200 protein-coding genes and 2 pseudogenes (2 of these 202 only partly in view) are annotated in these 230,686 nt (G+C 64.4%); 85 read left to right on the top strand and 117 right to left on the bottom strand.

The features are described 5' to 3' along the window. Nucleotides 1-809, top strand: partial view of a hypothetical protein gene (locus ACQZF9_RS09965; protein WP_428313079.1) — the 3' portion only. It extends 385 nt beyond the left edge of the window; the window shows 809 of its 1,194 coding nt (coding positions 386-1,194); the start codon falls outside the window, past its left edge; its stop codon occupies nt 807-809. Nucleotides 810-904: 95 nt separating this feature from the next. Here the strand turns inward: ACQZF9_RS09965 and mnmA are convergent, their stop codons facing one another. The 10 genes from mnmA to gspG form a co-directional block, all read right to left on the bottom strand. Then, nucleotides 905-1,993 (bottom strand): tRNA 2-thiouridine(34) synthase MnmA, encoded by a 1,089-nt coding sequence (gene mnmA, locus ACQZF9_RS09960; RefSeq protein WP_428313078.1) that lies wholly within the window; start codon nt 1,991-1,993, stop codon nt 905-907. Nucleotides 1,994-2,003: 10 nt separating this feature from the next. Continuing rightward, complete coding sequence (locus tag ACQZF9_RS09955) at nt 2,004-2,474, bottom strand: NUDIX hydrolase (RefSeq protein WP_428313077.1); 471 nt, start codon at nt 2,472-2,474, stop codon at nt 2,004-2,006. Beyond that, nucleotides 2,458-3,270: a type II secretion system protein N gene (locus ACQZF9_RS09950; protein ID WP_428313076.1), complete on the bottom strand. Its 813-nt coding sequence runs from the start codon at nt 3,268-3,270 to the stop codon at nt 2,458-2,460. The genes ACQZF9_RS09955 and ACQZF9_RS09950 overlap by 17 nt, the downstream gene beginning before the upstream one ends. A 2-nt stretch (nt 3,271-3,272) precedes the next feature. Further along, nucleotides 3,273-3,794: a type II secretion system protein GspM gene (gspM, locus tag ACQZF9_RS09945; RefSeq protein WP_428313075.1), complete on the bottom strand. Its 522-nt coding sequence runs from the start codon at nt 3,792-3,794 to the stop codon at nt 3,273-3,275. Then, nucleotides 3,794-5,017 carry a type II secretion system protein GspL gene (gene gspL, locus ACQZF9_RS09940; protein ID WP_428313074.1) on the bottom strand — a complete coding sequence of 408 codons (1,224 nt, stop codon included), beginning with the start codon at nt 5,015-5,017 and terminating at the stop codon, nt 3,794-3,796. The genes gspM and gspL overlap by 1 nt, the downstream gene beginning before the upstream one ends. Nucleotides 5,018-5,037: 20 nt before the next feature. Continuing rightward, complete coding sequence (gene gspK, locus ACQZF9_RS09935; RefSeq protein ID WP_428313073.1) at nt 5,038-6,012, bottom strand: type II secretion system minor pseudopilin GspK; 975 nt, start codon at nt 6,010-6,012, stop codon at nt 5,038-5,040. Beyond that, nucleotides 6,002-6,769: a type II secretion system minor pseudopilin GspJ gene (gene gspJ, locus ACQZF9_RS09930; protein ID WP_428313072.1), complete on the bottom strand. Its 768-nt coding sequence runs from the start codon at nt 6,767-6,769 to the stop codon at nt 6,002-6,004. The genes gspK and gspJ overlap by 11 nt, the downstream gene beginning before the upstream one ends. Continuing rightward, nucleotides 6,766-7,161 (bottom strand): type II secretion system minor pseudopilin GspI, encoded by a 396-nt coding sequence (gene gspI / locus ACQZF9_RS09925; protein WP_428313071.1) that lies wholly within the window; start codon nt 7,159-7,161, stop codon nt 6,766-6,768. Before gspI ends, gspJ begins: the two co-directional genes overlap by 4 nt. After that, nucleotides 7,158-7,733 (bottom strand): prepilin-type N-terminal cleavage/methylation domain-containing protein, encoded by a 576-nt coding sequence (locus tag ACQZF9_RS09920; RefSeq protein ID WP_428313070.1) that lies wholly within the window; start codon nt 7,731-7,733, stop codon nt 7,158-7,160. Before ACQZF9_RS09920 ends, gspI begins: the two co-directional genes overlap by 4 nt. Nucleotides 7,734-7,934: 201 nt before the next feature. Beyond that, nucleotides 7,935-8,327: a type II secretion system major pseudopilin GspG gene (gene gspG, locus ACQZF9_RS09915; protein WP_428313405.1), complete on the bottom strand. Its 393-nt coding sequence runs from the start codon at nt 8,325-8,327 to the stop codon at nt 7,935-7,937. A gap of 207 nt (nt 8,328-8,534) precedes the next feature. Here gspG and rrtA point away from each other — a divergent pair, with 207 nt between their 5' ends. The 10 genes from rrtA to ACQZF9_RS09865 all read left to right on the top strand — a co-directional run bounded on the left by rrtA (nt 8,535) and on the right by ACQZF9_RS09865 (nt 16,950). After that, nucleotides 8,535-9,110 (top strand): rhombosortase, encoded by a 576-nt coding sequence (rrtA, locus tag ACQZF9_RS09910; protein ID WP_428313404.1) that lies wholly within the window; start codon nt 8,535-8,537, stop codon nt 9,108-9,110. Nucleotides 9,111-9,150: 40 nt separating this feature from the next. Continuing rightward, a complete protein-coding gene (gene fabD, locus ACQZF9_RS09905; protein ID WP_428313069.1) occupies nt 9,151-10,080 on the top strand; it encodes an ACP S-malonyltransferase in 930 nt (309 codons plus the stop codon). Between the two features lie 35 nt (nt 10,081-10,115). Further along, complete coding sequence (gene fabG / locus ACQZF9_RS09900) at nt 10,116-10,853, top strand: 3-oxoacyl-ACP reductase FabG (RefSeq protein WP_428313068.1); 738 nt, start codon at nt 10,116-10,118, stop codon at nt 10,851-10,853. 96 nt (nt 10,854-10,949) lie between these two features. After that, the gene (gene acpP, locus ACQZF9_RS09895; protein ID WP_072897695.1) at nt 10,950-11,195 is read left to right on the top strand and encodes an acyl carrier protein; all 246 of its coding nucleotides are present in this window, start codon (nt 10,950-10,952) and stop codon (nt 11,193-11,195) included. 35 nt (nt 11,196-11,230) lie between these two features. Further along, a complete protein-coding gene (fabF, locus tag ACQZF9_RS09890; protein ID WP_428313067.1) occupies nt 11,231-12,475 on the top strand; it encodes a beta-ketoacyl-ACP synthase II in 1,245 nt (414 codons plus the stop codon). Nucleotides 12,476-12,489: 14 nt separating this feature from the next. Continuing rightward, the gene (locus tag ACQZF9_RS09885) at nt 12,490-13,794 is read left to right on the top strand and encodes an aminodeoxychorismate synthase component I (protein WP_428313066.1); all 1,305 of its coding nucleotides are present in this window, start codon (nt 12,490-12,492) and stop codon (nt 13,792-13,794) included. Beyond that, nucleotides 13,794-14,921, top strand: coding sequence for an endolytic transglycosylase MltG (gene mltG, locus ACQZF9_RS09880; protein ID WP_428313065.1), 1,128 nt, complete (start codon nt 13,794-13,796; stop codon nt 14,919-14,921). Before ACQZF9_RS09885 ends, mltG begins: the two co-directional genes overlap by 1 nt. Beyond that, nucleotides 14,918-15,538: a dTMP kinase gene (gene tmk, locus ACQZF9_RS09875; protein WP_428313064.1), complete on the top strand. Its 621-nt coding sequence runs from the start codon at nt 14,918-14,920 to the stop codon at nt 15,536-15,538. The genes mltG and tmk overlap by 4 nt, the downstream gene beginning before the upstream one ends. Next, the gene (holB, locus tag ACQZF9_RS09870; RefSeq protein WP_428313063.1) at nt 15,535-16,548 is read left to right on the top strand and encodes a DNA polymerase III subunit delta'; all 1,014 of its coding nucleotides are present in this window, start codon (nt 15,535-15,537) and stop codon (nt 16,546-16,548) included. Before tmk ends, holB begins: the two co-directional genes overlap by 4 nt. 42 nt (nt 16,549-16,590) lie before the next feature. Then, nucleotides 16,591-16,950: a PilZ domain-containing protein gene (locus tag ACQZF9_RS09865; protein WP_428313062.1), complete on the top strand. Its 360-nt coding sequence runs from the start codon at nt 16,591-16,593 to the stop codon at nt 16,948-16,950. A gap of 10 nt (nt 16,951-16,960) precedes the next feature. Here the strand turns inward: ACQZF9_RS09865 and ACQZF9_RS09860 are convergent, their stop codons facing one another. Then, complete coding sequence (locus tag ACQZF9_RS09860; RefSeq protein ID WP_428313061.1) at nt 16,961-18,013, bottom strand: cyclic nucleotide-binding domain-containing protein; 1,053 nt, start codon at nt 18,011-18,013, stop codon at nt 16,961-16,963. 172 nt (nt 18,014-18,185) lie between these two features. Then, complete coding sequence (locus tag ACQZF9_RS09855; RefSeq protein ID WP_428313060.1) at nt 18,186-18,806, bottom strand: hypothetical protein; 621 nt, start codon at nt 18,804-18,806, stop codon at nt 18,186-18,188. Here ACQZF9_RS09855 and dksA point away from each other — a divergent pair. Together dksA and ACQZF9_RS09845 are read left to right on the top strand one after the other, a co-directional pair. Next, on the top strand, nt 18,793-19,296 hold the full coding sequence (gene dksA / locus ACQZF9_RS09850) for an RNA polymerase-binding protein DksA (RefSeq protein WP_428313059.1): 504 nt from the start codon (nt 18,793-18,795) through the stop codon (nt 19,294-19,296). The two genes, ACQZF9_RS09855 and dksA, sit on opposite strands and share 14 nt — an antisense overlap. 83 nt (nt 19,297-19,379) lie before the next feature. After that, nucleotides 19,380-20,540, top strand: coding sequence for a metallophosphoesterase (locus tag ACQZF9_RS09845; RefSeq protein WP_428313058.1), 1,161 nt, complete (start codon nt 19,380-19,382; stop codon nt 20,538-20,540). Here the strand turns inward: ACQZF9_RS09845 and ACQZF9_RS09840 are convergent. Then, a complete protein-coding gene (locus tag ACQZF9_RS09840; protein WP_428313057.1) occupies nt 20,533-21,306 on the bottom strand; it encodes a crotonase/enoyl-CoA hydratase family protein in 774 nt (257 codons plus the stop codon). The two genes, ACQZF9_RS09845 and ACQZF9_RS09840, sit on opposite strands and share 8 nt — an antisense overlap. 241 nt (nt 21,307-21,547) lie before the next feature. Here ACQZF9_RS09840 and ACQZF9_RS09835 point away from each other — a divergent pair, with 241 nt between their 5' ends. Next, complete coding sequence (locus tag ACQZF9_RS09835) at nt 21,548-21,943, top strand: hypothetical protein (protein WP_428313056.1); 396 nt, start codon at nt 21,548-21,550, stop codon at nt 21,941-21,943. 83 nt (nt 21,944-22,026) lie between these two features. Further along, the gene (locus ACQZF9_RS09830; protein WP_428313055.1) at nt 22,027-22,488 is read left to right on the top strand and encodes a hypothetical protein; all 462 of its coding nucleotides are present in this window, start codon (nt 22,027-22,029) and stop codon (nt 22,486-22,488) included. 102 nt (nt 22,489-22,590) lie between these two features. Here the strand turns inward: ACQZF9_RS09830 and ACQZF9_RS09825 are convergent, their stop codons facing one another. Beyond that, nucleotides 22,591-22,737 carry a hypothetical protein gene (locus ACQZF9_RS09825; protein WP_428313054.1) on the bottom strand — a complete coding sequence of 49 codons (147 nt, stop codon included), beginning with the start codon at nt 22,735-22,737 and terminating at the stop codon, nt 22,591-22,593. Nucleotides 22,738-22,805: 68 nt separating this feature from the next. On the opposite strand from ACQZF9_RS09825, the gene ACQZF9_RS09820 reads away from it, so the two are divergent. Next, nucleotides 22,806-23,348, top strand: coding sequence for a GGDEF domain-containing protein (locus ACQZF9_RS09820; RefSeq protein ID WP_428313053.1), 543 nt, complete (start codon nt 22,806-22,808; stop codon nt 23,346-23,348). Nucleotides 23,349-23,418: 70 nt separating this feature from the next. After that, nucleotides 23,419-24,882, top strand: coding sequence for a M20 family metallopeptidase (locus ACQZF9_RS09815; protein ID WP_428313052.1), 1,464 nt, complete (start codon nt 23,419-23,421; stop codon nt 24,880-24,882). Here ACQZF9_RS09815 and ACQZF9_RS09810 read toward each other — a convergent pair. From ACQZF9_RS09810 to ACQZF9_RS09780, 7 genes are all read right to left on the bottom strand, one after another. Further along, nucleotides 24,868-25,911, bottom strand: coding sequence for a CaiB/BaiF CoA transferase family protein (locus ACQZF9_RS09810; protein WP_428313051.1), 1,044 nt, complete (start codon nt 25,909-25,911; stop codon nt 24,868-24,870). The genes ACQZF9_RS09815 and ACQZF9_RS09810 overlap by 15 nt on opposite strands. Nucleotides 25,912-25,941: 30 nt before the next feature. Beyond that, complete coding sequence (locus tag ACQZF9_RS09805; protein ID WP_428313050.1) at nt 25,942-26,097, bottom strand: hypothetical protein; 156 nt, start codon at nt 26,095-26,097, stop codon at nt 25,942-25,944. 46 nt (nt 26,098-26,143) lie between these two features. Continuing rightward, nucleotides 26,144-27,703 carry a long-chain-fatty-acid--CoA ligase gene (locus ACQZF9_RS09800; RefSeq protein ID WP_428313049.1) on the bottom strand — a complete coding sequence of 520 codons (1,560 nt, stop codon included), beginning with the start codon at nt 27,701-27,703 and terminating at the stop codon, nt 26,144-26,146. A 348-nt stretch (nt 27,704-28,051) separates the two neighbouring features. Then, nucleotides 28,052-28,882: an SDR family NAD(P)-dependent oxidoreductase gene (locus ACQZF9_RS09795; protein WP_428313048.1), complete on the bottom strand. Its 831-nt coding sequence runs from the start codon at nt 28,880-28,882 to the stop codon at nt 28,052-28,054. Nucleotides 28,883-29,012: 130 nt separating this feature from the next. Beyond that, the gene (locus ACQZF9_RS09790) at nt 29,013-29,435 is read right to left on the bottom strand and encodes a MaoC family dehydratase (RefSeq protein ID WP_428313047.1); all 423 of its coding nucleotides are present in this window, start codon (nt 29,433-29,435) and stop codon (nt 29,013-29,015) included. 10 nt (nt 29,436-29,445) lie between these two features. After that, nucleotides 29,446-29,889 (bottom strand): MaoC family dehydratase N-terminal domain-containing protein, encoded by a 444-nt coding sequence (locus tag ACQZF9_RS09785; protein WP_428313046.1) that lies wholly within the window; start codon nt 29,887-29,889, stop codon nt 29,446-29,448. A gap of 9 nt (nt 29,890-29,898) precedes the next feature. Next, nucleotides 29,899-31,083: a lipid-transfer protein gene (locus ACQZF9_RS09780; protein WP_428313045.1), complete on the bottom strand. Its 1,185-nt coding sequence runs from the start codon at nt 31,081-31,083 to the stop codon at nt 29,899-29,901. Between the two features lie 148 nt (nt 31,084-31,231). Here ACQZF9_RS09780 and ACQZF9_RS09775 point away from each other — a divergent pair, with 148 nt between their 5' ends. Both ACQZF9_RS09775 and ACQZF9_RS09770 read left to right on the top strand, forming a co-directional pair. Then, on the top strand, nt 31,232-32,269 hold the full coding sequence (locus ACQZF9_RS09775) for an AraC family transcriptional regulator (protein ID WP_428313044.1): 1,038 nt from the start codon (nt 31,232-31,234) through the stop codon (nt 32,267-32,269). A gap of 67 nt (nt 32,270-32,336) precedes the next feature. After that, nucleotides 32,337-32,685 (top strand): annotated as a pseudogene (locus ACQZF9_RS09770) (Na+/H+ antiporter); the annotation flags it as partial. Nucleotides 32,686-32,705: 20 nt separating this feature from the next. Here ACQZF9_RS09770 and ACQZF9_RS09765 read toward each other — a convergent pair. The 11 genes from ACQZF9_RS09765 to ACQZF9_RS09715 form a co-directional block, all read right to left on the bottom strand. Next, nucleotides 32,706-33,233, bottom strand: a complete 528-nt coding sequence (locus ACQZF9_RS09765; protein ID WP_428313043.1) for a HAMP domain-containing protein — start codon at nt 33,231-33,233, stop codon at nt 32,706-32,708. Between the two features lie 391 nt (nt 33,234-33,624). Further along, nucleotides 33,625-35,334 carry a BatD family protein gene (locus tag ACQZF9_RS09760; protein WP_428313042.1) on the bottom strand — a complete coding sequence of 570 codons (1,710 nt, stop codon included), beginning with the start codon at nt 35,332-35,334 and terminating at the stop codon, nt 33,625-33,627. Between the two features lie 6 nt (nt 35,335-35,340). After that, a complete protein-coding gene (locus tag ACQZF9_RS09755) occupies nt 35,341-36,255 on the bottom strand; it encodes a tetratricopeptide repeat protein (RefSeq protein ID WP_428313041.1) in 915 nt (304 codons plus the stop codon). Then, nucleotides 36,255-37,277, bottom strand: a complete 1,023-nt coding sequence (locus ACQZF9_RS09750; protein WP_428313040.1) for a vWA domain-containing protein — start codon at nt 37,275-37,277, stop codon at nt 36,255-36,257. The genes ACQZF9_RS09755 and ACQZF9_RS09750 overlap by 1 nt, the downstream gene beginning before the upstream one ends. Next, on the bottom strand, nt 37,274-38,266 hold the full coding sequence (locus ACQZF9_RS09745) for a VWA domain-containing protein (RefSeq protein ID WP_428313039.1): 993 nt from the start codon (nt 38,264-38,266) through the stop codon (nt 37,274-37,276). Before ACQZF9_RS09745 ends, ACQZF9_RS09750 begins: the two co-directional genes overlap by 4 nt. Then, nucleotides 38,263-38,748, bottom strand: a complete 486-nt coding sequence (locus tag ACQZF9_RS09740) for a DUF4381 domain-containing protein (RefSeq protein WP_428313038.1) — start codon at nt 38,746-38,748, stop codon at nt 38,263-38,265. Before ACQZF9_RS09740 ends, ACQZF9_RS09745 begins: the two co-directional genes overlap by 4 nt. Beyond that, nucleotides 38,745-39,647, bottom strand: a complete 903-nt coding sequence (locus ACQZF9_RS09735; protein ID WP_428313037.1) for a DUF58 domain-containing protein — start codon at nt 39,645-39,647, stop codon at nt 38,745-38,747. The genes ACQZF9_RS09740 and ACQZF9_RS09735 overlap by 4 nt, the downstream gene beginning before the upstream one ends. Nucleotides 39,648-39,656: 9 nt before the next feature. Continuing rightward, complete coding sequence (locus tag ACQZF9_RS09730; RefSeq protein WP_428313036.1) at nt 39,657-40,649, bottom strand: AAA family ATPase; 993 nt, start codon at nt 40,647-40,649, stop codon at nt 39,657-39,659. A gap of 112 nt (nt 40,650-40,761) precedes the next feature. After that, nucleotides 40,762-41,784, bottom strand: a complete 1,023-nt coding sequence (locus ACQZF9_RS09725; protein WP_428313035.1) for a site-specific integrase — start codon at nt 41,782-41,784, stop codon at nt 40,762-40,764. 381 nt (nt 41,785-42,165) lie between these two features. Next, the gene (locus ACQZF9_RS09720; protein WP_428313034.1) at nt 42,166-42,903 is read right to left on the bottom strand and encodes a M24 family metallopeptidase; all 738 of its coding nucleotides are present in this window, start codon (nt 42,901-42,903) and stop codon (nt 42,166-42,168) included. A gap of 459 nt (nt 42,904-43,362) precedes the next feature. Beyond that, nucleotides 43,363-44,280, bottom strand: coding sequence for a fatty acid desaturase family protein (locus ACQZF9_RS09715; protein WP_428313033.1), 918 nt, complete (start codon nt 44,278-44,280; stop codon nt 43,363-43,365). Nucleotides 44,281-44,376: 96 nt separating this feature from the next. Here ACQZF9_RS09715 and ACQZF9_RS09710 point away from each other — a divergent pair, with 96 nt between their 5' ends. Next, on the top strand, nt 44,377-45,393 hold the full coding sequence (locus ACQZF9_RS09710) for an AraC family transcriptional regulator (protein ID WP_428313032.1): 1,017 nt from the start codon (nt 44,377-44,379) through the stop codon (nt 45,391-45,393). A gap of 88 nt (nt 45,394-45,481) precedes the next feature. On the opposite strand, the gene ACQZF9_RS09705 is transcribed toward ACQZF9_RS09710, so the two are convergent. Beyond that, nucleotides 45,482-46,135 carry a glutathione S-transferase family protein gene (locus ACQZF9_RS09705; protein WP_428313031.1) on the bottom strand — a complete coding sequence of 218 codons (654 nt, stop codon included), beginning with the start codon at nt 46,133-46,135 and terminating at the stop codon, nt 45,482-45,484. A 271-nt stretch (nt 46,136-46,406) separates the two neighbouring features. Further along, complete coding sequence (locus ACQZF9_RS09700; RefSeq protein WP_428313030.1) at nt 46,407-46,868, bottom strand: MarR family winged helix-turn-helix transcriptional regulator; 462 nt, start codon at nt 46,866-46,868, stop codon at nt 46,407-46,409. 55 nt (nt 46,869-46,923) lie between these two features. On the opposite strand from ACQZF9_RS09700, the gene ACQZF9_RS09695 reads away from it, so the two are divergent. After that, nucleotides 46,924-47,292 (top strand): VOC family protein, encoded by a 369-nt coding sequence (locus tag ACQZF9_RS09695; protein ID WP_428313029.1) that lies wholly within the window; start codon nt 46,924-46,926, stop codon nt 47,290-47,292. Nucleotides 47,293-47,437: 145 nt separating this feature from the next. Here the strand turns inward: ACQZF9_RS09695 and ACQZF9_RS09690 are convergent. After that, nucleotides 47,438-47,713: pseudogene (locus ACQZF9_RS09690) on the bottom strand (integrase); the annotation flags it as partial. 299 nt (nt 47,714-48,012) lie between these two features. Here ACQZF9_RS09690 and ACQZF9_RS09685 point away from each other — a divergent pair. The 4 genes from ACQZF9_RS09685 (at nt 48,013) to ACQZF9_RS09670 (ending at nt 53,595) form a co-directional block, all read left to right on the top strand. Next, nucleotides 48,013-50,424 carry a TonB-dependent receptor gene (locus ACQZF9_RS09685; protein WP_428313028.1) on the top strand — a complete coding sequence of 804 codons (2,412 nt, stop codon included), beginning with the start codon at nt 48,013-48,015 and terminating at the stop codon, nt 50,422-50,424. Nucleotides 50,425-50,432: 8 nt separating this feature from the next. Then, nucleotides 50,433-51,455, top strand: a complete 1,023-nt coding sequence (locus tag ACQZF9_RS09680; RefSeq protein ID WP_428313027.1) for a DUF7064 domain-containing protein — start codon at nt 50,433-50,435, stop codon at nt 51,453-51,455. Next, nucleotides 51,439-52,914, top strand: coding sequence for a phosphotransferase (locus ACQZF9_RS09675; RefSeq protein ID WP_428313026.1), 1,476 nt, complete (start codon nt 51,439-51,441; stop codon nt 52,912-52,914). Before ACQZF9_RS09680 ends, ACQZF9_RS09675 begins: the two co-directional genes overlap by 17 nt. Before the next feature lie 129 nt (nt 52,915-53,043). Next, nucleotides 53,044-53,595 carry a TetR/AcrR family transcriptional regulator gene (locus tag ACQZF9_RS09670; protein WP_428313025.1) on the top strand — a complete coding sequence of 184 codons (552 nt, stop codon included), beginning with the start codon at nt 53,044-53,046 and terminating at the stop codon, nt 53,593-53,595. Between the two features lie 221 nt (nt 53,596-53,816). On the opposite strand, the gene ACQZF9_RS09665 is transcribed toward ACQZF9_RS09670, so the two are convergent. The 7 genes from ACQZF9_RS09665 to ACQZF9_RS09635 all read right to left on the bottom strand — a co-directional run bounded on the left by ACQZF9_RS09665 (nt 53,817) and on the right by ACQZF9_RS09635 (nt 59,412). Further along, a complete protein-coding gene (locus ACQZF9_RS09665) occupies nt 53,817-55,286 on the bottom strand; it encodes an OmpA family protein (RefSeq protein ID WP_428313024.1) in 1,470 nt (489 codons plus the stop codon). Between the two features lie 45 nt (nt 55,287-55,331). Then, complete coding sequence (locus ACQZF9_RS09660) at nt 55,332-56,564, bottom strand: hypothetical protein (RefSeq protein WP_428313023.1); 1,233 nt, start codon at nt 56,562-56,564, stop codon at nt 55,332-55,334. A 7-nt stretch (nt 56,565-56,571) separates the two neighbouring features. Then, nucleotides 56,572-57,006 (bottom strand): ExbD/TolR family protein, encoded by a 435-nt coding sequence (locus tag ACQZF9_RS09655; protein ID WP_428310398.1) that lies wholly within the window; start codon nt 57,004-57,006, stop codon nt 56,572-56,574. Nucleotides 57,007-57,134: 128 nt separating this feature from the next. After that, nucleotides 57,135-57,566: an ExbD/TolR family protein gene (locus ACQZF9_RS09650; protein WP_428310399.1), complete on the bottom strand. Its 432-nt coding sequence runs from the start codon at nt 57,564-57,566 to the stop codon at nt 57,135-57,137. A gap of 4 nt (nt 57,567-57,570) precedes the next feature. Then, nucleotides 57,571-58,398 (bottom strand): MotA/TolQ/ExbB proton channel family protein, encoded by an 828-nt coding sequence (locus ACQZF9_RS09645; RefSeq protein ID WP_428313022.1) that lies wholly within the window; start codon nt 58,396-58,398, stop codon nt 57,571-57,573. A 25-nt stretch (nt 58,399-58,423) separates the two neighbouring features. Further along, nucleotides 58,424-59,038 carry an energy transducer TonB gene (locus tag ACQZF9_RS09640; RefSeq protein WP_428313021.1) on the bottom strand — a complete coding sequence of 205 codons (615 nt, stop codon included), beginning with the start codon at nt 59,036-59,038 and terminating at the stop codon, nt 58,424-58,426. 164 nt (nt 59,039-59,202) lie between these two features. Next, nucleotides 59,203-59,412 carry a hypothetical protein gene (locus ACQZF9_RS09635; RefSeq protein ID WP_428313020.1) on the bottom strand — a complete coding sequence of 70 codons (210 nt, stop codon included), beginning with the start codon at nt 59,410-59,412 and terminating at the stop codon, nt 59,203-59,205. 285 nt (nt 59,413-59,697) lie between these two features. Here ACQZF9_RS09635 and ACQZF9_RS09630 point away from each other — a divergent pair, with 285 nt between their 5' ends. Further along, nucleotides 59,698-61,290: a phytoene desaturase family protein gene (locus ACQZF9_RS09630; protein WP_428313019.1), complete on the top strand. Its 1,593-nt coding sequence runs from the start codon at nt 59,698-59,700 to the stop codon at nt 61,288-61,290. A gap of 66 nt (nt 61,291-61,356) precedes the next feature. Here ACQZF9_RS09630 and ACQZF9_RS09625 read toward each other — a convergent pair whose 3' ends face one another. Both ACQZF9_RS09625 and ACQZF9_RS09620 read right to left on the bottom strand, forming a co-directional pair. Then, nucleotides 61,357-62,139: a tyrosine-protein phosphatase gene (locus ACQZF9_RS09625; protein WP_428313018.1), complete on the bottom strand. Its 783-nt coding sequence runs from the start codon at nt 62,137-62,139 to the stop codon at nt 61,357-61,359. Between the two features lie 76 nt (nt 62,140-62,215). Beyond that, nucleotides 62,216-63,763, bottom strand: coding sequence for an AMP-binding protein (locus ACQZF9_RS09620; RefSeq protein WP_428313017.1), 1,548 nt, complete (start codon nt 63,761-63,763; stop codon nt 62,216-62,218). A 123-nt stretch (nt 63,764-63,886) separates the two neighbouring features. Here ACQZF9_RS09620 and ACQZF9_RS09615 point away from each other — a divergent pair, with 123 nt between their 5' ends. Next, the gene (locus tag ACQZF9_RS09615) at nt 63,887-64,687 is read left to right on the top strand and encodes an enoyl-CoA hydratase/isomerase family protein (protein ID WP_428313016.1); all 801 of its coding nucleotides are present in this window, start codon (nt 63,887-63,889) and stop codon (nt 64,685-64,687) included. Between the two features lie 6 nt (nt 64,688-64,693). Further along, nucleotides 64,694-65,464 (top strand): SDR family NAD(P)-dependent oxidoreductase, encoded by a 771-nt coding sequence (locus ACQZF9_RS09610; RefSeq protein ID WP_428313015.1) that lies wholly within the window; start codon nt 64,694-64,696, stop codon nt 65,462-65,464. Between the two features lie 132 nt (nt 65,465-65,596). On the opposite strand, the gene ACQZF9_RS09605 is transcribed toward ACQZF9_RS09610, so the two are convergent. The 8 genes from ACQZF9_RS09605 to ACQZF9_RS09570 all read right to left on the bottom strand — a co-directional run bounded on the left by ACQZF9_RS09605 (nt 65,597) and on the right by ACQZF9_RS09570 (nt 73,155). Continuing rightward, nucleotides 65,597-66,001: a nuclear transport factor 2 family protein gene (locus ACQZF9_RS09605; protein WP_428313014.1), complete on the bottom strand. Its 405-nt coding sequence runs from the start codon at nt 65,999-66,001 to the stop codon at nt 65,597-65,599. Nucleotides 66,002-66,406: 405 nt separating this feature from the next. Continuing rightward, complete coding sequence (locus ACQZF9_RS09600; protein WP_428313013.1) at nt 66,407-67,459, bottom strand: spirocyclase AveC family protein; 1,053 nt, start codon at nt 67,457-67,459, stop codon at nt 66,407-66,409. 163 nt (nt 67,460-67,622) lie between these two features. After that, complete coding sequence (locus ACQZF9_RS09595; RefSeq protein ID WP_428313012.1) at nt 67,623-68,417, bottom strand: hypothetical protein; 795 nt, start codon at nt 68,415-68,417, stop codon at nt 67,623-67,625. A 244-nt stretch (nt 68,418-68,661) separates the two neighbouring features. Then, complete coding sequence (locus tag ACQZF9_RS09590; protein ID WP_428313011.1) at nt 68,662-69,141, bottom strand: SRPBCC family protein; 480 nt, start codon at nt 69,139-69,141, stop codon at nt 68,662-68,664. A gap of 49 nt (nt 69,142-69,190) precedes the next feature. Continuing rightward, nucleotides 69,191-70,291: a spirocyclase AveC family protein gene (locus ACQZF9_RS09585; protein WP_428313010.1), complete on the bottom strand. Its 1,101-nt coding sequence runs from the start codon at nt 70,289-70,291 to the stop codon at nt 69,191-69,193. Between the two features lie 56 nt (nt 70,292-70,347). Then, a complete protein-coding gene (locus ACQZF9_RS09580) occupies nt 70,348-71,598 on the bottom strand; it encodes a cytochrome P450 (protein ID WP_428313009.1) in 1,251 nt (416 codons plus the stop codon). Nucleotides 71,599-71,705: 107 nt separating this feature from the next. Continuing rightward, nucleotides 71,706-72,017 carry a 2Fe-2S iron-sulfur cluster-binding protein gene (locus tag ACQZF9_RS09575; RefSeq protein ID WP_428313008.1) on the bottom strand — a complete coding sequence of 104 codons (312 nt, stop codon included), beginning with the start codon at nt 72,015-72,017 and terminating at the stop codon, nt 71,706-71,708. A gap of 49 nt (nt 72,018-72,066) precedes the next feature. Then, the gene (locus tag ACQZF9_RS09570; RefSeq protein WP_428313007.1) at nt 72,067-73,155 is read right to left on the bottom strand and encodes an SDR family NAD(P)-dependent oxidoreductase; all 1,089 of its coding nucleotides are present in this window, start codon (nt 73,153-73,155) and stop codon (nt 72,067-72,069) included. A 99-nt stretch (nt 73,156-73,254) separates the two neighbouring features. On the opposite strand from ACQZF9_RS09570, the gene ACQZF9_RS09565 reads away from it, so the two are divergent. Both ACQZF9_RS09565 and ACQZF9_RS09560 read left to right on the top strand, forming a co-directional pair. Then, the gene (locus ACQZF9_RS09565) at nt 73,255-73,515 is read left to right on the top strand and encodes an RNA polymerase sigma factor (RefSeq protein ID WP_428313403.1); all 261 of its coding nucleotides are present in this window, start codon (nt 73,255-73,257) and stop codon (nt 73,513-73,515) included. A 346-nt stretch (nt 73,516-73,861) separates the two neighbouring features. Further along, entirely contained in the window at nt 73,862-74,602 is a 741-nt protein-coding gene (locus ACQZF9_RS09560) for a TetR/AcrR family transcriptional regulator (RefSeq protein WP_428313006.1), read from the top strand. A 263-nt stretch (nt 74,603-74,865) separates the two neighbouring features. Here the strand turns inward: ACQZF9_RS09560 and meaB are convergent, their stop codons facing one another. The 5 genes from meaB to ACQZF9_RS09535 are packed head-to-tail and all read right to left on the bottom strand — an operon-like array spanning nt 74,866 to nt 81,002. Further along, the gene (meaB, locus tag ACQZF9_RS09555) at nt 74,866-75,819 is read right to left on the bottom strand and encodes a methylmalonyl Co-A mutase-associated GTPase MeaB (protein WP_428313005.1); all 954 of its coding nucleotides are present in this window, start codon (nt 75,817-75,819) and stop codon (nt 74,866-74,868) included. A 19-nt stretch (nt 75,820-75,838) separates the two neighbouring features. Next, a complete protein-coding gene (locus ACQZF9_RS09550; protein ID WP_428313004.1) occupies nt 75,839-76,264 on the bottom strand; it encodes a cobalamin B12-binding domain-containing protein in 426 nt (141 codons plus the stop codon). Further along, nucleotides 76,264-77,946: a methylmalonyl-CoA mutase family protein gene (locus ACQZF9_RS09545; protein WP_428313003.1), complete on the bottom strand. Its 1,683-nt coding sequence runs from the start codon at nt 77,944-77,946 to the stop codon at nt 76,264-76,266. Before ACQZF9_RS09545 ends, ACQZF9_RS09550 begins: the two co-directional genes overlap by 1 nt. Then, nucleotides 77,943-79,532: a class I adenylate-forming enzyme family protein gene (locus ACQZF9_RS09540; protein WP_428313002.1), complete on the bottom strand. Its 1,590-nt coding sequence runs from the start codon at nt 79,530-79,532 to the stop codon at nt 77,943-77,945. The genes ACQZF9_RS09545 and ACQZF9_RS09540 overlap by 4 nt, the downstream gene beginning before the upstream one ends. Before the next feature lie 60 nt (nt 79,533-79,592). After that, nucleotides 79,593-81,002, bottom strand: a complete 1,410-nt coding sequence (locus tag ACQZF9_RS09535; RefSeq protein ID WP_428313001.1) for an aromatic ring-hydroxylating oxygenase subunit alpha — start codon at nt 81,000-81,002, stop codon at nt 79,593-79,595. Between the two features lie 311 nt (nt 81,003-81,313). Between ACQZF9_RS09535 and ACQZF9_RS09530 the strand changes: the two genes are divergently transcribed. After that, on the top strand, nt 81,314-82,060 hold the full coding sequence (locus ACQZF9_RS09530) for a TetR/AcrR family transcriptional regulator (RefSeq protein ID WP_428313000.1): 747 nt from the start codon (nt 81,314-81,316) through the stop codon (nt 82,058-82,060). 556 nt (nt 82,061-82,616) lie between these two features. Continuing rightward, a complete protein-coding gene (locus ACQZF9_RS09525; protein ID WP_428312999.1) occupies nt 82,617-84,992 on the top strand; it encodes a TonB-dependent receptor in 2,376 nt (791 codons plus the stop codon). 35 nt (nt 84,993-85,027) lie between these two features. Here ACQZF9_RS09525 and ACQZF9_RS09520 read toward each other — a convergent pair whose 3' ends face one another. Then, nucleotides 85,028-85,504: an SRPBCC family protein gene (locus ACQZF9_RS09520; protein WP_428312998.1), complete on the bottom strand. Its 477-nt coding sequence runs from the start codon at nt 85,502-85,504 to the stop codon at nt 85,028-85,030. 105 nt (nt 85,505-85,609) lie between these two features. On the opposite strand from ACQZF9_RS09520, the gene ACQZF9_RS09515 reads away from it, so the two are divergent. The 3 genes from ACQZF9_RS09515 (at nt 85,610) to ACQZF9_RS09505 (ending at nt 90,570) form a co-directional block, all read left to right on the top strand. Continuing rightward, nucleotides 85,610-86,671: an NAD(P)H-binding protein gene (locus ACQZF9_RS09515; RefSeq protein ID WP_428312997.1), complete on the top strand. Its 1,062-nt coding sequence runs from the start codon at nt 85,610-85,612 to the stop codon at nt 86,669-86,671. 527 nt (nt 86,672-87,198) lie between these two features. Beyond that, nucleotides 87,199-87,933, top strand: coding sequence for a hypothetical protein (locus ACQZF9_RS09510; protein ID WP_428312996.1), 735 nt, complete (start codon nt 87,199-87,201; stop codon nt 87,931-87,933). A gap of 183 nt (nt 87,934-88,116) precedes the next feature. Then, nucleotides 88,117-90,570 (top strand): TonB-dependent receptor, encoded by a 2,454-nt coding sequence (locus ACQZF9_RS09505; RefSeq protein WP_428312995.1) that lies wholly within the window; start codon nt 88,117-88,119, stop codon nt 90,568-90,570. 133 nt (nt 90,571-90,703) lie between these two features. Here ACQZF9_RS09505 and ACQZF9_RS09500 read toward each other — a convergent pair whose 3' ends face one another. From ACQZF9_RS09500 to ACQZF9_RS09480, 5 genes are all read right to left on the bottom strand, one after another. Continuing rightward, nucleotides 90,704-90,907, bottom strand: a complete 204-nt coding sequence (locus tag ACQZF9_RS09500) for a hypothetical protein (protein ID WP_428312994.1) — start codon at nt 90,905-90,907, stop codon at nt 90,704-90,706. A gap of 35 nt (nt 90,908-90,942) precedes the next feature. Then, nucleotides 90,943-92,535: a phytoene desaturase family protein gene (locus tag ACQZF9_RS09495; protein WP_428312993.1), complete on the bottom strand. Its 1,593-nt coding sequence runs from the start codon at nt 92,533-92,535 to the stop codon at nt 90,943-90,945. Between the two features lie 68 nt (nt 92,536-92,603). After that, on the bottom strand, nt 92,604-94,187 hold the full coding sequence (locus ACQZF9_RS09490) for a long-chain-fatty-acid--CoA ligase (RefSeq protein WP_428312992.1): 1,584 nt from the start codon (nt 94,185-94,187) through the stop codon (nt 92,604-92,606). A gap of 9 nt (nt 94,188-94,196) precedes the next feature. Next, nucleotides 94,197-95,018 carry a hypothetical protein gene (locus tag ACQZF9_RS09485; RefSeq protein ID WP_428312991.1) on the bottom strand — a complete coding sequence of 274 codons (822 nt, stop codon included), beginning with the start codon at nt 95,016-95,018 and terminating at the stop codon, nt 94,197-94,199. Nucleotides 95,019-95,048: 30 nt separating this feature from the next. Beyond that, entirely contained in the window at nt 95,049-97,430 is a 2,382-nt protein-coding gene (locus tag ACQZF9_RS09480; RefSeq protein WP_428312990.1) for a TonB-dependent receptor, read from the bottom strand. Between the two features lie 208 nt (nt 97,431-97,638). Between ACQZF9_RS09480 and ACQZF9_RS09475 the strand changes: the two genes are divergently transcribed. Continuing rightward, nucleotides 97,639-98,199: a MarR family winged helix-turn-helix transcriptional regulator gene (locus tag ACQZF9_RS09475; protein ID WP_428312989.1), complete on the top strand. Its 561-nt coding sequence runs from the start codon at nt 97,639-97,641 to the stop codon at nt 98,197-98,199. Nucleotides 98,200-98,203: 4 nt separating this feature from the next. On the opposite strand, the gene ACQZF9_RS09470 is transcribed toward ACQZF9_RS09475, so the two are convergent. Beyond that, nucleotides 98,204-98,914: a hypothetical protein gene (locus tag ACQZF9_RS09470; protein WP_428312988.1), complete on the bottom strand. Its 711-nt coding sequence runs from the start codon at nt 98,912-98,914 to the stop codon at nt 98,204-98,206. A gap of 250 nt (nt 98,915-99,164) precedes the next feature. Here ACQZF9_RS09470 and ACQZF9_RS09465 point away from each other — a divergent pair, with 250 nt between their 5' ends. Continuing rightward, nucleotides 99,165-99,929, top strand: coding sequence for an SDR family NAD(P)-dependent oxidoreductase (locus tag ACQZF9_RS09465; protein WP_428312987.1), 765 nt, complete (start codon nt 99,165-99,167; stop codon nt 99,927-99,929). Next, the gene (locus ACQZF9_RS09460) at nt 99,922-100,635 is read left to right on the top strand and encodes a hypothetical protein (RefSeq protein ID WP_428312986.1); all 714 of its coding nucleotides are present in this window, start codon (nt 99,922-99,924) and stop codon (nt 100,633-100,635) included. The genes ACQZF9_RS09465 and ACQZF9_RS09460 overlap by 8 nt, the downstream gene beginning before the upstream one ends. On the opposite strand, the gene ACQZF9_RS09455 is transcribed toward ACQZF9_RS09460, so the two are convergent. From ACQZF9_RS09455 to ACQZF9_RS09430, 6 genes are all read right to left on the bottom strand, one after another. Next, entirely contained in the window at nt 100,632-100,985 is a 354-nt protein-coding gene (locus ACQZF9_RS09455) for a Rieske (2Fe-2S) protein (protein ID WP_428312985.1), read from the bottom strand. The two genes, ACQZF9_RS09460 and ACQZF9_RS09455, sit on opposite strands and share 4 nt — an antisense overlap. Beyond that, on the bottom strand, nt 100,982-101,761 hold the full coding sequence (locus ACQZF9_RS09450; protein ID WP_428312984.1) for an SDR family NAD(P)-dependent oxidoreductase: 780 nt from the start codon (nt 101,759-101,761) through the stop codon (nt 100,982-100,984). Before ACQZF9_RS09450 ends, ACQZF9_RS09455 begins: the two co-directional genes overlap by 4 nt. 34 nt (nt 101,762-101,795) lie before the next feature. Continuing rightward, nucleotides 101,796-103,241: an aromatic ring-hydroxylating oxygenase subunit alpha gene (locus ACQZF9_RS09445; RefSeq protein ID WP_428312983.1), complete on the bottom strand. Its 1,446-nt coding sequence runs from the start codon at nt 103,239-103,241 to the stop codon at nt 101,796-101,798. A gap of 113 nt (nt 103,242-103,354) precedes the next feature. Next, entirely contained in the window at nt 103,355-104,428 is a 1,074-nt protein-coding gene (locus ACQZF9_RS09440; RefSeq protein WP_428312982.1) for a spirocyclase AveC family protein, read from the bottom strand. Nucleotides 104,429-104,441: 13 nt separating this feature from the next. After that, on the bottom strand, nt 104,442-105,791 hold the full coding sequence (locus ACQZF9_RS09435; RefSeq protein WP_428312981.1) for a protoporphyrinogen/coproporphyrinogen oxidase: 1,350 nt from the start codon (nt 105,789-105,791) through the stop codon (nt 104,442-104,444). Between the two features lie 2 nt (nt 105,792-105,793). Further along, complete coding sequence (locus tag ACQZF9_RS09430) at nt 105,794-108,250, bottom strand: TonB-dependent receptor (protein ID WP_428312980.1); 2,457 nt, start codon at nt 108,248-108,250, stop codon at nt 105,794-105,796. 223 nt (nt 108,251-108,473) lie between these two features. Between ACQZF9_RS09430 and ACQZF9_RS09425 the strand changes: the two genes are divergently transcribed. From ACQZF9_RS09425 to ACQZF9_RS09405, 5 genes are all read left to right on the top strand, one after another. Next, nucleotides 108,474-108,932 (top strand): MarR family winged helix-turn-helix transcriptional regulator, encoded by a 459-nt coding sequence (locus tag ACQZF9_RS09425; RefSeq protein WP_428312979.1) that lies wholly within the window; start codon nt 108,474-108,476, stop codon nt 108,930-108,932. Between the two features lie 147 nt (nt 108,933-109,079). Then, nucleotides 109,080-109,784, top strand: coding sequence for a hypothetical protein (locus ACQZF9_RS09420; protein ID WP_428312978.1), 705 nt, complete (start codon nt 109,080-109,082; stop codon nt 109,782-109,784). A 53-nt stretch (nt 109,785-109,837) separates the two neighbouring features. Next, on the top strand, nt 109,838-110,407 hold the full coding sequence (locus ACQZF9_RS09415; protein ID WP_428312977.1) for a cytochrome c oxidase subunit 3 family protein: 570 nt from the start codon (nt 109,838-109,840) through the stop codon (nt 110,405-110,407). 4 nt (nt 110,408-110,411) lie between these two features. Further along, nucleotides 110,412-110,696, top strand: a complete 285-nt coding sequence (locus ACQZF9_RS09410) for a cytochrome C oxidase subunit IV family protein (protein ID WP_428312976.1) — start codon at nt 110,412-110,414, stop codon at nt 110,694-110,696. A gap of 91 nt (nt 110,697-110,787) precedes the next feature. Next, nucleotides 110,788-111,483, top strand: coding sequence for a hypothetical protein (locus tag ACQZF9_RS09405; RefSeq protein ID WP_428312975.1), 696 nt, complete (start codon nt 110,788-110,790; stop codon nt 111,481-111,483). A 66-nt stretch (nt 111,484-111,549) separates the two neighbouring features. On the opposite strand, the gene ACQZF9_RS09400 is transcribed toward ACQZF9_RS09405, so the two are convergent. After that, the gene (locus ACQZF9_RS09400; protein WP_428312974.1) at nt 111,550-112,605 is read right to left on the bottom strand and encodes a spirocyclase AveC family protein; all 1,056 of its coding nucleotides are present in this window, start codon (nt 112,603-112,605) and stop codon (nt 111,550-111,552) included. A 6-nt stretch (nt 112,606-112,611) separates the two neighbouring features. Further along, a complete protein-coding gene (locus ACQZF9_RS09395; RefSeq protein WP_428312973.1) occupies nt 112,612-115,002 on the bottom strand; it encodes a TonB-dependent receptor in 2,391 nt (796 codons plus the stop codon). Between the two features lie 530 nt (nt 115,003-115,532). Between ACQZF9_RS09395 and ACQZF9_RS09390 the strand changes: the two genes are divergently transcribed. Then, nucleotides 115,533-116,327 carry a hypothetical protein gene (locus ACQZF9_RS09390; RefSeq protein ID WP_428312972.1) on the top strand — a complete coding sequence of 265 codons (795 nt, stop codon included), beginning with the start codon at nt 115,533-115,535 and terminating at the stop codon, nt 116,325-116,327. A 45-nt stretch (nt 116,328-116,372) separates the two neighbouring features. Here the strand turns inward: ACQZF9_RS09390 and ACQZF9_RS09385 are convergent, their stop codons facing one another. The 11 genes from ACQZF9_RS09385 to ACQZF9_RS09335 form a co-directional block, all read right to left on the bottom strand. Next, a complete protein-coding gene (locus tag ACQZF9_RS09385; protein WP_428312971.1) occupies nt 116,373-117,380 on the bottom strand; it encodes an AraC family transcriptional regulator in 1,008 nt (335 codons plus the stop codon). A gap of 111 nt (nt 117,381-117,491) precedes the next feature. After that, nucleotides 117,492-118,181 (bottom strand): hypothetical protein, encoded by a 690-nt coding sequence (locus ACQZF9_RS09380; protein ID WP_428312970.1) that lies wholly within the window; start codon nt 118,179-118,181, stop codon nt 117,492-117,494. Nucleotides 118,182-118,367: 186 nt separating this feature from the next. Beyond that, nucleotides 118,368-120,089 carry a nitric oxide reductase activation protein NorD gene (locus ACQZF9_RS09375; RefSeq protein WP_428312969.1) on the bottom strand — a complete coding sequence of 574 codons (1,722 nt, stop codon included), beginning with the start codon at nt 120,087-120,089 and terminating at the stop codon, nt 118,368-118,370. An 18-nt stretch (nt 120,090-120,107) separates the two neighbouring features. After that, nucleotides 120,108-120,887, bottom strand: coding sequence for a CbbQ/NirQ/NorQ/GpvN family protein (locus ACQZF9_RS09370; protein WP_428312968.1), 780 nt, complete (start codon nt 120,885-120,887; stop codon nt 120,108-120,110). A 90-nt stretch (nt 120,888-120,977) separates the two neighbouring features. Then, the gene (locus ACQZF9_RS09365; RefSeq protein WP_428312967.1) at nt 120,978-122,279 is read right to left on the bottom strand and encodes an OmpP1/FadL family transporter; all 1,302 of its coding nucleotides are present in this window, start codon (nt 122,277-122,279) and stop codon (nt 120,978-120,980) included. Further along, nucleotides 122,276-123,031, bottom strand: a complete 756-nt coding sequence (locus ACQZF9_RS09360; protein WP_428312966.1) for a TetR/AcrR family transcriptional regulator — start codon at nt 123,029-123,031, stop codon at nt 122,276-122,278. The genes ACQZF9_RS09365 and ACQZF9_RS09360 overlap by 4 nt, the downstream gene beginning before the upstream one ends. 129 nt (nt 123,032-123,160) lie before the next feature. After that, nucleotides 123,161-123,964, bottom strand: a complete 804-nt coding sequence (locus ACQZF9_RS09355; RefSeq protein ID WP_428312965.1) for an enoyl-CoA hydratase/isomerase family protein — start codon at nt 123,962-123,964, stop codon at nt 123,161-123,163. Then, a complete protein-coding gene (locus tag ACQZF9_RS09350) occupies nt 123,961-124,809 on the bottom strand; it encodes an SDR family NAD(P)-dependent oxidoreductase (RefSeq protein ID WP_428312964.1) in 849 nt (282 codons plus the stop codon). Before ACQZF9_RS09350 ends, ACQZF9_RS09355 begins: the two co-directional genes overlap by 4 nt. A 50-nt stretch (nt 124,810-124,859) precedes the next feature. Next, nucleotides 124,860-126,467, bottom strand: coding sequence for a class I adenylate-forming enzyme family protein (locus tag ACQZF9_RS09345; RefSeq protein ID WP_428312963.1), 1,608 nt, complete (start codon nt 126,465-126,467; stop codon nt 124,860-124,862). A gap of 123 nt (nt 126,468-126,590) precedes the next feature. Beyond that, a complete protein-coding gene (locus ACQZF9_RS09340) occupies nt 126,591-127,601 on the bottom strand; it encodes an NADP-dependent oxidoreductase (protein WP_428312962.1) in 1,011 nt (336 codons plus the stop codon). Continuing rightward, entirely contained in the window at nt 127,598-128,443 is an 846-nt protein-coding gene (locus ACQZF9_RS09335) for an HpcH/HpaI aldolase/citrate lyase family protein (protein ID WP_428312961.1), read from the bottom strand. The genes ACQZF9_RS09340 and ACQZF9_RS09335 overlap by 4 nt, the downstream gene beginning before the upstream one ends. Before the next feature lie 110 nt (nt 128,444-128,553). Between ACQZF9_RS09335 and ACQZF9_RS09330 the strand changes: the two genes are divergently transcribed. Then, nucleotides 128,554-129,705, top strand: a complete 1,152-nt coding sequence (locus ACQZF9_RS09330) for an acyl-CoA dehydrogenase family protein (protein WP_428312960.1) — start codon at nt 128,554-128,556, stop codon at nt 129,703-129,705. Between the two features lie 9 nt (nt 129,706-129,714). Here ACQZF9_RS09330 and ACQZF9_RS09325 read toward each other — a convergent pair whose 3' ends face one another. After that, complete coding sequence (locus tag ACQZF9_RS09325) at nt 129,715-130,584, bottom strand: alpha/beta fold hydrolase (RefSeq protein WP_428312959.1); 870 nt, start codon at nt 130,582-130,584, stop codon at nt 129,715-129,717. Between the two features lie 10 nt (nt 130,585-130,594). Beyond that, complete coding sequence (locus ACQZF9_RS09320) at nt 130,595-131,395, bottom strand: enoyl-CoA hydratase/isomerase family protein (protein ID WP_428312958.1); 801 nt, start codon at nt 131,393-131,395, stop codon at nt 130,595-130,597. A 131-nt stretch (nt 131,396-131,526) separates the two neighbouring features. Here ACQZF9_RS09320 and ACQZF9_RS09315 point away from each other — a divergent pair, with 131 nt between their 5' ends. From ACQZF9_RS09315 to ACQZF9_RS09285, 7 genes are all read left to right on the top strand, one after another. Next, complete coding sequence (locus ACQZF9_RS09315; RefSeq protein WP_428313402.1) at nt 131,527-132,963, top strand: 3-oxoacyl-[acyl-carrier-protein] synthase III C-terminal domain-containing protein; 1,437 nt, start codon at nt 131,527-131,529, stop codon at nt 132,961-132,963. A 10-nt stretch (nt 132,964-132,973) separates the two neighbouring features. Next, complete coding sequence (locus ACQZF9_RS09310; RefSeq protein ID WP_428312957.1) at nt 132,974-134,173, top strand: acetyl-CoA acetyltransferase; 1,200 nt, start codon at nt 132,974-132,976, stop codon at nt 134,171-134,173. An 88-nt stretch (nt 134,174-134,261) separates the two neighbouring features. Then, complete coding sequence (locus tag ACQZF9_RS09305; protein WP_428312956.1) at nt 134,262-135,242, top strand: thiamine pyrophosphate-dependent dehydrogenase E1 component subunit alpha; 981 nt, start codon at nt 134,262-134,264, stop codon at nt 135,240-135,242. 51 nt (nt 135,243-135,293) lie between these two features. Continuing rightward, nucleotides 135,294-136,298, top strand: coding sequence for an alpha-ketoacid dehydrogenase subunit beta (locus ACQZF9_RS09300; RefSeq protein WP_428313401.1), 1,005 nt, complete (start codon nt 135,294-135,296; stop codon nt 136,296-136,298). A gap of 18 nt (nt 136,299-136,316) precedes the next feature. Further along, nucleotides 136,317-136,547 carry a biotin/lipoyl-containing protein gene (locus ACQZF9_RS09295; RefSeq protein ID WP_428312955.1) on the top strand — a complete coding sequence of 77 codons (231 nt, stop codon included), beginning with the start codon at nt 136,317-136,319 and terminating at the stop codon, nt 136,545-136,547. Beyond that, entirely contained in the window at nt 136,544-137,326 is a 783-nt protein-coding gene (locus ACQZF9_RS09290; RefSeq protein WP_428312954.1) for a 2-oxo acid dehydrogenase subunit E2, read from the top strand. Before ACQZF9_RS09295 ends, ACQZF9_RS09290 begins: the two co-directional genes overlap by 4 nt. Nucleotides 137,327-137,375: 49 nt before the next feature. Continuing rightward, the gene (locus ACQZF9_RS09285) at nt 137,376-139,694 is read left to right on the top strand and encodes an acyl-CoA dehydrogenase (protein ID WP_428312953.1); all 2,319 of its coding nucleotides are present in this window, start codon (nt 137,376-137,378) and stop codon (nt 139,692-139,694) included. Between the two features lie 50 nt (nt 139,695-139,744). On the opposite strand, the gene ACQZF9_RS09280 is transcribed toward ACQZF9_RS09285, so the two are convergent. Both ACQZF9_RS09280 and ACQZF9_RS09275 read right to left on the bottom strand, forming a co-directional pair. Further along, complete coding sequence (locus ACQZF9_RS09280) at nt 139,745-140,596, bottom strand: MaoC/PaaZ C-terminal domain-containing protein (RefSeq protein WP_428312952.1); 852 nt, start codon at nt 140,594-140,596, stop codon at nt 139,745-139,747. Nucleotides 140,597-140,724: 128 nt separating this feature from the next. Beyond that, nucleotides 140,725-141,222, bottom strand: coding sequence for a MarR family winged helix-turn-helix transcriptional regulator (locus ACQZF9_RS09275; protein WP_428312951.1), 498 nt, complete (start codon nt 141,220-141,222; stop codon nt 140,725-140,727). Between the two features lie 160 nt (nt 141,223-141,382). Between ACQZF9_RS09275 and ACQZF9_RS09270 the strand changes: the two genes are divergently transcribed. From ACQZF9_RS09270 to ACQZF9_RS09245, 6 genes are all read left to right on the top strand, one after another. Continuing rightward, nucleotides 141,383-142,417 carry a CaiB/BaiF CoA transferase family protein gene (locus ACQZF9_RS09270; protein ID WP_428312950.1) on the top strand — a complete coding sequence of 345 codons (1,035 nt, stop codon included), beginning with the start codon at nt 141,383-141,385 and terminating at the stop codon, nt 142,415-142,417. Nucleotides 142,418-142,610: 193 nt separating this feature from the next. Beyond that, nucleotides 142,611-143,522, top strand: a complete 912-nt coding sequence (locus tag ACQZF9_RS09265; RefSeq protein WP_428312949.1) for an SDR family NAD(P)-dependent oxidoreductase — start codon at nt 142,611-142,613, stop codon at nt 143,520-143,522. Between the two features lie 20 nt (nt 143,523-143,542). After that, nucleotides 143,543-143,746, top strand: a complete 204-nt coding sequence (locus ACQZF9_RS09260) for a hypothetical protein (protein ID WP_428312948.1) — start codon at nt 143,543-143,545, stop codon at nt 143,744-143,746. 2 nt (nt 143,747-143,748) lie between these two features. Beyond that, nucleotides 143,749-145,008 carry an acetyl-CoA hydrolase/transferase family protein gene (locus tag ACQZF9_RS09255; protein ID WP_428312947.1) on the top strand — a complete coding sequence of 420 codons (1,260 nt, stop codon included), beginning with the start codon at nt 143,749-143,751 and terminating at the stop codon, nt 145,006-145,008. A gap of 44 nt (nt 145,009-145,052) precedes the next feature. Further along, complete coding sequence (locus ACQZF9_RS09250; protein WP_428312946.1) at nt 145,053-146,219, top strand: acyl-CoA dehydrogenase family protein; 1,167 nt, start codon at nt 145,053-145,055, stop codon at nt 146,217-146,219. 13 nt (nt 146,220-146,232) lie between these two features. Then, entirely contained in the window at nt 146,233-146,688 is a 456-nt protein-coding gene (locus ACQZF9_RS09245; protein ID WP_428312945.1) for a MaoC family dehydratase, read from the top strand. Between the two features lie 52 nt (nt 146,689-146,740). Here the strand turns inward: ACQZF9_RS09245 and ACQZF9_RS09240 are convergent, their stop codons facing one another. The 3 genes from ACQZF9_RS09240 to edd all read right to left on the bottom strand — a co-directional run bounded on the left by ACQZF9_RS09240 (nt 146,741) and on the right by edd (nt 150,187). After that, the gene (locus ACQZF9_RS09240; protein ID WP_428312944.1) at nt 146,741-147,472 is read right to left on the bottom strand and encodes a hypothetical protein; all 732 of its coding nucleotides are present in this window, start codon (nt 147,470-147,472) and stop codon (nt 146,741-146,743) included. Nucleotides 147,473-147,716: 244 nt separating this feature from the next. Then, complete coding sequence (locus ACQZF9_RS09235; protein ID WP_428312943.1) at nt 147,717-148,352, bottom strand: bifunctional 4-hydroxy-2-oxoglutarate aldolase/2-dehydro-3-deoxy-phosphogluconate aldolase; 636 nt, start codon at nt 148,350-148,352, stop codon at nt 147,717-147,719. Between the two features lie 14 nt (nt 148,353-148,366). Then, a complete protein-coding gene (edd, locus tag ACQZF9_RS09230) occupies nt 148,367-150,187 on the bottom strand; it encodes a phosphogluconate dehydratase (protein ID WP_428313400.1) in 1,821 nt (606 codons plus the stop codon). Between the two features lie 248 nt (nt 150,188-150,435). Here edd and zwf point away from each other — a divergent pair, with 248 nt between their 5' ends. The 3 genes from zwf to ACQZF9_RS09215 are packed head-to-tail and all read left to right on the top strand — an operon-like array spanning nt 150,436 to nt 153,093. Continuing rightward, nucleotides 150,436-151,896 (top strand): glucose-6-phosphate dehydrogenase, encoded by a 1,461-nt coding sequence (gene zwf, locus ACQZF9_RS09225; protein ID WP_428312942.1) that lies wholly within the window; start codon nt 150,436-150,438, stop codon nt 151,894-151,896. After that, complete coding sequence (locus ACQZF9_RS09220) at nt 151,874-152,155, top strand: 6-phosphogluconolactonase (RefSeq protein WP_428312941.1); 282 nt, start codon at nt 151,874-151,876, stop codon at nt 152,153-152,155. Before zwf ends, ACQZF9_RS09220 begins: the two co-directional genes overlap by 23 nt. Nucleotides 152,156-152,157: 2 nt before the next feature. After that, nucleotides 152,158-153,093 carry an SIS domain-containing protein gene (locus tag ACQZF9_RS09215; protein ID WP_428312940.1) on the top strand — a complete coding sequence of 312 codons (936 nt, stop codon included), beginning with the start codon at nt 152,158-152,160 and terminating at the stop codon, nt 153,091-153,093. Between the two features lie 23 nt (nt 153,094-153,116). On the opposite strand, the gene araH is transcribed toward ACQZF9_RS09215, so the two are convergent. The 6 genes from araH to ACQZF9_RS09185 form a co-directional block, all read right to left on the bottom strand. Then, complete coding sequence (gene araH / locus ACQZF9_RS09210; RefSeq protein WP_428312939.1) at nt 153,117-154,118, bottom strand: L-arabinose ABC transporter permease AraH; 1,002 nt, start codon at nt 154,116-154,118, stop codon at nt 153,117-153,119. A 19-nt stretch (nt 154,119-154,137) separates the two neighbouring features. After that, a complete protein-coding gene (gene araG / locus ACQZF9_RS09205; protein WP_428312938.1) occupies nt 154,138-155,625 on the bottom strand; it encodes an L-arabinose ABC transporter ATP-binding protein AraG in 1,488 nt (495 codons plus the stop codon). A gap of 16 nt (nt 155,626-155,641) precedes the next feature. After that, the gene (locus tag ACQZF9_RS09200) at nt 155,642-156,664 is read right to left on the bottom strand and encodes an arabinose ABC transporter substrate-binding protein (protein WP_428312937.1); all 1,023 of its coding nucleotides are present in this window, start codon (nt 156,662-156,664) and stop codon (nt 155,642-155,644) included. Between the two features lie 163 nt (nt 156,665-156,827). Continuing rightward, nucleotides 156,828-159,476: a glycoside hydrolase family 3 C-terminal domain-containing protein gene (locus ACQZF9_RS09195; RefSeq protein WP_428312936.1), complete on the bottom strand. Its 2,649-nt coding sequence runs from the start codon at nt 159,474-159,476 to the stop codon at nt 156,828-156,830. Nucleotides 159,477-159,553: 77 nt separating this feature from the next. Beyond that, nucleotides 159,554-161,113 carry a cellulase family glycosylhydrolase gene (locus ACQZF9_RS09190; protein WP_428312935.1) on the bottom strand — a complete coding sequence of 520 codons (1,560 nt, stop codon included), beginning with the start codon at nt 161,111-161,113 and terminating at the stop codon, nt 159,554-159,556. A 103-nt stretch (nt 161,114-161,216) separates the two neighbouring features. Further along, complete coding sequence (locus tag ACQZF9_RS09185) at nt 161,217-161,945, bottom strand: GH12 family glycosyl hydrolase domain-containing protein (protein WP_428312934.1); 729 nt, start codon at nt 161,943-161,945, stop codon at nt 161,217-161,219. Nucleotides 161,946-162,499: 554 nt separating this feature from the next. On the opposite strand from ACQZF9_RS09185, the gene ACQZF9_RS09180 reads away from it, so the two are divergent. From ACQZF9_RS09180 to ACQZF9_RS09155, 6 genes are all read left to right on the top strand, one after another. Continuing rightward, nucleotides 162,500-163,624 carry an aldose epimerase family protein gene (locus ACQZF9_RS09180; protein WP_428312933.1) on the top strand — a complete coding sequence of 375 codons (1,125 nt, stop codon included), beginning with the start codon at nt 162,500-162,502 and terminating at the stop codon, nt 163,622-163,624. 26 nt (nt 163,625-163,650) lie between these two features. Then, nucleotides 163,651-164,292, top strand: coding sequence for a 2-dehydro-3-deoxy-6-phosphogalactonate aldolase (locus ACQZF9_RS09175; protein ID WP_428313399.1), 642 nt, complete (start codon nt 163,651-163,653; stop codon nt 164,290-164,292). Further along, on the top strand, nt 164,267-165,169 hold the full coding sequence (locus tag ACQZF9_RS09170; RefSeq protein WP_428312932.1) for a 2-dehydro-3-deoxygalactonokinase: 903 nt from the start codon (nt 164,267-164,269) through the stop codon (nt 165,167-165,169). The genes ACQZF9_RS09175 and ACQZF9_RS09170 overlap by 26 nt, the downstream gene beginning before the upstream one ends. Continuing rightward, nucleotides 165,163-166,182, top strand: a complete 1,020-nt coding sequence (locus ACQZF9_RS09165) for a sugar kinase (RefSeq protein ID WP_428313398.1) — start codon at nt 165,163-165,165, stop codon at nt 166,180-166,182. Before ACQZF9_RS09170 ends, ACQZF9_RS09165 begins: the two co-directional genes overlap by 7 nt. A 130-nt stretch (nt 166,183-166,312) precedes the next feature. After that, nucleotides 166,313-167,011, top strand: coding sequence for a ThuA domain-containing protein (locus ACQZF9_RS09160; protein ID WP_428312931.1), 699 nt, complete (start codon nt 166,313-166,315; stop codon nt 167,009-167,011). Between the two features lie 563 nt (nt 167,012-167,574). Further along, nucleotides 167,575-169,086, top strand: a complete 1,512-nt coding sequence (locus tag ACQZF9_RS09155) for a tetratricopeptide repeat protein (protein ID WP_428312930.1) — start codon at nt 167,575-167,577, stop codon at nt 169,084-169,086. 276 nt (nt 169,087-169,362) lie between these two features. Here ACQZF9_RS09155 and ACQZF9_RS09150 read toward each other — a convergent pair whose 3' ends face one another. The 13 genes from ACQZF9_RS09150 to araD1 all read right to left on the bottom strand — a co-directional run bounded on the left by ACQZF9_RS09150 (nt 169,363) and on the right by araD1 (nt 186,908). Further along, nucleotides 169,363-171,606, bottom strand: coding sequence for a beta-glucosidase (locus tag ACQZF9_RS09150; RefSeq protein ID WP_428312929.1), 2,244 nt, complete (start codon nt 171,604-171,606; stop codon nt 169,363-169,365). Beyond that, the gene (locus ACQZF9_RS09145; RefSeq protein WP_428312928.1) at nt 171,603-174,374 is read right to left on the bottom strand and encodes a glycoside hydrolase family 97 catalytic domain-containing protein; all 2,772 of its coding nucleotides are present in this window, start codon (nt 174,372-174,374) and stop codon (nt 171,603-171,605) included. Before ACQZF9_RS09145 ends, ACQZF9_RS09150 begins: the two co-directional genes overlap by 4 nt. Continuing rightward, complete coding sequence (locus tag ACQZF9_RS09140; RefSeq protein ID WP_428312927.1) at nt 174,371-176,659, bottom strand: glycoside hydrolase family 95 protein; 2,289 nt, start codon at nt 176,657-176,659, stop codon at nt 174,371-174,373. The genes ACQZF9_RS09145 and ACQZF9_RS09140 overlap by 4 nt, the downstream gene beginning before the upstream one ends. A gap of 2 nt (nt 176,660-176,661) precedes the next feature. Beyond that, nucleotides 176,662-178,128, bottom strand: a complete 1,467-nt coding sequence (locus tag ACQZF9_RS09135) for a mannitol dehydrogenase family protein (RefSeq protein WP_428312926.1) — start codon at nt 178,126-178,128, stop codon at nt 176,662-176,664. Next, nucleotides 178,125-179,621: a UxaA family hydrolase gene (locus tag ACQZF9_RS09130; protein ID WP_428312925.1), complete on the bottom strand. Its 1,497-nt coding sequence runs from the start codon at nt 179,619-179,621 to the stop codon at nt 178,125-178,127. Before ACQZF9_RS09130 ends, ACQZF9_RS09135 begins: the two co-directional genes overlap by 4 nt. A gap of 7 nt (nt 179,622-179,628) precedes the next feature. After that, the gene (locus ACQZF9_RS09125) at nt 179,629-180,489 is read right to left on the bottom strand and encodes a fumarylacetoacetate hydrolase family protein (protein WP_428312924.1); all 861 of its coding nucleotides are present in this window, start codon (nt 180,487-180,489) and stop codon (nt 179,629-179,631) included. Nucleotides 180,490-180,571: 82 nt separating this feature from the next. Continuing rightward, nucleotides 180,572-181,300, bottom strand: coding sequence for an SDR family oxidoreductase (locus ACQZF9_RS09120; protein ID WP_428312923.1), 729 nt, complete (start codon nt 181,298-181,300; stop codon nt 180,572-180,574). Continuing rightward, nucleotides 181,297-182,358: an aldo/keto reductase gene (locus ACQZF9_RS09115; RefSeq protein ID WP_428312922.1), complete on the bottom strand. Its 1,062-nt coding sequence runs from the start codon at nt 182,356-182,358 to the stop codon at nt 181,297-181,299. The genes ACQZF9_RS09120 and ACQZF9_RS09115 overlap by 4 nt, the downstream gene beginning before the upstream one ends. Next, on the bottom strand, nt 182,355-183,188 hold the full coding sequence (locus ACQZF9_RS09110; protein ID WP_428312921.1) for an amidohydrolase family protein: 834 nt from the start codon (nt 183,186-183,188) through the stop codon (nt 182,355-182,357). Before ACQZF9_RS09110 ends, ACQZF9_RS09115 begins: the two co-directional genes overlap by 4 nt. Further along, complete coding sequence (gene fucP, locus ACQZF9_RS09105; protein WP_428312920.1) at nt 183,182-184,480, bottom strand: L-fucose:H+ symporter permease; 1,299 nt, start codon at nt 184,478-184,480, stop codon at nt 183,182-183,184. The genes ACQZF9_RS09110 and fucP overlap by 7 nt, the downstream gene beginning before the upstream one ends. Nucleotides 184,481-184,527: 47 nt before the next feature. Continuing rightward, entirely contained in the window at nt 184,528-185,550 is a 1,023-nt protein-coding gene (locus ACQZF9_RS09100; protein ID WP_428312919.1) for a zinc-binding alcohol dehydrogenase family protein, read from the bottom strand. Nucleotides 185,551-185,553: 3 nt separating this feature from the next. Continuing rightward, nucleotides 185,554-185,883, bottom strand: a complete 330-nt coding sequence (locus tag ACQZF9_RS09095; protein ID WP_428312918.1) for an L-rhamnose mutarotase — start codon at nt 185,881-185,883, stop codon at nt 185,554-185,556. A 23-nt stretch (nt 185,884-185,906) separates the two neighbouring features. Then, complete coding sequence (araD1, locus tag ACQZF9_RS09090) at nt 185,907-186,908, bottom strand: AraD1 family protein (protein ID WP_428312917.1); 1,002 nt, start codon at nt 186,906-186,908, stop codon at nt 185,907-185,909. Between the two features lie 138 nt (nt 186,909-187,046). On the opposite strand from araD1, the gene ACQZF9_RS09085 reads away from it, so the two are divergent. After that, a complete protein-coding gene (locus ACQZF9_RS09085; RefSeq protein ID WP_428312916.1) occupies nt 187,047-188,015 on the top strand; it encodes a LysR family transcriptional regulator in 969 nt (322 codons plus the stop codon). Nucleotides 188,016-188,039: 24 nt separating this feature from the next. On the opposite strand, the gene ACQZF9_RS09080 is transcribed toward ACQZF9_RS09085, so the two are convergent. Then, nucleotides 188,040-188,921 (bottom strand): AraC family transcriptional regulator, encoded by an 882-nt coding sequence (locus ACQZF9_RS09080; RefSeq protein WP_428312915.1) that lies wholly within the window; start codon nt 188,919-188,921, stop codon nt 188,040-188,042. Between the two features lie 155 nt (nt 188,922-189,076). Between ACQZF9_RS09080 and ACQZF9_RS09075 the strand changes: the two genes are divergently transcribed. Together ACQZF9_RS09075 and ACQZF9_RS09070 are read left to right on the top strand one after the other, a co-directional pair. Beyond that, nucleotides 189,077-189,844 (top strand): nuclear transport factor 2 family protein, encoded by a 768-nt coding sequence (locus tag ACQZF9_RS09075; RefSeq protein ID WP_428312914.1) that lies wholly within the window; start codon nt 189,077-189,079, stop codon nt 189,842-189,844. A gap of 14 nt (nt 189,845-189,858) precedes the next feature. Then, nucleotides 189,859-190,224, top strand: coding sequence for an antibiotic biosynthesis monooxygenase family protein (locus tag ACQZF9_RS09070; protein WP_428312913.1), 366 nt, complete (start codon nt 189,859-189,861; stop codon nt 190,222-190,224). An 11-nt stretch (nt 190,225-190,235) separates the two neighbouring features. On the opposite strand, the gene ACQZF9_RS09065 is transcribed toward ACQZF9_RS09070, so the two are convergent. Together ACQZF9_RS09065 and ACQZF9_RS09060 are read right to left on the bottom strand one after the other, a co-directional pair. After that, nucleotides 190,236-191,024, bottom strand: a complete 789-nt coding sequence (locus ACQZF9_RS09065) for an SDR family NAD(P)-dependent oxidoreductase (protein ID WP_428312912.1) — start codon at nt 191,022-191,024, stop codon at nt 190,236-190,238. Between the two features lie 52 nt (nt 191,025-191,076). Beyond that, nucleotides 191,077-192,294, bottom strand: coding sequence for a cation:proton antiporter (locus tag ACQZF9_RS09060; RefSeq protein WP_428312911.1), 1,218 nt, complete (start codon nt 192,292-192,294; stop codon nt 191,077-191,079). Nucleotides 192,295-192,600: 306 nt separating this feature from the next. Between ACQZF9_RS09060 and ACQZF9_RS09055 the strand changes: the two genes are divergently transcribed. From ACQZF9_RS09055 to ACQZF9_RS08985, 15 genes are all read left to right on the top strand, one after another. After that, nucleotides 192,601-194,034, top strand: a complete 1,434-nt coding sequence (locus tag ACQZF9_RS09055; RefSeq protein WP_428312910.1) for an aldehyde dehydrogenase (NADP(+)) — start codon at nt 192,601-192,603, stop codon at nt 194,032-194,034. Nucleotides 194,035-194,133: 99 nt separating this feature from the next. Continuing rightward, entirely contained in the window at nt 194,134-195,861 is a 1,728-nt protein-coding gene (locus ACQZF9_RS09050) for an IlvD/Edd family dehydratase (protein ID WP_428312909.1), read from the top strand. Between the two features lie 68 nt (nt 195,862-195,929). Then, the gene (locus ACQZF9_RS09045) at nt 195,930-196,769 is read left to right on the top strand and encodes an SMP-30/gluconolactonase/LRE family protein (protein WP_428312908.1); all 840 of its coding nucleotides are present in this window, start codon (nt 195,930-195,932) and stop codon (nt 196,767-196,769) included. Nucleotides 196,770-196,912: 143 nt separating this feature from the next. Beyond that, on the top strand, nt 196,913-198,970 hold the full coding sequence (locus ACQZF9_RS09040; protein WP_428312907.1) for a beta-galactosidase: 2,058 nt from the start codon (nt 196,913-196,915) through the stop codon (nt 198,968-198,970). Nucleotides 198,971-199,010: 40 nt separating this feature from the next. Then, nucleotides 199,011-200,594: a GH39 family glycosyl hydrolase gene (locus ACQZF9_RS09035; RefSeq protein ID WP_428312906.1), complete on the top strand. Its 1,584-nt coding sequence runs from the start codon at nt 199,011-199,013 to the stop codon at nt 200,592-200,594. 121 nt (nt 200,595-200,715) lie between these two features. Continuing rightward, on the top strand, nt 200,716-200,952 hold the full coding sequence (locus tag ACQZF9_RS09030; RefSeq protein WP_428312905.1) for a hypothetical protein: 237 nt from the start codon (nt 200,716-200,718) through the stop codon (nt 200,950-200,952). After that, the gene (galA, locus tag ACQZF9_RS09025; RefSeq protein ID WP_428312904.1) at nt 200,949-203,771 is read left to right on the top strand and encodes a beta-galactosidase GalA; all 2,823 of its coding nucleotides are present in this window, start codon (nt 200,949-200,951) and stop codon (nt 203,769-203,771) included. The genes ACQZF9_RS09030 and galA (ACQZF9_RS09025) overlap by 4 nt, the downstream gene beginning before the upstream one ends. Beyond that, nucleotides 203,768-206,128: a right-handed parallel beta-helix repeat-containing protein gene (locus tag ACQZF9_RS09020; protein ID WP_428312903.1), complete on the top strand. Its 2,361-nt coding sequence runs from the start codon at nt 203,768-203,770 to the stop codon at nt 206,126-206,128. The genes galA (ACQZF9_RS09025) and ACQZF9_RS09020 overlap by 4 nt, the downstream gene beginning before the upstream one ends. Nucleotides 206,129-206,239: 111 nt before the next feature. Further along, on the top strand, nt 206,240-208,411 hold the full coding sequence (locus tag ACQZF9_RS09015; protein WP_428312902.1) for a glycoside hydrolase family 9 protein: 2,172 nt from the start codon (nt 206,240-206,242) through the stop codon (nt 208,409-208,411). 207 nt (nt 208,412-208,618) lie between these two features. After that, on the top strand, nt 208,619-208,834 hold the full coding sequence (locus ACQZF9_RS09010; RefSeq protein WP_428312901.1) for a hypothetical protein: 216 nt from the start codon (nt 208,619-208,621) through the stop codon (nt 208,832-208,834). Nucleotides 208,835-209,028: 194 nt separating this feature from the next. Beyond that, the gene (galA, locus tag ACQZF9_RS09005) at nt 209,029-211,527 is read left to right on the top strand and encodes a beta-galactosidase GalA (RefSeq protein WP_428312900.1); all 2,499 of its coding nucleotides are present in this window, start codon (nt 209,029-209,031) and stop codon (nt 211,525-211,527) included. Nucleotides 211,528-211,690: 163 nt separating this feature from the next. Beyond that, nucleotides 211,691-214,561 carry a beta-galactosidase GalA gene (gene galA / locus ACQZF9_RS09000; RefSeq protein WP_428312899.1) on the top strand — a complete coding sequence of 957 codons (2,871 nt, stop codon included), beginning with the start codon at nt 211,691-211,693 and terminating at the stop codon, nt 214,559-214,561. A gap of 17 nt (nt 214,562-214,578) precedes the next feature. Next, nucleotides 214,579-216,606, top strand: a complete 2,028-nt coding sequence (locus ACQZF9_RS08995; RefSeq protein ID WP_428312898.1) for an alpha-L-arabinofuranosidase C-terminal domain-containing protein — start codon at nt 214,579-214,581, stop codon at nt 216,604-216,606. After that, nucleotides 216,606-219,461: a family 78 glycoside hydrolase catalytic domain gene (locus tag ACQZF9_RS08990; protein WP_428312897.1), complete on the top strand. Its 2,856-nt coding sequence runs from the start codon at nt 216,606-216,608 to the stop codon at nt 219,459-219,461. The genes ACQZF9_RS08995 and ACQZF9_RS08990 overlap by 1 nt, the downstream gene beginning before the upstream one ends. Nucleotides 219,462-219,488: 27 nt before the next feature. Then, nucleotides 219,489-220,610 (top strand): LacI family DNA-binding transcriptional regulator, encoded by a 1,122-nt coding sequence (locus ACQZF9_RS08985; RefSeq protein ID WP_428312896.1) that lies wholly within the window; start codon nt 219,489-219,491, stop codon nt 220,608-220,610. A gap of 142 nt (nt 220,611-220,752) precedes the next feature. Here the strand turns inward: ACQZF9_RS08985 and ACQZF9_RS08980 are convergent, their stop codons facing one another. The 5 genes in view from ACQZF9_RS08980 to ACQZF9_RS08960 are tightly spaced (at most 54 nt apart) and all read right to left on the bottom strand, a layout consistent with a single transcriptional unit that may run on beyond the window. Then, complete coding sequence (locus ACQZF9_RS08980) at nt 220,753-223,104, bottom strand: alpha-L-fucosidase (RefSeq protein WP_428312895.1); 2,352 nt, start codon at nt 223,102-223,104, stop codon at nt 220,753-220,755. Nucleotides 223,105-223,158: 54 nt separating this feature from the next. Then, the gene (locus ACQZF9_RS08975; RefSeq protein WP_428312894.1) at nt 223,159-225,117 is read right to left on the bottom strand and encodes a MacB family efflux pump subunit; all 1,959 of its coding nucleotides are present in this window, start codon (nt 225,115-225,117) and stop codon (nt 223,159-223,161) included. 7 nt (nt 225,118-225,124) lie between these two features. Further along, nucleotides 225,125-226,354 (bottom strand): efflux RND transporter periplasmic adaptor subunit, encoded by a 1,230-nt coding sequence (locus ACQZF9_RS08970; protein WP_428312893.1) that lies wholly within the window; start codon nt 226,352-226,354, stop codon nt 225,125-225,127. Nucleotides 226,355-226,374: 20 nt separating this feature from the next. After that, entirely contained in the window at nt 226,375-229,242 is a 2,868-nt protein-coding gene (locus tag ACQZF9_RS08965; protein ID WP_428312892.1) for a TIM-barrel domain-containing protein, read from the bottom strand. 14 nt (nt 229,243-229,256) lie between these two features. After that, nucleotides 229,257-230,686: the 3' portion of a DUF5597 domain-containing protein gene (locus ACQZF9_RS08960; RefSeq protein ID WP_428312891.1), read on the bottom strand. Its footprint extends 208 nt past the window's final position; the window shows 1,430 of its 1,638 coding nt (coding positions 209-1,638); its start codon lies off the right edge, out of view; its stop codon occupies nt 229,257-229,259.

Below are 230,686 nucleotides of genomic sequence, written 5' to 3'. Positions count from 1 at the left end.
GCATGATCGATCGCGCCGAGCAGCTGTTCGAGCAGCTCAGCCAGCGCGGCCTGCACGTGACCTCGGCGCTGGAATCGCTGGTGTCGATACACGAGCAGAGCCACGAATGGCGCCGTGCGATCGACGCCAGCCGGCGCCTGCAGGCGGTGGCCGCGCAACCGCGCCAGGCGATCACCGCGCAGTACTACTGCGAGCTCGCCGACGAGGCGCGTCGCGCCAAGAATGTCGAGGAAGCGCAACGCCTGTCATGGCGCGCACTCGATGAGGATGGCGGCTGTGTGCGCGCCAACCTGCTGCTCGGCTCGCTGCTCGAGCAGGCCGGCGACCGCCTCGGCGCGATCAAGGCGCTGCGCCGGGTGCCCGAGCAGGATCTGCGCTACATCCCGGAGATCGTCGAGCCACTGCTGCGCTGTTCCGAGGCCGAACACCAGTTGCCGGAATTCCTCGAATTCCTGCAGGAGCTGGACGCCGAAGACACGGTCAGCGTCAGCGTGCTGGCGCAGGCGCGGCTGCTGAAGGAAAGCGGCAGCAATCCGGCGCGTTTTCTCGCCGAATCCTTCGCCGCCAATCCGCGCTGGGCGCTGCTCGAACAACTGCTGCAGGCGATCGAGCCGCCGCAGGACGAGTCCATGGCGCTGGCGATGAACACTCTGCGCGAGGCGCTGCGTATCGCCGCCGCCAGCCGCACGCGCTACCGCTGCACCAGCTGCGGCCTCGCGCCCGGCCTGCTGTTCTGGCAATGCCCGTCGTGCAAGACCTGGGGCAGCGTGGTGCCGGCGGATGACCGGCTGACGCCGGTGAAGGTCTAGCAATACTTGCCGGCAATGTAGGAGCGGATCCTATCCGCGACTGCAATCTGGCAGTGTCGAGTCGCGGATGGGATCCGCTCCTACAGTAGACGCGATTACGCTTGCGCCGACTCGATCTCGCCGCCGCCCAGGCATTCCTCGCCGCCGTAAAGCACGCAGTACTGCCCCGGCGAAACTGCGCGCTGCGCCTGTTCGAAGCGAACCAGCACGCGACCATCCGGCAGCATTTCTGCCGCGCAATCCTGCAGCTTTTGCCGATGACGAATGCGCGCCTGCAGGCGCGAAGGCAAAGGCTCGGGCCGGCGTATCCACTCGAACGGCAGCGTCGTCAGCGCATTGCTCATCAGCAGCGGATGCTGCGCATCCTGGCTGACGATGAGTGCCTTGTCCCCGGCGCGCTTGGCGACGACGTACCAGGGCGCATCGCGCGCGCCACGCACCCCACCGATGTTGAGACCGCGGCGCTGGCCCAGCGTGTAATACATCAGGCCCTGATGCTCGCCGATCCTGGCACCACGATCGTCGAGGATCGCACCCGGATCGGGCTTCAGATAGTGCTGCAGAAAGCCGCGGAATTCGCGTTCGCCGACAAAGCAGATGCCGGTCGAATCCTTCTTGCGGTGATTCGGCAGGCCGGCTTTCGAGGCGATCTCGCGTACCTGCGGCTTGGTCAGTCCCCCGATCGGGAACAGCACGCGCTCGAACTGTGCGCGTGCGACCAGCGCCAGAAAATAAGTCTGATCCTTGTCTTCGGTCACCGAGCGCAGCAGGTGAGGGCCGTCGGCCTGGTGCGACAGCTGCGCGTAGTGGCCGGTGGCGACGAAGTCCGCGCCGAGCCGCAGCGCATGCTCGCGGAACGGCTGGAACTTCACTTCGCGATTGCACAGCAGATCCGGATTCGGCGTCTTGCCGGCGGCGTAGTCGGCAAGAAAATGCCGGAACACCCGCTCGCGGTATTCGGCAGAGAAATCGACGCGATGCAGCGGAATGTCGAGTTCTTCGCAGACGGCTCGCGCGTCCTGGAAATCGTCTGCCGAGCTGCAATAGCCTTGCTCGTCCTCGGTCCAGTTGACCATGAACAGGCCGCTGACCCGATAGCCCTGTTCCTTCAGCAAATACGCGCTGACTGCCGAATCGACACCGCCGGACAGGCCGACGACGACATGCGCACCATTGCCGCTCATCGCAAGCCGCTCAGCGCGATGGCGCGAGATGCTGGATCAGTTCCAGCGGGTAGCGGACGCCGGCCTGGTAGTCGGCGATGCAGGTCTGCACCGATGGGCTGCGCCAGCGCGGCTCGGCCTGCAGGATTTCGTCCGGCGTCATCCACACCGCGCGTTCGATGCCATCATCGAGTTGGCGATCCGGATGATGGCGCAGCGCGGTGGCGGCGAACGCGAAGCGCACGAACGGATAACTCAAGCTCTGCGGCTGCCATTCGTAGATGCCGAGCAGATGCGTGGGCTCGACGTCCCAGCCGGCTTCTTCCAGGGTTTCGCGGCGCGCCGCCTCGATCAGCGTTTCACCCGGTTCCCAGTGGCCCGCGGGTTGATTCAGCACCAGCGCGCCATTGATGCGCTCTTCGATCAGCAGGAAGCGGCCGTCACGCTCGACGATCGTCGCGACGACGATGTGCGGGCTCCAGTCCTTATTCGTCGCCGGCATCGGCTGAAGCCTTCTCGACGGCCTGTACCACCGGTGCGGCGGGCGAGGCGAGCTGGCCCTTGCGGCGGATGTGGTAGTAGCCCTGGTTGTCGGGCGCGCCGAGGCCGGCGAGCATGTTGACCAGCGGCTGCGGCGCCTCGGCCTTGGCCTTGATCTGCAGATGCATTTCGTAACTTTCGTCGGCGAGCAGCTGCGCGTCGCCGCTGACGTCGAGCGGGCCACGCGTGGTCTTGACTACCGCGGCGAGGCCCTTGTCGGTGGGCGCGACATCAGCGACGAAATCGCCCAGCGACATCGGCTCGCGGCCGAGTTTCCACGCCAGGCCATTGAGTTCGATGCGGCCCTGCGCGCTGGTCGGCAGGCCGTTCTTCAATACCAGCTTGGAGGCCTCGAGCCCGAGCATGCCGTCGATCGGCAAAAACATCTTGAACGCGGCCAGCAGCGGTTTCACCGATCCGCTGGCGCGGAAATCCTGGATCAGCGTGTTGCCGAGCAGGGTCTGCGCGACATCGCCGTCGAGCAGCACGCCGTCGCCGGTGCCGCTGACGTGAAAGCCGGCGCGGCCGATCAGCAGCAGCCAGGGCTTCATCGTCCAGTGCAGATCGCGCACCGCGGTCTGGTTGTGCACGATCAGGCCGGAGGCGCTGCCTTCGCGCAGGGTGCCCTCGATGCCGGACAGCACCACCTCGTTTTCGCCCTTGCTCAGGTGGCCGTAGACCACCGCCAGCGGCGCGCGCGTGATCAGCGTGTAGAAGAACACCAGCACGCACAGAACGATCAGCCAACGAGTCTTCATGATCAGCCGGCGCGGTTCAGTGACAGGCGCACGTTGACCAGCCCGGCGCCACTTTGCGATTCGACGTCCAGCTGCTGCACGCTGACGCCGTACTGGGTCTGCAGTTCGGCGAGCCAGCGCACCAGGCTGTCGAACGGCACCTCTTCGAAGCGAACTTTCACCTCGTGATCGCCCTCGGGCTGCAGGCTTGCCGGCGGCTTGGCCAGGGTGCCGGCGCGCGTCGACTGGTCGATCGCCGCCAGCAGCGACATGCCGCGGCCGGCCTGCGCGGCGCCGCTCTTGGGGCCGGCGCTGGCAACGGCGGCGGCCGCGACTTCGAGCTGTGTCGCCAGCGCGCGCGACGAGGCCAGCGCACTGATGCGGTTGGCATGCGCAGTCGAAACCGGCTCGATAATGCCGAGATAGATCACGGTCAGCACGACGACGATGCTGCCGACGATGACGATCACGCGCTCGCGCGGCGCCAGCTTGATGTAGCGGCTGCGCGCTTCGTCGGTGAGTTTCTGGATTGCGGGATGGGCCATCAGACCGGGCTCAATTTCAGGCGAACCTGCACACCTTCACTGCTGGCATCGGCGGACTGCACTTCCAGTGCGGTGGCACGCTGCGTCGAAAACCATTCGCGCAAGCGCTCGACCACCTGCAGATCGCTGGCACGCATCGCCAGGTACAAGGAGCCTTCGCGGTACTGCAGGTTCTGCACTTTCAGGCCCTGATTGGCGCCGAGCGCCTGCGATAGCGTCTCCAGCAGCACGAACACGCCGCCGCTGTTGCCGCTGCCCTTGAGCGCGCGGATCTGCTGATCGATCTGCGCGCCGAGATCGACGATGCGCGTCTCCGCCGGGAACAGCTCGTGAAAGCGGGCGAGGTTGGCCTCGTCCTGTGCGGCGATTTCGCGCGACAGCTCGGCGGTCTGCACGCCATAGATCGCCGCGCCCAGCAGCAGGCAGGCACCGGCCAGCAGCGCCGCCGCACGCCAGGGCTTCCAGTGGCGCTGATAGTCCTGGCTCAGCGAATACGCGCCCTGCAGCAGGTTGATGCTTAAGCCCGGCTGCAGATGGCGGCTGTAGGCGTCGAGCGCGCTGGCGTAGCCGGGCATCAGTTCCAGCGGCCAGTCGATGCGGCTGTAGTCGAGGCCCGCGTCGGCCAGGATCAGCAGGCGCAGCGCTCGCAATTTTTCCGGGTCGGCCAGTTGCAGATAGGTAACCAGATCTTCCGGCGCGCAACAGAAGCCGGCATAGGCGCCGCTGCGCACGATCACCTGGCCGGCCTCGATCAGTGCACTCCAGCGCGTCGCGTCCGGCTCCCAGGGCAGCGCCAGCGATTCCGGATACAAGCCTTCCGGGTTGAGGCCGCGCGCATGGAACGGCGCCAGCCAGCCGTCGACCAGCGCGCGCGTCACCACCGCCACCGGCCAGCTGCCGTCGAGCTGGCGCGCGCCGAGCGCGAAGTGCAGCGTGTCGACGTCGTCGGCGAGCTGGTCTTCGAGCTGGTACGGCGCGGCGGCGAGCACCTTGGCCGCCTGGCGCGCCGGTACGTTGACCGAGGCCAGGCGCACGTCGGCGCCGGGCACGATGACGACGATGCGACGGCCGCCGACGCGATCCAGCACCAGGTTCAGCGGCGCTTGGCTCACGCCGATCACGCCGCTGTGGTCGCCGGCCGCAATGCCATAGCCGACCACGGCTTCGCCGATCGCATCGGCGGGCACGCCTGAGGGCAGGCGAATGTAGAAGATTTCGCGCACGCGGTCGTTTCTGGAGAGGTTTATTCGCTGTCGGTGCTGCGGGCCAGCACCACGGGCTCGCCCTGCGAAGGGCGGTAAAACAGGCTGTATATTGCCACATGCGAGCTGCCGATGGTCGCATCGGCACGTAGCTGGAAGTACGAGCTGCTGACGCTGTAGCGGCCGGCACCGGCACCCTGGCCGACGATGATGCCCTTGGTCGCCAGTTCGCCGTCGGTTTCCGCCGGTTTCTGAGCGCGTTCGCGCAGGAACTGCTCCATCTCGGTCGATGGTTTGTCGACCAGCGCGCGTACCAGCGCCTCAGGCGCGGTGTTGACGTTGATCTTCACGTCGGTGGTCGGCAGTGCGCTGACGTATGGCAACAGCGCCGCATAGATGTCCTTGTTGATGCCCTTGACCGCCATCAGTTCGGTGATGCTCTGCATCAGCCGGTTGGCGGTGCGATAGGGCGTCCCCGGCGCACGGATCGACAGGTATTCGTTGTCCTCGGCGCCGTCGTAGGGCGTAGGGTTCTGATCAGCGTCGATCCAGTCGGTGATCGCCTCCGACAGCGGCCGCGCCAGAGAGGCGTCGAGCTTGAGCTGCTCGAACAGCCTCGTGAAGATGTCCAGCCATTCCTTGCGCACAGCGACGTCGGTGACGCCGAAGTTGTTTAAGTTGAAGCGGCCGGCCTCGTCGACGATGCGACCGGCGAGCACGCCGTTTTCGATCGGCAGCGCATCGACCGGCATCGCCCAGATGTCGGTCAGCGCGTCGTACTTGTTCTCCTTGGCGTCGCGCTGAAGGATGGTCTTGACCCAGGCCTCGACGCCGATCGCATACCACCAGGCCTTCTCGGTTTCCTGCAGCGTCGCGGTGCGCTGTATCGCCAGGCTGCCGGCCGACAGCACCGCGGTGGCGGCGATCACCGCGATCGACACCACCAGGATCGCGGTGATCAGCGCGATGCCGCGCTGGCGCTGCGGCGGTGCGGTGTTGATGCGCTTATTCTGCATCGGGGTCGGGCGGTGCCGGTGCGACCGGCAGATCGTTGTCGTCGTCGTTGCCGTTGGAACCGCCGCCCGGTGTCGTCTTGCTTCCGGGTGGCGGCAGGTTCGCCGCAGCCGGCGCCGGCTGCGAGCCCGGCTTGAACACGAAGCGCAGCTCGCCCATGTCCTTGGTCACCAGGGTCAGCTCGATCGCCAACGGCGGCTTGGCGGCGCTGGACGCGCCGGTCTGCGTGGCCTCGTTCGGCTGCTGGTCGCGATTGCTGTTGGCCGACCATTCGGTGACCCATTCGCGCTCGCTGTCCATGTAGCGCAGCTTGAAGTCCTCGACCTTGTCCAGCAGCACCACGCGCGCCGGCTGCGTGTCCTGCGCGCGGTCGAGCACGCGATAGCTGGCGCGCTCCAGTTTCTTGTCGGAAGCGAGCCGGTAGACCACGCGCTCGAAGCTGCTGCGCGGCAGATACAGCGGATTGCGCCAGCCGCCGCGGGTGAACTCGACGATGTTGTCGCGCGAGCCGACCAGCGCCGGCTGGGTGTCGCCGAAGTTGTCGCGGATCGGCCGCAGCGCCAGGTTCTGGAAGTCGTTGCGCATGCGCATGTAGGCGCGCTGCAGATCGGCGGTGCGCTCGATCGAAGCCTCGACCGCGGTGCGCGTCTTCAGCACGCTGTTGAGGCCGCCGTAAGCCATCGCCGACATGATGCCGAAGATCAGCACCACCAGGATGATCTCGATCAGCGTGAAGCCTTGATGGCGGCGCGTACTCATTTGCTGACGAAGCTCGACACGGATGCCAGGATCGCGTTGTTGTTGCTGTTGCCGCGTCTGTCGTCCGGCGCCATCACGTCCAGATCGATGCGGCGCAGGTTGTCGTCGTCGGTCTTTTTGACTTCGGCTTTCCAGCGCCATTTGACCCCGGCCATTTCGGCCTCGCCATTGGACTTGCCCAGATCCGGCCAGGTCGGCTGCAGCGCGATTTCGGTCAGACGATTGTGCGCAACCCAGACTGCGATGGTCTTCTGCCGCAGGTAGGCCGCGTTGCTGGTGAAGCGCGCCATGCCGGAGATCACCGCGCCGAGCGCCATCGCCAGCACCGCGACGGCGACCAGCACTTCGACCAGGGTGAAGCCGCGCGCGCGGCGTGGCGGGCGAGGGCTCATTTGCCGGCCTGCTGCCGCGCCATCGTGCAGCGGCTCAGCACGTCGCAGTCGAGGCGATAGAAGCCGGGATAATTCTTCAGCCGCAGATCGAGCTGGAACGCGCTGGCATCGCCGCTGGACAGCAGGAAGACCTGCGGCTGCGGCCGGTTCTTCGGCTTGTCATTTTCCAGATGCAGCTGGCTGTCTTCGCCGGGATCTTTCTTCTTGTCGTCGGCTTCCTTCTGCTTGCGCTCCTCGGCGCGATTGACCTCGACTGGCTTGACCTTCTGACCTTCGACGGTGAGTTCCAGATAGAACGGCTGGGCGATCTCACGCGGCCGCAGCGTGCCGTCGTCGATCGGCTGCCACAGGCCGTTGTTGTCCATGCTGAGAAATTCGAAGCCATCGCTGGTGGTGCGCAGGCCGATCTCGACGCCCTGGATCTGCGCCTGCTCGGCGGCGAACAGGATCAGTTGCTGCAGGCGCTTGGACTCGGCCTGCAGCCGGTCTTCGTTGGTGCGATTGCCGATCGACAGGCTGACGAAACTCGCCAGGATGCCGACGATGACCATCACCACCATGACTTCGATCAAGGTGAAGCCATCGGATGCATGCGGCGATCGGACACGGCTCGCAGACGCGAATGTTGGCGGCATCGGCCGATCAGTGCGGGCTGGCAGCCGGGTTGATCGCCATCCATGGCGCGACATTGGCGCGGTCAATGAGCCCCGGCCTGGCCATCCGTGGCCAGGCGTTCCAAAACGCTGAAGCCTTCGGCTTCAAAGCGCGTTTTCTCACCCGCCCAGATTCCAGTTGCCGATGTCGGCATTGGCGCCGTCGCCACCCGGGCGGTTGTCTGCGCCGAGCGAAAAGATATCGATCTCGCCTTTCACGCCCGGCGACAGGTACTGGTAGGGATTGCCCCAGGGATCGTTGGGCAGCTTGGCGACATAGCCGCCCTGCTTCCAGTTCTTCGCCTGCGGCTCGCCGGACGGCGGCGCCACCAGCGCTTCCAGGCCCTGCTGCGTGGTCGGGTAGACGAAGTTGTCGAGCTTGTACAGGTTCAAAGAGGACTCGAGCACGCGCACGTCCTGCTTGGCCTTGGCGATGCGGGCATCGTCGGGTCTGTTCATAATGCGCGGCACCACGACTGCCGCCAGAATGCCGAGGATGACGACGACGACCATGATCTCGATCAGCGTAAAGCCGCGCGAATGCGCCGGGATCGAGGTGTTCAGGGCCGTGGCCGCGCTGAGGCGCGGCCGATAGATGTTGCGCATGGGATGGTGTGCCGTTCAGGTCGCCAGAGATAGCCAGGGATGATAGCAAAGGCTACTGACAACGCTGAGCCCGGCTTGTTCACGCTCGCAGTATGGCGGGCTCCTGTGGCACTGATGTTGCTGCTGCTGATCACGGAACTCGGGGGGGATTGGCTGCGCGATCTGCTGTGCTTCGAGCGCGGCGCCATTGCGGCGGGGCAGTGGTGGCGGCTGGAGACCGGCAACTTCGTCCACCTGGGCTGGTATCACCTGTTCCTGAACGAGCTGGGCCTGATCGTGCTGGTGCTGTTGTGCCCCGAACGGCTGAGCTTTGCGGTGCTGGCACGGCGGGTGCTGCTGATCGGTCTGGCGATGGCGCTGTGCCTGTATGCCTTCGTGCCGCGGCTGCAAAACTATGTCGGCATGTCCGGGGTGATTCACGGCCTGTTCGTGCTCGGCCTGCTGCCGCAGGTCAGGCGGCGCGATCTGGTCAGCATGGGCTGTCTGATTTTTTTGCTCGGCAAACTGGGCTACGAGCAGTTTGCCGGCGCGCCGGTCTCGGACGAGGCCGCGATTGGCGGCTCGGTGATTACCGATTCGCATTTTTTCGGCGCGCTGGCCGCGTTCGCGTACGCTTCGATATTTGGCAACTGGCGTGGCGGTGCCGAGCGCGGCACCACCCGCAGCGCCAGCGTCCGGGAACAGAATTAGGTATCGCGGCATCGATGCCGCTTAGGGAGAGCGATACGAGATGAAGTACGCGTTGTTGTTTCCAGGCCAGGGTTCGCAGGCGGTCGGCATGCTCGGCAAGCACGCCGCCAGCGAGATCGAGCCGACCTTCCGCGAGGCCTCCGAGGTGCTCGGCTGGGACGTCTACAAGCTGGTGATGGAAGGCCCGGCCGAGGAACTGAATCGTACCGAGCGCACGCAGCCGGCGCTGCTTGCGGCGGGCATCGCGCTGTGGCGTGCATGGAGCCGGCAGGCGCCGCCGTCTCCGGCGGCGCTGGCCGGGCACAGCCTCGGTGAGTACACCGCGCTGGTCGCCGCAGGCAGCCTCAAGTTCGCCGATGCGCTGAAGCTGGTGGAACTGCGCGGCCAGCTGATGCAGGCCGCGGTTCCGGAAGGCAGCGGCGGCATGGCCGCGGTGCTTGGGCTCGACGACGACAAGATCGAAGCGCTGTGCAAGCTCTATCCGGGCAGCGGCGTGCTGGAGCCGGTCAACTTCAACTCGCCGGGGCAGGTCGTGGTCGCCGGCGAAACCGCGGCGCTGGACTGGTTGCAGGCCAATGGCAAGGCGCATGGCGCCAAGCTGATCAAGCGCCTGCCGGTATCGGTGCCTTCGCATTGCTCGCTGATGCGCGGCGCTGCCGAACAGCTCGCCGAGCGGCTTGATCAAACGTCCGTTCAACCGCCTGCCATCGCGGTCTTCCATAATCTGGACGCGAAGTCTCACGCCACGCCGGACGCGATCCGTCAGGCGCTCAAGCAACAGCTGTATCGTCCGGTGCGCTGGACGCAGACCATCCGCCAGCTGCATGGCGACGGCATAGCCGCGTTTCTGGAATGTGGTCAGGGTTCGGTGCTGAGTGGCCTGAACAAGCGCATCGTCGACGGCGCGCAGTCGCTGGCGCTCGAGGATCCGGCGAACCTGGCGGCGGCGCTGACGCTGGCGCGCAGCTAGCGCGCCGCTTCGCCACAACGAACAAGGAAAGCAATATGAAGTTCGACACAAACGTAGCGCTGGTCACCGGCGCCAGCCGCGGCATCGGCCGCGCGATCGCCGAGCGTCTCGCCGCCGAGGGCATGAAGGTGGTCGGTACGGCCACCAACGAGTCCGGCGCGCAGTCCATCGACGCCTGGCTGGCGCCGCTGGGCGGTAGCGGCCGCGCGCTCGATGTGCGCGATGCGGCGGCCTGCAGCGCGCTCGTATCGGAAGTGGAAAAAACGGTCGGTCCGATCACGGTGCTGGTCAACAATGCCGGCATCACCCGCGACATGATCGCGCTGCGGCTCAAGGACGAAGACTGGGAAGCGGTCATCGATACCAACCTGACATCGGTGTTCCGCATGTGCAAGCTGGTGATGCGCGGCATGATGAAGCAGCGCTTCGGCCGCATCATCAACATCGGCTCGGTGGTCGGCACGATGGGCAACTTCGGCCAGTCCAACTACGCTGCCGCCAAGGCCGGCCTGACCGGCCTGAGCAAGAGCCTCGCCGGCGAACTCGGCAGCCGCAACGTCACCGTCAACGTGGTCGCACCCGGCTTCATCGAGACCGACATGACGCGCAACCTGCCCGAGGACGTCAAGACCAAGCTGCTGGAGCGCGTGCTGGTGCCGCGCCTCGGCGCTGTGGAAGAAGTGGCGTCCGCTGTCGCGTTTCTTGCTTCAACCGAGTCCGGCTACATCACCGGCCATACGCTTCACGTTAACGGCGGCATGTTGATGGCGTAGAATGCGCGCTGCCTCGGTAGCTAGCGTTGCGCCGCATCCCGTACACTAGGCTAGATTTATCAACTTGTTACTTCAGACCCCAGAGAGGGAGTGTTCATGAGCAGCTTGGAAGAAAAGGTCAAGAAAATCATCGCGGAACAGCTGTCGGTCGCGGAGGATCAGATCACGCCCGGCGCTTCGTTCGTCGAAGATCTGGGGGCCGATTCGCTCGACACCGTCGAACTCGTCATGGCTCTTGAAGAAGAGTTCGAGATCGACATTCCCGACGAGGAAGCCGAGAAGATCGTGACGTTCCAGGACGTCCTCAACTACATCCGGTCGCACACCAATCAGCAGGCGTAAGCCGCGCTGAACTCTCCTCAAAGATAAAAGATCGCATGAGCCGCAGACGCGTTGTCGTCACCGGCATGGGCATTGTCTCGCCCGTCGGTTCCAGTCTCGATGCTGCATGGGCTTCCATCGTTGCCGGCAAGTCCGGCATCCGGAACGTCACTTCCTACGACATGTCGGCTTTCACCACCCGCTTTGCGGGCACGGTGTCGGACGACTTCGTCGCCACGGAATGGATGGGCCCGAAGGAGCTACGCAAAACCGATCCTTTCATCCATTACGGCGTCGCCGCGTCCAAACAGGCGCTGCGCGATTCCGGGCTGGAGGTCACCGACGCCAATCGTGACCGTATCGGCGTGCTCGTCGGTTCGGGCATCGGCGGCATCGGCTTTATCGAAGAGGAGTGCAGGAAGCTGCACGAAAAAGGGCCGGGCCGCGTCTCGCCGTTTTTTGTGCCGGCTTCGATCATCAACATGGTGGCGGGTTACGTGTCGATCGATCTCGGTCTGACCGGCCCGAGCTTCGCCACCGTGTCGGCCTGTACCACGGCCGCTCATTCCATCGGCGTCGGCATGCGTCTGATCCAGTGCGGCGACGCCGACGTGATCATCGCCGGCGGTGCCGAAGCGGGCAGCGCTCCGGCGGGCATGGCGGGCTTCTGCCAGGCACGCGCGCTGTCGACGCGCAATGAAGATCCGACCCGGGCCTCGCGGCCCTGGGACAAGGATCGCGACGGCTTCGTCCTCGGTGACGGTGCTGGCGTGCTGGTGCTGGAAGAATATGAGCACGCGAAAGCTCGCGGCGCTCGCATACACGCAGAACTGGTCGGCTTCGGCATGTCGTCGGACGCCTCGCACATCACGCTGCCGCCGGCCGATGGCAATGGCGCGCGCCGTGCGATGCAGAACGCGATGCGCGATGCCGGCATCAATCCCGAGCAGGTCGATTACGTCAACGCCCACGGCACCTCGACACCGGCCGGCGATCTCGCCGAAACCGTGGCGATGAAGGACGCGCTCGGCGCCCACGCATCGAAGGTCGCGGTGAGTTCCACCAAGTCCATGACCGGGCATCTGCTCGGCGCGGCGGGCGGGATCGAAGCGGTGTTCTGCATCCTGGCAATGCGCGACAACATCCTGCCGCCGACGATCAACCTGGACAATCCCAGCGAAGGCTGCGATCTGGACTACGTGCCGCACAAGGCACGCGAGGCCAGGATCGATCTCGCGCTCTCCAACTCCTTCGGATTCGGCGGCACCAACGGCACGCTCGCGTTCGCGCGCCTGAAGTAGCCGCGCGCCGGCGCATGCTGGGACTACGCGCCGAGCGAGCCGGCGAGGTCGATCTTTTCGACCTCCACCGCCGCAACCCCGATCGCTATCCGTTTCTGCTGCAGTCGGTAGCCGGGCATCCGGTGTCCGGCCGCTATGATCTGCTGTTCGCGTTTCCCGGCGACACCATCAGCGGCGACGGTTTCTTCGAGCGCCTGAGTGCCGCTCATGCCGCGCAGCCGCTGCTGCGCAACGAGCACGCCGACCTGCCTTTCGTCGGCGGCTGGTTCCTGCTGCTCGGCTACGAGGCGACGCGGCAGATCGAGCCGCGGCTGATGCTGCCGCCGTCGCCGTATCGTCTGCCGGAAACGCTCGCGGTGCGTTGCAGCGCGGTACTGATCTTCGATCGCGAAAAAAATCTGACGACGCTGTATGCCGAAAGCGACGAAAGCCAGCTGTCGACGATGCTCGACGATCTGGCGTCGCCTCCGCCGGCAGCGGAGCTCGCGCCCGACATCGGCACTGCTGTCGAAGACGATGCGGCGACGTATCTGGCCGGCGTTCAGCGCATTCTCGACTACCTGCATGCCGGCGATATTTTCCAGGCGAACCTGTCGCGCGCCTGGCGCGCGCCGCTGCGCGGCGGCAGCGCCGCCAGCGTTTACGCGCGGCTGCGCGGCGCCAATCCGGCACCGTTCGCCGGCATCGCGCAATGGCAGGGCAGCAGCGTGATCAGCTCGTCGCCGGAGCGCCTGCTGCGCGTCGAAAACGGCATGGCCGAAACCCGGCCGATCGCCGGCACGCGGCCGCGCGGCCTCTCCGTCGACGACGACGCGCAGTTGCGCGCACAGCTGATCGGCAATCTCAAGGAACGCGCAGAGCACGTGATGTTGATCGACCTGGAACGCAACGATCTCGGGCGGGTCTGTGAGCCGGGTTCGGTGGTGGTCAGCGAGCTGATGACGGTGGAAAGCTACGCCCACGTGCATCACATCGTCTCCAACATCCGCGGCCGTCTGCGCGCCGACGCCGGCCCGGTCGAGGCGCTGCGCGCGGTCTTCCCTGGCGGCACCATCACCGGCTGCCCTAAAGTGCGCTCGATGGAAATTCTTGCCGAACTCGAAGGCGTGGGCCGCGGCCCGTATACCGGCGCGATGGGCTACCTGTCGCGCTGCGGCCGGCTCGACACCAACATCCTGATTCGCAGCTTTGTCGTCGAAGATGGCGAGATCAGCTTCCGTGCCGGCGCCGGCATCGTCGCCGATTCCGATCCGCAGGCCGAGCTGATGGAAACGCGTGCGAAGGCGCGCGGCCTGCTGCTCGCGCTCGGAGCCGCGTGATGCGCAAATTCCTGGTCAAGTTGTTCCGTCTGCTCGGCTTGTTGTTGCTGCTCGCGATCGCGATCTGCGCCTGGCTGCTGTACGACGGCAATCGACAGCTGTCGCTGCCATTGAAGCTCAGCGAGCCGGCGACGATCACGATCGCACCCGGCGCGCGCATCCGCGACGTGGTGCTGCAGTTGCGCGATCAGCAGCGCCTGGCCACGCTGCGCCAGGGCCTGTACCTGGAAGCCTATGCGCGCGGCGCCAACAAGGCCGCCGGCATCAAGACCGGCGAATACCGACTCGATCCGGGCATGAGTCCGTATCAGGCCCTTGAGCTGTGGCGCTCGGGCAAGGTCGTGGTCTACGAGCTGCGCATCGTCGAGGGCACGCGCTTCGACGCAGCGCTGCAGCAGCTGATGGCGCATCCGCAGGTGCGTCACACCTTGACCAGCAGCGACCCGGATCAGGTGATGACCGCGCTGGGTCTGGCCGGCCAGCATCCGGAAGGCCGTTTTTTCCCGGACACTTATCTGTTCCCGCGCGATACCAGCGACGTGGTGATCCTGCGTCGCGCCTATGACACGATGCGCAAGCTGCTCGACGCCGAGTGGCAGACGCGCGCGGCCGATCTGCCGTACGCGACGCCGGAAGAAGCGTTGACCATGGCGTCGATCGTCGAGAAGGAAACCGGCGCGCCGGCCGAGCGTGCGCAGATCGCCGGCGTATTCGTCCGGCGGCTGCGCATCGGCATGCGCCTGCAGACCGATCCGACCGTGATTTACGGGCTCGGCGCTGCTTTCGACGGCAATCTGCGCAAGCGCGATCTGCTCGCTCCCAATCCTTACAACAGTTACTTGAACACCGGCCTGCCGCCGACGCCGATCTGCCTGCCGGGCCGCGCCGCGATCAACGCGGCGCTGCATCCGGCCGACGGCGATGCGCTGTACTTCGTGTCGCGTGGCGACGGCACGCACCAGTTTTCGGCGACGCTGGAAGAGCACGAAGCCGCGGTGCGCCGCTACCAGCTCGGCGGGCGTGCGCCGTCGCCGTCGGTCGATCCGACCAGCGTGCCGAATCCGCAGGTCGTCGTGCCGCAAGCATCGCCGGAAGCGACGCCGCCAGCCACGAGCCCGGCCCCATGACGCGCGGACGCCTGATCACGCTCGAAGGCGGCGAGGGCGCCGGCAAGACCACGCACTCGAAAACCATCGCGAGCTGGTTGAAGGCGCAGGGGCGCGAGGTATTGAGCACGCGCGAACCCGGCGGCTCGCCGCTGGCCGAAGCCATTCGCGGCGTCGTGCTCGCGGACTGGGCCGAAGGCATCGATGCGACAACCGAGCTGTTGCTGATTTTCGCCGCGCGCGCGGCGCATCTGCGCGCGACGGTTTTGCCGGCGCTGCAACGCGGCATCGACGTGGTCTGCGATCGCTTCGTCGATGCGAGCTGGGCGTATCAGGGCGCCGGCCGCGGACTGCCGGCGCCAGCGCTGCAGGCAATGGAAGATCTGGTGCTCGCCGGCCTGCAGCCGGATCTGACGCTGATCTTCGACATCGCGCCGGAACTCGGCCTGGCGCGCGCCAGGAGCCGCGGCGACCTGAATCGTTTCGAGGCCGAGAACCTTGCCTTCATGCAGCGGGTGCGCCAGTCGTATCTGGATCGCGCGGCGGCGGCGCCGCAGCGCTGCGTGGTGCTCGATGCCAGCCGCGGCCTCGATGAAATCAGCCGCGAACTTCAGCAGATTCTGCAGGTACGGTTATGAGCGTTGTCGGCATCCTGCCGTGGCAGAGCGCGCTGTGGTCGGTGGTCACCGAGGCGCGCGCGAACGAGAAACTCGCACATGCCTTGCTGCTGGCCGGGCCTGCCGGCGTCGGCAAGCGCCAGTTCGCGCGCGCGCTGGCGCAGGCGCTGCTGTGCGAGTCGCCGGGCGCGCGAGGCACGGCCTGCGGCCAGTGTCGCGGCTGCGTGCAGTTCGATGCCGGCTCGCATCCGAACCTGTTCTGGCTGCAGCCGCTGTATGACGAGAAAAACGACAAGCAGAAGCGCGACATCAGCGTCGAGCAGTTGCGCGATCTCGGTGAAAAGCTGGTACTGAGCGCGCACTACGGCGGCTCCAAAGTCGTGGTCATGGACCCGGTCGATGCGCTCAACGTCAGCGGCGTCAACGCGCTGCTGAAGACCATCGAAGAGCCGCCACCCAAGACCTACATGCTGCTGGTGTCGGAGCGGCCGATGGCGCTGGCCGCCACCTTGCGCAGCCGCTGCCAGCGCCTGCGTTTTGCGCCGCCGAGCGACGAACAGGCGCGCGCCTGGCTGCGCGAACAGCAGCCGGCGCTGACCGGCGCGAACCTGGATCGGGCGCTGGATCTGGCGCAGGGCGCGCCGCTGCGCGCGCTGGCGGCGCACCAGTCCGGCCTGCTCGAACAGCACGGCAAATGGCGCAGCGACTGGCTCGACGTCGCCGCGCAAAAGCGCGCACCGACAGCCGCGGCGCTCGCGGTCGGCAAGGATCGCGAGCAGGTGTCGGCCTGGATCGCGGCTTTCATCGCGTTTCTGGGCGAACTGCTGCGCGCGCGGGTCGGCGGCCCGCAGGCGGCGGACCTCGGCACGATCCCGTCGCGCGTCGCCATGCCGGGTCTTCAGGCCATGTTGGACGAGGCGTTCGAGTCGGCACGGCGTATCACCACCAGTGCCTCGCCGCAGCTGGTCGTGGAGTCGCTGATGATCGCCTGGTGGCGCTGGAGCATGGCGCGCGGCGGCGCGTCCGGCTAAGGTTGCGCCCATGAGCGTAAAGCGCCGCGGAGCTTGCTAGCGATGGAACCACCGGTTCGACCCGGCGCACAGCCCGGCATCCTGACGCTGAATCTCAAGGACAAGAGCGCGCTTTACGTGTCCTACATGCCGTTCATCAAGAACGGCGGCCTGTTCATCCCGACCAGCAAGGAATACCGGCTCGGCGATGAAGTGTTCATTCTGCTGACCCTGCTCGACAGCGCCGAGCGCCTTCCGGTGGCCGGCAAGGTGGTGTGGGTGACGCCTCGCGCCGCGCAGGGCAAGCGCGCCCAGGGCATCGGCGTACAGTTCAGCATGCAGGACGGCGGCATTACGCAGAAGAAGATCGAATCGATCCTGGCCGGCGCCCTGGGTGCCGACCGGCCGACGCATACGCTGTAATGCCCGCGGCTCAGGCCGGCTCCCGTACCTGCAGCCCCTGCAATCCGTTTTCGAGCACGCAGGCCTCGCGGCCCATGTGCGCGAGGATGAAAGCCGCCACGGCGCTGCGACGGCCGTTGTCGCAGACGCAGACATAGCGGATGCCGTCCGGCAGTTCCCCGGCTTTGGCGCGCAGGCAATACAGAGGGATGTGCAGGCTACCTGGCAAGGGCCGACCGCGACGCTCACTCGGCAAGCGCACGTCGAGCCAGCGCGCCGTGCCGCTGGCGACATGCGATTCCGCAATGCGCCCACTCAGCCGGCGCGTCCAGGCATCGCTCAGCAGCTGGGCGAAATCGCTTTGCTCCATGCGCAGCAGCCTGACCGCGGTCAGTGCCTGCACGCTGGCATTGCGCGGCGTGCCCGACAGCAGCGACTCCTCGCCGAAGCAATCGCCGGGGCCGAACGTCGCCAGCTGCAGGCTCGTGCCATCCGCTGCCTCGCGGATCACGCGGCAACGCCCTTCGACGATCACGTAAAAGAAGTCGCCACGATCGTGCTGGCGGATCAGCAGATCGCCGGCCGCGGCTTCGACCGGACTCATGCGCAGGAACATCGACTGCAGCACCGTCGCCGGCAACTGCTGAAAGCTGCGATGCTGCAGCAGCCGCAGCATCCAGTCCTCGGTATCGGCCGTCGTATCGGTGCCGATTTCACCGACGTCGATCTGCGGCGCGCGGCCCCAGCTCAGCATCACTTCGAGCAGCGCCGAGTCGATGCTCAGGCAACAGACCTCGCTCAGACAGCGGGCGCTCACCTGATGCGGAGAGACTTCCGGCAAAGGCTCGGCCGCGGCGCGATCGCGGGCGGAAAGGTGGCCGGCGAGCAGGCCGGTCGGCGCCTCGAAAGCAAGCTGGCCGGACACCAGAAAATACGTATACGCTGAGTGGTCGCCGGCTCGGAACAGGTAATCGCCGACCTGGCGGCGGATCAGTTGCGTGCGCCTGGCGAGCTGGCTCGCGCTTTGCGAGCTGAGGCCGCGCAGCAGCGAATAGGGAGCAAACAGATTGAGGCTGATCGACATGCCGTTTTGCCGCCAGGCGCCCGGTAAGTGACTGGCCTTTTTTGTGCCACAATATTGCATTGCATGGCTTGAAACCGGTCACGGTCTCGCTTGGAGGCGTCGCCCCGTGTTCGACCAGTTCCCGGCGCAGGCCGGGTCCGGACGAAACAGGGCGGGGAAGCGGGCTTTACGATTAGATAACGGAGAGAGTCGAGATGGCATCCAAGAAACCTTCGAAGCCGGCAGCTGCAAGCAAACCGAAATCGGTTGCCAGTGCCGCCAAGAAGCTGGTCAAGAAATCGGCGGCCGTCGCCAAGGCGGCTTTCTCCAAATCCGCCGCCAAACCTGCGGCCAAGCCAGCCGTGAAAACACCGGTAAAGACGCCCGCCAAGCCGGCTGCGAAAACCGCATCCAAGGTGGCCAAGCCGGCAAAACCGGCGCATAAACCGGCTGTCAAAACCAGCAAGCCCGTTGCCAAAGTCGTGAAGCCGGCCGCCAAGCCCGTGCCGAAAGCGGCTGCGAAGAAAGCCGCTCCCACGCCGGTCAAGGCCAAGGCCAAAGCGGTGCCCGCGCCGGCTGCAAAGAAAGTACCGCCAGCGGCGCCTGCGACTGCGGTCAAGCCGGCGCCCGCTAAAGTGGCGGCGCCGGCGGCCGTTAAACCGCCTGCGTCCAAGCCTGTTGCCCCGGCTGTAGTTGCTGCACCGCCTGCGCCGGTTCCGGCGCCTGCGGCAAACACGGAAAAGCCCACCAAGATCGCGGAACCGGCAGCGCCGGCCGCCACAGGAAAGATTGCCAAGATGATGTCTGCGTCCAAGCCATCCGCTGCCGCTGCAGCTGCCAACCCGCCAGCCAAGCCGTCGAAGACCGTGGTGCGCAAAGGCGCCGCGAATGCGCGAGCGCTGACCGAAGACGAAATCCGCGCGATGCCCCCGGCCGACTACATGAACGACGACCAGCTCGCGTTCTTCCACGAACGCCTGCTGCAGATGCGTTCCGAAGTGCTGGCGCGCGAAGTCGACGTCAAGGAGCGACTGCACCAGCGCGAAGTGTTTGCCGATCCGGCAGACCGCGCCAGCGCCGAGGAAGAGCATTGGCTCGACCTGCGCCTGCGCGAGCGCGAGTCGCTGCTGCTGCGCAAGATCGAAGACGCGTTCCGCCGTATTCGCGACAAGGAATACGGCTACTGCGAAAAGACCGGCGAAGCGATCGGCATCGCACGCCTGCTGGCACGCCCGACCGCGACCGTCTGCGTCGACATCAAGGGCCAGGACGAACGCGCCGAGTCGCAGTACCGCGACCGCTGAAACGCGCCCGGTGCAGGTCGGCAATCCTTCGCCGACCTGCGGCGCCGGCTTGAATTCCCGAGGCGCGATACCAGCTTGAGCGGATGCGCCGAAATCCCCTGTTGATGCTGACGCTGATCAGCGTACTGCTGCACGGCTACGTCGCCTGGCGTCTGCTGCCGGCATTGAACTCCGGTTCGCTCGCCGGCAGTCTGCTCGGCATCTGGTTGCTCGCGTCCTGCGTGCTGGTGCCGGCGCCGCTGCTGGTGCAACTCAGCCGCGTGCCGGGACGTGGCGGCGATGCGCTCGCCTGGGCCGGCTATCTGTCGATGGGCGTGTTCTCCAGCCTGATCGTGCTGACTCTGCTGCGTGATCTGACGCTGGCCGTCGCGGCGCTGTGGAGTCTGGCTCGGCCCGACGCGATCGACTGGCCCTGGCTGCTGCAGAACTCGGCATGGGGCGTGTTGCTGCTGGTCGCCGCCATCAGCCTGCTCGGCCTGATCAATGCGCGGCGTGTCGCGCGCGTCGTCGAGGTCGACTTGCCGATCGCCGGGCTCGCGCCGGAGTTGCAGGGCTTCAGCATCGTCCAGCTCAGCGACATCCATGTCGGGCCGACGATCAAGCGCGGCTATATCGACGGCATCGTCCGTCGCGTCAATCGGCTCGACGCCGACCTGGTCGCGATCACCGGCGACGTCATCGACGGCAGCGTCGCCAGCCTGCGCGAGCACGTCGCGCCGCTGGCGCAGCTGCAGTCGCGCTACGGCACTTACTGCGTGACCGGCAACCACGAGTATTACCACGGCGTCGAGGCCTGGCTGCCGGAATGGCGGCGCCTGGGCATGCGCGTGCTGCTGAACGAGAACGAGGTCATCGAGCATCGCGGTGCGCGCCTGTTGATCGGCGGCGTCACCGATTTCGGCGGCGCACACTTCGATCCCGCGCATGCCAGCGACGCGCTGGCAGCGGCACGCACGGCGACGGCGGTTGCGCTGAAGATTCTGCTCGCGCATCAGCCGCGATCGGCGCCGGCCGCCGCCGACGCTGGCTTCGACGTGCAGCTGTCCGGTCATACCCACGGCGGCCAGTTCCTGCCGTGGAATTTCTTCGTGACGATGCAGCAGCCCTTCGTCGCCGGCTTGCATCGCGTCAGGCAGCTGCTGATCTACACCAGCCGCGGCACCGGTTACTGGGGTCCGCCGCTGCGGTTCTTCGCGCCGTCCGAAATCACGCGGCTGAAGCTGGTCGCCGCGCCCGCTAGCTGAAATCGCCGTGGCGTCCGGCGCCGGCGCTGAAGCGCGCCGCGCCGCTGCGGCCTTCGGCGAACACGATCGGCACGCCGCGCGCGCCTTCCTGCTGAAGCGCTTCGGCCAGCGGCAGGTCCCATTGCCGATACGCGGACTCGCGATCGGCGAGCATGCAGGCCTGCGGGAACGCGGCGATCTGATGCGCCAACGACTGCGCTGCTTGCAAGGCAGCGCCGACCGGCGTGATGCGATTGCACAAGCCCATCGCCAGCGCTTCTTTCGCGTCGACCGCGCGGCCGCTCAGGATCATGTCCATCGCTCGGCCCATGCCGACGATGCGCGGCAGCCTGACGGTGCCGCCGTCGATCAGCGGTACGCCCCAGCGCCGGCAGAACACGCCGAAGATCGCGTCCTCGTCGGCGATGCGCAGATCGGCCAGCAGCGCCAGTTCCAGTCCGCCAGCGACCGCGTAGCCGTTGACGGCCGCGATCAGCGGTTTGCTCAGCGCCATGCGCGTCGGCCCCATCGGACCACTGCCTTTGCCGTCGACGTCGAGCTCGTTGCGACGCGTCGGATCGTTCACTGCCGACAGATCGGCGCCACTGCAGAAATGCCCGCCGATGCCGGTCAGCACCGCGACACGCAGCGCGTCGTCGGACTCGAAACGCTCGAAGGCTGCGCGCAATTGCGCGGCGAGCAGCGCGTCGACAGCGTTGCGCTTGTCCGCGCGATTGAGACTGATCGTGCACACCGCGCCGTTGACGTCGAACAGAACCAGATCCATGGAAAAACTCCCGGAAGTGAAAAATGACCGCGACGTGATGCACGCAATGCGTATTCGACGTCGTCGATTTCGAGTGTGTGCTCGATCGGCATTCGTCGGCAACAGCGCATCGTCGGCGAGCGATGAGATCAGCACTGCGTTGTCGTCACGTTGAGTTTTGCCGAACACGCTGCCACGATGCGGCGTGGAGCTTGACGTTCGCGATCGTCGCGATCGCTGGCCCAACTTTCAGGAGGTGGTTATGGCTGCGAAGAAGACTGCGAAGAAAGCTGCAAAGAAGACGTCGAAGAAGTCCGCGGTGAAGAAGGTGGCAGTGAAGAAGACCGCGAAGAAGGCGATCAAGAAAGTCGCCAAGGTTGCCAAGGCTGCCAAGAAGGTAGCGAAGAAAGCGACCAAGAAGCCGGTCGCCAAGAAAGCCGCCAAGGCGGTAAAGGGCGCAAAAAAGACCGCTAAAAAGGCCGTGAAGAAAGCGCCGGCGAAGAAGAGCAGCGCCAAGAAGGCCCCTGCGAAGAAGGCGCCGGTCAAGAAAACCGTCAAGTCCAAAGTGAAGAAGGCCGCCAAGAAAGTCGCCAAGACCGTCGCCCAGGTGGCGAACAAGGTCGCCGCCGAAGCCGAGAAGGTTGCCGAAAGCGTCTGAGCTTTTGCCTTCATCGAAGGAATCGAGGGCGCGCCGTTGTCGACGCGCCCTTCTTTTTTTCTGCGGCCGCAAAGGAGCCGACGATGTCCACCGCGTTCATGCCTTCACTCGCTGACGGCTCGATTCAGATTCACGGCAGCGCGCTCAAGCTCGGCGCCGGTGTCAGCCGCGTCGCCGCCGTTGCCGCGCTCGGCCGCCACTACAGCGGCAACCGCGAACTGAAAGACGGCGGCGAATGGGTCTATCTTCAGGGCCTGTCGTTCGACGGAGCCGACAGCGGCATGTCGCTGTACTTCGAGCACGGCGCCTTGCTGGAAGTGAACTGGAGCGTGATCCTGCCCGACGCCGAACTCGACGGCGGCTGGCCCAGTCAGGAGGCGATCGATCAGGAGATCGCGTTCGTGCGCGCCGCACTGGGCAAGCTGAAGAAGCGCGGTTCGTTCTCCGGACGCGAGCGTTATGCCTGGGGCGAAGTCTGGTGCGAGTTCGATGCGCAGGCGTTTTCAGCCAGCTCCGGCCTGCGCTACAGGACAAGGCCGAGCTGAGCGAAATCCGCAGGCACTGTAGGAGCGGGCTTGCCCGCGCCCCTGCAAGGTCCCGGTCGCGGGCAAGCCCGCTCCTATCGTTCGCGTGCTGAGGACAGCGCCTCAGTAGCCGTGCGTGGTCACCGTCGCAGCCGCGGCACCCGGCGCAGCCGGTACTCCGTCGTGCGCCGCGAACACCAGCATCATCACCGAGGCGACCAGCGGCGTGGCGATCAGCAGCGCGATGATCAGGTCGTGGACGGATTTCATCAGCGGGCCTCGGTGGCGGGCGACGACGACGTGGTTGGGCCGGGCCATCTTCGCGCTTTTGGCGGTTCTTGCAAACTGGATCGGAGCGCCGGCATTTCGAAAGCCTGGCGCTGACCGATCCGCTGACCGGCCTGTACAACCGCGGCGCGTTCGAGGAGCGCGCGCACATCGCGGTACGCCAGGCGATACGCGAGCGCAGCCCGGTGGCGGTGATCATGGTCGATCTGGATTGCTTCAAACCGTACAACGATAACTACGGCCACGCCGCCGGCGATCGCGTGCTCGAGGCGGTGGCGGCGGCGCTGTCGCCCCATTTTCGCAGGTCAATGGACCTGGTCGCGCGCATCGGCGGCGAGGAGTTCGCCGGCCTGTGTTTCGGCGTCAGCCTGGAGAGCGCGCAGCAGATCGGCGTCGATCTGGTCGAGCGTGTTGCCGCGCTGAACATCGAGCACCGGTCCTCGCTGGTCGCTACGACCATCACCGCCAGCGTCGGCGTGCACTACGCCGAACCGCGGCTGGGGCAGACCCTGGCGCTGCTGCTGCAGCAGGCCGATGCCGCGCTGTACGCAGCCAGGCGCGAAGGCCGCAATCGTGCGGTGGTGACGCGCTGAGTCGTCGTCACCGCCGGGTCACGCGATCACGGTCTAGACTATGCGCCGGCCCGAAACCGGCACAGCGCCCATGCTCGACAACGCCCGCATCCAGCAACACGTCAGCGGTCTCTGGGACGACGAGATCGTTCCGCAGCTGATCGAATACATCCGCATTCCCAACAAGTCGCCGATGTTCGACCCGCAGTGGGCCGAGCACGGCTACATGGACGACGCGGTACGCCTGATGGAGAAATGGGCGCGCGCCCGCATCACGGCGCTGCCCGGTGCGACGCTCGAAGTCGTGCGCCTGCCGGGGCGCACGCCGCTGATCTATGTCGACGTGCCCGCCACCAACGGCGCCGACACCGACGACTGCGTGATTCTCTACGGCCATCTCGACAAGCAGCCGGAGATGAGCGGCTGGGCCGACGGCCTCGGCCCGTGGATTCCGAAGCTGGCAGGCGACAAGCTCTACGGCCGCGGCGGCGCCGACGACGGCTACGCGATCTTCGGCTCGCTGGCGGCGCTGCTCGCATTGCAGGAACAGAAAGTGCCGCATGCGCGCTGCGTGCTGCTGATCGAGGCCTGCGAGGAATCCGGCAGCTACGACCTGCCGTTCTACGTCGATCACCTGATGTCGCGGCTGGGCTCGCCGTCGCTGGTGATCTGCCTGGATTCCGGCTGCGGCAACTACGAGCAGCTGTGGCTGACCACCAGCCTGCGCGGCCTCGCCGGCGGCAATCTGAAGGTGCAGGTGCTGGAAGAAGGCGTGCACTCCGGCGACTCCTCCGGCGTGGTCGCGTCGAGCTTCCGCATCCTGCGCCAGCTGCTGTCGCGGCTCGAAGACGAAACCAGCGGCAGGATCCTGCCGCCGGATTTTCATGTGGAGATTCCCGCGCAGCGCATCGAGCAGGCGAGGAAAGTTGCGCAGGTTCTGGGCGATGAGGTCTACAGCAAGTTCCCGTTCGTGCCCGGCATGCAGCCGGTGCTGGACGATCTCGGCGAGCTGGTGCTGAACCGCACATGGCGCCCACAGCTCGCGGTCACCGGCGTCGACGGCATACCGCCGCTGGCCAATGGCGGCAACGTGCTGCGGCCGCATACCGCGGTGAAGCTGTCGCTGCGTCTGCCACCGACCCTGGACGGCAAGCGCGCATCCGAGGTGCTCAAGCAGCTGCTAGAAGCGCACCCGCCTTATGGCGCCAAGGTCACGCTCGATGTCGAGAAATCCGGCAGCGGCTGGAACGCACCGGCGCTGTCGCCCTGGCTGGAAAACGCCGTGGCCGAGGCCTCACACCACTACTTCGGCCAGCCGCCGATGTACATGGGCGAGGGTGGCTCGATTCCGTTCATGGGCATGCTCGGCGAAAAATTCCCGGCCGCGCAGTTCCTGGTCACCGGCGTGCTCGGCCCGCACTCGAATGCGCACGGGCCCAACGAATTCCTGCATCTGCCGACCGGCAAGCGCGTCAGCATGGTCGTCGCCGACGTGCTCGCCCGACACGGCGCCTTTGGAGCAAAACGGGGACGCGAGCGCTCAGCTCTCGCGTAAAGCCAGAAAGCGGGGCGCCGGCGCCACACTCAGCACGCCGCTCGCCGAGGTCTGGAAAATGCCGCGCGCCTGGTTGTGCGGATGCACCGCGGCCTCGGCCAGGCTCAGCACCGGCGCGAAGCAGACGTCGGTGCCTTCCAGCAGTGCACACCAGTGAGCGCGCGGCCGGCTGGCGAACAGCGCGATGAAGCGCGCCTTCAACGCCGGCCAGCTGCTCTTGTCGTACTGACGCGCGGCATCGACGTCGGCAAGCCCGAGCTTGACCAGCAGCAGCGCGTAGAACTGCGGCTCCAGCGGGCCGATGCTGATGTGGCCGCCGTCGCTACAGGCGTAGACGTCGTAGAACGGCGAGTCGTGAAACGGGCTGGGCGTGTCGCTGTCGAGCTGGCCGCCGGCGCGTGCAAACAGCGCCAGGCTGCCGAGCATCGCGACCGTGTCGACGATCGCGCCATCGACGACGCGGCCGACGCCGCTGCTGCGCGCCTCGTACAGCGCGCAGACCATGCCGAAAGCCAGGCCCAGCGCGCCGCCGGCATCGCCGACCACGGTCGGCGGCACCATCGGCCGCGCGCCGTTCTGTGCCGACAGCGACAGCAGGCCGCTGAGCGCGACGTAATTCAGATCATGCCCGGCGCTGCTCGCCAGCGGGCCGCTCTGCCCCCAGCCGGTCATGCGGCCGTAGACCAGCCGCGGATTGTGTGCGGCGCAGGCAGCGGGGCCGAGGCCGAGCCGTTCCATCACGCCGGGACGGTTACCTTCGATCAGCGCGTCGGCCTGCGCGATCAGCTGCATTGCCTGGTCGACGGCGCCGGCCTGTTTCAGGTCGAGCGTGACCACGTCCTTGCCGGCGCGCATCGGATCATCACCGCCGCCGCTGAGCTGGGCGTTGACCGCGCCGCGCTGCGGCCGGCAGATCAGGCTGACGCGCGCGCCCATGTCGGCGAGCATGCGGCCGGCGAGCGGGCCGGGGCCGAGACCTTCGAATTCGACGACGTGCACGCCGCTCAGCGGCGCCTTCAGGTTTTGCATGAATGCTGCTCCGTGGATCCTACGCCGACTTTAAGCTTCGCCGCGCTCGACCGCTTGGCTGCAGTCGGGCATCGCGTCGGCAACGCCGGCCGGATCGTTGTAAATCGGGTTGTGACCGTAGCTGTGCAGGACGCCATGGGTTTGTCGGTCGAGCATCGGCGGGCCGAACTCCCGGAACGTCAGCACGCGGTCGTTGCCGCACCAGCGAATGCGCAGAGGCTGCGCGCGTTCCCTAGCCGAGGCGGTGTTTCTGTTCCCTCCAGTACGGCTCGCGCAACACCGTCTTCAACACCTTGCCGGCACCGGATATCGGCAGCGCTTCGGCAAAAGCGATGCTGCGCGGGCACTTGTAGCCAGCGATCAGCGTCCTGCAGTGCGCGATCAGTTCTTCGGCACCGACAGCCTCGCCGCGCTTGCAGACCACGACCGCGTGGACACTCTCGCCCCATTGCTCGCTGGGAATGCCGATCACCGCGCAGGCCTGCACCGCGGGATGCTGGGCCAGCGCGTTTTCCACTTCGCCGGAATAAACGTTTTCGCCGCCGCTGATGATCATGTCCTTCAGCCGGTCGACGATGAAGATGAAGCCGTCCTCGTCCATGTAGGCGCCGTCGCCGGTGTGCATCCAGCCGTTGCGGATCGCCTGCGCGGTCAGCTCGGGCTGGTTCCAGTAGCCCTGCATCACGTTGGGGCCGCGTACCGCGACATTGCCGACCTGGCCGCGCGGCATCGGCTCGCCCAGCGCATCGACGATGCGCACTTCGGTGCAGAAGCTGGCGCGTCCCGCCGAGCGCAGCTTGCCGAGCTTGCGGCCTTCGAGCGTGTGGTAACAGGCCGGGTTCACCGTCGCCAGCGGCGCCAGCTCGGTCATGCCGTAGGCCTGCACGAAATCGACGCCCGGCAGCGCCGCCATCGCCCGATCGAGTGTGGCTTCGGCGATCAGCGCCGCGCCGTAGATGATGGTCTGCAGCGAGCTCAGGTCACGCGACTGCTGCATCGCCGGATGGTCCACCAGCATCTGGATCATCGTCGGCACCAGTAGCACCTGGGTGACGCGATCGCGTTCTATCGTCTCGAGTATCTGCTCGGGATCGAACGAGGGCAGCACCGAATGCGTGTTGCCGTTGATCCAGTGCGTCATCGCCATGCCCATGTCGGCGAGATGGAACATCGGCGCCGCATGCAGGTAGCAGCCGCCGGCCGTGACCAGGCCTTCGGCGCAAAGCGACAGAGCCGAGGCGCACAGGTTGCCGTGGCTGAGCATCACGCCTTTTGGAAAACCGGTGGTGCCGCCGGTGTAGAAAATGCCGGCGAGATCTTCGCCGCTACGCAGCGCATCGGCGACCGGCTCGGTATCGCGGATCAGCGACTCGTAGTCATGCATGCCAGGCGGGAGTTCGCCGTCGCCGCAATAGATCACGTCACGCAGGCTGTTCGAGCGCGCGCGGAGCTGCTCGACCAGCGCGCGATAGGTTTCATCCACCAGCAGCATCGTCGAGCCCGAATCGTCCAGCGAATACAGGATTTCGGCTGCCGACCAGCGGATATTGCAGGGGTTCATCACACCGCCGGCCCAGGGCACCGCCATCTGGTACTCCAGATAACGATCGGAATTCAGCGACAGCATCGCCACGCGATCACCGGCCTGCAGGCCGAGTTTCTGCAGCGCGCCGGCGAGTCTCGCGACGCGATCCTGAAACTGCGCGAACGTGCGCCGGCGCTCGCCGAGCTGCACCGCGATGCGCTGCGGATGCTGTTGTACGGCGCGGTGCAGGGCCTGGGTCAGATACATGCGTTCTCCTCGAAGCGATGGGCCCGGATCTGTCGTCCAGTCATTGCATGGTAGAAGTGCAAGCTGCAATTTTCGACGTTGCATTGCATCGTCCGAATGGCAGATTGCCGCAACGACGAAGCGCTTTTCTGAATCGGAGACCGACCCATTCCGTTCGTCCCGAGCAGCCTCGCTTGCGAGGCCCATCGAGGGAGCCGATGAAACGGTCAGATCGATCCGGTACCTCGATACGCGGGCAAGCCCGCTACTCGGCACGAACGGAGTTCGTGCGTCGTTGAAGCGAAGACTCAGGCAAAAAGCTTGCGGGCGATCGGATATTCGTGCCGCAGCAACTGCGGCAGCATCGCGCTAAATGCCGGTCAGGCCGCCGCTGCACATCAGCGTCTGGCCACTGACGTAGTCGGACTCCGGGATGCACATCAGGTACACCGCGCCGGCGGCTTCATCGGGCGTGCCGCCGCGGCCCAGCGGAATGCTGCGCTCCATCATCGCCATCAGGTCCGGGTTGACGCCGACCTTGATTTCGCGGCCGTCGATATTCGCCGTGGTGTTGTCTGCGGCATTGCCGGTTAGGCGCGTCTTGATCAGGCCGTAGGCGATGCAATTGACGGTGACGTTCATGCGGCCCCATTCCTTGGCCAGCGTCTGCGTCATGCCGACGATGCCGGCCTTGGCCGCGGAATAATTGATCTGGCCGGCGTTGCCGAACAGCCCGGCGATCGAGGAGATATTCACCACCTTGCGCACCACGCGCTGGCCCTTCTCCAGCTCGGCCTTGCTCAGCGCGCGAATCACCGGCTGCGCCGCGCGCAGGATGCGGAACGGGGCGGTCAGGTGACAGTCGAGCATCGCGTACCACTGCTCGTCGGTCATCTTCTGCACGACGTTGTCCCAGGTGTAGCCGGCGTTGTTGACGATGATGTCCAGGCCCTTGTACTCGTTGACCGCGGTGCCGATCAGGCGGTCGGCGAAGTCGGTGGCGGTAACGCTGCCGACGCAGGCCACCGCTTCACCGCCGGCCTCGCGAATGGCCTGCACTGTTTCGGCTGCCGGCTCGGCGTCGAGATCGTTGACGACGATGCGCGCGCCTTCGCTGGCGAGCTTGAGCGCGATCGCGCGGCCGATGCCGCGGCCGGAGCCGGTGATCAGGGCGATCTTGCCTTCGAGTTTCTGCGTCATGGTGTGCGGTTCCAATTGCAATTCAAAAAGGAGTTGTCATTCCCGCGAAAACGGGAAACCAGTGCGGCGAGAGTTGAGCCGTGACGTCTCTGGATTCCCACCTACGCGGCAATGACAGTGGAGAGTGTTGTTAAGCGAGCGCGACCAGCGCGTCGCCGACGATCTTGGTCTGGCCGAACTGGTTGGCACTGTGCAGCTCGATGCGCACGCAGCGCTCGCCGCCGTGCTCGAGCTTTTCGACGATGCGTCCGCTGCATTGCATCGCGTTGCCCAGATAGGTGATGCCCTGAAAGCGCACGTCGAAGCGGCGCAGCTGGCTCTGCGGCGCCCAGGCGGTCAGCAGCCGGCCGACCCAGGCCATGCCGAGCATGCCTTGTGCGAACACGTCGGACATGCCGGCGCGACGCGCGAAGTCGAGATCGATATGGATCGGGTTGTGATCGCCGGAGGCGCCGGCGAACAGCGCCAGCGTCGTGCGGTCGACCGGCGGCAGCTGCAGCGGCGGCAGTTCATCACCGACGCTGAGGCTGTCGTAGCGGGGAATGGTCGTCATCCTGATGTCCCTAGTAGTGACGGCAGACCAGCACCGAACGCAGCTCGGCGACCAGTTCGTCGCGCTGGTTGGTGGCGCGCGCGGTCTTGACGACGAATTCCAGCGCGCCGCCTTTCTTGTCGTAGATGTCGCTGATGCGCGAGCGCACGGTGACGGTGTCGCCGGCGCAGGCGGCGCGGTGATAAGTGAAGCTCTGCTCGCCGTGCAGCAGCTTGGCCAGCGGAATCTTCAGCTGCTCGAGCAGCGTGAACGTGGTGCCGGAATCCAGCTCGGCGGCGAACAGAAACGTCGGCGGCGCCGGAATGTCGGCGTAGCCGGCGGCCTTGGCCGCCTCGCTGTCGCGGTAGATCGGGTCGGTCTCACCGATGGCCTTGGCGAAGAACTGCAAGCGCGTGCGCTCCAGCGGGAGCACCGAAGCGGGCAGCTCGTGGCCTATCCATAACTTGTCGATCACGGCCCGGCCTCAAACGCGTTCGTACAGCGTGACCACGCAGGCGCCGCCGAGGCCGAGGTTGTGCTGCAGCGCCAGGCGCGCGTTGTCGACCTGGCGTTTTTCGGCGCTGCCGCGCAGCTGCTGGACCAGCTCGGTGCATTGCGCCAGGCCAGTCGCGCCCAGCGGATGGCCCTTGCTGAGCAGGCCGCCGGAGGGATTGGTGACGACCTTGCCGCCGTAAGTGTTGTCGCCGTCGACGACGAATTTTTCGGCGCCGCCGACCGGGCACAGGCCCAGTGATTCGTAGGAGATCAGCTCGTTGTGGGCGAAGCAGTCGTGCAGCTCGACCACGTCCAGATCCTGAGGGCCGATGCCGGCCGCCTCGTAAACCTGCTTCGCTGCGGAAGCGGCCATGCTGAAGCCGACGACTTCGCGCATGTCCTTGGCGTCGAACGTCGCGCGGCTGTCGGTAGTCATCGCCTGCGCCTTGATGCGCACGCGGCGGTCCAGGCCATGCTTCTTGGCGAAGCCCTCCGAGCACAGCACCGCAGCGGCCGAGCCGCAGGTCGGCGGGCAGGCCATCAGCCGCGTCATCACGCCGGGCCACATCACCGGCGCCCTCATCACGTCTTCCTCGCTGACCACGGTCTTGAACAGTGCCAGCGGGTTGTTCGAGGCATGCCGGCTGGCCTTGGCGCGGATCTTCGCAAACGTCTCCAGCCGGGTGCCGTACTGCTGCATGTGCGCCAGGCCGGCGCCGCCGAAGTAGCGCAGCGCCAGCGGAATCTCGCTATGGCCGACCAGCTCGGCGGTGGCCTCGTCGAAGCGGTCGAAGGGGCTAGGGCGGTCGGCGAATACCGAGCCCAGCGCGCCGGGACTCATGTGCTCGAAGCCCAGCGCCAGCACACAGTCGGCGGCGCCGCTGGCGATGGCCTGGCGCGCCAGGAACAGCGCAGTCGAGCCGGTCGAGCAGTTGTTGTTGACGTTGATCACCGGGATGCCGGTCATGCCGACTTCGTAGACCGCGCGCTGGCCGGCGGTGGAGTCGCCGTAGACATAGCCGACATAGGCCTGCTGCAGCAGCTCGTAGCCGACGCCGGCGTCGGCCAACGCGGCGCGCGTGGCCCTGGCCGCCATCTGCGGGTAGGGCTCGTTGGCGCCGGGCTTGGTGAACGGGATCATGCCGACACCGGCGACGTAGACGTCCTGATTCATTGCGACTCCTCGAAGACACGAAAAAAGGGATGCGGCGATGGCGAGCATGGTAGAAACTGCGCCGGCTTTGTTCGACGGCATATCGCATCGTTCGCATGGCAGAAAACCGCAATCCATGACCCGCCCGCGCAGCAGCCCCGACACGCCCGTGACCATTTCCATCGCCTTCGTGCTGGGGATGCTGCAGGGCGTGCGCGAGCGCGGCGAAGACGGCGCGGACTACCTGCGCGACGCCGGCATCGCGCCCGAGCTGCTGGAGCAGCCCGCCGGCCGCGTCACCGCCGAGCAGTACGTGGCGCTGTTCCGCTCGCTGACCGAACGCCGCAACGACGACATGCTCGGCCTGCTGTCGCGGCCGCTGCGGCGCGGCAGCATCGCGCTGGTGTTCCGCGCGGCGACCAGCGCCGGCACGCTGGAGATGGCGATGCGCCGCGCCGCGCATACCTTCGGCCTTCTGCAGGACGACATCGCACTGGAGCCGGTGCACGACGGCGCGCTGTCCGGCTGGGCCTTGCGCTTCAGCCAGGGCTCGCGCGAGCAGCTGAGGTTTCTGCACGAGGTGCTGCTGCGGGTGTTCTGGCGGCTGCTCGCCTGGCTGGCCGGCGGCCGGCTGCCGGTGGCGCGCTTCGACTTCGCTTTCCCGGTACCGGAGCACGCGAGCAGCTACAGCCTGGTGTTCCCGGCGCAGCTGCTGTTCGAGCAGCCGCGCAGCGCGATCTGGTTCGACGCCGAGCTGCTGCAGCAGCCGGTGCGCCGCGACGAGCAGGCGCTGAAGGAGTTCATCGCCAACGCCCAGACCTACGTCATCTTGCCGCGCCGCGGGCTCGACGACATGGGCAGCCGCATCCGCAGCTACCTGCAGCGCATGCAGCCGGCCTGGCCCGGCCTGGCCGCCTGCGCCGAGGCCGTGCACATGTCGACTGCGACCTTGCAGCGACGGCTGGCCCAGGAAGGCACCTCGTTCCAGTCGCTGAAGGACGATCTGCGCCGCGACCTGGCGATCTCGCGGCTCAACACCAGCGCGGTCTCGGTCGCCGCGCTGGCCAGCGAACTGGGCTTTGCCGACAGCGCCGCGTTCCAGCGCGCGTTCAAGAACTGGACCGGCAGTGCGCCGGGGCCGTACCGGCGCGCCGGGCAGGGTGGGGGGACGTCGGCAAATGGGCCTCAGGCGCCAGGGCAAGTGTGAGGACCTCGCGCCATCGTTGAAGTACAGCGGCGCCTGTGCGTACCGCGCGTAACGCAGGTGCCGGAGATATCGCGCCGCTCAACAGTTTCACCGCTCCGGCATTCTGGCCGCGGTTGCGGCCGGCATCACGATGGGCTTCACGCCGCACTCGCATTGGCAGGGGATCACGCGCATTCGCAGGACCGCGGCATGGGAGACCGTGCAGCGCGCGGTTAACGGCAGCATTTTCGTGCTGCCCGGCGAGGCCGCCCAAGCCGCATTGGCGGCTGCTCCTGGTCATGTCGCTCGCCGGGGTTCGCGGCGCGATCACGCTGGCTGCTGTATTGACGCTGCCTTTGAAGATGGCCGATGGATCGCCATTGCCGGGCCGCGATATCGCGATCTTCCTGGCCGTCGGCGTGATCGTGCTGTCGCTGGCTGCTCCCGCAATGCGCGCCTATTCGACACGGGCCGCTTCGAACTCGGCGTTGTTGCGGGCGCGCAGCGTCGTTGCGCGGCGGATCTGCTGGTCGAGCTGGCCGAGTCCGCTGCGCAGTGCCGAGGCGGTGGCGTTGATGCCTTGCTGGAGTTGGCCCAGCGCGCCGTCCCCGGTCAGCGCCAGCTGCACGTCCAGATCACCGTTACTTAGCCGCTGCATCTCGCGGGCCAGATGCGCGATCGGCTCATGGCGCAACCGCGCCATCCAGCCGCCGAGCAACATCGCCAGAGCGGTCATCGCCGCGGTCGCCAGGGCCAGCCACAACAGCGACTCGATGGAGGCCGAAGTCGCGATCAGCAACGCCGCGGCGACGACGGCGAGCAGCAGCACCGGGATCGGTGCCAACAGCATTTCACGCGGCAGTCGCGGCGCGAGCAACTCCGGCGCGACGACGGCGCTGTCGTCGATCTTCGGCAGATAGTGCGACTGGGTCGAAGTCGGCGGATCCCACAAAGGGTTGCGTGGCGCCGCGCCTCTCGTCGCCACACGCGGATAGGTTGTGGTGCTCGGCCGAGTCCAGCCGGGCGCGGACGCCGCCGCGGTTTGCAGCGCGCTCCGGCGCAGGGGCGTCCGCGACCGCTCTGTTCTGGTTCTCAATGCCGTTCCCCGATCTTCGCTGAGTGCCGCAGCGCCGCGTCCCGACGCCTGTCGACGCCTGTCGAGCAAGTATCGAGATCTGTTGTCCAGGCGCCTTCCCGGCGGCCTGAAGACAGGGCTCGCCGTTTTCGTCCGGTCTTGCCGTTGAAGACGGGAACCGTTGCAAAAACGGCTCATCGATCTCGGATCAAATCGCGATGCGATTGATCCTGACTAAACCTTGGTCGACCCTCGAGTGCTGGCCCGCCGCTGTTACCGTGCCGGTCGTGCGCCCTGAGTATCAATACAGCGGCGCCAGTCCCGGTCTGGCGCGGCTTGCGCTGGTGCTGGCCGGCAGCCGCGTCAAGGCCTTGTCCAGCGCATCGCCATTCCAGGCAGCGCCGGAATAGCAGGCGCGATCGAGTTGCATCAGCAATGAACCGAGCCCGGGATCGCCGAGCTTTTGCGCGAGCGCGTTCAAGCCGGCGGGCGCTTGCCCGCCGTAGACCTGGCGCGACCAGATCAGCAAGGCACGACGCGCAGCGGCGGGATCGTGGTCCTTGCAGGCCCGATGAAAGTTTTTTTGCGCGTTGCCGCTGTCGGCCGTGATTTGCGTGTCCGCACCATCCGCTTCCGGGACCGGCGTTTTGCTCCGCTGGCTGCGCGTCCTGATTGCCCACAACAGCAGCGTCGCGATCCACAGCAGTGCCAGCACCAGGCTGATCCATTTCCAGATCGGGTCCTGCGCTGGTGTCGCAACGGCGGGCGCTGCGAGCACCGGCGGCGCTGGCGAAGCACTCGCAGGCTCAGTCGTTGATGGCGCTGCATTCGTCGTCGCGCCGGCCGCGGGCAGTACGTCGAGCACACGCTCGGGCAGCACCAGGGTCTGCGCCGTATCGCTGACCGTGTCCCACCAGCTCAACCGCAATGCCGGAATGGTGTAGCGGCCGGGCCGAGTCGCGATCAGCGCGATGTCCTGCTCGCGGCTGCCGGTGACGCGCGCGCCTTTGGATGCGGTGTCGAGCTTGGCCTGATCGGGATAGGCGCGCAGGCCTTCGGGCAACTGCAGCTGCGCGGCGAGATCCGGCAACTGCGCCGCGGTCAGGCCGACGGCGTCCATCTTCAAATGCAGGGTCAGCGGTTCGCCGGCCTGCAGCGAGGCGCCTTCGGGCTTCCAGCCAGCGACCAGGCTGAGTTTCTCGGCCGGCAGCCAGGCCTGCGACGAAGTACCCGCCGGTCGCGGTTTCACTTGCAGCAGGATGTCGTCGCCATGCAGGCGCAGCTGGCGCACGGAGCCGCCGCCGAGCATGCCGCCGAAGAGGTCGCGCCGATTGTCGACTTCGATCAGCGCGTCCAGGGTCGGGCCGGGCAGGGTGATTTCACCGCTGCGCTGCATCTGCAGCAGATAGCGGCGCCGGATCACCTGATAGCGACGGCCCTTGATCTCCTCGGCGTCCTGCTGGTCCTGGCCGAGCTGCTGCACGGCGACGTCGTCGTTGCCGTCGAAATTCAACGCCGCCTGGCGCACCGGCACGTCGGTGTGGATCGTCACCGTCAACACCACGTTGCCCTGCACGTAGGGCTGTTTCTGGTCGAGAGTGGCGGCGAGGAATACATGTTGTGGCCCGGCATCGCCGGGTGCGCCGGCGGCGGCTTCGGTCACGGTCAATGACAGCGGCGTGCTGGTCTCGCCGTTCCAGCGGATCGCCGGAATCCGCAGCTCGCCGGCACGCTTGGCCATCAGCGTGATGTTGGCGACGCTCTGCTGCGACAGGTGGCCGTTGATGAACTGCACATTGGTTTCGCTGCTGCTGCCGACGACATCGAAGTCGGCCTTCAGCGCGCTCAGATCGGGCGCGTCGCCGCCGCGGCTGTCGCGCAGCAGCCGCAGCTGCACGGCTTCGCCGACCGCGGCGCGATCGCGGTCGAGGCTGGCCCTGATCTCGGCGTGCGCAGCAGAGCCGGCGCCGCACAGCAACAGTGTCACGAGCAGCTTGCGGATCGTGGTCATCTCTCGCTACCGGCTGTTGAAGGGTTCGGGCTGCTGCTGGTGGCGCAGCATGTGCTCGATCATGAATTTGCGCCGCAGCAGTCCGCCCGGATCATCCGGTATCTGGCGCAGCCATTGTTCTTCGGCGAGCTGCTGCTCGGTCATCGGCTGTTGCTGGCCGGGATCGGCCCTGGTGGAACCGGCGCTGCGGCGCTGCAAGGCATCCTGCGCGTCGCGTTGCGCCTGGCCGGCCTCGTCTTTTGCGTCGTCTTTGCCGGGCGATGGTGCGATCTTGGACTGCTCGGACCGGCCCGCCTGCTGTTCGTCGGCCGGCGCGCTGTCGTCCGGTTTCTCGCGCGAGTGATGCGAGTCGCCGGGGGGGCGACTCTCGGCATGCTGCTGCGAGCTGGCGGGCGGCGGCTGGCCTTGTTTGCCCGCGGCGTCGGCCGGGTCGGAGTTCGGCGACGACGCCTGCTGGTCGGAAGGTTTGCTGTCGCCGTCCCGCTGCTGAGATTGCTGCGGCTGCTTCTGTTGCTGCTGCTGATCGCGCAGCGCCTTGGCGACCAGATCGCGATTGTGCTGCGCATCCTGATTCTGCGGATCATGGGCCAGAGCCGCGTCGTAGGCCTGCAGTGCCTGTTTCAGATCGCCGATGCGCGCCAGCGCGTTGCCGCGATTGTAGTGGCCGTCGCTGTCGTCGAAAGCGGCAAAATCGCTTGCGGCGGCGGCGTTGTTGCCGGCCTGGAGTTCGGCGTAGGCCTTTCTCCGGGGTTCGGCGTAGGTGCGTGCCGCAGCGGCTGCGTCGCCCTGTTGCAGCAGGTGTTCGCCGCGCTGGTCGGCGTTGCGCCACAGCGAATCCCAGAATTCGCCGGCCTGCGCCGTGCCGCCATGCATGGCGCCGATCAAGGCGACGATCAAGGCGATGATTCGCAGCGCCGGCATCAGATCCATCCTCGCCGCGCGAACGACGCCGCCAGCAGCAACAACAGCGGCAGCAGCCAGAAGCCGGAGTCCTGCCAACGTTGGACTTGCACGCCCTGGGTTTCGACCGCGGCGCCAGGAGACGTCGGTGCGTCCTGCAGGGCCGTCAGCAATTGCGGCAAGGCATCGAGATCGACATAGCGACCGCCGCCGGTGTTGGCGAGGCGGCTCAGGTGTTCGGTATCGACGCGCGACAGCAGCGCCGCGCCCTGCGCGTCATGCTCGAAGGCGCCGCCCGGGCCCACCAGCGGCGCGCCGCCGCGAGTGCCGACACCGATCACGTCCAGCTGCGCGCCCTGCGAGCGCAGTTTTTGCGCGGCGGCGAGCGCCGAGGCCGGATCGCTGATGCCGTCGGACAACAAAATCATGCGCTGGTCGCTGGCACCGCTGCGTTGCAGTAGTTGTGCCGCGCTGTCCAGCGCTGGCGCGAGCTGGTCGCCGGCTGTCGGCATCAGCTCCGGTGTCAGCGGCTGCAGCAGCGAGCGCAAGGTGTTGGCGTCGTCGGTCAGCGGTGCGACGACGTAGGGCTCGTCGCTGAACACGACGAGGCCGACCTTGGCGTCGCGCGCGGCCAGCAGCAGATCTTCGATCGCATAGCGCGCGCGGGTGATGCGGGTCGGCGTCACGTCGGCGCTCGCCATCGACGGCGACAGGTCGAGCACGATGATCCACGCCGCGCCGGCGCGATGCGCCTGCGTCGCGTCCTGCCGCCAGCTCGGGCCGGCGAGGGCGATCACCGCGACGGTCCAGGCCAGCGCCAGCCACGGCGACCAGGGCTTGCGCGCCTGGCCCGCGTCCAGCCGCAGCGCCGACAGCAGGGGCGCGTCGATCAGCGTGGCCCAGTTGCCCTGCGCCGCACGGCGCCGCGCCAGCAGCATCGACAGCCACCAAAGTGGCGGCGCGGCGAGCAGCCACAGGGGCCGAATGAAATGGAAGGCCTGCAGCGCTTCGCCGATGCTGTCGAGCAGCGTGCCGATGCTCACGTGCGACTCCATTGCCGGCCGCGCAGCAGGCTCGCCGGCACGCTCAGCAGCAGCGCCAGGCCCAGTGGCCAGTGGAACCATTCGCTGCGCGGGCGATACCACTGATCGCGACCGGCGGCCGGCTCCAGCTGGTCGATACGCTTGTAGACCTGCTCCAGTTTCAGCGCATTGGTCGCGCGGAAATAGCCGCCGCCGGTGGCCTGCGCGATCTTCTGCAAGGTGTCTTCGTCGAGGCCGCCGCCGATGCTGTTGCCGAAGAAATCGGTGCGCGGCCGGCCGCCGACACCGATGGTGTAAATGCGCAGGCCGGCCTGCTGCGCCAGCTTCGCCGCCTGCAATGGCGGCATCGCGCCGGCGTCGTTCTCGCCGTCGGTGAGCAGGATCAGTACGGTTTGCCGGTGTGCGTCCGGCCGTGTGTCTTCGCCATCGGCCGGTTCATCGCGCAGGCGCTTCAAGGCCAGGCCGATCGCGTCGCCGATCGCGGTCTGCGTGCCGGCGATGCCGACGACGGCTTCGACGAGAAAATGCCGCACCGTTTCCAGGTCCGAGGTCAGCGGTGCCTGCAGATAGGGGCGTGTGCCGAACAGGATCAGCCCGAGCTGATCGCCGTTGCGCTCGCGGATGAACTCGCCGGCGACTTTCTGCACCACCTGCAGCCGGGTTTTGCCCTCGTCCATGTCTTCGGTGGCCATCGATCCGGAGACGTCGACCGCGAGCAGCACGCGGCGCCCGGTGGTCGGCTGCGGTACCGGCTCGCCCAGCCATTGCGGCCGCATCGCGGCGGCGACGAGCAAGGCCCAGATCGCCACATACAGCAGACTGCGCCAGCGCGGCTGCGCCATCGCGCTGCTCGCGGCGCCGTCGGCGACGTCCGCCGCGAACGGCAGAAACAGCGCGCCGCCGTCGGGTCGCATCGGCGGCAGCAGGCGCATCGCCAGCCACGGCAGCGGCAGCGCGAGCACCATCAGCGGCCAGGCGAAATGGATCATTTGCGCTTGCTGCCGAAGTGACGGCTGCCGATGAAGCCGCGCGCACCGAGCAACCACTGTGCCCGATCGGCGCTCGCGGCTGCGCCGTAAGCCGCGCGCAGCAATTGCCGACCGCTATCGCCTGCCAGCGCCGAGCCACCATGCGCGGCAACGAACGCAATCCAGTCGTCGCCGCTGAGACGCGCGACCTGCTCACGCCCGTAGCGCGAGACTGCGTAACGCCGCATCAGGTTTTCCAGATCGCGCGCGAGTGCGGCGTCGTCTGCGGCGCTGCTTTCGATCTGAGCGAGTTCGTTCAAGGCCAGGCGGCGCAGGCTGCGACGCTCGCGGCGCCACGCGTAGAACAGACCGGCGCACAGCGCCAGCATGGCGAGCAGCAACCACCAGCCCGGCGCCGGCGGCCACCATCCGGGCGGCGCTGGCGCGTGTGCCGGCGCCAGCTGTTCCAGCCAGGCCGGTGAGGCAGAGGCGGGCGAGTTCATCGCGCCCACGCCGGCTGGCGCAGCAGCGCCGGCAAGGTTTGGGTGATGTCGTCGGCGGTGTGCAAGCGTGTCAGCGGCAGGCCGAGCTTCAGCGCCAGGTCGCCGATGCGTTTTTCGCGCGCCGCCCAGTTGCGTTGCCAGGCCGGCTTGCTCGAAGCGCCGTCGAGCCAGCGCAGCTTCCCAGGCACGCCGACCCGGTAATCGCCATCGGGCAAGCCGCTGCTTTCCAGCGGATCGGTAATCCACAGCAGCCGGCAGTCGCACTGCGCGGCGATGCCGGCGAGCAGCGCTTCGCTGCGGCTGTCGAGACCGCTGAAATCGCTGAGTACGAAGACCAGATGGCCTGGCTTGACCAGTGAAGCGAGCAAGCTCAGCGCTGAGTTGAAACCCTGCGCCTTCGGTTCGCCCGGCGAGCGCGGCTGCGCCTTGACCAGCGCCTGCAGCAGCGGCAGCACGCCGGCATTGCGGCCGCGCGGAGAAAAGATCTGCGGCGGCAGATCGTCTTGTGCCAGTACCGCACCGAGGCGATCGCCGCCGCCGACCGTGACCCAGCCGAGCAGCGCCGCGGCGCGCAGCAGCAGCGCCGATTTCAGCTGTCGCTTGCTGCCGAAATACAGGGCCTGATGCAGATCGGCGAGCAGCCAGGCCGGGCGCTCGCGATCCTCGCGAAACACCTTGGTGTAGGGCCGTCCGCGTCGCGCGGTCACGCGCCAGTCGATGCTGCGCCGGTCGTCGCCTTCGGCGTACGGACGCACTTCCTCGAACTCCAGGCCACGGCCGCGCTGCGCGCTGCGATGGCCGCCGGGTAGCTGCGCCAGCGCGGCGCGGTGCGCACGCAGGTCCAGGCCCTGGGCGGCCGACTGCAGCGCGATCAGTTCGTCGAGGTCCGGCAGGATCACGGCAGTGACTTAAGGCGCCGGGACCGCGCTCAGCAGTTCGTCGACGCACATTTGCGCGGTGATACGCCGCGCCTGCGCCGAATAGTCCAGCAGCAGGCGATGACGCAGCGCATCGGGCGCGACCACCTGCACGTCTTCGGGGCTGACGTAGTCACGGCCCTGCAGCCAGGCGTAGGCGCGCGCGCCGCGCTCGATCGCGATCGCCGCGCGTGGGCTCGCGCCCCAACGCAGCCATTCGGCGAGCTTGGCGCTGTACGCGGCCGGCGCGCGGGTGGCGTCGACCAGCGCCGAAATGTAATCGGCAACGCTGTCGGCCAGGGTCAGGCTCAGCACCTCGCGTCGCGCGGCGAAGATCGAGTCCTGCGACAGCAGCTTGCGCGGCGGCGGCAGCACTTCGGCAGTGATCGCCTCGCGCCGCGCCAGTTCCATGATGCGCAGTGTCGTCGCGCGATCCGGATAGTCCACCAGCGTGTGCAGCATGAAGCGGTCGAGCTGCGCTTCCGGTAGCGGAAACGTGCCTTCGTGCTCGATCGGATTCTGCGTCGCCATCACCAGAAACAGCGTCGGCAGCGCATAGGTCGCGCTGCCGACGCTGATCTGGTGCTCGCCCATCGCTTCGAGCAGTGCCGACTGCACCTTGGCCGGCGCGCGGTTGATTTCGTCGGCCAGGATCAGGTTATGGAACAGCGGCCCCTGCTGGAATTGAAAGCGGCCTTCCTCGGGCCGGAAAATGTCCGAGCCGGTGAGGTCGGAGGGCAGCATGTCGGGCGTGAACTGCACGCGTTGAAAATTCGCCTCCAGACCTTGAGCGAGCGCCTTGATCGCGCGCGTCTTGGCCAGCCCCGGCGGGCCTTCGACCAGCAGATGGCCGTCGGCGAGCAGTGCCAGCAGCAGCCGCTCGACCAGATTCTGCTGGCCGAGAATCTGCGTGTTCAAATAGTCGCGTGTCGCCTGAAAAGCGGCGAGGGTGCTGCGGATGCCGGCATCGTGTCGCTCTTGCATCAACTCTTATCCTTGTTCTTGTCGAGGCTGTTTTGCGGGTTGAGCAGCGGATCGGTGCGAAGCCGAGCAAGGACCCGCTGTTGCCCGGCGTCGATATCGGTCGCCAGCCTTCCTATTCTCGCGCAAGCTGCTTTCTCTTTTTCAAGCGGGCCATTGCGCCACGGCCCGCATTCAGGCTTTCGCCGTAGCGGATCACCATCCGCTCGGTTTTCCACCGGCCCTGACGCATGATTTCGGCGCCGCTGAAGTTTGCCGCAATCAGGTCCTGAGCGGCTCCGACCCGGGTGCTATGGCCGGAGATCAGTGCCGCGTCGAGCCCCGCACGCAGTGCGCGTTGCTTGAAAATCCGGGCGACGTCACGATCCGACAGGGGAGTGTCGTATCGGTTTGCTTTGTGGGAGTTGGGTGTCGAACGAAAAATCGGGCCGGATTTAAGGCCGGCGGCCTTGATCCAGCCTTGGATCAATTCCAGCGTTTCCGGCGACAGATACTGAAGGAAGCCTTCACCTTCCTGATCCGTCTTACTGCTGGCCAGGAAGATTCGCCCGGATCCGTCTCTCTCAATGCTGAGATGCTCGATCTTCAGCGTGATCAGCTCGGAGCGTCGAAACATCGTCTCGAAGGCGGTAGAGATCAGCGCCGCGTCGCGGATGTCACGCGGAACCGTAAGATCCAGTGTACCGATGATCGTCTCGATGGCATCCATCGTCAGGCCCGTCGCCTGGCGCTGCCTCGCGGTGAGATGTTCTCGCTTCAAACCGCGCCACATCAGCCGGGCTTCGATGGAATCCATCGGTGACGGCAACAGTGCCAGCCGATGCACGACGGTCAGCGTGGACAGATAGTGTTCCAGCGTCGCGCGTTTGCGTCCCGCGGCGATTTTTTCCATCAGGAATGCACGCAGCATCGGCACGGTCGCCGGCAGCGGCGCGAAGCCTGACGCTGTGCAGAACGCCGTCCAGACGCGCCAATCCGCGCGCCAGCTCTTGAGCGTGTTCGGCGCATAGGCGATCTTCAAATCGTCGGCCATCAACTGCAGGCGTTCGACCGCGGTGTCGGGCGCCTGGGCGAGTAACTCGGAAACGGCGCTCTGGCGGCCGAAGCTGGGGTCGGATGAAGGGCTTGCTGGTTTCATCGCTGCAGCTTACCGGCTTTGTGTGTGTCCGACAAGTGTAATTGTCGGACACGAGATGTTTATATAAATCAATAACTTATAAACTAACGAGCCAGTCAAGCAGAGTCAACTACAGATGCTACTGCCGCCGCTGTTGCTTCTGCGTACTCAATCATATGCTCGACCATGAGATACAACGCTTGTATGGGTTTGGGTCCTGTGAATTGCTCATGGTCTGGATAGAAATAACTTCTCGGATAAGCCTTTTCGCCTTGCGCAAAGTGATCGGTCAAGTACGCTCTGATCGAGCTTCCGAACTGCTGCGCTCGAAAGCAACTTGATATCCATATCTTCTAGACCCGGCTTGAGCCGAACGCGGTGCGCGTCGGGTCCAAGCAAAAGTTAGATCGCGAACGCATGCCCCTCTGGGTCGAAGGTAAAGATGTTCTCATGCTTGAATCCCCACGCGCCCCCAGCCTTCCGGATATGCGGCTCGAACGTGAATAGATGTACGTCCCCGAGCTGTACATTGTTTCCCGCCTCGATGTAGCGTCTGTCTGCGCGCGTGGACTCAATGCTATGCCCGACGTTACCGAGAAAGTCTAGGTTCTCAAAGCCGATGGCCGCGATCATTTGGTTAGAAAATTCAAATAACTCCTGGAACGTGGTTCGAGGCGTAACGAACGAGGTCATCGCGGCGTGCAGTCGTTGCTCTGCAGCAATGCCTTCCCGAAATTCAGCCAGTGATGGCTCGGCGACGTGGCGACCTCCTTCAATACAGAAACTTCTTGCACAGTCCCCCCAAATCCCGTCTCGGCACGGACTGAGGTCAACCGTAACCAGACCAGTAAATCCTACTGGCTCGTCACTGGGCTGATATTCGCGGCCTGAAATCGAGAGACAGCTTCTGCTCCCGAGCAGAACGAATGCAGGGCAGTCGTAGTACCACGTCTCCGTGATGCCAAGATCCGACATCATTTCAGTGGCCCTAGCCGCGATGGTCCGCTCAGTGTCGGACGGCTCAATTGTTGATCCCAGCCCGGCCAAGACGCGCTTCGCGACTTCCTGCACCGACGTGTGTTCGATGAGCAGGCCCACTGAGAGATCTAACGCCAGCTTGAGCTTGGCGCGTCGGCGCATCGGCTCCCATGTTTGGATTCGAGCATGACAATCGCGTTCCCGAGCGCGGATTTCTGTGATTCGATCAATAGCGGGGACTGTGGCAGGGGCTCCACGAGCCGTCAATTTCCCGCATCGACGCAGCCGGGTTCCGGCCGTATGCGGCCCGGTTTTCGATCCGGATCGGCTTTCCCCGTCGGCGGTTCATGGCGCTCCACGAGCCGGTGGAGCGATGGCTGTCGATCCCCACGGCCATTCTGAACCGGCCTTTCCGTGCTCAGGGGTGCCCCTCCGGAAATGGTGGGTCTCGTTGCGACTGATCAAATCGTAGGCGGCATGCACCTACCCTTCTGTGCAAGCAATTACACCGCACGGCGGTGTGGAGTCGCTCCTGACCACGATACGGGCAAATTGTCGCGCCCTCGCCTCCTAGACTTCCGCTTCGTGCCGAAGCGGATCTCGTGCTCTGGCGACCAGCCGTCACGCACGCACCGGCCTGCGATCGAAAATGCCGATGGCCGGCGTGCCATGCGCGCGCATGACCGGCTCGATCTCGCGAAACAGCGCGTGGTAGCGATAGAACGGCACGCGGGGAAACAGGTGGTGGATCGAGTGCAGGTTCTGGCCGAGCCAGAACCACTCGAGAGGCTTCATCCAGAGCGGCATGATCAGGCTGTTGGTATTGCGGTAGCGCGCCGGCTCTTCGTACGGCAGATGCGGGCGGTAGGCAAACCAGTAGGCGGTGAAGAAGGCGCCGCCCAGATAGCCTGCGACCAGCAGTACGACAGTCGACGCGGCCGGGACCAGCGCCAGGAAGGCCAGGCGCCAGCCGATCGCCAGCGTCACTTCGGCGCAGTAGGCAGCGCGCTCGCGCAGCGGCGCCGTCGCCCAGTGCTCGCGGAACAGAAAGGTGTTCTGCGTCCACAGGAACTTGAACCCGGTGACGACGAAAGCCAGAAAGCCGTGACGCATGCCGCTGATGACGAAGTCCGGGTCCTTGTCCGGCTGGTTGGTATAGCGATGGTGGGTGAAGTGCTCCACCTTGTGCGTGGAGTAAGGAATCAGCATCAGCGGCGCGACGAGGTAGCCGCAGAGATCGTTGAGCCATTGCAGCCGCTCGCGGCTGCCGTGCACGTTGCCGTGGGCGGCTTCGTGTAGCGGCGTGTAAGACAGATAGGTCAGCACGGCATAGATCAATGTCGCCGCCCACAGCGGAGCCGAACCGGCCGCGAACAGCCAGAGGTTGGCGACAAAGGCGCTCAGCACGAGCGCCACCAGGATGAGCGTTGGCCACGCCAGTTCGCCCGTATACTCCTTTGAAATGGCAATGGCCTGCTTGTTCAGCGCGTTTAGATCCTGCTCCATGCCCCACCCCGCTCTCAGCTTGTCGAGCCTCAAATTTAGAGGCTTCCGGCACCAAGCGACATCACATTGCCGGCCTTTGGCAGGGCATATCCGGCCAAGTAAAGGAGCGGAATCACTCCGATAGAAGGCATGTCAGCGCAAACCAGCGTTCTGCATCCCGTCGCCATTGCCCAGGTGATGGTCAACTTCGCGATACGCCTCGGCGGCGATGCCGAGACCTGCCTGCTCGGCACGGGCATTACGGCGGCACAGCTGCGCGATGCGGATGCACTGATCACGCGCGAGCAGGAGATGCGTCTGATCGAGAACCTGATGCTGGCACTGCCACAGGTGCCGGCGCTGGGCTTCGAGCTGGGGTTGCAATACAACGTTGCCACGTTCGGTATCTGGGGATTCGCGCTGCGCACGAGCCGCACGCTGCGCGAGGCGCTGGAGCGGTGCCTGCGCTACCTGCCACTGAGCACGGCCTACTGTCGCTTCTGGCCGGTGATCGACGAACGCGAGTTCGCCTTCTGCGCCGATCCCGGCGCCATTCCGCAGCACCTGCGCCAGTTCCTGCTGGAGCGCGATACCGGCACAGCGATCAATCTGGTCAAAGAGCTCAGCCTGTCCGGGATTAGCCCGCGAGGTCTGGAGTTTGAAGGGCCGGCGCCGGCGCATGCCGCGCGTATCGAGGCCTTGTGCGGCATTGCGCCGCGCTATGGCAGCGCCCGCAACGCCATCGTGCTGCAGCGGGAGGATGCCGAGATCCCCTTGCCGATGTACGACGCCCACTTGGCGCGCCTGTTGGAGGACCAGTGTCGCGCCCAACTCAAACGGCGCCAGGTCAGCGGTGTGGCCGGCCAGGTCCGCCAGCTCATCCTGGGGCCGCTGGGCCTGGTCGCGTCGATCGAAGATGTCGCGCAGCACATCGCCATGGCGCCGCGCAGCCTGCGGCGCAAGCTCGAGGAAGAAGGCAGCAGCTTCCGCGACATCGTCGAAGCGGAGCGCCGGCAGCTGGCCGTGCAACTACTGCAAGGCACCCAGATGAAGCTCGACGAGATCGCGCTGCAGCTGGGCTACGGCGACACAGCCAGTTTCACCCGTGCGTTCCGGCGGTGGTTCGGGCAGGCACCGGGCGAGTACCGCAAGTTGTCCGGAAGCTGAGCCGGCGAGCTTAAGGACGGCTCGGGGTCGATCGACATCCGTCCCAAATGTTCGGGTCGAATCCAGCCAATGCGCGAAGCTAAATCAATTAGCCCGGTAGTGGCTTGCCCGTGTTGAGTGCCCGTTGTGCATCGAAAGCCCGCTTGTACGCCGGCCGTGCTTCGCCGCGGGCGACATACGAAGCCAGGTTCGGAAACTCGTCGAGCAGGCCGGATGCTCTCAACCTGAGCAGCACCGATACCATCATCAGATCGCCTGCGCTGAAAGCTCCATCGAGCCAGTCGGCGTCACCCAGGCGAGCGGACAGTTGGCGCAGCCGGTCGCGGACGCGATCCATGACCAGAGGCAGGCGTTCCTGACTCCAGGGCTTGTCGCCCTCCAGCATCCTGGCCATCGAGAGCTCGAGTATCGGCGGTTCCACCGTGTTGAGCGCGGCGAACATCCAGGTAATCGCGCGCGCCCGCGCATTGCGCTCTGTCGGCAGCAGGCCCTCGTAACGCTCGGCGATGTGCAAGACGATCGCCCCGGTCTCGAACAGGACCAGATCGCTTTCCTGATAGGTCGGAATCTGTCCGAAAGGATGAAGCGCAAGGTGCGCAGGTTCCTTCATGGCGCGGAACGAAACCGGGCGCACCTCGTAAGGCTGGCCCACTTCTTCAAGTGCCCAGCGGACACGCGTGTCACGCGCCAGTCCCTTGCCGCCATCGGGTGAACGTTCAAAGGCGGTAATGGTGATGGTCATGATGTCGTCTCTTGAAAATGATCTTCGGCCTGGCCCCATTGCCTCGCCTTCACTATGACGACGAACGGCGAGACTAGAGATCGACGGATTGGTGGCGATGGTATTTGATGAAACCATTCCACCCCGGCATGGACGAGTTGGGCCTTGCGCACCGCCGGCCAGTACAGCGTGACATCTATTATCGATGCAATAGCTCGTGGTTTAAATGCTCAAAACCCGGCAAGCGTAGTCGCATTACGTTTTTTATAAAAATAAAATTGTCATCGTGCTCCTACCCGTCAGACGGCTCGTCGTCCAGCGCGGCAGCACAGCGTTTGAGCAGCGCACAAAGGAGCCTGGCTTCTTCCGCTGACAGCTTGGAGAGCATTTGTCGCTCCACCACATCAGCCGCATTCGCTCCCTCGGCAACGGCCTTTTGGCCGGCTTTCGTCAGCTCGGTCATGATGACCCGGCCATGCTCCGGATGCGGGTTACGCACGATCAGGCCTCCGCGTTCGAGATTGACGAGGATCGCCTGCATGGTCTGTGGCGTCACGAACGCCGCGCGAGCCAGATCGGCATTCGAGATTCGCGGGTTGCCGGCGACGGCGAGTAGCACGGCGTTCTGCGGCGCGGTGATGCCGAGCCGCGCGAGTTCGGTATCCAGGCGTTGCCGCAAACGATGTTGGGTAATCTTCAGGTTGTAGCCAACCCAGTCAACTCCGCTGCGAGGAGACACTTTCCTCGTTGACATATCAGTGTCCTTATATTAGTGTCAGGTCACTGATACTACTCAAACAGGTGCTCGCATGACAACGCCGATCGGCCCCGACTTCATTGCGTTGCAGGTGCGCAACCTCGCCAAGTCCGCTCAGTTCTACAAGGAGGTCTTCGGTTTCGAAGCTGCGGCGCAGAGTCCGCAGCACGCCATTGTTCTCAAGACCGCACCGATTCCGCTGGCGCTGCGAGAGCCCATTCGTGCTCTTCCCGAATCGGGGTCGCTCGGCGTGGGCATGGTGCTTTGGATCGCATGCAACGACGCTGACGCGCTGCACGACCTGATCATCAAGCGCGGCGGCGCGATCCTCAGCCCACCTGCCGACAGTCCCTTCGGCCGCTTCTTCGTTGCCAGTGATCCCGATGGATACGCGATCACATTTCATACGGCAAGTAGCTGAGCACAGTCCGCGCCCGTCAGCTGACCAGAAACTCAAGATTCTCGACGGGACGAACGTCCGCCTCGCGGCGCAAATTCCGTTGTCAGCTACTTCCGCTTCGGGCTGGACACCGACCTGCGCCCGTCCGGTGTCAAGCCACCGGACCTCATACCTCCGCCTGTTCAGCCATCTCTAGCGCATCGTCGAACACGATGCCGAGGTATCGCACGAAGCTGTCGAGCTTGGTGTGCCCGAGCAGTGGCTGTATGGCTCGAAGACTCTTGGTCCGTCGGTAGATCAGGGTCGGTTTCGTGCGACGCATCGTGTGTGTTCCGTACGCGCTTTCGTCGAGACCGATCTGACCCACCCGGGCTCCGACGGTCCTCGCGTACTGTCGAGTCGATAGATATGTCGACTCGGTTATGCGGTTTGGGGAGAGGAAACTGCCGAACAACGTACCGAGCTGCGGCGCGCGCCAGATCGATGGTGTGAGCGCTGGCGCACCTGAGGCCGTGCCCGACCCATCAGTGCGTCGTCGAGACTTGATGTCGTAAACCCATGCCGTATCGCCGTCACTGGCTGGTTCAGTTGCGAATTAATGGAACGCGACGCACAATATGTCTCACGTGTCGTAATTCATGTGATCAAGCCACGCAATCGTCCGATTGCCACAAGAAAGTCGGCCGGCTCCGGAACGAGTCAGGATCGCAATTGGACGCGCGAGCAAGCCTGGAGGAGAAAATGAAAAAAAGAATTCGCCGAGAGCTGACGGCCATCGCTCTGACCGTCGTTGCGTGGCCCGTGGCCGCTGAGGCCCTGGACAGCATTCCGGTGGTGCCCGACTCCGATGTGACTGGAGAGCCGGCACCCTCGGACGCGTCACTGAGCAGGTCCGAGGAGCGTGCTGGCTCGTCCAGCCGCCTGATTGAAGAAATCGTCGTGACGGCCCAGAAACGAGAGGAAAATCTTCAGGATGTTCCGATCTCGATCAGCGCATTCAGCTCGGACACGCTCGACGCGAAAGGCATTGTCGATTTAAAGGATCTAGCGAGGGCGACGCCAGGCCTGTCGATCACATCGACGGCGGGATATACGGTTACTTATCTGCGCGGCGTCGGCAGCGATGCGTTTCTGCTGGCCGATCCCAGCGTCGCGCTCTATGTCGACAACGTTTACTACCCTCTCGGGCAGGGACAGGCTCAGAACCTCGGGCTGGTCGAACGAGTTGAGGTTCTCAAGGGGCCGCAAGGTACCCTGTTCGGGCGCAATGCGGTCGGCGGAGCGATCAACGTCGTCCTGAAGAAGCCGGACTTCCAGCAGACCGAGGTTTCGCTGCAATCGACCTTTGGCCGGTTCGACACCGCGCAGGAGCGCGCCTACGTCAGCGTACCGCTCTCCGACACCCTCGCCTTCAGCGTGGGCGGGACCTACGACAGTGCCGAGAACTATATTGACGGCGAGATCGGAACGCCCAGAAGGCCGCTGCCTCGCGAAACGGCCAAGGGCGCACGCGCCGCAGTGCGCTGGGCACCGGCCGAGGTCGTCGAACTCAACCTGAGTGCTCTCAGAACACAATCCTCGGGCGTCTCCACACTGTTTGCGGTCAACACCGATCCGGCGCCTCTGTTCAGTGCGGTGATCCAGCCGCAGGACCCCTATCACGGCGCGGTGGACTCGGTGCCCCGCTCGGATGTCAAGAACACGGTCTACTCCGGAAACCTTCAGTTCAATCTCGATCCCTTCGACATCAAGCTCCTGGGCAGCGACCAGAACGCGGCTGCCAACGTAGCCACGGAGTTCGACGGCTCTCAAGTACCGCTCGTGTATTTCGAGGCGTCGCCGATCTTCTCGGATGTGCAGACCGCCGAGGTGCAGCTCATCTCGAACTCGACTTCCTGGGGATCGGACTGGCTGAACTATGTCGCCGGCTCCTACTACTTCAAGGGGCGGCAAGGCTTCGATCCGGTGTACCTGACCGTGGCCGGCCTGGATCTCGGTGCCGGCACCGTTCTGGGAGTGCCGATTCCCGCCGGGCTCTACGATCCGCTGCAACAAGTGCTGGGAGGCCTTCCCGGCATTCCCAACGGCAACGTCGAGTTGGTGGGCCTGACCAACGTCGAGTCGCTGGCGTACTACTTGCAGGCCACCGCCGCGTTGACGGATCGATTCTCGGTCACTCTCGGCGGTCGCTATCAGGACGAGAAACGCACGCTGGTGGAATCCACTGCGGCGCTGTCCAACCTCGACGGTTCGCAAACCCGGATTCAGAGCTATGGCTCCGATGCCCAAAGCGCTCCGATCGGCGGTGACGTACCCGGTGGGAACAGCCGTTCCACCAAGGGGTTCAAGCCCAAGGTGACGCTGGACTACCATCTCGGCGACGACAGCCTGCTTTACGCCTCGTGGCAGCAAGCGGTGAAGAGCGCGGCGGTCAACGTCATCAATATCTACACCGTGCCTTCCTTCATCAAGCCCGAGGAGATCTCGGCCTATGAAGTCGGCGTGAAGTCCAAGCTGTTCGACGGTCTGATGACCGTGTCGTCGGCGATTTTCCAGTACGACATCGACAATCTGCAGGTTCAGTTCGTTTCGCTGTTGAACGGCGGAGCTGTCAGCTTCGAAAACGCCAAGGCTGCCCGCATCCGCGGCATCGACTTCGACACGACGACCCAGCTGCTTCCCAACCTGACCGATGGCCTGGTCATGACGCTGGGAGGCGCTTTCCTGCAGGCCGAATACACGGACTATCAAAACGCGGCGGGCTTCAATTCGCAAACCCGCCTGTTCTCCAGGAACAACGATTACACCGGCAATCAGATCGCAAGAACGCCTCGCTTCTCCGGGACCGTCGGCCTGAGCCAGACCTTCTCTATTCCAACGGGCAGCCTCGAGATCGGCGGCGATTACTACTACAACTCCGGCTTCCACTACCTCGCTCAGGAAGACAGTTTCACCAAGGAGGGCGCCTACGGACTGCTGGGCTTGCGAGCCAGCTACCTGCATGAAAGGTCCAACGTCAGGGTCACGGTATTCGGCACCAACCTCACCAACACTCGCTACAACTACAGCCGTTTCACGCTGGATTTCGGAACAACGGATGCGGCGGCACCGCCGGCCTTCTACGGCATCCGCCTCAACTGGGATCTCAAATAGGAGCCGCCATGGCAAACGATACCCAGCAGCCTTTTTATCTGGTCCGTAACGACGCACTCGCCGACAGCGCGCCGGCAGACGACTATCTTCATCCGGAGCGCAATCGGCTGGTTACGGATCCGACCTCGACCGAGACACAGTACTTCGGCTTCTACGTCCCCGAGGAACGGATCACTGCATTCGGCTACATCTGGCATCACGTCAATCTCAAGACGCTCACCGGCGGCATCATTGTCTGGCAGGGCGACAAGCGTTACATGCTGGCGTCAGAGATCTGCGACTACCGCGAGTTCATGACCGATGCCGCGCTGCATCAGGATCTCGCCGAGTACCGGCTGGAAAACGGCTATGGCATGAAAGTGCTGGAGCCGCTCAAGCAGCACCATATGACCTATACCGACGAGGCACGCCAGAACGCCATCGACGTGCGCTTCGAGGCACTCGCGCCGCCAGTGATGCTCGGCGACGGCAACCATTTCGAGCAGGCGATGCACGCGCGCGGCGAGCTGCTGTTGCGCGGCAAGCGCTATACCGTCGACAGCTTTCATATGCGCGACCGTTCGTGGGGCAAAGCCAGGCCCGAAGCCAATCTGCCCTTGCCGCCTTTCGGCTGGATCACCGCGGTATTCGGCGAGGATTTCAGCCTGGTTGCGACGGTGTTCGACGACCCGCGCGAAAATCCGGAAATCAAGGGCCAGTTCGCGTTGCCGCCGGACCGGCTGGTGACATCGGCCTGGGTGCGGCGTGCGGGGCGCGTCCAGAGAATCGTCGCCGCGCGCAAACGCGTCGAGCGTGATCCGGTCACGCTGCTGGCCAATCGCGTTGATGCCGAGCTGACTGCCGAGAACGGCGAGCGCATCAGGCTGAGCGGCACCCGCTTCAACTCGATGCCGTGGCGACCCTGGCCCAATCTTCAGAGCCTGGTCTGTGGCATGCGATGGGAGTGCGACGGGCGCATCGCCTACGGCGAGTACAACGACAATTTCTGGAACGACTATCTCGTAGAGGCCTCCAATGCAGCTCATCGGTAAACCGCTCTACTACAAGGTGGCGCTGAAGGCTCTGGAAGAAACCATCATCCCGGAGCTCCAGTCGCCGAGCGCCCTCGCCGCCGGGGCGTTCGTACTCGATGCAATACGAGCCGTTGCGCGGCGGGAAGACGAAGGCGGTTCGCTGCTGGAGCGTCGCAACCTCCAGGCGATGGACATTGCGGCGAGCCTGGAAGCGGCTTTGACGGCGCACGGCGTACCGCTTCCCGCTCGACCGACCGGCGCCCGCAGTGACGCGGTCGGTTTCGAGCCGCTCGCGGTCAGCAACGGTGAACTGACCCGTTGGCTCGCTGAGCTGGTCAACCTTTTCGCCCAGAGCGTGCCATTCAAGCTTCGCAATGCCGGGGATCTGGCGCTGCTGCGCCAGGCAGCGGAGTGGGAATGCCAGACCGGTAGCGATTTCGCGGCCGTCCCTGCACCGCCTGCCGGAAATGAAAGCACAGAGCCCCCGTTACGCGATGCGCTCACCGCTTTCATCCGCAGCGGTCATCACGACGCGGACGCCGTCACGATCACCCACCTGCAGCGGGCCGCCGGCGGCTTCGGCAAACAGACGTATCTGCTCGAAATCAAAGATGGGTCAGGTGCCCTGGAAAAGCTGGTCGTGCGAAAGGAAGATCCAGCGCCTATCTGCGACCATCCCTCGTTCGACCTCGAGCGGGAATTCCATCTGGTGAGTGCAGTAAACCGAAGCGGATACCGCGCACCGCTGCCGTTATGGTTCAGTCGAAAATCCCCGGGAATCGACGCGCCTTTCTATGTCATGAAAGCGCTCACCGGAAAGGCGGCCGGCTCTTTTCTGGAAGGGGCCAACCGCATACCCGAATCGCTAGCCCTGGAGTTTGCGGAGCTGCTCGCGAAGCTTCACCAGATACCGCTCGAAAGCCTGTCCGAGGTGATCGCCAGGTTTGAAGACCCCTCGGTGCTCACAGAGACCATCGCGCAGGGCTATCGCCGACACATCGCCTCTTGGCGAGACTACGTGCGCACGGCCCGTACGCTGCCGTCACCGCTGCTGGCTTATCTGTTCGACTGGCTTGAAACCCATGTTCCGGAGGACACCAGTCGGCCCGTACTGGTCCACGGCGACTACAGTATTCACAACATTCTGATCGACGATGACCACATCACCGGCGTTCTGGATTGGGAAGCTGCCATGTTCGGAGCCCCTGGCATCGATCTGGCTTACGTTCGCCTGGGCCTTGCAAAGCATATCGACTGGTCGACGTTCGTTGAGCACTATCGCCGGTGCGGCGGCAGGCACGTGGACGATGCGACCCTGGACTATCACCTCACCTTCCAGGCAGTGAAGATCATGGTCGCGATGATCCGGGCCCACTATCTGCTACACAGCGAGACGCTCACTGACATCCGCCTGACCATCTTCGAACTCGGGCTCGTGCCGCAGTTCATGAAGATGGCGCTAAGCACAACATCCTGAAAGGAGGACTTCCCGCTCCGCGCTGGCAGCGCGCCCCGATATACTGACGTCCGACACCCATGACGAGTAGCGGGAGCCCTTGAGCCTGTGGCACGGACACCGAAATCCATATCCGAAGAATCCTCGGACATGCAGCGGCTCATCGAAGCTGCGGTGAGATGCATCCAGAAGTACGGTGTCGATAAAACCTACATTGTCGACATCGCCAAGGAAGCAGGCCTGAGCCGCAGCACCGCATACCGGATATGCCGGAGCAGACAGGAAATACTGGAACGGGTTGCCCAGTCGCGAATTTCCGCAATGGAAATCACGCTCAGAGAAAAGATCAGGAAGTACAAGACGCTGGGTGACGCGCTCGTGCACGGAACCGTCGACACGGTGCGCCTCGCACGGCAGGATCTGGTCTTTATGTCTACGCTGCAGGCCACCGGCTATCAGGGATTCGAGCGCGTGCTGCTCGACCCTCGAAGTCACGTCATCGAGCAGCTTCACAACGTCTGGGGCGACCTCATTGCAACAGCGCGGTCGAAAGGCGAAATTCGGCAGCCGCTCTCGGATTCGGACGTATTCGAATTCATGCGCGCGATGCAGTTCATCCTGATATCCAAGGAGGACATGACCGAGAAAAAACAGTCCGAATTTCTTCGGAAGTTTATGGTCCCTGCGCTATCGGCCCGCTGAAGGCGATCGCCAGAGCCGCGGAAGTCATGTTGAACCTAGGGAACCTCTGATGAAGTCCTGCGCGGACGTACAGAACTTCATCAGAGGTTCCCTAGTAGCGCTTCACCCGCCCCTCACCAGGGCGGGCCCACGATGAGGTGTCTCTAGCGGCCATTGCCCCTCGCCGAGAGCAAACGGCCCCGAGACATGTCGGGGCCGGATGCACTATCTAAGTATCACTATCAGGGCGTGTGCGCCGGCATGCTGGATTCCATGCCCGGCGGGACCGCATACGGATCGGAGCCCGGCGCCGGGATCGCGGTGGCTTCGGACGGCGCCATCGGCGCGACCGTGGCTTGAGATGCACCAGCCGTGATCTTCAGCTCGACGCGACGGTTCAGCTCGCGGCCTTCGTCGGTTTCGTTGTCTGCCACCGGCTGGGTCTCGCCGTAGCCGGCCGAGGTGATGCGGCCCGGGTCGATGCCGCGCCCGACCAGGTATTCCATCACCGATTCGGCGCGCCGCTCGGAGAGCTTCTGGTTGTACGCATCGCTGCCCTTGGAGTCGGTATGCCCGCCGACTTCGACCTGCACGTCCGGAGCGGCCGTCAGGCCATCCGCGACGCCGTCGAGGATGGTCTTGGCGTTGACCGTCAGCGAGGCCTTGTCGAAGTCGAAGTTCACACCGCGCAACACGATCGTGTCACCGGCGGCGCAGCCCGACAGGTCGACGCGCTGCCCTGCTTCCGGCGGCTTGCACGGCGGCGGCAGCGGACAGCCCACGGCGTTGACCACGGTGCCCTGCGGCGTGCCCGGGCACTGGTCCTTGTCGTCGGTGACGCCGTCGCCATCGCTGTCGGCCGGCGCCACCACCGGCACCACGGCAACCGGCTCCACCACCGGCGGCGGCGGTGTCGGCGCGGACCCCAGCGGGATCAGCAGGCCGGCGGACAGCACCGGCTCGAGGAAGTCATTGCCCGCTCCGCGCACGTGCTTCTCGTCGGCCTGGTAACGCGCCTCCAGACGCAGGCTGCCGTCGTTGAGCCAGCGGAACGGGCCGACCAGGTAACCCAGGCCGACATCCCAGACCGTCGAATCCTGATCGCTGTTCGGTGTCGTGACGACGTCGGACTTGCCCTTGGCATAGCTGACGCCGGCACTGCCGAAGAAGCCGGTGAAGCGCTCCGACGGGAACACCAGCGCGGTGATGCCGCCGCCGGTGAGTTTCTCTTTGCCAGAGCCGGATTTGGCTTTGTACTGCTCGTACAGGCCCGAGATTTCCAGGTGAAAGCCCTGGGCGATCTGCTTGCCGATGATGAAACGCCCGCCGAGACCGTCGTCCGACTGACGATCACTGTCGGCAAAGGTGTAGTCGAACATCGGCGCGATGTAGAAGCGCTTGGCGATCGCGGTGCCCGGCTTGGTCATGTCCGGATAGGTTTCCGGATCCGGCGTCGGAGCCGGCGGCGGCGCTTCCGGCGCCGGCATTGCCTCTGCAACCGGCGCGGCGGCAGGGGCCGCGCCCGCGTCGACCGGCGCAGCGGCAGGTTCAGCGGCCGCCGCCGATTCAGCAACCGGTGCCGCGTCCATGCTCGCGACTGGATCAGCTGCCGGAACCGGCATCGGTTCGGACGTGGATTCCATTTGTGCCCACGCCGACGTCATCGTCATCGGCAGCGCCATTAGCGCCAGTGCCCAAGCCGTCTTCTTCATGTCCTCACTCTCCCTTTATGCCACTCGGAATAAATCGATCGCGTCTTATTTCGGCGCTGGAGCTTTCATTTGCACGGTCCAGAGTCTCGCAAGATCTCGGGATCCATCGGAGCCCTGAACGCCGGCGAAGTTTTTCTGCGCCTGGTCCTTCTTACCCGCCACCAGGTAGGCATAGCCCAGGTGCAGCTTGGCCTGGTCGAGCAGCTTGATGCCGCCTTTCTTGATGCCGGCCTCGATCAGCGGAATGCCCTTGTCGGCCTGGCCGTAACCGACGTAATTCAATCCGGTGCTCACCAGCGCATCGCCGGTGGGTTGTGCCGCAGCGGCCTTCTCGCCTTCAGCCAGTGTCGCCTTGTCTTCGGTGATTTTCTTGGTGACGAGTTCTTTCAGGCGCTGATGGCGGCTCGCATCGGGCCCGGCACCGAGCAGCTTGGCCGCGTAGCCTGCATCGACGAAGGTTTGTGCCTCACCGGGATAACCGGCCTGCAGCGCGAGCTGCGCGGCCTCCATGTAGTCGTTGGCCTTGTCCATCGTGCCGGTGGCCTTGCGCAGACGATAGACATCCAGATCGAGCCGATCGGAGAAGCCCGGCTTGCCGGCGGTGCGCAGGATCAGATCCAGCCAGTAGTCTTTCTTCGGCGTGTAGACGACGATCTTCTCGAGCGCGGCGGTGTAGCCGATCATGTCGTTCTGCTTCAGCGAGCAGCTCGCCAGCAACTGCAGCTGCGTATCGGTCGGGCGCTTGCCCGCCGCTTCAAGTGCCGTGATCTGGCTGCTGAGTTCGGAACCCGCTTCCTTGTATTTTCCACCCAGGTATAGCGATTGGGCATACAGGTTCAGCAGCTCGGGGTTGTTGCCGCCGGCGGCCCGGTACTTCTGGATGCCATCGGCGGTCTTGGCGTAGTCCTTGGAGGCGTACGCGAGCTTGACGTAGGTCTCCAGCGTCGGCAGCTTTTCGGCGGCCGGCAGTTGCGGCGACGCCAGCACCTGCTCGTAGGCGACCAGCGCGCCCTTGTAGTCGTTGGCGCCGATCGCCGCCGCCGACTTGAGGCGCGCGACGATGTAGCTCTCGTACGGCGTGAGCTTGCCCACGGCTTCGGCCGCGGCGATCTGGGTTTTGGCTTCAGCGTAGTTCTTTGCTTGAAGCGCCGTCTGCGCGGCCTGCAAGGGCTTGCCGATCTCCGGACGCAGCGTCAGCTTCTCTGCAGAAAAAGTCTGGACGGAGAAAAAAGGGAGGGAAAAGACCGCCAGACATAAAAGGATGCGTCGTGCTTTCATCGCTCACTCACTGCATGAATTGTTCGTTACCGACGAGACCGATCTTGGTCACGCCGTGACGCTGCGCCGATGCGAGGACCGCGGCGACGTACTTGTACTCGACCAGCTTGTTCGGGCGGATATGGAATTCGCTCTGGTTCTCGCCGGCCTCGCCTTCACGGCGGAAGTTCGCGTCCAGCGTGCCGCGGTCCATCGGCGTGCCGTTCCACAGCACCGTGCCGTCGAAGTCGATCTCCAGGTCCACTGCCGGTGGCGGCGGGGCGTCGCTGGCCGGCGGGTTCGCGCTGGGCATATCCAGCTTCACCGCGTGCGTCTGGATCGGGATCGTGATGATCAGCATCACCAGCAGCACCAGCATCACGTCGATCAGCGGCGTGGTGTTGACGTCGACCACGACTTCCGGATCACCGGAGCCGCTGCCGCTTCCTAGGTTCATTCCCATCGTTGCCGCTCCATTTGTTGGCTTCAACCTGTCATTCCCGCGAAGGCGGGAATCCAGTGGGCAGAGAGCCGCGCCTTATCGTCTCTGGATTCCCGCCTTCGCGGGAATGACGGGGGTTCGTGTTGGCTTCAGCCTCGCGGCGGCGGTTCGGTGATGAAGCCGATCTTGGCGATGCCCGCTCGCTGGCAGGTGACCATCACCGTGCCGATCGCCTGGTAGCGCGCGGTCTGGTCGCCGCGGATGTGCACTTCCGGCTGCGGCACTTTCACCGCCTCGACCTTGAGCTTCTCCAGCAAGGTGTTCACGTCCGGGATCGCCTGCGTGTTCCAGTACATGTTCCCTTCCTTGTCCACCACGATGGTGATGTTCTCGGGCTTGGTCTGCAGCGCCTGGTTGCGTTCGTTCGGCAGTTTCACCGGGATCGTCTGCGTCACCACCGGGATCGTGATCAGGAAGATGATCAGCAGCACCAGCATCACGTCCACCAGCGGCGTGGTGTTGATCGCGGAGACGACTTCGTCTTCGTCTCCCGATCCTTCACTGCCGATGTTCATGCCCATCGGATCAGGCCTTGTCGCCGACGCGCGAGCCCGACAGCAGCACGCTGTGCAGGTCGGCGCTGAAGGCGCGGACCGCTTCCATGCCGGCCTTGTTGCGGCGCACCAGCCAGTTGTAGCCCATGACCGCCGGGACGGCGACCGCCAGACCGATGGCGGTCATGATCAGCGCTTCGCCGACCGGACCGGCGACCTTGTCGATGCTCGCCTGGCCGCTGATGCCGATCGCGGTCAGCGCGTGGTAGATGCCCCAGACCGTGCCGAACAGGCCGACGAAGGGAGCCGTCGAGCCCACGGTGGCGAGCACCGCGAGACCGCCCTGCAGGCGCGACTGGATTTCGTCGACCGCGCGATTGATGCTCATCGTCACCCAGCTGCTCAGGTCGATCTGCTCGACCAGCGTGCCTTCGTGGTGGTTCTGTGCGGAGACGCCACGGTCGGCGATGTACCAGAACGGGCTGCCGGCGGCGAGCGAATTGACACCGTCGGGCACCGAGCGGGCTTTCCAGAACGTCGCGTTGGCGGCTTTCGCCTGGCCCATCAGCTTGGTCTGGTCGATGAACTTGACGATCATGATGTACCAGGTCGCACCCGACATGATCAGCATCGAGATCAGCACGAAGCGCGCGACGAAGTCGCCCTGCTTCCACAGCGCGCCGATGCCGTAGGGGTTTTCGACACTCTCGGTTTTCGCTTCGGCCAGCGGCGCTTCGGCCGGGGCGGCGGCTTCCGTTGTCGGCGCGGCAGGCGCCGGATCCTGTGCCACCACGTTGTTCGACAGCACCAGCAGAGCGGCTCCGCTCAGTACGTTCAGCAACTGCTTGAAAAAACCCATCGCTCTGCTCCTCGGTTTCTGTTGATCACTTCTGCTTGCGGAATGTGTACTTCAGCTGCGCCCAGGCCGGCGACGGCTTGCCGTCAACCGAGCCGGGCTCGAACTTGCAACGCGACAGCGCCGCCTGTGCCGCCTTGTCCAGACGCTCGAAACCACTCGAGGTCTGCACCTTGCTGTCGGTGACCTTGCCGTCGATGCCAACCAGCAGTTGCAAGGTCACCGAACCGGTTTCACCGAGACGCTCAGAGACGGCGGGATAGTCCGGCTCGCGGCATAGCTTGGCCTTCACTACCGGCGCCCTGGTCACGCCGGTCGCCGGCTTCGGCGGCGCAGGCGGCGCCGGTTTGTTCGACGCGGTGATGGTGTTGGTCGGCGCCGGTGCCGAGGCGATGTTGATTTCCGGCGGCGGTACGAACGGCGGCGGCGGAATGTCGAGCTTCGGCGGCGGCGGTGGCGGTGGCGGCGCTTCGTCCGTCTTCACTTCGTCCAGAATCTTGGTCTCGATCGGTGCCGGCAACAGCTCGATCGCCTTGCGGGCGAGACCGTTGACCAGGCCGTATACCAGCAGGATGTGAAAGATCACAACGCCGCTGATACCGATCACGCGCTTCTTCGGATCTTGGCGTTTGCCAAATTCCATCTCGAATCTCCTCCTTGATCCCGCTCAAGAAATCCGAGTGGGCTCACGGCTATGTCTATTGATTTTATGATCGATCCGGTTCGTCACATCGTGCGCATACGTACCGTTTGCTTCTAAACCATTATCGGTTTACTTGCGTACGAATACAACCACTCACGCCAGACTCAACGCGAGCCCTTGAATAGCATGAGAAAAGCACAGAACATCGTCTTCAAGGACATCAGCCCCAGTGCCTTTCGCACCTCGACCGGCTTGACGATCGCCCTGATCGGCATCGCGCCCATGATGGTTCCTTCCACGATCAGCGTGCCATTAAGGTGATAGATTTTGCTGATCTCCATCAGGTCAGAATTGTCACTGGCATAAAGCTTCATGTCGTTAGTTTCTCGCTGGAAAGGCAAGCATTAAAGGAGAGCGCGTCCGCCGTTTGGGTTGACGTCGCCCGCAGATGCAACTGATGCGCGATGTTGCAACGCAAAATGGAAATGGCCGTCACAGCTGAAGCGCATTTCGATATCGGCGGCTAAGTCTTATCGAGAGCAGGCAGATTGGTATGCTAATGTACTGTTCGCGGATAAACCAATCAATCTATTTGCATGCAGGCATCCCGCGGGGGTGCCTGCAACAGCCCCACTCGCTTGGGGAGAGGACAAATTTACATGAGCAAGCCATACGATATCGTCGTGGTCGGCGGCGGATCGAATTCGTTGACGGCGGCTGCCTACATGGCAAAAGCCGGCAAGAGCGTGCTGGTACTGGAGAAAAATTCGCGTTGCGGTGGCGGCGTGGTGTCGGTGGAAGTCGCGCCCGGATTCATCCACGACACGCATGCCACGGGCCTAATGACCTGCATGGTCAATCCGGCGCTGTCGAAAGACGAACTCGGCCTGAAATCCAAGTTCGGTCTGAAGTTCAAGGAGTGGGATGCGGCATTCACCACGCTGTTCGATGACGGCTCGGTGCTGGCCACCACGCAGGACGTCGACCGCACCGCGCAATCGATTGCGAAGTTCTCGGCCAAGGATGCCGAAACCTATCGCGAGCTGGGCCGTCGCTGCGTCAAGCTCGGGCCGCTGCTGAACGCTGGCGCCGCAACGCCGCCGATGCCGTTCTCCCGTTTCATGGGCCTGCTCGACGGCAACGACATCGGCTCCGAACTGGCCACGGGCCTGTTCAACAGCGCCTACGACGTGATCTGCCGCTATTTCGAATCCACCGAGGTGCGGCTGCACTATCTGAAGTGGATCGGCGAGGCGATGGAGAACCCCGAGTCCAACGGCACCGGCGTGCTGGTCTACAACCTGCTGGCGCTGGTACACGGCTCTGGCCCTTACGCGGTGGTCGGCGGCTCGCAGAAGCTGTCGGATTCACTGGTGCAATGCATCGAGCATCATGGCGGCACCGTGCGTACGCACACCGAGGTGGTCAAGCTGCAGATTTCCGGTGGCCGAGCCCATGGCGTGGTGCTGAAAGACGGTGAAACCATCGCCGCCAAGGACGCAGTGCTGGCCTGTATTCATCCCTGGAATCTGAAGAAGTTCATCCCCGAGATCGACGACCGCGTGGCCGCCGATGCGCGTGCGACCAAGCTCAGCAATCACGGTGCGGTCAACCAGCAGATTTCACTGTCACGCGAGCCGATCTTCATCGGCGGCAATCCCGACATCCTGCGTAACAGCATGGTCGTGGAATACATGCCGCGCGGCGATTTCCTCGGCATGCGCAAGATCTACGACGGCTATCGCTACGGCGAGATTCCCTACGGCCATTTCAACCCGCTGTCGATCATCAACTCGTTCATCGACAAGACCCGCGTCCCGACGCCGGACCAGTGCGCGCTGTACCTGTACCACTTCGCCCCGATGCATCTGGCCGAAGGCGGCATCGACGCCTGGGACGAGCGCAAGCAGGAGTACGGCGACCTGGTATGGGAGTCGTTCAGGAAATACACGACGAACATCGACAACAGCTGCATCAAGGGCCGCCTGATCGAAACACCGCTCGATCATCACCGCCATTCCGCCAGCATGATGCAGGGCGACATCTTTGGCATCGGCACCGCGGGCGGCCAGATCCTCGGCAGGCGGCCGACGCCGGCACTCGCCAACTACCGCGTGCCGAACATCGGCGGCCTGTATCTGACTGGCCCGTTCATGCACCCGGGCGGCACCGTTACGCTGGGCGGACGCCCGACTGCGATGGTGATGTACCAGGACATGGGCATCGATCTGAGCGTCGGTTTCGAAATCTGATCCAGCCCTCGTCGAGCAGGACGTGATCCGCCCGACGAGGTCAGACGCCGGAAAAGGATTACCGATCTACGCTTGCAGCAGCCTGCCCTGCAGCTGCTCGCGGCGCGTCTGCGTCAGGCCGGCGTGTTGCTCCAGATACGCATCGACTCCGCGATGTTCGCGCTCGATGCAGGCGAACACCTCGTCCAGATATTCCATCCGCACCCGAAACGCGTCGACGCTCGCCGGCAGCGGCCCCTCGCCGGCTTGCAGAATCGCGGCGATTCGCGCCCGGCCGAAGTGCCGGTCGCTGAGCATGTAGTCGGCCTCGATAGTCTGCCGCGCCACGCCGAGCGCGTGCAGGATCATCGCGCAGACGAAACCGGTGCGATCCTTGCCAGCCGCGCAGTGAATCAACAACGGTCCGCGCTCGTTGAGCAGATGGTCGAACAGCGAACGCAGGGTCGCAGCGAACGCCCGCGGAAAGCCGCGATAGGTGCCGATCATGTAGGCGCGCGCCTGCTCGTGGGTCTCGTCAGGACGCCGCAACAGCGCGCGACGGATGTCGGCCGCACCGGGATCGCGATCATCGTCGGCGGTCAGCAGCGTCGCGCCGTTGCCCGCGGGCAGGCGATTGGGCGCGCGCTGGCGCTCGCCCGGCGAACGCAGATCGCAGATCAGTTCGATACCCAGGCTGTGCAGCACCTCGAGATCCGGATCGCCGAGGCGATCCAGCGCCTCGCAGCGATAGATGACGCCGCTGCGGACACGACGGCCATCGACGGCGCGCAGCCCGCCCAGATCGCGGAAATTGGGTGCCGCCGTCAGTTTCGGCCCGATCCGCGTTCTCGCTTCGTCATCGGCTGTCATGTGCTATCCGGGTTGCGGAGCGGGGACGCATTGTGGACGTCAGTCGGTTGCAGAAAAGCGTAAGCCGTCGACATCATCAAATCCGCGTGCCGCGATCTTTCCAGTACCGGTCTTTCACCAGCCGCTTGACCAGCTTGCCGGCCTCGTTGCGCGGCAGTTCGTCGACGAAATCCACGGAACGCGGGCACTTGACGGCCGACAGGCGCGCGCGGCACCAGGCGATGATGTCGGCCTCCAGCAGCGCCGCATCGATCACCGTCTCGCGCGCCTGGACCACCGCCTTCACCTCTTCGCCAAACTCCGCGTGCGGCACGCCGATCACCGCGACATCGGCGATCGCCGGGTGCGAATACAGCAGGTTCTCGGCCTCCTGCGGATAGATGTTCACGCCGCCGGAAATGATCATGTGCGACTGCCGGTCGGTCAGATACAGATAGCCGTCTTCGTCGAGATAACCGACATCGCCCAAAGACGCCCAACCGTCGTCGGTGTAAGCCTGGCGGGTCTTTTCGGGATCCTCGTGATACTCGAAGCGATGGCCGTTGCGCATGTAGATCGCGCCCGGCACGCGCGGCGGCAACACGGCGCCCTGCTCGTCCTGGATGCGGATCGAGGCACCGGCGAACGCGCGCCCGACCGAGCCCCGGTGCAGCAGCCACTCCTGAGAGCCGATCAGCGTATGCCCGACGGCCTCGGTGCCGCTGTACATCTCCTCGATCACCGGCCCCCACCATTCGATCATCTGCTCCTTGACCGCGATCGGGCATGGCGCCGCCAGATGAATCGCACAGCGCATCGACGAAACGTCGCAGGCGGCGCGCACCGGCTCCGGCAGCTTGAGCATGCGGATGAACATCGTCGGCACGAACACGCCGTGTGTGGCGCGGTAGCGCGGTATGGCCTGCAGCGTGGCCTGCGCGTCGAACTTGCCGAACGCGACCACGGTGCCACCCATGCGCTGCACGCTGAGCATGAAACGCCCGGGCGCCGCGTGGTAGAACGGCCCTGGATTGACCATCACCGTATCGGGCGACAAGCCGTAGCGCTCGACCAGCATCGCCAGCCGGCGCGGTGCAATTTCCGGCGGCTCGTCCGGCAAGGCGGTGCGCACACCTTTGGGCCGCCCGGTCGTGCCCGACGAATACAGCATCGACGGACCGCGCCGGCGATCGGCCAGGGCCAGCGGCGGATGCTGTGCCAGCAGCGTCTCGTAGGAATCGAAGCCCGGCCGCACGCCGTCGAGCATCAGGCAGCGCAGATCGTCGCGACACCGCGACACGACCGCGGCCGCGGTGGCCGCCAGCGCGGCCGAGCTGATCAGCAGCTTGGCGCCGCTGTTGCCGACGATGTACGCGGCATCCTCAACGCTGGACTGGCTGGCGACGCAGGCGTAAGTGATGCCGGAATTCTTCGCCGCCCAGCACAGCTCCGGGTAGCGGATATGGTTCTCGACGAAGATCGCAATCGTGTCGCCCTGCTCAACCCCAAGGGCCAGAAACAGCTGCGCCGCGCGGTCCGCATTCTCGACCAGCTGGGCATAGCTGATCGACTGATCGCGGTCGGCAAGGATCAACGCTGGCCGCTGCGGGTATCGCAGCGCATGCTGCCGTGGATGGGCATTCATCGTTTCATCTCCTGCCTCAAGGCATGATCGGGCATGTTACCGGTGGCACACGCGGCGAAGTTGCCACAGCGACATCGTAAGCAAGCATTCCAATACAATGGCGCCAGGTCAACGGAGACGAACTTGAACGACACGGTGCTGGTGCAGGAGCAGGACGGCATTCTGGACGTGGTGCTGAATCGCCCGCAGAAGTACAACGCGATTTCCGACGACATGCTGGAGATCCTGCGCGCGGCGATCGACCGCTTCGGCGCGCGCCGCGACCTGCGCGTGATGCTGATCCGCGCCGCGGGCAAGTATTTCACCGCCGGCATGGACGTGAATCCGGATATTTCACCGAGCGTCGCCGGCAGCACGCTCGACGGCCGCCATTGGTATCGGACCAAGTTCCACCGCATGTTCGACGAACTCGAATCCATCGAGAAGCCGATCGTCGTCGCGCATCAGGGCCCTTGCCTGGGCGGCGGCCTGGAGATGTCGCTGTCCTGCGACTTCCGGCTGGCCGCTGCGAGCGCCACGTACAGCCTGCCCGAAATTAATATCGGTGCCCTGCCCGGCTCCGGCGGCATCAGCCGCCTGACGCGGATCGCCGGGCCGCATTGGGCGCGCTGGCTGGTGATGGCCGGCGAGAGCGTCGACGCCGCGCAGGCGCTGAACATGGGCATTGTCCACGCGATCTATCCGGACGAGGAGTTCGAGAGCCGCGTGCGCACGTTCTGCGTCAAGCTCGCCCAGCAGCCCTACGAGCTGCTGGGGCTGGCGAAGCTGTCGATCGAACTGGCGGCCGACCTGGACCGCACGCAGGCGCGCAATGTCGAGCGCATCAGCAACAGCATCCTGTTCACCGGTGCAGAACACAAGGCGCTGCTGCAGGCGTTTCTCGACCGGCAGGCGGCCAAGCGCAAAACCCGCGATGGTGGATAAGCCGCGATGACCGCACCATCGCCATTCCGGCTCGACGGCAAGGTCGCCGTCATCACCGGCTCAACGCGCGGTATCGGCCTGGCCACCGCAAGGCTGATGGCGCAGGCCGGCGCCCGGCTGGTGATCTCCTCGCGCAAGGCCGATCGCTGCGCCGAGATCTGCGCGCAGCTGCAGGCTGAGGGCGCGGAGGCGATCGCGGTTGCCTGTCACGTCGCGCGCGAGGAAGACCGCGTGAAGCTGATCGAAGAGACACTCGCTCGCTACGGCCGCGTCGACATTCTCGTCGCCAACGCCGCGATCAATCCCTCGTTCGATCCGCTGCTGGAGCTGTCGCCCGATGTCTGGCAGAAAGTGCTCGACACCAACCTCGGCGCGGTCTGGCACCTGGCCAGGCTGGTGTATCCGTCGATGAGCGCCAGCGGTGCCGGCACAATCGTGATGCTGTCGTCGATCGCCGGCACGCTCGGGGTGCCGAATTCGGGCATCTATGCGGTGTCGAAGGCGGCCGGCAATCATCTCGCGCGGCAGCTCGCGGTCGAATGGGGTCCGGCGGGCATTCGCGTCAACGTGGTCGCACCCGGCACCACGCGCACCGACATGATCCGCTCGCTGATGAGCCAAGCCGGCGCCGAACAGCAGGCCATCGAGAGCACCGCGCTGCGGCGCCTCGGCGAGCCGGAGGACGTCGCCGCCGCAGTGCTGTTCCTGGCATCGGACGCGGCGCGGCATGTCACCGGGCAGATCCTGGTGGTGGACGGCGGCCAGACGCTGAGTTGAGCGCCCTCAGCGACGAGCCGGTATGTGCGTGATCGCGCGCGCGGGGATATGGCAGGCCAGCAACAATCCCCGTGCTGCCAGTCGGCCGCTGAAGCGCAGATTCCTAGGCGGCAGCAGCGGTCCCAAGCGTTTTCAGCCGCTCAACACATCAAGCAGATGCAGCGTGTCCATGTATTCACGCACCGACACGATCAGGCCTTCGCGAATTTCGATCAGGAAATGGTAGTGGTTGTGGTATGCGCCCCCGTTGGCAAACGCGCCTTCGGATTCGATCTCCACCGCCACGCGCGCGCCTTCGGCGGTGATGCCCTTGACCGTCATGCGCATTCCGCCGGGAATCATCCGCACGAGTCCACGCAGCAGCTTCTCGATCTGCACTCGGTTCTTGTCACCCGAAACCTTCAGCCGCTGCGGGTCGCCGATCACCCACCAGTTCGCATCCGGTGACAGCCGCGACAGCGCCTCGTCGACACGATTGGCGAAGGCATGGCCGAGAAAATCCAGTGCGAGTGCTTTGTTCGATTCGATAGAAGTCATGGTCTTAACTGCAAGTCAGCTGTCGAAGCAAGGGACGTAGTACACAATCTGAGACTGTGAAGGTAGACGATGGTCGCCGACATTCCTAGCGAAATTGGGGCCGACGCATGCGTGACCAGCAGACCATGGCCTGAATTCCTCGCAAGCTAAGTCGGCCAGCCCCCGCGATCTAGCAGACGCCGTTCGCCATCGTCACCACTGGTGCCACCAGCCAGACCCGCCCGCGATCGAGTATGTCGTCGAACGACCGGTAGGCGGCGCCCAGCACGATGGACATGAGCGAATTGATCATCGCCATCTACCACGCAAAGCCGAACCGCTTGTAAGGCTGCCGCCCGTAGTAGACGTAAATGCCGAGCATCAGGCCAGGCAATCCGATCCCAGGTTGGTCAACCAGAACAGCCACTACAAGCGCGGCATCATCACGCCGGGGCCGGGGCATTGATCCGCGTTAATGCCGTATACGCACATGCCGTTCGTCATGTACGAGGGGTAACCGGCCGGGTACGGATCCGAGTGCAGCGAGAACCACTGCATCGGCACCGTGTACAGAACAAAGAAACACAGGTGGCAAAAACCGTACACCGCCAGGCCGCGCATCCACTGCCGGCCGGTGGCACCCATCTTCAGCTCGTCAACGCCGCGCTCGGCCAGCGTCTGCCCCTTATCGTCGCGGAAGAAATGCAACGCCGTCATCGCGCCGACGCCGAAACCGCCGAACAGCAGGCCTTCGTACAGCGGGAACTGGTAAATCTGGCCGGCAAACAGGCTCAGCGAACGCACCGCACCGGGATACGCGTAGATGCCAGTGCGCAGCAGCGTGATTTCGATCAGCGTATCTACGACCGTACAACCCAGCACGATGAACCCGAGCATGCCCAGCAGGCCCATAGTCGGCCAGCGGGTCTTGGCCTTGCGCAGCAGCCAGCAGATGAAGATCGCCTGCGTGGTGACCAGCGAGGTGTAGCCGGGCAGCGTGATGAAAATCGGCTCTGGTAGAAGATTACCGTTAGGGCTCATCCAGCCCGGCCACGAGCCTAGCGACCAGGCACCGAAATTCACCAGATGCGAGTTGTAGAACAGCGACGTGGACGTGTAGTTCATGCCCATGTCCCAGAAGAAAATCATCGCACCGGCCGCAAACAAGCGGCCATCGGCGGTCATTCTTCCCTCATGAATCCACGGCAACACCAGCCACTTGAACAGACAGAAAACAGCGGCACCCGTAACGCCGACCTGCAACGACAAGTAGTAGAAATGCTGGGTGTCCGTTACCGCGTCCGCGCCAGGCGGTGTCGCTACGAAATGCGAGCCGAATACCCAGGCCGCGAGCACATAGATCTGGAACGCCAGTGTCGCCGCGCCGGCCCAGGCCCAGATCACGATCGGCAGCGGACGTGTCAACGACAGCGGCATTGCCCGCTTGCTAAAGCCGGCTTCGGGTACGCGCACGTTCACTCAAGACTCCTATCGCTGGCAGCGTGGAACCCGGTCTCGGTTCAAGATCGGTCGGGAAGCATTATTCATCCAAGCGATGTTCGTTTATTAGTACAAATAGCCAAGGGAATGTCGGCGACCACCAACGGCAGCTCGACTCCCGTATCGCACCAGGCAAAAACAACTACCCCGCTGTGTTTGCGCGGATCGTCGACGCCGATGGCGCGGCGACGGTTGACACCACCATCGCCATGAACCAGGTCGAAAGGCCAAACGTGGCCAGACCGCCAAACTGAGTCCAAGCCGGACCGACGTCGGTGTTGATCACAAACCACGACGGCCAGCCGGCCATGGCATTCACCGCAGCGCTGACCGTCAGCAGGATCGGGATGATCTGCAGTTGCCGCCAGCCATTGCACAAATAGGCTTCGTAGCGGCAGATCACGGCGGCGGCGACCATCGTGATCAAGGAATTCACCGGCGCCCACCACAGCGGGAACTTGAGCAGGACCAGAGGCTGCCAGCCGTAGTAGAGGTAGGTATCGAAGTGCATCAACGTGGCTTCGAGTACGAAGTCGCCGGCCATGCCAGCAACAAACAAGCCCCAGAGCTTGCCGCGTGACAGTCCGACGCGCATCAACTGCCAAGTCAAGCCGACGCCAATGCCAAAATAGAAGAAGTAAGTCAGGCATAGCCACAACGGCAGTGGCCGCCCGTAGGCATGGAGCACTACCCATGAATTAACTTCAGGAAACCAGCAGGCGCCGACCGTATCCACCAATGGCTCGAACACCATCATGGCGCCACCGCCTAGGAACAGCAGCAGGAACGTCGGCTTGCCCGAACGTGCCCAATAGATCAGACCGTAGAACAGCGCGATCAGCGCCGCCAGCGCCATGCACCCGGTAACCCAGGTCTGTACGACAGGATCGATCACCGCCTCGAAAGGCGGCTGGGGAATCATGGCACGGGCTTGCACGGGCAGTTCTCCTTCATGGCGGTGCTACTTACCGACGTCTGACGCACGGATGTACCTCATTGCCAGTAGTCGTGATTAATTCACACGCAAGATGTCATGGGCAGAAACGTCACCCACTTCATCCCGAAATCGATCCGACTGAATGCTCCAGCAACGTCCAGTCCGGTCTCTTCGGGAACCTCTGATGCAGCCCTGCAGGTCAGAGCCCGCTGAATATCTCGCATCAATCAAACGACGACGCGACCTACGCCACGAAGCGCTTCGTCGCGGTCGCCGCGATGTCATGCACGATGCAGTCGTACACAGCTTCGATTGCGCCTTTGACTACCGCCGTCGGCGCCGCGGACGGCAGATCGAAGCGACCGGAACAAGTCACGCGGCTGCGCCCATTGCCCAGGTCATCAACTTCGGTTGTCGCCAGGTAGTTGCGCAGACCAAACGGGCCTTCGCCCTCCATGTTGTAGTAAATGAAGCGCGCCACGTGGTCGACGTACAGCAGCGTCTCCGGCACCATTGCAGGAATCACGATGCCCGGCGGCAGCAAAGCGGTATCGAATATGCAATTGCGCGTGCACGGCAACTGGCCCAGCGTGTGCCCGGCTTTCAACTGCACGTCGACCAGCGGAACCGGCCGGCCTTCGACGCGCATCCACTCCAGGATTGCGGGCCAGTTCAACAACATTTCCCAGATCGCATCGGCCGGCGCATCGACCTCGTCGGACACAAAAGTTCGTACACGATTGTATTGGGCCACGTTGAACCACTCCTTTGAATTAGTTCTGCCGCGCCGTCGCTGAAAGTCGCGGATCGGTTGGGGGTATCGCCAGCGAATGTCGGCTAGGGATCGGCACTTCGCGGCTCGGGCAGGCGTAAGGGGTGCCTTCGCCGCAAATCTCATAGCGCATGTACGACGGATATTTGGGGAAGGTGTCCGCCTGCAGCGCCATCCAGTTGTATGGCATGAAATACACAATGAAATAAGAGATATTGCAAAATCCCATCAGCGCGAAGAATCGCATCAAGGTCCGCGCACTCTGCGACAGCCGTAGTGTGCTGACGCCGCGCTCCACCCAAGACTCTCCCTTGTCGTCACGGTAGTGCCGCAGCAGGCCGATCGCCGTGTAGTTGAAGTTCATGAAGAAGGTTTCGTACAGCGGAAACTGGTGCGGCTGACCCGCCCACAAGGTGATCCACGACGGTGCGCCCGGATATGCGAACAGGCCAGTGAAGCAAGCCGGTAGTTCCAATATCATGTCGAGCGCGCAAATCACCATGTAGGCCAGCGGAATGTGCACCAGCATCGAATGCCGCGGCAGCCAGATACGCAGTTTCTTCAGCGACCAGCCAAAGGCCAGCACGTTGATCGTGGTCCACCACAGGTAAATGCCGCCCATCAGGAAGAACGGCTCCGGCAGGTTGCTGCCGCGTGGAGATTGCCAGCCTGGCAGGTACTCGCTCCATGAGCCCATGTTGATCCAGTGCGCGTTGTACATGAACGTGAAGTTGAAGTAGTTGCACATAGGATCCTGTACCCACATCGTCAACAGGCACAGCATCAGCATGCCGTCCCAGGACATGCGCTTGTCACGAATCCACGGCTTGATCAACAGCGCCCACAAGAACCACAGGATCAGCGCAAAGCAGAACACTTCGCTGAAGCGGATCAGATTGAGCGTCCATTCCGGTATTGGATCGGAGCCAATCGGAGCGGGCTTGAAATACGGCCCCGTAACCCACTGGAACAAGGCGCCAATGAAGATGCCCGCGATGATCACGCCCGCCAACGCGAAGAACTTCACTGGCTGCGCCGGTGTGCCTGCCAGTGGCACGGGCGGCGGCGACGCCTTCGATGGGGAGGAAGAGGCTAATGGCATCGACAGACTCCTAACAGCGGCATCGGGTTGAGAACCTATCCATTGAATCGGGTAGCTCAGACGCGCTTGGTAAACGTGACCGGGATCGATTCCGGGTTACGCACCACAATCTTGGGCAGGTATGTCACGTTGAAATCCGGCGGATCCATCACGATGTTGTCCATGCGGCGTAGCAGTTCCTCGACAGCCACCGTCAGTTCCATGCGCGCCAGGATGTTGCCCACGCAGTAGTGAATGCCACCGCCGAACGCAAAATGATTGCGGATGCCCTTGCGTTCCAGATCGAGTTCAGTGGGATGCTCGAATACTTTTTCATCGCGGTTTGCAGCGGCATAGCGCATTGCCAGCGTGGCACCTTCCGGGATCGTGACGCCTCCTAAAACCATCTGACGCGTTGTGCGCCGGAACAGGCCCTGAACCGGTGACTCCAGTCGCATCGATTCCTCGGCGAAATTCGCGATCAACGACGGGTTGGCACGCAGCTTCTGCTGTAGCGCAGCATCCCTGGCCAGGATCACCATCGAATTGCCGATCGCACCGGGCGTGGTGTCGTTGCCTCCCACCAATAGCGCCTGGATTACCGAGTGAATCTCGCGCTCGCTCAGGAACTCACCCGTATCCAGCCGCGCATGCACCAAGTTGCTTAGCAGATTGTTCTCGGGAGCGGCGCGGTAGCGCTCGATGTATTCGTGAAATACTTTTTGGCCACGGATCAAGGTCAAGTGACCTTCCACGATCTGCTGTGGTGACAGCAGCGACGCGTCGGCCAACTGCGTGGTGGCCTCCGGCATTGCCTGTAGCGTGTCCTTGAGTTCGCGTGGCATGCCCAACATGTCGCCGATGACGAACACCGGCAGGCGCAGAGACACCATTTTTTGCAAATCGACTTTCGGCTCGTCGATAAAGTCGTCGATCAGTTCGTTGATTATTTTCGTCACAGACTCGCGCAACTGGCGTACGTTGGACGCACCGACCGCTTTCTCTACCAGCGCGCGATAGCGGCGATGCTCGGGCGGGTCGGACGTGACCAGCGTACTCATCGGCGCCCAGCCGCCATGTTTTTCGTATAACTCCAGGATTTCGGGCGCATTGGAATAGAACGCCATGATCCGTGTATCGGGCACGCTCGAGTAATCGACGTGGTTGTGTAAGACCTCTTTCATCTCGGCTGCGCCAGTCACCAGGTACAGCCCAATCACCGGATCCAGGTATACCGGTGCCTCGGCACGCAGCCGCTCGTATAACGGGTACGGACACTGGAAAACCTGGGGATCGGCAAGCGTCAGCGGTGCCGGGACTGGGTTCATCTCATACTCCAAAGTTGATTTTTTTGACTTCAAAAGCGCGCTGAAAACGAGCTGAATCGAACTGATAGTCCAGTAGACGTCGGTCGACCCGGTTGGACTCAGTGGGTTCATTCTTCGGGCGCGACGGTGAGCCGTAGCGGCCGATGCAGGCTGGCTGCCGACAGTTGGCAGCTCAGCCGCGATTGGCCCTCGCGGTAGCAGCTCAGGCCCTCGATCATCGCCAGTTCGTCCTCGGAGGGCGGCGGCAGCGATGCTGCGTCCTCGACGAAGACATGGCAGGTGGCGCATGACAGAACGCCGCCACAAATCGCAGCCAGATCGACATTGGCGTCGCGCAGCGCTTCCATGACGGTCTGAGCGCTGCCGATTTCGATTGCGTGTTCCCGACCGCCGCGATCGGTTGCGAGCACGCGGGTCATCGGCGGCCTCCGCAAAGAGCCGCTCGCGCGCTATGTCCGAGATCCGTCATCAGAGCTTGAACTGCTTGGCCATCACCGCGTCCAGCAGGCGGTCGGACAACACGCGCCGCAGCATGACGACGGCCTTGGCATCAAGGCCGACCAGGTACCGCGTCTTGACCTGATCGGCTTGCACCAGTTCGACCAGAGAGCGGGCCACGTCTTCTGCTGGCAGATATTTGGCGACGCCCTTGGCAATGCCATCGGCAATCGACTGATAGGCCGCGACATATCGACGGCTTGCCTCGCCCTCGTCCTTACAGCGAGCGATGGCTTTGCTCAGATGTGCCGACGCCTCGCTGACCATCGTGGTGCGGATACCGCCCGGCTCGACGATCGCGACATCGATGCCCCAGGAGCGCACCTCGATGCGCAGCGAATCGATCAGCGATTCCATCGCCGCTTTGGTCGACGAATAAACACCCAGAAGCGGTGCAGATACCCGCGCCGCCATCGAGGTCACGAAGACGTAGCGACCACGGGATTGCTTGAGCAGCGGCAGCAGGGCCTGCGTCAGTGCGAGCGTGCCGAACACGTTGACATCGAAGATCCGTCGGGCCGTTTTCAGATCGACATGCTCGATCGCATCGAACTGCGAAATGCCGGCCACGCTGACCAGCGCGCGTAGCGGCATGCCATCGGCCTCGATGCGCGCCACCAGCGCGGCGATGTCGGCGTCGCGAGTGATGTCCAGAGGCACCGGGACCAGGCGCCCCCGCTGCACCGCGTCGCCGGTCCAGCTGTCGGCTTCGGCTGCGGACAACACACCGGCATAAACGCGATAGCCCCGCTGCTCGAGCTGTTCGGCGGTATGTCGCCCGACGCCACGGCTGGCGCCGCTGACGACGACTGCGCCCGCTAGAGACGACGCTGCGGCCTTTGATGAAACGCCTGTCTTCGCCATGCCCTTCCGAAGCCTCTCCTGATATTTGTTCTGATTTACGGCGGCCAGTTGCGGCCGTCCGGCACTTAGAGGAACCGCGCTCGTGGGCGCCTTAAGCCGGTGCGCCCCTTGACCGCCACAACAGTGGCCAACATGGTGTCGTAAATAGTTACTAATGACAATATAGTTACAAGGGCCGAGAATGGCAATGGCCAACCAGCATCACGCAGTCGGCAGCCTGTATTGCAGCGAATCGCTGAACCTGAAACTGCGCGTGGCGCGCCAGGTCGAAATCCGCATGAGGCCGAAGACTTGGTGCAGGACGCCTACCTGCGGCTGTTGAGCCGCAGCGCTGCGCTCCCCGAGCTACGCAGCCCGAAGGCTTTTCTGTTTACGGTCGCGTCCAACCTGTCGGTGGACCGCGTGCGCAGCCAGCAACGCATGCGCCGCCTGCTGGCCGAGCAGCACCAGTTCGAGGTCACTGTCGATGGCGACGAACTGCATCGGGTCTGTCCTCTGCGCGCCGGGGATGATCAGGTGGATGCCGAACTGCGGCTGCGCGACGTGGTGACCTGACTGCAAAGGCAGCCGGTCGAATGCCGGCGTGCATTCGTGCTGCACAAGTTCCATGAACTTTCCTAAGCCGAGGTGGCGCAGAAGCTCGGCGTCACCGTCAGCATTGTCGAAAAACACTTGTCGTCAGCGCTGGCGCATCTGCGCGGTTACCCCGCTGTTCGACGACTGAGGCTGGGCCGTTCCCAACATGCACGGGCTTCGGTGACCCCTTGTGGACCGGCGCCGAGCCCGCGTTATACGCTTGCACCGGCGGTCACAATCGACGCCTGCCCCAAGCAGGGATAAACGCGCCTCTCGATTAGCGCCGGGCGCGCCGGATCCCGCTGAAATCACAACCGAACCGATCATGGCCGACAGCGTCAATTCCACTACAGCCGACCGCATCCTCAATGCCAGTCTCCAGCTGTTCAACGAGCGCGGGCTGCAGGACGTGCCGGCAATGAAAATCGCCATGCACCTGGGCATCAGCCCCGGGCATCTGGCGTATCACTTCAAGACCAAGAACGACATCGTGGTGGCAGTCTTCGGCCGACTGGAGACTGAGGTCCGCAAAGAGCTGCTGGAAGCCAAGCGGCCGGAGCAGCCGTTCTTGCCGATCACTGCGGCGCGTCAGCAGATTGCGCTGCTACGCACCCTGTGGCGATATCGTTTCTTCTTCAATGCGCTGACCCAGTTGCTGACAAAGGACCTGACCCTGCGCGAGCGCTACCTGCGCATGGAAGAAGGCATTATCGAGGGGATATACCAGCTGTTCGACGAGTTGATTTCACAGAACTACATGTTCAAGGTACCGGAGCCCAACAGCACGCGCATGCTGGCCAGGAGTTGCTGGATGATGTGGCTGTCGTGGCTACGCTTCGAGCAGATTGAATATCCAGATCGCAAGAGCGTGCGCGAGACCGCGCTGCACGACGGGGTGATGCAAAATTTCAGCATCATCCAGCCGTACTTCGGTTCCGAATTCGAGCGCGAAATGCTCAATGAGCTACGCCAGGCAACGCTCGGCAAAGCCTCCAGGAGTTCCGCGAAGACAGCAAAGCCAAAGTCGGCTGCTGTGAGCCAGCGCGTCACCAGGAAAAAAAGCTGAAAATACCGGCGACAAGTCCAGCGATATATGCCAGGCGGTTGACCCCTGCAACCCTAAGGAACCTCTGATCAAGTCCTGCGCGCCCGCGCCGGCCCTTCGGGTTGCCCCGGAGATGCCGCCATGCCGCGTTGCTCGTCCCTTGTTTGGAATCACCAAACCGCGGGACTCGCGCCTTGCCTGGCGGCATCTCCGGGGCAACGCGGACGCGCAGGACTTGATCAGAGGTTCCCTAAAGGGCCTCAGGTCGGCAAGCGATTGCCAACCTACGGCTGGGGATTGAGTGCGTCGAGCAGGCGCAGTGCCGCGGTTTGTGGATCGCATCGACGTGCGGCGACTTCGTCGAGCATCGCCTCGAAGCGGTCGTGCTGGTCTGCGGCCCGCCGGTGCAGGCGCAGCGCCTGGCCTATGCAATCGATCAGGCGTGCACGCGCCTGTGCGCGGCGCCGCGCCTGCTGTTGCGCCGGATGCGTTTGCAGATGCGCGCGGTGCGCAGCGATCGCTTGCAACAGCTCACTGATGCCGGTACCGGACGCCGCATCGGTCTTCAGCACCGGCGGCAACCAGGCATCCGGGCAGAGTGCATGCACGCGAAATTCCACCGCCTCGCGCAGCGCGCCAACGGTGCGGTCGGCACCGGCGGTGTCGGCCTTGTTGACGACGAAGACATCGCCGATTTCGAGAATGCCGGCCTTGACCGCCTGCACCGCGTCACCGCCGGCCGGCGTCTGCACGATCAGCACGGTATCGGCATGACGCAGGATATCGATCTCGCTCTGGCCGACGCCGACGGTCTCGATCAGGATGCGATCCCAGCCCATCGCGTCGAGCACCGTCAGCGCATCGGCCGCGGCCTGCGCCAGGCCTCCGAGACGGCCGCGTGCGGCCATGCTGCGGATGAAGACACCTCGATCGGTGTTATGCCGGCTCATGCGCACGCGGTCGCCGAGAATCGCGCCGCCGCTGAACGGACTCGACGGATCGACCGCAAGCACCGCGATCCGCTCACCGGCCGCACGGCAGTGCGCGAGCATCTGGTCGAGCAGCGTGCTCTTGCCGGCACCGGGCGGGCCGGTGATGCCGATCACCGGGGTGCTGCCGCCGCGCGCGTGCAGTGCGCGCAGCACTGGCGCGATGTCGCTGTCGCCCGCCTCGACGCGTGTGATCAGCCGCGCCGCGCTACGCAGATCACCGGCGACGACAGCTGCCGCCACGTTCACGTGCCCCGCCCTTGCGTGATCAGACTGCGGAGTCATTCGTCGCCAGCGATTTTCCGGTGACATCCTGCAGAAATTCGACGATCTGGTCTGTCGTAGAACCCGGGCCAAAGATGCCCTGCACGCCCATCTCGACCAGCGCTGGCTCGTCATCGGCATGGATCAGCCCACCGAGCATCACCGGCACGTCGTCGACACCGGCGGCGCGCATCTTCACCAGCAGGTCACGCGTGTAATGCAGATAAGTGGCGGTGCTATAGCTGAGGCCGACCACGTCGGCATCCTCGGCGATCAACGCGTTGATCACGCCGTCGGCGGTGTTGTGCTCGCCGAGGTAGACCACCTCGACGCCGCGGTCGCGCAGCAGCTGCGCGAGCGTGCGGATGCCCTTGTTATGTACGTCGGTGCCGAGCATCGCCAGCAGGCAGCGGATCTTTTGCGGCGCCATCAGGTTTCCGGGTAGGTGAAAGGAGATTGGACGATGCGGAACGGATCATAGGAAAGTCCGCTGGCGACGCGCACCGTGCCCCAGACCTCGCCGATGCTGGCGTCGGCGATCAGCGCATCGATCATCGCCGGATGCGCATTTTCGCCGCTGCGCGCGGCCCGGTACAGTTGCCCGATCTTTTCCTTCAACACGCTCTGGTCGCGCTCGATCTTGAGCGCCCGAAAACGTTCGAGATGGGCGACCATGCCCTTGGGATCGAAGCTGAAGCGCTTCGGCGCGGGCTCGGGTTTGGGGATGAACTTGTTGACGCCGACGACGATACGATCGCCGCGATCCATCTCTTTCTTGAACTGGTAGTTGTAGTCGTCCATCAGGCCTTCGATGGTGCCGTCCTCGATCGCCTTGATCAGGCCGATGCCCTCGATTTTCGCCAGCAGCCCGAGCGCATCGGCCTCGACCTGGTTGGTCAGGCTTTCGACGTACCAGCTGCCACCCAGCGGATCGGCGGTGCGCGCCGCGCCGACTTCATTGGCCAGTATTTGTTGAGTGCGTGTCGCCAGTTCGCGCGCTTCTTCCGTCGGGATGCAGATCGGCTCATCAAAGGTGCAGGTTTCCAGCGACTGCACGCCGCCCAGCAATGCCGCCAGCGTCTGCACGGTGGCACGCGCGAGATTGTTCAGCGGCTGCGGATAAACCAGCGCGCGGCCCGAGGTATGGCAGGCGATGCGCAGGCGCTGGCTGCGCGCATCGGCGCTGCCGAACTGCTCCTTCATCGTCCGCGCCCAGATGCGGCGCAGCGCGCGGAACTTGGCCACTTCCTCGAAGAAATCGATATCCGAGCCCGACACCCAGGCCATGCTCGGCGCGACCTGATCGACGCCGATGCCGCGTGCAGCAAGATCGCGCAGCGTCAGCTTGACGATCGCCATGCCCAAGGCGATTTCGCCCGATGCCGGTACGCCGCGCTCGCGCAGGTTGTAGGCCTGCGGGCAGCCCAGCGACCAGCGCGGCGTGTGCTTGGCGCTGTACTCCAGGCAATCGACTGTCGTGCGATGGCCGAGTGCCGTCGGCACGGTGGACTCGTTGCCGACCGACAGGCGTAGCTGCAGGTGATCCGGCATGTGCGAGCCGATCAGCTTGGACAGATCGCGCCCCTGCTTCTTGGCCATGGCCACGACCAGCGGGTAGATCATCATCGTGGTGTGCCAGGCGACGCCGGTGCGGGTGACGTCGATGCCGCTGAGGAGCACCTCGAGATCGCGCACCGTCGGCAGCGAGCAGCCTTCCTGGCCGGCGTCCGGCGAGAATAGCGGATGGTCCGGATCGACCGCCTCCTGGCTCAGCGTGTCGAGCACCACGTTGACGCCGGCGGTGCCGAGTTTCAGCGCTCTTTCGATGCCTTCGCGCGTGTCCTCCGGCGCGCCGTAGCCGACGATGTTGCGCAGCGTCCACATGCGGCTGCGGTACATCTCGGGGAACGAGCCGCGCGTGTACGGATACTCGCCGGGCTCGCCGAGATCGCGCGCGTAGTCCATGCCCTCGACGTCGGCCGGGCCATACGAGTTCTGGGTTTCGATGCCGCTCCAGGTGGCGGTGCGAGACAGCTTCACCGACACGTCTTCCAGGCGCGCCGCGATGTCGGCGGCGCCGGATGCATCCTGCGGTGTAGTGGGCTTGCTCAAGACATCACGCTGCCGGCGAACTGGTCACGCAGCATAAATTTCTGCACCTTGCCCGAGGCATTGACCGGCAGCGCCTCGACGAAATGCCAGCGCCGCGGCACCTTGTGGCGGGCGATCGATGCCTGCAGGAATTCGGTCAGCTCGGCCTCGGCCGCCTGGTGCCCGGGACGGAAGATCACCGCGGCCGCCACCTCCTCTCCCCATTTTTCGTCGGTCACGCCGAACACCGCCGACTGCGCGACCGCCGGGTGCTCGGCGAGCCGGTCTTCGATTTCTCGGGGATAGATGTTCTCGCCGCCACGGATGATCATGTCCTTGAGCCGACCGGTGACCTGCAGATAGCCGTCGGCGCGCATCACGCCGAGATCGCCGGTGTGCACCCAGCCGTCGTCGTCGAGAGCCTCCGCCGTCTTCTCCGGCATGCCGAAGTAGGCCGCCATCGAGCAGCGCGTGCGCACGCAGATTTCGCCGATCACGCCGATAGCCACGATCTCGCCTTCACCGGAGACGATCTTGGCCTCCGACAGCGGCAGCGGCGTGCCGACACTCTGCGTCACCTTGTCGACGTCGTCGCCACGCCGCGTCAGGCACATGCAGCCGCCGGCTTCGGTCTGGCCGAACAGCGTCATGATCTCGGCGCCGGTGCGCGCCTTGACTTCCCGAACCAGCTCGGGCGCGACCACGGTGCCGCCGGTGACGATCACTTCGAGTTTGGTCAGATCGGTCGCGGCCAGGCGCTCGCTCTGCAGCATCGCCACGAGCATCGTCGGCACCGCCATCGTCACGCGCACCGCGTAACGCTGCAGCGCGTCGAGCATCGCCTCGGCACTGAACTCCGGCACCAGCACCTGCGTGCCCAGATTCGACAGGCAGCCGAGCGTCATCGTCACGCTGCCGCCGACATGGAACATCGGCAGCAGATTGAGCCACACCGAGCCTGCCGGGACATCGAGACGGCCGGCGGTAAAGCGCGCGTTGTTGACGATGCCGGCATGGCGCAGCATCGCGCCCTTGGGCCTGCCGGTGGTGCCCGAGGTGAACAGGATCATCACCGGCGCATCGGACGGCACCACCGGCAACGATCGCGGCGCCGCACCGGCAACGAACTCGTCCCACTGATCCAGGTAGACCACTGTCTGCAGCAACGGCAGCGAGTGCCGCAACTGCGTCAGTACGGCCTCGTTGTCGAGCTTGCGCCAGATACGGTCGAGCACCAGGCCGCGCACCTCACCTTGCCTGAGCAGATAGTCCAGCTCGCTCGCGCGGTTTGCGGGATTCAGCGTCACCAGAACGATGCCGGCCAGTGCCGCCCCCATGTGCAGCAGCACAATGTCGGCACTGCCTCCGGCCCACGTGGCGACCCGATCACCGCTCTGGAAGCGCGTCAGCAAGGCGCTTGCGATGCGCTCGCTTTCGGCAAACAGTTCGGCGTAGGTCCACTGGCGTGCCGGCGCCGCGACTCGCGGCGCGATCAGTGCGAGGCGCTCGGGCACTTGGCGCGCCGCGTCGCGCAGCAGGTCGCCGACCGACCAGTCGAGAAAGTCGAGGTGGGCCTCGGCCTGGATATGCGATTTTTTCAGAGACACGGTGCTGGCCTTCATAGTGAGAACCGCAGCGCGGGGCATGCCCACGCGACCCAGGGCTCGCTACTCGCCGGCAGGCGGCGTGCGGCCGATCAGTCGATCGACCTCGGCCAGGTAGTGCCGGATACGGATCTCGGATTCCGACAGGCGCGAGCCCTGGAAGCATTCCGATTCCAGGCCTTTCTGTACTTCGGGAATGCGGCGTACGTCCTGCGCAAGCAAATAGCCGAACTCCGACAGCTCTTTGGGCGTGAACCGCGCCGGGCGCTCCGTCCCCTTCCAGCCAGCGGGACCGAAGGCGTCGGGGCCGAAGGAGTTCAGATCCAGCACCTGCGTGGTGTCGTCGCTGACCGGCAGGCACAGCGTGATCGCGTTGTACCAGCTCTTGCGCGGATCGGTCGCGTGCGGGCGGAATATCTGCAGCAGCACCGAGTCGGCGAACACGTTGATCGTCATCGCCGGAAACGGCGAGTAGTTCCAGTCGTCGACGATCTGGTCGTCGGTGAGATGGTCGAAGAACTTGTAGCCGTGCTTCTTGCCCCATTTGCGCTTGGTATCGGTCATCGCCTGCTTGTACTCGTAACCCTTGAGATGGTTGTAGTCCTCGGGGTTGCCGCCGTAGACGCTGATGAACATCTTCAGTGCCTCGTTGACGGTGTCGCGATCCTCATGCCGGCTGGTGACATAGCCGATCGGGATGATCATGCGGCTCATGCCATTCTTGTAGAGGTCGTACTGGCATTCGAGCATTTCGGACACCGGGATCGCCTCCGGATGCACGTCGTCGGCGTGATAGAACTCTATGAACGCGTCGAGCGCGGTCTTCCAGTTGGCATCCCAGCAGAACTCCAGATCGCGCAGCACGCGCAGGCCGCTGAAGTCGTAGTGCTTGAGGTGCTCGGGCATCACGTCGAGATGCTCGAGCAAGGTCAGGCGGGGCTTCGGATCGGGATTGACGAAGATCAGGCTGTTCCACACACCGACGCTGACCGCAGTCAGACCGGGGCGATCGCAGACCACCTCCGGGCGGAAAATGAGCTCGTCGCGGATCTCCTGGTTGCTGCCGTCGAGCTTGTACTTCCAGCCGTGGAAATCGCAGGTGAAGCAGGCATCGCCGGTGTGGCCGAAGTCGTTGTGCACGAGGCGGTTGCCGCGATGCGGGCAGACGTTGTAGTAAGCGCGCAGGCCGTCGTCCCCGGGCTTGGCGCGCACGACGATGAAGGACTCCTTGCCAAGGTTATAGCGCAGGTAGTCGCCGACCTCGGGCACGTCCTGGGTCAGGCCGGCAAAGGCCCAGCTCTTCATCCAAACGTGCTTCCACTCCAGGTCCGCCTCCTCCTTGGAGAAGTAGCGGGTTCTGTCCGGGCGGCCCGTGCCGTAATCGACATACGGCGCCTTTTCACCGGCGGGGCCTGAGCGGCCTTCAGGATAAACCTGAAAGCCTTTTTTGAAATCGAACTGGATCTTGCCCATGTTGGTTCCTGAGTTGATGAATCCTGCAACAGCAGGACTAAAAAAGTGTCTCCGCATCGACGCATCAGGTTGGCCGTGGCGGCGCGCCGACAGCTCGCTCTGCTGCACCCTGGGCCAAGTGCGTTATCAATTAGTATGATGCAACTATAATAGGTTACATGAACTAACGTCGAGCCCCAGGGGAGAGGCCGACGTCGTTGACAGGCCATCGCGCGCGGGTCCGAGCCGATCGCGGATAATGAAGAACCTCGCCGGAACAATTCATAATGGCCGAGCCGTAGAAGCCGCCTCCCCTTTCGATCGAAACCCGTATGCCCCCCGCACGCAAGAAAATCTCATCCGCCAAGACCGGGAAACTGCCCGCCAAGACCACGCGTCAGCGGATCGTCGAAAGCGCTATCGCCCAGTTCAATCGCTACGGTATTCAGAACGTGGCGATCGACCATATCGCGACGGATCTGGGTATCAGCCCTGGCAACCTGACGTATCACTTCAAGCGCAAGGACGACCTGATCCACGAGACGCTGGACGTGCTCAAGGACAAGCTGCGCGTCGCACTGGAGCGGCCGGTCAGCGTCACCTCCCCAAACGAGGGCGCCGACTACCTGATCCGCATGTATCGCACGCTGTGGGACGTGCGCTTTTTCTTCAACTCGTTGGCCTACTTGCTGCAGGATGATCGCAGCTTGCGCAAGGAGTTCTTTGAATTCCGCGACTGGCTGGTCGCCACCATGGAGTCGGATCTCGAGTATCTGGCTCGCGGCGGCTACATGAATCCACCGGTCGCGCCCAACAGCTTCCGCTTGTTGTCCGAAAACATCTGGGGCCATCTGCTGAGCTGGCTGCGCCTGCAGCAGATCGAAACGCCCTCCGCGAAAACGCCGAGCGCCGAGGCGCTCTACGACGCCCTATTGCATCTATGGAGCATGAGCCAGCTGTGGATGGAGCCGGCCTACGCCAAGTTGCTACTGCAGGCGTTCGAGACTCAGCTCGAACTCTCGCCGCTCAAGGCCGGAATCGTTGCCGGCAGGCCGGCGCGGACACGCAAATCGAGCTGAGGATTCAAGCAGGCGCATCACGCTGCAGGCCCGGCATCAATTACCGCCTCAATTGTGCGGTGACAGCGCCTGCCTGAACTGCAACAGCATCGCGGCGGAAAATTCCGCTACCACAATGTCGCGCTTGCTCTTGAAGTGGCACCCCAAGTTTCCGGCGCTCACGCCGACGGTCTACGCAATCAGCGAGGCCGGCACGCTCTGAAGCCCGCACTCGTTGAACAGCCCAAGAGTGGCTTCGATGATGCGCTCTGCAGTGCTGTAAGCCATTTGAAATCTCCGGAATCATAACGAGTCGCCATTGCAAGCCCAGGACGAAGACCCGGGCTTAAGCCCAATGGCACTTTAGTTCGTTTGTACTATACAAACTAGTAACTACTTACTATATTGGTAAGCACATGCACGATATTCAATGCATGTAGCGGCACGCCTCGACAGAGGCTGCGGCGGAACGCAGTCGCATGCATGCGACCGATTCCTGTCCGTTGATAACTCGAAAAACCAGCTAGGGAGGAATGCGAAGATGAGGAATTTGAAGAGACTAATGTTGCCTGCGTTAATGCTGGCTACCTCCGGCGTGAACGCCCAGGACGGCGTGGTCGGCGATGCCGCCATGGCCGCGCCTGAAAGTGCCCCGGGCAATGCGCCGGCCACCGATACCGGTCTGGACACAATCGCGGTGGCGGCGCCGACGGCACAGTCGGCGCCGGAGGCGCGCGCCAGTGGCGGCGGTCGCTTTGTCGAAGAGGTGGTGGTGACCGCGCAGAAGCGCGAAGAGAAATTACAGGACGTGCCGATCTCGATCTCGGCCTTCTCCGGCGACAAGCTCGAAGCTCTCGGCGTCAACGATCCCAAGGATCTGCAGCTGATCACGCCGGGCATGACCTACTCATCGTTGGTCGGCTACTCGATCATCTACATCCGCGGCGTCGGCACCGATGTGTTTCTTCCGTCGGCCGATACCAGTGTCGCCACCTATATCGACGGCGTGTACTTCCCGTTCGCCCACAGCCTGGCGACGAGCTTCACCAAGCTCGAGCGCATCGAAGTACTTAAGGGCCCGCAGGGCACGCTGTTCGGCCGCAACTCCACCGGCGGCGCTATCAACATCGTCAGCAAAAAACCGAGCCAGACGTTCGAAGGCTCGGCCGACGTCACCTTCAGCAATTTCGGCAGCGAGAACGTCAAGGGCTTTCTGTCCGGCCCGCTGTTAGGCGATACCCTTTCAGGCAGCATTTCGGTGCTGTACGACGACGTCGGCCCTTACCATTTCTTCGCACCGGATTCGCCGGTGCAGCGCGTACCCGACGATATCACCCGCGGCGTCAACGCCAAGCTGCGCTGGGACCCAACCGACGAGATCACTGCGATGCTCAGTGCCTACGTCACGCGCTTCCGCGGCGTCGGCTCGGTGATTAGCACCAATACGCAGACCACGCTGCTCGGCACGGTGGTGGGTGCCGGCAGCGACGGCAGGCCCTACGAAATCTCGATCAACGAGCCAGACTCACTCAGCGCCAACAACAACGTCGGTTACAGCAACATCGAGTACCGACCCGAACCGTTCGACGTCAAGCTGTCGCTGAGCGCGCAGTCAGTGGTGACCGACACGCTGTTCGATTACGACGCCGGGCCCGGCAACGGCGCCTACTTCGAGCCCACCAACCAGTACCTGCGCGCACAGACCGGCGAACTGCAGTTGGTATCCAAGCCCGGTGGTTGGCTCAACGCGCAGAACATCGAGTGGACCTCCGGTTACTACTACTTCCACAGCCAGGGCGGATTCGACCCGGTGTACTTCGGCGTGCTCGATCTGCGCAATACGCAGCTGCTGCCGTCCCTGCTCAGCGGCCTGCAGGCCGGGCTGACCAACCTCGGCCTGCCGGCCGGCGGCGAGCTGGAGTTGCACGGTGTGGTCGCCACCACCGCGCATGCGGTCTACACGCAGGAAACTTGGCGGCCTTACGACTGGGTCGGCTTGACGCTCGGCGGTCGTTACCAGACGGAAGACCGCGGCATCGTCAAGGCCAGCAGCGGCCTGTCCCGCAGACCGAATCCGCCGGTCAATCTTCTGGTGTTCGACAACAAGAGCACCACGACCAATAACTTCTCGCCCAAGGCGACGATCGACTTCCATCCGTTCGGCGAGAACACGATGCTTTACGCCTCGGCTCAACGCGGCTACAAGAGCGGCACGTACAACGTCGTCACGATCTACACACCGCCCACCTACATCAAGCCAGAAAAGCTCGACGCGATCGAAATGGGCATCAAGGGTGATCTGCTCGACAAGTCGTTCCGCTACAGCGCTTCGGTATTCCAGAACAAGGTTTACAACATGCAGACGCTGGTGGTGTCGCTGACCAGCGGCGGCGCGGTGCAGTTGATCAGTGCCAAGGAAGCGACGATCCGGGGCCTTGACTTCGACTTCCAGTGGTTGCCGCTGCCAGAGCTCGCGCCCGGTTTCGCTATCACCGGCGACGGCTCCTACCTGCACGGTCGCTTCGACGATTTCCCCAACGCACCCGGCTTCAGTCCCACTACCGGTCTGTACTTCGGCCCCGGCCAGGTGGTGCCGTCACCGGCGCAGAATTTTGCCGGCAACAAAACCGTGCGTACGCCAACCTACAGCGGCACGCTGGGGGTGAGCTACAGCCTTGAGGTGCCGGGCGGCACGCTGGAGTCCGGCCTCAACGGCAGCTACAACTCGGGCTACTACTACGACACGCAAAATACCGCCAAGCAGCCGTCGTTCTTCCTGCTCAACAGCCGGGTCAGCTACCTGTACGAACCCTGGAACCTGCGCGTCACCGCATTCGTGAAGAACCTGACGAACAAGGACTACTTCCTCAACAAGTTCGCCGACGACTTCGGCACCAACACCACCTGGGCGCCGCCGAGACAGTACGGCATCACCGTCGGCTGGGAGTTCTAGCCGAACCGTCGCCGGCTCGGTGGCGGTGAGCTTCGCTAATGCCGCTCGGATATCCGGACCACGCGCAAGACCATCAGCCCGATCAAGCCACGCAAGCTCAGCCTGACCACCGGCGCCAGCACGGCCAGCGCGCCCGGCGCATCGAAGTGGATCGCCCAGGTCAGCCTGCAGCTCGCCGGGCCGGTCGATTCCACTCGCGTCATGCCCTCGTAGTCGTGTGCGACTTTCGTGAGCGGTGCCGAAGCTGCGAAGCGGTAGTTGAGCTGGCGCCCGGCTTTCCAGTAGACGATGGTTTCTTCCGCGACGATGCCACCCGGCATTTCAATGACGCGTACCGAGCCGACGCCGGGGCCGCGCGTTCCGGCCGGATGCCGCCACACCGCGGAACGACACATCGGCACCCAGGCCTTCATGCCGGCTGGCGATATCACGACGTCGAAGACCCGTTCTGCAGTAGCGGAAACGTTCCTGACGATGACGAACTGCTGGCGGGAACGCGGAGTCGCTGACATGGTATGTGGCTCGGCAGATGAAGGGCTTGGGGACATACGATCATTTATCTTAGAGAGCGTCAAAAGCTGGAAGCTCCGCTTCGTTGCAGCCCCTGAAGGAATCTGATGAATCACTCTCTGCCGGTCGCGATCGTCGGCGCCACGGGCGTCACCGGTGGCTTCGCCTTCGACGAAGCGCAGCGACGCGGGCTGAATCCGATCGCCATCGGGCGCAGTCCGGCGCGGCTCGAAGCCTTCCTGAAAAGCCGTAGTCTCAGCACCGACCGGCTTCGTGTCGCCGACGTGCATGACATGCCCGCGATCAAGCGCGCGCTGGCCGGCGTGGCGGTGGTCATCTCAACGGTTGCGCCGTTCAGCGAGAACGGCATTCCGGTGGCGCGCGCGGCGGCGGAAATGGGCATCGGCTATACCGATTGCAGCGGCGAAGGCGGCTTCATGCGAAGCTTGATCGCGGAGCTGGACGCCGTCGCGCTGCGCACCGGCGCGAGCCTGTGCACCGGCAACGGCGCGGCGGCTTTCATCGGCGACATCGCAATGCAATGGATCACCGATCGACAGCCCGACAGCGGCGGCGCGCTGCTCTACGACATCCGCGACTACCGGCCAAGTTTCGGCACGATCGAAAGCTACCTGAAGTACATCATTCCGGGCGGCGGGCCGCTGGTTCGCGACGGCGTGGTGAGTTTCATGCCACTTGCCGCGTTCAGCGGGGTAGTCGCGGGCATCAAGGGCTTTCACAGCATCGTGCCCGACCCGCTGGTGATATCGCGCTACTGGCCGGCACGTAGCATCGACGCGCTGTTTCGGTCGCCGCACTGGCTGCGCGGCATCGTCGCTGGCGCCGCGGGCGCGATGCTGTGGCCGCCGCTGCGTAATCGCGTGCTGAAACTGCCGCTGCAGAAATGGCTGGCCTACGACGCCGAGGCCGGGCACAGATCGTCGATCATCGTGATCGCCGAGTTTCGCGCCGCATCGGGCGCGATACGCTGCCGGCGACTACGCGGCCACGCAGTGTATCCGCTGACTGGCGCGGTACTCGCGGCAACGGCGCAGGCAATGCTGCGACGTGAAACACGGCCGCCCGGACTGCGCGCCGCCAGCGAGATGTTCGCCTCGTTCGAGGAGGCGCTGGAGCTCAGTGGCCTGAAGGAGATTCCGCTGGTGTAGGTTTGGCAGGTGCCGCCAGCCAGCAGCCAATGGGTATGGGCGAGCATATCGCCAAACCATCTCGTTAGTAAGTTAACAAGAATCTACGACCACGGGAAAAACGAATGTAGAAGCTAACCACTGAAATCTGGTTAGCGTGTGTACGATATGCTAGAGTCTGAACCTGAACATCAGGATCATAGATACAGCGACAGGGAACGTCGTCGTTCGGTCGACCGGTTCCCGGGGAGCCGGGTCCGTATAGCAAGCGCATAGATGGGGCCCAGGATGACGGTTTCAGCTGCGGTAGTGCCGACCGCTCTCGTTGCAGGCGCAAAAAAGGCTAATCCGAGAACGCCGCTTGACCGCGCAGCTGCAAGGCAGTGGCCGCTGTGGAATCGTCACTGGCCGGATTGGGCAGTATTGTCGTACTCATGCGACCGATATTCACGTCGTCCCGGACCGCGCCGCCATCAACGAGCCCGCCGCACAAGAGCAGGCAGTCAAGGTCGGTCCATCACGCAGTTCGCACCGCACTAGAGGACGCCATGTACGACGCACGTGCCGCGCTGCTGGCGATCGACCAGCACACCGCCACCATCATGGCCTGTCTGCTGGTGACTGTGATATTCGCGTTTCTGTACTTCTTTATCGCCCTGAGGATGGCGATCAAGCAGCAAGTTTATGTCGTGCCCTTCATCGGCTCGGCCGTGTTCCTGTGGCACGACTTCAGTTTCGTGCTGATGTACGACCAGTGGTTTCATGTCTACGACCACTGGTGGGTCAAGATGTGGTGGTTCGCGCTGTCGGGGACGGTGATTCTCGAACTGGTGATGCTCTACCAGGTGTATCGCTACGGCCACAAGGAACTCTGGCCGAACCTGTCCAAGCCCGCCTACGGCGCGATGATCGTGCTCGGCACGCTCGGCATCGGTCTTCTGTGGGCACTGGTGAAGACCTCGCTGGGCGACGAGCTGTTCTTCATCACCTTTGCCATCACCGCCTCGTTCTCGGTGCCGTTCCATACCGCGCTGATGTCGCGCCGCCAGAGCCGCGCCGGCCAGTCGGCGCTGATGGAGCTGTCGACCATCGTCATGCTCTGGTCACTGACCGGCGCCTTCATGCAGATCGATGCGTTCTTCCGCTCGCCGGTGTATCTGGGCTTCGTCGCCACGTTCACCGTCTGGCCGCTCGTCAATATCTGGCTGATGCGCCGTCTGCCACCGGTCGCCGCGACAAGCAGGGCGCGCGACGGTATTTCAGCGGGCATGGCGACGGTCTGAGGCCGGCCGCAACGCGCGACGCCGCAAGCCGCCGCGTTGATGTAGCGCAGCAGCAGGTTCGATTGATCAAGGCGGCGCCGTGCGTGCGCAGGAAAACCGCGCTTCACAAAACAGATTCGTATTTTTATTAAGACACAGCTCGCGGGACCGAAGTGGCTGCCTGCCGCTGTCAACGGAGAGAAGATGAACAAGTTGCAGCTCAAACTGATGCTGGGTATTGGCGCGGGCCTGGCCGCGCCCGTTGCGGCGGCACAGATCGAACCGGCTGAAGCCGGCGCCACGCAGCAAATCCCGGCCGACGCACCGGCGGCCGAGGCGCCTGCGCAGGCAGCTGGCGCGAACGCCGAACTGGCCACCATCCCGGTGGCCCCCGCTCCCGAGCCCGGGGAGGCCGAGCAGCGCGGCGGTGGCAGCCGCCTGGTCGAAGAGGTCATCGTCACCGCGCAGAAGCGCGAGGAAAACCTGCAGGATGTGCCGATTTCGGTACAGGCCTTCTCCGCCGAGGCGCTCGATGCGCGCGGCGTCAGCGATTCACAGAACCTGCCGAACATCACTCCCGGCATGGTGTACTCCGTGGTCGCCGGCTACTCGATCATCTATATCCGCGGCGTCGGCACCGATGCCTTCGTACCGTCGGCCGACCAGAGTGTCGCGACCTATATCGACGGCATCTACTTCCCGTTCTCGCATGGCCAGGTGCAGTCTTTCGGCGCCGTCGAGCGCGTTGAAGTGCTGAAGGGCCCGCAAGGCACGCTGTTCGGCCGCAACTCGACGGGCGGTGCGATCAACGTCATCACCAAGAAGCCCGACGATACCTTTGAAGGCTCGGTGCAGACCAGCTTTTCGAACTTCAACACCACCCAATCGCGCGCCTACGTCAACGTGCCCGTGACCGACACCCTCGCCTTCAGCGTGTCGGGTCTCTACAACCACAACGAAAGCTATTACAAGCTCACCGCCGACTCGCCGTACCCGGGTGGCCGCTTGCCGGACGAAGAAGAAAAAGGCGGACGCGTCCGCGTCAAGTGGGCTCCGACCGAGGATTTCGACATCACCTTGAGCGGCCTGCTGGTCGAGCAGAACGGTATCGGCCCGGTGATCAACCAGAACACCGCGCCGAATCCGCAGTACGTGCCGCTGGGCGTCACCACGACGCCGCCCTACCAGACCAGCATCGACACGCCCGCCTACAACCGCTCACGCAATCCGGTGTACTACGGCGAAGCCAATTACCGCTTCGACTGGTTCGACACCAAGCTGCTCGCCAGCCACCAGGACATCAAGACCGCGGCGATGATCGATTACGACAACACCAAGTCGCCGCTGGTGTCGTTCCAGGCCTTCCAGTCGGCACGCGTCGACACCCAAGAGCTGCAGCTGATCTCCAACGCCGGCACGCCCTGGTCGGATCACCTGACCTGGATCTTCGGCCTGTATCACATCGAGAGTCTCGCTGGCTTCGACAAGGTGCTGTTCTCTGTCGGCCGCGACATTCCCGTCGTCGACAACATCGTCGATCGCCTGAGCGGCATCCTCAACCCGCTGGGTCTGGGCGATACACTCGACGGCCTCGGCTCGCGCGTCGATATCGATGCGCAAGGCTCATTGAAAACCAATTCGAGCGCCGCCTACACCCAGGCGACGCTGAAGCTGCCATATGACTTCGCATTGACGCTGGGAGGTCGCTATCAGACCGAGAGGCGCGAGCTGGTCAACTCCAGGGACGCGCTGGCGATAAGCGACGATGTGCAGGTCCCGCTGTTCAATTTTGCCAACCAGACCACCGACAGCAACAACTTCTCGCCGAAGGTGACGCTCGACTGGCATCCGGTCGAGGACGTGCTGACCTATGCCTCGTTCACCAAGGGATTCAAGAGCGGCACTTACAACATTCTCAATATCTACACTCCGACGCAGTACATCGAGCCGGAGACGGTCACCGCGTATGAACTCGGCTTCAAGAGCCAACTTTTCGACCGGCGCCTGCAGCTCAACGGCGCGGTGTTCGATACCGAGATCGACAATCTGCAGGTGCAGTTCGTATCGCTGCTCAGCGGCGGCGCGGTGCGCTTCGAAACTGCTCCGCATGCGCGCGTCCGCGGCGCCGAGTTCGACCTGTTGTTCCTGGTCGCGCCTGATCTACTGCCGGGACTGATCCTGACCGCCAACGGTTCTTACCTGGATGCGAAGTACACCGACTATCCCAGTGCCAGCGGCTTCACTGACCAGGGAGTGCCATTCGGCGGATCGGGCCTGGTGCTTGGTGGTGGCGTGCTGCCGGGCCAGGACTTCAGCGGCAACGATATCGTGCGCTCGCCCAAGTTTTCGGGCACGACCAGCCTGAGCTATACGTTCAACGCGCCGGGCGGTCCGGTCGAAATCGCCTCGGATGTGTACTACAACTCCGGCTTCTTCTACAGCGCACAGAACGTCTCGACCGCGGAAGAAAAGTCGTACACCACGCTCGATGCACGCGCCAGCTATCTGTATGAACCGTGGAACACGCGCATCACGCTGTTCGGCAAGAACCTGACCAATACGCTGCGTTCGATCAACCAGCTGCCGACCGACATCGGTACCTGGACCACGTATGCGCCGCCGCGCACCTACGGCATCCGCCTGAACTGGGATTTCTAAAGCGCTGCCGATTCATGGTCTCTTGACGACATGGACGGTGTGAACCCGTGGCCAGTACGTCATCCGTACTGGCCATTTTTCTGCTTCGGTTGATCAGCCGCCCTAACGACCCGCAAATGCGTGTATGTGGAGGCTACTTCCGGAACAACATACCGATCACGAACAGCACCAGATTCAGGCTCAGCAGCTTGAACGCCTGGCGCAGCTCGGCAGGCGTCAGCACTGCCTCCACCGGCATCGCACCCATGATCGTACCGACCACGACCAAGTCGCCGCCCTGGGTCTTCAGGCCACTGACTTCCATCAGCTCGGACTGATCGGAGCTAACTAGTTTCATTTTTTACTTTCCCCCTGGATTGATTCGTGCGGCGATCACAGCACGGTAAATGCGGACTTCAGATCCATCTTCCAGTCCATCATCATCCGCATCGCCGTCGCCCGGCCGCCGAAGGTCACGGTGCCGCCCGGGTGCTGCGACGGACCGGCGAGATAGAGCGCGTCGACACCGGGCACCTTGTATTGCGCGAGCTCCACCAGCGGACGACGGCCGAGCAGCTGGCCGGCGGTGGTGCCGATGCCAAAGATGTCACCATGCATCATGTTGTTGGAGTGATGGTGGTGGTCCAGCGGCGTCTCGATGTGGCGGGCGATGATCTTGGAATCGTCCATGTTCGTGCAGTAGCTTTTGAACTCTTCCCAGATCGCATCGGCAAAGGCCTTGCCGTGGTGTTTCCAGCCATCGAGTCCGCCGTCGGCGAGCACCTTGGGCGCGAAGTGGTACAGGTACATCGCGCAGTGATCGTGGCTCGGTGCGCGCGTCGGGTCCTTGCGCGAGTTCATGATCGTCAGCGGGCTCAGATGCGTCTGCGGAATTTCGCCGTAGCGATACTTGTCGAATACCTTGCGCACGCCGGTCAGATCCTTGCGCACGTACTCGATGCACAGCGCCTCCGACCAGGGCTCCATGCCGGCCTTGAACTGTGGCCATTCGGATAGCGCAAGCTGCTGGTTCAGCGCGCCATGGTTGCTGAGCTTGACACCGCGCGCGGCGGAGACGATCGCCGGGTCGACCGCACCGGGCAGATACTCTTCGAGCCGCCACGGATGGATGTTGGCCAGCACCGCGTCCCGGGCCATGATCTTTTCGCCGTCCGCCATCAGCACGCCGGTCGCCTTGCCGCCGCTGATCAGCACCTGCTTGACGGTGGCATTGGTGCGCACCGTGCCGCCGTAGAACTCGATGCACTTGATCAGCGCGTTGGTGACCGCGCGCGAGCCGCCGACCGGGATGTGACCGTCGTAGCTGTGCGCCAGCCCGAGAAGGTTGACCAGCGTAACGCCGGTGCCTTTCACGTCCGGGCCTTCCATGGCCTCGGCGCACCACTTGCACAGGTGGATGCGGACCTCGTCGCTCTCGAACAGGTTTTCGAGAATGTCGTAGACGCTCATGAACATCATGTCGACCAGGCGGCGGCCACCGGGACTGGAATCGAGCATCGAGATGAAGGGGCCGGTCGGCAGCGGCGGTGTCGCGGCGCTCTTGCTCAGCAGCGGCAGCAGCGCCACGCACTCCTTTGCGAAGCGCCGATAGGTCTCGGCATCCTTGTGCGAATACTTGGCAATGTCCTGACAGGTGCGGTCGAGATCACCGTAGGCGACCAAGCCGTCACCGCTGTCGAAAATCGTCGCGAAACCGGCCTTCCAGGTTTTCCATTGCAGGCCGAACTTCGACGCCAGTCCAAGTTCGTCGTCCTTGACCGCGGGGCTTGCGATGCACAGGTAGTAACCCGACGCATGCGGATCGTGGATGAAACCCGGCGCGATCTCGATCGACACCACGCCGCCTCCGCACTGGTCGTTCTTTTCCAGCAGCAGCACTTTCTTTCCGGCCTTGGCCAGATACGCAGCCGCGACCAGTGAGTTGCTGCCTGCACCGACCACCACCACGTCATGATTCGTCGACATTGCTTCCTCTTCTGAAATTTTACGAGTGTCACAGGACGGGTCGAGACCCGCTGCGTTATGTGTGTTTGCTAGCCACCGATACGACGTGCATGGCCGATCCAGAACGGATCGCGCAACTGGTACTTGAGCACCTTGCCGAAGGCGTTGCGCGGCAGCGGTGTGGAGAATTCAAGCGAACGCGGAATCTTGTAGCCGGCCAGGCGCATGCGCAGAAAAGTGGTCAGTTCCTCGGCCGTCGCGACGCTGCCGGGCTTGAGCACGACGATGGCGTGCACCGCCTCACCCCAGCGCTCGTGCGGCACGCCGATCACGGCAGCTTCCTGCACCGCCGCGTGCAAGACCAGCTCACGCTCAATCTCGGCTGGATAGATGTTCTCGGCACCCGAGACGATCATGTCCTTGTAGCGATCGGTCAGATAGAAATAACCGTCGGTGTCGCAGTAACCGGCGTCGCCGCTGCGATACCAGCCGTTGAGCATCTGCAGGCGATCTTCATCGGGGCGGCACCAATAGCCTTTCATCAGGCCGACACTGCGTACCCAGATTTCGCCGACTTCGCCCTGTGCCGCCGGCTCGCCGGCGATCGAGCGCACGGCCAGCTGCGCGATCGGGCCCGCCTTGCCGATCGCCAGCAGATGTTGCGGCTGCGCCGGATCGTGATCCTTCGGCTCCAGGAAAACGCAGGTGCCGGCGACTTCGCTCATGCCGTAGCCCTGGGCGAATTCGCAGTTGAATACGGCGAGTGCACGGGTCAGCGTCGACGCGGCGATCGGCGAGCCGCCGTACATGACCAAGCGCAGGCTGAACAAGTCGTAGTCGGCGATGCGCGGCGAGGCCAGCATCAGGTTGATCAGCGTCGGTACCAGCAGCCCGCGGGTCAGCTTTTTTTTCTCAATCGCCGCGAGGATCGCCTCGGGATCGGCCGCATCCATCAGCAGCACGGCGGCGCCGCGATAGAAGGCCATCATCGTCGCCGACAGGCAGCCGATGTGGAACAGCGGCAGCGCGGCAAGCAGTTTTTCTTCGGGCTGGCTCCATTGCATCCACTCGCCGAAATCCATCTCGGCGCGGCGCGGCGCGATGAAGCAGCGATGCGTCAGCTGCACGCCCTTGGCACGGCCGGTGGTGCCACTGGTGTACAGCAGCACAACCGTATCCTCGGCGTCGGCGACGGGCCGCTCATCGACTTCGCCGTCGCCGTCGCCAAGCCAGGAGCCCAGATCGTGCTCGCCGCTGACGGCGTCCATCGTGAAGACCAACGGCTGCATCATCGCAGCCGGCGTACAGATGCCACCGATCGCCTCAGCGAAGTCGCGATCCACCATCAGTAGCAGCGGCTCACAATCGGCTAGCACCGCCTCGATTTCCGCCGGCGCCAGCCGCCAGTTCAGCGGAACGAACACCGCGCCGACCCTGCTGCAGCCATACAGCATCAGGAAATACAGATCCGGATTGCGACCGAGAAATGCGACACGATCGCCTCTGCCGATTCCCTCGCGTCGCAGGCTCGCCGCAACACGGCCGCTCTCGGCCCACAACTGGCCGTAGCTGAGCTGGCGTTGCTTGTACTCGATCGCCAACCGTTGCGGCTGCACGTCGGCGTGGTGACGCAGCAGGTCGACCAGCGTTTGAATCGGCGGTTCGGTCAGCATGCGATACGCTCAGCTCGACGCGATCGCGCGGCCAGCCGGTGCCGCCGCGCTAGCCTTGAGCGGCGAATCCTGGGCGACAACCAGCGCGATACCGTGTACCACCAGCGCGGTCAGCGCGAAAGTCATCACACCGCCCAGCTGCACGATCCAGTATGGCAAGCCCTCGGTGTTGACCACCAGCCAGCTCGGCATCGCCACCGCCGCGTAGCCCACCGCATCGGCCATCGGCAGGATCACCGGAATCAGCAGCAGCTTCCATCCGCGCAGGCTCGTCGCCATCAGCGCCAGGATCGAGATACCGATGAACTCGCCCAGGGAGTTGCACGGCGCCCACCACAGCGGGAATTTGAAGAACGCGATCAGCGGCTGCTGGCCGTAATAACAGTACAGGTCCCAGTGCATCATCAGCTCTTCCATGACGATGTCGATGCACATCGGCACCGCGAACCAGATCCACACCTGCCGGCGCGTCACCCCTCTTTCGAAGGCCAGGAAGTTCAGCGAACCCAGTGCGCCGAAGTAGAAGGTGTAGGCCGCGACCACCCACCAGGGAATCAGCCGGCCGAACAGTTCGAAAGCCATCGGCTGGCCGGTTTCCGGATGCCAGGCTGCGCCGACGACGTCGAGAAACGGCTCGACCAGCGTCGTCACCGCGCCGCCGAGCATGATCATCAGCACTATAGGGCGACCACTGTCGCGCCAGTGCTTGAGCCCGTACAGAAACACCAGCGCGGCCAGGCCGCCGAAGATCGCCGTTGTCCAGAACGCGACCTCGCTCGGCGCCACCGTCGTAACCGGCGGCACCGGCAGATTGAAACGCTCATCCCACATGGCCTGCTCCTCGTGCGATTCGCATCCCCATCAGAAATCCCAGTTCAGCCGAATACCGTAGACCGCCGGCGGCGCCAGCGCGTCGAGTGCACCGAAATCGTTGGTGAAGCGGCTGTAGTTGTATTTCTCGTTGAGCAGGTTCTTGGCGAACACTGTCGTACGCAGATTCCATCGCTCGTACAGGTAGCTGATGCGCGCGCCCACGACGCCGTAGGCGTTCTCGTGATTGAAATCGGTGTTCTGCGGCAGGTAGTAGAAGCCGCTGTTGTAGTAATAGTCGGTCGCCAGCTCCAGCGGCCCACCCGGCACGTCGAAGGTCTGGCTCAGCCCGACCGTTCCGGAGAATTTCGGCGAGCGTACGATCTGCTTGCCGGTGTAGTCGTTGCACGAGTTGTAGACGCCGAGATTGTTGAAGCCCTGACCACAGGGGAAATCGGTGTAGCGCGGGTCGAGTACGGCGCCGCCGGCGGTGAACACCAGGCCGTTGAACACACTGGGGAACAGCTGGCTGGTGACGTCGAAATCGACGCCGCGGACGCGCGAGGCCGGCGCGTTCTGGAACGTCACCGCACCGCCGGCGAGCAGCGAGATGAACTGCACCTGATCGTTGCGGATCTCGTACCAGAATGCCGCCGTGCTGAGCCGCGTCGAGCCTTCGAAAAGATCGGTTTTCAGTCCGACTTCATACGCGGTCAGCTTCTCGGCCTTGACCACTTCCGGCTGCGTGAAGCGCAGAAAGTTGACGACGTTGAACGTCGAGCTCTTGGTCGCCGTCTGGTAGGACAGATAGAGCAGGCCACCGTCCCAGAGCCGGAATTCCGGCGAGATCTTCGGGCTGAAGCTTCTGGTCGTGTCGCTGTTACCGGAGAAGTCGGTGTACTTGATGCCGGGGCCGTCACCCGGTGTGTTCACGGCGCCGCTGGAGTCGACGATGGTGCGTTTCTCCTGCTGCAGCCGGCCGCCGATTGTCAGCGCCGCCCAGTCAGTGAAGTTGTAGGTGCCCTGCGCATAGATCGAGTTGGAATCGGTATCCAGAATGCCGACCGCGTTGAGTTCGCCGTCGTTGAGCAGTGGCGGGATACCCAAACCACCGAAGACCGGCGCCAGCAGTTCGTTGACCCCGTTCAGCACCGAGCCCGCGACGCCGAAATGCACCGGGTCAAGGCCCTGCCGCCCTTTAAAAAAGTAGTAGCCGGCGATCCATTTGAGCTTGTCCGAGGCCCAGGAATCGGCGTTTGACACGATCTGGGCTTCGGCGGTCCTGACGTCGGCGAACTGGAAGGCTTCGAAGTAGACCAGCGGCGTAGGCGAGCCGTCGAAGTCGTAGGCGGATTCGGTATGCAGGCGCTGGTCACTGGCGATCAGCTTGACGTCGAACCAGTCGGTGTTCAGCGTGCCCTGACCGTAGATCACGGTGTTCGACAAGTTGAAATAGTCACCGGCGTCGTTGGCTCCGCCATACCCGTTCTGCGGCGTGATCACCGCACGGAAATCTGGCGCCGGGTCGGAGTTGGTCGCGAACATCGTGCTGACGCCGGTCTGCTCGATGTGGAAACCCGCCAGCGTCAGATCCAGGTTCTCGATCGGGTCCCAGCGCAGCTTGACGCGGGCACCGCGCGCGATCTCCTGCGGCATCGGGTTACCGTTGATGGTGCCGTCCCGAAAACTGTCGGCGTTGCTGTAGATGCCCGAAACGCTGACCGCAAGATTGTCGGCGATCGGCACATTGACGTGTGCGCGCGTCTGCACGTCGTTGAAGCGCTGGTAGGTCGTCTGCAGCGAGACTTCGGGGTCGGTGAAACTCGGCGCCTTGGTGTAGACGCTGATCGCACCGCCGACCGCATTGCGCCCGAACAGCGTGCCCTGAGGGCCCTTTAGCACCTCGACGCGCTCGATCGCGCCGAAGTTCTGCGCCTGGCCATGCGCGAACGGAAAGTAGATGCCGTCGATGTACAGCGCCACGCTGGGATCGCCGAGCAGGAACGCATCGGAGCCGACACCGCGCAGGTAGGTCACCGTGAAGCCGGCCTGCGAGCCTATGGTAAGGCCCGGCGTCACCAGCGGCAGGTCCTTGGGGTCGCTGACGCCCTTGGCATCGAGCATGTCGGCGCTGAACGCGCTGATCGAAATCGGCACGTCCTGCAGATTTTCTTCGCGCTTCTGCGCCGTCACCACAATCTCCTCGATCATGCGGCTGCTGGCGCGTTCGCGTTGCGGCGTCGCAGCCGCCGCTTCGGGTTTCACTGCGACCGGCACCGTGTCTAGCGATGCGGCGGTCGCCGGCTCGGACGCCGATGCTTCAGCTGGCGGCGCCGACGGCGGTTCCGCTAACGCAGCGGCCTGCTGCGCCCACGCCGAAGCAGGCACCCAGTACGCGCCTAAAAACAGCATCGCCCACTGCTTTGCTTTCATCGCATCTCTCTCCATTGCACCGTTTTTGAAGTCGCTGGGCTTTTAGCCCTATGGGTCCGAGACAAGCAGACCGTACGCTATGTATACCAGTTTAATGCGCATATGGTAAGTCATACGTACTAGTTTCCCGAGGCACGCCACTGGTCAGCCCGAGGCCGATGCCGGATCATCCGGATACCGAACACCGCGACGACGAAGGACTTTTTTCATGCCGCTCCAGAGGGCCGCCATCCAGACGGGCTTCCTGATCCACGATGTCACCCGCCTGGGCCATCAGATCTTCGACGAGCACATCAAGCCGCTGGTCGGCATTACCCGGCCGCAGTGGTGGTTGCTGATCAACCTGACCCATCGCGACAGCCACGCGATGACCCAGGTGGAACTGGCACGCCTGCTCGACATCGGCAAGGTCGCCTTGGGCAAGATGGTCGATCGTCTCGAGGCCAAGGGCTTCGTGGTCCGATCCAGCGACAACGAGGACCGGCGCTCCAAGAGCGTCCGGCTCACGCAGAAAGGCGAAGACCGTATCCGCCACGCCGAGCAGCTCGAAAACGAGTTGAGTTCGCGCTTCATGCTCGGCATCCCGGCCGACAAGCAGCTCGAGCTGGAGCAGATGCTGGCGACAATCAAGCAGAACCTGCTGGCGATCACCAGCGCGCCACCGCCGCCGCTGCGTATGCGGCGCGTGCCGGCTGCTGCAAAGGCGGCCAAGACGGCCAAGTCCACTAAGACGGCGAAGTCCGCGCGACGCGCCAAGAGCGCGCGCTGAGGCCTCAGGCCGCCTGCGTGCCGGTCGCCGGTGGTTTGGGCAGGCGTGACACTGTCAACACGTTCGCCAGCCCCCAGAGCGTCGCCGCAGCGCCCAGCGCCAGCCAGGACGGCGAGCGGAAGAACGGCGGCAGGTACAGCACGCCGGCGAGCCAGTAGAAAACCGGTATCGCGGTGAAGCCCAGCCACATCAGCCGCGACTGGCCGACGCCGCTCCCGCGCTTGAGCATCAGCGACATGCCGAATGGCGCGCACCAGAACGCGGTGAGGCCAAACGCGAACAGGTACAGGTCATCCACGAGCACTGCCTTGGTCGCGATCCAGACGCCGCTGGACAGCACCAGGCCGCTGAGCACCAGCGCGATGAATGCCGGCCTGGATACCTGCGGCAGCAATTCCTTATGTCCGTAGCGCAGGAACTGCCACAGAAATACCCAGGCAGCAGTGGAGGTCAGCACCAGACCAACCCAGAACAGCTTCAGGAACCAGTGATCGTACTCGACGAACCACTTGTGCCAGAGCAGCACGTAACTCATGTCGTGGGGGATGAAGAAGTACAAGCCGGCCAGCGGCATCGTGTGCATGCGATGGCGAAAGCCCAGCCGCAGCGACTCGAAGTAGTAGACCGCGTTGCCGAGCAAGGCGGCGCCGCACAACAGCAGCACCGGCGCCGGATGGGCATCGATCGCCGCGAGTACGGCGGCGGGCTCATACATCGCCAGTTTTCCGCGCACGCCGGCACGAACCCACGCGCACCGTCATCGACTTAGAGAATCCGACCATCGCTCCCCCGTTGGCCTGCAGCGGCGTACTCGCCTTTGTTGTCGCGGTACGTATACATACCGTACTCTATGTGTATTACCGGTGCAAAGTCATGACCGCCGGCACGGAGAAACGCGATGGACGAGACAGACCAGGCGCTGCCCGAAGCCGCTGGCCTACAACGGGCCGAAGCGGCGCTCTGACATGTTCGAAGAACTCAAAGACGGCGCCGCCCTGATCATCGGCGGCAGCGGCGGGCTCGGCTCGGAAATAAGCCGCCTCTTCGCGCGCACCGGTAGCGCGGTCGCGTTCAACTATCACCGCAATGCGGAGCGCGCGCAGGCGCTGCAGGCCGAACTCGCCGGCAACGGCGGCCGCGTGCTGATGCAGCAGGCAGAGCTTGCAGACATCGCCGCGCTGCGCCGGTTGTTCGAGCAGTGCGAGACGCAGTTCGGCCGCATTCATAGCGTGATCTACGCATCCGGTCCGACCGTGCGGATCTCCGCGATTGCCGATCTTGCACCCGAGCAATGGGCTGCCATCGTCGATGCCGACGTCAATGGCTTCTTCAATCTGATTCATGTCGCGATCCCGGCACTGCGACGCTCGCGCGGCTCGCTGGTCGCGCTGTCGACTGCCGGAACGCGACGCTTCCCACCGCTGGACGTCATGTCCGCCGGGCCCAAGGCCTCGGTCGAGATGCTGGTCCAGGGCATCGCACGCGAAGAAGGCCGCAACGGCATCCGCGCCAACTGCGTCGGCGTCGGCCATATCGAAGCCGGACAGGGATTGAGCATCCAGCAGGACCCGCGCGGCAAGCGACTGGCCGAGCGCGTGCTGGCGGCCACGCCGCTGCGCCGCATGGGCAGCGCCGAGGACATCGCCAATGCGGTGCTGTTCTTCGCATCCTCCATGGCGAGCTTCGTCTCCGGCGAGATGCTGTGCGTCGACGGAGGCGGACATGTATGACCCCAACGCGACACTGCAGGCGATCGACGATCACGTCGTCGCCATCCTGCTGCTCAACGCGCTGGCGCTGATCGCCAACGTCATCTATTTCGGCGAGGCCGTGCGGCTCGCCGCTCGGGATCGCCTCTACACCATGCCACTGGCGGGCACGCTGCTGTTCATCGCGCACGATCTTTCTTACATTCTCCACTACGAAAAATGGTTCAAGCAGTACCATCACTGGTTCAGCGAGTTGTACTGGTTCGGACTGATCGCGACGCTCGCACTGGAACTGCTGTTTTTCCATCAGACGATGAAATACGGCAGAAAGGAGCTGTTTCCGCAGCTCACACAGCGCGCCTACACGGCGCTGTTGCTGGCAGGGCTGCTTGGCGTCGGCGTGTTCTGGTGGGTGCTCAAGCAGAATCTCGACGACGATCTCTACGTGGTCAGCTTCTTCATGACGACGATGCTGTGCCCGATGCTCAGCAGCGGTCTGCTGGCGAGGAGGCAATCGGTGCGCGGGCAGTCGACGCGCATGTGGATCGCGTTCTGCGTGATGGTGATCGCGTACTTCAGCTGGACCCAGTACTTGGGCGACTACTTCCGCTCGTTCTGGTGGCGGGCATTCGCGGTCGCCGATCTGGCCTGGGGTCTGGCGATGCTGTGGCTGGTGCGCTCGATGTCACGCAAACGCTCGCAGGTCGGCAATCCCCTTTCGTCCTAGGATCTGCGTCCCCATGGCGTGATCGGCTTGTTGCGAAGGTCGGCGTAGATCGTCTCGCCTTCGACGCGCGACGCGAACCGATGCAGCGACCCGACCGCCGGGCCGGAGCGGGCGGCGCCGGTGCGCAGATCGAAGCAGGCGCCGTGAAACGGGCAAGTGATCTGCCCGGCGCTCAGACGGCCACCATCCAGCGGACGGCCCATATGCGTGCAGTAGTTGTGGATGACGACGACATCGGCGCCGTCCATCAGCAGCAGCAGGTCGATTCCGGATATCTTCATCGCGAGTTTGCGCTGACCGGCGAAATCGGCCGTCCGCGCCAGCGGCGTCCACTCCAGCGACTCGCTCAAAGCTGCAAGCCGCCGTCGACCGCGAGGCTCTGACCGGTGATGAAACTGGCCTGACGTGAGCACAGGAACAGCACGGCGTTGGCGATATCGTCGGCTTCGCCGAAACGCTGCAGCGGGATGGTCTTGGTCCGGATCGCTTCGCGCGATTTCTCGTCGAGCTTCTCTTCCAGCCCCTTCTTGCCGAGGCCGGCGTTGATCCAGCCCGGTCCGACACAGTTGGCGCGGATGTTGAAGCGACCGGCCTCCTTGGCGACACCGCGCATCAGCATCTGGATCGCGGCTTTCGGCGCCGCCGACATGATGTCGGCGATCGGCACGCGCTCGATCGCGCTGGTGATGACCGCGACCAGGTTGCCGCCGTCGCCTTGCTTGCGGAACACGCGTACCGCGCCCTGGATCAGATGGAAGGCGCCGTTGATATCGGCGTTGACGACGTGGTGCCACTGCTCGTCGGGAATCGCGCCGATAAAGTTGAAGTCGAAATGCGGGCCGGCGGCATACACCACGTCGGCGATGCGGCCATGCCGGCTCGTCATGTCGGCGAACAAGGCATTCACCTGGGCCACGTCGGCCAGATCCACGCGATGGCATTCGCAGCGGCCGCCAGCCGCCTCGATGGCGGCCTTGATCGCGGCGGCCTTGGCTTCGTTGCTGTGATACGTGATCACGACCGGCATGCCGGCCTTGGCGAAGGCCAGGGCGATCGCCTCGCCGATACCGCCGCTACCGCCGGCCACGATCACCGCGCCCGCTTCGAACTCCAGGTGAAGCCCCATGCTCTAGATGTCCTGATGATCGATTTGGCGGGGCCTACAGACCCAGAGTCTTGTCCAGCACTTCGTGGAAGTGCTGGATGCGCTGCTCCTGGTAGCGGCCGAACGTGGCCACGGCGCGATGATCCGACGCCGCCTTGAGTCCCTCCTGGATGCGCGGCAGGTTGCTCATGTCCTGGTCGAAGATGATCGCCAGCAGGCCGATCTCCGGCGCGCTGTTGAAGGCCTCGTCGAAGCCGATTTCGCGAATCGGCGCCGAGGGCGGGCGCGGCGCTCCTCCACCCGGCAGTGGCGCGGTCAGGCGCACACTCATCACCGACAGGTTCGGATCGTTGCCATAGGGCAGGAACTGGTAGACCAGCGGCAGGCCCTCTCCGTACCAGGGGCAGAAGTTGGGGAACATGTAGTACTCGACACTATCGATCATCGTCACGTCGGGCCATGACGAAAAATCGCGGCCGAGACCGGCCCCCATCATCTGCCGCCGCCATTGCGCGACCTGCGCGCGCGCCGTCAGCTGGGAGTCGGCGTCGAACTTTGGCACCGGCACGCCCGGCATCGCCAGTGCGAACGCCTGGAACGCATAGTTGGCGGCGTCGGCGATCGATGCCTCGTCGCCCAGGTGCGGGCTCGGCGTCGCCAGTGGCGTGATCAGGCGGCTGATATGTGCGTCGCCCTGGTCCCAGATGTCGTACTGGGTCGAGGCGTCGCCGGTGAAGCCCAGTGACTCGGTATGCGTCTCCACCACGTGGTAGGACTCCAGAAAGGCCTCCATCGTGACCTTCCAGTTGGCGCGCACCAGCTTGCGGATATGGAATGCGGTGAAGCGGTTTTCCGGTTCCCAGCTTTTGAAATGTTCCGGCATTACGCCCAGATAATGTTCCAGCGGTGCCGCATCCGGATCGGGATTGATGAACACGAAGCCGCCCCAGGTCGCAACTTTCGCCTGCGGCAGCTTGAAATCGTCGGACTTCACCTGTGGAAAATCCCAACGGCTCGGGATGTTTTTCAGGTCGCCGTCGAGCTTCCATTCCCAGGCGTGGAAAGGGCAGCGGATACTCTCGCTCCAGCCGTTGTTCGAGCACAGCTGCGTGCCGCGATGCAGGCAGGCGTTGTTGAATGCCTTGATCTCGCCCGGCGCGCTGCGCACGATGAACCACGATAGCGTACCGACATCGTACTTGTAGCGATCACCCACTTCCGGGATATCTTCCTCGCGGCAGGCGTACTGCCAGGTTTTCTTCCAGAGCTTTTCTTTCTCCAGATCGGCGAAAGCCGGATCGTAGTAACGCGACAGCGGCACCGGCTTGCTCTGCGGCGCATAGTCGCCAACTTGCTTCAGGCCCTCCGGCACTTCGCGGCTGTCAGCCTGCAGCAGCCCGGAAACCAGGGGGCTGGCCTTGGATGAAAAGCCTCGAATTACGTCGCCGAACTCTCCCGCCATGATCTTCTCCGAATAATGGACCGCCGAGGTCATGCGCATCGACGATCACTCTGCATCTTGAGCTAGTTTGGACTTCATGATGATGGTACGCAAGCAATCGTTTTTCGCGTCTGCGTCCAGGCTTGCCCGCTCCCCTCGCCTCCAGCTCGGCGTCAGAGCGGATTGTTTTCCGGCCGCGGCATCATCACGCCCGGGCCGGGGCACTGGTTGCGTTCCACGCCGTAGGCACATAGGCCGTTGAGCATGTACGAGGGATAGCCCTCGGGGTACGGATCGGAATGCGTGGCCAGCCACTGGTTCGGAATGGTGAACACCACGAACATGCTGATCTGCACGTACGCAAACAGCGCCAGGAACTTGACCCACTGCCGGCCGGTCTTGCCGATGCGCAACTTCTCGATGCCCTGTTCGACGAACGTCTGGCCCTTGTCGTCCCGATACAGCAGCAGCACCATCGTCATGCCGATGGTCAGGCCACCATAGGTCAGGCCTTCGGTCAACGGGAACTGGTAGGTCTCGCCGGCGAACAGCGTGAGCTCGCGAATGCCGCCCGGATACGCATAGACACCGGTGCGCAGCAGCAGCGATTCGAAGATCGTATCCAGCACCGCCAGCGTCGCGATGCCGATCAGCGCCAGGCGGAACTTGCTCAGACCCGGCCAGCGCTCCTTGCACTTGTTGAGCATCGCCAGCACCGGAAAGCACAGCGAGTAGCCGATGATGGTGTAGCCGACGATGATCAGCAGCAGCGGCTCCGGCAGGTTGTTGCCGTTGGGGCTGGTCCAGCCAGGCGTCGAGCCCAGCGTCCAGGTGCCGAGGTTGACCATGTGCGAGTTGTACAGCACCGTCGCCGAGGTGTAGTTCATCATCGGGTCCTGGAAGAACAGCGTCAGCCAGGCGATGTAGAGCATGCCGGTGGTCGTCATCTGCCCTTCGCGTATCCAGGAACGGATCACGAAGTACCAGAATGCGAAAGCGCCCATCAGCATCGCGACGATCTGTACCCAGAAAATGAACTGGGCCATCACCGGCGGCAGTACATCCGGGCCCGGATCGGTTGGCACCGCGCGTCCGCTCAAGAACCAGGTCGCGAACACATAGACGATGAACAGGGCGATCGCAGCCCCGGCGTACGCCCAGCGCACCACCGGCGGCGTCGGCTCACGAAACAGCGGCACCGCCGACGACGACGACCTGGGAACTGAGCCCTTCAATATCTTTGCCATCTCGATCTCCTGATCAATTACCGGTGCCGCCGGCACCTAGGCCGAGCCGTTGTATACGTTGTGCGAGCAACTCACCACTGCTGACCGCGGCCTCCATGCCCATGGAGAGAAAATCTCCGCCGAGCTGGATCCGATCGGCCTGGTCGATATCGGCCTCGTAGTCGCGGATACGGCCGTACAAGCCCAGCTCGCTCTTGATGATCGCGTAGGGCCAGCGCTGCACGACAAAGCTTTCGACATCGGCAGTCAGGTCGCCGATGAAGGAGCCTGTCATCCGCAGCGCCTCGTCGACGATTTCGCGATCGGGGCGATCGAAGTTCGCCGCGCTCCAGGTGTCGCGAAAAAAGATCGAAACAACGCCCTTGCCAGACGGTGCGCGGCCCGGCGCTTTCAGGTGATCCATGATGATCGTGGTCAGATCAGGCTGCTCGCTTTCCGGTGGTAGCACGAAGGTTTCCGTCGTTGCCGGTGCCCGGCGAAGGCCCAGGTGGACGCTGACACTGCGCAGGGGTTTCGCCGTCTGCAGGAAATGCCGCTGACGGTCGCTGAGGTTCGGCGCCAGTTCGAGCAATTCCGGCGGCGGCAGCGCGATGATGCAGGCGTCGAAAGTCTCGCTGAAAACGGCTTGCGGACCGCGGCCGCCGACGACGACACGCTCACCCTGCCGGGACACCGCATCGACCTGCATACCGTGATGAACCGGAAGCCGTTTGCCGAGTGTCTCGGCCAGAAAATTGATGCCCTGGTCGAAGCCGGATACAAACGGCGCCGCGTATTGGCGCAACATCCAGAACAGTTCGCCGACCGGCGCACACTCGGTGCTGTTCAGCGTATTGCCGCGGATGATCGGACCGGCGATGTATTGGTTGATCTCGTCGCCGAGTTCGCGCCTCACATAGTCGGCGATACTTTCCGCATCCCAGTCCGCCAGCGACGACAGCGACTGGTAATTGCTCAGATTCCAGGTGCGGATCATCGGCCTCAGCAGCTTGAGCAGACGCAGCTTGGCGCCGAACGAGATCAACCGAGTACCGAGCAGGCTGCGCACCGGGCGGCTCAGGTCGAGACGATGCATGCGCCCCCCACGCGGGATGCCGATCACCGGCTGCATCCGGTGCAGATGGGAGGCGATGCCGAGTTCATCGATCAGCGCAACGGTCTTGGCATAGGTCGGCAGCATCGTGATCGCGCCGGTGTCGAAGACGAAGCCGTGCTGCCGGATCGACATCGTGCGCCCTCCGACCGCCTGCGATTTTTCGAACAGCTTCACTCGCAGGCCCGCGTTCTGCAGACGCCAGGCGGCGGTCAGCCCGGTCAGGCCGGCGCCGACGATGGCGACGCTGAAAGGCTCGCGCGCATTCATGCTCAGAAATCCCAGTTCAGTCGCAGGCCATACGTGCGCGGCGGTGCGAGCAGGTTGGCGGTGCCGAAATCCAGCTCCTGCTTGACGTAGCTGTACTTGCCGCCATTGATGTTCTTGACGAACGCGGTGATGCGCGTCCCCCAGGCCTTATGGAAATAGCTGGCACGCGCATTGAGCACGTAGTACGAATCCTCGCTGGCGGTTTCGGTGTTCTGAGCCGAGTAAAAGAAACCCGAGTTGTAGTAGACGTCGGCCGCCACTTCGATGCTGCCCGAGTCGACGTCCATGCCGTAGCCGAGCCCGGAGTTGCCGGAGAACTTGGGCGTGCGCACCACCTTGTTGCCGGTGAAATCGCGGTTCGGGAAGATCGTACCGTCGAAATACAGGCCGGTCTGCTCGTCGAAGCCGCTGCCCTCCTTGTACGAGGTATATATGCCTTTCAGATAAGCCCCGCCCGCGGTGAAAACCAGGCCCGGCACCCACTCCGGCAGGAACTCCCAGGTGGCATCGAAATCCGCGCCGCGGATACGCGCACCGCCCGCGGTTTCGAACTTGACCGCACCACCGCTGGTCAACGAAATCGTCTGCACCTGCAGATCCTTGATCGTGTTCTGGAACACGGCGGTGTTGAAGCGCAGGTGGCCATCGAGCAGCGTGGTCTTGTAGCCGAGCTCATACGCGGTGACCTTTTCCGGCTTGATGTACTGCGTCGGCGTATAGATGTTGATGATGTTGTAGGTGCCGCTCTTGAAGCCCTGGGTGTACGACAGATAGACCAGCTGGTCCTCCGCCGGCTTGAAATCAAGCACCGCCTTCGGCGAGAAATTCGATGTGTGCGCCGACTGGGTGGGATAGCGGATCAGCCGTGTGCCGGCGTCGCCGGAGCTGGGATCGGTGGCGAGATTGACGTTGGATTTGACCAGGTCACGCGTCTCCACCTGGTAGCGTCCGCCCAGCGTAGCGGCGAGCCAGTCGGTGATGTCGTAGGTGCCCTGGAAGTAGCCGGCGGTCGACTTGGTATCGAGCACGCCTTCCAGACCGAGGGTCACGCCATTGTCGACGTAGTCGAGCAGCGAGCCCACTCCCGGCGTGTTCTTCAGGAAGCTGATCAATGGCGAGGTCAGGCCGGTCAGAGGCCCGGTCGGCGCGGCGAGATACGAAAGTGCGCCTGGAGCAGCCGAGAAATACAGCGGATCGTAGCCGGCCGAGCTGTCGATGTAATACAGGCCGGCGATCCATTTGAAGCGATCGGCGAAAGGCGTGTCCTGGTTGGACAGCAACTGCAGTTCGCCGGTGAACACGTCTGCGAACTGGCCAATTGATTCGAAGGTAAACAACGGCTGGCTGGAGCCGTCATAGTCCGCGAGCGCCGGCGAGGTGATGTGCTGGTTGGCAACGATCGCACGCGTGTCGAACCACGGCGTCGAGTATTTGATGTCGCCCGAAAAGATCGCGGCTTTCGTCGAGATATAGACCGGCGCGTCGATACTGGTCTGGTAGGCCGGCGCTTCGGATACGCCCAGCGCCGCGCCCAGCGGCTTGACATCGGTGGCCGGCAGCATCATCGACTGCGCGCCGTCGACGTTCAGGCTGGTGGCCGCCAGCACGACTTTCAAATCGTCGATCGGCGTCCATGCGAGCTTCAGGCGGCCGCCTTTGGTCTTCTCTTTCGGAAACACGCCGCGCGGAGAATCGGCCGAGCGGCTGTAGTAATTCTCTTCGGTGTTGTAGATCGCACCCACCGATACCGCCAGCGAATCGACGATCGGCATATTGGTGTAGACGCGCGCGTTCAACTGGTCGAAGCGTCCGCCACTGATCAGCACCGAGGTCTCCGCGCTGGGCCCGGGATCCTTGGTGACGATGTTGATCGCGCCGCCCGTGGAGTTGCGGCCGAACAACGTGCCCTGCGGCCCTTTCAGCACTTCCACGCGCTCCACCGCGCCGAACGACGACGCCAGGCTGTGGCCGAACGGGTAGTAGACGTTATCGATATAGGTCGCGATGCTCGCATCGGCCGACGGAATGAACGCATCGGTGCCGACGCCGCGGATATAGATCAGCGAGTAGCCGGCGAACAGATTGTATTGCAGACCGGGGACGGTCAGCTGCAATGCCTTCGGGTCGTCGATGCCCTTTGCATCCAGCGCGTCGGCGCTGAAGGCCTGGATCGAAATCGGCACGTCCTGCAGGTTCTCTTCGCGCTTTTGTGCGGTGACGACGACTTCCTCGATCAGGCGACTGGCGCTGCGCTCGCGGGCAGGCGTGCCGGCATCTTCGCTCACCGGGCCCTGTACCGGGATCGCCGCCATGTCGACGTCGGATGCCGCTGGACTGCCGTCGCTCGCGGATGGAGTCGGCGCTGCTGCAGCTTCGACGACATCCTGCTGAGCGCTCGCCGGCAGGCTTAGCCCGCTCAGCAAGGTAAGCAGCGCGATCCTACCCTTGGTCATGCTCATCGTCTCTCTCTCCTGAACACCCGGTATCGCCCTCTAAAGGGGCTTACCGCGATAGCAGTGGCGTGGTATACAGCGTACTGTATCCGTGGAGACAATATGTAAGCAATCTTAATCCCCGGCGTCAACTGTATTCGTCGCGAGGCCCAGCCGGCAGCCGGTCCGGACGGTGGAGTTTCTGCTGTAAGCTTTTAAAAATCGTTACTTTCTGGCGACATTGCACAACGTGAACAATAAACTTCCCGAGTCACTCGAGAATTACACCGGCTACCTCATCACCGATATCGGGCGCTTGTATCGCACCGAGATCGACCGGCGTGTCGCGCGGTTCGAGCTGACGCGTTCGCAATGGTGGCTGATTTCCTTTCTGTCGCACTTCGACGGCGCAACCCAGCAGGAGCTGGCCGACGTGATGGACATCGGCCGCGCCGGCATCGCCAAACTGATCGATCGCGTCGAGAAGAAAGGGCTGGTGCGGCGCACGGCGGACGCACGCGACGGACGATCCAAGCGCGTCTATCTGACCCCGAAAGTCAGGCCGCTGGCACTCGAAGTCGAGAAAGAAATCGCCGACACCGGACGGAATTCGATGCGACGCCTCAGCGAGGACGACGTCAGCACACTCAATCGCCTGCTCAATACGATACGGACGACGGTGCTAGAAGATCAGCAGACGCCGGGCTGAATGTCGCGCAGCGGAAGTTCCGGCCGCAACATAAAACTAGTTCGCTATAGTACGATGCAGGCAGACGGGTCGCCAAGCCGCCAATCGCAGCGGCGCACGCGGCATCCGAGATCGGCACAACGATCGCAGTGCGAAAGAGAGAGAACGATGACGGGGATACGAGGACAGATGCTGTGTGCGTGGTCCGGGCCGATGTTCATGGTCGTGTTCGGCGTTGGCTTCTGGTGGATTGCCGGCTTTGTTCCACCGCCCTCGCCTTCACTGTCGGCGGCGGATGTCGCCGCGCTGTATCAGCAGCACACCACGTCGATCCGTCTCGGCCTGGCGATCGCCTTGGGATCCTGTGGTTTGATCGTGCCTTTTGTCGGCCTGATCTCCGCCCAGATACGCCGCATTCAGGGCATCAGCCCAGCGTTCTGTTACGCCCAGCTGGGTGCCGGCAGCGCGGGGGTCCTGGTGCTGATCATACCGATGCTGGTACTGGAAGCGGTCACGTATCGCCCCGAGCGCGATCCGAATCTGACGCAGATGCTCAATGATCTCGGCTGGCTGATGTTCATCATGCCGTTTACGCTTGCCAGCATCCAGGGAGCGGTTCTGGCGGCCGCGATTCTGCTCGACGAAGCGAAACGCCCGGTGTTTCCACGCTGGGTCGCCTATTTCAATATCTGGGTCGCCTTGCTGTTCATTCCTGGCGCGGTCGCCGTGTTCTTCAAGAGCGGCCCGTTCGCCTGGAACAGTGTCTTCCCGTTCTGGATTCCGCTGGTCGTGTTCGGCTCCTGGTTCCTGGTGATGTTCGTTGTACTCAGAAACATCGTCCTGAAGCAGCATGCCGACGCGCAGCCCGCATGAATCGAGGTGGCCCACGCATGCCCAGTAGCACCACTGCAACCGAATCGCCACCGATGAGACAGCCGCCAAAAAATCATCTGCCGGGCGAAGCCGGCATCTGGGTGTTCGTGCTCGGCGACATGAGCGTGTTCGCGCTGATGTTCGGCACCTTCCTGTATTACCGCGCGCTCGATGTCGATCTGTACATGCGCTCGCAGGCCACGCTCAACCAGCATTTCGGCGCGATCAATACGTTGCTGTTACTGGCCAGTTCGTGGTTCGTGGTGATGGGCGTGGACGCGGCGCGTCAGCAGAGAACGCGGGCGGCGCCCGGTTTCTTCGGCGGTGCGCTGCTGTGCGGATTCGGTTTTGCGACGGTCAAGTTCTTCGAGTATCACGAGAAGATCAGCGCCGGGCTGACTCTGACGACCAATGGCTTCTACACCTACTACTACATGCTCACCGGCCTGCATTTCGCGCATGTTTCGATCGGACTGGCCCTGCTGGGCTTCATGTGGGCGAAATCGCGCCGGCCGCTGACGGAGCCCAAGCAGTTCATGCTGCTGGAAAGCGGCGCGACCTACTGGCACATGGTCGACGTGCTGTGGATCGTGCTGTTTCCTTTGATCTACCTGCTGAAGTGACGCGATGAATCTGCTACGACATCCTGCAACCTGGGTATGGCTGGTCCTGGCCACGGTCACCGCGCTGTCCTGGTGGTTTGGCTCCGACCATGGTGTCCACACCACGACGCCCCAGACCGGCATCGGCGTCGGCCTGCTGATAGCGGCCTGCATCAAGGCGCGGCTGATCATCTTCCACTTCATGGAAGTCCGGCATGCACCCTGGCCGCTGCGCCTGATCTGCGATCTCTGGGTGGTCGTGGTCGGCGTGTCGCTGATTTCGATGTACTGGTCAGGCTCGCCGCATTGAGGCGTACCACGCCGCATTTTTTTAACGCCACTGGCTTTCGTTGATCGAATTTCAGTAAGCAAGCTTCGCAACCAACACAGGGGAGATACCGATGACCGAGCGCGGCCAGACCATCATGATCTGCTGGGGTTTGATCTTCATGTACATCTACGGTTTCGCGCTATGGGGGCTGCTCGGCATGATGCCGCCGCCTCCCGCGACGCTCGATGCCAACGCCGTTGCCGCGTTCTATGCAGAACATGGCTTCAAGATCCGACTGGGCGCGGTCGTGACCTCATGGACCAGCGCATTCATGGTGCCGTTTTCGGTCGTCGTCGCGATTCAGCTCGCGCGGCTGGAGAAAGGTGTGCCGATATGGTCGATCCTGCAATTCGCCGGCGGCATCCTGATGTCGATTTTCCTGGTGCTGCCGCCGATGTTCTGGGGCATCGCCGCGTTCACAACGACGCGGCCGCCGGAAGTCACCGCTCTGATGCACGAGATCGGCATGCTGACGCTGGTCACTACCGATCAGTTCTTCATCTTCCAGATGGTGGCGATCGCGGTGATCAGCCTGACGCAAAAGATCGACGCGCACTCGCCTTTCCCGCGGTGGATGGGCTACTTCACGATCTGGGCCGCGCTGATGTTCGAAGTGGGCGCCATCGCGTTTCTGCCGAAGAGCGGTCCGTTCTCGTGGAACGGCATCTTCGTCTTCTGGTGCCCGCTGATCATCTTCGGCACCTGGGTGACGGTCATGTCGATCTCGATGCTGCTTGCATTGCGGCGGCAAGCGGCGGCTCGCTGACGCTGCTGCAAGCTGCCGTTACCGCATAACGGGGGGGGCGCCCAGCCTGGCCGATCAGATGATCGGCTAGGGATAGGGCGGCCGCGGCATCGCGATGCCCGGGCCGGGGCACTGATCCTGCTGCGGCCCGAGCACGCACATGCCGTTTTCGAGGTGGCTCGGGTAGCGCAGGAAAGGATCGGAGATCATGCCGAAACCGATCATCGGGATCGAATACACCACCGCCATGAACAGGTGCATGAAGCCATAGACGGCGAAAAAGCGCAGCGTTGTCCGGGTGGGCTGCGGCAGGCTCAGCTTGTCGACGCCGCGTTCGACAAGGGTCAGGCCCTTGTCATCGCGGAAGAAGCGCAGCACGCCGCCCGACGCGATCACCGCGCCAAACAGCAGGCCCTCGTACATCGGAAACTGGTAAGGCTTGCCGTGAAACAGGCTCAGGCCCTTGATCGCGCCGGGCCAGGCGAAGGTGCCGGCCGCGGCCAGCGCGGTTTCGGCGACGATGTCGAGCACCACGCACAGGGCCAGAGCGGCGAGGCTCAGCTCCAGTGCGCTGCAGCGCGGGAAGCGGTCGCGGATGCGGCGCATCAGCCAGAACGCGCTCATGCCCGCCAGAAATCCCAGCCATAGATAGCCGAAGCCCATCACCAGAATCGGTTCGGGCAAATGGTTGCCCGCCGGGCTGATCCAGCCCGGCAACGAGCCCAGCGTCCACGAGCCCATGTTGATCCAGTAGGAACTGTAATAGAGCTGGGTGCTGGCGAGGTTTCCCATCGGGTCCTGAAACCACAGCGTGAAATAGGACACCACCAACATTCCGTCTAGCGTGAAACGCCGCTCGCGGATCAAGGGCGCGACCAGGAATTTCAGCATGATGAAGGCGCAGACGATCGGCGAGATCACCTGCGTGACATGGATGACCTGCCGGGTGAGTTCCGGCACGCTGTCGACGTCGACCGGCCGCGGAGCGAAATTGTCCGAGCCTATCCATCGAGCCCAGACATAGCACTCGAACGCGGCGAACACGGCGCCGATACCCGCCCACACAAGCACCGGGCTGATACGGCGGGGCGCAATCGACTCGGTGCTGCCGGCAGCTGCGGGTATCGCGGATGATCTCGGCATGGCGGCTCAGAAATCCCAGTTCAGGCGCAGGCCGAAAGTTCTCGGCGGGGCCAGCGTGACATTGGTGCCGAAGTCGGCGGTAAAGCCAGAGAAGCTGTAGGCCTTGTTGTTGAGATTCTGACCGAACGCGGTGATGCGCAGCTTCCACGGATCGTATAGATAACCGACGTGGGCATTGAGCAGATAGTACGAGCCCTGTCGCGCCACGTCGGTATTCTGCGCGCTGTAGTAGAAGCCGCTGTTGTAGTAGACGTCGGCCGACAGCTCCACCGAACCCTGCCCTGCTTCCAGCGTCTGGTTCACCGCGAAATTGCCGGTCTGCTTCGCGGTACGCGGAATCCGGTTGCCGGTGAAATCGCCGCTCTTGCTGAAGAACAGGCCGGTCTGCTCGTTGAATCCGCTGCCGTTGCGGTAGTCGGTGAACACCGCGTCGAGATACGACACGCCCAGCGTCAGCACCAGGCCGGGATTGGCATCCGGCAGCGGCACCAGCAGCGTATCGAATTCGGCGCCGCGGATTCTGGCGCTGCCGGCGTTCTCGAAGGTGATCGCACCGCCGTTCACCAGGGACACGTAGGTGACCTGCGGGTGCTGGATGTCGTTCTGGAAAACTGCGGCGTTGAAACGCAGGTTGTGGTCGAAGTATTCCGACTTGAGCCCGAGCTCGTAGGCGTTGACGACTTCCGGCTGTACGTAGCTCGGCGGCGTATAGATATTGATGCCGTTGTAAGTGCCGCTCTTGTAGCCTTTGGACCAGCTCAGATAGACCAGCATGTCGTCGGCCGGCTTGAAGTTCAGCGATACCTTGGGCGTGAAATTGTGCTGCGTGATCTTGGGTTCGTGGTACTGGAACAACGGCAGATCGTTGTTGCCGTTGCCCGATTCCAGCAATACGTCCTGCCGCGTCAGAAAGCGGTCCTCGATCTGGCCGCGCAGACCCAGCGTCAGATTGAACCAGTCGGTGAAGTTGTAATCGCTCTGAGCGAATACGGAGTACGAGTTGGTCCTGAGCACGCCGTGGATATCAGCCTGCACGCCCGGCGTCGCTGAGCCCAGCCCGGGAATGCCCTGGAGAAATTGCTCGACCGCATCCAGCACGCCCGGCGCCAGCAATCCCGCACCGATTCGCGGAACGCCGCTGCCGGCGATTTCGAGCGTGATCGGATCGTATCCGCCAAGGCTGTGCAGGTAGTACAGGCCGCCGATCCACTTCAGCCGATCCGACATCCAGCTCGACGCGTTCGACGCGATCTGGAATTCGGCCGTGGTCACGCGGTTGTAGGCGTTGTTGGTGAAGAACGAGACCAGATCCTTGGCCGAATTATCGAAATCGTAGTACGCGTCTTCTGTGACGATATCCTGGTAGCCGGTGATCAGCTTCAGATCGAAGGGCGGCAGATTCCACGTCGCATTGCCGGCGATCACCGAATTGCTGACCGCCAGCTTCGTGGGTTCGTTGCGATGGATTTCGTAATCCCGCTGTTCGGCCTGGATGCCGAGCAGCGTCGCCAACGCGCTGGGCTGCGTCAACGCACCGATGGTACTGCCGGTGCCGACCTGGCGGATGTGATAAGCCGTCAGGCCCAGGTCGAGTTCCTCGATCGGGAACCAGCGCAGCTTGACCCGCGCGCCGTAGCTTTCGTCCGGGTAGAGCCGATCGGCAGGGGCGGATTCCAGCGGGCCGAGGTCGTCGGTGATGAGCTTGTAGTACGGACTGGTATGGTTGTAGATCGCCGAGACGCTCGCGGCGAGCGTGTCGGTAATCGGCGTGCTGGCATACACCTGGATTTTTTTGTCGTCGAAATTGCCAAGCTCGGCCTGCGCCGAAACCTCGGTGGTCTGATCCGGAGATTTGGTGATGACATTGATCGCGCCGCCCGTGGAGTTGCGGCCGAACAAGGTGCCCTGCGGTCCCTTCAAAACTTCCACGCGCTGGATGCCGCCGAAGGAATTGACCAGGCCCTGCTGCGCCGGAATGTACAGGCCATCGACATAGGTGGCGACGCTCGGGTCGGCATACGGCAGGAACGAATCCGTGCCGACTCCGCGCAGATAGATCAGCGTGAAACCAGCGGTCTCGGTGAATTGCAAGCCGGGCGTGACGCGGCCCAGGTCTTTGGTGTTTTCGACCCCCATCGCCTGCAATTGCTGCTCGGAGAAAGCCGCAACCGAAATCGGCACATCCTGAATCGCTTCCTCGCGCTTCTGTGCAGTGACGACGATTTCTTCGACCAGGCGATTGGCACTGCGGCGCTTGTTGTCGTCCGCACTCGGGTCCGGCTCCTGTGCTGGTGGCAGCGTGACCGTGGCCAAGTCCGGCGACGCTGCGGCGCTGTCTTGAGTGACCGGCTGCTCCTGTGCCGACACCGTGCCGGCTACCGAGACAGACAACAGCACGACAGCCACCGGCTTTGTTAACAACATCGATTCGCCCCTTGCACTATTGGAATGTATTGGGGGCCTGTCCGATCGTCTTGCGCATCGCCGATCCCGGCCACGACGGCTTGCGGCCCTGTCGCCGGAATACATCGAAGAATCACCGCGCCACTGTCGACGGCGCCGGAGGCGAAAGCGCTGCTTGACCCCGCATTTGTCGTGGTTATTACGCAGTAGTCGGCAGCGCAATAACAGACGACGACAAGGCCAAAATATGACGGATCAGGCCAGTTGCCCGGATGCGCCGATGCCGCGGTACATGGCCGTCGGGATCGCGGCTTCAATACGAAGAGGGGAATCGATTCCGCTACCGTCGACGTCCGGCCGATCGCCGGCTCGCACGTGGCCGGATGCGCAACAGCTTGGCCGGCTCGACACCTTGTATCGCTCGATCCCGTGAAGCGTAATGCGCCGACGGTTCAAGGCAGGCGGCGACGATACGCGCCAACACCGTCGTGCGGCACGTGCGGGTCAATATCAGTGGAGAGATCATGAAGCAGGCAGAAATGAACACGACCGTGATGCGGGCATTCCTATGGTCGGGCGTGGTGCTGGTGGCCGCGCTGATCGGCGCTCAGGGCTGGCTGATGGGTTTCATCCCTGGCCCCTCGCCGGCGCTGGATGCCAAAGAGATCGCGCAGATTTTCATCGACCGCAGAGACAGCATTCTTCTCGGCGCGCTGATCCAGTGCATCTGCTGGTCGTTCTATGCGACCTGGGCGATTCCGATCATCATGTTCATCCGCAAGGCCGAACGCAGCTACCCGATCCTGACCTATGCTTCGCTGGTGAACGTCGGCGGAGGCTACGTCTTCTTCATCCTGATTCCGATGACCTGGACGGCCATCGCGTTCCGGGCCGACACGCTGGATCCGAGCGTCATCCAGATCATGAACGACTGGGTCTGGTTCGACTGGCTGTTCACCTGGCCGTCGTTCTCGATCTGGATGTTCATCATCGCCGCCTCGATCTTTTTCGATCACAACCGTCCCACGGTGTATCCGCGCTGGGTCGCCTACTTCAATGTCTGGTGCGGCATGCTGATCTTCCCGGCAGGCCTGATCGGCTTTTTCAAGGTAGGCCCTTTCGCCTATGACGGCATCATCTCGTTCTGGTTCGCGGTGTTCGTGTTCTTCGGCTGGATGGTGGTCATGACCGTCACCACGTTCAGAGTGATCAGCGCCGAGGAGCGGCTGCTGTCGGGCGCAGCGTCGGCCGGGACAGCGCGAGCCGGCAAACCCGGCGCCAGCAGCTCACCGTCGGGCGTCGTCGCGCTCGATCTTTAGGGAACCTATGAGCAAGCCCGAACTGAGACCAAGATCGAACCGAGGCTAGGATCCCTGCAGTGCCTGCAGCCGGTACTCGCGCGTGGTCTGTCCGGTCCATAGCTTGAACGAGCGCCGGAAGGCGCTGTGGTCCTTGAAGCCCAGCAGGTAGCCGACCTCCTTGGTCGACAGGCGCGTCGAGCGCAGGTACTCGCGTGCGAGATCGGCGCGGAATTCGTCCGCAAGCCTCTGATAGCTGCTGGACTCCTCGCTCAGGTGGCGGCGCAGCGAGCGTGGGCTCATGCCGAGCTTGTGCGCCGCGTCGTCGAGCTTGGGCAAGGTTCGCGGATTGCGCAGAAAGATATCGCGCAGCCTCGACGTGATCGGGCTGCTGCTCTGGATCTGTTGCAGTATCTGCCCGCAGTGCTGCACGCAGATCTTGTTGAACTCCTCGTCAGTGGTGCGCAGCGGCGCGTCCAGCCATTGCTGGGCGACTACCGCACTCGATCGTTCGGCACCGAAACGGATCGGGCATCCAAACTGTTCCTGATATCGCTGGCGATGCACCGGCGCCGCATAGGTGAACTCGAGCCGCCTGACCACCGGCTCGCCGCCCGCCAGGATGGCGCCGATTTTGTACATCATCACCAGGATTTCTTCGACGCAGAAAATGTAGATTTCATCGATCTCGGTCGGCTCGACCACGCTGACCGTCAGACCTTCCGCGGTTTCCTCTTCGATCTCCAGCTTGCTCATCATGCCAACCAGCGAGCTGCTGTACTGGCGCCACAGGTACAAGGTCTGACGCATGGTGCGACAGGACATGATGGCGTAGCCGACGATGCCCAGATCGGAGGGTTCGGCCTCACGGCCGGTATCGAATCCTATCCCGGGATCACCGCTGAGCCTGATCATGTTGCCGATCACGGTCCGGCACTGGCGTGCGTCGATCAGATAAGCCGGATCCTGCAGCCGCATCGGATCGATGCCGGTTCCGCCGAGAACCTGCTCAGCCGCAAAGCCCTTGGCCTGCATCACGGCGAGATAGTGTCGAATTCGAACCGGGCGCAACATGCTGCTGGGATATCCGGAGGGCAGTATTGGCTGCGCGATTCTATCGAATGAGGCGCGTGCGACGCGCCGCGGCCTGCTCCGCTCGGATCCCGCCGCAACACATGGCCCGGCTCACGCGAGCGCCCGCCGTTTGATGCTGCGCGCCATCAATGGCGCCATCACGAACAGCCACAAGGTGAACATCAGCACCGGTAGCCAGAATCCGAATACGCCGTTCCAGGCGAACGGCCCGCTCTTGAAGAACGCCGCGAAGCCGCCGCCGAAAGCGGAGAAGCCGACCCAAAGATTCAGATAGCAGGCCCAGCGCGGAAGCCAGGGCTGCGGACGCTTGTCCATGAAACCCGAAACCGCGATGCAGCTCAGCTGCAAGGTGTAGGCGGGAAACACCATCACGAAGATCAGCCACGAGGTCTCGTGCATCATCCGGATCACGTTCGGATCAAGATCCGGGCGGTAAGTCGCCGCGATCCACAACATGCTGCAGATGACGAAGAACACGATCAGCAGCACGCCGCCACCGAACTGCATCATCGCCATGACCGGAAAGCGGCCTTCGACATCAGCGATCTGCGCCGAGATCACCGCGAACCACGGGAACAGCAGCGTCGAGAAGATCAGGCACAGCACCATGCCGGCGCGGATCTGGTTGTGGTGCAGATCGTAGAAGGCGGCAATGTCGCTGGCGCTGGTGCCAGGCGGATGCGGCGGCAGATAGCCGGCCAATCCCCAAAAGGCGAGCAGGTACAGCACCAGAAACACCGGCCCCGACCAGACACACAGCAACTGGATTTTGGTATTCATTTTCGAGCCTCCCGACGTGCATGGCCTTGCCCCGCCATCCGGCGCAGTTGCGTTCCCTGCCGCGGTTGGATGAAGCCGATTGATTCTATTCGTATGCTAGCGCACTGTATATGCCAGCTTTGGTAGGAGCGGTATGGTTCGCCGCGGCCGGCGGCGGCACGATCGAGACGACGGTCGCGCCGCGCGCTACGCGCTGCGCTTGAGCTGCCGCTGCGATACAGCGGCCAAGGCCTGGCGGCAGAGGCGGCGGATGTTCAGCGTGATCTGCCGCGGCTCGTCGACGATCAGCAGGTTGGCGCTGCCGAAGACGTCGCGCAGCTTGCCGGCGTCGGTGCTGCCGCCGACACACAGGCAGACGCAGGCTGTGCCGGCCGCGCGCGCTTCCTGCAGCGCCTTGCGGGTATCGCCCTCGGCATACGCCGCTTCGTAATCACTGTCGTAGGCGATGCCGTCGGTGATCAGCACCAGCAGGCGATTGGGCAGACGCATGTCGTGGTTCAGCAGCCGGGTGCCGTGACGGATTGCCGCCCCGGTGCGCGTATAGCCAACCGGCTCGAGCTGCGCGAAGCGCTCGGCAACGCGCGCGCTCCAGCGTTCTTCTGCGCCCTTGAGGCGTACCGCGCGAATCAGGTTGCGGCCCCAGGAATGGAAGCCGAACAGGGCGACGGTATCGCCCAGGCTGTCCAGCGTATGTCCGAGTTGGTAAGCGGTCTGCAGCTGCTGGTCGAACACCGCGACGCCTGCGCCGTTGCGCTCGCCGGTGGACCCGGAGATATCGAGCGCGACCACCACGGCGAGATCGCGCCGGGTGCGAAAGCTCGATCGATACAGATCCAGCGACGGCGGCGAGTGCCCGGCGGCGAGATCGATCGCGCATTCGAGCAGGCGGCTCACGTCGAGTTCGGCGCCGTCGTGCTGGCGGTTGTGCATCTGGTGATCCAGACCCAGGCTGCCGAGCTGTCGTTTGAGCTCGTGGCCGCTCGGCTTGAGCAGCTCGCCGAGATCGCGCGCGCCATCGGGACGCCAGGGCTCGACTTCTTCGAGCACCGCCCAGTCCGGCCGGTAGATCTGCCCGTGCACGTCCCACTCCGGATAACGCAGAGCGGACGATTCGGCGCGCGCCTCGATCTGCGGCAGTTCGAACGGCAGACGCGTCAGCACGGCGTGAACACCGCGCCGCAAGGCGCGTTCAACGCGGCCTACCGGCAGTTCCGCTCCGGCGCCCTGCTCGGCGCTGTTCTCGCGATGGCCAGGCGAGGTGCCGGCGCCGAGAATGCGGTTGAGCATGTCGGCGAGCGCGTTGTTGCCTGAAAACGGATTCTGGAAGAGCTTGAGCAGTTTGCTCTCCTCGGTGGCGTCGTCGTCATCGAATTCCTTTTCCTTGCCGGCGTTCTGCAGATGGCCTTGGGCCGGCTGCCTCGTCAGTGCACCAAGCCCGTTTTCGCTGACGGCCTTGCGCAGGGCCATCAGCGGGCGTATGCAGCCGAAGTAGCGTGGCGGCGACGGCAGCGGCCTGCGCCCCAGCGCCCAGGCAAGCGACTCGTCGGCGCTCGCCGTCGGCGCCTCGACACGCTGTATGTCGGGCAGCGCCAGGAAAGCCGTCGGCAGACGATCGGCTAGCAACACCGCGGCGCGGCGTACTTCGAGATACGCATAGCGCCGCGCTGCCTCGGGCCGCCCGACCAGCCCGCGCATTAGCGGAGGGAGCAGTGAACCGGCGCCGATCAGCGCCGCCTGCGCGACCACCTCGGCCCAGATTTCGCGATGGAGTGACGGCGAGTCGGGTGGCAGCATGACCGTCTGGCCATCGCTGCAGGCCAGAGCCGCGTCGCCACCCGCCACCTGCACACCGACACGCCGACCGGCAACGGCGCTGGCCAGAAACTGATAGCGGCTGATGTCGTCCATGGCGCGGCTGATACCGGGTCAGGCCATGTAAATCTTGACCATCTCCAGCAGGTGCCGCGCCGCAACCGGGTCGTCGGTGAGCGGGCCGGTGATCGCCGCCTCGGCCGCGAGCTGCGGAAGCAGGCCGTCCTTGATCAGCAGCGCGGTCGACACCAGCGTACGCGTCGACGCGGCTTCGGGCAGGCCTTCATGCTGCAGCTGACGGATTGCCTGGCCCAGCCGCACCAGACGGCGCGCCATCTCCGCGTCGATGCCGGTTTCCTGAAGCAGGATCCGCTCTTCGACATCGGCACTGGGAAAGCTCAGCTCGATCGACACCATGCGCTGGCGCGTCGACGGCTTCAGATCTTTCAGCACGCTCTGATATCCGGGATTGTAGGACATCACCAGCATGAACTCTGCCGGTGCCAGCAATTGCTCGCCCAGTCGCTCGATATTCAGTTCGCGCCGGTGATCCGCCAGCGGGTGAATCACCACCGTGGTGTCGGCGCGTGCTTCGACCACTTCGTCGAGATAGCAGATCGCGCCGCTGCGTACCGCACGCGTCAGCGGCCCGTCTTCCCAGACCGTTTCGCCGCCGCGCAGCAGAAAGCGGCCGACCAGGTCGCCTGCAGTGAGATCCTCATGGCAGGCCACCGTGATCAGCGGCCGCCTCAGCTCCGCCGCCATCGCCTGCACGAAGCGGGTCTTGCCGCAGCCGGTGGGGCCTTTCAGCAGCACTGGCAGGCGGCCGCGTGCCGCGGACAGAAAAATGTCGCATTCGCTGCCCGAAGCAATGTAGGCGGTGTTGCGGATCATCCAGGCTCCTTCGGCCACTGTGAGTCCGGCGTCGCGTCTGCGGCATGACGACGCCGCATCGGCGAGACGCCGGTTGGAAGCGGTGCTGGTTCACCAGCGCCGGCTGACGGCGAACTGTGCGATCACGCCTTCCCAGCGATTGTAGGTGTCCGTGCCGAGCGGCAGTTGCGGATTGGTATAAGTCGTCTCGACGAACGGCTCGTAGTATAGGCAGGACGAGAACCGCCACTGTGGCATGAAGTCGTAAGCGAAACCCAGCGCGAAAGTCCGATTGGACGTAACCGCCAGCGCCGGGTTCAGCGTCTGCGACGGAATCGGATTGCGGCCGTAGTTGTAACCGATACGCAAACTGGTCGTGGAGTTCCACTGGTACTCGGCGCCGATCGCGAACACGTACTGATCACGCCAGTCCAGCCGCGACTGCAGGCTCAGCTGCTGCGGCACGTCCGCATTGTTCGGGTCCTCCAGCTTCAGCGTCGAGGCCCGCATCGCCGACGACCAGTCGACCCAGTTGATCTCGGTGCTGAGCAGCCAGGCATCGCTGGGACGATAGGCGATGCCGACGCCGGCCTCCTGCGCGATCGACAGGCCGGACAGACTCGCATCGCGATACACCACGCGACCCTGCCCTATCGCCTCATAGTTCACCGTTGCGTCGCCGCCTTCGAGTTTGAACCGGGTCTTGCTCGTATAGGCGCCGGCGAGCGTCCAGTTCGGACTCGGCCGATACTGAAAGCCGATCTTGCCGCTGCTGGACCAGCCGCCGAGGCTATCGACGCGCAGGCCGAAGAACGACGGCGCGTCGCCGGACGGGTCAACGAACGAGGTGTTCGGGAAAAACTTCTGGCGCGCCGTGGAATAGACGATACCCAGGGATGCGCCCACGCTCAGCGAATCAGCGAGCTGCCAGCCGAAGCCCGGTTCGATCTTGAACGAGCCGAAAGTCGCGGAGAGCGCGTCCTGCGTGCCGAAGGCCGTCGTCAGATGGTCATACGCGAAACCGGCACCGCCTTGCGCGAACAGACCGATACCGGTGACCACGGCCGTGCCCGGCACACGCTGCACGTAGCCGCCGCTGGCAACTGCCGACAGCGGGTTGTCGACACCGCTGTCGTTGCCATACTGATCGCGATGCCTTGTCCTTGCGAGGTAAAACGGCTCGATGTCGAGATCAAATGCCCGGTCGCGGATCTGCGTCAGTCCGGCCGGATTGATGTTCAGCGCGGCGGTTTCGCGCGACACCGCGAGATCGGCGCCGGCCATGCCGCCGGACTCGGCGCCGTAACCGATGTCGTTGGTGCCGTTGCCGCCGAGCGCCGTGGCCGGCAGTATCGCAGCGGCGCCGAACATCAGCGCGCATCCACCGTCGACCACCAGACTGCGGCAGTTCATGAGCGCACCGATTTCTTTTTGGCGGCCGCGCGCGACGCTGCCGGTGCGTGCTGCGACTCGGCTTTGCCCAATGCGGCAGCGGTCGAGGCCGAGGCCGGCGCCGTGCACATCGCCACCAGGCAGTCCTCCAGGTTGCGGATGAACAGCTCGGTGTCGGTCGCCAGATCCGCCGGTACCCGGTCGAGCAGGCGCGAGTGATCGGCGAGGCCGTTGAGGATCAGCGCCACTGCAAGATTGACGCGTTGTTGTGCGATCGGCGGCGGCAGGTGCCGCATGAATTCGGCGCGCGCGGCACTAAGCCAGTCGATCGGCCCGATCTGGAACACCGCTTCGGTTGCACCATTGATCGCGGCGGCGTGCGCCGCCGCGATCTGTGCATTGATGCGGATGAATTCGCGGCCGCCATTGCCGTCGAACAGTTTCTCGGCGAGCGGATACAGCAGCGTACTGACGACGGTGGCGGCGGTGTAGCCGCCCTGTTCCCGGCTTGCTTCCAGAAGCTGATTGCGGCGCAGCAGAATCGCCGGCAAGTGCTTGTCGATTATCGCCTGCAGCAGGCCGCGCTTGTCACCGAAGTGGTAGTGCGTGGCGTTCTTGTTGCGCTGGCCGGCAGCGAGATTGATGTCGCTGAGCGTGACGCCCTCGATGCCCCGCTCGGCGAACAGGCGTTCGGCCGTGGTGATCAGGCGCGCCCGGGTCGCGGCGCTTTTCACAGTTAAGGCAATGTCCTTGTTTACGATCAACCCCGACATTGACAGCTCCCAATAGTATTGTTTTTCCGCTCTCAAAAGAGCCGGACTTTGCGCAATTCTATTTTAAGGATACTTCCTTATTTTGCGGACACGCAAGCGCCTGACGCGCCCGCCGCCAGCCGGTACGTCTCAATTGCCGTTGTAGTCGGGTTTGCGCTTGTCGCGGATCGCGTCCATCGCCTCGCGATGATCCGCCGTGGTGTTGGACAGCGCCTCGTAGGCGATCGACGCATCCATGATCGAATGCGCCAGCTGCTTCAGGCCGATGTTGATCGAGGCCTTCGTCCACTGAACCGCGCGCGCCGGCATGCCGGAGACCTTGTCCGCATACGCCTTGACGCGCGCGTCCAGCTCTGCCGCCGGCACCGCGTGGTTGATCAGGCCAAGGCGCTCGGCCTCGGGCGCCAGCAGCGGATCACCGGTGAACAAGAATTCCTTGGCGCGGTTGTAGCCGATCAGCTGCGGCCAGATCACGGCGCCGCCATCACCGGCGACGAAGCCGATGGCGACATGCGGATCCGCGATCTTGACGTGATCGGCCGCAAAACTGACGTCGCAGAACAGCGCCAGCGTCGCGCCCAGGCCCATCGCATGGCCGTTGATCTTGGCGACGATCGGCTTGGGGCAATCCAGCATGGAAAAGATCAGCCGCTTGCCGTAGGCCATCGCGTTCCAGAACTTGGGCGGCTCATCCATGACCTCACGGATGTAGGCGAAATCACCGCCGCCGCTGAAGGCCTTGCCCTGCCCGGTCAGCACCACCACGCGTACCTGCGCGTCGTGCGCGACATCGGTGAAGAAGCGACACAGCTCGATCTCCATCTCCGCGTTGGTGGCGTTGAATTGCTCGGGGCGATTCAAGGCCACGGTCAGTACCGCATCGTCGAGCTCGAACGTCAGCGTGTTGTAACCGTCGAGAGTGATCGCACTCATTTGATCGGCTTGTGGTTGACACTCATGGCGAACATCCCGTCCATCCAGCGATCCGGCAACAGCCAGGCAAGAAAGCAGACGATCTTGGAATCGGTGCCGACGCGGTAGCGCGTACGCGGCTTGCGCGCGAAAACCGCCTGCTCGATGCCGGCGGCGCACTGCGCGGCGCTGATACCCGACGTCGAGGCGCCGGAGACCAGTTTGCAGTAACGCCGGTAGAAGTTGCCATACAGGCCTTTTTGTGGAGCATCCATCTGCGCCAACAGCGCTTCGACCTCGCCGGTCTGTCCGGTCAGCATATCGGTCCTGACCACGCCGGGTTCGACGACGACGACATGCAGGTTCATCCCCATGGTCTCGCGCCGTGCGACATCGACCAGCGATTCGATCGCATGCTTGGACGCGCAGTACGCGCCGAGCATCGGGCCCGAGGCCTTGCCCCAGAGCGAGGTGATCAGGATCAGGCGCCCGTCGTGACCGCGCAGGCGCGGAATGCCGGCCTTGATGACGCGCAGGCTGCCCAGCGCATTGGTGTTGAGGGTCTGCTCGAACTCGGCAACGGCTGTCAGCTCGATCGCGCCCGAGGGCGCGATTGCCGCCGGGTTGATCACCGCGTCGAGCACCCGGCCGGCGAGCAGGCGATCCACCTCGGCGAAGCCGCGTTCCACCGATGCGGTGTCCGAGACGTCCATCAGCACGACATGCAGATTCGGGCTGGGCTTGAAGCGGGCCTCGTCGGCCTGTTTGCGCACCATCGCAAAAACGGTGTCGCCGCGCGCGACCGCGCGCAGCACGAGTTCGTGGCCGATGCCGCGCGCGGCTCCGGTAATCAGCAGCGTCTTCATGGTTTCACGCGAAAAGTTGAGTTGGAGTTCCCTCGGCGGCGGCGCAGCGCTCAGGCCTTGGGCGGGGACAACAGGCGCTGGCGCAGCAGCGAGCGCTGCACCTTGCCGGACGCGGTTCTCGGCAGACTGCCGAAGGAAATCGTCTTGGGACATTTGTAGCCGGCGACGCGGCTGCGTGCATGGTCGCGCAACTCGTCTACACCGACCGTCGCGCCTGGTCGCAACTCGATCACCGCGACCACGATCTCGCCCCAGCGCTCGTCGGGCAGGCCGACGACGCCGGCATCGAGCACCGCCGGATGCAGGCGCAAGGCTTCTTCGACTTCCACCGGATACACGTTCTCGCCGCCGCTGACGATCATGTCCTTGATGCGATCGGTCAGGTACAGAAAACCCTCGTCATCGACGTAGCCGCCATCCCCGGTGGCGTACCAGCCGTCGATCAGCGCCTCGGCGGTTTGCTGCGGCCGGTTCCAGTAGCCAAGCATGCGTGTCGGCGACTTCACCCAGATCTCGCCGTGCTCGCCGGGCTTCAACAATTTGCGGTCCGGACCGCGGATCTGCAGGCTCATGCCCGGGTATGGTTTACCCACCGATTTCAGCAGATGCGGCCGGGCGATATCGTGATCCAGCGGTGACAGCGAGGTCGCCGATCCGGCGTTTTCGGTCATGCCGAAAAACTGCAGGAAATCGCAACCGAAACATTCCATGGACGCGCGCAGCAGGCTTTCATCCATCGCCATCGCGCCGTAGAACAGGCCCTTCATCCGCGGTGCCGGTTGCTGCGAGCTGCGCACGCCCTCGAGTAGAGCGCGGATCAGCGTCGGCACCATCCAGCTGTGCTCGACTCCATGCTCGCGAATCAGCTTGAGCATGTTCGCTGCGCTCGGGTCTGAGGTAATCACCACCGTGCCCTCGCGCACCAGGCCCATCAACACCCAGGACATGCCGCCGATGTGGAAATTGGGCATCGCCGACAGGCTGATGCAGCCGGCATTCAAGTGGCCGAACTCGACAGAACGCAGTTCCGCATGCCGCGCCAGCGACAGCGCGCCATGCGAGATCAACACACCCTTGGGCTTGCCGGTGGTGCCGCTGGTGTACAGCTGCAGAATCACCTGATCCGCCTCGTGTGCGGCGGCGACCGGCGCTGCCGGGCGCAGTAACAGCGCGCGCAGATTCTCCGCCGACGACCCGTCGACCGACTCGGTCGCAATCGTCGGCAGACTCAGGTCGGCGCTGGCAAGCGCCTGCGCCGCGGTCGCACTCAGGGCTGGATCGCAGAGCAACAGCCGAGCCTGCGCATCGGCCAGCTGAAAGCCGATCTCCGGCGCGGCCAGGCGCCAATTGATCGGCACCAGCACGACGCCGGCGCGGATCGCCCCGATCAGCACGGGATAATAGAGATCGCTGTTCGCACCGAGATAGGCGACGCGATCGCCAGGTCCGAGGCCACGTTCGCGCACCAGCGCGACGAAAGCATTGCAGCGGCGGTCGAACTCGGCGTAGCTGATCTGCTCGCCGCGATCGGCAAACACGATCGCGGTTCGCTCGGCATGGTGCTGCGCACCGCGGGATGGAATATCGCCCACCCAGATCATCTGATCGAGCCCGTCGAGCGGCAGACCTTCGACGTGCGCATGTTCGAGAACGGACATCGAGTGACTCCCCGCTACGCAGATCATTTTAAGCTGCTTTTAGTTCGTTAACGTACGATGTGAAGGCCGACCCGTCAAACTCCGCCACGGTTGGCGCAGCGCGTCGCGCGCCGGCTATGGAACCTAAGCAGCAGCCAGCTGGATCAACTTCTTGCCGGTGTTGCGCCCGGCGTAGACGTCGACCAGGGCCTGAGGCGCCATCTCCAGACCCTGCTCGATGTCTTCGTCGCAGCGCAGTTTTCCGCTGGCAGCCAGCGCCGCCAGCTCGGCCGCGACCGCGTCGTAGCGCTTCACGTGATCGAAAATCACGAAGCCCTCCATGCGCAGCCGCCGCGTCAGGATTTCGCGCTCGACGCGCGGCCCCTGCGGCACGGGAACCCACGACGGGATCGAAATCGTGCCGCACTGGATGACGCGGCCGGACCGGTTCATGCGCCGGATCACGCTGTCGGCGATGTTGCCGCCGACGTTGTCGAAATACACGTCGACGCCGTCGGGGCAGACCGCGCGCAGGACGTCCGCCAGCGGCTGCCGGTAATTGACATAGGCATCGTAGCCATAGTCCGCGATGCAGCGCCGCCCCTTGTCGTCGTCGCCGACGATCGCCACGACGCGGCAGCCCGCCAGATGCGCCAGCTGCCCGGCCAACGCGCCCACCGCACCGGCAGCAGCGCTGACCACCACGGTCTCTCCGGTTTGCGGCTTGCCGATGTCGTGCAGCGCCATCCACGCGGTCAGGCCGTTGATGCCGAGCAGGCCGGCGGCGGCCGACAGCGAGGCCTGCTGTGGATTGACGCGCCGCAGGATCGCGTCCGCCGTGCAGATGCATAGCTGCTGCCAACCGAACCAGCCATACAGGTAATCGCCGACCGCATAGGCCTGATGCCGCGACTCGACAACGCGGCCCACGGCCAGCGAGCGCATCACCGCGCCGATCGCCACCGGCGGCGAATAATTGTCTTCGTCGTTGACATACCCGCGCTGCGCCGGATCGACCGACAGGTAGAGGTTCTCGATCAGCAGTTCGCCTGCCTGCAGCGGCGCCAGCGCTGCGCTGGTCAGCTCGAAATGCTGCGGCTGCGGGATGCCGACCGGCCGCGAGGCCAGCACGATGCAGCGATTGAGCGCGCTCATGCGCCGATGCCGAGCTGGCGGCGCGCCGCCTTCAGATGCGGGATGTCGAACATCTTGCCGTCGATCGCCACCGCCCCGGCGCCGGACGCAAACGCATCGACCACGCGCCGTGCAAACGCGAGTTCGTCGGCGGACGGCGTGAACGCCGCGTTGATGATCGGCACCTGATCGGGATGGATCGCGATGCGGCCGGTGAAGCCGTCGTAGCGCGCGCTGCGGCAGGACGTTGCCAGGCCTTCGGGATCGCGGAAATCGACATAGACCGTGTCGATCGCCTCGACGCCGAGCGCGTGGGCGCCGAGCAGGCACTGGTTGCGCGCATGCTCGTACATCGGCCGCCATGCGCCCGATGGCAGCCGCGGATCGCCGGCACCGAGCGCGGCGCTCAGGTCCTCGCCGCCCCAGGTCAGCGCACGGACCCGCGGCAGCGGCTCACGCACCAGATCGCCGAAACGCAGCACCGCGGACGGAGTTTCGGTCGCGACGACGACCATCTGCAGCGCGCCGGCGTCCACGCCGGCAGCGGCCTCCAGAGCGTCCAGATAATGCGCGACCACCCGCACGTCCTCGGGCCCGCGGATCTTCGGCAGCACGATACCGGCGGGCCTTGATGCGACCACCGCCGGCAGATCCTTGAGCAATTCACCCGAGGCCAGGTCGTTGACACGCACCCACAGGCGGCTGCGATCGGCGACGCCGGCCATCCAGGACCGAAGCATCTCGCGCGCCAGCGGCTTGCGCTCCGGCAGCACCGCGTCTTCCAGGTCCAGCACCAGCGCGTCGGCGCCGCTGCCGAGCGCCTTGGCCAGCTTCTTGTCGCTGTCGGCCGGCACGAAAAGCATCGAACGTATCATCCCATCCGCCTTGTCTTACTTTGAGTTAGCATGCATACGATATACTAGCGTCCACAAGAGCGGTTGCCCAAGCAACTTCCAACCAGGCAGGCCAGAGCATGATCCCACGTTCGCTGTTTTCTCCCGAGCATGAGCAGTTCCGCGATGCGGTGCGCAAGTTCATTGAGCGTGAGATCACGCCGCACCACGAGCGCTGGGAAGAAGAAGGCAAGGTCGACCGCGAGCTGTGGCTCAAGGCCGGTGAAGCGGGCCTGCTCTGCCCCAACCTGCCCGAGGCCTACGGCGGTTACGGCGCCGACTTCCTGTTCAACGTCATCATCACCGAGGAGATGGGGCGTGCCGGCGCAACCGGCCCCGGGTTCTCGGTGCATTCCGACATGGTCGCGACCTATATCGCCACCTTCGGCAGCGAGGAGCAAAAGCAGCGATGGCTGCCGAAAATGGCGGCAGGACAGGCGATCGGCGCGCTCGGCCTGACCGAGCCATCGGCCGGCAGCGATCTGAAGGCGATCCGCACCCGCGCCGTGCGCGATGGCGACGACTACGTGATCAGCGGCCAGAAGGTCTACATCAGCAACGGCCAGCTCTGCGACATCATCGTGCTCGCCTGCAAGACCGACCCGAGCGCCGGAGCCAAGGGCATGAGCTTCATCCTGGTCGAGACCGATCGCGCCGGCTTCCGGCGCGGCCGTAACCTGAAGAAAATCGGTCTCAAGGCCCAGGACACCTCGGAGCTGTTCTTCGACGAGGTGCGCGTGCCGGTCAGCAACCTGCTCGGCACCGAGGGCGGCGCGTTCAAGATGGCGATGAGCAAGCTCGCCGAAGAGCGCCTGACGATCGCGGTGTCGGCGATCACCGTCGCCGAATCGGCGCTGCGCTGGACCATCGACTACACGATGGAGCGCAAGGCTTTCGGCCAGACGATTTCGGATTTTCAGAACACCCGCTTCAAGATCGCCGAGCTGCATGCCGACACGCTGGCCAAGCGCGTGTTTGTCGACCGCTGCATCGCGCTGCATCTGGACAAGCAGCTATCCGCGGTGGATGCGGCGGCGGCAAAGATGCTGTGCACCGAACTGCAGTGCAAGGTCGTGGACGAATGCCTGCAGTTCTTCGGCGGCTATGGCTACATGCTCGAGTATCCGATCGCCCGCGCCTACATCGATTCGCGCATTCGCAAGATCGCCGGTGGCGCCTCCGAAATCATGCGCGACATCATCAGCCGCGAACTGTTCGCGAAGGCATCGTAGTTTCGGCGCTCAGGCGGCGAAGTACTCGATCAGGCGATCGGCGAACCAGTCCGGCTGCTCGGCCTGCATGAAGTGGCCCATCCCCTGCGCCAGGCACAGGTCCAGGCCCGCCGGGAACAGCGCCTCCTGGCCGTCGAACATCTCGGCGCCGATGCAGCCGTCATCGCTGCCGTAGATCATCCGCGTCGGTACCGGGATCGGCGAAAACGCGCGGCGCAGTGCCGCCGGATTCACCAGCAGGCCGGGAATCGAACGGTAATAGGCCAACGCCGCCTTCAACCGCGCCGGCTCGCGAAATCCGGCCTTGAGCGGCGCCAGATCATCGGTCGTGTAACGCCAGCCTGGCGACCAGACGCGGATCAGCACGTCTTCCATCCATGCGAAGTCGTCGCGCGCCAGTCGCGCCTCGGGCCATAGCGGCAACTGGAACCGCAGCATGTAGTGCGAGCGCGCGATCTGGCGCGGCGTGATGCCGAGAAAAAAACGCCGTAGATGCGGCACCGCGCACAGCACGATGCGTTTGAACTTCGCCGGACTGGAGCGCGCGGCGCCCTGCAACGCGACGCTGCCCCAGTCATGCCCGACCGCGTAGGCCGGGCCGCCGCCGAGTGCGTCGACCAGCCCGACCAGATCGGACGACAGGGTGTGGATGTCGTAGCGACCATCGGGCGCCAACGCACTCGGCGCATAGCCACGAAGAAACGGGGCGACTGCGTGATAACCCGCTGCCGCCAGTCGCTCCAGCACCGGTACGAAACTCCAGGCGGTATCGGGGAATCCGTGCTGGCAGATCACCAGCGGGCCGCTGCCACGTTCGAGATAGGCCAGTTCCACACCATTGACCCGGACACTGCGCTGGGCCGGCGGCTGTTCGGTCATCACGATGTCCTCAAAGACCGCGGAACGTCGGCTTGCGCTTTTCGACGAAAGCCGCGATCGCTTCGCGCGAATCTGCGGTATTGGCACACATGGCCTGCAGTTCGGCTTCGACGCCGAGCATCTCGGACAGGCCGCTGCTCAGCGACATGCGAGCGATACGCTTGGTCAGCGCCATCGCCACCGGTGCGCGCTCGGCCAGCTGCGCCGCCCATTGCAGCGCGCTCGCACGCAGTTCATCGGGCTCGGCGAGGCGATTCGCAAGCCCCCAGCCCAGGCATTGTTCGGCCGATATTTTCTGCGCGTCGGCCAGCACCTCGAATGCGCGGCCGTAGCCGAGCCGGCGCGTCAGGAACCAGGCTGCGCCACCATCCGGCACCAGGCCGACATTGATGAAAGGCGACAGCAGATAAGCGCTGCGCGACATCACCATCAGATCGCAGGCCAGCGCCAGCGACATGCCCATGCCCGCCGCCGGCCCGTTGACCGCCGCGATCACCGGCTTGTCCATGCGCATGATCAGGTCCAGCACCGGCTGGTAGTCGTAGAGCAGCGAGCGGGCCACCTTGCGCACACCCGTGTCACTGCCGCCGCCACCGGCTTTCAGATCGGAGCCCGTGCAGAAAGCCTTGCCCGCGCCGGTCAGCACCACCGCACCGACTTCGGGGTCACGCGCCGCGTCTTCGAGCGCAGCCGGCAGATCCAGTTTCATCACCGGGTCGATCGAATTCATCGCCTCGGGACGGTTCAACTCGATCAGGGCCACACGGGCGTGGCGCTCACTGTTGACGGTACCGCCGTTGGTCTTCGCCATCGTCTATCCCCCGACTGCCTCATTGTTGTTTGATGCTAACATATCGTAAGCTTGCGCACTGATCAGCAGGTGTTCGAAGCAAGCGCCTCGCGCGCTGCGGGACAACCCTAACGGAGAATCGCGTGACCGCAATGCCCGACGTCGGCATCAAATCCTTTGGCGCCTACATTCCCCGCCGCCGCATCGCGCGCTCCGCGATCGCCGCCGCTCATTCCTGGGCTCTGCCGAACCTTAAAGGCCTGGCCAAGGGCGAGAAAAGCTTTTGCGGCTGGGACGAAGACGCCATCACGATGGCGGTGGAAGCCGGTCGCGACTGCCTGCGCGGCCAGACCACGGCCGGCCTGGCCTCGCTGCAGCTTGCCAGTACCACCGCACCCTACGCCGATCTGCAGAACGCGGTGATCGTCGGATCGGCGCTGCGCCTTGAATCCGCGACCTCCGCGACCGACCTTGGCGGCTCGACCCGCGCCGGCCTCAGTGCGGTGATCAAGGCCTGCCGCTCGCGCGACACGCAACAACTCGTCATCGCGTCGGAGAAGCGCAATGCCAAGCCGGGCAGCACGCAGGAGATGCAGTACGGCTCCGGCGCCGGAGCCCTGCTATTGGGCGAAGGCAGCGACCTGATCGCCCGCTATGTCGGCTCCGAGTCGGTGTCGGTGCCGTTTGTCGATCACTTCCGCCAGAGCACCGAGAAGTTCGACTACACCTGGGAAGAGCGCTGGATACGCGACGAAGGTGTCGGCAAGATCGTGCCGCGCGCGGTCAAGGCGCTGCTGGAGCGCACCGGCCGCAGCGCCGAGCAGGTGGCATGGTTCGGCCTCGCCGGCGGCCCGGGCGGCAGCGACAAGCTGATCGCCAAGACGCTGGCGATCGCGCCCGAGCGCATCGTCCCCGATCTGCAGATGCAGGTCGGCGACACCGGCGCCGCGCAGTCGGTACTGCTGCTGATCGGCGCGCTGGAGCGCGCCAAACCCGGCGATCTGATCGTGATCGTGTCGTTCGCCCAGGGCTGCGAGATCGTCGCCTTCGAAATGCTGCAGGCCGCACCGTCGACGGGCCGCCGCGGCTTGGCCGGATCGGTCGCCAAGCGCTTCGAGGAAACCGCATACCTGAAGATGCTGTCGTTCAGCGGCGACATCGAACTCGAATGGGGCATGCGCGCCGAAACCGACAACAAGACCGCGCTGACCACGCTGTACCGCGCGTCCGACCAGATCTACGGCTTCATCGGCGGCCGCTGCGAATCCTGCAGCACCGTGCAGTTCCCACGGCTGGCGACGTGCGTCAACTGCGGCAACGCGCATACGCAGAAACCGTTCGCGCTGTCCGACGCGCCGGCCAAGGTCACCACCTACACCGCCGACTGGCTGCAGTACTCGCCGGCCCCGCCAATGTATATGGGCCTGGTGCAGTTCGACGTCGGCGCACGCCTGCTGATGGAAATCGTCGACGTCGGCCCCGCGGGCATCGACGTCGGCACGCCGCTGGAGATGAGCTTCCGCATCAAGGAAAAAGATCGCCTGCGTCACTACGACCGCTATTTCTGGAAAGCGGTCCCGATCATTTAAGGAAGCAGACATGGCAACCGGTATCAAGGACAAAGTCGCAATCGTCGGCATGGGCTGCTCGAAGTTCGGCGAGCGCTGGGACTGCAGCGCCGAAGACCTGATGGTCGAGGCGTTCACCGAAGCGCTGGCCGACGCCGGCATCGACCGCAGCCGCATCGGCGCCGCGTGGTATGGATCGGCGATGGAGAAGTCGGTCGGCAATTCGGCGATCCCGCTGTCGACCGCGCTGCGCCTGGAAGCGATTCCGGTGTCACGTGTCGAGAACATGTGCGCCACCGGAACCGAGGCGCTGCGCGGCGCGGTGTACGCGGTGGCTTCCGGCGCAGTCGACATCGCACTGGCGATCGGTGCCGAGAAACTCAAGGACACCGGATACGGCGGCCTGCCGGTGGTCGGCAAGGGCACGCTCAACGATCTGTGGATGCCCTATGGCTCCGCACCGGCGGGCTTTGCACAGCTGGCGGCGGGCTATCGGGCCAAGTACGGCATCGACAAGCTCGACCTGAAGCGCGCCATCGGCCGCGTGTCGTGGAAGAGCCACCAGAACGGCGCCAAGAATCCCAAGGCTCACATGCGCAAGGCCGTGGAGCTGGACACCATCCTCAACGCGCCGATGATCGCCGAGCCGCTGGGTGTGTTCGACTGCTGCGGTGTCAGCGACGGCTCGGCCTGTGCCATCGTCACCACCCCGGAGATCGCGCGCAGCCTGGGCAAGCAGAACCTGATCACGGTGAAGGCGATCCAGCTGTCGGCCAGCTCCGGCCGCGAGCAGAGCACCAACCAGTGGGACGGCAGCTACGTGCAGAACACGCGCAACGCCGCCAAGGCTGCCTATGCCGAAGCCGGCATCCGCAACCCGCGTGAAGAACTCTCGGCGCTGGAAGTGCACGACTGCTTCTCGATCACCGAGCTGGTGACGATGGAAGATCTGGGCGTCTCCGCAGACGGCCAGGCCTGGCGTGATGTACTCGAAGGCGTGTTCGACGCCGAAGGCAAGATCCCCTGCCAGATCGACGGCGGCCTGAAATGCTTCGGCCACCCAATCGGCGCATCCGGCCTGCGCATGGTCTACGAGCACTACCTGCAGTTGCAGGGCCGCGCCGGTGCGCGTCAGCTGAAGAACCCGCAGCTGGGCTTGTCGCACAACCTGGGCGGCGTACCGTACAACGGGGTTTGCGCGATCAGCATCGTCGGCCTCGAGGGCCGCTGAGTCCGGACGAAGCACTCACTAGAGAAATAGCCGACACCACCCAGAACCGCGGTCGACGCGGCTTCGATTCACTTCAGGAGCGAGAGCAATGGGCATCACGCAACCGGACAGCAAGACGCTGATCGATATCTACCGGAAGATGACGCTGATCAAGACCAGCGACGATCGCGTGATCGGCGCGATGAAGGCGGGGCGCATGCAGATGCCCTACTACTCGGCGCGCGGCCAGGAGTGCATCCCCGCCGCGATCAGCACGCTGCTGACCGACGAGGACTACCTGGTGACGATCTACCGCGGCGTGCACGACATGCTCGCCAAGGGCCTGCCGGCGAAGCTGCTGTGGGCCGAGCTGGCCGGCAAGGTCACCGGCAGCTGCAAGGGCAAGGGCGGCCCGATGCACCTGACATATCCGAGCAAGGGCTGCATGGTCACCACCGGCATCGTCGGTTCGAGCATGCCGATCGCCTGCGGCCTGGGGCTGGCCGCGCAGCTGCGCGGCGAGAAGCGCGTGACGGTCGCCAACTTCGGTGACGGCGCGTCCAACATCGGTGCCTTCCACGAATCGCTGAACCTGGCGTCGGTGTGGAAACTGCCGGTGATCTTCGTCTGCCAGAACAACCGCTTCGCCGAGCACACGTCCTACGCCAAGGGCACGTCGGTGGCCAAGATTTCGGATCGCGCAGCCGGCTACAACATGCCGGGCATTCACGTCGACGGCAACGATCCCGTCGCGATGTACCACGCCGCCCAGCAGGCCATCGAGCGCGCACGCTCAGGCGGCGGTCCGACGCTGATCGAGGCCGTGACATTCCGCTTCAACGGCCACCTGATCGGCGACATGGGCGAATACATTCCGAAAGCGGAATACGCGGCGGCCGTCGCCGCCGATCCGTACCCGAAGTACCGCAGCTGGCTGATCGAGCATCAGCATGCGAGCGTCGCCGAGATCGACGCGATCGACGCCGAAATCAGCGCCGAGATCGATGAAGCCGAGGCGTTTGCGATGAGCAGCCCGCCGCCGGACGCGATCGAAGTCAAGCGCGACGTCTACGCCTACGACATTGCCTGAGGAAGATCGAACATGAGCACGGAAGAAAAAGCGGTCACGAACTTTGGCGAAATGAACAGCGCCGCGGCCAAAAAAGCGCCTGCGCAATGCAACATGATCCAGGCGCTGAACTGGGCGCTACACGATGCGATGGAGGCCGACGAAAACGTCATCCACTTCGGCGAGGAAGTCGGCGACGCCGAAGGCGGCGGCATCGTCAAGATCAGCGCCGGCCTGTCGACCCAGTACGGCAGCCGCGTGCGCTCGACGCCGATTTCGGAGATGGGTTTCATGGGCGCCGCGGTCGGCGCTGCTGTCGTCGGCTTCAAGCCGGTGGTCGAAGTCATGCTGATGAACTTCGTCGCCGTGTGCATGGACCAGATCACCAACCATGCGGCCAAGCTTCGCTTCATGTCCGGCGGCCAGACGCACGTCCCGATGGTGATCCGCACGATGACCGGCTCGGGCTTCCAGAACGGCGGCCAGCACTCCGACTTTCTCGAAGCCTGGTTCTGCCATACACCGGGCATCAAGGTGGTGATGCCGAGCAATCCCGCGGATGGTTACGGCCTGCTGCGTTCGGCGATCGAAGATCCGGACCCGGTTCTGTTCATCGATCATCTGAACAACTACTGGACGCCCGGCGTCGCCCCGGTGCGCGGCACCAGGATCCCGCTGGGCAAGGCGCGCATCCATCAGGAAGGTAAGGACGTCACCGTGATCGGCTACAGCCGCTCGATGCTCGACATTCCGCCGGTCGCCGCCAAGCTCGCGGCCGAAGGCATCAGCTGCGAGGTGATCGACTTGCGCACGGTCAGCCCGATCGACATGGACACGGTACTGGCCTCCGTGAAGAAGACCGGCCGTGCGGTGATCGTGCACGAGGCGGTGAAGTCCTTCGGCGTGGGCGCCGAATTGTCGTCGCGCATCCACGAGGCGCTGTTCCGCGAGTTGAAAGCACCTGTGGAACGCGTCGCCAGCAACGACAGCCCGGTGCCGTACGCGCCGCCGCTGGAAGCCGCGTTCCTGTACAGCCACGCCGACATCGAAGCGGCCATCCGCAAAACCCTCGCCTAAGACTGAGCACCGAAGAACATGAGCACCGAAATCCTGCTGCCGAAAATTGGCTTTTCGATGAACGAAGGCACCATCGCCGAATGGATGGTGGCCGATGGCGCGCGCATCGACAAAGGCCAGCCGCTGTATTCGTTGGAGTCCGAGAAATCGGTGCAGGAAATCGAGGCACCGGTGTCCGGCACGCTCAAGATCTTCAAACAGCCCGGTGAAAGCTTCCCCGTCGGCACCGTGATCGGCGAGATTGTATGAGCGAGGCGCCCAAGGCACCGGCACCGCCGGTAGCGGCGACGCTCGACCTGGCGCCTTGGCCGCAAGTCGATTTCGCCGCGTTCGGCGAGGTCAGCGTCAAGCCGCTGTCGCGCATCCAGAAGCTCGTCGGCAGCTTCCTGTCGCGCAACTGGGTGATGATCCCGCACGTCACGCATCAGGACGAAGCCGACATCGGCGCAATGGAAATCGCGCGCAAGGCGCTGTCGGCGAGCAGCGGCGTCAAGATCACGCCGCTGGCCTACCTGGTGAAGGCCGCGGTCGCCGCGCTACAGGCGCATCCGCAGTTCAACGCCTCGATCGACGGTAGCGGAAAGAACCTGGTTTTCAAGCAGTATTTCCATATCGGCATTGCCGTGGATACGCCGGGCGGCCTGCTGGTTCCGGTGATTCGCGACGCCGATAAAAAAAGCCTGGTCGAAATCGCCGAGGAAATCGCCGAGGTCTCGCAGACCGCGCGCACCAAGGGCCTGTCGCTGGATCGCATGAGCGGCGGCTGCTTTTCGATCAGCTCGCTGGGTTCGATCGGCGGCACCGGCTTTACGCCAATCATCAATGCGCCAGAGGTGGCGATCATGGGCGTTACCAAGGCGCAGCTGAAACCGGTCAATGTCGACGGTCAGCTGGCCTGGCAGAACACCCTGCCGCTGTCGCTATCCTACGATCATCGCGTCATCAATGGCGCCGATGCCGCACGCTTCTGCCGAAGCTTCGCGCAAGCGCTGTCGCAGCCTCCCGCGGCCGGTAACGGCGGCGCCTGAAACCGGGCACCAACGTACGCCGCCCCTCTCTTCACCGAAGATCGGACTCATGAGCCTTGCACGTACCGACGAGCAGCGATTGCTGGCGGAAAATCTCCGCCGCTTTCTCGCCGAGGAAAACCAGTTCGAGCACCATCGCCAGCGCCTGAACGCAATACCGCCGCAGCGCCTGGCGCTGTGGCCGGGCCTGGTCGACATGGGCGTGATAGGGGCCGCGTTCGACGAGGGCAGCGGCGGTTTCGCCGGTGATGCACGCAGCATCGCAGTGGTGATGTTCGAACTCGGCCGCGCACTGGCAATCGAGCCTTTTCTCGGCAGCGCGATCGTCGCCGGCCGGGTACTGCTGCACTTGACCGATGCCGCCGAACGCGAACAGCAGGTCGCCGCAATGATCGGCGGCGAGCGCATCAGCGTGCTGGCTCATGATGCCGGCTTCGATCCGTTCGCAAAGCCCCTGCTGAAAGCCGTGCGCAGCGGCGCCGGCTATTCACTGAAAGGCCGCGTGCGTGGCGTGCGTCATGCCGACGTCGCCGACGACTTCCTGGTCAGCGCACAGATCGACGACGGCGATGTCGCGATTTTCCGCGTCGCGCGTTCGGCCATCGACAGCGCAAGCCATCGGCTGATGGACGGAGCCGGCGCCGCCGATCTCGCCTTCGACGGTTTCGTCTGCAGCGACGATGCCCGCCTGAAGCTGTCGGAACCGGCCATGGCGGTGATCAGTGACGCGCTCGAATGGGGCCTGTTCGGCCTCACCGCCGAAGCCGCCGGCCTGATCGAAGCGGCCAACGAGGCGACGTTCCGATACCTGGGCGAGCGCAAGCAGTTCGGCGTGATGATCGGCTCGTTCCAGGCGCTGCAGCACCGCGCGGCCGACATGTACATGGCGGCGCAGGAAGTCACCGCGATCGTCAATCTGGCGATCGACGCGCTGGCCGACGGCGTCTCGCCAAGACGCTCGGTGCTGCTGTCGGCGGCCAAGGTGCTGGCCGACACCGCCGGCCGCCGCGTCGGCCACGACGCGATCCAGATGCACGGCGGCATGGGCGTCAGCGACGAACTCAATGTCAGCCATTTCGGTCGTCGCCTGGCGACGATTCGCGCCGAGTTCGGTAGCGCCGATCTGCACCGTCAGCGCTTCGGCTGCGACCAGGATCTGAGCGACATCCTCGCGCTTCAGGATTCCGACGAGGCTCGCGCCTGGCGCGACGAGGTGCGCGAATTCACGCGCAAGCATCTGCCAGAAGCGATCGGCCGCAAGGGCGCGCTCGGGCTCGAAATCAACAAGGAAGACTACGTCGGCTGGCAGAAAGTGCTGTACCAGCACGACTGGTTCGCCGGCGCCTGGCCGCAGGAACACGGCGGCCAGGGCTGGGATCTGCGCAAGCAGCTGATCTTCGCGCAGGAGTCGACGCTGAACAACGCGCCGATGATTCGCCCGTATGGCGTCAGCATGGTCGGGCCGGTGATTTACAGCTATGGAAGCGATGCACAGAAGCGCGACCATCTGCCGGGAATACTCAGCAACGACGTCTGGTGGTGCCAGGGTTATTCCGAGCCGGGAGCGGGCTCTGATCTGGCCGCGATCAAGACCACTGCCGAACTCGACGGCGATCATTACGTCGTCAACGGCGCGAAGATGTGGACGACCGAAGCTCACTGGGCCGATTGGATGCATTGCCTGGTGCGTACCGACAAGAGTGGCAAGCCGCAGTCGGGCATCACTTTCCTGTTGATCGACATGAAAACGCCGGGCATCGAGATCAAGCCCATCGTCACCATCGACGGCCTGCATCACACCAACGCGCTGTTCCTTGACAACGTGCGCGTGCCGGTCGGCAATCGTGTCGGGGCCGAAGGCCAGGGATGGGGCATCGCCAAGTTCCTGCTCGGCAACGAGCGCATTTCGATCGCCGATACCGGCCCGAAGCTGCGTCTGTTACGGCATGTGAAAGCGCTGCATGCGCGAGCCATGGCCAGCGCCGATGTGCCGGATGCGCTGAAGACGCTGATGAGCACCAGGCTGGCCGACTTGTCGATCCAGCTGATGACGCTGTGTGCGCTCGAGCGCCAGTACATCGAGGCCTGGGCCGACGGCGCCAAGTTCGGCGCGGAAGCCTCGATCCTGAAGGTGCGCGGCACCGAGATCCTGCAGGCGATCACCGAACTCGGACTGGAACTGGAAGGCCCGCTCGCGGCAGCCTTCGATCCCGAGGACCTGCATCGCTCGCCGTTCGAGCACTTCGACGAGATTCGGCAGGCCAGCCTGATGGGCCTGGAATACCTCTACGGCCGCTGCTGGTCGATCTTCGGCGGCACCAACGAAATCCAGCGAAACATCATCGCCAAGCAGGTGCTCGGCATTTGAGGCCAGCGCAGGCCGGCAAAATATCGCCGAACTGCGCCGGAATACCGCGACTACACCAGCGTCGCGGTCCCGCGATCCAGCACCACTTCGTTGCGCTCGACACTCAGGCAACGGAACTGAACCGCACCGCCCTCGCCCAGCCAGTACTCGGTGCGGATCGTATCGCCCGGATAGACCGGCTTGGTGAAGCGAGCGCCCATGCCGCGTAGACGCGTGGCATCAAAGCCCGCAATCGCCTTGATCAACGTCTGGCAGGCCACGCCATACGTGGAAAGACCCTGCAGGATCGGGCTGGCGAAGCCCGCTTTGCGGGCAACGGCCGGGTCCGCATGCAGCGGGTTGTAGTCGCCACTGAGCCGGTAGATCAGCGCCGCGATCGGCAATGTCGGCATGTCCAGCGCGCCATCGGGCGCGCGTTCCGGAACCGCCGGTAGTGTCTTGCCCGGCTCGCCCCAATTGCCGCAACCGCCATCACCGCGCAGGAAATAGGTGCTGCCGACGGTCCCGATCAGGTCGCCCGCAGTGGTGTGCAGGGACTTTTCGAAATACACCATGGCGCCGGTTTGCGGGCCCTTGTCGACCACGCCGGTAATGCGATAGCGGCCAAGCACTTCACCGCTCGACGGCAGCGGCTGTACCAAGTCGAAGTGCTGCTCGGCGTGAACCAGCTTGACCCAGTTGGTTTCCAATTCCGGGGCCTTGATCCAGAACCCGGGATGCGCGAGTACGCAGGCCTGCGACGGCAGGGCCTGCAATTGCCCTTCGTAGACGAAGCGCAGCTCGCTTTCGTTCAAGGGGTCGCTGCAGGCGCCGACGCCGAGTGCGTAGAGCATCGTGTCGCGCTGCGTGTACTGCGAGCGGAGTTCCGGAAACGACCAGGACAGCAGCTTTTGCAAATTCATGGCGCAAGTGGATTCGTCAAGGCATCTATATGGATGCCGCTATATGATACGCTCGCTAACGATACTGATCCACACTGACCGGTAGTGAACGATCGACGCCACCTGCCACGAGTCCATCGCAAGCCGTTTCAGCTTGCTTTTTTCTCGCTCGGCTTGCGGCCGGCAGTGGCGCTGGGCACGCCTTCCATCTGGATCAGGTTCTGTTTCATCTTGGCCAACAGGCGGATCAAAGTGTCTTCTTCCTTTTCGGTAATGCCATCCATGATTTCGGCATTGACCACTTTGGACACTTTCTCAAGCCGGGTGATCAGCAACTTGCCCTTGGCCGAAATCAGTACCCGCTTGGAACGGCGGTCGACCTTGTCAGGCTGGCGCGTGACGAAGCCGGCACTCTCCAGTCGATCGATCAGCCCCCCGAGCGTCACCTTGCCGACGTCGAGCAGGCGCGCAAGTTCGATCTGCATGTATCCCTCTCCGTCATGGCGCGAGAGATTCGCCAGAACCCACCACTGCGAACGAGTGATTCCGAGACTTTTCAGTCTCTGATCGTAGACGGTACGACGCAATCTGGAGACGTCATGGATCAGGAATCCGGTACGCAACAAGCTGGGCTTGGTTGTTTTCATCGTCAGGAGTCTTTTTAGAGGTGCTTAATCATATGCTAGGTCACTTTTTCTGTCTCACGGATTCAGCCTTCTGCCGGGAGCGGCCATGAGCCGGAGGGGGCCTCTGGACGGCGTCCGTGTTCTGGAGATACAGGGGATCGGTCCGGGGCCGTTCGCGGCCATGGCACTCGCCGACCTCGGCGCCAACGTGCTGCGGATCGCACGCCCCACCAAGGGCGGCGCGTCCAAGTTCAACCCGGTGCTGGATCGCGGACGCTGCGGGCAGATCGCGCTCGACATGAAGTCTGAAGACGGCCGAGATCAGCTGATGAAGCTGCTGGATCAGGCTGACGTGCTGATCGAAGGCTATCGTCCGGGCGTGATGGAGCGCCTGGGACTCGGGCCCAGCGAATGCCTCGCGCGCAATCCCAGGCTGATCTATGGCCGCATTACCGGATGGGGCCGTGAAGGCCCGCTGGCCCATACCGCCGGGCACGATATCAACTACATCGCACTAAGCGGCGCGCTGCATGCCTGCGGGAATGCCGAATCAGGGCCATTTCCGCCGCTGAACCTGGTCGGCGACTTTGGTGGTGGCGGCCTGCTGCTGACTCTGGGCATTGCCTGCGCGCTATTCGAATCCAGAATCTCCGGCCGTGGCCAGGTCGTGGATGCCGCGATGGTCGACGGCGCCTCGATGCTGATGTCGATGATCTACGGCCTGCGGGCCAACGGCCGCTGGCCGGCGCAGCGAGCCGGCAACATTCTCGACGGCAGCGCCTACTTTTATACCTGCTACCCCTGTGCTGATGGCAAGTGGGTCGCGGTCGGCGCGATCGAAGCAGACTTCCGGCTGGCGCTTTTCGAGGGCCTGGGCATCGCCAGCGACACCAAGATACTGATGCAGGTACGCGACGACGACCCGCAGGTACGTGCGCGAATCGCCGCGATATTCGCAAGCCAGCCGCGCGAGCATTGGCAGCGCGTCTTCGAGAGTACCGACGCCTGCGTCACACCCGTGCTATCCATCGACGAGGCGGCCGACCATCCGCACAACATCGCGATGGGCAGCGTGCGACGCATTCAAGGCGCCAACCATCCAGCCCCAGCGCCGCGCTTCAGCCGAACGCCGGCGACGACGCCCGATGAACAGCAAACCCGCGAGCTGATTTCCCAATGGCAGCTGGAGGACGCCGCGCTGCTGCCACTGGGCTAGATGCAGCGCCGTTCCAGCAGTCGGCTCGAGCACGCGGCATCCAGGCAACTGGACGCGGCGCCATCAGGTTTCGTATGCTGGCGTACCGTACTTATGTGTACGTACTCGTCTTCGCCAGCACGGACCGGATGTCGCTGCTGAATCCGCGACGCGAATCGAACATTCAAAAGCCACTCATTGGGAGACAGACAAAATGGCGAACACGCTAACTGGGAAAGTAATCATCGTGACCGGCGCCGGCCGCGGTGTCGGCGCCGAGATCGCCAAGATGGCCGCCCGCGAAGGCGCCAAGGTCGTGGTCAACGATCTCGGCGGCAACGAGAAAGGCGAAGGCGGGACGCTCGGCCCGGCCGAGGAAGTGGTCGCCGAAATCGTCGCGGCCGGCGGCGAAGCGATCGCCAATGGCGCCAACGTCGCGTCCTGGGATGGCGCTCACGAGCTGTTTGCTGCCGCGATGAAGACGTATGGCGATGTCGATGCGATCGTCAACAATGCCGGCATCCTGCGCGACACCATGTTTCACAAAATGGGGGAAGCCGAGTGGGACGCGGTGGTTGCCGTCAACATGAAAGGCTGCTTCAACGTGGCGCGCGCCGCCGCACCGCATTTCAAGGACAAGCAGAAAGGCGCCTTCGTCCATATGACCTCGACCAGCGGTCTGATCGGCAACTTCGGCCAGGTCAATTACGGGGCAGCGAAGATGGGCGTAGCCGGCCTGTCCAAGTGCATCGCACTGGACATGGCGAAGTTCGGCGTGCGCTCCAACTGCATCGCGCCGTTTGCATGGACGCGCCTGGTCGGCACGATACCGGCCACCCCTGAGAACGCCGCGCGGATCGAAGTCGCGAAGCAGATGACGCCGGATAAGATCGCTCCGTTCACGCTCGCCTTGTGCAGCGATGCCGCCAAGGATGTGACCGGCCAGATATTCGGTGTTCGCCGCAACGAAATACTGTTGTTCAGCCAGCCCCGCCCGATCCGCTCTGTGCATACCAAGGAAGGCTGGACGCCGGAAAGCTGCATTGAAACCGCACTGCCGGCGCTGCGCGGATCGTTCTACAAGCTGGACCGGTCGGCGGATGTGTTCACCTGGGATCCGATCTGATCCGCGGCAAGCGAGTCGTCATGGTTATGGCGCACCACGGGAAGGCCGGCGCTGCCAAGTTCAGGCGCCGGTGCTCGCTGGCGCTGAATGGCAAGGGCGTGTTCGAGATCAATCGCAAAGGCGGCGGCGCCAGGCTGATCGAACTCGCCAGCGGCGTCAGATTCTATGAGCTGCGCAGCAAGACCGAAGCTTCTCTCACCGTCGCCAAGGGCTTGTCGGGCTGACAATGGTCAGGCAGCTCGCGATCGCCGGCCTGCTGGATACGCTGCAAAGCGGAGAAACCGCGTTTATTGCCGGCTCCGCGGGCGAGCCTGTCGAACTCACACAAGTGCTCGTTGAACGCCCCGAACACGCGAGGGGCGTTCGCTTTATCACCAGTTTCGTGCCCGGCATCAATGGCCGTTGCCTCGCGTCACCGGCGGTACAACGGCGCATGCAGGTGTTCTTCATGCAGCCCGCGTTCCGCGATGCGAGACAACAGGGACTGCTCGAATTCAGCCCGATCAACTATTTCGGCATCCATCAATACCTGCAGGATGCCGCGACACCGCTCGACAGCCTGATCGTGCAGGTCGGAGAACCCGATGCCGCTGGCCTGTGTTCCCTTGGGCCCGCCGTTGAATTCATGCCCGGTCTGTTGCTGCGCGCGAAACGAATTCTGGCCGTGATCAACCCGAATGTGCCGGATCTTCCGGGCGCACCGCGCGTCAGCATGGAGGCCTTCACTGCTTATGCGCGCTCCGCCGCGGCGCTGCCGCAGTACGATGCCGGCCGCAGCAACGACGCGGCGACGCGCATCGCGGCCCATCTGGCCACCTTGATACCGGATGGCGCCACGCTGCAGGTCGGCCTGGGTAAGGTGCCGTCGCAACTGCTGCCCGTGCTACGCGGCCATCGCGATCTCGCGTTCCACAGCGGCATGCTGTCGGATTCGATACTCGCGCTTCTCGACAGCGACGCGCTGCGTGTCGATCGACCGCTGATGACGACGGTGGTCGCAGGCTCTGAAGCGCTATACCGGCAACTGCCGTCGCTGCGTACGCTGCACCTGGCCGGCGTCGAGCGCACGCATGATCCGCAGGTGCTCGGCCGGCTCGAAAAACTGCACGCGATCAACTCGGCAATCGAGGTCGATCTGCTCGGCCAGGTCAATGCCGAAGTGGTCGACGGCCGCTACGTCAGCGGCCCGGGCGGTCTGCCCGACTTTGCCCAGGCCGCGCACCGACAGGCCGACGGTCTGTCGATCATCGCGCTGCCTGCCAGCGATCCCGCCGGCCGCGTATCGCGCATCGTCGCGCAGCTGGCGGCGGGCACGCCCGTCACGGTCCCGCAGCACGACGTCGACGTCGTCGTCACCGAGTACGGCATCGCCCACTTGCGCGGCGTCGCTCTGGACGAGCGTATGCAGCGACTGATCGGCATTGCCCATCCCCATCATCGCGACGCCTTGCGTTCAGCTGCACGCGATCAGCTCGCGAGCATCTGACCGCCAACCGATCCCCAGGGATCGCCCCCCTTGCCGAGGACACCATGGACTTTTCACTCACCGAACTGCAGCGCGAAATCGACACCAGCGTGCGCAAGGTCTGCGCCGAATTCACCGATGACTATTGGCACGAATGCGATGAAAACGCGCGCTTCCCCGAAGAGTTCTACTCGGCGATGGCCTCGGCCGGCTGGCTCGGCATCACCATGCCCGAAGAACTCGGCGGCGCCGGTCTGGGCGTAACCGAGGCGGCGATCATGATGCACGCCGTCGCCAACTGCGGCGGCGGGCAATCCGCCGCGTCGAGCATTCATATCAATCTGTTCGGCCCTCATGCGATCGTCGTGCACGGCACCGACGAACAGAAAAAACGCTGGCTGACGCCGCTGATCCAGGGCAAGGAAAAGGCCTGCTTCGGTGTCACCGAGCCCGACGCCGGCCTCGACACGACCAGCATCAAGACCTTCGCCAAGAAAGTGGACGGCGGCTACCGCGTCACCGGCCGCAAGATGTGGACCTCCACCGGCCAGGAGGCGCACAAGATCGTGCTGCTGGCGCGCACCACGCCCAAGAGCGAGTGCAAAAAGCCCACCGACGGCATGACACTGTTCTACGCCGATCTCGATCGCAGCAAAATCGAAGTACGCCGCATCAAGAAACTCGGCCGCAATGCGGTGGATTCGAATGCGACCTTCATCGACGACTATTTCATACCGGAATCGGATCGCATCGGCGAGGAAGGCAAGGGCTTCTATTACCTGCTGGACAGTCTGAATCCCGAACGCGTGCTGGTCGGCATCGAGGCTATCGGCCTAGGCCGCGACGCCTTGCAGCGAGCATCCAAGTACGCGAAGGACCGCGTCGTCTTCGGACGGCCGATCGGCAAGAACCAGGGCATCCAGCATCCGCTGGCCGAGGCCTGGACGCTGCTGGAATCCGCGTACTGGATGTGCCTGCGAGCCGCCTGGCTGTACGACGCCGGCCTGCCCTGCGCCGCCGAAGCCAATGCCGCCAAGTTCCTGTCGGGCCGCGCCGCCTTCGACGCCGCGACCAAGGCGGTGCTGACGCACGGCGGCATGGGTTACGCGCGCGAGTTCCAGGTCGAGCGGCTGTTCCGCGAATCGATCCTGCCGCGCATCGCGCCGGTCACCGAACAGCTGATCCTGTCGTTTATCGGCGAGAAGGTGCTCGATCTGCCGAAGTCTTATTGAACAGGAGCCCACCATGCCCGGCGTATTCTTCGACGACCTCACGGTCGGCCAGATTTTTCAGCACCCGATCCGACGCACGATCACCGAGACCGACAACGTCTGGTTCACCGCGATCACGCACAACCCGGCGCTGATCCATCTCGACGAGGCGTATTGCCGCGAACACACCGAGTTTGGTCAACGCATCGTCAACAGCGCGTTCACCCTGGGCCTTATGACCGGCATATCCGTCAACGAGACCACGTTTGGAACTGCGGTCGCCAATCTTGGCTGGGACGAAGTGCGTTTTCCCAAGCCGCTGTTTCACGGGGATACGCTGCGCGTCGAAACCGAGGTGCTGGAACTGCGTGAAAGCAAATCACGCCCGAATGCCGGCATCGTCGTATTCATGCATCGCGGCTACAACCAGAGGAACGAGCTGGTGGCGCACTGCAAGCGAAGTGGCCTGCAGCTCAAGCGTCCCCAGTAGTCGCCAGTGCGGTGCCGGCGCTCGAAAAGCGGTGCCGGAGCCGCCTGCCGGGTCAGGCCGTCACGGGCGGCCGGTATTCAGGCAGCGTGCGGAAGTAGAACAGCGCCGCGACGCTGATTCCGATATTGCCGGTCGCTACCAGCCAGTAGAACGGCTGAAGGAAATACGGATCGCTGAGAAACATCCACGCCCAGAAGCCCGTCGTCAGTAGCACGAACCCGGTCAGCAAAAAAGGCGAGAAACCCTTGCGGCTGCCACGCGCCCGCATCATCGCGATGTTGAACATCGGCGCCAGCACGACGGTTGTCGAGAATGACAGCAGGTAATACGGGTCCTCGATCATCGACATGAACCACCAGAACAGTCCGTAGGTGAACAGCTGCAGGCCGATGTAACTCGCCAGTGACTGTGGCAGGCTCATGCCCGGAAACAAGTCGCGACGCGAAAACCGCAGGATCTGGTAAGTGACCACGCATTCGCAGGTCGCAAACACCACCAGCGCAAACCAGAAAGCGCGAACCAGCCAGAAGTCCACTTCATGGAACCAATGATGGAAGTTCATCACGTACGTGGTGTCGTGAGAAAAGAACCAGAGGTTTCCGACCAGCGGGATCGAGTGGGTCCTGTGCTTGAAGCCCATCTGGATCGCGCCAAAGTACTGCATGTACGCGCCGACAAACGACACGATACAGGCGCCGAGCACCAATCCCAGATTCTGCGAGGTATTCGCCACCACCGCCGCCGGATCGTAGCTCAGCCCACCATTCATGAATTCGAAGACCATTCCCTCTCCTTAGAAGCCGAGCCCGACTGGTGGATTCGGGCGCGGTGACTTCCGAAACGTTCCAGGCGCCAGCACCGGTCTATAAACATCGTTCTAATGCGAACTATATTGCTGCTGACTGAAAACGCCAACACATTTGGCAGCTGGATCTTGGCCTTGTCGCGGCTGGACGGCCCCAGACTCGTGATGATCCCGGTGCTCCCTATCGCCTCAGTTCGTGCTCATACGCTGAAAGCGCCGTTCATTACCGCAGTTGCGATGCCTGCTGAGCTAGACGAGTAATCCCGGCCCAATCTCGCGCCTCGATCAGATCCGCCGGAGTCAACCACGAGCCGCCAACGCAAGCGACGTTCGGCAGCGCGAGGAAATCAGTCGCCGATGTCGGACTGATGCCGCCCGTGGGGCAGAAGCGGACTTGCGGAAACGGGCCATTCAAGGCTTTAAGCATGCCGATGCCACCGGCCTGCGCCGCAGGGAAAAGTTTGAGTGCCGTATAGCCGGCGTGGATCGCAGCGATCACGTCGGAAGGCGTCATGACGCCAGGCAACATCGGAAAACTCAATTCCGTCGCAGCGGCCAGCAGTGACGGCGTCGCGCCCGGGCTCACGCCGAAGCTCGCACCGGCGGCCTGCGCGCGCCGAATGTCGGCATCGTTGATCAGGGTGCCGGCGCCGACCAGAGCCTCCGGCACCGCATCGACGATCGCGCGGATGCTGTCGATCGCGGCGGGCGTGCGCAGCGTGACTTCCAGTACGCGTACACCACCGGCGATCAAGGCACGCGCCAGGGGCACAGCGTACGCGACATCCTCGATGACGATCACGGGAATCACCGGCCCCGATGACAGGATTTTTTCGACGGCGTAATGGGAAGGATGCATAGCTCGGCGCTCGCTCAGGCTGCGAAGAAGGAAATGGCACCCTGCTCGGCACCGGTGACGGAAGCGCGAGCGGCGGCGAACAACTCGCGGCCGACACCATGGTGGTTCGGCGAGAGATCGGGCACCTCCACTTCACGTTGCAGCCATTCGCCGGCATCGACCAGGGCGTCCAGGACGCCAGCACCGGCGTCCACCCGAATGAGGTCGCCATTGCGCACCCGCCCGAGAGGACCGCCTGTCAGGCACTCCGGTGTCACGTGTATCGCAGCCGGAATCTTGCCGCTGGCGCCCGACATGCGTCCGTCAGTGACCAGCGCAACGTTGAATCCCTGGTCCTGCAGCACGCCCAGTGCCGGTGTCAGCTTGTGCAACTCCGGCATGCCATTGGCGCGGGGTCCCTGGAAACGCAGGACGGCGACGAAGTCGCGGTGAAGCTCACCCCGCTTGAACGCAGCGAGCATGTCGTCCTGGTTATCGAACACCAGTGCCGGCGCCTCGACAATCCGATGTTCAGGTTTGACCGCGGAAGTTTTGATGATCGCGCAACCGAGATTACCGCTCAAAAGCTTCAGGCCGCCATCGGCGCTGAACGGTGCATTGGCAGAAGCCAGCACCGCGTGGTCGAGGCTGCAGGCAGCCCCGGGAACCCAGCTTAGATTTCCGGATTCGAGCCTGGGCTCCGTCGTGTAGCGGCGCAGGCCTTTACCTGCGACGGTGGTGACGTCCTCATGCAACAGCCCTTCGTCGAGCAGCTCACGGGTCAGCAAGCCGACGCCGCCAGCGGCATGGAAGTGATTGACGTCAGCACTGCCGTTTGGATAGACCCTGCACAGCAGTGGCACCACATCCGAGAGGGCATCGAAATCGTTCCAGTCGATGATGATGCCGGCCGCACGTGCGATCGCCACGAGATGAATCGTGTGATTGGTGGACCCGCCCGTAGCCAGCAAGCCGACGATGCCATTGACGATCGCGCGCTCATCGATCACGTCAGCGATCGGCGTGTAGTCCGCGCCGGATCGCGTGATCTGCGCCGCTCGCGTCGCCGCCGCAGCGGTTAATGCGTCCCTCAGCGCGGTATTGGGATTCACGAACGCTGCACCCGGCAAGTGCAGCCCCATGACTTCCATCAGCATCTGATTGCTGTTGGCGGTGCCGTAGAACGTGCAGGTTCCAGGGCCATGATACGAGGCCATTTCCGCTTCCAGCAGCGCCTCGCGACCGACCTTGCCTTCGGCATGAAGTTGCCGCACCTTGGCTTTTTCGGGATTCGAAAGGCCGGTGGCCATCGGGCCGGCAGGCACGAAGATGGCCGGCAGATGCCCGAACTGCAGTGCGCCTATCAGCAGACCCGGCACGATCTTGTCGCAGACACCGAGGTACAAGCCGCCGTCGAAAACATTGTGCGAGAGCGCAATCGCGGTCGACATCGCGATCACGTCGCGGGAGAACAGCGATAGCTCCATTCCCGCCTGCCCTTGCGTAACACCGTCACACATGGCGGGTACGCCGCCCGCGAACTGGGCAACCGCCCCCGCTTTTCGCGCGGCGTCTTTGAGAATCGCCGGAAAGCGCTCCAGCGGCTGGTGCGCCGACAGCATGTCGTTGTACGAAGAAACGATGGCGAGATTCGGCCACCGACCGGCGCGCAGAACGGATTTATCGTCTGCAGGCGCAGCGGCGAAGGCGTGAGCCAGGTTGGTACACGACGCCCGTGACCGAACCGTTCCTGCCTCGGCAGCATCGGAGCACCGCTTCAAATAAGCACTCCTCAAAACGGCGCTACGGGCTCGCAGGCGTTCGGTAGCGGCGTGAATAACAGGATGTAGGGGCATACGGTGGACTTCCATCATTCGGCGCGATGATGCATCGGGGGCGGTAGTAATACTACATTACAAGCATCAAAAACTGCGTTAAAAGCTCGCTTGTTCTTCAAGCTGATAACAATTCCCGCGAGCCATGTATATGAATTTATATATGGTATTAAGACGAAATTTCATGCTTCAATCGTGATCCCTTGATGGCTCTGACGCGCTCAATATAGAATGTAGTAACGAAACATAACCTGAGTAACGGGCGACCTATGTCATCGCTTGAAGCATTCGATTTCGTTCTGTTTGGCGGTAGTGGCGATCTGGCTATGCGCAAGCTGCTGCCGGCCCTGTTCTACCGCCATCTCGACACCGCTCCGAACCAGGGCTGGCGCATCATCGGAACCGGCAGGGACGCACTCACCCGTGATCAGTACCTGGCCCACGTTGAAGAGAACTGCAGAAAGCACGTCCCAGCCGGCGACTTCACCGACGACGCATGGAAAGCATTCGCCCAGTGCCTCAACTACGCGCGGCTCGACGCCAATAATGCAAAAGACTTCGACTCGCTGGCCGAATGGCTGAAGGACAGCGGTAGCAGAATCCGTGTTTTCTACCTGGCGACCGCGCCGAGCCTGTTCGCCAGCATCTGCGCCAACCTCGGCAACGCCGGACTGGTCACACCGACCAGTCGCGTCGTTGTAGAGAAACCACTGGGGCGGGATCTGGCCTCCGCAACGCGCATCAACGAAGACGTCGGCAAGGTGTTTACGGAAGAACAGATCTTTCGCATCGACCATTATCTCGGCAAGGAGACGGTTCAGAACCTGATCGCCCTGCGTTTCGGCAATGTTCTGTTCGAGCCGCTGTGGAATCGTTCGTGGATCAGTGATGTGCAGATCACCATTGCCGAAACTGTCGGTGTCGAAGGCCGAGGCGAGTTCTACGATTCAACGGGCGCGCTTCGCGATATGGTCCAGAACCATTTGCTGCAGTTGCTCTGCATCGTCGCGATGGAGCCGCCGATCAGTCTTGAGCCCGACGCCGTGCGAAACGAAAAGCTGAAGGTGTTGTGCGCTCTGCGTCCTTTCACCGACACCGACGTGGGAACCAAAACCGTTCGCGGCCAGTACCGCGCCGGCGCTATCCGCAACAAGCCGGTACCCGGCTATCTGGAAGAAGAAGGCATTTCCCCGAAAAGCCGGACCGAAACCTTCGTCGCGATCAAAGCCGAACTCGACAATTGGCGCTGGGCCGGCGTGCCGTTTTACCTGCGTACCGGCAAGCGCATGGACGAAAGACTGGCCGAAATCGTCGTCAATTTTCGAGGCGTGCCCCATCCGATCTTTCCCAACGGCGGCGAAGGTGGCGCCAACCGCCTGGTCATCAGCCTGCAGCCGAACGAAGGCCTGCAGCTTGAGGTGATGGCAAAGCTCCCCGGCGAAGGCATGCAGGTTCAGCGGATTTCGCTCGATGTCGCCTTTGCCAAGACCTATCAGATGCGTCAATGGGACGCCTACGAGCGCCTGATCATGGACGTGATCCGCGGCAAGCTGACACTGTTTATGCGCCGGGACGAACTGGATGCGGCCTGGATCTGGCTGGAGCCGATCATGAGCGCCTGGGATCGGCACGTCACGCCGATGAAATTCTATCCGTCAGGCACTTGGGGGCCAACCGCGGCCAGCGCCTTGGTCATGCGCGAAGGCCATGCCTGGCATGAGGAGATGTAGCCTTCATGAGGCCCGGGCGCTTGATCCGAAACGGGCTGCGGATGTCGCAGCGATCAATCCCGACAACGCGCCGTATGAACGTATGAGCTTGACGCTGGACGCGCTGTTGGACAGCTGCCGGCTGATCATCATTGCGGCTGGCGAGAAAAAGCGAGAGGTTCTCGAGCGCGCAGCCGCGTCCGACGACCCGCTACGCTTTCCAATCGCGGCCGTTCTATTGCAGGATGCGGTTCCCATGCACCTATTTTGCGATTTCTGATTTTGAAGAAACCCCGAAACCTCTCACCCAGAGCCAGGAACCCGAAAGGACAGGCCGCTCCGGCACCCGTCTCCCACCGTAATCCGTTTCTCGAACGCATCAAAGTCGAACTCGATCGCCTTCGCAAGTCGGAAAGAGCCGTCGCGGAATTCGTGCTGGCGGAAAGTCTTGAAGTGCTCAACCTGTCGATCGCGCAGACCGCATCCCGCGTCGGCGTGAGCCAGCCGACGGTCGCCCGTTTCTCTACCGCACTGGGATTCAGCGGCTTTCGCGAATTCAAGCTCAGGCTGGCGCAAAGCCTGGCGGCCGGCGTGCCGTTCGTTCATCAGGACGTCAATCCAGATGACAAGATGGCCGTCGTTGCACAAAAGGTCTTCGACAGCACGATCGGAGCGCTGATGTCGGTGCGCAATCATTGCGATCCGGTGCGCACACAGCAGGCCGTCGACATCCTCGCCAAGGCCAGGCGCATCGAGTTCTACGGCATCGGCAACTCCGGCATCGTGGCACAGGACGGACAACTCAAGTTCTTCCGTTTTGGAATTCCCTCGGTTGCTTATCTGGACGGGCATTCCATCGGAATGGCGGCGACGGTTCTGAGAAGCGGTGACGCGGTCGTCGCGATCTCGGCGACAGGGCGCACGTCAGACATCATCGGCGCCTCCGAAATTGCGCGCGAGTGCGGCGCCGACGTGATCAGCATATCCCCAGGCGGCTCGCCCCTGTCGAAACGGGCCAACATCGCCCTGAGCGTCGACGTGCCGGAAGATCCCGATGTCTACGCGCCGATGACCACACGCCTGGCCCACCTGGCGGTTCTCGACGTCCTGTCAGTCGGCGTCGCGCTTGCCTTGGGCCCAGCCCTGCTCGAGCGCCTTGAACGAACCAAGAAGACATTGCGCGATAAGCGCATTGGTCCCCCAGAGATTCACTCCTAAGCTGTTTTCGAATTGCTCGACTCTCACGGCACCACGCGGCTGCGTTTCCAGCGATCGAACAGCACTGCCAGCATCAGAATTCCGCCACGCACGAGATACTGGTAGAAGGTCGGCACATTGAGCAGGCCCATGGCGTTCTGTACGCACCCCATGATCAGCACGCCGACAATCACGCCCGATATTGCGGCGATGCCGCCTGTCAACGAGACGCCGCCGAGCACACAGGCCGAGATCACGGCGAGTTCCAACCCCAGCGAGGTTTTGGGATCACCCAGGCTCATGCGTGAGGCGAGCAGCACGCCGGCCAGGCCGGTGATCAGCCCATGCACGGTAAACACCACGATGCGCACGCGGGTAACCGCCACGCCGGAAAGACGTGCGGCCTCGACGTTGCCGCCGATCGCCAGCACGTTCTTGCCGAACACGGTGCGGTTGAGCAGTACTCCAAACAGCACGAAGGCGAATAGCATGACCCACACCGGGATTGTCAGTCCGAGGATCGCCGTAGAGCCGAGCAGGAAGAAGCGCTCCTGCGTGATGATGACCGCGTCGCCTTGCGAGACGATGTAGGCCAAACCACGCACGATCTCCATGCTTGCCAGCGTGGCGATCAGCGAGTTGATGCCGAAGCGTGCAATCACCACGCCGTTGACGAAGCCGATCAAGGCGCCGGCCGCGACCCCGGCCGCGACGCCGAAAACGACGCTGCCGCTGGCGCTGGTGATGGTTGCCGCTACGACGCCGGAGAACGCCACGATCGACGCCACCGACAGATCCACCTCGCCGAGCGCCAGTACCAGCATCATCGTTACGGCGATGGTGCCGGTCAGCGCCACGGCCAGCAGCAGCCCGCCAAGATTGCGCTCGGTCAGGAAGTCCGGAATCGCGAACGCCATCCCCACGAACAGCAGAATGAAGATGCCGACGATGCCGGAGTTGCCGAGCAGCCGAGACAGCAGCGCGCGGCTGGATTGCGACAGACTGGGCGCCGTCAGAGTCTGCGGAATAGCTTGCTGTTTGTTCATGCGGTAATCCCTGTGCGTTTCATCCGGGCAGCGCCATGGTCAGCAGGCGCTCCGGCGTGGCGGCGGTGCGATCGACGATGTCCACCAAGCGGCCTTCGCGCATCACCGCCACGCGGTCGCTGATCGCTGCCACTTCGGGAAGGTCGCTCGAAATCACGATGATCGCCTTGCCGCTCTCGGCCAAGGCATAGAGGATGGAATAGATCTCTGCGCGCGCTCCCACGTCGATACCCCGCGTGGGCTCGTCCATTACCAGCAGATCAATTTGTTCGGACAACCAACGCGCCAGTATCACTTTCTGCTGGTTGCCGCCGGACAGGGTGCCGATGCGCCCGTGCGCGTTACCCGGACGGATGTTCAAGCGCTCGACATAACCGCAGGCGTTATCCACCTCCCAAGCGCGATTCACGAACAGCCCGCCGCGCAGCGTGTGACGGCGCGCGCTGATGTTGAGATTGTCGATGACGCTGGCCGTCGGGAAAATGCCTTGCTGCTTGCGATCCTCGGGACACAAGGCGATGCCGCGACGGATCGCCGCACGCGGATCACCGGCCTTGACTGCGTTTTGCTTGAACACGATGTCGCCGGAACGTGGCCGCGTCGCGCCGCAGATCAGCCGAATCAGTTCCGTGCGACCGGCGCCGACGAGTCCGAAGAAGCCGAGAATCTCGCCGCGGCGCAGCGTGAAATCCACCGGCTCGAAGACGCCGGGGCCGGTGAGACCTCGCACTTCCAGCAGCACTTCGCCCTGTGTGCGCGGCCGCCAGGCGTAAATGTCATCGATGGCGCGGCCCACCATCTCGGCCACCAGCGAATCGTGCGTGACCTTGCGGATATCCGGATGCGCAGCGATACAGGCGCCATCACGGAACACCGTGACGGTGTCGCACAGTTCGAAAACCTCCTGCATCCGATGAGTGACGTAGATGATGACGCGCCCTTCGTCGCGCAGCCTGCGCACGATGCGTTTCAGGCTGTCTATCTCGCGCACCGACAAGCTGCTGGTGGGTTCGTCGAAGGCGATGATGCGGGCATTGCGCAGTAGCGCCTTGCCGATCTCGACCATCTGCCGCTGACCGATCGACAGCTCGCCGACGCGCACGTCGGGATCGATGTCCTCGCCTAACTCCGAGATGATCTGCTGCGCGCGCGCACGCAAGGCAGGCCGGTCGACGAAGCCGAGCTTGGACGGCAACTGCCCCAGCAACAGGTTCTCAGCCACGCTCATGTTGGGAGCCAGATTGAGCTCCTGGTAGATGATCGCGATGCCAGCGTCCAGGGCCTCGCCCGCACTGCGAAAGCGGACCGCGTGGCCGTCTATACGCAGAGCGCCGGCGCTGGGCCGGTTGACGCCGCCGAGCACTTTGAGCAGCGTCGATTTGCCGGCACCGTTCTCCCCCATCAGCGCATGAACCTTGCCGCCTTCGACGCGGAAGCTGACACCCTTGAGCGCCTTGACGCCCGGGAATTCCACGCTGACGTTGTCGACTTCCAGCAGAGTGGTCACAGCGCCGCCAGCCTCATCAGAGGCCGAGATCGGCGCGGACTTGCTGCCAGTTGTCACGCGTCATCAGCGTACCGGTGGTCTCGGTATATGCAGCCGGCTGGACGCCGTCGCGAATCCAGCGCACCAGCGCAATCGCGGTGTCGCGTCCGTGCCGCGTGGAACTCACCGCTACGGTGCCGAAGAATCCGGTCGGCTCGCTCTTGGAAAATTCGGCGAACGCCGCGCCCGAGCCGTTGATGCCGAGGCCGATGACGTCGCCGGCTGGGACCTTGAACTGTTCGGTCGCGCGCACGCCGCCCAACACGCTTTCCTCGTTCAGCGCGAAGATGATCCAGTGCTGGATCGCAGCGTTCTTGGCGAGTATCGGGCTAGCTGCGGTCAGGCCGCTCTCGGTATCGGTACTGCGCTGCGGCGCGTCGAAGATATGCGCCTCCGGGAAGCCCGCCTCGGTCAGCGACTGGGTCGCCCCGTCGGTGCGTTCCTTGGCCGTCGGCAGTTCGTTGTTGGTCAGCCGGATCGCGCCGACGTCGGCCATGTCCCAACCGCGGTGCTTCATCTCCGCAACCAGCGCACTGCCCACCTGCCGGCCGATGTTGTAGCCCGACATGCCCAGGTGCGGAACGTCCGCGATCGGCTTGCCGTCGGACCCGATCAATTGGTCGTCCACGCTGATCACCTTGAGATTGGCCGAACGCGCCCGGGCCATGATGGCCGGCCCCAGGTGCACGTCCGGCGCACAGATCACGAAACCCTGCGCGCCCTGAGCAGCCAGATTGTCGATCGCGGTCATCACCTGGGCGCCATCCGGGCCAGCGATGCGGACCACCGAAAAACCCATTTCGCGGCCGGCGGCTTCGGCGGCCTTGTGCTCGTTAATGAACCAGGCCTGCTCCGGCATCTTGACGATGAATCCGATCTTCACCGGACGCGGGGCGCCCTCCTCACCGCCGCGCGAGCACGCACCGACGGCCATCGCAGCGGCGAACACCGCGACGACGGTCAGTAGCTTGCCTACCGACAACCGCTTTGCGTGCGACATGGCAACTCTCCTCGTGGCTCTGAATTGGCCTCTCGTCTTGCCTTACGGCCGCAAGCGGTGAGGAGGAGAGAATAGGAAGGGAAACCATATCAATCTAATGAAATATTTTCCGATATTCATGCCGATACGAATATGTTGATGCCGGCAAAGGCGGCCGCGCACCTCATGGACGCACAGAGAGCGACGCGGCCAGGGGCGTGCGGTCAGACGCCGGGCCAGCGGCGAGGCGCCAGACACCGGGGTCCACTACGTAGCGGTCGGCGGCTTCGTCCCAGCGGCGCAGGCGCTCGATCGGCACATTGATGCTCATCGTCTTCGTTTCGCCGCTGCGCAGTGGCGCGCGCACAAAGCCGACAAGCTGGCGCAGCGGCATCGTCACGGGCGGATTTTTGGCGGTGGCGTAAACCTGCACCACCTCGTCGCCGTCACGAGGGCCCGTGTTCTTGATCGTGACACTCACCTTGACCGAGTTGCCCAGTTGCGCAACGGCTCGGCTGAGCGAGATCTTCTGGTAGTCGAAGCGGGTGTAGCTGAGGCCGTGGCCGAAGGCGTAGAGCGGCGTGCCCTGGTAATAACGGTAGGTCCGGTTGCGCATGCTGTAGTCGTCGAAGGCCGGCAGATCGTCGGTGCTCTTGTAGAACGTGATCGGCAGGCGGCCGGCCGGATTGACCTCGCCGAGCAACGCCTCGGCCACGGCATCGGCACCGCGCTGGCCGTAGTACCAGGTGACCAGGACGGCGCCGGCTTTCGATTGATCGAAGCTGATGGCGCTGCCGGTGGTGAGTACCACGGCGACGGGCTTGTTGAGATTGGCGACCCGCGCGAGTAATTCGCGTTGCGGGGCCGGCAGGGCGATGTCCAGGCGATCGCCGCCTTTGAATCCCTCGGCGTTGACGCTCATTTCCTCGCCTTCGAGATCGGGCGTGATACCCAGGGCGAGCACGATGTGGTCGGCCTCGCGCGCGGCAGCGAGTGCCCGCTCGAAGGACGCATCCATGCCCGGAGCGATCCAGCCGAGCTGGATGCGGCCCTTGGGCGAGAGCTGTGCGTATTCGAGACGCAGCGCGTAATCGCGTCCGCCTTCGAGCCGAATCTTGGCGTCGAGCGGACGCTCGGCGGCGGGCTGCCAGGAATCGATCAGCAGCCGATCGTCGAGATACAGGCGCACGGCGCCCTCCGCGATCAGGCCGAGCGTGTATTCGCCCGCGGCCGGAGCCACCAGCACGCCGCTCCAGCGGGCGCTGGCGTTTTGGTTCGGGATACCCTGCACGGGCTGCGCCTCGTCCCATTGCAGATCCACCTGGAGGTCGGTGCGGGTCGAGAGCAGGCGGCCATCGGCGACAGGCCGCGCCGCATCCTGCTCGCCGCGAGCGAAAATCTCGCCGCGCAGACCTGGCGTGCTGTGGCTGCCGTCGGTGAACAGCACGCCATCGGAAATGCGGCTGCCACCTGCGCTCTTGGGCTTGGCGATGGGCACGCCGGGCTCGACAAGCACCTTCACGCCGCGCGGCTCCAGCTTGGCGCGGATCGCGTCGACCAGGGTCACTTTTCGGCTGGGCGTGCCGCTGTAGTTGCCGAGCAGAGCAGAATCCGAGGCGCCCGTGGGGCCGAGTACCGCGACCTTGCGCAGGCGGGCCGGATTGAATGGCAGCGTGCCGTCGTTCTTGAGCAGCACCAGACTCTGGCGGGCTGCCTCTAGCGCGAGCCGGTCGTGCTCGGGCGTGTTGTTCGCCGAAGGCGGTATCGCGCGATAAGGCACGCGCGCCGGCGGGTCGAACTGGCCGAGCAAAAAGCGCAGCGCGAAAAGACGGCGCAGCGCCGCGTCCAGGTCGGCCTCGGTCACCAGACCACGCGACAGCGCGTCGAACAGCGCCCAGTAGGTGCCGCCGCTGCAAAGATCGTTGCCGGCACGCAGCGCGCTGGCGCTGGCGGTGGCTGCGTCGGGCGAGTAGCCATGGCCGCCCGGGCGCCACATGTCGGAAACGTTGTCGACGTCGCCGACGACAGCGCCGGAAAACTCCCAGCGCTTGCGAAGGATGTCGTGCAGCAACAAGGTGTGCGCCGGCGCGGGTACGCCGTTGACGGCGTTATAGGCGCTCATCACCGACATCGCGCCGCCTTCGCGGATGCTCGCCTCGAAGGCCGGCAGATAGGTCTCCCAGAGATCGCGCGCCGAGACCACGGCGTCGAAGGCGTGACGCTCGGGCTCGGGGCCGCTATGCACGGCATAGTGCTTCACGGTGGCTACCGTCTTCAGATAATGCGGGTCCTTGCCCTGCAGGCCACGCACAAAGGCAACGCCGAGACGCGAGGTCAGGTAAGGATCCTCGCCGTAGGTTTCCTGCCCTCGCCCCCAGCGCGGATCACGAAAAATATTGATGTTGGGCGACCAGATGGTCAGGCCTTCGTAGCGCTGGGTGCCGCCGCCGGAGCGCGCGATCGCTTCATTGTTCTTCGCGCGCGCCTCCGTCGAGATCGCATCGGCGACACGCTCGTGCAGCACCGGGTTCCAGGTCGCTGCAAGACCGATCGCCTGCGGGAAGACCGTAGCGACGCCGTTGCGCGCGACGCCGTGCAGCGCCTCGTTCCACCAGTCGTAGGCCGGGATACCCAGACGCGGGATGGCCGGCGTGCCCATCATCATCTGCGTGACTTTTTCCCCAACGGTGAGCCGCGACAGCAAATCGTCGACGCGCTGGTCGACAGGCAGGTCCGGATCGCGGAACGGCTGACGATCCTCGGCGCCGACCCGCGGAGCCGTCAGGAGCAGGAGCAGGCAAAGCGTGCGGGCGGCAAGGAAGAATCGGCGCATAGTTCTCGTTGAAGTCGGGATGCAAAAAAACGGATGGCGGAAGCATCTTTCCGCCACCCGAGCACGTCGTCTTCAGCTCAGGGCGACTGAAACGACCACTGCTGATTGGTGTTGGTCCCGCATGACCAGATCTGCACGTTGGCGCCATCCGCCGTCGATGCCCCGCTCACGTCCAGGCACTTGCTGCTGGCGTGAGTCGGACTCAGGCGATAGTAGCCACCGCCGCCGTCGCTGACCGTCCACTTTTGGTTGGCGCCAGCGCCATAGGCCCAGATATCGACGTTGGTGCCGTCGCCGGTGCCCCAGCCGCTCACGTCCAGCGCCTTGCCGCTCTTCGCACTGATGACGCTGTACTGATTGTTGCCGAGGTGCGTCAGCATCCAGCGCTGGCTGTCGCCCCACCAGTAGCTCCACTGCTGCACATTGCTGCCATCGGTGATGCCGACGCTGGCGACCTCAAGGGCCTTGCCGCTGTGGCGTGGCGTAAGCCGATACATCCCATTGGCGATGATCCCGCCGCCGCCTGGCGGCGGCAGGGCGGCGCCGCCCGTCAGGGGACGTATCGAATTCGGATCGACGACCGCGGCCGTGCTGAAATTGAACAGCCCGCCCGTTGTGCTCCAGTTGATAGGCTTGAGCCCGTTTCGCTTGGCGGCATCCAGCAGCGTTCGGTAGTAATACGTCCGCGAGGCGAGATGCAGGTCGAGGGCGGTGCCGGTCAGGTCCGGATATTTGACGGCATCGTCACGCCTTTCCACGGAAAACTCGCCGATCATCACCGGCACCCCTTGATCGACGAACTTCTGCTTCATCTTCTGGAACTCCGCTTCGATGTAGTCCTCTTCGCCCCAGGTGGCGTTACGGTTGGTCATCGTTGCGTGGTGATAGCCCTGGCCCCAGAAGTAGAACATGTTGCCCGAGTCCAGCAGGGCAAACTCCCACGGCGAGTAGTAGTGCACTTCCACGATCAGGCGATTCGCCGTCGGATCGTAGGGCAGCGTGTACATCAGATTGTAGGTTTTATCGATGTCCGTGCTCGGCCCCTGCACCGCCAGCCAGCGCGTGACATTGTTGCCACCGGTGTTGCGAACCGCGCTGATGAACGTCTGCTGGTAGGTGAACAGCACGCTCATCTGCGAAGCGTTGTCGACCGGCGGTTCATTCATGCCGGCGAAGATCACGCGATTGTCGTAGTTCTTGAAGGTATTGGCGATCTGGGTCCAATAGGAGTTGAGCTTCGCATTGGTCGTCGAATTGACGCTGTTCATGTAGTTGTCGACCCAGCCATTATCCCAATGGCTGTTGATGACCACCGTCATGTTCCGCGCAATGCTCCAGTCGACCACTTGCTTGACGCGCGCCATCCAGGCGGAGTCGATTTGATACGTGCTCTGGTTGGCATGCGAATCCCAAGCCACCGGAATCCGGATGGTGTTGAACCCGGCGTCTGCTACGGCATTGATGAGCGCCTGGCTCGCCGTTCCTCCCCAACAACCTTCGCCGCAAGGAGGTTCCAGGGTATTGCCCAGATTCCAACCGTAGGTCGGTTCTGGAAGCTGTGCAAATGCAGTGGGCGGGAGAATGAACAGGCACACGAGCGCAACCACTTTTGCAATGAACTTTCGCATATTCTGCATGTGGAACTCCTTGTCCTTCGGTAACAACAAAACAACGGACGTGCTCGATATGTACGATCCTTGAACCGAGCATCGTCCTGTTCGCGTACCTCAGCCAGTTCCCTCAGTTCTTGTTTATCCAGTAACTGTTGGTGACGAAGTCCCTGCCCCCGCTTGACGAAGTGATCTCGTAACCGAACGAGATATCGCCAATTTTCACGTCATCCAACCAACCTTTGTTCCGCAACCAGTTCAGGATCTCCTTGATATCGACGGCGCCGTCGTTGGTATACGAGGTGCGCACGAACGAATACACGTTGTTCGAGCCGTTGTGGCCACGGAAGACATTCCAGTTGTTCCAACCGATGTAGACATTCCAGTCGGTCGGTGCGGCACACCCAGACGAGCTGTAGTTGTATGAGATCGGTGCGTTGTTGCCGCAGCCGTCGCTGCTGCCGGTGGAATTCATCCAAATCATGATCTCATTGGATTTATTTTCGTCCCAAATGTCGTACGCGACTTCCCAGGCACCATCTCCAGGCACGGAGACGTTGAAACCACTCTGCAACGTGTTAATGGCAGATATGTTCCTGCCAAAGTAGTACAAGACATTGGGGTAGGATTTAACGCCACCGGTGTTGGGGTGGTCGGCCCACACGCCCCAGTTGGTAGCGCTATTGACCCAGAGAAGCTGGGATCCATGGCCGCTACCCCAGATCTGGTTGGCGACGGTGGCGGTGCCATCGGTCCAGGACCCCCAATCGTCCCAGGTACTCCAAGCGGAGGCGACGGAAGGGAGGGACGTCATGACGGCGGCGGCGACAAAGAGACGAACAGAACGGAGGGATTTCATGGATGCTCCTGAATTGTCAATCGAGGCAGTTACGGGACCAGCGCGCTGATGACGCGCTTCATCAGTTTCGTGATGAGCGCTTCCAGCCAAACCGACCGCGGTGTGGAACTGGCTGGAGTTGAACCGGAACAGATCGTCGACAGGATTGAATCGCGCTGGGCCGGGGACGGGCCTCGTCGGAGCCTGATCAGGCCGCTCTCGGATGAGGCCTGCGGCCAACCCGGCCGCGTAACCAGAGCGCGGGCGGCGGTCGACACGACCACCCGCAGCCGCAGGTGCTACGGAGGCTGACTGGCACGCATACATTTTCTCCTCTCGCCATGAGCCCTGTCGGGCCTTTTTTTTGGGCCTTTCGGCCCTTATTCCGCAAGAATAGAAAGTGCGTCCGGATCAAACTAATGAAATATTCATTGCCACTGATGTCGTTACTGCTATGGCGTCATCAGTAGCATCGTCATTCCGTTCTGTTATCGCTACTACGAAATTCGCCATTGGTGCAGGTATCCGCCCTTCGGAGATCATCGCATTTCGATAACAAGTCCCATGAGGGATCCATGAGGAGAATCCGGCCGATCCTCGGCGTCGGTCTGGCGCTCGCCTTAGTTGCTAACGCAGACGCACTCGCAAACGCGGACACCAAGATCGAGATGAAACCCTACGGCAAGCTGGCGGACGGGCGAATGGCACAGCTCTACACGCTCAAGAGCGACAAGCTCGAGGCGAGCATCACCACCTACGGCGGTCGAATCGTCACGCTGAAAACTCCGGACCGTGCGGGCAAGCTGGGTGATATCACCTTGGGCTTCGCTAGCCTGGGTGCTTACCTACAAGATAACCCCTACTTCGGCGCACTGATCGGCCGCTACGGGAACCGCATCGGCGGCGGGCGTTTTGTGCTGAACAATCAGCCGATCGAACTGCCGCAGAACGATCACGGCAACACGCTGCACGGCGGGCCGTTGGGCTTCGACAAGCGCCTGTGGAATGCGCGCATCGACAAGGGGTCATTACTGCTCGACTACGTCAGCGCTGAAGGTGAGCAGGGCTTTCCGGGACGCCTCGCCACCCAGGTGCGCTACACGCTCGAAGATGGCGACCTGCGCATCGACTATCACGCGACCACCGATCGCGACACCGTGGTCAATCTCACCAACCACGCCTACTTCAACTTGGCCGGCGAAAGCGCCGGCGACATCCTCGGACACCAGGTCACGATCCTGGCCGACCGCTACACGCCGGTGGACAGCGAATTGATCCCGACCGGCGAGATCAAGAGCGTTGCCGGCACCGCCTTCGACTTTCGCAAGCCGCAGGCGATCGGCGCGCGCATCGCCGAGTCCGATCCGCAATTGCTCTACGGCAAGGGCTACGATCATAACTGGGTGCTGAACGCCGCCGGCGGCAAGCTCGCGCTGGCCGCGAGCGTGTACGAACCGACCAGTGGCCGCGTCATGAAGGTGCTGACCACCGAGCCTGGCCTGCAGTTCTACACCGGCAATTTCCTCGACGGCACGCTGAACGGCAAGAGCGGCAAGGCCTACGCGCACCGCACCGGCTTCTGCATGGAGACACAGCACTTTCCAGATTCGCCAAACAAGCCGGCGTTTCCATCGACGCTGCTGAAACCAGGGCAGCCATACCGCTCGACCACGGTGTATCGCTTCTCGGTGCAGCAATAAATCACGACGTGACTCACCACATGAACATCGACTGGACCTCCCATCTGCCGCTGATCGCCATTCTGCGCGGCATCTCTCCCGAAGAGACGAGCGCCCATGTCGGCGCGCTGGTCGACGCCGGCTTTGACGCGATCGAGATTCCGTTGAACTCGCCGGACTGGCCGCAGAGCATCGCCATCGCGGTGCGCGAATTCGGCGAGCGCGCGCTGATCGGCGCTGGCACCGTGCTGCGCGAGGACGATGTGGACCGGCTCGCCGCACTGGGCGCGCGTCTGATCGTGACGCCGAATACGCGGCCGGCGCTGATCCGTCACGCGGTGGCCCGCGGGCTCTACGTCTGCGCCGGCTTTGCCACCGCCAGCGAAGCTTTCGAAGCATTGGACGCTGGCGCACACGCGCTCAAGCTATTCCCGGCTTCGACCCACGGGCCTGGTCACATCCGCGCCATCAAGGCGACCCTGCCACCGACGCCGGTGTTCGCAGTCGGCGGCATCACGTCGACCAATCTGGCTGACTACATGGCCGCCGGCTGCGTCGGCGCCGGGCTGGGAAGCGACCTCTACGAGGCAGGCCAGCCGATCGATCGCACACGCGAAATGGCGCAGCGCTTCATCAACGCATATCACCAAGCCAGCATCGTCCATGATCGCGATCGACTGGGGCACTAGCAGCCTGCGGGCCTACCGTCTCGACGCGCGCGGCCACGTCGTCGACCAGCGTCGGGCGCCGCTCGGCATCCTCCGCTGCGAAGGCCGTTTCGAGGCGGTGCTGACCGAGCAGATCGGCGGCTGGGACGATGCACGGATCGTGCTCGCCGGGATGATCGGCAGCCGCCAGGGCTGGCGCGAGGCGCCCTACGTGGAATGCCCGGCGGGACTCGGCGAGATCGCCGCCGGCATGGTCGAAGTCGACGCCCCTACCCTGCCGCAACGCTCGATCTCGATCGTGCCCGGACTGTGCCAGCCCGCGTGCTCCTCGACGTTGTCGGCCGTGCCGGACGTCATGCGCGGCGAGGAAGTTCAAATCTGCGGCGTGCTCGACGAACTCGGGCCCGGCACGCACACGTTGTGTCTGCCCGGCACTCACAACAAATGGGTTAGCGTACACGGGAACCGCATCACCGCGCTGCGCACCGCGATGACCGGCGAGGTGTTCCAGGTTCTTTGCAAGCACAGCATCCTAGGCAAGCTGATGAAGCAAGACCAGCACGATGCGAGCGCGTTCGAACGCGGCCTCGACGCTGCCACCAGCTCGGGCGGACTGCTGCACCAACTGTTCGGTGTACGCACGCTCGGCCTGTTCGGCGAGCTGGCTCCGGAGCAGTCGTCCTCTTATCTGTCCGGCCTGCTGATCGGCCACGAAGTGCGCGAGCTGGCGCCGCCCCAGGCATCCTGCGTACACATCATCGGCAGCGGCAGCCTCGTATCACTTTACGCGCAGGCCTTGCAGCGTCACGGCATCGCGATGCAGGCGCACGACGAAGCCTGTGCTGCGACCGGCATGCACCGACTCGCGCAGAGCCGCTGGCCCGAAGAAGCATCGTGACGGCGCGAATCGTCTGCTTCGGTGAACTGCTGCTGCGACTGACGGCGCCCGAGCGCGAGCTGCTGCTGCAATCGCCGCGGCTGGAGGCGCGTTTCGGTGGTGCGGAAGCCAACGTGGCGGCCTCGCTTGCGGTGCTCGGTCACGACAGCGCCATGGTCAGCACCCTGCCCGACAACGCCATCGGCCGCGCCGGCGTCGGCGAACTGCGACGGCTGGGCGTCGACACGCGCGGCATCCGCACCGCAGAAGGTCGCGTTGGCTTGTACTTTCTCGCCGTTGGCGCGCTGCAGCGTCCGTCCGAGATTCTGTACGACCGCGCCGGCTCCGCCTTCGCCTGCGCAGCGGCGGACGCCTACGACTGGCCTGCCTTGCTCGACGGCGCGCACTGGCTGCACCTGTCCGGCATCACGCTGGCGGTCAGTGCCGACGCCGCCCGCGCCGCGCGTGCCGCGGTACACGCGGCACGCGAGCACGGCACGCGCATCTCTTTTGATTGCAACTATCGCAGCAAGGTCTGGGGCAACCGCGCGGACGAAGCGCCGGCGCTGCTGCGCGAGCTGGCCGCCGAAGCCGATCTGCTGTTCGGCAACGACCGCGACATCGCGCTGATGCTGGGCCTGCCATTCCCGCAGCAACCGACGATCCAGCGCTTCCGCGCCGCCGCGGCCGCCGCCTTCGCCGCATGGCCGCGGCTGCGCTACATGGCGGCAACCGAGCGCGGCCATGACAGCGTCGATCATCAGCAGCTCGCCGGCCTGATGGCCAGTCGCGACGGCCTGCACCAGACGCGCCGCTACAGCCTCAACGGCATCGTCGATCGCATCGGCGCCGGTGACGCCTTTGCGGCCGGCCTTCTGCACGGGCTACTGCGCGGCATGGACGAGGCGGCGACACTCGATTTCGCGGTCGCCTGTGCCTGCTTGAAACACTCGCTTGCGGGTGACGTGAACCAGCTGCGCGAAGCCGACATGCTCACGTTTCTGGCCGAAGAGGGATTGGACGTGCGCCGTTGAGGCACGAAGAAATGGGACGAGACAGGCGATCTTCATCGTGAGCTTTTCAGGTTTCTGCCGCGCCGCGCGCGGGCTGCGAGCTGCGATGCTCCTGTGCGGCCTGCTGCTTGGCGCATGTGGCGTGACGCCGATGGAGTCAAAGTCCGACGGCATGGATCGCTACTCGGTACTGGTGTTCAGCAAGACTACGGGATTCCGCCACGACTCGATTGCGCAGGGCATCGCCACGATCCGTGAACTTGGCGATGCCAACGGCTTTAGCGTCGTCGCGACCGAAGACGCAGGCGTGTTCACGCCGCAGCAGCTGCAGCAGTACCGTGCGGTGGTTTTCCTGAGCACCACGGGCGACGTGCTGGATGCCGCTCAGCAGCAGGCGTTCGAAGGATTCATCCGCGGCGGCGGCGGTTTTGTCGGCGTGCATTCGGCAACCGATACCGAGTACGGCTGGGCCTGGTACGGCAAGCTCGTCGGCGCCACCTTCGCCAGCCATCCCGCGGTCCAGAACGCGGCGATCGACGTGCTCGACCGCGGGCACGTGTCCACGCGCATGCTGCCGCCACACTGGAGTCGCAGGGACGAGTGGTACAACTTTCAGATGGTGCCGGCGCCCGGCGTGAAGATCCTGCTGCAACTCGACGAATCGAGCTATCAGGGTGGCAGCATGGGCACGCCGCATCCGATCGCCTGGTACCAGCACTACGACGGCGGCCGCTCCTGGTACACGGGTCTCGGGCATACCGTCGAGTCTTATCAGGAGCCGCTGTTCCGCCAGCACCTGCTCGGCGGCATCCAGTGGGCCGCTGGTGCGCCGTTCGCCAAAACAACTTAGATCTATCGCGTGAAAACACCGGAGCCAAAGTGTCCAGTCCGACGCAGATCGACTGCTTCGCCACCCGCGTGATCGACCTGTTCATCCCGCCCGAAGTGCTCGGCTGGAAACTCTGGAGCTTGCTGTACACGCAGCTTCGCATGGCGCGCCACGCCTGCGCACGCGGACGCCCGCACGTCGGGGCCATGGACGCTCAGCCTCGCGGCCACGTCCAGCGCACAGAAGCCATCGCAAGCAACCGTCCATGTGCAGCTGACGAAGCTCCACGCTCGCAAGATGCTGGCGAACGGGCGGCACGGGATCGCAGCACCGAGTCGGATCTTTACCGAGTCGCTTCCGGATCTCGCAGGATTGCACTGATGTCAAACTGAGGCGGCCATGGAAATAAGGCGAAACACATGCGGAAGGGCCACGTGAATGCGAGCAGTGAGCGAACGGCATACGAGAACGCGGCCAGTCCCCGGATTGCGCGCCGCTCCAAGCGAAATGCCGATCACCACGCTCGCCGCCGGCCTGGAGCTGTGCAACTGCTCGCCCTTGCCTGCGCAATACTGGCTGCGCAAATGACCACCGCCGCGCGCGCCGCGCCGGTGTGGCGAGAGGCATCGACCGATCACTTCATCATCTATGCGGACACATCCGAAAAACGGCTACGCGACTTCGCCGAGCGACTGGAGAAATTCGACTCCGGATTGCGCTACATCCACGGTGTCGAGGCGCTTCCAGAGGAGCGCTCGAACCGGCTGTTGATCTACGTGGTAGCGGACGGCGCGACGGTCACCAAACTGTGCGGCGCGAGCTGCTCGAACGTGGATGGTTTCTACGTCCCGCACATAGGCGGATCGATCGCCTTCACGCTGCGTAGCGTGGACGACTTGGCCTGGCATGCGGGCTTCAAGCCCGAGGTCGTGCTGTTCCACGAATATACGCATCACTTCCTGCTCGCGAATTCGAGCGCCGCGTATCCACGCTGGCTCAACGAGGGCTTCGCCGAGTTCAATTCGACTGCTGAAGAAGCCCGGGACGGGTCCATGTGTTTTGGCCGCGCCGCGCAGCATCGTGCCTACGGCCTGCTCAGAGGCGACAAGCTGCCGCTGGACGTGGTGCTCGAACCAGGTTCACGCAGGTTCAGCGATAAGGAGCAGGACATCTTCTACGGGCGCAGCTGGCTGCTGCTCCACTATCTCAAGTTCGAAGCCGCGCGCAGCGGACAGCTCTCGAACTACGTGAAGGCGTTCAACAATGGCAAATCCAGTCTGGACGCCGCGCTGGCCGCGTTCGGCGACTTGGCGCAAGTCGACAAAGACTTGGACCGCTACCTGAGTCGCGGCACGCTTTCCTGCCGCAAGGTCCCTGCCGCAAATATCACCGCTGGCGCGATTGCAACGAGGACACTCACCGCCGGCGAGACGGCGACCCTGGCACTGCGGATGCGCTCCGATCGGGGCATGGATCAAAAAGAAGCGCAATCACTGGTGCCCGAAGGACGGCAAGCGGCCAAGGCTTTTCCCGACGACGCTGGCGCGCAAACGGTACTCACCGGGATCGAATACGGCGCGGGCCATCTGGACGAGGCCGAGGCGGCGGCGGATCGGGCCTTGGCGGCCAATCCCAGGGCACGCGAAGCACTGCTCTACAAGGGACGTATCACGGTACGACGACTTGAGAACATGGCATCGAATGACGCCCTGGCATGGAAAAAGGCGCGTGGCTGGTTCATCAAGGCGAACCAGCTCGACCCCAATGCCGCCGAGCCGCTTTACCTGTTCTTCATGAGCTACGTTCAGCAGCACGAGCAACCTACGGAGAACGCCGCGGCTGCACTCGAGCAGGCGTTCAAGCTTTCACCGCAGGACCAGGGGCTGAGGTGGATGTACGCGCAAGCCCTGCTCAACAGCAACCGGACAGCAGAAGCCAGAGTGGCGCTGATACCGATTGCCTACGACCCTCACCAGAGCGGAGACAACCGTGCGCTGGCGATGGTGCGGGCGATCGATGCCGGCGCCACCGGCCCGAAGGTCTTCGACGCCGCATCGGGCAGCGAATCCGCTGTCGGTACACAGCCCCCACCCTGAGTGACCCTCGTACACAGCAACAATGACAATCGGGGACACACCGGCCGAATTTTCCTGACATTTTCATAGTCAGTGTCACATTTGCCTGGATAGATGAGAGAACGGCGGCTACCACTATCGCCAATGTCAGTTTTTTCTCACGGAAACCTCTGTCAGTCAGAAAACAAATTGGGACAGACCACGTTTTTTTGCGAGAGCGGAGCAAGCGGCATATGAAAACGTGGTCTGTCCCTGAGGTATCCTGAGGCATCTCAAAAAGCGAACTTTCTGTAATCGCTACCGCGACACGATTTGTCGCCGCAGATGCACCATAGCGAATTCGACCGGCGTTGCCGCATCCGTTGCCAGAATCACTCGATAGTCTCCTTCCGCGATCACCCACTGGTTCTGCGCCGGTTCGTAGACCGCGAGCAGGCGCGGATCGACGCTGAGCTTGATGTCGATCCGCTCGCCGGGCTGGAGCTTCACTTTCCGAAAACCGGCGAGGCGCTTCGGCGCTTCCCAGATCTTCGGCGCGGATAAGTAAATCTGCGCGACGTCCTGCCCCGCCAGCTTGCCGGTATTGGCCACAGTGAAACTGACCTGTACCGGACCTTGACCGCCTTTTGCCTTGAGGCCGGAATAGGCGAAGCCGGTGTAGGACAGGCCGTAACCGAAGGGGAATAGCGGCTTGAGTCCCTGCCGGTCGAACCATTTGTAGCCGACCGCAGCGCCTTCAATGCTGTAGTCGACGTCGATGCGCACGGCTTTCGGTCCTGCAGGATAACCATCCAGTTTTGGACGCGGCAGCTGATCGAGCGAACGCGGGAATGTCAGTGGCAGGTGGCCGGAGGGATTGACCTCGCCGCTGAGCACGCGCGCGATCGCTTCGCCACCGCTCGATCCCGGATACCAGGCCTCGACCACGCCGGCGACCTTGTCGATCCAGGGCATCAGCACGGGCCCGCCGGTCTGCAACACGACCACGATCCTGCGATTGACCTTGGCCAGCGCAGCGATCAGCGCGTCCTGATCGCCATCCAGTCGCAAGGTGCCGTCGATGCCCTCGGCAGCCCACTGACTGGCGAAGACGATGACCATGTCGCTACCCGCCGCGAGCCTGCTCGCCGCTTTGATGTCGGCGCCGTCGTGATAGACCAGCTTGGCACCGGTGCGGGCCGCCAGCGCCTGCATTGGCGAAGAGCGGTGATAGACCTGCGGCCCGTGCTTGATCTCCTTATCGAGAATCGCCGGCCCCTCCGGTCCGTAGACCTGCGAGGAGCCACCGCCGGAAAGCACGCCGACATCCGCATGCGAACCGATGATGGCAATGGACTTCAGTTCAGCGCCCAGCGGCAGAATGCTGCGCTCGTTCTTGAGCAGCACGATTGCGCCCTCGGCATCGGACCGGGTGATGTCGGCATGCGCCTTGAAGTCGATGTCTTCAGCCTTGGGCGGATGCTCGAACAGGCCGTTGGCGAACATCGCCCACAGGATTCTGCCTGCCATATCGTCCAGGCGTGCCTGCGGCACGTGGCCGTTTTCGACCGCCTCGCGCAAGGCATCGGAAAAATACGGCGATGCGTCGAAGGGATAGCCCGACTGCTGATCGAGGCCTGCGTTGGCTGCGGGGATGGTGGAATGCGTACCGCCCCAATCGGACATCACGAAACCCTTGTAGCCCCAATCGCCCTTGAGCACCTTGTTCAGCAGCCAGGGGTGCTCGCAGCTGTAGACGCTGTTGACGCGGTTGTACGCGCACATCACCGCACCGGGCTGCGATTGCTCGATCGCCAGCTCAAAGGCCAGCAGATCGGACATGCGCGCGGAGCGCTCGTCGATATTGGCGCTGAGTGCATTGCGGTTGCTTTCCTGGGCGTTGAGCGCGAAATGCTTGATCGTCGAGATCAGGTGGTTGGACTGCACGCCGCGGATCTGCGCCGCCAACATGCTGGCCGACAGCCAGGGATCGTCTCCGCCGTATTCGAACGTGCGTCCGCCGCGCGGATCGCGGACCAGATTGATGCCGCCCGCGAGCATCACGTTGAACCCGGTGGCCCGCGCCTCGCGTCCGATCATCTGCCCGCCGGCGAAGGCCAGCTCCGGATCCCAGGTGGCGGCGGTGGCGAGGTTCGACGGCAGCGCGGTGCTCAGCTTCGGATTGTCGCCCGGCTGGCTGGCGACGCCGATACCGGCGTCCGCTTCCAGCATCGGCGGAATTCCAAGACGCGGGATGCCGGGGACATAGCCGGCCGATTGGGCGAGTCCGCCTTCCGGCTTCTTGAAGTTCTTCCACGGCGCATCGCTGGAGAAGTAGCCGAATACCAGCGTCAGCTTTTCATCCTGCGTCATGGCCGCGAGCAAGGACTGTGTCCGCTGCTCGGCGCTCAGCGCGGCGTTCATCCAAGGCCTGTCGGCCTGGGTCGGGGCTGGATCTGCTGCCTGTACCTGCGCGGCGCTCGACAGCAGACACACGAAGGTGCCGAGGCTTACGAACGATCTACGCATCGAATTTCTCTCAAGCAATCTTGACGTTTTCATGGACTGCCCGGCGCGGCCTGCAGGCGAATGGCACCGCCGCCGCTGCCCGCCATCGTCAGCCTGATCGAGTGGTGCCGGTCCACCGTGTTGCGGACGATCTTCAATTGATCGACCGCCTTGCCATCCTCATACACGGTTGCAGCGAACGATCCCTCACCGAGAAAATCCAGCGGGATCTTCACGCTCCGGCCGTGCTCGTTGTTCATCGCGCCGACGTACCAGTCCGGGCCCTTGCGCCGCGCGATCACGATGTATTCGCCGATGTCGCCGGCGAGCACGCGGGTTTCGTCCCAGTTGGTCGGCACTGCGCTGATGAAATCGAAACCCGGCTGGCCCTTGTAGGCGTCGGGGCTATCCGAGACGCAGGCAAACGGACTGTCGTAGACCACGTACATCGCCAGTGCTTGCCCGCGCGTGGTCATGACCCGCGGCAGCGTGAACTGGCTGTTGAAATCTTCGGGCCTGACGTGCCGGAAGCCGCCCGGCATGTAGTCCATCGGCCCCAGTAGCATGCGCGTGTAAGCCAGCATGACGTTGTGGGTAGCAGTGATGCGCCGGCTCCACTTGTTGTTTTCAGCGCCCAGCACGCCTTCCTGCGTGAGGTAGTGCGGATAGCTGCGGATCAGCCCGGTCGGGTGGTATGCGCCGTGTAGGTCCACCATCAGGTGATGCTCGGCTGTCTTCTTGAGCAGGCGATGATAGAAGTCCACCATCTCCTGGTCGTCGCGGTCCATGAAATCGACCTTGATGCCCTTGATGCCCCAGCTCTGGTAGCGCTCCAGCGCCTCGTCCATCTGCGCATTCAGGGCCTTCCAGTTGAGCCACACCCACAGGCCGACCTGGCGCTCCGCCGCATAGGCGACCAGCGCCGGCATGTCGATCTCCGCAACCGTGCGCGTCACGTCCACGCCGGGTTTCACCACGCCGGCGCCGCCGGCGCCGGCGTACCAGCCTTCGTCGATCAGCATGTACTGCAGCTTCGCTTCCGCCGCGAAATCGATGAAACGCCGGATCGTTTCGTTGTTCATGCCGGGCTTGTCCACGCCCGAGACCACCGGGCCGTTCCACCAGTCCCAGGCGCTCTTGCCCGGCTTGATCCACGAGGTGTCCTGAATCTGGGTGGGAGGATTGAGGCTGGTGATCAGGTTGGATTCGATCAGCTTGCCGGCGTTGTCCGCCAGCATCAGCACGCGCCACGGCGACCACACATCGGAGCCGATGCGCGTCTTCACCGCGACGGTGGGATCGTCCAGGCGCGGCGACAGCTTGATCGCGGCGCCAAGGCCGCCATCGCCGCGTCCGGTCAGATACATGCCGGCGTAGTCGCGCAGATCGGCTTCGGTGATGGCGAAGCTGGCGCTGCCTGTCGTGCAAACCAGGGGTGCGTCGAACAGGTTGAACTCGCGCATGCGTGAGGCTCGCACCGGGTCGAATTCGCCTTCGTGGCTGGTGCCGAAACGGCCGAGGTTCAAACCCCAGCAGCCGTAGTCGGCCGGAAAGTCGAAGCGCGTCAGCTCGCCGCGGATCATCACGGCGTCCAGTCCAGGCTGCTGCGGCAGGCGGTAGCGAAACGCCACACCGTCGTCGTAAGCGCGTGCGATCAATTGCAGCCTGCGCGGATTTTCGCCGGCCTCCCGCAGATCGATGCTCAGTTCGTTGTAGCGTTCGCGGACAGTCGAGGTCTTGCCGACGATCAATTGATAGGTCCGATCGACGCTGCTGCGCGCCGATCCCTCCACGCGCAGGCGGGTCGACATTTCGCCGCCCTTGTCGAGGTCCAGACCGATTGGCGAAGGTGCCAGTACGGCCTTGCCCTTGAAGCTCACCGCATAGCGCGGCTGGCCGCCCGCATCGGAGAAATTGAAAGCGACGGCGCCGTCCGGAGAGCGCAGTTGCAGCTCGCCGGCATGCGCAGCGGAGCGGGCCGCTGGCCGCGGTCCGTAGCCTTCGCTGGGCTGGCCGTCGGCGGAAAGATGGCCGGTGGCCCAGAGCAGGCCGCGCGCCACCAGGTCGAGGTAGCGCGGATCGGCCATCGTCGGTGCGTTGTGCGCCAGCGTGGTACCGAACACGCGGGTATGGCGTGGACCGTACTCGTGCGTCCAGGCAACCACGAGCGGCGTATCCGTTGGCTTCTGGGTACCCAGCAGCACGGGCTGCACGTCGAACAGCGCGAGGTTGTTGTAAAGCTCCTCTGCCGGCGTGGTCCACGGCACCAGGCCGCGAGCGATGGCGTGCAGCGGCGTGGCGAGAGCCAGCGCGATCGGCGCCTGCGCGCCGTGGCCGCTGGACTGCAGGCCCAGGTAAGCAAACCAACGCGCATTCGGCGCGTCTGCGGCGACCGGTTTTTCCCAGTCGCCGGAGCGGTAGGAATGCATGGCGCAATGCAGATTGACGCCCGGCACACCTTCGCGATGCGGCTGCAGCACGGCGTCGAGGATCAAAGGACTGTCGATGCCGGCGGCGCATTCGGCATGAATCACCACGTCGTAGCCGCGCGCGTAATCGGGCCGGGTGAAGAACGGCAGCGCCGGGCTCGAGCTCGAATCGTCGGCATACAGATGCGTGATCTCGACGTTGGCGCGTGCCTCCAGTCCGCGCTCGAGGACGTCCCGCTGGCTGACGTAGTCGTGGCAGCAGCCGCCGGTGAGCAGCAGCGCCCGGATCGGCTGCGGCGCGGGTACATCGGCGGCAGTGCCGGGCGCGGATGAACAGAGCAGCGCGAATGCGAGGGCGCAGGCTCGCACCGGGAAAGCGTCCAGTCTTGTCATGACAACCCCGGTCGCGGGCGCAGTGCGCCATCGAGTCGCACGCTCTCTCCGGGCTTGAGCGCGATGTCGAAGCTGCGGCCGTCGTAGCGCACGCGGGCCGCAACGCCCGCGACGCTGCGGATCGTCGCGGCGCGCAGCCTGCCGTTCTGCCACTGCATGTCCAGCTCGAAGCCGCCGCGCGCGCGCAAGCCGCGCACCGAGCCGCTTTTCCAGGCCGAAGGCAGCGCCGGCAACAGCTGCAGCTCGCCGCTTTGCGACTGCAACAGCATCTCGGCGACGCCGGCGGTGGCGCCGAAGTTGCCGTCGATCTGAAACGGCGGATGCGCATCGAACAAGTTCGGATACACGCCCGCCGCGTCATTGCGATCCGCGCCGACGGTGTTGGCATAGCTCAGCAGGTTGCGCAGCATGCGGTAGGCGTGGTCGCCGTCGAGCAGGCGCGCCCAGAAGTTGATCTTCCAGGCGCGGCTCCAGCCGGTGCCACCGTCGCCGCGCGCGAGCAGCGAAACTTTCGCGGCCTTGAACAGATCCGGCGTGCCGGTGGCGGTGATCTGGCGTCCCGGATGCAGCGCGAACAAGTGCGAGACATGACGGTGTTCGTCCTTTGCGTCGTCGCGGTCGCTTTCCCATTCCTGGAGCTGACCCCAGCGGCCGATCTTCGGCTTAAGCAGGTGTTCGCGAAGCCCGGCGATGCGCTCGCGGTAGGCGCGGTCCACGCCCAGCGCGTCGGCGGCGTCGATGTAGTTGGTGAACAGATCGTGGACGATCTGCAGGTCGTAGCTGATCGCTTCTTCCTCCGGACCATGCTCGGGCGACCAGCCGACCGGCGTCACCAGCGTGCCGTCGGCGCGGCGGATCAGGCGGTCGTCCCAGTGCTCGGCGATCTCCTTTAGCAGCGGGTAAGCGACGTCGCGCAGATAGCGGCGATCCTGACCGTAGGCGTAATGCTCCCAGTAATGCTGCGCGTACCAGGCGCTGCCGGGCGTGTTCCACAGGAAGCTGCCGCCGCCGAAGATGCCGTTCTCGGTGCGCACGGTCCAGCCGCGCAGCTTGTTGCCGTACTCCTCGCGAGTGCGTTCGCGGTACACCGGCTTGAGGCTCTCCACGTAGTCGATGAACGGCAGGTGGCATTCGGCGAGATTGGTGACCTCGGCCGGCCAGTAGTTCATCTGCACGTTGATGTTGGAGTGGTAATCGCCGCGCCAGGGCGGGTCGTTGGTGTCGTTCCAGAGCCCCTGCAGATTCGCCGGCAGACCGCCGCGCGAGCTGCTGATCAGCAGGTAGCGGCCGAACTGGGTGAACAGCTCCTCCAGATCGGGATCGCGCGTCTGCTGTTTCGTGTAGGCCAGCAGGCGCTCGTCGGTAGGACGCGCCGAGAGCGACCGATCGGTGGTTCCCAGTTCGATCGCGAAACGGCGGAACAACGCTTGATAGTCGGCAACGTGTTCCGCCAGCAGCTCGGAGAAAGGCCTTGCCGCCGCGGCATCGACGCTGCGAGTCACGGCGGCATGCGGAGCTTCGCCGCGCCAGCGGCGTGTACGGTCGGCAAGGTAATTGGTGTCGGCGGCGAGCAGCAGCGTCAGGCTGTCGCAGTGCTCGAACGCAACATGAGCGCCGGACAGCTTGCGCCCCTGCACGCCCGCCAGCGGGTCGCCGTTAGGCACCGTGGTCTCGACGCGCGGCTCGCAGCCGCTGCCGACAACCAGCAGCTGCGACTCGTAGTCGAGTCCGTCCTTGCCCAGCCGACCGCTCGCGGTGAGCCGGCGGGCCTCGCCGGTGATCGCCGCGTCGTGCATATCGGTGAGCCAGATGCGGCCGTCGTAGGCGCGCGGCCGATCCGCCGTGAGCTGCACCACGATGACCCCGGCCATATGGCTGGCGAAGGCGCTGCGCCGGTAGCGGACACCGGCCTGTTCGTAGCTCACGGTCTGCACGGCGCGGTCGATGTCGAGCGCGCGGCGGTAGTTCGTAGGCTGTGAGTGCCCCAGCTCGACGAACACATCGCCGAAAGCCTGGTAGCGGCCAGTGTCCTTCTCGTCGCCAGTCCACAGACTGTTGACGTTGAATTGCAGGCGTTCGGTCTGCGTCAGGCCGAACAGCATGGCGCCGAGCCTGCCGTTGCCGATCGGCAAGGCCTCGGTCATCCAGGCGCGAGCCGGCTGCGCGTACCACAACATGTCGCTGGCGGAGCCCGATTCGGCCTCGGGCTTTGCCGCGGCCACGGTCGACAGGCACGCCGACAGGATGACGGGCAGCAGAAAGGTTTGCCTGAATAGCGGCCGCATTTTCATTGCCTCGATAAGGCGGCGCGCACCGGTGCCGATGAGCCGTCGCCGAGACGCGCATAGGCATCCTCCAATGCGGCATGGAAGGACGGGTTCGCCGCCAGCGCCGGCGCAAACACCGTGTCGAGCTGCAGAAAGCGCGGCACGTCCATCTGTGCCTCGCCGCTGCAGGCCTTGCCGATTTCCGCCAGACGTTGCGCGAGCGGATCGACCAGCGCGACGCCGTCGCGGCTGAGACGACGCACGAAGTGCATCCAGCCGGCCAGCGCCAGGCACAGCGCGTCGATCGGCGCCGCCGCTTCGAGCCGGTCGCTAACGGTGCCGAGCAAACGGAACGGCAGCTTCTGCGAACCGTCCCAGGCGATCTGCGACAGCTTGTGGGCGATCGCCGGGTTGCGGAAGCGCTCCAATACGGTGTCGATGTACGCGCGCAGGTTCAGGCCTTTCGGCGGCTTCACGGTCGGCAGAATGCTGTCGCGCATCAGCTGCTCGACGTAGGCGCAGAGCAGCGGCTCGCGCATCGCCTCGGCCACAGTCTCAAGCCCCAGCAGCGAACCGAGATAGGCCAGCGAGGAATGCGCGCCGTTGAGCAGGCGCAGCTTGGCGCGATCGAAGGCGCCGACGTCGTCGGTCAGCGTGACACCGGCCATGGCGAAGTCCGGGCGGCCCAGCGTGAAGCGGTCCTCGATCACCCATTGGCTGAAGGCTTCACGCTGGATCGGCCAGGCGTCGGCGAGGCCGGTGGCCGCGAGCACCCGCGCGCGCAGCGGGTCGTCGGTGGCCGGTGTGATGCTGTCGATCATCGTGCTCGGGAACGCGCACTCGGCTTCGATCCAGCGCGCCAATTCCGGATCCACCGCTTGTGCGTACTGCTGCACGGCGCGGCCGAGACGCAGCCCGTTGTCGACCAGGTTGTCGCAGCTCAGCATGGTGTAAGCACCCTGCCCCGCAGCACGACGTCGGCGCAGACCCTCGACGAGGTAGCCGATTGCGCTGCGCGGCGCATGCGGCGCGGCGAGATCGGCCACGATGTCCGGATGCCGCGTGTCGAGATCCATGCCGGCAAGGCAGTAGCCCTTTTCGGTGACGGTCAGGCTGACGATGCGCGTCGCAGGGTCCGCCAGACGCGCCAGCACCGCGGCCTGCTCTTCAGCCGCCCAGAGCACTTCGCGGATCGAGCCGATCACGCGATAAGACGGCTCGCGGTCGAGCAAGGCCAGCGTATACAGGCTGTCCTGAGGCAGCAGCGCGTCGCGCAGCTCGCGGCTGTGAAGCGAAACTGTGCTGATCGCCCAGTCGCCGCCGTGGTTGAGCAGTTCGTCGAAATACACCGCCTGGTGCGCGCGATGAAAAGCGCCAGGGCCGATATGGACGACGCCGATGCCGGCGCTCTCACGTGCGTAGCGCGGCCGCGCAATCTCATGCGGCAGGTAGTACAGCGTCGCCTGGCGCAGCCGCAGTTTGTTCACAACGTCACACCGATCCGCCACAACGCGATTTCGCGCTGGCCGTTGATCTCATTGCGCGCCGGCTTGCCGGAGGCGGTGGCGACGATCAGCGCCAGCATTTCCACGTCCGCCGTTTCCGTCGGCAGGCCGGAGAGCAGGCGGCCGGCGTCGAAGTCGATCCAGCCCGGCTTGCGCTCGGCGATGCCGCTATTGGATGCAATCTTCAGCGTCGGCGCCGGAAAGCCCAGCGGCGTACCGCGACCGGTGGTGAACAGGATCAGCGTCGCGCCGGCCGCTGTCAGCGCGGTGGACGACACCGCATCGTTACCGGGCGCCTCCAGCAGTGCCATGCCGGGCCGCGCCTGCGCGCGCTCACCGTAGCGCAACACTTGCGTCACCGGCGCATGACCGCCCTTCTGCACCGCGCCCAGCGATTTTTCTTCCAGCGTGGTGATACCGCCCTCGATGTTGCCGGGCGAAGGATTCTCGTGCACGCCCTGGCCGTTGCGGATGAAGTACTGCTTGAAATCATTTACCAGCGTCACGATCTGCTCGAACACCGCACGGTCCGTCGCGCGCTCCATCAACAGATGTTCGGCGCCGAAAATCTCCGGGATCTCGGTCAGCACCGGCGTGCCGCCGGCAGCCGCGAGGCGCTCGGCCATGCGGCCGACCAGCGGGTTGGCGGTGAGCCCCGAGAAGCCGTCGGAGCCACCGCACTTGAGGCCCAGCACCAGATCCGACAGCGGGCAAGGCTCGCGGCGATCCTGCTCGGCGAGCGCGACCAGTTGCTCGATCAGCGCGAGCCCGTCTTCGATCTCGTCACCCGCCTGCTGCGTGCTGAAACTGCGGATGCGCGAGCGCTCGTGCTCGCTGATCTCGTCGAGCAGCCGGCTGAGCTGGTTGGTCTCGCAGCCGAGACCGACGATCAGCACGCCGCCGGCATTGGGATGCCGAGCCAGGCCGGCGAGCAGGCGTCGCGTGTGCGCGAGATCCTCACCGATCTGCGAGCAGCCGTGCGGATGCACGAAAGCATGCACACCGTCGATACGGCCGGCGAAACACTGATTGGCGCGCGCCGCGATCTGCTGCGCCGTGGGGCCGACGCAGCCGACGGTACACAGAATCCAGATCTCGTTGCGCGTGCCGACGCGCCCGTCGGCGCGGCGGTAGCCGAGAAAGGACGGCGCATCTTCCGCGCGCGGCGCAAGCTGCGGCTGCGGTCGATATTCGTATTCCAGCGTGCCGGACAGCCCGGTTTCGACATTGTGCGTATGCACGTGCTGGCCCGGCGCGATGCCGGCCGTCGCGCGGCCGATCGGAAAGCCGAACTTGCGCACCGGCGCGCCGACTGCGATCGACCGCAGCGCCAGCTTGTGGCCCTTCGGGATCGCCTCGGCGACCGTCAGCGGCACGCCGTCCAGCTCGACGGTCTCGCCGGCTTGGATCGCACGCACCGCGGTCGCCACATCGTCATTCGGCGCGATGCGGAAAAGGGAAAGAAGTTCGCTCATCGGGGTATCACCGGGCTGATGGAACGTCGGCGGCGACGACCGTCTGCCGCTGCTCGCCGAGGCCTTCGATGCCCAGGCGCACGACGTCGCCGGGCTTCAGGAACACCGGAGGCTTCTGTCCGAGGCCTACGCCGGGCGGCGTGCCGGTGGAGATCACGTCGCCCGGCTGCAGGCTCATGAACTGGCTGACGTAGCTGACCAGAAACGCCGGCCGGAAGACCATCGTGCGCGTCGAGCCGTTCTGGTAACGACGACCGTTGACTTCCAGCCACAGACCCAGCTCACCGGCGTCGGCGATCTCGTCGCGCGTGACCAGCCAGGGGCCGATCGGGCCGAAGGTGTCGCAGCCCTTGCCCTTGTCCCAGGTGCCGCCGCGCTCCATCTGGAAGCTGCGCTCCGACACGTCGTTGATGACGCACCAGCCGGCGACGTGGTCCATCGCATCGGCTTCGTCGACATAGCGTGCGGTCTTGCCGATGACCACGCCCAGCTCCACCTCCCAGTCGAGCTTGGTGGAGCCGCGCGGCTGGATGATGTCGTCGTTCGGCCCGCAGATCGCGCTGGTGGCCTTGCTGAAGATCACCGGCTCGGGTGGCACCGTGTCGCCGGTCTCCGCCGCGTGATCGGCGTAGTTGAGGCCGATGCAGATGAACTTGCCGATGCCCGCAACGCAGGGCCCCAGGCGCGGGCTGCCCTCGACCAGCGGCAGCGAATCGGTCGGGATCGTGGCGAGACGTGCCAGCGAAGCCGGCGACAGCGTGTCACCGCCGATATCGAGCAGGACCGTGGAAAGATCACGGATGCGCCCCTTCGCATCGAGCAGACCCGGCCATTCGGAGCCGGAAGGGCCATAACGCAGCAGCTTCATGATGCAATCACTCCAATGATGATGAATCCCGCGCAGCGAGTGCGAAGTCGCTCGCGCGCGACGCGGCTTGCAGCCGAGTGGCTCAAGTCGTCCAGCCTCCGTCGATCACATGCACCGCACCGGTGGTGAACGACGAAGCGTCGGATGCGAGGTACAGCGCCAGTTCGGCGACCTCCTCGGCGCTGCCGAGGCGGCCCATCGGCTGGCGCGCGATGAAGGCGGCACGCATCGCGGCATGGTCACCGCTGGCGGCGAGCCGCTGGTCGAGCGAGGGCGACTGCACGGTGCCGGGCGCGATCGCGTTGCAGCGGATGCCGCTGCCGACGAAGTCGGCGGCGATCGCCTTGGTCAGGCCGATCACTGCGGCCTTGGTGGTGGTGTAGGCAAAACGGTTGGGCACGCCCTTGATCGAGCTGGCCACCGAGGACACGTTGACGATCGCGCCGCCGCCGCGCGCGATCATCGCCGGCAGCAGGCTGCGGCACATCAGGTGCATCGAAGCGACGTTGATGTCGAAGGAGCGCTGCAGATCCGCGGGCTCGCAGTCGAGGATCGTGCCGGAATGCACGTAGCCGACCGCGTTGACCAGCACGTCCACGGCGCCGAACTGGGCGCCCAGCGTCGCCACGGCGTCGGCGTCGCAGACGTCGACTCGATGCGTCCGGCAGCCTTCGAGCGTGGCCAGCGCCGCCTGGTTGATGTCCAGCGCGATCACGCGCGCGCCTTCGCGCACGAACAGTTCCGCGGTAGCGCGGCCGATCCCCTGCCCCGCGGCAGTGACGATGGCGGTCTTGTGTTGCAGACGGTTCATGCGGTGAGTCCGTGGTGAATCGGCAGCGGCGCTTCGGGATGCAGCAGCCCGTGCTCGCGCAGCGCCTGCCAGAACGCGAAGGGGATCGGCATCTGCAGCCAGGCCGCGGCCTGGCGCACCTGTGCGGCATCGGCCGCGCCGGGAATCACCGTCGCGACCTGCGGATGCGCCAGCGGGAATTGCAGCGCCGCCGCCGGCAGCGACACGCCGTACTCATCGCACAGCGTCTCGATGCGGCGCACGCGCTCGATCATCGCCGGCGGCGCCGGCGCATAGTTGTACGGCGGCGGCGCGATGCGCGGGCTGTCGCGCACACCGCTGGCGAGAATGCCGGAGTTGAACGGCCCGCCGATGATCAGCGACACGCCGCGCGCGGCGCACAGCGGCAGGAAATGCTCGAGCGCATGCTGTTCCAGCAGCGTGTAGCGCCCGGCGAGCAGGAAGCAGTCGAAGTCCGCATGCGCCAGCGCCTGCGTACAGACCGCGGTCTCGTTGACGCCCATGCCGATCGCGCCGACGAGGCCGGCATCGCGCCACTCGCGCATCGCGCGGTAGCCGCCATCGACGAACTGCGCGAAACGCTGCGTATGCTCGGCGCCGTGCGTGTCGACGCCCAGATCGTGGACCAGCAGCAGCTCGATGCGATCGCGGCCGAGCCGCCGCAGGCTCTCTTCCAGCGAGCGCTGCACACCGTCGTAGGAATAGTCGAACACCGACTCCACGGGTTCCGGGGAAATGAAGCCTTGCCGCGGCCGCGACAGGTCGGCATACGCGGGCACCGGATCGAGCACGCGGCCGACCTTGGTCGACACCAGCACCTCGCCGTCGCGCCGTGACAGCGCGCGACCGAGCCGCTTCTCGCTGAGGCCGAAGCCGTAATGCGGCGCCGTATCGAAGTAGCGCACACCGAGATCCAGCGCAGCATCGACCGCCGACAGCGCGGTTTCATCGTCGATCGCGCGATACAGATTGCCGATCCCGGCCGCGCCGAAACCCAGAACGGTCAGGCGCAGCCCGGTACGGCCGAGGCGTCGCTGCGGTAGCGAAGCACTGCTCATGCGGACTCGATGCGGTAGAAGGCCCGCGCCGTGCCACCGAATACGGCCCGCCGGTCGCTCTCGCTGCCGAAGCGGCACAGCGATGCTGCAAGCCGGTGCCAGCTGACGTAGTCGCCGGCGAGATTCAGCACCGGCCAGTCGCTGCCCCACATCAGGCGCTGCGGCCCGAAGCAGTCCATCAGTTGCCCGACGTAGGGACTCAGGTCATCGGCGGTCCACCCGGGCGCCGCCTCGGTCGCGAGGCCCGACAGCTTGCAGCCGACGTTCGGCAGCCGCGCCAGCCTGGCGAGATCGGCGGCCCAGGGCTCGAAGCCATGCGCCGCGATTGCCGGCTTGCCGCCATGATCGATCACGATCGCGAGCCGCGGGTGGCGGCGCGCGAATTCGTACAGCGCCGGCAGGTGACGCGGCTTCACCAGCGCATCGAAGGACAGGCCGCAGTCTTCCATCGCGGTGATCGCCGGACTCAGGCTGGCATCGAGAATCCAGTCATCGCGTTGCAGGTCCTGCAGCATCGGCCGCAGGCCGCGCAGCTTGGGATGCCGCGCCAGTTCGGCGATGCGCTGCGGCGCATCGGCGGCGGCCAGATCGGTCCAGCCGACCACGGCGCCGACATTCGGCGTGGTCGCGGCCAGTTCGAGCAGCCAGGCGGTATCGCGCTCGCTCGGCTGCGACTGCACCAGCACGCTCATGCCGACGCCGGTCTGCGCGAGCAACGGCGCCAGATCCTTCGGCTCGTAGTTGCGATGGATCGCCGGCAAGTCGGTACTCGGCCAACGACAATCGTTGTCGCCGATGCGCCAGTAATGCTGGTGCGCGTCGATCAGCATGCGGCTTGCGCCAGGCGTGCCTCGGCGCCGCGCGCTCGGCCGGCAAGTGCGAACGCGCCGACGATGGCGAAGCAGCCGGCCGGCAGCAGCATCGCGACACGGATCGAGCTCAGGTCGGAAACGCCGCCCATCAGCGCCGGCAGGATCGCGCCGCCGATGATCGCCATGACCAGCAGCGAAGAACCGGACGGCGTCAGCGGTCCGAGGTTCTTCAATGCCATCGCGAAGATTGTCGGGAACATGATCGACATGAAGAAGCTCGTCGCGGCCAGCGCCAGCAGGCCCGGCAGACCGCCGAGCATGACCGCAACCAGGCACAACACGATGTTGATGCCGGCGAACGCCGCCATCAGACGCGCTGCGTTGTAGCGCAGCATCAGCGCGGTGCCGGCGAAGCGGCCGAGCATGAAGCCGACCAGCGACCACACCAGCACACTGGCCGCGGCTTTTTCGCCGATGCCATCGACCGCGTGCTGGGCGTAGCGGATCATGAAACTCCAGACACCGACCTGGGCGCCGACGTAGAAGAACTGCGCGACGACGCCGAACACGAAGCTGCGCTTGCGCAGCAGTTCGCGGAAGCCGGCCAGCGTCGCACCACTTTCGGCCGGCGCCGTTACGGCCGTCGCGACCTGCGAGAAGCGGGTCACCGCCACCACCGCCGCCCACACCAGCACAAGGCCACCGAGCACCAGATAGGGCATTTGCACGGCCTGCGCTTCCTGCGCGTAGAACGCCGCGAGCTGGTCGGGCGCTAGGCCGGCGAGGCTTTCCTGGTTGTGCTCGACACCCGAGAAGATGTAGTGCTTGCCGATCAGCACGCCGGTGATCGAACCGAGAGGATTGAAGGCCTGCGCGAAATTGAGGCGACGCTCGGCGGTTTCCGGAGAGCCGAGCATCGTCATCAGCGGGTTCGCCGAAGTTTCGAGGAAGGCCAGGCCACTGGCGATCACGAACAGCGCGGCGAGAAAGTACGAGTACTCGCGGACTTCGGCGGCCGGGTAGAACAGCAACGCGCCGACGCCGTAAAGGCACAGCCCGAACACCACCGCCGACTTGTACCCGTAGCGGCGCACGAACAACGACGCCGGGATCGCGAGCAGGAAGTAGCCCATGTAGAACGCCGACTGCACCAGACCCGATTGCAGATCACTCAGCGAGAATGCCTTCTTGAACTGCGCGATCAGCACATCGTTGAGGTTGTTGGCGACGCCCCACAGAAAGAACAGGCTCACCACGATGAACAGCATCGTGCGATAGCGCGGCGCCGCCGACTGCTCCTGTCCGTCCATGCTGTTCTCCTCGATCTTTCTTGTATTGAAATTTTTTATGATGCGGCTCAGCCGATCCGCACGATCGCCTTGACGACACCGGCCTGCGGCTGCGTCCAGGTCGGGAACACCTCGGGCAAGGCGTCCAGCGTGGTGCGGTGGGTGTTCAGCGCGCGCGTCGGCACCTGGCCCGCGCGCATCGCCGCGACCACTTCCTCGAAGTCCTCGATCGTGGCGTTGCGGCTGGCGAGCAGCGTGGTCTCGCGCTTATGGAACTCGGGGTCGGGCAGCGTGATTGCATCCGCGACGATCGACACCCAGACATAGCAGCCGCCGTGTGCGACGAATTGCAGGCCACGCTCCATCGCGCGCGCATTCCCGGTGGCATCGAACACCGCGTCGAAGAATTCGCCGCCGGTCAGTGCTGCCAGCGTCTCGCGATCGCCTTCGCCGACGGCCACCGTATGCGCGACGCGCAGCTGCGCGCGCGCGAAGGCGAGCCGGTCCTCGCGCGTATCCAGCACCGTGACTTCGGCGCCGTGCAACTGCGCGAACAAGGCCACCGCGAGTCCGATCGGGCCGGCGCCGACGACCAGTGCGCGACGGGCGCGTAGCTCGCCCTGCCCGCGCGCGCGGCGCACCGCGTGCGCACCGATCGCCAGAAATTCGATCATCGCCGCTTCGTCGAAACTGATGCCTTCGACCTTGCGCACGAAACGCTGCGGCACGCACAGGAATTCCACCAGGGCACCGTCGCAGTGAACGCCGAGTACCTGGATTCGTGTGCAGCAATTGGTCTTGCCGCGGCGACAGGCGATGCACTCGCCGCAGGACAGGTAAGGCATCACGTAGGCGACGTCGCCGGGCGCAAGGCCGCTGCCTGCGGGCGCCGACAGCACCTCGCCGGACAGTTCGTGGCCCATCACGCGCGGATAGCTGAGATAGGGCTGGGTGCCGCCGAAAATATGGATGTCGGTGCCGCAGATGCCGACGCTGCGCACGCGCAGGCGTACCTCGTCAGGCCCGGCTTCCGGTTCGGGGCGCTCGACCAGCGCGAGGCTGCCGGGCTGTTCGCAGAGTACGGTTTTCATCGCTCAATCCATGTGGAACACGGCTTCCATCATTGCCCAGTGCTCGCCCTCGGCCCGGCTTTGCAGCGGCAGCTGGCAGGGCTCGCAGAACGTCCACCAGCGCTGCGTCTCCGGGTCCGCCGCGATGCGCTTCATGTCGGCTTCGAAGTCCTCGCCGTGATACTCCCAGCAGCCGAACAGCAGATTTTCCGGCTCGCGCAGAAAGATCGTGTAGTTGCGGACGTTCGCCTGCCGCAGCTGCTCGAGAACCTGCGGCCACACCGCCGCATGCAGGGCCTTGTATTCCGCGATCCTGTCGGCGGCGATGCCGATGAGCATTCCCATTCTTTGCATGCCGTCACCCGGTCATCGTTGGGTCAGAGCGGACGTACGCCGCCGAGCGCGAAGCCGCTGTCGACGATCGCCAGCGGATTGATCAAGGGCGCGCCGAGCGCGGGCAGATCGATCTCGAACTCGTCGCTGGCCTGCGCACGCACGCCATCGGCAAAGCTCAGCGTCGCGGTACCGAAGAAGTGCAGATGCACGTCACCCGGCCGGCGGTGCGCGGCGTACTTGAAGTGGTGATACTCGAGGTTTTCCAGCGTGTGGCACATGTTGGCCTCGCCGGTCAGAAACGGCCGTTCCCAGACCAGCGTATCGCCGCGGCGCAGGCGGCTGGAGCCACGCAGGTCGCGAGGCAGCGCGCCGGTGTAAAGCTCGGGGCCGACGGCGCAGTAGCGCAGCTTGGAATGCGCCAGATAGAGATAGTTCTGGCGCTCGGTGACGTGGTCGGAAAACTCGTTGCCGATCGCGAACCCCAGGCGATGCGGCGCGCCGTCCGCCCCGATCAGGTACAGGCCCACGAGTTCGGGCTCTTCGCCGCCGTCCAGCGCGAAATCGGGCGAAGGCAGCGGCGCTCCGGGCGCCACCACGATGCTGCCATCGCCCTTGTAGAACCACTCCGGCTGCGCGCCGGGACGCCCGTCCTTCGGAATGCCGCCTTCGACACCCCATTTGAACATGCGCATCGAGTCGGTCAGTGCTTCCGTGTCCTGCTGCAGCTTCTTATGCATCGCGTCGCGCGTCGCGGCGCTGCCCAGATGGGTCAGGCCGGTGCCGGTGACGTGGCAGTGCGCCGGATCGGGATGCTGCACCGGTGACAGCACGCGGCGCTCGCGCAGCAGGGTCTGATAGTCGAAGCCTGCGTCGCCAAGCGATCGAGACGCCAGCGCTTCCAGGGTCTGTCCGGCACCGATGGCGGCAGTGGCCAGCGCATAGATGGTGTCGAATTCCCCGACGAGCCGCGTGCTGACTCCATCGGCATCGACCTTCCCGACCCGCGTCATGCCGCGTTCGTCCAGGAACTGGATCAGTCGCATGTTTTCTCCGCCTGCGTGTTTCTGGTCGAACTCGCCACTTGCCGGGCGCGCAGTGATTTTGCGGACGGGAGGCATATGCAACAAATGCTTTTATTGATGTAATCTATATTGATAAATATATATAAGGGAGAGAGGAACATGTCTTCGGCTCATCCGTGGTACGTCCGTGCGCGGGTCAAGACACGGCAACTGCTGTTGCTGATCGCGATCGATGACGAGGGCAACATCCATCGGGCCGCGGAAACCCTGAACATGTCCCAGCCCGCGGCGTCCAAACTGCTCAAGGATCTCGAGGACATGGTCGCGGTACCATTGTTCGATCGCCTGCCGCGTGGCATGCGCCCTACCTGGTACGGCGAGGCCATGATCCGCCACGCGCGCATGGCCCTGGCCAGCCTGCGCGAGGCCGGCGCCGAACTCGAAGCGCTGAAGGCTGGACGCTTCGGCAGCGTCCGCGTCGGCACGATCGCAGCGCCCTCCATGACCCTGCTGCCAGCCGCGCTGGCCGCGGTGACGCAGCAGTATCCGAATCTGCGCGTGTCCCTGGTGGTCGAGAGCAGCGACGTGCTGCAGGAACGGCTCGCGCAGAACAAGCTCGACATCCTGGTCGCGCGCCTGTTCGAGCGCCACGACAAGACGCACCTGCACTACGAGGCGCTGGCCGAGGAGCAGGTCTGCGGGATCGTGCGGCCGCAGCACCCGCTGCTGCAGACGGCCTCGCTGTCACTGAAGGAGCTTGCCGCCGAGGCCTGGATCGTGCCGCCCCCAGGCAGCGTGATGCGCCACCGCTTCGAGCTGATGTTTCAGGAAAGCGGGCTCGAAATGCCCAGCCGCCTGATTGAATCCACCGAGTTGGTATTCATCACGCGCATGCTGGAACGCAGTGACTACATCGCCGTGGTGCCGACCGACGTGGCGCGTTACTACGCTGGCTACGGCATGGTGGCGATGCTGCCGGTCGAGCTGTCGTGCACGATGGACGCGTTCGGCCTGATCAGGCGCACCGATTGGCTGCTGTCGCCAGCAGCCAAGATCATGCTCAAGGCGTTGAAGACGGCGGCCGCGTCGATCTACGGCATCGAGCTGAAAGTCGACGACGCCACGTAGTGCAGCGTTTCTGGCTGAGTCAGGCTACAGGCGATGCGACTTGCGGAACGCTTCCGGCGTCGTACCCACGCGCCGCCGAAAGAACTTGACGAAGTTCGTCGGCTCGCTGAAGCCGAGATGCTCACCGATCGCGGCCGAGGTCGACGTGCTGTGTACGAGCAAGCGCTGAGCTTCCAGGACCACGCGCCGATCCACTTCCTCTTTTGCCGAATGTCCCAGAACCTCTCTGCAGGTGCGCGCCAGGGTACTCGTTGAGACACCTAGGCTGCGGGCAAGCAGTGCCACCGACGGCCGGGTGTCGACCACACCTTCCAGTTCGCGCCGCAAACGCCGAATCAACGTTGCCTGCACCGTCGGCGCTGCCAGGAGATCCGTCGCCGATCGGCTGATGCTGAGCATCAGACAGACGAGCAGTTGGTGCGCCATTGCCGCCGAGAGCTCATCCAGCAGCGGTCGATCGAGCTGCCGACGCAGCATCGCGGCCAGGGACCTCCAAGCGGCCAGCCCGTCTGCATCCATCTTGAAGTGGGCCGCCCAGTCGTCCAGACGCAGCAGCGCCATCGTCCCCTGATGGGAGGTGGATGCGGTCGGCTGTAGCACCGCCGGATCGATCAGCAGCAGATCGGCTTCGAGGCCCTGCGCTGGCTGCCACTGCTGCACCTGTCCGGGCCTGACGAAGACCACGTGACCAGTGCGCAGCCCGAAACGCTGGAAGTCGACCAGATGTTCTCCATGCCCTCCGGTCACCACAAGAACCATGAAAAACGCGACGCGCTCCGTCTCGAACAGCAGCCTCGCGGACACACGAGCGCGGAGCTCCGACAAGCTCATCAACTCCACTCCGATGGGGTCCAGCCTCGCGTTCGCGAAGCGTGTCTCGCGCAGTACCTTGGGGGGCTCGGGCACGACCAATCCTTTTAGCGTGTGCGCAGTGATCGCGCGTCTGCGCGGTTTCTACCATCATTTGCCCGACGACGACCTCGCAGTCCGGCCTCGGTGCCGGCAAAGTGGCGCGGCAAACAAACCACCGCCGAATGGCGGCGCCATCGAAAGGAATCCTCATGTCCACCGATCCCAAGGCACAGGTCGTCGCGCTGCTCAAATCCATCGAAACCGGTGAGCAGGCAGCGGTCGCCGTCGTCAATCCCGCCCGGTACACCCAGCACAACCTCGCCGTCGGAGACGGCCTCGCCGGCTTCGGCGCGGTACTGCAGGCACTGCCGAAGGGTTCGGCGAAGGTGAACACAGTGCGGGTGTTCCAGGACGGTGACTTCGTCTTCGCGCACACCGACTACAACTTCTTCGGCCCGAAAATCGGCTTCGACATCTTCCGCTTCGAGAACGGCAAGATCGTCGAGCACTGGGACAACCTGCAAGAGACGCCAGCCAAAGCCAACCCGAGCGGACGCACGATGATCGACGGGCCGACCTTGGCGACGGACCTGGACCAGACGGCAGCCAACAAGAAACGGGTCGCGGCGTTCGTCGATGACATACTGGTGAACGGGCGAATGGACCGGCTGGCGGGCTACTACGACGGCGACCACTACCACCAGCACAACCCGCAGATCGCCGATGGCCTCTCCGGCCTCGGTGCCGCGCTCCAGGCCATGGCCAAGGCGGGCGTGACGATGAAGTATCACAAGGTGCACAAGGTGCTCGGCGAAGGCAACTTCGTGCTCGTTGCCAGCGAAGGCGAGTTCGCCGGCAAGCCGAGCGCGTTCTACGACCTCTTCAGGGTCGAGAACGGCAAGATCGCCGAGCACTGGGACACGATCGAGACCATCCCACCCCGGTCGGAGTGGCAGAACGACAACGGCAAGTTCTGACGCACAGAGGGCCCATGAATATCCGCAAGTTCCTAATGAGCAGCACCTTGCTGGCAACGCTCGCTGTCCAGCCCGCGCTGGCCAGCCAGGGCGGCAACGTCATCGAAGTCGTCACGTTCAAGCTCAAGGCAGGAGTCTCTGCAACCGACTTCGCTCCAATAGACAAGACAGTGGAGCGTGAACACGTGGCCAGGCAGCCAGGCTTCATTTCGCGCGAGAGCGCGCATGGCGCCGACGGCGACTGGCTGGTGATCGTCCATTGGCGGTCGGCGAAGGACGCCGATGCGTCGATGGCGATCTTCGAAAAGGCTCCGAGCGCCGCGCAGTTCATGTCGAAGATCGAGGCCTCGACGATGAGCATGAAGCGCTACGACCGCTAGAATCCAGCGTCTCACAGCCAGCCGGCGTCGACGACGAACTCCTGCGCGGTGCAGGTGCGTGCCTGGTCCGAGGCCAGGAACAGCACCATATTGGCGATATCGTCCGGCTGGACGCGGTCCGGCAGGCATTGATTGCGGGCCAGTTCCTTCTCGCCTTCGGCATCGAGCCACAGATCGATCTGCCGTTGCGTCATCACCCAGCCGGGCGACACCGTGTTGATGCGGATGCGGCTGGCACCGAGCTCGCGCGCGAGTCCGCGCGTCAGCCCGTTGACCGCGGATTTGGCGATTGCATAACAGGGATAGCCGCCGCTCTTGGCCTGCCAGCCGATGGAGCCGAGGTTGACGATGGCGCCGCCACCGAGCTGGCGCATGCCCGGCACCACGGCCTGAATCGCGAAGAATGCCGGGCGCTGATTGATCGCGATGCGCTGGTCGTAGTATTCGGCGCTGACCGCGTCGAGCGTGTGCCGGTCGTCGCTGGCAACGTTGTTGACCAGCACGTGAAAATCGCCGATCGAGGCCGCCGCGTCGCGGATCGCATTCTGCAGCGCAGAGACGTCGCGGACATCGCAACCACGCCACCACGGCGCCGGCAAAGCTTCATCCACGAGCCGCGCTGCCAGTGCGGCGCTCGGTTCTTCGGCGATATCGATGAAGGCCACGTGCGCGCCCTGACGGGCGAACGCCGTCACCATCGCGGCGCCGATCCCTGATCCTCCACCGGTGATGAACACCCGTCGACCACGCAGGCTGGGGAAAGTCGCCGGGGCGATTGCCTCGCCTTCAATATGGTTCATCTGTACTGCGCTCCTGCCCAGCTCAAGAGTAGTGCCGTCCGGCGATGCCGGTTCAGTTGCTGTGAATGGTTCCGGCCTGTCCGATCGGCAGAGCCTTCGTGCGTGCGAGCATCGGCGACACCACCGGGATCGTCAGCATCGTGCTGGCAACCGCCATCAGCAGCAGGGCGGTGAACATCTCGTTGGTGATGATCTGCTTGTCCAGCAGGATGTTCGCGAAAATGATCATGATCAGAGCTTTGGTCTGCAGCAGCCAGCCGATCATCGACGCTTCTCCCGGAGCCCATTTGAGGATGCGGCCCGCGGCGTGAACGCCCAGCAGCTTGCCGGCGACGGCGGCCACCAGCAGCCCCGCGGCGACCACGAAGACCGCCTCACCACCCATGGCCCAATTGGTACGCAGGCCGGTGCTTAGAAAGAACACCGGCATCAACACCAACAGCACGTTGCGGCGCAGCTGATCCAGCTGCTCCTGCTTGAACCAGGCAGAGTCCATCGCCGCTCCGCACAGGAATGCACCGACCATGAAATGCAGGCCCGACCAGTCAGCGCCAAACGCGCACACGGCCAGCAGAATCAGCGCGGCGTACCAGCGGTCGCTCTCGGGAATTCGCGGGATCAGCTTGCGGAAACTCCATGCGATCAGCCCGAACGCCGCCAGAAAGGCGAACTGCCGGCCCATGCGCTGCCAGTCCATCAGAACGAGTGCCAGCACGCCCCAGATGGCAATGTCGTCGAGGCTCGCGTAACGCAGGATTCGCTGACCGAGGGGCTGGCGCAGGATCTCCAGTTTCTCCAGGAACAGCATCAGGATCGGCAAGGCGGTGACCGCGCAGGACATGCCGGTGGCGACCACGAACTGCCACGGCTGGGCCTTCGGCCCGAGCCACCCCTGCTGGGTGCTGATGACGACGGCAACGGCCGAACCCAGCAGCAGCGGCGCGCCGAGTGCCAAACCGGCGGTGAGCGTGGTCTCGCCGAGGTGGCGCCAGGTCTTGGCCAGATCGAGCTCGATGCCCGCCAGCCACACGAACAGGATCACCGCCCACCAGGCGATGCCGTTGAGCGACTGCACCACCGGCGCGGTGAACACGAAGTGGTAGTAGTCCGGGTAAATCGCACCGAGGACGCCGGGGCCGAGCAGAACACCCATGATGATCTGCACCACAACCAGCGGCGCGTAGTACTCGGTCCGCCCCAATCGCCAGACCAGATACGGCACCGTGAAGATGAGTACCAGCGCGATCAGAAAGAGTTCGTTGTTATTCATGGGTTCTCCCGCCGCGTATTGGTATTTGGATAAGCGCGCAGGCTCGCATCGTTTACGCCCCGGGCCAAAGAATCCAATGGCGATTCAGAATTGATCCATATCGATTCGTGCATGCCCCGCGCGTCGGCCCGAAGCCGTGATCGCGGAGATCGCCGGATCGGCAGCAGGGGACGCAGGTATCACCTGCTTCGCACGGTCCATATGCATTGCAATATCCCGGCGCGGTGAATCGCAATTGGTTCCGGGCCGGAGCGACCCATAGACTTTTGGGATCGAAAGCGCCTGCGTGCGTTAAAGGATTATCTGATGAACAACACCAGCCCCACCCCGCTCGACGCGATCGACTCCAGCGTCCAGTCCGCCGCCGCCACTGCCGTGTTCTGGGCCGAATCCGGGCCGAGCTTGCGTGCCGCGCTGCTGCGCGGACTCGCCGACGCGCTCGACGCGGCGCGCGACGAACTCGTCGCCATCGCCGACCGTGAGAGCGCGCTGGGACCGGCGCGGCTCAATGGTGAGGTCGCGCGCACCAGCTTCCAGTTGCGCGGCTTCGCCGCCGAAGTCGAAGCCGGCGTGCCGTACGCCAGGGTCGACGATGCCGCGATCGCCGGCGCACCGCCGCAGGGCCGTCCACATCTGGTCCGCATGCTGGAGCCGCTGGGCGTGGTCGCGATGTTCTCGGCAAGCAATTTCCCGTTCGCGTTCTCGGTGCTCGGCGGCGACACCGCCGCGGCGCTGGCGGCTGGCTGCCCGGTGGTGGTGAAGGCGCATCCCGGGCATCCGCAGCTGTCGCTGGCGGTGTGGGAGCTGGCACAGCGAGTGCTCGAACGGCAGAAGCTGCCTGCGGGCCTGATCAGCCTGGTACCGAACGCGGACCGCGAAGGCGGCTCCTACCTGGTGCGTCATCCCGACGTCGCCGCGGTCGCCTTCACCGGCTCCTACCAGGGCGGCATGGCGCTGCAGAAACTCGCGGCCGAGCGGCCGCGGCCGATCCCGTTCTACGGCGAGCTCGGCTCGATCAACCCGGTGGTCGCACTGCCGGCCAAGCTGAGAACCGAGGGCGCTGCGCTGGCGGCGACGCTGGCGGGCTCGATCACGCTGGGCTGCGGCCAGTTCTGCACCAGCCCGGGTGTGATCGTGCTGATCGACGATCCGGCCAGCGATGCTTTCGTCGCGGCGCTCGCCGAAGCCTTCAAGCCGATGCCGACACACGCGATGCTGAGCCCCGCGATCCGCCAGGGCTTCGATAACGGCGCCGCCAAGCTCGCGGCGCATGCGGCGGTCAAGCCGGTGTTCGCGCCGGCGGCCGACGGTGCCGGCCCGGCGCCGCGGCTGTTCGAGGTCACCGCGGAGGCGTTCATCGCCGATGCGCATCTGCGCGAAGAGGTGTTCGGCCCGCTGGCACTGGTCGTGCGCGCCGCCGATGTCGGCGAGGCCGTGCGGGTGCTCGAAGCCGTCGGTGGCACGCTGACGGTGACGCTGTGGGGCCTGGAGCAGGACAGCGACGACGCGCGCCATCTGCTGCGGGCAGCGCGCCGCGTCGCCGGCCGCGTGCTGTTCGCCGGCGTGCCGACCGGTGTCGCGGTAACGCATGCACAGCAGCACGGTGGCCCCTGGCCGTCGTCCACGCAGCCGCAGAGCACCTCGGTCGGCTATGCGGCCATGCAACGCTTCCTGCGGCCGGTCGCGCTGCAGGACGCGCCGCGCTGGGCGCTGGAGACGGAGAACGGCCAGTCGCACTGAAACATGTTGGTTCGGATATAGATATCCGCCAAAGTTTCATTATATTTGCATCCGCCGCGTTTATAGCATGTGCCGCAGCGACCAAATCTGGGGCACCCCATGGCTACCGATAACAACAAACCCAAGCGCCGCAGCCAAGCCTGGTTCGGCGACGAGGGCAAGAGCGGCTTCATCTACCGCAGCTGGATCAAGAACCAGGGCTACCCGCACGACGAGTTCGATGGCCGCCCGGTCATCGGCATCTGCAATACCTGGTCGGAACTGACGCCCTGCAACGGCCACTTCCGCGAGCTGGCGGAGTTCGTCAAGCGCGGCGTCTATGAAGCCGGCGGTTTTCCGCTGGAATTCCCGGTGATGTCGTTGGGTGAGACCCAGATACGTCCCACCGCGATGCTGTTCCGCAACCTCGCCAGCATGGATGTCGAGGAGTCGATCCGCGGCAATCCCATCGACGGCGTGGTGCTGCTGATGGGCTGCGACAAGACCACGCCCTCGCTGGTGATGGGCGCGGCCAGCGTCGGCCTGCCGACCATCGGCCTGTCCGGCGGGCCGATGCTCAACGGCAAGTGGCGTGGCCAGGACATCGGTTCCGGCACCGGCGTCTGGAAGATGTCGGAGATGGTGCGCGCCGGCGAGATGACGCAGCAGGAATTCGTCGAGGCGGAAAGCTGCATGCACCGCTCCAAGGGCAACTGCATGACGATGGGCACCGCCTCGACCATGGCCTGCATGGTGGAAGCGCTGGGCTTGTCGCTGCCCGAGAACGCCGCGATTCCCGCTGCGGACACGCGCCGCAACCGCCTGGCCCAGATGACCGGCCGGCGCATCGTCGAAATGGTCAAGCAGGACCTGACCATCGACAAGATTCTCACGCGCCAGGCTTTCGAGAACGCAATCCGCACCAATGCCGCGATCGGCGGCTCGACCAACGCCGTGATCCACCTGCTGGCGATCGCTGGCCGCATCGGTGTGGATCTGAAGCTGGAAGACTGGGACCGACTCGGCTCCGAAATGCCCTGCCTGCTCGATCTGCAGCCCTCGGGCAAATATCTGATGGAAGACTTCTACTACGCGGGCGGGCTGCCCGCGGTGATGCGTGAAGTTTTGCAATACCTGCATCGCGATGCGCTGACCGTCAATGGCAAGAGCATCGGCGAGAACATCGAATCCGCGCCGTGCTGGAACCGTGAAGTCATCCACGCCGTCAGCGATCCTTTCAAGACCGAAGCCGGCATCGCCGTGCTCAAGGGCAATCTCGCGCCCGATGGTGCGGTGATCAAGCCTTCCGCCGCGTCGCCGCATCTGCTGCAGCACCGCGGCCGCGCCGTGGTATTCGAGAACATCGAAGATTTTCACGCACGCATCGATCTGGATGAACTCGATGTCGATGAAAACTGCGTGCTGGTGCTGAAGAACTGCGGCCCCAAGGGCTATCCCGGCATGGCCGAAGTCGGCAACATGCCATTGCCGACCAAGGTGCTGAAAAAGGGTATCACCGACATGGTGCGAGTCTCCGATGCGCGCATGAGCGGCACGGCCTACGGCACCGTGGTGCTGCATGCCTCGCCCGAAGCGGCGGCCGGTGGCACGCTGGCACTGGTGCGCGATGGCGACATGATCGAACTCGACGTCAGCCGGCGCCGCCTGCATCTCGAGGTTTCGGAGCAGGAGCTGGCGCGCCGCCGCGCCGAATGGAAGCCGGCACCGAAGCCGAAACGCGGCTGGTACAAGCTCTACGTCGAGCACGTACAGCAGGCGCATCTCGGCGCCGACCTCGACTTCCTGGTCGGTAGCAGCGGCTCCGCCGTGCCGCGCGATTCGCACTGACGCCAGCAGCAATGCGCCCTGCTCCGCAAGCGATCTCAGCAGTCCGGTGCATCTGGCCGGTCGGTGCGATGCTGGGCGAAGGCACGCTGTGGTCGGAGCGGCAGCAGGCGCTGTATTTCGTCGACATCCTGGGACGGCGCCTGCACCGATACACGCCGGCCAGTGACGAGCGCCGTAGCTGGACTTTCGACGAAGAGATTTCCGCGGTGGCCGAGCGCGCTGCGCAGCCGGGACTGATCGTCACGCTGCGCCAGCATTTTGCTTTGTTCGATCCCGATACTGGCGTCCTGCATAAGCTTCACGCGCCGGAGTTGGAACGCAGCGGCAACCGTTTCAATGACGGCAAATGCGATGCTCGCGGCCGATTCTGGGGCGGCACGATGGACTACGCCTGCGTGGAGTCCAGCGGTGCGCTGTACCGCTACGATGCGGACGGCGCCTGCTCGCGCCACCAGGACAGCGTACACATCTCCAACGGCCCGACCTGGTCGCCGGACCAGCGCAGCATGTACTTCACCGAAACCGGCCACGGCGAGATCAGCGTCTTCGACTTCGACCCCGAAACCGGAACGCTGGGCGCCAAGCGCCCGTGGCTGAAATTCGGCGCCGGTGACGGCAAGCCCGACGGCATGACCACCGACGCCGACGGCCGCATCTGGATCGCCCATTGGGACGGCGCCTGCGTCACCTGCCACGCACCCGACGCCAGCCTGCTCGCACGCATCGAGCTGCCGGCTCGCAACATCACCAACTGCGCGTTCGGCGGCCCCGAACTGAAGACGCTTTACATCAGCAGCGCCATAGGCGATCTGAGCGCCGCCGAGCTGGAAGCGCAACCGCTCGCCGGTGCGCTGTTCGCGGTGGAGCTGGATGTCGCCGGCATTCGCGCAGGGTACTTCGCTGGTTAGACCGATGTTGGTTGATTGAACGGCTTTGCTGTTCCGGCCTCGCGCTACGTGAGGATCGTTTCCGGAAGATGAGCACCGCTCGCAAAGCGCCTGGTTCGCACGTTCGTGCCGGGCGCCATTACTAGAATGTTCAGGAGAGGAGAATGAAGCTGAGGCACACCCTCGTCGTGGTGGTTGCGCTGCTGGCCGCGCTCACCGGCACCGCAGACGCCCAGAACGCCGTCGGCCATCCGAACTGGCCCGGCGCGGGACAGCTCTTCGTCGGCGCCAACTACCAGCCGGTGGACCGCACCCCCGAACAGATCCATCGCGACATCGCGCTGATGAAGAAGGCGGGATTCAGCGTCGTCCGCATGGGCGATTTGTCCTGGGATTATTTCCAGCCGGCGGAAGGCGTTTTCACCTTCGACAAGTTCGACGCCGTGCTGAAGGAAATGCAGGCCAACGGCATCAAGGTCATCGTCGACATCCCCGGCCAGCCGGCACCGCCGTGGCTGCATCACAAGTATCCGGGTGTCGATCTGGTGACGCAGGAAGGCGGCCGGCTGCAGGCCGCAGAACGCTACATGGACAACATCAGCGATCCGGACTACCGCCGGCTGGTGAAGGACCTGGCCGAAGCGATGACGAAGCGTTACGGCAAGGATCCGGGCGTCATCGCGTTCGGCTACAACAACGAGATCGGCAATGGCTTCATGTCGTACTCGGACGCCGACCGTGAACGCTTCGTTGCGTGGCTGCAGAAGAAGTACAGCAGTCTCGACGCCTTGAACAAGGCCTGGGCGACGCAGCGCTGGTCACGCACGCTGACGTCCTGGGGCCAGATCGAGATGCCCAATGGCAACGGGCCCGGCCCGTTCGAGCGGTATCTCGATCTGCGCCGCTACTGGTCGGATGTCGCGATCGGTGTGCTGACGGATCTCGAACATGCACGCCGCAAAAACGCGCCGGACAAGCCGTCGATCTCCAATCTCTGGGACAGCAGCGAACGCCGCGGCTTCGACTACCTTTCGAGCTACAGGGATTACGTCAGCTACGGTGCTTTCGGCTATTACGCCGGCGATGCGATCAGCGGCGCCTTCGAAACGATGATGATGAAGGGCACGCTGCTGACCTCGGTGTGGTTCAACGAGTTCCAGGCCGGCGGCCCCGGCTTCTACGGCTCCAAGGGCCGCTCGCGCATGTGGGCGCACTTCGGGCTGCTCAACAGCGGACAGGGCGTGCTGGCCTGGACCTTCAACAGCCACCTCGGCGGCGAGGAGCAGGCGCTGTTCGGCCTGCTCGATCACGACGACACGCCTTCATGGAAGCTGGGTGAATTCGCGACCATCGCCAAGGAGTTCAAGACGCTGCAGAAGCTCGGCTTCCCGCGCGAGGTCAAGCCTGCGATCGCGATCGCCTATTCGTTCGAGACCCGGACCGCGTCGAACCCGAGCAACCCCTCGATCTCGGCGACGGTGCGTCCCTACATCACGACGCCGTACATGGTCCAGGAGCACAACGCGTTCTCGCCGCTGTACAAGGACAACATCGACGTCGCGGTCATCAATATCGGCCACGAGGACCTGAGCCGCTACAAGCTGGTCGTCGTACCGGGGCTGTACCTGATGGACCAGACCGCGGCCGACAACATCCGCAACTATGTGCGCAACGGCGGCACGGTGATCATGACCGCGTTCTCGGCCAAGGTGAACGAGAACAACCAGTGGTTCAACACGCCGCTGCCGGGCCGGCTCTCCGACGTCTTCGGCCTGCGCACCAGCGAGTTCTACCGCACGCCGGCAGCGCTGAGCGGTGAAATCGACGGCAAGGCTTTCGAGACCTCGATCAACTTCTATGAAGTTCTGGAGCCATCGACAGCGAAAGTGATGGCGCGCTTCTCGAACGTCGACGGCAAGCCGCCGGTGGTGACCGTCAACAACTTCGGCAAGGGTAAAGCGATCTATCTCGCCACGCCGGCCCAGCCTTCGATCCTTGAGCCGCTGTATCGCAGCCTGTATGCGCAGATCGGTGTCGAGCCGGGCCCGAAGACGCCGGAAGGCGTGTATGCGCGAGTCGTCGATGGCCGGACGCTGTACGTCAACACGACAACGCAAACCCAAGACCTCGTCCTTCAAGGCCGCAAGAAAGGCCTTCTTACGGGCAAGACCTGGAACGGCAAGCTCCAGCTCGACCCACTAGGCGTCGATCTGGTCGAGTGATCGTCAACGCCGCGTCCTTTTTCCACTCGGGAAGCACAACATGAAATCCGAAATTTCTCGTCGCGCGTCGACTCTGCTGCTGGCCGCGGGCCTCGCGGGATCGGCGCTGGGCGTCTTCGCGCAACCGGCCAGTGCCCGCCAGGTCGAACTCGATGTCCGCCAGGCCACGAAACCGGTCGACCGCTCTTTCGACCTGTCGGTCGGCGCCGACTATTCCGGGACGACCATCCGCGACGCCAACCAGGTGCAGCTGAAGATCGCGGCCGAAGAACTGGGCTTCCGCTACATCCGCTTCCACGACATCTTCCACGACGATCTGGGCACCGTGAAGATGGTCGACAAGAAGCTGGTCTACGACTGGACCAAGATCGATCAGCTCTACGACGGCATGCTCAAGATGGGCATCAGGCCCTTCATCGAACTGGGCTTCACGCCGTCGGCGATCAAGACTTCGGACCAGACCATTTTCTACTGGAAGGGCAATACCTCGCACCCGCGCCTGGATCTGTGGAAGCAGCTGATCGACGCCTTCGCGCGCCACCTGATCGACCGCTACGGCATTGCCGAAGTGCGCAGCTGGTACTTCGAGGTGTGGAACGAACCCAACCTCGACGGCTTCTGGCAATACGGTGATCAGGAAGCGTATTTCGCGCTGTATGGCCTGACGGCGCGCACGCTCAAGGCGGTCGACCCGCAACTGCGCGTCGGCGGACCGTCGACGGCCGGCGCGGCCTGGGTACCGGAGCTGCTGGCCTACGCCAAGGCGACGCATACGCCGGTCGATTTCATCACCACCCACACCTACGGCGTCGACTACGGCTACCTCGACGAAGAAGGCAAGATGGACCTTCAGCTCTCGCCCAATCCGAACGCCATCATCGGCGACGTGCAGAAGGTTCGCGGCCAGATCGAAGCGTCGCATTTGCCGGGCCTGCCGCTGTTCTTCTCCGAGTGGAGCACCAGCTACAACCCGCGCGATCTGAGCCACGATTCCTACGTTGCCGCGCCGTACATCATCAGCAAGCTCAAAGGCACGCAAGGCATCGCCCAGGGCATGAGCTACTGGGTTTATTCCGACCTGTTCGAGGAGCCGGGCCCTCCCGGCAACGCCTTCCACGGCGGCTTCGGCCTGATGACCCAGGACGGCGTCCGCAAGGCGAGCTGGTTTGCGTACAAGTACCTCAACGCCCTCAAGGGCAACGAGATTCCCGCTGCCGACAAGCAGGTATGGGCGGCCTATGACGGCAAGTCGGTGGCGGCAGTGGTCTGGGACTTCCAGTTGCCTGACCAGAAAGGCCACAGCAACGGCAGCTTCTTCAGCAAGCTGGTGCCGAACAAGAAGTCTGCCCCGATCAAGATCAAGCTCGCGGGCCTGGCACCGGGCAGCTACGCGCTGAAGATTTATCGCACGGGTTACAAGACCAACGACGCCTACTCGGCCTATATCGAAATGGGCGCGCCCGCGAAGCTGGCACCCGCCCAGCTCCAGCAGCTGCAGAACCTGACGCGGGATCGGCCGGAAACCGAACGCACGATCGCGGTCGGCCAGAACGGAACCGCACAAATCGCGATGCCGATGCACAGCAACGATGTCGGCTTGGTGACGCTGGTTCCTGCGCAATGAAACGGCGGCCGGTAAGCCGACAGGCTTTTCCGGTCGCGGCGGGTCCCTCAAACAGACGCATGCAGCGCCAGGCTCTCAGGGCTTCTGAGCCTGCCGCTTTGCACCGCGAAGGAATCAACCAATGAAACACGGCTTCGATCACCATCGCCGCAAGTTTCTTCAGGCCGCCGGCTACGCTTTCGTGCCCGCAGGTCTCGCGAGCTGTGCCGGCGGCGGCTCGACCTTACCCGCAGCTTCGCCTGGGCCGGGCCGGCTTTATCCGAGCTACAACAGCCACCCGATCGCGCCGGATGCTTCGGGCATGACGAGTACGGCGCAGGCGCTCGCCGCTCGTATCAGGCTCGGCTGGATGGCATGAAGCAAAGCACGCGTTGGTACGGTGTCTTCATCGCCCTGCTCGTGGCGTTTGCCGCGCCGGCCGGGGCGGCCTCGCGCGAGCGCCTGTCGCTGGACGAGGGCTGGCGCTTCCTGCAGGGCGACGTGCCGCTGCCCGAGATCAAGGGCCACGGCGCGAGCTACGCCAACGCAAAGGCCGGCGAAGCGCAAGGCCCGGCGAATACCGACTACGACGATTCACAGTGGCGCCGCGTCAAGCTACCGCACGACTGGGCGGTGGAAGGCCCCTTCCAGGCCGAGCAGGACCGCGGCCAGGGCTACCGACCGCGCGGCATCGGCTGGTACCGGCGCTACTTCACGTTGCCCAACTCGGACATCGGGCGCCATATCGAACTGCAGTTCGACGCCATCGCCACGCACAGCACCGTGTGGATCAACGGCATCGTCGTCAACCGCAACTGGTCGGGCTACAACGGCCGCTACATCGACATCACGCCCTACCTGCGCTACGGCGAGGAGGTGAACACCATCGCCGTGCGCGTCGACGCCCAGGTGATGGAAGGCTGGTGGTACGAAGGCGCCGGCATCTACCGCCACGCCTGGCTGGTCAAGCGCGACGCGGTGCATATCGCCACCGACGGCATCCACGCCAACCCGGTGCTGAAAGGCCGGCGCTGGACGCTACCGGTGGAAGTGGAAGTGGAAAGCAGCGCCGAGGCGGCGCGCAGCGCACAGCTCGACGTCACCGTGTTCGACCCCGCTGGCGCCGTCGTCGCCAAGGGCAGCACGCGCGTGCGGGTCGGCGCCTTGGACAAGGCCACCGGGCGCATGGAACTGGCGGTGCGCAACCCGCGCCTCTGGTCGGTGGACAAGCCCGAGCTGTACCGCGTGCGCGCCACGCTGCGCGAAGCTGCGAAGGAACTGGACAGCACCGAGATCCACACCGGCTTTCGCAGCATCCGCTTCGACGCCAATACCGGCTTCTACCTCAACGACAAGCCAACCAAGCTGCAGGGCGTCGCCATTCACCAGGACCACGCCGGCGTCGGCGTCGCGGTTCCCGATTCGATCTGGGAATTCCGCCTGCGGCAGCTGAAGGCGATGGGCGTCAACGCCATCCGCTTCGCCCACAACGCGCCGGCCGCCGAGGTGCTGGACCTGTGCGACCGCCTCGGCCTGCTGGTCATGGACGAGAACCGCAACTTCAATCCTTCGACCGACTATCTGCCGCAGATGCAGTGGCTGGTGCGGCGCGACCGCAACCGCCCGAGCGTGATCCTCTGGTCGATCTTCAACGAAGAGACGCTGCAGGGCACGCGCATCGGCTACGAGATCGCGCGCCGCATGGTCGCCGCAGTCAAGGCGCTCGATACCACGCGCCCGGTGACGGCGGCGATGCACGGCGGGCTGTTCGCCGAAATGAACGCGGCACAGGTGCTCGACGTCGCCGGCATCAACTACCAGGTCTGGGAATACGACCACTTCCACAAGGAATTCCCGAACAAGCCGGTGTTCAGCTCCGAGGACACCTCCGCGCTGATGTCGCGCGGCGAGTACACCACCGACCCGGACAAGCACCTGATCGCCAGCTACGACGACGACGCCGTCAACTGGGGCCAGACCCAGCGCAACAGCTGGAAGCTGATCAACGAGCGCCCGTTCCTGGCCGGCGGCTTCGCCTGGACCGGCCTCGACTACCGCGGCGAGCCGACGCCGCACAACTGGCCCAGCGTCAGCTCGTTCTTCGGCATCCTCGACCTCTGCGCCCTGCCGAAGAACGCGTTCTATTTCCGCCAGGCGCTGTGGCTGAAGGACCGCACGATCGTAAAAGTGTTGCCGCACTGGAACTGGCCCGGCCGCGAAGGCCAGGACATCAAGGTGCGCGTCGCCACCAACGCGCCGCGCGTGCGCCTGCTGCTCAACGGCAAGGCCATCGGCGAGAAGGATGTCGATCCCTACGAGATGGCGACCTTCCAGGTGCCCTACACGCCCGGCAAGCTGGAAGCGGTGGCGCTGCGCGACGGCGCCGAGATTGGCCGCGACGGCGTCGAGACCAGCGGCGTTCCGGCGCGTCTGGTGCTGACACCCGACCGCGCCGCGCTGGCCGGCAACGGCCAGGACGCGGTACCGGTGACGGTGAGCGCGGTCGACGCGCAGAACCGCCCGGTGCCCACCGCGAACCTGCTGGTGCGCTTTGAGACCGCAGGCGCGGGCGACATCATCGGCGTCGGTAACGGCGACCCGAACTCGCACGAGTCCGAGAAGGCGCCCGAGCGCAAGCTCTACAACGGCCTGGCACAGGTGATCGTGCAGGGCCGCCGCGACGGACAGGGCGAGCTGAAGCTGCGTGCCACGGCGGACGGGCTGCAGAGCACCGAGACGGTGTTGGCGCTGCAGACGGGCTCGGCCATTCCCGCAGTGCCCGAAGCCAAGGCGGTGGTGAAGCTTGGATCGTGGCGCATCTCGCCGCCGCAGGCCGAGCGCCCCGACCCCAACCGCATGCTCGCCGACAACGACATGAACAGCTGGGGCTGGGGCGAACCGCCGCTGAAGCAGGCGCCCGAAGCCCTGCGCTGGCGCAGCTACCGGGCACCGATCCATCTGCGCACCGACCTCAACGATGGCCGCGCCCACTTGGTGTTCCGCGAGATCGTCGGCAAGGCCGAGGTCTGGGTCGACGGCGTGAAGCTCGGCATGAAGACCACGCCGGAGCCGGGCGCGCTGTCGCTGCCTCTGGGCAAGGGCGCAGCCTGGCGCACGATGACCCTGCTGCTGGAGTCGCAGCCCGACCTGGCCTCGGGTGTGATCGGCCCGGTGCTGGTGGAGCCGGGCGCGCCATGAAGGCGCGCTCGCTGCTGCCCGTGATGGCGTTCGTCGTTCTGAGCGGCGTCGGCACGACCGCGCGCGCCGAAACCGTCACCGTCAAGGACGCCAAGTCGCTGGCGGCGGCGCTCGTTCAGGCGCGTGCCGACCCGCAGATCCGGCGCATCGAACTGGCCGCCGGAGACTACGAGCTGGCGGCGCCTCTGCTCATCGACGAGGCGCTGTCGGGGACGGCCGACGCGCCGTTCGTGCTGACCGCCGCGCCGGGGGCGCGCGCCGTGCTGAGCGGCGCCACACGCCTGCCCGCGCTGGACTGGCAGCCATGGAAGAACGGCGTGTGGCGCGCGCGCTACACCGGCCGCTCGTTCCAGCGCCTGTGGCTGGGCCCGCGCCTGCTGGTACGCGCCCGTTACCCGAACTTCGATCCGACCCGGCCCGGCTTCGGCGGCGCGGCCGATGCCACCGCGCCTGAGCGCGTGGCCCGCTGGCAGGACCCCGAAGGCGCCGTGCTGCATGCGCTGCACGGCAACCAGTGGGGCGGCGTGCAAGTACCCATCCTCGGCAAGCAGGCCGACGGCAGCCTGGTGTACGGCGCGCAGGTCGGCAACAACCGCGCGATGCCGCCGAGCGAGCGCGACCGTTACGTCGAGAACGTGTTCGAGGAGCTGGACGCGCCGGGCGAGTGGTTCCACGACCGCAAGCAGAACTGGCTCTACTTCAAGCCGCTGGCCGGGGCGCGACCGCCGTCACGCGGCTTCCGCGCCGGCACGCTGGAGGAACTGGTCCGCATCCAGGGCCGAACCGCGGACGTGCAACACGTGGTTCTGCGCGGCCTGCAGTTCGAGGACACCGAACCCACCTTCCTGAAAGCGACCGAACCGCTGCTGCGCTCGGACTGGAAGTTCTACCGCGTCGGCGCGGTGACGGTAGAAAACGCGCGCGCGGTGCGCATCGAGGACTCGGAATTCACCGAGCTGGGCGGCCATGCGGTGGTGGTCAGCGGCCGCGCGCAGCGGATAGCCGTCACCGGCAACCACATCCATGCCATCGGCGGCACTGCGGTCGCTTTCGTCGGCCGGCCGGAGGCGGTGCGCTCGCCGCTGTTCGAGTATCACGAGCTGCTGGCGCTCGCTGACATCGACCGCAGGCCCGGCCCGAAATCGAACGCATATCCGAAAGATTCCGAAGCCAGCGACAACCTGATCCACGACATCGGCCTGATCGACCGACAGGCCACCGGTGTTCAGATCGAGATGGCCGCGCGCATCACGGTCGACCACAACAGCATCTACCGCATGCCGCGCGCCGGCATCAACATCGGCGACGGCGCCTGGGGCGGCCACCGCATCACCCACAACGACGTCTTCGACACGGTACTGCTGACCGGCGATCACGGCGCCTTCAACAGCTGGGGCCGCGACCGCTACTGGCACCCCGACCGCGCCGAGATGGACCGCCGCGTGGCGGCGCATCCGGGTCTGCCGCTGCTGGACGCCGTCGAGCCCATCGTGATGAAGCGCAACCGCTTCCGCTGCGACCACGGCTGGGACGTGGACCTGGACGACGGCGCCTCCAACTACGTCATCGAACAGAACCTGCTGCTGGCCGGCGGCCTCAAGCTGCGCGAGGGTTTCGCACGCATCGTGCGCAACAACATCCTCGTCAACGGCACCTTCCATCCGCACGTGTGGTTCGCCGACAGCGGCGATGTGTTCGAGTCGAACATCGTCATGGCGCCCTACCAACCGGTCGAGATTCGCCGCTGGGGTCGCAGCGTCGACCGCAACCTGTTCGCAGGCGGCGGCCTGGCCGAGGCGCAGGCTCGCGGCACCGATGCCGGCTCGGCCGCCGGCGACCCGCGTTTCGCCGCGCCGGCTCGCGGCGACTACACGGTCACCAACACGGCACTGGCCGCGGCCGTGGGCTTCGTCAATTTCCCGATGAATGACTTCGGCGTGCGCCCTGCCCGCCTGAAAGCGCTGGCCGCCACACCGGGCTACCCGCTGCCCGTCGCCGGCGAGTCGCAGGCACCGCGGCAGGCCGCGGGCACGCTGGCGGGATTGCGGCTCAAACCGGTCGAAACGCTGGGCGAGCAGTCGGCCGCCGGGCTGGCGTCGGCGGCCGGGCTGTGGGTGCTGGAGGTGGAAGCCGGCAGCCCCGGCGAGGCGGCCGGGCTGCGGCCGCGCGACGTCATCGTCGGCGCCCGGCGGCAAGCGCAAGGGACGTTCCAGCCGATCGCCGACCTCGCGTCGCTGCAGGCGCTGCTGGCGCCCGGGCGCGAGCTGGACCTGACCGTCGTCCGCGACCAGGCGCGAATTGTTGTGCGACTGCAACTTCCGGCGGCGGCCGCCGCGAGCATCGGAACTATCCAATGACGAGATTCCATCCGCTTCAACGACGGCTGGCCGTTGAAGTCGTGCCCCTGACGACGCGTTGGAGGGCATGACCGAATCCAGCCCGATGTATCTGCGTGGAGAGAGATAAAGATGAAAATAAAAAAAGTCCTGCTGCTCGCACTGGCAGCTCTGAACGCGCCAGCATGGGGGCAGACCTGCCAGCCCAGTGCTGTCTCGCCCTACCTCAACATCAACGGCACTACCGCATGGGCGGGGAAGTCCTCGGCATCGCTGAACACCGGCGCGACCGTCGTGCTCGGGCCGCAACCGACTAGCGGCACCTGGTCATGGAGCGGCTGCGGCACCTCGGGTAGTTCCCGCGAGCAGACCGTCAAGCTCACTGCCAGCTGCACCGCCACTGCTACCTACACCAACAGCTGCGGCGCCAATACGGTCCAGCAGTACAACTTCACCGTCTGGCCGGCGATGGCTTCCAATGCCGGCAAGTACATCATGGTCGACCAGTTCGGCTACCAGACCAACGCGAAGAAGCTGGCGGTATTGCGCACACCGCATACCGGCTTCGATGGCAGCTCCAGTAACCTTTTTTGGCCGCAACAGCTCAGTGTGGTGAACTCGGCCACCGGCACTACCGTGTACAGCTTCTGGCCTACGGAATGGAACAACCAGGCCACCGACGCTTCTTCGGGCGACCAGGTGTGGTACTTCGACTTCAGCAGCGTCACCACTCCGGGCACCTATGAGATCGTCGACACCGGCGGCCAGAGATCGGCGCGCTTCGAGATCGGCGACAACGTCTACCGCAACGTGCTGATTCAGGCCGTGCGGATGTTCTACTACCAGCGCATCGGCCAGGCCAAGACCGCGTCCAATGCCGGCTCGAAATGGGCCGATGGCGCCAGCAACCTGGGATCGGGACAAGACCCGCAGGCGCGGCGTTTTCTCGACAAGAACAACGCCTCCACCGGACGCGACCTGCGAGGTGGCTGGGCCGACGCCGGTGACTACAACAAGTACACCAGCTGGGCGGCCGGCTACACCCAGGAGCTGATGGACGCCTATGTCCAGAACCCCACGGTCTTTACCGACGATTTCAACATCCCCGAGTCGTACAACGGCATTCCGGACATCCTCGACGAAGCGAAATGGGGCCTGGACTGGCTCAAGCGCATGCAGAACAGCGATGGCTCGGTGCTGTCGATCGTCGGGGTCAGCGGTGCCAGCCCGCCATCGGCGGATAGCAGCCCCAGCTACTACGGCGACGCCAGCACCTCGGCCACGCTGGCAGCAGCGGCGGCGTTTGCGGAAGGCGCCAAGGTCTTGGGCAGCCTGAACAACTCGTCGCTGACCTCCTATGTCTCGGACCTGCTGACGCGCGCCCAGAACGCCTACACCTGGGCCGCGAACAACCCCAGCGTCGTCTTCCAAAACAACGCTTCCGCGAACGGGACCTCTGGTCTCGGCGTCGGCCAGCAGGAAACCGACGACAACGGGCGCATCACGCTGCGCATGGTGGCGGCCATCAAGCTGTTCGCGGCGACGGGTACTACTGCCTATCGCGACTATGTCGATGCGAACTACACCACCGCGCAGATGTTCAAGAACTGGTCCCTGTCAGGGTTCAGCGCCGGCGATGCACGGCCGCTGATGTATTACGCCTCGCTGTCCGGCGCCACCACCAGCGTGGCCTCCGCGATCCACCAGCGCTACTCCGACCTGATGAACCGCTCCGACTACGACAATTGGGGTGCCATCGATGCGCAGAGGGACCCGTATCGAGCCCAGATCGGCAGCTACACCTGGGCCAGCAACGCTACCAAGGCCAACGCCGGCACGCTGTTCACGGAGGAAGGCTACTACGGCATCAGCACCCATACCTCCGACCAAGTGAAGAACGCCGCGGTCGACTACCTGCACTACCTGCACGGCGTGAACCCCTTGGGGAAGGTCTACCTGACCAACATGAACAGCTTCGGGGCCGAGAATTCGACGAACCAGATCTGGCACACCTGGTTCTCCGACGGCAGCGCCTGGGACGACGCCAAGAACTCGCTCTACGGCCCCGCGCCGGGGTACCTGGTCGGCGGCCCGGCCGGCTCGCAATACGGCTGGGATAGCGGCTGCCCCAGTGTCTCGTCGGCTTGCGGCTCGGCCCAGCCGGCTCCGCCTTACGGCCAACCGGGACAGAAGTCCTACCTCGACTTCAACACCGGCTGGCCGCTGAACTCCTGGTCGGTCGCCGAGCCCTCCAATGGTTACCAGGTGGCCTATATCCGCCTGCTTGCCCGCTTCGTTCAATAGGCCTCCCCTGAGCCCTGCACGTCCATCTTTGCCGCTGCGGCGAGCGGCGCGCTGTCCTGCTCAGCAGCACGGCCGCCGCCCATGGACCTGCGGGGCCATTGCACGTCGGCCGGCGCGATGTACTTCGTCGCGCCGGCCACTTGGAGTTGAGAAATCGACTCCTCTGCATGGCCGCGCCCTGCGGCCCCTCATCCAAACCACTGAACCATGAAACTGAAACAGACTGTCGTCGCCTGCACCATCGCGTTCGGCCCACTCGGCGTCCATGCCGAACCGGCCGAGTTGCGGCCCGACTGGCCGGGCGCCGGCCAGCTCTTCGTCGGCACCAACTACCAGCCCTACGACTGCAGCCGCGCGCATAAAGGCCACGAGCATCACTCTGTAGCTGGCCCCACGGGCGCTGACCGGATAAAGGCCCAGTGAACATGACGCACTTCGCGCTGCGCCGCAGCATGGCAGCCGCGCTGGGGCTGGCCTGCGCCTTCGCCGCCTCGCTCCCGCCGAGGCGGGCATCGATCTGATGCTGATGCGCAACCAGGCGCGCCGCCACCTGCATCCGAACCTGCGATGAAGACCAGACGCTGCGCCACGAACAATCCCACCCAGTTCTCTCGCCCATGATGAATCGCACACTCGTCTTTGGTTTCCTGGCCTTTTGCCTGGCCCCGGTGAACCCGGCCGCTTGCGCCCAAGCCGCCGGCGCGGCATCGCCGCTGCCCCAGCGGGAAACTCTCTCGTTGGACGAGGGCTGGAGTTTCCACCTGGGCGACATCCAGCCCGATTCGTTTCCCGGTGGCCAGGGCGTCAATCTCTACGCCCCGGACATCACTTACCACGGCGCCAAGGCCGGGACCGCCTGGGGTGCCGCAGCGCGGGGCTATGACGACAAGGCTTGGAGGCGCGTGGACCTGCCGCACGACTGGGTCGTCGAGCAGCCCTTCGACGAGAAAGCGCTCAAGCAGCAGGGCTATCGCCCGCGCGGCATTGCCTGGTACCGGCGGACGTTCCAGCTGCCGACCGCCGATCGTGGCAAGAACATCGAGCTGCAGTTCGACGGCGTCGCCACCCGCGCCACCGTGTATGTCAACGGCAGCGAGGTTGACCACAACTTCAATGGCTATTCCTCGTTCCAGATCAACCTCACGCCGATGGTGCGCTATGGCGAGGACATCAACACCATCGCGGTGCGGGTGGACGCCGAGCACACCGAGGGCTGGTGGTACGAGGGCGGCGGTATCTATCGCCACACCTGGCTGGTCAAACGCAGCCCGGTCCACATCGCCACCGACGGCGTCTATGCCAACCCCGTCAAGGCCGCCGATGGCAAGTGGCTGATCCCCGCCGAAGTCACGTTGGCAAACACAGGCGCCGAAGCAGCCTCGGCCCTGGTGGACGTTGCGGTGTTCGATGCGGCGGGCAAGCGGGTCGCGGGCGCTCGTTCCGCGCCGGTGAGCGTCATCCCGCAGGGCGATGCCGTGGCGAAGGTCTCGGTCACGGTGGCGGCGCCGCAGCTCTGGTCGGTGGACAAGCCGACGCTATACACGGTGCGCACCACCGTGCTGCGCGACGGCAAGCCGGTGGACGCCGTGGACACCACGGCTGGCTTCCGCACTATCCGCTTCGACGCGAAGAAGGGCTTCTTGCTCAACGACCAGCCGCTCAAGCTGATGGGCACCAGCAATCACCAGGACCACGCGGGCGTCGGCGTCGCCGTGCCGGATTCGATCTGGGACTTCCGCATCCGCAAGCTCCAGGAGATGGGCTCGAACGCTTTCCGCTCCGCGCACAACCCGCCGGCCAAGGAACTGCTCGATGCCGCCGACCGCCATGGCATGTTGGTAATGAACGAGACCCGGCACTTCAACGCCTCGCCGGAATATCTCAAGCAACTCCAGTGGCTGGTGCGCCGCGACCGCAACCACCCGAGCGTGATCCTGTGGAGCCTGTTCAACGAGGAAGGGTTGCAGGGCAACGAGGAGGGCATGGAGATCGCGCGCGTGATGAACGCCGTGGTCAAGCAGCTCGACACCACACGGCCCACCACCGGCGGGCAGAACAAGGGGCAACTGGGTCCTGACGGCAAGGCCAACCCGAAGAACGCCGCGCAGGTGGTGGACGTGGTGGGCATCAATTACCAGACCGACGAATACGACAAGATTCGCGCGGCCTACCCCGACAAGCCCATCGTCAGCAGCGAAGACACCTCCCAGGTCATGACGCGCGGCGAATACACAACCGACTGGAACAAGGTCGTGGCCTCCTACGACGAGGTCTACTCGGATTGGGCCGCCACCAGCAATGCTCGCAACTCGTGGCAGGCGATCAGCAAGCAGTCGTCTTTTGCCGGGGGCTTCTCCTGGACGGGCTTCGCTTACCGCGGCGAGCCCACGCCCTACGGCTGGCCTTCTGCTAGCTCCCACTTCGGCGCGCTCGATCTCTGCGGCTTCCCCAAGACCGAGTTCTACGTCCGGCAGGCCCTGTTTGTGAAGGACAAGCCTGTGCTGACGCTGGTGCCGCACTGGAACTGGCAAGGCAAGGAGGGCCAGAACATCAAGGTGCTGGGTTTGACGAACGCCGACACGGTGGCCCTCTCGCTCAACGGCAAGCTCATCGAGGAAAAGAAAGTCCATCCCTTCCAGATGGTGGACTGGCAGGTGCCCTACGCGCCGGGTCGGCTCGAAGCGGTCGCCAGGAAGGCAGGACGCGAAGTGGCGCGTTTCGCCGTGGAAACCACCGGCGCACCCGTGGCGCTGCGCCTGACGCCCGACCGTGACGCGCTGGCCGGCGATGGCCGCGACGCAGCCCCGGTAACCGTCGAGGCCATCGACGCGCAAGGCAGGCCCGTGCCGAGGGCGAACCTTCCCGTCGAGTTCGAGCTCAGCGGTCCGGGCGCGAACATCGGAGTGTGCAATGGCGACCCGAACAGCCACGATCCGGAGAAAGGCAACAAGGTCAGGATCTACAACGGCCTGGCCCAGGTCATCCTGCAGAGCCAGCGCGCTGGCTCGGGCAGCCTCGTCCTGCGCGCCACGTCCGCCGGCCTCAAGCCCGCCGAAACCACGATCAAGGTCCGGGCTGTGCCGGCGCTGCCCACCGTTGCGGTCGTGGCGCCGTAACGCGCGTGGTGGCCATCTCAAAGGTCCTGGCGCCCGCGCCGTGCACCGCCCGTGTCGGCGCGCAGGGGCCGGTGCTGGAACTGCCGCCTCGTCGCTGTGTCGGCGGCGCCCTGAGCACCAACGTTCGGACGTCCCCCCGAACGTCCACTCGGTGGTCACCCGCATGAGCAAACTGTCCTTCTTCACCTCGATCCTCGCGCTGCTGCTCGGCTGGGCTGCCGGATCTGCCGCCGCTGCCGACGACCGCCCGCGCCAGCGCACGCGCATCGACGACGGCTGGCGCTTCGCGCTCGGCCACGCCTATGACGCGGCGCAAGACTTCAACCACGGCACGCGGGCGTTTTTCTTCGCCAAGGCCGGCTTCGGCGACGGCCCCGCGGCCGCCGAGTTCGACGACCGGCCGTGGCGCCGCGTCGACCTGCCGCACGACTGGGCGGTGGAGTTGCCGTTCGACGCACGCGGCAGCACCGCGCATGGCTCCAAGGCGATCGGCCGCGCGTTTCCACAGAACAGCGTCGGCTGGTACCGGCGCGAGCTGGCCATTCCCGCGACGGCGCAGGGCCAGCGCATCGCGCTCGAATTCGATGGCGTGTTCCGCGACAGCGTGGTCTGGGTCAACGGCCACTACTTGAACCATGAGCCCAGCGGCTACTCCAGCTTCCGCGTCGACATCACTGACTACCTGCACTACGGCGGCCGCAACGTCGTCGCCGTGCGCGTCGACGCCAGCACGCAGGAAGGCTGGTGGTACGAAGGCGCGGGCATCTACCGCCATGTCTGGCTGACGCAGACCTCACCGCTGCACGTGGACCACTGGGGCACTTTCGTGCGCGCCACGGTCAACGGCAATCGTGCCGACGTGAGTGTCGCCACGACGGTGCGCAACGACGGCAAGCAGGCCGAGTCGTTCGGACTGGAACACGAACTACGCGACCCCGAAGGCCGCGTCGTCGCCCGTGCAAGCGTGCCCGCCCGGCGCGTGGCCGTTGACGCCAGTACCGACGTACCCGCGACGCTGCGCGTGACGGCACCGAAACTGTGGTCGCTGGAAACGCCGCAGCGCTACACGCTGACGACGCAGGTGAAGAGCGGCGGCCGCGTGGTCGATACCTACGACACGCCGTTCGGCATCCGCACGATCCGCTTCGACGCCAACGAGGGTTTCTTCCTCAACGGCCGCCACATCAAACTGCACGGCGTCAACAATCACCAGGACCACGCCGGCATCGGCGTCGCCCTGCCCGACGCCATGCACGAGGCGCGGCTGAAGATGTTGAAGACGATGGGCGTCAACGCGATCCGCTCGGCGCATCACCCGGCCACGCCCGAGCTGCTGGACGCCTGCGATCGCCTCGGCATTCTGGTCATCGACGAGCACCGGATGATGGGCACCGCGCCACAGCTGCGCGACGAGATGGAACGCATGCTGCGGCGCGACCGCAACCACCCGTCGATCATCCTGTGGTCGGTCGGCAACGAGGAATGGGCGATCGAGAACACCGAGATCGGCACCCGGCTTGCGCGCGAGATGCAGGCCATCGTCAAGCGCATCGACCCGACGCGGCCAGTGACGCTGGCAGCCTCCAGCTCCGGTGCCCCCGAGGGCACCAGCGTCGGCTCCGAGGTGCTCGGCTTCAACTACAAGGCGCAGCACGACATCGACGTGATGCACCGCCGCTTCGCCGAGCGGCCGATCGTCGTCACCGAGGAAGGCCTGACCTATGCCACGCGCGGCATCTATGCCGACGACCCGGCGCATGTACACGTCGCCGCCTACGACAAGCGCTCCGGCGGCGAGCGGACGGCAACGATCGAGGAGGCCTGGCGCTACAACGCCGAGCGGCCCTTCATCGCCGGCATGTTCGTGTGGACCGGCTTCGACTACCGCGGCGAGACCACGCCTTTCGGCTGGCCCGCCATCTCCTCGCAGTTCGGCATGATGGACACCACCGGCGTGCTCAAGGACAGCGGCTACTACCTGAAGGCCGCGTGGAACCCCGAGCCGATGGTGCATGTGCTGCCGCACTGGAACTGGCCCGGCCGCGAAGGCCAGCCGATCGACGTGCGCGTCTACGCCAATACCGACGAGGTGGAGCTGCTGCTGAACGAGCGCTCGCTCGGACGTAAACCGCTGGAGCGCTACGGCCAGATGCAGTGGAGCGTGCCCTACGCGCCCGGCAGCCTGACGGCGCGCGGCTATAAGAGCGGCAAGCTGGTCGCCTCCGAAACCGTGGTCACCACCGGCGACGGCAACGCGGTGCATCTGGCAGTGGACCGTGCCCGCATCCGCGCCGATGGCGACGACGTGGCCGTGGTCAGCGTCACCGTGGTCGACCGCGAAGGCCGCGTCGTGCCCACCGCCGACCACCGCATCCAATTCGAGCTATCGGGATCGGCGCGGCTGATCGGCATGGGCAATGGCGACCCAGGCTCGCACGAGGCCGACAAGCCGTCCGAGATCCACCGCTACGCCGCGCTCGAAGGATGGCACCACAAAACGGTGGCGCGGCTCGAGGACGCCGCCGTGCTGCTGGCCGAAAAGAACAAGTCCGGTGGGCGTGACCCGTTCGGATGGGGGCAACCGCCCGATCGGCAGTCTGTGGACGGCGCCTGGAACCTGGTCAGCGCGCGCTTCGCCCGTCCCGCTGCGGCAGCCGGCGAGCGTGTGGTGCTGTTCGTGAGCGATATCGCGCCGAACCAGCAGGTCTATCTGAACGGCAAGGCGGTGACGCCGCGACGCGAGGAAGGCATGAACGCGATCGACCTCGACGCGGCGCGCTTGAGTGACAGCAACACACTCGTCCTGGTCTTCGCCACGCCGGCCGGCGGCCTGCGCAAACTGTTCGACGATGCGCAGGGTGGCCGGCGCTGGGTCACGCTGCGCACGACCATGCCCGCCGCGCCGTGGCAGCGCAGTGTGTTCAACGGCCATGCACAGCTGATCCTGCAATCCAGCGGCCTCCCTGGCGGCGCCACGCTGCGCGCCAGCGGCGACGGCCTGGCCCCGGCCAGCTTGAATATCGATACGTTTTGAACCGACCCGTCCCGACGATGCGACGACTTTTTGAGTGCCCGACGAAGATGAAGAACCTGAAGCTGCTTTCGCTGTGCGCCCTGTCTGTTGCACTCCTTGCACCCTCATGGGCCGCACCTGCGGCCAAGGCGGCGGGCGCGCCGGAACTGAGCATCGCCGCCGACCGCGTCAAGGCCCGTATCAACCCGCATCTGTACGGCCTGATGACCGAGGAGATCAATTTCGGCTACGAAGGCGGCCTCTATGGCGAGCTGATCCGCAACCGCAGCTTCAAGGCCGAAGCCGGCTACGCCTACCAGGCCGAAGAGCCGGTGTACTGGAGCACCGTCGGCGCGGCCGAGATGGCGCTGGACAAGAAGACCAAGCTCAACGACGCGCTGGACCTGAGCCTGGCGCTGACGATCAAGTCCGCCTCGCCCGCGCAGCCTGCCGGAATTCGCAATCCCGGCTACTGGGGCATCGGGCTCAAGCCCGGCACCACCTACACCGTGTCGTTCTATGCCAAGGCCGAGGGTGATGTGGGGCCGCTGGTCGCTGCGTTGGTGAAGGCCGGTGGTGCCACCATCGTTGTCGGCCAGATCGACGGCATCGGCAAGGACTGGAAGAAGTTTGAACTCAGCCTGCGCACCGGCAGCGGCCTGCAGCCGTCCAAGGACAACGTGTTCACGCTCACCGCCACGCGGCCGGGCAAGTTGTGGCTGCAGCAGGTGTCGCTGTTCGGGCCCACCTTCAAGAACCGTCCCAACGGCCTGCGTCCGGATCTGATGGAACTGATGGCGGGAATGAAGCCGAAGTTCCTGCGCTTTCCCGGCGGCAACTACGTCGAGGGCGATACCTTCGCGCAGCGCTTCGAGTGGAAGAAGACTCTCGGCGATCCCGCCCAGCGTCCCGGCCACCGCAGCCCCTGGAACTACTGGTCCAGCGACGGCATGGGCATGCTGGAGTTCCTGCTGTGGTGCGAAGACCTGGGCATGGAGCCGCTGCTCGACGTGTTCGCCGGCTATGCACTCAACGGCGAGCGCCTGAGCACGGCCGAGGATCTGGCCCCCTACGTGCAGGAGGCGCTGGACCAGATCGAATACATCATCGGCAGCCCCGACACGAAGTGGGGCGCTCAGCGTGCGAAGGACGGTCATCCCAAACCCTTCGCCATGCGTTACGTCGAGATCGGCAACGAGGACTTCTTCGACAAGTCCGGTTCCTACGACCAGCGCTTCGCGATCTTCTACAAGGCGATCAAGGCCAAGTACCCACAGCTGCAGCTGATCTCCACCGTGGCCACCGACGCGACGCCGTCGCAGCGGCCCGACATGGTCGACGATCACACTTACGCCTGGGGCGAAGCGCGGATGTACGAGCATCTGAACGACTACGACCAGCGCCCGCGCACCGCACCCAGGGTCTTCGTCGGCGAATGGGCCACGCATTCGGGCTGGCCGATGCCGAACATGAAGGCCGCGATCGCCGACGCCGCGTATCTGGCGAGCCTGGAGCGCAACGCCGACGTGGTGCTGATGGCGGCCTATGCGCCGCTACTGGCCAACCTCAGCCAGGTAATGGGCCACAGCCGCGATCGCTCGATGCAGTGGGCCACCAATCTGATCGGTTACGACGCGCTGAAGTCCTACGGCACGCCCTCTTACTACGTGCAGAAGATGTTCTCCGAACACCTGGGCGATGTGGTGCTGGAGTCCTCGGCGCGCGACATCCCGAACTGGACCAGCGACGATGGCAAGAGCTTTCCGGCGCTTCACTGGGTGGTGACGCGCAAGAGCGAGACCGGCAAGCCGGGCCGCATCCAGATCAAGTTCGCCAGCCGCGCCGCCGCCGATCAGCCGGTGCGCGTGAAGTTGTCCGGCGTGAAGAAGTTGGCGCCTACTGCCGTGCTGACCGTAATGACCTCGCCCGATCCGGAGGCCGGCAACTCGCTGGACGAGCCGACCCGTATCGCGCCGAGAACGCAGACCGTCAAAGGCATTGCCTCCGAGTTCACGCTGACGCTGCCGGCCTATTCGGTCGGCGTGCTGGAGATCGAAGTCCGGTGATGGCCGGTCGACGATTGCGCGTCCTGCTGCTGGCCGCGCTCGTCGGCGTCGCTGTCGCCGCGCTGCAGCCGGCGCAGGCCGGCGGCACGGGCGAGCTGAGCGTCGCCGGCACGACCACCAATGCGCGTACCCGGCCGCTGGGAATCGGCGTCGACGACATCTCGCTAGCCTGGACGCTGGCCGCCTCCGTTCGCGGCGCGCATCAGCAGGCCTATCAGGTCCGCGTCGGCACGCAGCCGGGCAGCGCCGATATCTGGGACTCCGGCAAGCTGAAGTCGGATCGGCAGATCGATGTCACGCTGCCCGCCACGCTCAAGCTGCAGCCGGCGACCCGCTATCACTGGCAAGTGCGCGCCTGGGACCGACACGGTCGCGCCGGCGCCTGGAGCGCGCCCGACTGGTTCGAGACCGGCCTGATCTCGGCCGCCAACTGGCAGAACGCGCAGTGGATCGCCGCGCCCTTCGACGCCGCCGACCAGCCGCGCCCGCTGTTGCGCGGCGCGCTGCAATTGAGCAAGCCGGTGCGCCAGGCGCGGCTGTACGCCACCGCGCGCGGTGTTTACCAGCTATGGCTCAACGGCCGGCCCGTCGGCGACCAGGCGCTGGCGCCCGGCTGGACCGACTACCACCAGCGCCTGCAGGTGCAAACCTACGACGTGACCGACCTGCTGCGCAGCGGCGCCAACGTCATCGGCGCGGCGTTGGCGGACGGCTGGTTCCGCGGCAAGGTGGGCATTGCCTGGCAGGGCGTGTACGGCCAGCAGCTGGCGCTCAAGGCCAAGCTGCGCGTGACCTATGCCGACGGCAGCACCGAGGACTTCGGCACCGATGCGCAGTGGCGCAGCCTGCCCGGTCCCTACGTGCGGGCCGACCTGCAGGACGGCGAGCAGTACGACGCGCGCCGCCTGCCGGACCGATGGGCCGAACCGGGCTTCGACGATGGCGCGTGGCAAGCCGTGGTGACGCCGGCCGACACCAAGGCACGCCTGGTGCCACAGCCCGACGAACCGGTACGCGTTATCGAAGTGCGCCCCGCGCAGGCGCGCCTGCCGGCCCCGAATGGCGTCTTCCTCTACGACATCGGCCAGAACGTCGTCGGCGTGGCCCGCGTCAGGCTCAGCGGCCGCGCCGGCCAGACCGTACGCCTGCGCCATGGCGAGGACATTTACCGCCGTGGCGACCACCAGGGCCAGCTCTACACCGACAACCTGCGCTCCGCCGCTGCTACCGACACCTACACCTTCGCCCGCGACGAAACCGTGATCTACCAGCCGCGCTTCACCCAGCACGGCTTCCGCTACGTCGAGATCACCGGCGTGGATGCCGCTCCCGCGGCGTCCGACGTGCAGGCCGTGGTGCTGGGCTCGGACCTGCCCGACATCGGCGACCTGCGCCTGTCCCACCCGATGCTCGACCAGCTGGTGCGCAATATCCGCTGGGGCCAGCGCGGCAACTTCCTGTCCATCCCCACCGACACACCGGCGCGCGACGAGCGCCTGGGCTGGACCGGCGACATCAATGTCTTCGCGCCCACCGCCAGCCGGCTGCAGGACACACGCGCCTTCCTGTCGAAATGGATGGACGACCTGCGCGACGCGCAGCGCACCGACGGCAACATCCCGGCCATCGTGCCCTTCCCCGGCAGGCAGTTCGAGGAAACCGGAGTCGGCTGGGCGGACGCCTTCATTACCGTGCCCTACGCGGTCTGGCGCGCCACCGGCGACACGCGCATCCTGCGCCGCAACTGGGCCGCCATGTGCCGTTTCTACGACTTCCTGCTGGCCGGCACGACGGCCAAAGGCAGGCTGCTGGAAGAAGGCCGCGTCTCCTTTTTCTCCGGCGACTGGCTGAGCCTGGAAGGCGTCGACCGTATGCGCGAGCACCCGGTCATCGCGACGGCCTACTTCGCCGAGAACACCCGCATGATGGCCGAGATGGCCGCTGCACTGGGCGACGCGGATCGTACGCGCACCGGCCGGGCGCTGGTCGAGCGTATCCGCGCTGCGTTCGCTCAAGCCTATCGGCAAGCCGACGGCCGCATCGAGCCCGGCACGCAGACCGCCTATGCGATGGCGCTCGGCATGGGCCTGCTGACGTGCGCAGAGCGCGACGCGACCGCGGCGCGCTTCGTCGACAAGTTGGTGGCGGACAACTACCACCTGAAAACCGGCTTCCTCGGCACGCCCTGGCTGCTGCCGGCGCTGTCCAGCATCGGCCGCGACGATCTGGCGATGCGCCTGCTGCTCAACGACGACTACCCCTCCTGGGGCCACGAGATCCGCATGGGCGCCACCACCATCTGGGAGCGCTGGAACGGCATCGACGCCGACGGCGGCTTCGGCACGGCCGACATGAACTCCTTCAACCACTACGCCAACGGCGCCGTCGGCGACTGGATGTTTGCGCACCTCGGCGGGCTGCAGATGATCGAGCCCGGCTACAAGCGCTCGCGCATCGCGCCGCTGGTATCGCACCCGGCATTGAGCCACGCCCAGTCGAGCCTGCGCACGCCGTATGGCTTGCTGGCGAGCGATTGGCGTCGCGCCGACGACGGCTTGCACCTGAGCGTGCAGGTGCCCGTCGGCACCGAAGCCGAGATTCTGCTGGCGGCCCCTGAGCCACGGCTGGTGCGCGAGGGGCTGCATGCGGCGTCGCGTGCTGCGGGGATTCGACGGGCTCACTGGAAAAACGGTGTGCTGACGCTGCAAGTAGGATCGGGGCAGTATCAGTTCCATGTGCCGTCGCAGGCATCGTGGCCGACGCCGCCCTCGCCGCAAGCTTCGACATGGATGCCTGCGCCAACACCACGCCTTGCGGCCGGTGTGAACAAACCGGAAGATTTGGATTTCCGTTAGCCGTCTACGCCGAGGAAACTGCCTAGCATGAAGAAGCAACGCAGCCGCATGCAGCAGACCGTGACCATCCGCGATGTGGCCAAGCGCGCCGGCGTCTCGCCGATGACCGTCTCCAGGGTGATCAACAACGGCAGCAACGTCACGGACGCGACACGCACCGTGGTGATGTCGGCGATCCAAGATCTGAACTACGCACCCAATCCGAGCGCGCGCCGGCTCGCCGGCCACGAATCCCTGCGCATCGGCCTGCTTTACAGCAACCCCAGTGCCGCGTTTCTGTCCGAGTTGCTGATCGGCGTGCTCGGCGAAAGCAGCAAGACCGGCCATCAGCTGATGATCGAGAAATGTGGTGCCAACGCCGCTTCCGAGCGCGCGGCGCTACGCAAGCTGCTCGACGGCGGCGCCACCGGCCTGATCCTGCCGCCACCGCTATGCGAGACCCGTAGCGTGCTGGCGGAGATGCAGCAGGCCGGCATCGCCATCGTGTCCGTCGCCGCAGGCAACACCAGCGCCGACTTCGCCACGGTGCGCATGGACAACTACAAGGCGGCGTGGGAGATGACGGCGTACCTGTTGTCACTGGGGCATCGCGACATCGGTTTCATCAAAGGGCACCCCAACCAGACCGTCAGTGAACAACGCCTGCAAGGTTTTCTGGATGCGTTGAAAGTGGCCGGTGTCGACCCGAGCGGCGTCGGCGTGGAACAGGGCTACTTCAGCTACCGGTCGGGGGCGACCGCTGCTGAGCTGCTGCTATCGCGGCGTCCGCGTCCGACGGCGATCTTCGCAGCCAACGACGACATGGCCGCTGCGACGCTGGCCACGGCGCATCGCCTGGGGATCGAGGTGCCCGGCGACCTGTCAATCGCCGGCTTCGACGACACGCCGATCGCCGCGACGCTGTGGCCGACGCTGACCACGGTGCGCCAGCCGATTGCCGCGATGGCGCGCACTGCGGTGCAGTTGCTGCTGAAGGAAATGCGCCGCCAGCGCGACAAGAATCCGCGCCCGCCGAGCCAGCAGTTGTTGCGACACGTGCTGGTGAAGCGTGGTTCTACCGGGCCTGTGCCAACGACGGCGCGCAGCGGGCGCGATCGCGGCAGCTCGCGATCGGCCCGGTCTCCTGTGCTGGATGAAAGTCGCGGTTAAGGATACGCAGCGCGGGCCTTCGCCTTCTCCCTCCGGGACAAGGCGCCCGAAGGGCGAATGACGGAGTCGCCGTCTGAGCCAAGGCCCGCTCATCGCGGGGGAGTCCTTCCACTCGGCCCTTTCCCGGAGAGGGGAGAAGGCCTTATCTCTGCAGAGTCTCCGGCATCGCGGGCAGCACGGTGATTTCCGCAGCGCTGACCCAGCCGTTGTCGTTCACATCATGCAGGGCGGTGAAGCGGAAGAAGCGCGCCTCTACAGTCGCAAAGCGGACTTCCTGAAGGATCGGGTTGTTGCGGACGTTGCCGAAGTGGCCCGATTCAACCTGCACGGTCCAATGGGTACCGTCGCGGCTGGTCTCGAAGCGGTAGCGGTCGATGACGCCTTCGGAGTTCCACTGCTGAGGCGGCAGGTAGCCCATGCCGGCGATCCGCCGCACGCCGCCCATGTCGACCGCGAGACTGGGGCGTGAGGCATCGCCGGTCTTCGCCCGAATCTTCCACAGTGTGTTCGACTCAGCATCGATCGCCTGGGAGGCAGGGAATCCAGCTTCCGCGCCGGCTGGCTCGGTCAGCACTTTCCAGCCGGTGGGCGCGAGGCCGACGGCGGTCCGGGTCTCGGACAGCCCTACCCGTCCCTCGGCGGTCCTGACCGCGGCCTTGACGGTGCCGCCACGCGGCAGCGGAATCGGCGACAGGTATACGGCCGATTGCGCGGTGGGCTCGGAGCCATCGAGCGTGTAGAGGATCGGCATCGGATACGGGTGCGTAATGCTCACCAGGCCGTCGCGGTTGCGCTCGGCAATGATCGGCGCCGCGGGCAGCGCCTGCTTGAACAGGCCGACTTCCGCCAGCGTGGGTTCGAGCCGCGAGCCGGTGATGCGCACGCGGACGCGGTCGCTGGTGACCGGCACGACCAGGCGCAGCAGTCGCTTGAGACCGACGGTGGTCTGCTCCTCGACGGCCGCAACCGGCTTCCAAGCGCCATCGCTCCAGGTTTCGATGACGAAGGATTCGATCCGCTGGCTGCGATGGTCCACGGCCTCCTGCAGCGATACCACGTCGAAAGTGACGGCGGCGGGCAGCGTGAGCGTGAATGTGGCTGCGTGCTGACCCGAGGCCGCTTCCCACCAGGTATCGAGATTGCCATCGTGGGCGAGCGCAGGAGCGTTGGCCGGATTCGCGCTGTCGGCAGTGAACGTGGCGCCGGCGGCGAGATCCTGCGCGAAAGTTTCCTTGACGACCTGAGTCATTTTGTCGAGCGCCGCCAGCTGGTCGTCAGGAATCAGGCCGCGCGTATCCGGCGAGAGATTGAACAGCATGACGCCGTTGCGGCCGACCGAGGTGTAGTAGTAGTCGACCAGGCTGGCAGGGCTCTTGACGCGCTTGCCCTCGGCCCAGAACCAGCCGTAAAGGATCGGCGTGTTGACCTCGGCGGGATACCACCAGAGGTGGGAGCCGGGCGTGAGTTTCGCGCGGCTACCGAGGTCGCCGAACTGATCCGGCCAGGTGAACTGCTCGGGCGCCTGCGGCAACGGGATGACACTCCACTCCGTAGTGCGGCCGACACCGCCTTCGTTGCCGACCCAGCGCACGTCCGGCCCCTTGACCGAGATCACGGCCTCGGGCTGCAGCCGGCGGATCAGGTCGTACCACGCCGTGTAGTCATAGGTTTGCGCAACGCTGGGATCGGGATTCGCGCCGTCGAACCAGACCACGGAGATCGGCCCGTATTCGGTGAGCAGTTCGTAGAGCTGGTTGAGGAAGTAGCGGTTGTAGTCGTCGACTTCGTAGCTGAACCTTTCAGAGCCAGCGGGCGACGTACGCCCCTTGGACGGCTCGCTGTGGAAGCTGGCGGGATCCGTCGGAATCGTGGAAGCAAGCTTCTTGCTGCCGTTGCCGTAGTAGCCCTTCGGATTCTTGGGGTTGGTGCGCAACTGGTAGAGATCGGCCGGAGACAGATAGACACCGAGCTTGACGCCCTGCGCTCGCGCCGCGTCGGCCGCTTCGCGCACCAGGTTGCCCTTGCCACCGCGCCAGGGGCTCGCGGCAACCGAATGGTCGGTGTAGCGCGAAGGCCACAGGCAAAGCCCGTCGTGGTGCTTGGCAACGAGGATCATCAGCTTGCCGCCCGCGCCCTTCACGGCGCTGACCCATTGATTGGCGTCGAGCTGGGTTGGATTGAAAACTGCGGGATCCTCGCGGCCGTCGCCCCATTCCAGGCCACGGAAAGTGTTCGGGCCGAAGTGCAGGAAGAACGTCTGCTCCAGTCGCATCCACGCGCTCTGGTTCGGCCGCGGCAGGACCTTCGCGGCCTTCTCGGCGATCACCTCGGCAGAATCGCCGGGGACGATGACCTGCTGCGTCGCGTATTCGATCGCCGCCGGCTGCGCCGAATTGCCGGGAGCTGGTTGTGCAGACGGAGCCGTCACCGGATCGCTGCACCCAAACAGCGACAGCGCGAAAGCCAGCGGGAATAACTTGAGCAGCCTGTTCATTGTTCGGTCTCGTTCCTACTCTTCAAAATCGGGGCTTACTACACATGCCGGCATTCATTCCCGCGCCAGGCTGTCGACAGGATCGAGCCGCGCGGCATTGCGCGCCGGCAGAAAGCCGAAGACCATGCCGACCAAGGTCGACGACGCGAACGCGATGGCGATGGCCGAGGGCGAGAACACCATTCGGTATTGCGCATCGGGATTGGAGAAGAGCGCACCGATGCCCAGCGCCAGCAGCACGCCGAGCACGCCGCCGATCAGGCAGATCATCACGGCCTCGATCAGGAACTGCGCCATGATGTCGCTGCGACGCGCGCCGACGGCGGTGCGGATGCCGATTTCGCGGGTTCGCTCGATCACCGACACCAGCATGATGTTCATCACGCCGATGCCGCCGACCAGCAGCGTGATCGCGGCGATCGAGGAGATCAGCAGCGACATCGCCAGCGTCGTCGACTGGATCGACTTGAGGATGGCGTCTTCGTTGAAGAGGAAGAAATCCTGGCGGCCGTGACGCTTCCTGAGCAGCTTCTCGATGGCGGCCTGCGCCATGCCGACCGGCGCGTCGTCACGGATGCGCACCGAAATGCTGCCCAGGTGCGACTGTCCCAGCAAGCGGGTGAGCACCGTGGTGTACGGAAGGTACACGGTCAGGGTCTGATTGCTGCCGAATGACGAGTTGGCGGGCTTGACCACGCCGATGACGCGGCAAGGCAAAGTGTTGATCAGGATGACTTCGCCGATCGGATCCTGCTGGTCGGTGAACAGTGCCTTGCGTGTGATCTCGTCGATCACCACGGACTGGCTGCGGGCGCTGATGTCGGCCGCGGAGAAGGTCGTGCCTCGCAGCGTCTTCAATCCCAGCACGCGGAACGACTGCTCGCCGATGCCTTGCGCCGACGCGTTGGACGTGATGTTGCGGTAGCGCAGCGTCGGACTGGCCCAGACGCTCGGTGTCACGCCCTCGATGTAGCTCTGCTGCGCCAACGCGTCGGCGTCCCGTGCGGTCAGGGTCCGCACGCTCCAGGCACGCGGATCGCCGAAGCCCTTGCCCGGATGGACTGAAATCGTGCTGGCGCCGAGCCCGCTGATGTTGTTCAAAATCTGCCGCCGCGTACCCTCGCCGAGCGCCACCACCGAAGCGACCGAGGCGATACCGATGATGATGCCGAGCATGGTCAGGAACGTGCGCAGGCGATGCGCGGCCATGGTTACGAGCGTCATCCGCAGCGTTTCGACCAATTGGTCCGCATAAGCCCGCAGGCTGCGCGCGCCGAGCTTCACCGCCGGCACTGGCCGCGGCGGACGTGCGGCCTCGCCGCTGCTGCCGTTGATACGGTCGGCCACCAGTTCGCCGTCGCTGAGCTCGATGATGCGGCCGGCGTGGGCTGCGACCTGCGGATCGTGGGTCACGATGATGATCGTGTGACCTTCGTGATGCAGCGTCTCGAGAATCGCCAGCATCTCGGCGCCACTCTCGCGGTCCAGCGCACCAGTGGGTTCGTCGGCCAGAATCACCTGGCCGCCGTTCATCAGTGCGCGGGCGATGCTGACGCGCTGCTGCTGGCCGCCGGACAGTTGGTTGGGACGATGATGCAGGCGATGGCCCAGGCCCAGGCGGCCTAGCAAGGCGCCGGCGCGCTCGCGCCGCTGCAGGCGATTGCGGCCGGCGTAGATCGCCGGCACCTCGACGTTGCCGACCGCGTCCAGATCGCCGATCAGGTGATAGCGCTGGAACACGAAGCCGAAATGCTCACGGCGCAGCTGCGCCAGCTCGTCGGGCGCCAGCGTCGCCGTGTCGCGGCCGGCGACGCGGTAGCTTCCGGACGTGGGCCGGTCCAGGCAACCGAGCACGTTCATCAGCGTCGACTTGCCGGAACCGGACTGGCCGATGATCGCCACCATCTCGCCGGCCTCGATCGTCAAGTCGAGGCTCTTGAGCGCCGCGATGGTCTGGTCGCCGGCAGGAAACTCGCGTCGCAGCTGGCGCAGTTCGAGCAGAGGTGCGGCCATGCCGGCGCTACCCGCCGATCTTCGGCTGCCCGGCGGCAGCGGCGGCGTCGGTCGCATCGCTGATGACGACGCGTTCCCCGGGTGCCAGGGCGTCCAGGATTTGCGCCTTGATGCCGTTGTCGATGCCCACCTTGACGCGGCGCGGCTTTGCAAGCCCGGCGGCGTCGACCACGCGGAGCGTGGCCCAGTTACCGGCGTCGGCCGCCGGCTGTTCGGCAGTGGCGGGCTTGTCGGCGTCCGGTTGCAACGCACTCGACGCCACAGTGACCACCTGCTTGGCTTGCGCGATCACGACATTGACCTGCACCGTCATCGAAGTGCGCAGCTTGCGCTCGGGATTGGCGACCTCGAACAGCGCGTTGTAGTAGACCGCCGCGGTCGAGCTGCTGGAACTCGAACTGCTGGAGTTGGATGTCTCGTTGGCGAACGATTCCGGCGCCGGCTCGATCGAGCGCAGGTGCGCGTAGTAGCGGCGGTTGGGGTCGCCCAGCGTCGTGAAATAGACGGTCTGCTCAGGCTGGAGCTTGATCACGTCGGCTTCCGAAATCTGCGCCTTGACCGTCATCGTGTCGAGCTTGGCGACTTTGACGATGGTCGGCACCATCTGCACCGCGTTGACCGTCTGGCCCTGCTTGACGAGGATGCCGATCACGTCGCCGGCGATGGGCGAAGTGATCTTGGTGTAAGCGAGATTGACCCGCGCGCTGTCGACGGCAATCGCCGACTGCGTGATCTGCGCTTGGGTGGCGGCGATATTGGCGCGCGCCGTATCGGCGGCGGCCTCGGCGGCCTCATAGTCGGCCTCGGTCCCGAGCTTCGCCGCCAGGATCGCCGCCTGGCGCTTCAGCGCGAGCTCGGACTGCTTGAGCGTGGCGCTCTGCGCGGCGAGCTGGGCGCGCCCCTGCGCGACAGCGGCTTCGGCATTGCGCAAGGCGTTTTCCTGCGGCGCCGAGTCGATCATCGCCAGCACCTGTCCTTTTGCGACTCTGCCTCCCAACTTCACTTCCAGCGTTTTGACCTGGCCGGACACCTGCGCGCCGACGTTGACCAACTCGGACGGCGCCAGAGTGCCGGTGGCGAGCACGGTCTGCTCAACGTCGCCGAGCTCCGCCGCCGCGGTGAGGTATTGCGGTGGCGCTGAGGCGGAAAGCAGCTGCCACTTGATAGCAGCGCCTGCGAAGAGCACCAGGATCGCCACAGCACCGTAGCGAACCGACATCGATTTGACGAAGCTCATCTGCGTATGCTCGCCAAATCCTATTTGCGCTTCACCGTCAGCGGCTGACCGCTGTAGGACACTTCGGCATCAAACGTATCGAAGTCCTTCAGCGTTGAAACGCCCGGCTTGATGAAACGCACACGGAAGCTCCGCTTCGACACCATGCCGTCGTAGCGGCCGGTGCGCGCGCCGATGCTGAGCTCGCCGGTCTTGTCGTTGTAGGCGAACGCAATGCGCGTGAAATTGCCCTTCTGGTAGCCGTTGGACACGCCATCGTCCTCGTAGAGACCGTAGCGGCCGTTGGCGCCGGTGTAGACGTAAAGCGTCAGTGGCGCATCGGGCTTTTGATCGACGTACTGCGTGACCGGCCCGGTTGGCAGGATTGCGCCGGCCTTGACGAACAACGGTATCTGGTCGAGCGGCGCGGCCACGGTCTGGGAGTTACCGCCCTGCACTTTCTCGCCGGTATACGCGTTGTACCAGTCGGCACCTGCCGGGAAATAAACGCTGCGCGAAGTTGCCTGGTACCGGTAGACCGGCGCGACCAGAATCGATTTGCCGAACATGTAGGCGTCCTTCACGTCCTTGCCCTTGGCATCGTTCGGAAAGTCGAGCGCGAGGCCGCGCATGATCGGCGCCGATTCGTAATGGCTGTCGGCCGCCGCCGAGTAGATGTACGGCATCAGGCGGTAGCGCAGCTGGAGGAACCAGACCATGTTGGCGCGCATCGGCGAGCCTTCGGGCGAGATCTCGTTGATCTCGCGCTTGACGCCTTCACCGTGCGAGCGGAACAGCGGCGAGAAAGCGCCGAACTGCCACCAGCGCTGATTCAGCTCGCGCCATTCCCTGTGGTCTTCCACGGTGCCGTTGCCGCCGCCGGAGCGGTTCTCCTGCAGACCGGCGACATCCTTGCCAAGGAAGCGAGTTTCCTGTGCGTAACCGCCGATGTCATGCGTCCAGTTCGGCACGCCCGAAATGCCCGTCTGCACACCGGCCGAAATCTGGTCGTAGAGGTTCGGCCAGGTGCCGACCACGTCGCCGGACCACAGCGCGGCGGCGTTACGCTGCACGCCCGCGAAGCCCGAGCGGGTCAGGATGAATTGGCGCTTGTCGGGCTGATCCACCTTGAGACCGTCGTACATGGCCTGGGTGTTCATCAGCGCGTAGGCGTTGTGTACCAGCGCGCCGGGGCCCATCTGGGTCGGCGTGATCAGTTCGTCGAACTCTTCCGGGCTGGTGTTCGAACGCACGTCCGGCTCGGTGTTGTCCATCCACCAGGCGTCGAAGCCGTAATTGACCAGGCCCTTCTTCATCTGCCGGTAGTAGATATCGCGCGCTTCCTGGTTGTACGGGGAGTAGTGCGTGTTCAGATGGCCCTTGCCGACCCAGTCCCTGTCGCCAAGCTCGACGTTGCGACGCCACATGTAGCCCTTGGCGTCCAGCTCCTTGTAGTTGTCGGTGTTCGGATAGAACTTCCCCCAGATCGAAATCATGATGTGGGCATTCTGCTTATGAACCTCTTCAACCAATTTCTGCGGATTGGGGAAGCGGATCGGGTCGAAGGTGTGGCTGCCCCACTGATCTTCCGGCCAGTAGAACCAGTCCTGGACGATGTTGTCGATCGGCCACTGGTTGTCGCGATAGGTCTTGAGCACACCCAGCAGTTGATCCTGCGTCTCGTAGCGCTGGCGCGACTGCCAGAAACCGTAGGCCCACTTCGGCATCATCGGTGGCGCACCGGTGATACGGTGATAGCCGGCGATGGCGCCCTGGATGCTGTCCGCGGAGATGAAGTAGTAGTTGAGACCGGTACCCGCTTCCGATGCGAAGCGCAGCGAATGCCGGTCGGCGGCCGGCTCCGGATTCGAGTGGTGTAGCGAGATCATGCCGCCCGCCGGCTCCCACTCGACGTAGAGCTTCATCGGCTTGTTCCTGGCGAAGGACTGCTCGAAGTTGTGGTACCAGGCGTTCCAGCCCTGACGCCAGATGCGATCGTAGATGGTCTTGCCGTCGACCTTCAGCGTGGCGTAGTCCGACGAATAGAGGCGCATCTTGTGCACGCCCGGTTCGACGGAGCTCATGGTGCCCTCCCAGACGACCTTCACCTTCTTGCCGCCTTTTACATTGAGCGCGGGATCGGCCGGCCAGTATTTCGGCAGGTCGGACAGAAACTGATAACGGATATCCGGCTCAACACGGGTCAGGATCAGCTTGCCGTCGGCATAGTATTTCGCCGTGAGGCCGGTCGAGCCATCAAGCGCCTTCAGCTTGAGGTCGCGGCTGGCGAGACCGAAGCGGATCGGATTGCCGAAGCGCGTAACCGAATTGTTGTCCCACAGCAGGCCGTAATTGCGGTCGGACACGACGAACGGAATGCCGATGTCCATGTTGTGCTGGCGCAGCTCGACGTCCTCACCGTTGAGATTCATCTGCGCGTTCTGGTGCTGGCCGAGGCCGTAGAAGACTTCGCTCGTCCCCTTGTTGAACTGCGCGCGGGTGGCGACGTAGGGCTTGCCCTCGATCGTTACCGGCGTGATCGCGCTCTGCTCCTCGACGAGCACCGGCTCGTTCTTGGCGTTGAAGAAGCGCATGCGGCCATCGACGAGGCTGACCTGCGCCGAAGCTTTCGCGGCTTTCAGCGTGACGGTGTCCTTGCCGTCGGTGATCGTGAACGCGCCTTCGGGCTTGACCACGGCCATTAGCGACGGCAGCTGCTGGCGTGTCGGATCGTCGACACCCAGAACGTGAATGATCGAGTCGCCGACCAGCTCCAGGCGTATTTCCTTAGCCGCACCGCTGTCGGGCTTGACGACGATGCCGTTGTCGCTGCGGGTGTAGCTGCCAGCAAACGCGGAGGAGGTCATCAGCGCGGCCGCGACGGCCGCAGCGTAAAGGCAGAGTTTCATGCGTGCTTATCCTTTTAGTACGTCGCCAGCTTGGCTTTGAGCACGACCGGCTGATCGGTGAGGTTGAGGCCGTAGTCGGTCTGATCACCGTTCCACACGAAATCGACAACCCATTGGCCGCTCTCGAAATGGCCCTGCTCGACGCTGCGGAAGATCAGATTCTTTCCCTTGTTCTTCGGACCGAGGCCGAAGTTCAGACGGGCGTGCGCGCCGGTCAGCAGAAACTCGTCTTCGGACAACTGCACGATGACCACGCCGCCGTTGGGCTTTTCACGACCCGGCACCGCATCGATATTGCCCATGAAGGTCCACTCGGCCATGCCGAACTGCCATTGGCCGTAGACCACGTCGACTTTCCACTTGCCACCGAGATCAATCGACTGCGGCCTGCGGTCGTCGGCCTCGGCCACGCCCCAGACCGGGTTTTCGAATGCGAGCTTCGCCCACTCGCGCATCATCGGCGCAAACAGCGCGTATTTCTCGCGGAACGGTTTCAGGTTATCGCGGCTGACATCCTTGCTGCCCAGCGGATAGTTGAAGTAGCCGGTGTAATCGATGCCGAAAGGCGAGAAGCCAAGGGCACCGCGGCCCAGCACGCTGAAGATGAAGCGTGCGAATTCGGTGTCCGAACCGGTCTCGGGCACGAATAGCGGGTTACCGAGCTTGCTGTAGTGGTCGAGCGTCGCTTCGTAGTTGGCGGAGTCACGCTTGTAGATGTCCGGCGCGACCAAATCGAGCGCCGGCGCCGCCGCCTGATAGATGTCGATGACGTTGTGCGTCGGCCCGCCCGACGAATAAGTCTCCGGCCCGACGTCGAGCAGCGGTTCGCGCAACGCCGCGTTGACGTACATCGGCAGGTCGTGGATCTTGCGCCCCGCCTCGGCGATTTCATTGATGTAGCTGGCGATATACCAGGCGTGGAAATACTCGTCGGCATGCTTGCCGAATACTTCCGACCAGCTGCCGCCCTTGCCGATGCCCTTCTTTTTCAGCAGCGCCTGCGGCACCGCCCCCTTGAAGGCCTTTTCCGCCTTCGGCGAATAGTCGCGCACGCTGCCGTAGGTACCCGTCTCGTTTTCCACCTGGATCATGATCACGCTGTGCGTGTCGCTATCGATCTTCTTCAGGTGCGTCATCAGCGCGACGAAGGCCTTCTTGTCGGCCTCGAGCGTGGTGCGCTCCATCGGCGACAGGCAGTACGACATGGATCCATCTTTCGTTGTGATGCGCGGGAACCGCCGATTGTCCAGCTTCACCCAGCCCGGTGCGTAATTCGGTGAGGTGTTCTTCCATGTGGCGAACCACAGCAGTACCAGGCGGACGTCGTTCTCCCGCGCCTGCTTCACCAGTTCATCGATGTACGAAAAATCGAACTGCCCTTCCTTCGGCTCGATCTGCTCCCAGGCCACCGGAATTTCCAGCGTATTGGCGTGAATGTCCTTCA

Source organism: Hydrocarboniphaga sp. (genome assembly GCF_965279055.1).
Taxonomy (GTDB): domain Bacteria; phylum Pseudomonadota; class Gammaproteobacteria; order Nevskiales; family Nevskiaceae; genus Hydrocarboniphaga.
This window is presented reverse-complemented; position numbering and strand designations above follow the sequence as displayed.

Excerpts from the sequence above, each read along its gene's own strand:
- mnmA (WP_428313078.1), bottom strand. The coding sequence starts at position 1,993 with ATGAGCGGCAATGGTGCGCATGTCGTCGTCGGCCTGTCCGGCGGTGTC.
- ACQZF9_RS09955 (WP_428313077.1), bottom strand. The coding sequence starts at position 2,474 with ATGCCGGCGACGAATAAGGACTGGAGCCCGCACATCGTCGTCGCGACG.
- ACQZF9_RS09950 (WP_428313076.1), bottom strand. The coding sequence starts at position 3,270 with ATGAAGACTCGTTGGCTGATCGTTCTGTGCGTGCTGGTGTTCTTCTAC.
- gspM (WP_428313075.1), bottom strand. The coding sequence starts at position 3,794 with ATGGCCCATCCCGCAATCCAGAAACTCACCGACGAAGCGCGCAGCCGC.
- gspK (WP_428313073.1), bottom strand. The coding sequence starts at position 6,012 with ATGCAGAATAAGCGCATCAACACCGCACCGCCGCAGCGCCAGCGCGGC.
- gspJ (WP_428313072.1), bottom strand. The coding sequence starts at position 6,769 with ATGAGTACGCGCCGCCATCAAGGCTTCACGCTGATCGAGATCATCCTG.
- gspI (WP_428313071.1), bottom strand. The coding sequence starts at position 7,161 with ATGAGCCCTCGCCCGCCACGCCGCGCGCGCGGCTTCACCCTGGTCGAA.
- gspG (WP_428313405.1), bottom strand. The coding sequence starts at position 8,327 with ATGGTCGTCGTCGTCATCCTCGGCATTCTGGCGGCAGTCGTGGTGCCG.
- rrtA (WP_428313404.1), top strand. The coding sequence starts at position 8,535 with ATGTTGCTGCTGCTGATCACGGAACTCGGGGGGGATTGGCTGCGCGAT.
- fabD (WP_428313069.1), top strand. The coding sequence starts at position 9,151 with ATGAAGTACGCGTTGTTGTTTCCAGGCCAGGGTTCGCAGGCGGTCGGC.
- fabG (WP_428313068.1), top strand. The coding sequence starts at position 10,116 with ATGAAGTTCGACACAAACGTAGCGCTGGTCACCGGCGCCAGCCGCGGC.
- acpP (WP_072897695.1), top strand. The coding sequence starts at position 10,950 with ATGAGCAGCTTGGAAGAAAAGGTCAAGAAAATCATCGCGGAACAGCTG.
- fabF (WP_428313067.1), top strand. The coding sequence starts at position 11,231 with ATGAGCCGCAGACGCGTTGTCGTCACCGGCATGGGCATTGTCTCGCCC.
- ACQZF9_RS09885 (WP_428313066.1), top strand. The coding sequence starts at position 12,490 with ATGCTGGGACTACGCGCCGAGCGAGCCGGCGAGGTCGATCTTTTCGAC.
- mltG (WP_428313065.1), top strand. The coding sequence starts at position 13,794 with ATGCGCAAATTCCTGGTCAAGTTGTTCCGTCTGCTCGGCTTGTTGTTG.
- tmk (WP_428313064.1), top strand. The coding sequence starts at position 14,918 with ATGACGCGCGGACGCCTGATCACGCTCGAAGGCGGCGAGGGCGCCGGC.
- holB (WP_428313063.1), top strand. The coding sequence starts at position 15,535 with ATGAGCGTTGTCGGCATCCTGCCGTGGCAGAGCGCGCTGTGGTCGGTG.
- ACQZF9_RS09865 (WP_428313062.1), top strand. The coding sequence starts at position 16,591 with ATGGAACCACCGGTTCGACCCGGCGCACAGCCCGGCATCCTGACGCTG.
- ACQZF9_RS09860 (WP_428313061.1), bottom strand. The coding sequence starts at position 18,013 with ATGTCGATCAGCCTCAATCTGTTTGCTCCCTATTCGCTGCTGCGCGGC.
- dksA (WP_428313059.1), top strand. The coding sequence starts at position 18,793 with ATGTCTGCGTCCAAGCCATCCGCTGCCGCTGCAGCTGCCAACCCGCCA.
- ACQZF9_RS09845 (WP_428313058.1), top strand. The coding sequence starts at position 19,380 with ATGCGCCGAAATCCCCTGTTGATGCTGACGCTGATCAGCGTACTGCTG.
- ACQZF9_RS09840 (WP_428313057.1), bottom strand. The coding sequence starts at position 21,306 with ATGGATCTGGTTCTGTTCGACGTCAACGGCGCGGTGTGCACGATCAGT.
- ACQZF9_RS09835 (WP_428313056.1), top strand. The coding sequence starts at position 21,548 with ATGGCTGCGAAGAAGACTGCGAAGAAAGCTGCAAAGAAGACGTCGAAG.
- ACQZF9_RS09830 (WP_428313055.1), top strand. The coding sequence starts at position 22,027 with ATGTCCACCGCGTTCATGCCTTCACTCGCTGACGGCTCGATTCAGATT.
- ACQZF9_RS09825 (WP_428313054.1), bottom strand. The coding sequence starts at position 22,737 with ATGAAATCCGTCCACGACCTGATCATCGCGCTGCTGATCGCCACGCCG.
- ACQZF9_RS09815 (WP_428313052.1), top strand. The coding sequence starts at position 23,419 with ATGCTCGACAACGCCCGCATCCAGCAACACGTCAGCGGTCTCTGGGAC.
- ACQZF9_RS09810 (WP_428313051.1), bottom strand. The coding sequence starts at position 25,911 with ATGCAAAACCTGAAGGCGCCGCTGAGCGGCGTGCACGTCGTCGAATTC.
- ACQZF9_RS09800 (WP_428313049.1), bottom strand. The coding sequence starts at position 27,703 with ATGTATCTGACCCAGGCCCTGCACCGCGCCGTACAACAGCATCCGCAG.
- ACQZF9_RS09795 (WP_428313048.1), bottom strand. The coding sequence starts at position 28,882 with ATGACGCAGAAACTCGAAGGCAAGATCGCCCTGATCACCGGCTCCGGC.
- ACQZF9_RS09790 (WP_428313047.1), bottom strand. The coding sequence starts at position 29,435 with ATGACGACCATTCCCCGCTACGACAGCCTCAGCGTCGGTGATGAACTG.
- ACQZF9_RS09780 (WP_428313045.1), bottom strand. The coding sequence starts at position 31,083 with ATGAATCAGGACGTCTACGTCGCCGGTGTCGGCATGATCCCGTTCACC.
- ACQZF9_RS09760 (WP_428313042.1), bottom strand. The coding sequence starts at position 35,334 with ATGACCACGATCCGCAAGCTGCTCGTGACACTGTTGCTGTGCGGCGCC.
- ACQZF9_RS09755 (WP_428313041.1), bottom strand. The coding sequence starts at position 36,255 with ATGCCGGCGCTGCGAATCATCGCCTTGATCGTCGCCTTGATCGGCGCC.
- ACQZF9_RS09745 (WP_428313039.1), bottom strand. The coding sequence starts at position 38,266 with ATGATCCATTTCGCCTGGCCGCTGATGGTGCTCGCGCTGCCGCTGCCG.
- ACQZF9_RS09740 (WP_428313038.1), bottom strand. The coding sequence starts at position 38,748 with ATGAACTCGCCCGCCTCTGCCTCACCGGCCTGGCTGGAACAGCTGGCG.
- ACQZF9_RS09730 (WP_428313036.1), bottom strand. The coding sequence starts at position 40,649 with ATGCAAGAGCGACACGATGCCGGCATCCGCAGCACCCTCGCCGCTTTT.
- ACQZF9_RS09725 (WP_428313035.1), bottom strand. The coding sequence starts at position 41,784 with ATGAAACCAGCAAGCCCTTCATCCGACCCCAGCTTCGGCCGCCAGAGC.
- ACQZF9_RS09720 (WP_428313034.1), bottom strand. The coding sequence starts at position 42,903 with ATGCGCCGACGCGCCAAGCTCAAGCTGGCGTTAGATCTCTCAGTGGGC.
- ACQZF9_RS09710 (WP_428313032.1), top strand. The coding sequence starts at position 44,377 with ATGTCAGCGCAAACCAGCGTTCTGCATCCCGTCGCCATTGCCCAGGTG.
- ACQZF9_RS09705 (WP_428313031.1), bottom strand. The coding sequence starts at position 46,135 with ATGACCATCACCATTACCGCCTTTGAACGTTCACCCGATGGCGGCAAG.
- ACQZF9_RS09700 (WP_428313030.1), bottom strand. The coding sequence starts at position 46,868 with ATGTCAACGAGGAAAGTGTCTCCTCGCAGCGGAGTTGACTGGGTTGGC.
- ACQZF9_RS09695 (WP_428313029.1), top strand. The coding sequence starts at position 46,924 with ATGACAACGCCGATCGGCCCCGACTTCATTGCGTTGCAGGTGCGCAAC.
- ACQZF9_RS09685 (WP_428313028.1), top strand. The coding sequence starts at position 48,013 with ATGAAAAAAAGAATTCGCCGAGAGCTGACGGCCATCGCTCTGACCGTC.
- ACQZF9_RS09680 (WP_428313027.1), top strand. The coding sequence starts at position 50,433 with ATGGCAAACGATACCCAGCAGCCTTTTTATCTGGTCCGTAACGACGCA.
- ACQZF9_RS09675 (WP_428313026.1), top strand. The coding sequence starts at position 51,439 with ATGCAGCTCATCGGTAAACCGCTCTACTACAAGGTGGCGCTGAAGGCT.
- ACQZF9_RS09670 (WP_428313025.1), top strand. The coding sequence starts at position 53,044 with ATGCAGCGGCTCATCGAAGCTGCGGTGAGATGCATCCAGAAGTACGGT.
- ACQZF9_RS09665 (WP_428313024.1), bottom strand. The coding sequence starts at position 55,286 with ATGAAGAAGACGGCTTGGGCACTGGCGCTAATGGCGCTGCCGATGACG.
- ACQZF9_RS09660 (WP_428313023.1), bottom strand. The coding sequence starts at position 56,564 with ATGAAAGCACGACGCATCCTTTTATGTCTGGCGGTCTTTTCCCTCCCT.
- ACQZF9_RS09655 (WP_428310398.1), bottom strand. The coding sequence starts at position 57,006 with ATGGGAATGAACCTAGGAAGCGGCAGCGGCTCCGGTGATCCGGAAGTC.
- ACQZF9_RS09650 (WP_428310399.1), bottom strand. The coding sequence starts at position 57,566 with ATGGGCATGAACATCGGCAGTGAAGGATCGGGAGACGAAGACGAAGTC.
- ACQZF9_RS09645 (WP_428313022.1), bottom strand. The coding sequence starts at position 58,398 with ATGGGTTTTTTCAAGCAGTTGCTGAACGTACTGAGCGGAGCCGCTCTG.
- ACQZF9_RS09640 (WP_428313021.1), bottom strand. The coding sequence starts at position 59,038 with ATGGAATTTGGCAAACGCCAAGATCCGAAGAAGCGCGTGATCGGTATC.
- ACQZF9_RS09635 (WP_428313020.1), bottom strand. The coding sequence starts at position 59,412 with ATGAAGCTTTATGCCAGTGACAATTCTGACCTGATGGAGATCAGCAAA.
- ACQZF9_RS09630 (WP_428313019.1), top strand. The coding sequence starts at position 59,698 with ATGAGCAAGCCATACGATATCGTCGTGGTCGGCGGCGGATCGAATTCG.
- ACQZF9_RS09625 (WP_428313018.1), bottom strand. The coding sequence starts at position 62,139 with ATGACAGCCGATGACGAAGCGAGAACGCGGATCGGGCCGAAACTGACG.
- ACQZF9_RS09620 (WP_428313017.1), bottom strand. The coding sequence starts at position 63,763 with ATGAATGCCCATCCACGGCAGCATGCGCTGCGATACCCGCAGCGGCCA.
- ACQZF9_RS09610 (WP_428313015.1), top strand. The coding sequence starts at position 64,694 with ATGACCGCACCATCGCCATTCCGGCTCGACGGCAAGGTCGCCGTCATC.
- ACQZF9_RS09605 (WP_428313014.1), bottom strand. The coding sequence starts at position 66,001 with ATGACTTCTATCGAATCGAACAAAGCACTCGCACTGGATTTTCTCGGC.
- ACQZF9_RS09585 (WP_428313010.1), bottom strand. The coding sequence starts at position 70,291 with ATGCCATTAGCCTCTTCCTCCCCATCGAAGGCGTCGCCGCCGCCCGTG.
- ACQZF9_RS09580 (WP_428313009.1), bottom strand. The coding sequence starts at position 71,598 with ATGAACCCAGTCCCGGCACCGCTGACGCTTGCCGATCCCCAGGTTTTC.
- ACQZF9_RS09575 (WP_428313008.1), bottom strand. The coding sequence starts at position 72,017 with ATGACCCGCGTGCTCGCAACCGATCGCGGCGGTCGGGAACACGCAATC.
- ACQZF9_RS09560 (WP_428313006.1), top strand. The coding sequence starts at position 73,862 with ATGGCCGACAGCGTCAATTCCACTACAGCCGACCGCATCCTCAATGCC.
- ACQZF9_RS09550 (WP_428313004.1), bottom strand. The coding sequence starts at position 76,264 with ATGGCGCCGCAAAAGATCCGCTGCCTGCTGGCGATGCTCGGCACCGAC.
- ACQZF9_RS09535 (WP_428313001.1), bottom strand. The coding sequence starts at position 81,002 with ATGGGCAAGATCCAGTTCGATTTCAAAAAAGGCTTTCAGGTTTATCCT.
- ACQZF9_RS09530 (WP_428313000.1), top strand. The coding sequence starts at position 81,314 with ATGCCCCCCGCACGCAAGAAAATCTCATCCGCCAAGACCGGGAAACTG.
- ACQZF9_RS09525 (WP_428312999.1), top strand. The coding sequence starts at position 82,617 with ATGCTGGCTACCTCCGGCGTGAACGCCCAGGACGGCGTGGTCGGCGAT.
- ACQZF9_RS09520 (WP_428312998.1), bottom strand. The coding sequence starts at position 85,504 with ATGTCAGCGACTCCGCGTTCCCGCCAGCAGTTCGTCATCGTCAGGAAC.
- ACQZF9_RS09515 (WP_428312997.1), top strand. The coding sequence starts at position 85,610 with ATGAATCACTCTCTGCCGGTCGCGATCGTCGGCGCCACGGGCGTCACC.
- ACQZF9_RS09510 (WP_428312996.1), top strand. The coding sequence starts at position 87,199 with ATGTACGACGCACGTGCCGCGCTGCTGGCGATCGACCAGCACACCGCC.
- ACQZF9_RS09505 (WP_428312995.1), top strand. The coding sequence starts at position 88,117 with ATGAACAAGTTGCAGCTCAAACTGATGCTGGGTATTGGCGCGGGCCTG.
- ACQZF9_RS09500 (WP_428312994.1), bottom strand. The coding sequence starts at position 90,907 with ATGAAACTAGTTAGCTCCGATCAGTCCGAGCTGATGGAAGTCAGTGGC.
- ACQZF9_RS09495 (WP_428312993.1), bottom strand. The coding sequence starts at position 92,535 with ATGTCGACGAATCATGACGTGGTGGTGGTCGGTGCAGGCAGCAACTCA.
- ACQZF9_RS09490 (WP_428312992.1), bottom strand. The coding sequence starts at position 94,187 with ATGCTGACCGAACCGCCGATTCAAACGCTGGTCGACCTGCTGCGTCAC.
- ACQZF9_RS09485 (WP_428312991.1), bottom strand. The coding sequence starts at position 95,018 with ATGTGGGATGAGCGTTTCAATCTGCCGGTGCCGCCGGTTACGACGGTG.
- ACQZF9_RS09480 (WP_428312990.1), bottom strand. The coding sequence starts at position 97,430 with ATGAAAGCAAAGCAGTGGGCGATGCTGTTTTTAGGCGCGTACTGGGTG.
- ACQZF9_RS09475 (WP_428312989.1), top strand. The coding sequence starts at position 97,639 with ATGCCGCTCCAGAGGGCCGCCATCCAGACGGGCTTCCTGATCCACGAT.
- ACQZF9_RS09470 (WP_428312988.1), bottom strand. The coding sequence starts at position 98,914 with ATGTATGAGCCCGCCGCCGTACTCGCGGCGATCGATGCCCATCCGGCG.
- ACQZF9_RS09465 (WP_428312987.1), top strand. The coding sequence starts at position 99,165 with ATGTTCGAAGAACTCAAAGACGGCGCCGCCCTGATCATCGGCGGCAGC.
- ACQZF9_RS09460 (WP_428312986.1), top strand. The coding sequence starts at position 99,922 with ATGTATGACCCCAACGCGACACTGCAGGCGATCGACGATCACGTCGTC.
- ACQZF9_RS09450 (WP_428312984.1), bottom strand. The coding sequence starts at position 101,761 with ATGGGGCTTCACCTGGAGTTCGAAGCGGGCGCGGTGATCGTGGCCGGC.
- ACQZF9_RS09445 (WP_428312983.1), bottom strand. The coding sequence starts at position 103,241 with ATGCGCATGACCTCGGCGGTCCATTATTCGGAGAAGATCATGGCGGGA.
- ACQZF9_RS09440 (WP_428312982.1), bottom strand. The coding sequence starts at position 104,428 with ATGGCAAAGATATTGAAGGGCTCAGTTCCCAGGTCGTCGTCGTCGGCG.
- ACQZF9_RS09435 (WP_428312981.1), bottom strand. The coding sequence starts at position 105,791 with ATGAATGCGCGCGAGCCTTTCAGCGTCGCCATCGTCGGCGCCGGCCTG.
- ACQZF9_RS09430 (WP_428312980.1), bottom strand. The coding sequence starts at position 108,250 with ATGAGCATGACCAAGGGTAGGATCGCGCTGCTTACCTTGCTGAGCGGG.
- ACQZF9_RS09420 (WP_428312978.1), top strand. The coding sequence starts at position 109,080 with ATGACGGGGATACGAGGACAGATGCTGTGTGCGTGGTCCGGGCCGATG.
- ACQZF9_RS09415 (WP_428312977.1), top strand. The coding sequence starts at position 109,838 with ATGAGACAGCCGCCAAAAAATCATCTGCCGGGCGAAGCCGGCATCTGG.
- ACQZF9_RS09410 (WP_428312976.1), top strand. The coding sequence starts at position 110,412 with ATGAATCTGCTACGACATCCTGCAACCTGGGTATGGCTGGTCCTGGCC.
- ACQZF9_RS09405 (WP_428312975.1), top strand. The coding sequence starts at position 110,788 with ATGACCGAGCGCGGCCAGACCATCATGATCTGCTGGGGTTTGATCTTC.
- ACQZF9_RS09400 (WP_428312974.1), bottom strand. The coding sequence starts at position 112,605 with ATGCCGAGATCATCCGCGATACCCGCAGCTGCCGGCAGCACCGAGTCG.
- ACQZF9_RS09390 (WP_428312972.1), top strand. The coding sequence starts at position 115,533 with ATGAAGCAGGCAGAAATGAACACGACCGTGATGCGGGCATTCCTATGG.
- ACQZF9_RS09385 (WP_428312971.1), bottom strand. The coding sequence starts at position 117,380 with ATGTTGCGCCCGGTTCGAATTCGACACTATCTCGCCGTGATGCAGGCC.
- ACQZF9_RS09380 (WP_428312970.1), bottom strand. The coding sequence starts at position 118,181 with ATGAATACCAAAATCCAGTTGCTGTGTGTCTGGTCGGGGCCGGTGTTT.
- ACQZF9_RS09375 (WP_428312969.1), bottom strand. The coding sequence starts at position 120,089 with ATGGACGACATCAGCCGCTATCAGTTTCTGGCCAGCGCCGTTGCCGGT.
- ACQZF9_RS09370 (WP_428312968.1), bottom strand. The coding sequence starts at position 120,887 with ATGATCCGCAACACCGCCTACATTGCTTCGGGCAGCGAATGCGACATT.
- ACQZF9_RS09365 (WP_428312967.1), bottom strand. The coding sequence starts at position 122,279 with ATGAACTGCCGCAGTCTGGTGGTCGACGGTGGATGCGCGCTGATGTTC.
- ACQZF9_RS09360 (WP_428312966.1), bottom strand. The coding sequence starts at position 123,031 with ATGTCGGGGTTGATCGTAAACAAGGACATTGCCTTAACTGTGAAAAGC.
- ACQZF9_RS09355 (WP_428312965.1), bottom strand. The coding sequence starts at position 123,964 with ATGAGTGCGATCACTCTCGACGGTTACAACACGCTGACGTTCGAGCTC.
- ACQZF9_RS09350 (WP_428312964.1), bottom strand. The coding sequence starts at position 124,809 with ATGAAGACGCTGCTGATTACCGGAGCCGCGCGCGGCATCGGCCACGAA.
- ACQZF9_RS09345 (WP_428312963.1), bottom strand. The coding sequence starts at position 126,467 with ATGTCCGTTCTCGAACATGCGCACGTCGAAGGTCTGCCGCTCGACGGG.
- ACQZF9_RS09340 (WP_428312962.1), bottom strand. The coding sequence starts at position 127,601 with ATGAGCGCGCTCAATCGCTGCATCGTGCTGGCCTCGCGGCCGGTCGGC.
- ACQZF9_RS09335 (WP_428312961.1), bottom strand. The coding sequence starts at position 128,443 with ATGCTTTTCGTGCCGGCCGACAGCGACAAGAAGCTGGCCAAGGCGCTC.
- ACQZF9_RS09330 (WP_428312960.1), top strand. The coding sequence starts at position 128,554 with ATGATCCCACGTTCGCTGTTTTCTCCCGAGCATGAGCAGTTCCGCGAT.
- ACQZF9_RS09325 (WP_428312959.1), bottom strand. The coding sequence starts at position 130,584 with ATGACCGAACAGCCGCCGGCCCAGCGCAGTGTCCGGGTCAATGGTGTG.
- ACQZF9_RS09320 (WP_428312958.1), bottom strand. The coding sequence starts at position 131,395 with ATGGCGAAGACCAACGGCGGTACCGTCAACAGTGAGCGCCACGCCCGT.
- ACQZF9_RS09315 (WP_428313402.1), top strand. The coding sequence starts at position 131,527 with ATGCCCGACGTCGGCATCAAATCCTTTGGCGCCTACATTCCCCGCCGC.
- ACQZF9_RS09310 (WP_428312957.1), top strand. The coding sequence starts at position 132,974 with ATGGCAACCGGTATCAAGGACAAAGTCGCAATCGTCGGCATGGGCTGC.
- ACQZF9_RS09305 (WP_428312956.1), top strand. The coding sequence starts at position 134,262 with ATGGGCATCACGCAACCGGACAGCAAGACGCTGATCGATATCTACCGG.
- ACQZF9_RS09300 (WP_428313401.1), top strand. The coding sequence starts at position 135,294 with ATGAACAGCGCCGCGGCCAAAAAAGCGCCTGCGCAATGCAACATGATC.
- ACQZF9_RS09295 (WP_428312955.1), top strand. The coding sequence starts at position 136,317 with ATGAGCACCGAAATCCTGCTGCCGAAAATTGGCTTTTCGATGAACGAA.
- ACQZF9_RS09290 (WP_428312954.1), top strand. The coding sequence starts at position 136,544 with ATGAGCGAGGCGCCCAAGGCACCGGCACCGCCGGTAGCGGCGACGCTC.
- ACQZF9_RS09285 (WP_428312953.1), top strand. The coding sequence starts at position 137,376 with ATGAGCCTTGCACGTACCGACGAGCAGCGATTGCTGGCGGAAAATCTC.
- ACQZF9_RS09280 (WP_428312952.1), bottom strand. The coding sequence starts at position 140,596 with ATGAATTTGCAAAAGCTGCTGTCCTGGTCGTTTCCGGAACTCCGCTCG.
- ACQZF9_RS09275 (WP_428312951.1), bottom strand. The coding sequence starts at position 141,222 with ATGAAAACAACCAAGCCCAGCTTGTTGCGTACCGGATTCCTGATCCAT.
- ACQZF9_RS09270 (WP_428312950.1), top strand. The coding sequence starts at position 141,383 with ATGGCACTCGCCGACCTCGGCGCCAACGTGCTGCGGATCGCACGCCCC.
- ACQZF9_RS09265 (WP_428312949.1), top strand. The coding sequence starts at position 142,611 with ATGGCGAACACGCTAACTGGGAAAGTAATCATCGTGACCGGCGCCGGC.
- ACQZF9_RS09260 (WP_428312948.1), top strand. The coding sequence starts at position 143,543 with ATGGTTATGGCGCACCACGGGAAGGCCGGCGCTGCCAAGTTCAGGCGC.
- ACQZF9_RS09255 (WP_428312947.1), top strand. The coding sequence starts at position 143,749 with ATGGTCAGGCAGCTCGCGATCGCCGGCCTGCTGGATACGCTGCAAAGC.
- ACQZF9_RS09250 (WP_428312946.1), top strand. The coding sequence starts at position 145,053 with ATGGACTTTTCACTCACCGAACTGCAGCGCGAAATCGACACCAGCGTG.
- ACQZF9_RS09245 (WP_428312945.1), top strand. The coding sequence starts at position 146,233 with ATGCCCGGCGTATTCTTCGACGACCTCACGGTCGGCCAGATTTTTCAG.
- ACQZF9_RS09240 (WP_428312944.1), bottom strand. The coding sequence starts at position 147,472 with ATGGTCTTCGAATTCATGAATGGTGGGCTGAGCTACGATCCGGCGGCG.
- ACQZF9_RS09235 (WP_428312943.1), bottom strand. The coding sequence starts at position 148,352 with ATGCATCCTTCCCATTACGCCGTCGAAAAAATCCTGTCATCGGGGCCG.
- edd (WP_428313400.1), bottom strand. The coding sequence starts at position 150,187 with ATGCCCCTACATCCTGTTATTCACGCCGCTACCGAACGCCTGCGAGCC.
- zwf (WP_428312942.1), top strand. The coding sequence starts at position 150,436 with ATGTCATCGCTTGAAGCATTCGATTTCGTTCTGTTTGGCGGTAGTGGC.
- ACQZF9_RS09220 (WP_428312941.1), top strand. The coding sequence starts at position 151,874 with ATGCCTGGCATGAGGAGATGTAGCCTTCATGAGGCCCGGGCGCTTGAT.
- araH (WP_428312939.1), bottom strand. The coding sequence starts at position 154,118 with ATGAACAAACAGCAAGCTATTCCGCAGACTCTGACGGCGCCCAGTCTG.
- ACQZF9_RS09200 (WP_428312937.1), bottom strand. The coding sequence starts at position 156,664 with ATGTCGCACGCAAAGCGGTTGTCGGTAGGCAAGCTACTGACCGTCGTC.
- ACQZF9_RS09195 (WP_428312936.1), bottom strand. The coding sequence starts at position 159,476 with ATGCGCCGATTCTTCCTTGCCGCCCGCACGCTTTGCCTGCTCCTGCTC.
- ACQZF9_RS09190 (WP_428312935.1), bottom strand. The coding sequence starts at position 161,113 with ATGCAGAATATGCGAAAGTTCATTGCAAAAGTGGTTGCGCTCGTGTGC.
- ACQZF9_RS09185 (WP_428312934.1), bottom strand. The coding sequence starts at position 161,945 with ATGAAATCCCTCCGTTCTGTTCGTCTCTTTGTCGCCGCCGCCGTCATG.
- ACQZF9_RS09180 (WP_428312933.1), top strand. The coding sequence starts at position 162,500 with ATGAGGAGAATCCGGCCGATCCTCGGCGTCGGTCTGGCGCTCGCCTTA.
- ACQZF9_RS09170 (WP_428312932.1), top strand. The coding sequence starts at position 164,267 with ATGATCGCGATCGACTGGGGCACTAGCAGCCTGCGGGCCTACCGTCTC.
- ACQZF9_RS09160 (WP_428312931.1), top strand. The coding sequence starts at position 166,313 with ATGGAGTCAAAGTCCGACGGCATGGATCGCTACTCGGTACTGGTGTTC.
- ACQZF9_RS09155 (WP_428312930.1), top strand. The coding sequence starts at position 167,575 with ATGACCACCGCCGCGCGCGCCGCGCCGGTGTGGCGAGAGGCATCGACC.
- ACQZF9_RS09150 (WP_428312929.1), bottom strand. The coding sequence starts at position 171,606 with ATGAAAACGTCAAGATTGCTTGAGAGAAATTCGATGCGTAGATCGTTC.
- ACQZF9_RS09145 (WP_428312928.1), bottom strand. The coding sequence starts at position 174,374 with ATGACAAGACTGGACGCTTTCCCGGTGCGAGCCTGCGCCCTCGCATTC.
- ACQZF9_RS09140 (WP_428312927.1), bottom strand. The coding sequence starts at position 176,659 with ATGCGGCCGCTATTCAGGCAAACCTTTCTGCTGCCCGTCATCCTGTCG.
- ACQZF9_RS09130 (WP_428312925.1), bottom strand. The coding sequence starts at position 179,621 with ATGAGCGAACTTCTTTCCCTTTTCCGCATCGCGCCGAATGACGATGTG.
- ACQZF9_RS09125 (WP_428312924.1), bottom strand. The coding sequence starts at position 180,489 with ATGAAGCTGCTGCGTTATGGCCCTTCCGGCTCCGAATGGCCGGGTCTG.
- ACQZF9_RS09120 (WP_428312923.1), bottom strand. The coding sequence starts at position 181,300 with ATGAACCGTCTGCAACACAAGACCGCCATCGTCACTGCCGCGGGGCAG.
- ACQZF9_RS09115 (WP_428312922.1), bottom strand. The coding sequence starts at position 182,358 with ATGAGCAGTGCTTCGCTACCGCAGCGACGCCTCGGCCGTACCGGGCTG.
- ACQZF9_RS09110 (WP_428312921.1), bottom strand. The coding sequence starts at position 183,188 with ATGCTGATCGACGCGCACCAGCATTACTGGCGCATCGGCGACAACGAT.
- fucP (WP_428312920.1), bottom strand. The coding sequence starts at position 184,480 with ATGGACGGACAGGAGCAGTCGGCGGCGCCGCGCTATCGCACGATGCTG.
- ACQZF9_RS09100 (WP_428312919.1), bottom strand. The coding sequence starts at position 185,550 with ATGAAAACCGTACTCTGCGAACAGCCCGGCAGCCTCGCGCTGGTCGAG.
- ACQZF9_RS09095 (WP_428312918.1), bottom strand. The coding sequence starts at position 185,883 with ATGCAAAGAATGGGAATGCTCATCGGCATCGCCGCCGACAGGATCGCG.
- araD1 (WP_428312917.1), bottom strand. The coding sequence starts at position 186,908 with ATGCGACTGATCCAGTTCCTGGACGAACGCGGCATGACGCGGGTCGGG.
- ACQZF9_RS09085 (WP_428312916.1), top strand. The coding sequence starts at position 187,047 with ATGTCTTCGGCTCATCCGTGGTACGTCCGTGCGCGGGTCAAGACACGG.
- ACQZF9_RS09075 (WP_428312914.1), top strand. The coding sequence starts at position 189,077 with ATGTCCACCGATCCCAAGGCACAGGTCGTCGCGCTGCTCAAATCCATC.
- ACQZF9_RS09070 (WP_428312913.1), top strand. The coding sequence starts at position 189,859 with ATGAATATCCGCAAGTTCCTAATGAGCAGCACCTTGCTGGCAACGCTC.
- ACQZF9_RS09065 (WP_428312912.1), bottom strand. The coding sequence starts at position 191,024 with ATGAACCATATTGAAGGCGAGGCAATCGCCCCGGCGACTTTCCCCAGC.
- ACQZF9_RS09060 (WP_428312911.1), bottom strand. The coding sequence starts at position 192,294 with ATGAATAACAACGAACTCTTTCTGATCGCGCTGGTACTCATCTTCACG.
- ACQZF9_RS09055 (WP_428312910.1), top strand. The coding sequence starts at position 192,601 with ATGAACAACACCAGCCCCACCCCGCTCGACGCGATCGACTCCAGCGTC.
- ACQZF9_RS09050 (WP_428312909.1), top strand. The coding sequence starts at position 194,134 with ATGGCTACCGATAACAACAAACCCAAGCGCCGCAGCCAAGCCTGGTTC.
- ACQZF9_RS09045 (WP_428312908.1), top strand. The coding sequence starts at position 195,930 with ATGCTGGGCGAAGGCACGCTGTGGTCGGAGCGGCAGCAGGCGCTGTAT.
- ACQZF9_RS09040 (WP_428312907.1), top strand. The coding sequence starts at position 196,913 with ATGAAGCTGAGGCACACCCTCGTCGTGGTGGTTGCGCTGCTGGCCGCG.
- ACQZF9_RS09035 (WP_428312906.1), top strand. The coding sequence starts at position 199,011 with ATGAAATCCGAAATTTCTCGTCGCGCGTCGACTCTGCTGCTGGCCGCG.
- ACQZF9_RS09030 (WP_428312905.1), top strand. The coding sequence starts at position 200,716 with ATGAAACACGGCTTCGATCACCATCGCCGCAAGTTTCTTCAGGCCGCC.
- galA (WP_428312904.1), top strand. The coding sequence starts at position 200,949 with ATGAAGCAAAGCACGCGTTGGTACGGTGTCTTCATCGCCCTGCTCGTG.
- ACQZF9_RS09020 (WP_428312903.1), top strand. The coding sequence starts at position 203,768 with ATGAAGGCGCGCTCGCTGCTGCCCGTGATGGCGTTCGTCGTTCTGAGC.
- ACQZF9_RS09015 (WP_428312902.1), top strand. The coding sequence starts at position 206,240 with ATGAAAATAAAAAAAGTCCTGCTGCTCGCACTGGCAGCTCTGAACGCG.
- ACQZF9_RS09010 (WP_428312901.1), top strand. The coding sequence starts at position 208,619 with ATGAAACTGAAACAGACTGTCGTCGCCTGCACCATCGCGTTCGGCCCA.
- galA (WP_428312900.1), top strand. The coding sequence starts at position 209,029 with ATGATGAATCGCACACTCGTCTTTGGTTTCCTGGCCTTTTGCCTGGCC.
- galA (WP_428312899.1), top strand. The coding sequence starts at position 211,691 with ATGAGCAAACTGTCCTTCTTCACCTCGATCCTCGCGCTGCTGCTCGGC.
- ACQZF9_RS08995 (WP_428312898.1), top strand. The coding sequence starts at position 214,579 with ATGCGACGACTTTTTGAGTGCCCGACGAAGATGAAGAACCTGAAGCTG.
- ACQZF9_RS08990 (WP_428312897.1), top strand. The coding sequence starts at position 216,606 with ATGGCCGGTCGACGATTGCGCGTCCTGCTGCTGGCCGCGCTCGTCGGC.
- ACQZF9_RS08985 (WP_428312896.1), top strand. The coding sequence starts at position 219,489 with ATGAAGAAGCAACGCAGCCGCATGCAGCAGACCGTGACCATCCGCGAT.
- ACQZF9_RS08980 (WP_428312895.1), bottom strand. The coding sequence starts at position 223,104 with ATGAACAGGCTGCTCAAGTTATTCCCGCTGGCTTTCGCGCTGTCGCTG.
- ACQZF9_RS08975 (WP_428312894.1), bottom strand. The coding sequence starts at position 225,117 with ATGGCCGCACCTCTGCTCGAACTGCGCCAGCTGCGACGCGAGTTTCCT.
- ACQZF9_RS08970 (WP_428312893.1), bottom strand. The coding sequence starts at position 226,354 with ATGAGCTTCGTCAAATCGATGTCGGTTCGCTACGGTGCTGTGGCGATC.
- ACQZF9_RS08965 (WP_428312892.1), bottom strand. The coding sequence starts at position 229,242 with ATGAAACTCTGCCTTTACGCTGCGGCCGTCGCGGCCGCGCTGATGACC.